The 171,880-nt window shown below is 37.7% G+C and carries 133 protein-coding genes (1 of these 133 running past the window's edge); 72 read left to right on the top strand and 61 right to left on the bottom strand.

The window, feature by feature from the left end; translation table 11 throughout:
• Positions 1-170: 170 nt before the first annotated feature.
• Both QM481_RS17845 and QM481_RS17840 read right to left on the bottom strand, forming a co-directional pair.
• Positions 171-1,505 carry a PAS domain S-box protein gene (locus tag QM481_RS17845; protein ID WP_283382717.1) on the bottom strand — a complete coding sequence of 445 codons (1,335 nt, stop codon included), beginning with the start codon at positions 1,503-1,505 and terminating at the stop codon, positions 171-173.
• Between the two features lie 202 nt (positions 1,506-1,707).
• The gene (locus QM481_RS17840) at positions 1,708-2,082 is read right to left on the bottom strand and encodes a winged helix-turn-helix transcriptional regulator (protein ID WP_283382716.1); all 375 of its coding nucleotides are present in this window, start codon (positions 2,080-2,082) and stop codon (positions 1,708-1,710) included.
• A gap of 82 nt (positions 2,083-2,164) precedes the next feature.
• Here QM481_RS17840 and QM481_RS17835 point away from each other — a divergent pair, with 82 nt between their 5' ends.
• The 3 genes from QM481_RS17835 (at position 2,165) to QM481_RS17825 (ending at position 5,216) form a co-directional block, all read left to right on the top strand.
• Entirely contained in the window at positions 2,165-3,043 is an 879-nt protein-coding gene (locus QM481_RS17835) for an NmrA family NAD(P)-binding protein (protein ID WP_283382715.1), read from the top strand.
• A 278-nt stretch (positions 3,044-3,321) separates the two neighbouring features.
• Complete coding sequence (locus QM481_RS17830; RefSeq protein WP_283382714.1) at positions 3,322-4,362, top strand: sugar phosphate isomerase/epimerase family protein; 1,041 nt, start codon at positions 3,322-3,324, stop codon at positions 4,360-4,362.
• Positions 4,363-4,652: 290 nt separating this feature from the next.
• Complete coding sequence (locus tag QM481_RS17825; RefSeq protein WP_283382713.1) at positions 4,653-5,216, top strand: HD domain-containing protein; 564 nt, start codon at positions 4,653-4,655, stop codon at positions 5,214-5,216.
• Positions 5,217-5,283: 67 nt separating this feature from the next.
• On the opposite strand, the gene QM481_RS17820 is transcribed toward QM481_RS17825, so the two are convergent.
• Positions 5,284-7,527 carry a beta-N-acetylhexosaminidase gene (locus tag QM481_RS17820; protein WP_283382712.1) on the bottom strand — a complete coding sequence of 748 codons (2,244 nt, stop codon included), beginning with the start codon at positions 7,525-7,527 and terminating at the stop codon, positions 5,284-5,286.
• Between the two features lie 400 nt (positions 7,528-7,927).
• Here QM481_RS17820 and QM481_RS17815 point away from each other — a divergent pair, with 400 nt between their 5' ends.
• From QM481_RS17815 to QM481_RS17795, 5 genes are all read left to right on the top strand, one after another.
• Positions 7,928-11,029 carry an AAA family ATPase gene (locus tag QM481_RS17815; protein ID WP_283382711.1) on the top strand — a complete coding sequence of 1,034 codons (3,102 nt, stop codon included), beginning with the start codon at positions 7,928-7,930 and terminating at the stop codon, positions 11,027-11,029.
• Positions 11,030-11,168: 139 nt separating this feature from the next.
• On the top strand, positions 11,169-11,915 hold the full coding sequence (locus QM481_RS17810; protein ID WP_283370306.1) for a glycosyltransferase family 2 protein: 747 nt from the start codon (positions 11,169-11,171) through the stop codon (positions 11,913-11,915).
• A gap of 33 nt (positions 11,916-11,948) precedes the next feature.
• The gene (locus tag QM481_RS17805; RefSeq protein WP_283382710.1) at positions 11,949-12,674 is read left to right on the top strand and encodes a glycosyltransferase family 2 protein; all 726 of its coding nucleotides are present in this window, start codon (positions 11,949-11,951) and stop codon (positions 12,672-12,674) included.
• Between the two features lie 238 nt (positions 12,675-12,912).
• Positions 12,913-13,707, top strand: coding sequence for a polysaccharide deacetylase family protein (locus tag QM481_RS17800; RefSeq protein WP_283382709.1), 795 nt, complete (start codon positions 12,913-12,915; stop codon positions 13,705-13,707).
• A gap of 515 nt (positions 13,708-14,222) precedes the next feature.
• Positions 14,223-15,383, top strand: a complete 1,161-nt coding sequence (locus tag QM481_RS17795; protein WP_283382708.1) for a glycosyltransferase family 87 protein — start codon at positions 14,223-14,225, stop codon at positions 15,381-15,383.
• Positions 15,384-15,592: 209 nt separating this feature from the next.
• Here the strand turns inward: QM481_RS17795 and QM481_RS17790 are convergent, their stop codons facing one another.
• Complete coding sequence (locus tag QM481_RS17790; RefSeq protein ID WP_166550612.1) at positions 15,593-16,402, bottom strand: FkbM family methyltransferase; 810 nt, start codon at positions 16,400-16,402, stop codon at positions 15,593-15,595.
• 108 nt (positions 16,403-16,510) lie between these two features.
• Here QM481_RS17790 and QM481_RS17785 point away from each other — a divergent pair, with 108 nt between their 5' ends.
• Positions 16,511-17,494: a glycosyltransferase gene (locus QM481_RS17785; protein ID WP_283382707.1), complete on the top strand. Its 984-nt coding sequence runs from the start codon at positions 16,511-16,513 to the stop codon at positions 17,492-17,494.
• Between the two features lie 115 nt (positions 17,495-17,609).
• On the opposite strand, the gene QM481_RS17780 is transcribed toward QM481_RS17785, so the two are convergent.
• The 6 genes from QM481_RS17780 to QM481_RS24980 form a co-directional block, all read right to left on the bottom strand.
• Positions 17,610-18,482, bottom strand: a complete 873-nt coding sequence (locus tag QM481_RS17780) for a glycosyltransferase family protein (RefSeq protein WP_283382706.1) — start codon at positions 18,480-18,482, stop codon at positions 17,610-17,612.
• A 326-nt stretch (positions 18,483-18,808) separates the two neighbouring features.
• Positions 18,809-20,644, bottom strand: coding sequence for an ABC transporter ATP-binding protein (locus tag QM481_RS17775; protein ID WP_283370300.1), 1,836 nt, complete (start codon positions 20,642-20,644; stop codon positions 18,809-18,811).
• Positions 20,645-20,763: 119 nt separating this feature from the next.
• Positions 20,764-21,252, bottom strand: a complete 489-nt coding sequence (locus QM481_RS17770) for an NADH-quinone oxidoreductase subunit C (RefSeq protein ID WP_283345326.1) — start codon at positions 21,250-21,252, stop codon at positions 20,764-20,766.
• A 28-nt stretch (positions 21,253-21,280) separates the two neighbouring features.
• A complete protein-coding gene (gene nuoB, locus QM481_RS17765; RefSeq protein ID WP_283382705.1) occupies positions 21,281-21,832 on the bottom strand; it encodes an NADH-quinone oxidoreductase subunit NuoB in 552 nt (183 codons plus the stop codon).
• A gap of 295 nt (positions 21,833-22,127) precedes the next feature.
• The gene (locus QM481_RS17760; protein WP_283382704.1) at positions 22,128-24,551 is read right to left on the bottom strand and encodes a T9SS type B sorting domain-containing protein; all 2,424 of its coding nucleotides are present in this window, start codon (positions 24,549-24,551) and stop codon (positions 22,128-22,130) included.
• 295 nt (positions 24,552-24,846) lie between these two features.
• On the bottom strand, positions 24,847-27,288 hold the full coding sequence (locus QM481_RS24980; RefSeq protein WP_283382703.1) for a T9SS type B sorting domain-containing protein: 2,442 nt from the start codon (positions 27,286-27,288) through the stop codon (positions 24,847-24,849).
• Positions 27,289-28,031: 743 nt separating this feature from the next.
• Between QM481_RS24980 and recG the strand changes: the two genes are divergently transcribed.
• The 5 genes from recG (at position 28,032) to QM481_RS17730 (ending at position 37,723) form a co-directional block, all read left to right on the top strand.
• On the top strand, positions 28,032-30,128 hold the full coding sequence (gene recG / locus QM481_RS17750; RefSeq protein ID WP_283382702.1) for an ATP-dependent DNA helicase RecG: 2,097 nt from the start codon (positions 28,032-28,034) through the stop codon (positions 30,126-30,128).
• 149 nt (positions 30,129-30,277) lie between these two features.
• A complete protein-coding gene (locus QM481_RS17745) occupies positions 30,278-31,057 on the top strand; it encodes a DUF3050 domain-containing protein (RefSeq protein WP_283382701.1) in 780 nt (259 codons plus the stop codon).
• Between the two features lie 336 nt (positions 31,058-31,393).
• Positions 31,394-31,966: an adenylate kinase gene (locus QM481_RS17740; protein ID WP_166550624.1), complete on the top strand. Its 573-nt coding sequence runs from the start codon at positions 31,394-31,396 to the stop codon at positions 31,964-31,966.
• A gap of 529 nt (positions 31,967-32,495) precedes the next feature.
• A complete protein-coding gene (obgE, locus tag QM481_RS17735; RefSeq protein ID WP_166550716.1) occupies positions 32,496-33,572 on the top strand; it encodes a GTPase ObgE in 1,077 nt (358 codons plus the stop codon).
• A 179-nt stretch (positions 33,573-33,751) separates the two neighbouring features.
• The gene (locus tag QM481_RS17730) at positions 33,752-37,723 is read left to right on the top strand and encodes a T9SS type A sorting domain-containing protein (protein WP_283382700.1); all 3,972 of its coding nucleotides are present in this window, start codon (positions 33,752-33,754) and stop codon (positions 37,721-37,723) included.
• Between the two features lie 430 nt (positions 37,724-38,153).
• Here QM481_RS17730 and QM481_RS17725 read toward each other — a convergent pair whose 3' ends face one another.
• Entirely contained in the window at positions 38,154-39,053 is a 900-nt protein-coding gene (locus tag QM481_RS17725) for an SDR family oxidoreductase (RefSeq protein ID WP_283382699.1), read from the bottom strand.
• Positions 39,054-39,451: 398 nt separating this feature from the next.
• Between QM481_RS17725 and QM481_RS17720 the strand changes: the two genes are divergently transcribed.
• From QM481_RS17720 to QM481_RS17705, 4 genes are all read left to right on the top strand, one after another.
• A complete protein-coding gene (locus tag QM481_RS17720) occupies positions 39,452-39,877 on the top strand; it encodes a heavy-metal-associated domain-containing protein (RefSeq protein ID WP_283382698.1) in 426 nt (141 codons plus the stop codon).
• 356 nt (positions 39,878-40,233) lie between these two features.
• On the top strand, positions 40,234-41,064 hold the full coding sequence (locus QM481_RS17715) for a group I truncated hemoglobin (protein WP_283382697.1): 831 nt from the start codon (positions 40,234-40,236) through the stop codon (positions 41,062-41,064).
• 422 nt (positions 41,065-41,486) lie between these two features.
• Complete coding sequence (gene hemA, locus QM481_RS17710; RefSeq protein WP_283382696.1) at positions 41,487-42,764, top strand: glutamyl-tRNA reductase; 1,278 nt, start codon at positions 41,487-41,489, stop codon at positions 42,762-42,764.
• Positions 42,765-42,910: 146 nt separating this feature from the next.
• Complete coding sequence (locus QM481_RS17705) at positions 42,911-43,513, top strand: DUF4230 domain-containing protein (protein ID WP_283382695.1); 603 nt, start codon at positions 42,911-42,913, stop codon at positions 43,511-43,513.
• A 68-nt stretch (positions 43,514-43,581) separates the two neighbouring features.
• Here QM481_RS17705 and QM481_RS17700 read toward each other — a convergent pair whose 3' ends face one another.
• From QM481_RS17700 to QM481_RS17685, 4 genes are all read right to left on the bottom strand, one after another.
• The gene (locus QM481_RS17700; RefSeq protein WP_283382694.1) at positions 43,582-44,430 is read right to left on the bottom strand and encodes a prephenate dehydrogenase; all 849 of its coding nucleotides are present in this window, start codon (positions 44,428-44,430) and stop codon (positions 43,582-43,584) included.
• A gap of 74 nt (positions 44,431-44,504) precedes the next feature.
• A complete protein-coding gene (locus QM481_RS17695; protein ID WP_310589673.1) occupies positions 44,505-45,677 on the bottom strand; it encodes a pyridoxal phosphate-dependent aminotransferase in 1,173 nt (390 codons plus the stop codon).
• A gap of 311 nt (positions 45,678-45,988) precedes the next feature.
• On the bottom strand, positions 45,989-46,441 hold the full coding sequence (locus tag QM481_RS17690) for a regulatory protein RecX (protein WP_283382693.1): 453 nt from the start codon (positions 46,439-46,441) through the stop codon (positions 45,989-45,991).
• A 213-nt stretch (positions 46,442-46,654) separates the two neighbouring features.
• A complete protein-coding gene (locus QM481_RS17685; protein WP_283382692.1) occupies positions 46,655-49,126 on the bottom strand; it encodes a ribonucleoside-diphosphate reductase subunit alpha in 2,472 nt (823 codons plus the stop codon).
• An 821-nt stretch (positions 49,127-49,947) separates the two neighbouring features.
• On the opposite strand from QM481_RS17685, the gene QM481_RS17680 reads away from it, so the two are divergent.
• The 5 genes from QM481_RS17680 (at position 49,948) to QM481_RS17660 (ending at position 54,713) form a co-directional block, all read left to right on the top strand.
• Entirely contained in the window at positions 49,948-50,193 is a 246-nt protein-coding gene (locus QM481_RS17680) for a type B 50S ribosomal protein L31 (protein ID WP_095160592.1), read from the top strand.
• Between the two features lie 344 nt (positions 50,194-50,537).
• Positions 50,538-51,716, top strand: a complete 1,179-nt coding sequence (locus tag QM481_RS17675) for a GlmU family protein (RefSeq protein WP_283382691.1) — start codon at positions 50,538-50,540, stop codon at positions 51,714-51,716.
• A 98-nt stretch (positions 51,717-51,814) separates the two neighbouring features.
• Positions 51,815-52,939 carry a DNA polymerase III subunit gene (locus QM481_RS17670; protein WP_283382690.1) on the top strand — a complete coding sequence of 375 codons (1,125 nt, stop codon included), beginning with the start codon at positions 51,815-51,817 and terminating at the stop codon, positions 52,937-52,939.
• A 60-nt stretch (positions 52,940-52,999) separates the two neighbouring features.
• On the top strand, positions 53,000-53,926 hold the full coding sequence (gene hemC / locus QM481_RS17665; protein WP_283325586.1) for a hydroxymethylbilane synthase: 927 nt from the start codon (positions 53,000-53,002) through the stop codon (positions 53,924-53,926).
• Positions 53,927-53,996: 70 nt separating this feature from the next.
• Positions 53,997-54,713, top strand: coding sequence for a peptidylprolyl isomerase (locus QM481_RS17660; protein ID WP_283382689.1), 717 nt, complete (start codon positions 53,997-53,999; stop codon positions 54,711-54,713).
• A gap of 153 nt (positions 54,714-54,866) precedes the next feature.
• Here QM481_RS17660 and QM481_RS17655 read toward each other — a convergent pair whose 3' ends face one another.
• Positions 54,867-55,532, bottom strand: a complete 666-nt coding sequence (locus QM481_RS17655) for a YggS family pyridoxal phosphate-dependent enzyme (protein ID WP_166550639.1) — start codon at positions 55,530-55,532, stop codon at positions 54,867-54,869.
• Between the two features lie 217 nt (positions 55,533-55,749).
• Between QM481_RS17655 and QM481_RS17650 the strand changes: the two genes are divergently transcribed.
• The 6 genes from QM481_RS17650 (at position 55,750) to QM481_RS17625 (ending at position 64,407) form a co-directional block, all read left to right on the top strand.
• Positions 55,750-56,718: a DUF8428 domain-containing protein gene (locus tag QM481_RS17650; RefSeq protein WP_283382688.1), complete on the top strand. Its 969-nt coding sequence runs from the start codon at positions 55,750-55,752 to the stop codon at positions 56,716-56,718.
• A 205-nt stretch (positions 56,719-56,923) separates the two neighbouring features.
• Entirely contained in the window at positions 56,924-57,286 is a 363-nt protein-coding gene (gene rpsF, locus QM481_RS17645) for a 30S ribosomal protein S6 (protein ID WP_095160617.1), read from the top strand.
• A gap of 65 nt (positions 57,287-57,351) precedes the next feature.
• Entirely contained in the window at positions 57,352-57,603 is a 252-nt protein-coding gene (rpsR, locus tag QM481_RS17640; RefSeq protein WP_095160599.1) for a 30S ribosomal protein S18, read from the top strand.
• A gap of 87 nt (positions 57,604-57,690) precedes the next feature.
• The gene (gene rplI, locus QM481_RS17635) at positions 57,691-58,134 is read left to right on the top strand and encodes a 50S ribosomal protein L9 (protein WP_283382687.1); all 444 of its coding nucleotides are present in this window, start codon (positions 57,691-57,693) and stop codon (positions 58,132-58,134) included.
• Positions 58,135-58,420: 286 nt separating this feature from the next.
• Positions 58,421-61,282 carry a T9SS type A sorting domain-containing protein gene (locus tag QM481_RS17630; protein WP_283382686.1) on the top strand — a complete coding sequence of 954 codons (2,862 nt, stop codon included), beginning with the start codon at positions 58,421-58,423 and terminating at the stop codon, positions 61,280-61,282.
• 293 nt (positions 61,283-61,575) lie between these two features.
• Positions 61,576-64,407, top strand: a complete 2,832-nt coding sequence (locus QM481_RS17625; RefSeq protein ID WP_283382685.1) for a T9SS type A sorting domain-containing protein — start codon at positions 61,576-61,578, stop codon at positions 64,405-64,407.
• Between the two features lie 176 nt (positions 64,408-64,583).
• On the opposite strand, the gene QM481_RS17620 is transcribed toward QM481_RS17625, so the two are convergent.
• The 4 genes from QM481_RS17620 to greA form a co-directional block, all read right to left on the bottom strand.
• Positions 64,584-65,177: a DUF6992 family protein gene (locus QM481_RS17620; protein ID WP_283382684.1), complete on the bottom strand. Its 594-nt coding sequence runs from the start codon at positions 65,175-65,177 to the stop codon at positions 64,584-64,586.
• A gap of 67 nt (positions 65,178-65,244) precedes the next feature.
• A complete protein-coding gene (locus QM481_RS17615; protein WP_283382683.1) occupies positions 65,245-65,715 on the bottom strand; it encodes a redoxin domain-containing protein in 471 nt (156 codons plus the stop codon).
• A 115-nt stretch (positions 65,716-65,830) separates the two neighbouring features.
• Positions 65,831-67,894, bottom strand: a complete 2,064-nt coding sequence (locus QM481_RS17610) for a BatA domain-containing protein (RefSeq protein ID WP_283382682.1) — start codon at positions 67,892-67,894, stop codon at positions 65,831-65,833.
• 235 nt (positions 67,895-68,129) lie between these two features.
• A complete protein-coding gene (greA, locus tag QM481_RS17605) occupies positions 68,130-68,603 on the bottom strand; it encodes a transcription elongation factor GreA (RefSeq protein ID WP_166550646.1) in 474 nt (157 codons plus the stop codon).
• A 427-nt stretch (positions 68,604-69,030) separates the two neighbouring features.
• On the opposite strand from greA, the gene fmt reads away from it, so the two are divergent.
• Positions 69,031-69,954: a methionyl-tRNA formyltransferase gene (fmt, locus tag QM481_RS17600; protein WP_283382681.1), complete on the top strand. Its 924-nt coding sequence runs from the start codon at positions 69,031-69,033 to the stop codon at positions 69,952-69,954.
• A gap of 215 nt (positions 69,955-70,169) precedes the next feature.
• Here fmt and QM481_RS17595 read toward each other — a convergent pair whose 3' ends face one another.
• The 4 genes from QM481_RS17595 to QM481_RS17580 all read right to left on the bottom strand — a co-directional run bounded on the left by QM481_RS17595 (position 70,170) and on the right by QM481_RS17580 (position 74,638).
• A complete protein-coding gene (locus tag QM481_RS17595; RefSeq protein WP_283382680.1) occupies positions 70,170-71,249 on the bottom strand; it encodes a M15 family metallopeptidase in 1,080 nt (359 codons plus the stop codon).
• A gap of 281 nt (positions 71,250-71,530) precedes the next feature.
• A complete protein-coding gene (locus QM481_RS17590; RefSeq protein ID WP_283382679.1) occupies positions 71,531-72,406 on the bottom strand; it encodes a DMT family transporter in 876 nt (291 codons plus the stop codon).
• Between the two features lie 50 nt (positions 72,407-72,456).
• A complete protein-coding gene (gene def, locus QM481_RS17585) occupies positions 72,457-73,032 on the bottom strand; it encodes a peptide deformylase (RefSeq protein WP_095160223.1) in 576 nt (191 codons plus the stop codon).
• Between the two features lie 127 nt (positions 73,033-73,159).
• Positions 73,160-74,638, bottom strand: coding sequence for a cryptochrome/deoxyribodipyrimidine photo-lyase family protein (locus QM481_RS17580; RefSeq protein WP_283382678.1), 1,479 nt, complete (start codon positions 74,636-74,638; stop codon positions 73,160-73,162).
• A 198-nt stretch (positions 74,639-74,836) separates the two neighbouring features.
• Here QM481_RS17580 and QM481_RS17575 point away from each other — a divergent pair, with 198 nt between their 5' ends.
• From QM481_RS17575 to QM481_RS17555, 5 genes are all read left to right on the top strand, one after another.
• On the top strand, positions 74,837-75,514 hold the full coding sequence (locus tag QM481_RS17575; RefSeq protein ID WP_166550650.1) for a TatD family hydrolase: 678 nt from the start codon (positions 74,837-74,839) through the stop codon (positions 75,512-75,514).
• A 113-nt stretch (positions 75,515-75,627) separates the two neighbouring features.
• The gene (locus tag QM481_RS17570; protein ID WP_166550651.1) at positions 75,628-76,242 is read left to right on the top strand and encodes an inorganic pyrophosphatase; all 615 of its coding nucleotides are present in this window, start codon (positions 75,628-75,630) and stop codon (positions 76,240-76,242) included.
• A 532-nt stretch (positions 76,243-76,774) separates the two neighbouring features.
• Positions 76,775-78,550, top strand: coding sequence for a signal peptide peptidase SppA (sppA, locus tag QM481_RS17565; RefSeq protein ID WP_283382677.1), 1,776 nt, complete (start codon positions 76,775-76,777; stop codon positions 78,548-78,550).
• Between the two features lie 121 nt (positions 78,551-78,671).
• Positions 78,672-79,712, top strand: coding sequence for a biotin synthase BioB (bioB, locus tag QM481_RS17560; RefSeq protein ID WP_166550653.1), 1,041 nt, complete (start codon positions 78,672-78,674; stop codon positions 79,710-79,712).
• Positions 79,713-79,970: 258 nt separating this feature from the next.
• Positions 79,971-80,936 carry a hypothetical protein gene (locus QM481_RS17555; RefSeq protein WP_283382676.1) on the top strand — a complete coding sequence of 322 codons (966 nt, stop codon included), beginning with the start codon at positions 79,971-79,973 and terminating at the stop codon, positions 80,934-80,936.
• A gap of 245 nt (positions 80,937-81,181) precedes the next feature.
• On the opposite strand, the gene QM481_RS17550 is transcribed toward QM481_RS17555, so the two are convergent.
• Both QM481_RS17550 and QM481_RS17545 read right to left on the bottom strand, forming a co-directional pair.
• Positions 81,182-82,507 (bottom strand): DEAD/DEAH box helicase, encoded by a 1,326-nt coding sequence (locus QM481_RS17550; protein ID WP_283382675.1) that lies wholly within the window; start codon positions 82,505-82,507, stop codon positions 81,182-81,184.
• A gap of 217 nt (positions 82,508-82,724) precedes the next feature.
• Positions 82,725-83,162, bottom strand: a complete 438-nt coding sequence (locus QM481_RS17545; protein WP_283382674.1) for a GNAT family N-acetyltransferase — start codon at positions 83,160-83,162, stop codon at positions 82,725-82,727.
• Between the two features lie 204 nt (positions 83,163-83,366).
• On the opposite strand from QM481_RS17545, the gene QM481_RS17540 reads away from it, so the two are divergent.
• Complete coding sequence (locus QM481_RS17540) at positions 83,367-88,928, top strand: alpha-2-macroglobulin family protein (RefSeq protein WP_283382673.1); 5,562 nt, start codon at positions 83,367-83,369, stop codon at positions 88,926-88,928.
• A 365-nt stretch (positions 88,929-89,293) separates the two neighbouring features.
• On the opposite strand, the gene QM481_RS17535 is transcribed toward QM481_RS17540, so the two are convergent.
• The 5 genes from QM481_RS17535 to QM481_RS17515 form a co-directional block, all read right to left on the bottom strand.
• Positions 89,294-90,736, bottom strand: a complete 1,443-nt coding sequence (locus QM481_RS17535; RefSeq protein WP_283382672.1) for a DNA/RNA non-specific endonuclease — start codon at positions 90,734-90,736, stop codon at positions 89,294-89,296.
• 103 nt (positions 90,737-90,839) lie between these two features.
• Complete coding sequence (gene rny, locus QM481_RS17530; protein ID WP_283382671.1) at positions 90,840-92,417, bottom strand: ribonuclease Y; 1,578 nt, start codon at positions 92,415-92,417, stop codon at positions 90,840-90,842.
• A 327-nt stretch (positions 92,418-92,744) separates the two neighbouring features.
• Complete coding sequence (locus tag QM481_RS17525; protein ID WP_166550659.1) at positions 92,745-93,035, bottom strand: cell division protein ZapA; 291 nt, start codon at positions 93,033-93,035, stop codon at positions 92,745-92,747.
• Between the two features lie 87 nt (positions 93,036-93,122).
• Entirely contained in the window at positions 93,123-93,452 is a 330-nt protein-coding gene (locus tag QM481_RS17520; protein ID WP_166550660.1) for a hypothetical protein, read from the bottom strand.
• A 202-nt stretch (positions 93,453-93,654) separates the two neighbouring features.
• A complete protein-coding gene (locus tag QM481_RS17515) occupies positions 93,655-95,169 on the bottom strand; it encodes an oligosaccharide flippase family protein (protein ID WP_283382670.1) in 1,515 nt (504 codons plus the stop codon).
• Positions 95,170-95,352: 183 nt separating this feature from the next.
• On the opposite strand from QM481_RS17515, the gene QM481_RS17510 reads away from it, so the two are divergent.
• A complete protein-coding gene (locus QM481_RS17510) occupies positions 95,353-95,814 on the top strand; it encodes a hypothetical protein (protein ID WP_166550662.1) in 462 nt (153 codons plus the stop codon).
• 60 nt (positions 95,815-95,874) lie between these two features.
• Here QM481_RS17510 and QM481_RS17505 read toward each other — a convergent pair whose 3' ends face one another.
• The 9 genes from QM481_RS17505 to QM481_RS17465 all read right to left on the bottom strand — a co-directional run bounded on the left by QM481_RS17505 (position 95,875) and on the right by QM481_RS17465 (position 107,329).
• On the bottom strand, positions 95,875-96,867 hold the full coding sequence (locus QM481_RS17505) for a sterol desaturase family protein (protein WP_283382669.1): 993 nt from the start codon (positions 96,865-96,867) through the stop codon (positions 95,875-95,877).
• 183 nt (positions 96,868-97,050) lie between these two features.
• Positions 97,051-97,875 carry a DUF4249 domain-containing protein gene (locus tag QM481_RS17500; protein WP_283382668.1) on the bottom strand — a complete coding sequence of 275 codons (825 nt, stop codon included), beginning with the start codon at positions 97,873-97,875 and terminating at the stop codon, positions 97,051-97,053.
• A gap of 22 nt (positions 97,876-97,897) precedes the next feature.
• Positions 97,898-100,627, bottom strand: coding sequence for a TonB-dependent receptor (locus QM481_RS17495; protein WP_283382667.1), 2,730 nt, complete (start codon positions 100,625-100,627; stop codon positions 97,898-97,900).
• A 448-nt stretch (positions 100,628-101,075) separates the two neighbouring features.
• Positions 101,076-102,998, bottom strand: a complete 1,923-nt coding sequence (locus tag QM481_RS17490; protein WP_283382666.1) for an STN and carboxypeptidase regulatory-like domain-containing protein — start codon at positions 102,996-102,998, stop codon at positions 101,076-101,078.
• Positions 102,999-103,046: 48 nt separating this feature from the next.
• Entirely contained in the window at positions 103,047-104,084 is a 1,038-nt protein-coding gene (locus QM481_RS17485; protein WP_283382665.1) for a FecR family protein, read from the bottom strand.
• A 48-nt stretch (positions 104,085-104,132) separates the two neighbouring features.
• The gene (locus tag QM481_RS17480) at positions 104,133-104,714 is read right to left on the bottom strand and encodes an RNA polymerase sigma-70 factor (protein ID WP_095160236.1); all 582 of its coding nucleotides are present in this window, start codon (positions 104,712-104,714) and stop codon (positions 104,133-104,135) included.
• A 361-nt stretch (positions 104,715-105,075) separates the two neighbouring features.
• Entirely contained in the window at positions 105,076-105,741 is a 666-nt protein-coding gene (locus tag QM481_RS17475) for a lysoplasmalogenase (protein ID WP_283382664.1), read from the bottom strand.
• 117 nt (positions 105,742-105,858) lie between these two features.
• The gene (locus tag QM481_RS17470; RefSeq protein WP_283382663.1) at positions 105,859-106,677 is read right to left on the bottom strand and encodes an anti-sigma factor; all 819 of its coding nucleotides are present in this window, start codon (positions 106,675-106,677) and stop codon (positions 105,859-105,861) included.
• A gap of 70 nt (positions 106,678-106,747) precedes the next feature.
• A complete protein-coding gene (locus tag QM481_RS17465) occupies positions 106,748-107,329 on the bottom strand; it encodes an RNA polymerase sigma factor (protein WP_283382662.1) in 582 nt (193 codons plus the stop codon).
• A 797-nt stretch (positions 107,330-108,126) separates the two neighbouring features.
• Here QM481_RS17465 and QM481_RS17460 point away from each other — a divergent pair.
• From QM481_RS17460 to QM481_RS17450, 3 genes are all read left to right on the top strand, one after another.
• Positions 108,127-109,239, top strand: coding sequence for a tetratricopeptide repeat protein (locus QM481_RS17460; RefSeq protein ID WP_283382661.1), 1,113 nt, complete (start codon positions 108,127-108,129; stop codon positions 109,237-109,239).
• Positions 109,240-109,518: 279 nt separating this feature from the next.
• Positions 109,519-111,354, top strand: coding sequence for a 3-keto-alpha-glucoside-1,2-lyase-like domain-containing protein (locus tag QM481_RS17455; RefSeq protein WP_283382660.1), 1,836 nt, complete (start codon positions 109,519-109,521; stop codon positions 111,352-111,354).
• A 54-nt stretch (positions 111,355-111,408) separates the two neighbouring features.
• A complete protein-coding gene (locus tag QM481_RS17450) occupies positions 111,409-113,328 on the top strand; it encodes an auracyanin family protein (protein ID WP_283382659.1) in 1,920 nt (639 codons plus the stop codon).
• 83 nt (positions 113,329-113,411) lie between these two features.
• On the opposite strand, the gene QM481_RS17445 is transcribed toward QM481_RS17450, so the two are convergent.
• From QM481_RS17445 to QM481_RS17430, 4 genes are all read right to left on the bottom strand, one after another.
• Complete coding sequence (locus QM481_RS17445) at positions 113,412-113,756, bottom strand: hypothetical protein (RefSeq protein ID WP_166550673.1); 345 nt, start codon at positions 113,754-113,756, stop codon at positions 113,412-113,414.
• A gap of 58 nt (positions 113,757-113,814) precedes the next feature.
• Positions 113,815-114,225 carry a hypothetical protein gene (locus QM481_RS17440; protein ID WP_166550674.1) on the bottom strand — a complete coding sequence of 137 codons (411 nt, stop codon included), beginning with the start codon at positions 114,223-114,225 and terminating at the stop codon, positions 113,815-113,817.
• Positions 114,226-114,764: 539 nt separating this feature from the next.
• Positions 114,765-115,271, bottom strand: coding sequence for a SixA phosphatase family protein (locus tag QM481_RS17435; RefSeq protein WP_283382658.1), 507 nt, complete (start codon positions 115,269-115,271; stop codon positions 114,765-114,767).
• A gap of 125 nt (positions 115,272-115,396) precedes the next feature.
• Positions 115,397-117,502, bottom strand: a complete 2,106-nt coding sequence (locus QM481_RS17430; protein WP_166550676.1) for a prolyl oligopeptidase family serine peptidase — start codon at positions 117,500-117,502, stop codon at positions 115,397-115,399.
• A gap of 288 nt (positions 117,503-117,790) precedes the next feature.
• On the opposite strand from QM481_RS17430, the gene QM481_RS17425 reads away from it, so the two are divergent.
• The 3 genes from QM481_RS17425 (at position 117,791) to QM481_RS17415 (ending at position 120,257) form a co-directional block, all read left to right on the top strand.
• Positions 117,791-117,976 carry an HTH domain-containing protein gene (locus tag QM481_RS17425; RefSeq protein WP_166550677.1) on the top strand — a complete coding sequence of 62 codons (186 nt, stop codon included), beginning with the start codon at positions 117,791-117,793 and terminating at the stop codon, positions 117,974-117,976.
• Between the two features lie 176 nt (positions 117,977-118,152).
• Entirely contained in the window at positions 118,153-119,193 is a 1,041-nt protein-coding gene (locus QM481_RS17420) for a sensor histidine kinase (protein ID WP_283382657.1), read from the top strand.
• A gap of 323 nt (positions 119,194-119,516) precedes the next feature.
• Positions 119,517-120,257, top strand: coding sequence for a LytR/AlgR family response regulator transcription factor (locus QM481_RS17415; protein WP_166550679.1), 741 nt, complete (start codon positions 119,517-119,519; stop codon positions 120,255-120,257).
• A gap of 322 nt (positions 120,258-120,579) precedes the next feature.
• On the opposite strand, the gene QM481_RS17410 is transcribed toward QM481_RS17415, so the two are convergent.
• Positions 120,580-121,056, bottom strand: coding sequence for a DUF1573 domain-containing protein (locus QM481_RS17410; protein ID WP_166550680.1), 477 nt, complete (start codon positions 121,054-121,056; stop codon positions 120,580-120,582).
• Between the two features lie 452 nt (positions 121,057-121,508).
• Between QM481_RS17410 and QM481_RS17405 the strand changes: the two genes are divergently transcribed.
• From QM481_RS17405 to QM481_RS17385, 5 genes are all read left to right on the top strand, one after another.
• Positions 121,509-123,923 carry an alpha-ketoacid dehydrogenase subunit alpha/beta gene (locus QM481_RS17405; protein ID WP_283382656.1) on the top strand — a complete coding sequence of 805 codons (2,415 nt, stop codon included), beginning with the start codon at positions 121,509-121,511 and terminating at the stop codon, positions 123,921-123,923.
• A 263-nt stretch (positions 123,924-124,186) separates the two neighbouring features.
• On the top strand, positions 124,187-125,695 hold the full coding sequence (locus tag QM481_RS17400; protein ID WP_283382655.1) for a 4Fe-4S binding protein: 1,509 nt from the start codon (positions 124,187-124,189) through the stop codon (positions 125,693-125,695).
• A 71-nt stretch (positions 125,696-125,766) separates the two neighbouring features.
• Entirely contained in the window at positions 125,767-126,261 is a 495-nt protein-coding gene (locus QM481_RS17395) for an NADH-quinone oxidoreductase subunit J family protein (RefSeq protein WP_283382654.1), read from the top strand.
• A 7-nt stretch (positions 126,262-126,268) separates the two neighbouring features.
• Positions 126,269-126,577 carry an NADH-quinone oxidoreductase subunit NuoK gene (gene nuoK / locus QM481_RS17390; RefSeq protein ID WP_095160186.1) on the top strand — a complete coding sequence of 103 codons (309 nt, stop codon included), beginning with the start codon at positions 126,269-126,271 and terminating at the stop codon, positions 126,575-126,577.
• Positions 126,578-126,685: 108 nt separating this feature from the next.
• The gene (locus tag QM481_RS17385) at positions 126,686-127,198 is read left to right on the top strand and encodes an acyl-CoA thioesterase (protein ID WP_095160185.1); all 513 of its coding nucleotides are present in this window, start codon (positions 126,686-126,688) and stop codon (positions 127,196-127,198) included.
• Between the two features lie 100 nt (positions 127,199-127,298).
• Here the strand turns inward: QM481_RS17385 and QM481_RS17380 are convergent, their stop codons facing one another.
• Positions 127,299-127,595 carry a putative quinol monooxygenase gene (locus tag QM481_RS17380; RefSeq protein WP_283382653.1) on the bottom strand — a complete coding sequence of 99 codons (297 nt, stop codon included), beginning with the start codon at positions 127,593-127,595 and terminating at the stop codon, positions 127,299-127,301.
• A gap of 102 nt (positions 127,596-127,697) precedes the next feature.
• On the bottom strand, positions 127,698-128,558 hold the full coding sequence (locus tag QM481_RS17375) for an SMP-30/gluconolactonase/LRE family protein (RefSeq protein ID WP_283382652.1): 861 nt from the start codon (positions 128,556-128,558) through the stop codon (positions 127,698-127,700).
• 430 nt (positions 128,559-128,988) lie between these two features.
• Between QM481_RS17375 and pyk the strand changes: the two genes are divergently transcribed.
• From pyk to gldD, 5 genes are all read left to right on the top strand, one after another.
• Positions 128,989-130,461 (top strand): pyruvate kinase, encoded by a 1,473-nt coding sequence (gene pyk / locus QM481_RS17370; RefSeq protein WP_283382651.1) that lies wholly within the window; start codon positions 128,989-128,991, stop codon positions 130,459-130,461.
• Positions 130,462-131,083: 622 nt separating this feature from the next.
• Positions 131,084-131,890: a LytR/AlgR family response regulator transcription factor gene (locus QM481_RS17365; RefSeq protein WP_229241890.1), complete on the top strand. Its 807-nt coding sequence runs from the start codon at positions 131,084-131,086 to the stop codon at positions 131,888-131,890.
• 184 nt (positions 131,891-132,074) lie between these two features.
• A complete protein-coding gene (locus QM481_RS17360) occupies positions 132,075-132,806 on the top strand; it encodes a lysophospholipid acyltransferase family protein (protein WP_283382650.1) in 732 nt (243 codons plus the stop codon).
• 175 nt (positions 132,807-132,981) lie between these two features.
• Positions 132,982-133,761: a TIGR00266 family protein gene (locus QM481_RS17355; RefSeq protein ID WP_095160179.1), complete on the top strand. Its 780-nt coding sequence runs from the start codon at positions 132,982-132,984 to the stop codon at positions 133,759-133,761.
• 413 nt (positions 133,762-134,174) lie between these two features.
• Positions 134,175-134,768, top strand: a complete 594-nt coding sequence (gldD, locus tag QM481_RS17350; protein ID WP_166550719.1) for a gliding motility lipoprotein GldD — start codon at positions 134,175-134,177, stop codon at positions 134,766-134,768.
• Positions 134,769-134,868: 100 nt separating this feature from the next.
• On the opposite strand, the gene QM481_RS17345 is transcribed toward gldD, so the two are convergent.
• A complete protein-coding gene (locus tag QM481_RS17345; RefSeq protein WP_283382649.1) occupies positions 134,869-137,265 on the bottom strand; it encodes a TonB-dependent receptor in 2,397 nt (798 codons plus the stop codon).
• 292 nt (positions 137,266-137,557) lie between these two features.
• Here QM481_RS17345 and QM481_RS17340 point away from each other — a divergent pair, with 292 nt between their 5' ends.
• The 4 genes from QM481_RS17340 to QM481_RS17325 all read left to right on the top strand — a co-directional run bounded on the left by QM481_RS17340 (position 137,558) and on the right by QM481_RS17325 (position 142,206).
• Positions 137,558-138,283 (top strand): nitroreductase family protein, encoded by a 726-nt coding sequence (locus QM481_RS17340; protein ID WP_283382648.1) that lies wholly within the window; start codon positions 137,558-137,560, stop codon positions 138,281-138,283.
• A 57-nt stretch (positions 138,284-138,340) separates the two neighbouring features.
• Positions 138,341-139,810 carry an amidohydrolase gene (locus QM481_RS17335; protein WP_283382647.1) on the top strand — a complete coding sequence of 490 codons (1,470 nt, stop codon included), beginning with the start codon at positions 138,341-138,343 and terminating at the stop codon, positions 139,808-139,810.
• A gap of 435 nt (positions 139,811-140,245) precedes the next feature.
• Positions 140,246-140,788, top strand: coding sequence for a hypothetical protein (locus QM481_RS17330; protein WP_283382646.1), 543 nt, complete (start codon positions 140,246-140,248; stop codon positions 140,786-140,788).
• Between the two features lie 149 nt (positions 140,789-140,937).
• Entirely contained in the window at positions 140,938-142,206 is a 1,269-nt protein-coding gene (locus QM481_RS17325) for an APC family permease (protein WP_283382645.1), read from the top strand.
• Between the two features lie 346 nt (positions 142,207-142,552).
• Here QM481_RS17325 and QM481_RS17320 read toward each other — a convergent pair whose 3' ends face one another.
• From QM481_RS17320 to QM481_RS17310, 3 genes are all read right to left on the bottom strand, one after another.
• Positions 142,553-143,716, bottom strand: a complete 1,164-nt coding sequence (locus tag QM481_RS17320; RefSeq protein WP_166550694.1) for a sigma-54-dependent transcriptional regulator — start codon at positions 143,714-143,716, stop codon at positions 142,553-142,555.
• Between the two features lie 366 nt (positions 143,717-144,082).
• Complete coding sequence (locus QM481_RS17315) at positions 144,083-144,892, bottom strand: ion transporter (protein ID WP_283382644.1); 810 nt, start codon at positions 144,890-144,892, stop codon at positions 144,083-144,085.
• A gap of 165 nt (positions 144,893-145,057) precedes the next feature.
• Positions 145,058-146,845, bottom strand: coding sequence for an ABC transporter ATP-binding protein (locus QM481_RS17310; RefSeq protein ID WP_166550696.1), 1,788 nt, complete (start codon positions 146,843-146,845; stop codon positions 145,058-145,060).
• 378 nt (positions 146,846-147,223) lie between these two features.
• On the opposite strand from QM481_RS17310, the gene nusB reads away from it, so the two are divergent.
• From nusB to coaE, 6 genes are all read left to right on the top strand, one after another.
• The gene (gene nusB / locus QM481_RS17305; RefSeq protein ID WP_166550697.1) at positions 147,224-148,381 is read left to right on the top strand and encodes a transcription antitermination factor NusB; all 1,158 of its coding nucleotides are present in this window, start codon (positions 147,224-147,226) and stop codon (positions 148,379-148,381) included.
• Positions 148,382-148,624: 243 nt separating this feature from the next.
• Complete coding sequence (locus tag QM481_RS17300; RefSeq protein WP_166550698.1) at positions 148,625-148,924, top strand: YtxH domain-containing protein; 300 nt, start codon at positions 148,625-148,627, stop codon at positions 148,922-148,924.
• 72 nt (positions 148,925-148,996) lie between these two features.
• A complete protein-coding gene (locus tag QM481_RS17295) occupies positions 148,997-149,437 on the top strand; it encodes a DUF1573 domain-containing protein (protein ID WP_166550699.1) in 441 nt (146 codons plus the stop codon).
• 85 nt (positions 149,438-149,522) lie between these two features.
• Positions 149,523-149,834: a preprotein translocase subunit YajC gene (gene yajC / locus QM481_RS17290; protein WP_240915583.1), complete on the top strand. Its 312-nt coding sequence runs from the start codon at positions 149,523-149,525 to the stop codon at positions 149,832-149,834.
• 82 nt (positions 149,835-149,916) lie between these two features.
• Positions 149,917-150,591 (top strand): YbbR-like domain-containing protein, encoded by a 675-nt coding sequence (locus QM481_RS17285; protein WP_166550700.1) that lies wholly within the window; start codon positions 149,917-149,919, stop codon positions 150,589-150,591.
• Positions 150,592-150,647: 56 nt separating this feature from the next.
• Positions 150,648-151,244 (top strand): dephospho-CoA kinase, encoded by a 597-nt coding sequence (coaE, locus tag QM481_RS17280; RefSeq protein ID WP_283382643.1) that lies wholly within the window; start codon positions 150,648-150,650, stop codon positions 151,242-151,244.
• Between the two features lie 77 nt (positions 151,245-151,321).
• Here coaE and QM481_RS17275 read toward each other — a convergent pair whose 3' ends face one another.
• On the bottom strand, positions 151,322-151,969 hold the full coding sequence (locus tag QM481_RS17275) for a T9SS type A sorting domain-containing protein (RefSeq protein WP_283382642.1): 648 nt from the start codon (positions 151,967-151,969) through the stop codon (positions 151,322-151,324).
• Between the two features lie 243 nt (positions 151,970-152,212).
• On the bottom strand, positions 152,213-153,922 hold the full coding sequence (locus QM481_RS17270) for an OstA-like protein (protein WP_283382641.1): 1,710 nt from the start codon (positions 153,920-153,922) through the stop codon (positions 152,213-152,215).
• 30 nt (positions 153,923-153,952) lie between these two features.
• On the opposite strand from QM481_RS17270, the gene tilS reads away from it, so the two are divergent.
• The 7 genes from tilS to QM481_RS17235 all read left to right on the top strand — a co-directional run bounded on the left by tilS (position 153,953) and on the right by QM481_RS17235 (position 160,608).
• Complete coding sequence (tilS, locus tag QM481_RS17265; protein ID WP_283382640.1) at positions 153,953-155,281, top strand: tRNA lysidine(34) synthetase TilS; 1,329 nt, start codon at positions 153,953-153,955, stop codon at positions 155,279-155,281.
• A 217-nt stretch (positions 155,282-155,498) separates the two neighbouring features.
• Positions 155,499-155,990, top strand: coding sequence for an RNA polymerase sigma factor (locus tag QM481_RS17260; RefSeq protein WP_283382639.1), 492 nt, complete (start codon positions 155,499-155,501; stop codon positions 155,988-155,990).
• 46 nt (positions 155,991-156,036) lie between these two features.
• A complete protein-coding gene (locus QM481_RS17255) occupies positions 156,037-156,618 on the top strand; it encodes a hypothetical protein (protein ID WP_283382638.1) in 582 nt (193 codons plus the stop codon).
• A 33-nt stretch (positions 156,619-156,651) separates the two neighbouring features.
• On the top strand, positions 156,652-157,077 hold the full coding sequence (locus QM481_RS17250) for a hypothetical protein (protein WP_283382637.1): 426 nt from the start codon (positions 156,652-156,654) through the stop codon (positions 157,075-157,077).
• A 58-nt stretch (positions 157,078-157,135) separates the two neighbouring features.
• Complete coding sequence (locus QM481_RS17245; RefSeq protein ID WP_283382636.1) at positions 157,136-158,014, top strand: TraB/GumN family protein; 879 nt, start codon at positions 157,136-157,138, stop codon at positions 158,012-158,014.
• A gap of 238 nt (positions 158,015-158,252) precedes the next feature.
• Entirely contained in the window at positions 158,253-159,653 is a 1,401-nt protein-coding gene (locus QM481_RS17240) for an MBL fold metallo-hydrolase RNA specificity domain-containing protein (protein WP_283382635.1), read from the top strand.
• Between the two features lie 115 nt (positions 159,654-159,768).
• On the top strand, positions 159,769-160,608 hold the full coding sequence (locus tag QM481_RS17235) for a universal stress protein (protein ID WP_166550710.1): 840 nt from the start codon (positions 159,769-159,771) through the stop codon (positions 160,606-160,608).
• A gap of 218 nt (positions 160,609-160,826) precedes the next feature.
• On the opposite strand, the gene QM481_RS17230 is transcribed toward QM481_RS17235, so the two are convergent.
• On the bottom strand, positions 160,827-163,013 hold the full coding sequence (locus QM481_RS17230) for a penicillin acylase family protein (protein ID WP_283382634.1): 2,187 nt from the start codon (positions 163,011-163,013) through the stop codon (positions 160,827-160,829).
• Positions 163,014-163,426: 413 nt separating this feature from the next.
• Here QM481_RS17230 and QM481_RS17225 point away from each other — a divergent pair, with 413 nt between their 5' ends.
• Positions 163,427-164,566 carry a DUF4249 domain-containing protein gene (locus QM481_RS17225; RefSeq protein ID WP_283382633.1) on the top strand — a complete coding sequence of 380 codons (1,140 nt, stop codon included), beginning with the start codon at positions 163,427-163,429 and terminating at the stop codon, positions 164,564-164,566.
• Positions 164,567-164,593: 27 nt separating this feature from the next.
• Positions 164,594-166,984 carry a TonB-dependent receptor gene (locus tag QM481_RS17220; RefSeq protein WP_283382632.1) on the top strand — a complete coding sequence of 797 codons (2,391 nt, stop codon included), beginning with the start codon at positions 164,594-164,596 and terminating at the stop codon, positions 166,982-166,984.
• A gap of 58 nt (positions 166,985-167,042) precedes the next feature.
• Here the strand turns inward: QM481_RS17220 and QM481_RS17215 are convergent, their stop codons facing one another.
• The 7 genes from QM481_RS17215 to QM481_RS17185 all read right to left on the bottom strand — a co-directional run.
• A complete protein-coding gene (locus QM481_RS17215) occupies positions 167,043-167,354 on the bottom strand; it encodes a response regulator (RefSeq protein ID WP_283382631.1) in 312 nt (103 codons plus the stop codon).
• Positions 167,355-167,571: 217 nt separating this feature from the next.
• Positions 167,572-168,291: a pirin family protein gene (locus QM481_RS17210; protein ID WP_445451974.1), complete on the bottom strand. Its 720-nt coding sequence runs from the start codon at positions 168,289-168,291 to the stop codon at positions 167,572-167,574.
• A 508-nt stretch (positions 168,292-168,799) separates the two neighbouring features.
• Positions 168,800-169,399 (bottom strand): Crp/Fnr family transcriptional regulator, encoded by a 600-nt coding sequence (locus QM481_RS17205; RefSeq protein WP_283382629.1) that lies wholly within the window; start codon positions 169,397-169,399, stop codon positions 168,800-168,802.
• A gap of 62 nt (positions 169,400-169,461) precedes the next feature.
• Positions 169,462-170,244 (bottom strand): hypothetical protein, encoded by a 783-nt coding sequence (locus QM481_RS17200; protein WP_283382628.1) that lies wholly within the window; start codon positions 170,242-170,244, stop codon positions 169,462-169,464.
• Positions 170,245-170,300: 56 nt separating this feature from the next.
• Complete coding sequence (locus tag QM481_RS17195) at positions 170,301-170,576, bottom strand: hypothetical protein (protein ID WP_095166977.1); 276 nt, start codon at positions 170,574-170,576, stop codon at positions 170,301-170,303.
• Positions 170,577-170,647: 71 nt separating this feature from the next.
• Entirely contained in the window at positions 170,648-171,616 is a 969-nt protein-coding gene (locus QM481_RS17190) for a YheT family hydrolase (protein WP_283382627.1), read from the bottom strand.
• A gap of 80 nt (positions 171,617-171,696) precedes the next feature.
• Positions 171,697-171,880: the final stretch of an IMPACT family protein gene (locus tag QM481_RS17185; protein ID WP_283382626.1), read on the bottom strand. It continues 431 nt past the right edge of the window; 184 of the gene's 615 nt are visible here — the last part of the coding sequence; its start codon lies off the right edge, out of view — the gene reads right to left on this strand; it ends in the stop codon at positions 171,697-171,699.

The raw sequence follows: 171,880 nt of genomic DNA, 5'->3' as shown, positions 1-171,880 counted from the left end.
TAAGAATCTTTGCAATTTCGGTCGGACTAAATTTGCTGCTTTTCATAATACTTACTTAAAGTTAAAAAATATTACACCTTTTAAACTTTTAATCCGTACTATTTTGGGGGAAGCTTACACTATTAGCCCAAGTCAAAGACTTGAGCTAACTTGTTTAATGCTTTACTGATTTAATCTTCCTGAGTCAAATACGTTTGGTCAACGATATTTTTAATAATGGTGTCTAGTTCTACAGTCGCTTCTTTTAAGTACTCCAAATACATATCCATGCTAGCAGAAGAACCCGATTCGAGTAGTAAATTGGTAATTCCCATGATATTAGCCAGTGGCTTTCGTACTTCGTGAGATTGTTGCCAAGCGATCTTTCTGAAGAGCTCCGAATGTAATTGAAGTTTTTCCTCCTGTTTGAGTAAAACACGAACGTCTCTTGCTGCTAGTACAATGGTTTTATTAGTGTTAAACCTATAGGCATTGATGGTTACGTCAACGGTAATAAGTTCGCCTGCTTTATTAATTGTAGAGATAAATCTTTCTGAGGTAAGATTCGTAAAGAAAGCATCAGAATTTTCGAAAAATGGACTACTTTCTCTGTCATCAAAGTAAGAGCAATAAATGATACTTCTGAGGTCTGTTCCTATTAATTCTTGAGAAGTATAGCCTAGCAGCTCCTCTGCTACAGAATTGAGTTGAATCACTTTGAAGTTTTTATCGAGCACAGCCAGTGCGATAGGCGTATTTTCGATGATATTTTTAAACCTGATTTCACTTTCTTGAAAAGAAAGCTCAAATTTCCTTTTTTCTGATACATCAAGCGATAAAATGGTAACCCCTATGATTTGGTTTGTTGGATTTTTGATGGGAAATACTTTAATCCTAAACCAATAAGTCTGTCCATTGGAAGCATTAACAGGTACTTCTCTATCAATTATTTCACCACGTAAAGCTAATTTGAGTAGAAACTCAGTTTGTGATTTATCGGCATCGTTGATAATATCTAAAATTTTCACCCCTTGTTGGAGTAGGTGATTATTTTCATATACGTATTGTTTAGTGAGGGCTTCGTTGTAATACAAAATCCTGAGATTCTCGTCGAGTAATAAGACACCTTCATGAGCTTCTGAAAGGATAGATTCAAAACAATGCTTAAGCGCACCGATTTCTTTATGGATAAGAGCGTTGTGAGTGAAGTTTTTGAAAGATAAAAGTACACCTTGAATCGTACCTTGGCTGCCATAAATGGGTTCGCCTTTAATACGGGAATGAATAGCATTCGATTCGTTTGGGTGGGCTAAATTGGTGTCTACTTTTTTACCAGAAATTATTTCTTCAAAGAGTTGATAGTAATTGTCTTGGGTAATAGGAAGCTGATATTCGGTGATGAGTTTTCTTTGTTTAACTGGCAAAGAGTTATACCATTGTAACATTGTTTCGAAATGAGCATTGTATGAAATAATCTCATGATTGGGGGAAACAAATAGGGATGGTTCTTCGCTAAAATTGAGCATAGTCTGGACTACGTCGACTAGATGAGAGTTAAGCATAGTAAGGGATATAAAATGATAGGTTCAATAATGATGTGTTATAGGTAATTAAATTACCATTGCAAAATTATTATAGATACCCAAATTTCCGAATGCTACTATACTTTTAAAACCACTACCGAGGTTCTAGTCCAATACTTGAACCTATTTTTTAATAGTTTTCAAACTATTTGCCTTCCATATCAATATGTTTTTCTTGATGTTCAAAAGCCCAAGTCGCCATGGCGTGTATGACAGGAAGGAGTTTTTTCCCAGATTCACTCAACTGGTAAGTCACAAAAGGAGGGACTACAGGTTTTGCTTCTCTGATTAACAACCCATCTGCTTCTAACTGCTTCAAGTGCTGAATTAATACCTTTTCTGTAATAGCTGGAATCGCCTTTTTGAGTTCACTGTATCGTTTACTTTCAGTAGATAAATGATAAATAATGATGGGCTTCCAGTATCCTCCAATCTTTTCCATAGTAAAAGTTACAGGACACAGTTCCAAGGCTGTTTTCTTATTTTGTTGTATTGTCGATGATTCTTTGATGGCTGTCATGGATACATACTTTAGGGTAAGTACTTGTAAAAAAGTAAGTACAAAAATACCTTTGTATCAACAAAAAACAAAATATAAGATCATGAAAATTACACTCATAGGTTCATTAGGAAACATAGGAAAACATTTGGTGAAAATATTGGTAGCAAATACTAACGAAGTAACCGTTATCAGTAGCAACGAAGATAGAAAGTCTGCCATCGAAGCGCTTGGTGCTCAAGCTGCTATTGGCTCGATTACAGATACTGATTTTTTGGTAAAAACTTTTACAGGTGCTGATGCAGTATTTGTAATGACTCCTCCAAACATGGGTGGTCAAAACATCATCGAAAATACTGTTAACGCAGGTAAATCGTATGCTGAAGCTATTACCAAATCAGGAGTTCAAAAAGTAGTAATGCTCAGTAGTATTGGGGCGGAATACGAAAATGGAACAGGACCAATCGCAGGACTTTATCATATCGAAAATTTGTATCGCTCTTTACTCCAAAATGTGAATGTGAGCTTTATGCGTGCGGGATATTTTTACACAAATTTCTATAACGATGTTCCATTAATCAAAGGAATGGGAATCATTGGTTCAAACTATCCAGCCGATACCAAAATTCCACTGGTGCACCCACAAAATATCGCCGAAGCAGTAGCGGAGGAATTACAAAAAAGTACTACAGGGCATCAGGTTCGTTATGTGGTAAGCGATTACGTAAATGTCGCAGAGGTAGCAAAGGCATTTGGTAATGTTTTGGGTAAACAACTTCCTTGGGTAGAGTTTACCGACGAACAATTATTACAAGGAATGCAACAAGCAGGTCTACCAGCCGAAATGGCAAATTTGTATACCGAAATGGGCACGGCAATTCGTGAAGGAAAATTACAAAAGGATTTCGAGGCAAGCGGTGCACCACAAGTTGGTTCCATCAAAATTCAGGCGTTTGCCAAAGAATTTGCAGGCGCATTTTAAAGTTAAAAAGCCCTAATTATGATTTCATCCACAGTCTAAACAACTTCTTGTTTGGGCTGTGGATTTTTATTTTATCTTTATGATAAAATAGACCTCAAATATGCCATAACTGTCTAATAGTTTAGGCATTTGGTCGATTGAGAGTCGTAATTTTTTGGCTAAAAAATACAGATTGCGTAACATTACATCAGATGTACAGAGTTGATTGAATATTTGATTTTCGCCACGCTGTACCTATTCCCTTCAATTTTTACATAAACCAATTTAACTATTTGAAAATGAACGATTACAATTCTTCTCGCCGTCAGTTTTTAGGTGCTGGCGCTGCCTTGCTTACAGGTACACTCATGGCCAATGGAAAACTCTGGGGGATGCCTGCCATTATTGACAATTTCGGAAAATCTGGCTCTTTGATTAAAGGCGTACAAATCGGTGTAATTACCTATTCGTTTCGTGAAATGCCAGACCAAAGTGCGGAGGCAACCTTACAATATGTCCGTGATTGCGGTATTAGTGCGATTGAATTGATGGGCGGTCCAGCAGAAAGCTTTGCTGGCGCACCTAAAAATCCTGTAGATTTCCGTACCGTATTTCCGTTAATGCGTAAACGCAACGAAAAGCAAACTTTGACTCCCGAGGAACAGCAACAACTAGACGAAGCTGAAACTAAAATGAAAGCTTATCGTGCAGAAATGGCACAATGGCGTGCTACAGCTCCTATTAGTAAGTTTGAAGAATTAGGCAAAACCTATAAGAAAGCAGGCGTTTCTATTTATGCTTTCAAACCTGATGCCTTTGGTATGCAAAATACCGATACTGAAATTGAATACGGTATGCGTGCTGCAAAGGCTTTGGGTGCTACGCAGGTTACTTTGGAGCATCCAAGTAATGATGCTCATACCTTGAAATTGGGTAAAATGGCTGAAAAAGTTGGTATCAAAGTCGGTTACCATGGTCACGAGCAACAAACTTATACTTTCTGGGATACAGCATTGGCGCAGTCACCTGCCAATGCTTTAAATCTTGATTTTGGACACTTTGTGGCAGCAGGAAACCCAACGCCTTTAGAGATGGTCAAAAAATATCATGAAAGAATTGTTAGTATGCACATCAAAGATCGCCAGACAAAAGCCAATGGTCGTGGCAATTTGCCATGGGGACAAGGCGATACGCCTATTGCTGATGCGCTCAAATTGATACGTGATAATAAGTACAATTTCCCTGCAACTATCGAATTAGAATATCAAATCCCGAAAGGCTCAAATTCGGTAGAAGAAGTGAAAAAATGTTTAGAGTTTTGTAAACAAGCGTTGGCATAATAGGGAACAGGCACAAAGGCACAGAGGGACAAAGTGAAGGAGGGTAAATCACGAAGTATATCTGTGCCTTTGTTGTTTCCCTGAAAATACTTATATTTTTAGTAGAGCTATAACACTAGGTAGGTAAAGAATCAAGAGTAAAGTTTAATTACTAACCCCTCCTTGCCTAAACCCTATCCCCTAATCAACACTTTGTCCCTCTGTGCCTTTGTGCCTGTTCACTTAGTAATATGAACCTACAACACCTTTTCTCAGAATTACTTCAAGGGTATACTCGCGATAATTCGAAGATGATAACATATTGGACAGAGCTTAGCGATGCCTATTCGCAGCCTAGACGACACTATCATAATTTGACTCACTTAGAAAACTTATATCATGAATTAGTATCCATAAAGACTCAAATTCAAGATTGGGAGATTCTCTTGTGGGCATTATTCTATCATGATGCAGTGTATGACACGTTAAAATCTAATAATGAAGAAAAAAGTGCAGCTTTGGCTGAAAAAAGAATGAAAAGCTTAGGAGTTTCGGAAGAAATCGTAGCCAGAGTTGTTGAGATGATTTTAGCGACAAAAACGCATGTGATCTCTGAAAATCAAGATGTTAATTATTTTACAGATGCCGACTTATCTATTTTAGGAAAAGACTGGGAGGTTTATAAACAATATGCGAAGCAGGTAAGAAATGAATATGCGATTTATCCAGATTTATTGTACAATCCTGGGCGAAAGAAGGTCTTAAAACACTTTCTAGAAATGAATCAGATTTTCAAGACCGATTACTTCACTCAAAAATATGAGGGACAAGCGATATTAAATATAAGTAGAGAATTGGAAGGGGATAGGGGTTAGGCAAAAAGGCAAGAGTAAAGTTTAATTACTAATGCCTCCTTGCCTAACCCCTATCCCCTCAAAAAAACTACTCCACTACAACCTCATCCACAAAAAGCCATGCTTTATCTCCTGCGCCAGTCATATTGGCAGGAATGGTTCCGTAGGCTTGAGCTTTGATTTTGAGAAATTTATATTGTTGATTTCCCAACGACATCGGTATAGTCAATACGCCCTCTTGTGCAGGCACACTTGGATTGACCGTTGATAAAGTAGTATAGTTTACCCCGTCATTAGATGCTAAAATACTCACCGATTTAGGCATCCAAACCCAGCTAGAAGGTTTATGGAAAAAGCGAAGCGTGATTTTTGAAAAGTCTGTTGCCTGATTCCATTTAATCACACCTTCAAAATCTTGATCATTCCATCCAAGCCATTCCTCGTCATTGAATCGACCATTACCGCCAAAAGTACCGTTGGTTATGGCGCCAATTCCCCCTCTAAAGTATCGTTTGCTAGGAAGTGTTGTCAATTCCATTTGTACTCCCGTAGCCTTGTTGATGCTGATGGTACGAGTGATTTCGTCTACCATTCTACCTTTCATTACGGTGGCAGCTTTGATATTGGTAGTTTGCGAAATCAAAATAGGACCAGTGTACAAATTTGATTGCTGTGTCGGCGTGCTACCGTCGGTTGTGTAATAGATAGGCGCTCCATTGTTATCGCATAGCAACGACAAATTAATACGTTGATTGGCATCTCTTGAAGTTTGTGTTTTGATTTCAAAAAAGTGTTTGGCATAGTTAACTGAACGATAATCCATGCGAGTCAAATAGCTCGATAATCTATCTAGAAAGTTAGCATAATTGCGATCTTCCTTTTTCGACCAACCTACTTCCGCCAAGGCTACTCCTCTTGGGAAAGTCATATATTCGGCATGACTACCAACAGGCACTTGCTCTGTCCAAAGGTTTGCTTGTGGCCCTAATACATACTTCGCTTCTTCTGCCGTTAAGTTTTCTGGAATAGGTTCAAAGCTATAAATTTTTGGAAGGTTAATAAATCCTGCAAATGCCAAAGGTTCGTTCGGGTCTTCTGATTGATAATAATCCAAATAGCAGTGCGAAGTTGGCGACATAATGGCATTATGCTTCATTTTGGCAGCTTCACCACCACTTTCTAGGCTTCTCCAAGCCATAACAGTTGCATTTGGTGCTAATCCTCCTTCTAAGATTTCGTCCCAACCAATCATCTTACGACCACGGCTATTGAGGTGTTTTTCAAGCGTTTTGATAAAATTACTCTGTAATTCATCCACATTCTTTAAACCTAAATCTTGGGTAGTTTTACGACAAACTGGACATTTATGCCAAGCTACTTTACTAGCTTCGTCACCGCCTATATGAATGTATTCACTTGGGAAAATACTAATTACTTCGTCTAAGATGTCAGCAATAAATTGTGCTGATTCGGGTTTTGGACAAAACTCTCCTTGAAACAGCAATTGTTTACCAGTACTATCTTGACAAGCATACTGTGGATAAGCAACCAAGGCTGCTTGCGAGTGTCCTGGCACATCTACTTCAGGAATAATTGTAATAAAACGGTCTTGAGCATATTTGACCAATTCGCGCATTTGTTCCTGTGTATAAAAACCTTCATTGGTTGGCCATTGTGGAGACTTGGCGGTGTGTAAAAGCGGATATTTCTTGCTTTCAAATCTAAAAGCCTGTCCGTCGGTCAAGTGCCAATGAAAACGGTTGATTTTGAGTGCTGCTAATTCATCAATATACTTTTTCAAGAAATCAACAGGCATGAAATGACGAGATACATCAAGCATAATCCCGCGATAACCAAAACGTGGTTCATCTTCAATCGTTCCGCAAGGAATCGTCCATTGTGTATCATTCGCACGGATTTTTTGTTCTATATCCGTTGGCAAGAGTTGTAATAAACTTTGTACCCCATAAAAAATCCCTGCTGGTGTTTTTGCCTTAAGTTGGATATGCTGAGGTGTGATGTTCAGTTTATATCCTTCAGCCTGAGTCACTTTAGCATCCAAAATTACCTCAATAGGCTTTTTGCCCTTCGCTTTACTCACGACAGGCAATGCCAAACCCGCTGCCAAGCGACATTTGTCTTTCAGTGGTTGAAGCGCCACCAACGTTTGTGGGTTGCGGGTTTTGTCTACAATAACTACCTGCTTGTTTAGCTCGAAACTCCCATTTTGAGGAATAATCTTTTGGGGTTGAGGAATAATTGGATAACGATTTTGCGCTAGTATTGTACCCGAACAAAGCAGACACCATAAAAGCAAAAGTTGTTTTTTCATATTGATTTTAATTGAAATTGGGTGGGTGATTATGACCTTAGTCTATCATTTCCAAAGGTATAAAATGATATTGGGGCTTTTATACTCATTTGTATAGAACGCCTTCCCAAACTTGAATTGTTGTGGTATTACCCACGAAGTACTAATTTGCATCCGATTTGTGGATTAAACTAGTGTGAAAGCGTCAATAAAGAGTTTAATCTCATAACTCAGCACTAGAATTGTACGGAGGATTTCTAACTATCGCAGATTTAGGATTTCTGATTTCGGAAATAGAGTAAAACACTTTTATTTTTTACAAAAAATAGAAGCTTGCACTTCCGAAATCCAACATCCGATATAAATGGTTTTTATAATCCTATGTACACTCCTAACTCAGCACTCAAAATTCATCACTTATATGATTCCTATTAAGTTGTCCATAAAGGGCTTGTATTCATATCGCGAAACGCAGGTAGTTGATTTTACCAAGTTGACTGAAGCGTCTATTTTCGGGATTTTTGGAAAAGTTGGCTCTGGTAAATCCTCTGTTTTAGAGGCGATTACCTTTGCTTTGTACGGCGATACCGAAAGAATGAACAAGTCGGGTGACGACCGAAACTATAATATGATGAATCTTCGCTCAGATGACCTACTCATCGATTTTGAGTGTCGTGCGGGCAAAGACAATCACTTGTATCGTTTTACGGTAAAAGGTCGTAGAAATAGCAAGAAGTTTGACGATGTAAAAACTTTTGAAAGAAAAACCTATCAATGGATGCCCGAAATTTCAGATTGGGCGCCTATTGAAGTTGAAAATGCTTCCGAAAAAATTATAGGTCTTTCTTATGAAAACTTTAAAAGGACGATTATTATTCCTCAGGGGCGTTTTCAGGAGTTTATCGAATTACCCTTGTCGAAACGTACCCAAATGATGAACGAAATATTTCAATTGGAGCGTTTTGACTTGGCATCTAAGGTAAAATTAGTCAAGGAAAATAATGAAAAACAGCTTGAGCATCTCAATGGAAAAATTGCCCAATTAGGACAAAGTACTCCCGAACAACTAGACGCTATCAAAGACCAATTACAGGCATCAGAGGCGCTATTAGTGCTAAGAAATCAGGCGCTGGCAGATAAAGTTGCCGACGAGAAAAGCCTAGATTGGGTCGCCAAACTCTTTAAGAGCTTGGAAGAAACGGCCGCACAGTTGCAAACTTTAGAGGCTCAAGCGGAGGAGTTTGAGACAAAAGAGAGTCGATTGAAGACTTATCAAAAAGTTTTGATGCAACTAAAGCCTTTGCTTACCCAACAGCAAGCTCGATTAGTAGAACAACGAAAGGATACCTTGGCTTTTTCTAGTAAAAACCAAGAGCAGGAACAGTTGGTGAAAAATATTCAGGTTGCTCAACAAAAGTTGGATGAACTCAAACCAGCTTTTGAGCAAAAAGAAAACTTGTTGAAAGAAGCAGAAGAATGGGGTTGGGCTTTGAGATGGAAACAGGCTTCGAGTGAGAGAACCAAATTGCTGGAGCGTCTAGAAAAAGGTAAAATTGCTGTTGAGCAACAACGGGTTCAAATTCAGCATGGACAAGCAGAAAGGGTTCAGATAGAGGAGGCGTTGCAAAAACTCAAAAGCCAGCAAGTCGATCTTCATCGTCTCTCGATGGTGTCTACGTGGTTTGGACAAAAGAAAACGCTTCTTTCTCAGAGAAATACCATTACTGAAGCAGGAAAGGATGCAAAACTAAAAGCGGAGGATTTTGAACAAAAAATCCAAGCGATTTGTCAAGACGAAGTTTTTCAAGAACGTATTTCTAGTCAGCTCGAATTACCAGAACGTCTTACCTTGATTGAACATCTGAAACAGGAGTTTAACCAAAAAATAGATTTTCATCAGCACCATATTTCACACTTCGAAACGCAAAAGGCATTGCAGGCCTATTCAAATGCTTTGCACGACGATGAGCCTTGTCCTTTGTGTGGTGCAATTCATCACCCCGCTAAGTTGACTTCTTCGGAGGATTTTTCTGGAAAAATACAAGCAGAAAAAACTGCCCAAAAAGCTTGGCAAAATCGCCTACAACGTATCGAACAGCTGACGGCTCAATGGGATGCGCTAGCGCAGAATATGACTATCTGGAATACAGAGCGAAACAAACAGGCGGTTTTGTACAAAGATATACAAGCCAAAATTCAGGAGCATGACCTGAGTTTTGTATGGACTGATTTTTCAAAAGATGATGAAGAGGCGGTTCAAAAAGCCTTTGCCTTGGCCGAACAACAACAAAAGGAAATAAAAGCTTTTGAAGAAAAACGAGGGGCACAAGAACAACAGCTGCAAGTTTGGCAAAAGGATTTGGAGGAAAAGTATTTGCCTACTTTACAAAAAATAGAGGTTGAAATTTCGGCTAAAATGTCGGAGATAAGCACTGCTCAATCGCAGATACAGCGTTTGGATATACAGACGCTAGAAAATGAAACCGCAGAAAGTATTGCTATTCATATCCAAAGGCTTCAGCACCAGCATCAGGAGTTGGTCAAAAACGTTGAGCAATTGCAAAAGGATATACAATTGTTACAAGACCAAAGCAATAGATTGGGAGGTGAGATTGTAGCGTTGAAACAAAATCTGACACAGCACACACAAATCATCGAGACATTGGAGGAGCAACTCAGAGCTGCGATGTCAGAGATAGGTTATGTGGACAAAGAGGAGATAGAGCAAATTTTGGCTTGGGACTTGGTAATTGATGTAGAGCAAAAAGCCATAGAAACCTTTAAAGTACAATTACAAGCTACTCAACAGCGACACAAATCTCTCTTGGAAGAGACCCAAGGTTTACGCTACGATGTTGGAATTCACCAGCAACTTTTGGCGGATATAGCAACATTACAAAATGAAATAAATACCTTGCAAGCGGAAGCTGGTGCACTCAGAGGTAGACAATTACAACTTGAAAAAGACTTGGCGACTCAGGCCGATTTGTTGAAAGAAAAGGAGGCTTTAGAAATTCGTAGAGCTGACATAGATACTTTAGCAAAACTCTTTAAAAGCCAAGGGTTTGTAGGGTTTGTGTCAGGAATGTATTTACAAAACCTTTGTAATCAGGCTAATGAGCGTTTTAGTAAAATGACCCGACAGGCTTTGCAACTCGAAATTTATGAGACACGTCCTTCAGAATTTGATTTTAGAGTGAGAGATTTACTCAATGAAGGAAGAACAAGAGCCGTAAAAACGCTTTCTGGTGGACAGAAATTCCAAGTTGCCTTATGTTTAGCCCTAGCTTTGGCAGATAATATCCATGCTCAAACTCAATCAACCAATAATTTCTTTTTCTTGGATGAAGGTTTTGGGTCGTTAGATAAAGATTCGCTAACAGAAGTTTTTGAAACCTTAAAATCTTTACGAAAAGAAAACCGCATCGTCGGCGTTATTTCCCACGTAGAAGATTTACAACAAGAAATAGAAAGCTATATCACCGTAGAAAACCACCCAGAAATGGGAAGCCAAATTAAGTGATATCGGATTTTAGATTTTTGATATCGGATTTGATTAAAGAATATAGAGGGATATTCATTGCTAAATAGTAAAACTAAATGGTGTTAAAATTTGAGAGTATTAATCCAAAATCAAAAATCCGACATCAGCAATACTCAATATGATTTCCGTAACAATACTTACCAAAAATAGTGAGGCGCGATTGGCGCAGTGTTTGGATGCCTTGAAGGGATTCGATGAAGTAATTGTGCTCGATAATGGGTCGACCGACCAGACATTGGCTATTGCACGCCAATACGCTAATGTTTGTGTGCATGAGCACCCATTTATTGGCTTTGGTAAGATGCGCAATTTGTCTGTGAGCTTCTGTAAAAATGACTGGATTTTGTGGGTTGATTCCGATGAGGTATTAGACCCGATTTTGATTCAAAATATTCAGAATCTTTCGCTCAATCCTAACCATCTATATCGTTTTTTACGAAAACAATATTACAATGGCAAATACATCAACGGAGCAGGTTGGGGAAACGACAAAGTAACACGACTTTTTCATAAAAAAAGTACACAGTTTAATGACAAAGATGTTCATGAAGGATTGAATACCAAAGGTTTGCAAGTTGTAGATATTGAGGGAGTTATTCATCATTATTCTTATGAAACGGCTGATCAGCTTTTGGCAAAAATGAACTATTACTCGACCCTTTTTGCGGTGCAGAATCAGCATAAAAAAGGGACACATCCCGTGATTGCCTATTTCAAGAAGACCTTCCATTTTTGGAATTACTATTTACTCAAAAAAGGATTTTTGTATGGCTACGAAGGCTATTTGATTTCGTATTGCAATGCACAAGGAGCATTTTTCAAATACATGAAGCTTTATGAAATGAATCAGAAAGAAAAGTCATAACTTGCACCTTTATTTTTTTGCTCTCTTTAAACAGTGAACCGAACTACTAAATTGGATGTCGTACATCCGTGCTACAATCCCCACGAAGGTTGGGAAAAGGAGCTTTTACATTATTATAAAATATTTGTTTCGCAACTCCCTTCACAAGTGGAGGTTAAATTGTATTTGGTTGATGATGGTTCTATAAGAGGCGTGACAGAAGCCCATTTACAATATCTCCGAGAAAATATCCCTGCTTTCGAGTATGTTACGTATTCCCAAAATAGGGGAAAAGGATTTGCTTTGCGTACTGCCATCGCCAAAACGCAAGGTGATTTGATTATTTATACCGATGCCGATTATCCCTATCGTATGGAAAACGCTTGGGAGATGTTTAGGTTATTGAACGACGAAAATTATGATGTGGTTTTGGGCGTTCGTGACGACCATTATTATAGTCAATTACCGTTTTTGAGAAAAATATTTTCCCTGTCTTTACGCACGATGAATCATGTTTTTTTCCCATCGATGTTCGTAAAAGACACTCAATCTGGTTTAAAAGGATTTAATCAAAAAGGGAAAGACGTATTTCTCAAAACTCATATCAACTCGTTTTTATTTGATATGGAGTTTGTGGTATTGGCGTCACGTCGTAAAGATTTACGCTTGGCCAAAATACAAGTACACGTGCGTGATGGAATTAGTTTTTCACAAATGAGCTGGAAAACGATAAAACAAGAACTACTGAGTTTTCAAAATATTTTTAGTCGAAGTAAGTAAGAGATAGAAGTGATGAATTGTGAGTTTTGAGTGATGAGTTGTCCTTTACTGCCCTTGTTGAAGTTTTCTCCAACAAGCAATTTGCGTCAGCTACTGAGCAAGTATAAGATGATTAACTCGCTGGCTTGTAGGCTTTTTGCCGCCCTGTTGAAGTTATTTCTAACAAGCTAATTAATGAAGCTTTCAGCTTAAGGCATAGAGTCTAAAGCACGGAAGTCTACTAATTTTTTTTATTATTATGCTAAAAGCAATCTTAACATTTGACGTAGAAGAGTTTGATGTGCCTTTGGAATACGGTCAACAAATCACAATGGAGGAACAGATAGAGGTTTCGACTCGTGGGACATTGCTTTTGAAGGCATTATTAGATAAACATCAAGTAAAAAGCACTATTTTTTGCACAGGACAATATGCACTTTCTCAGCCTGAGTTAATGAAAACTTTGGCCGAGAAACATGAGATTGCTTCTCATGGAATGTATCATAGTAGCTTCGATGCAAAGATTGATTTACCTGCTTCCAAGAAATTACTTTCCCAAATCACAGGACAGTCTATCGAGGGATTCAGAATGGCAAGGATGATGCCTGTCGAAAATCAGGATATTGCAGATGCTGGTTATGTGTATAATGCTTCGTTGAATCCTACTTTTTTGCCAGGACGTTACAACCATTTAGACAAACCGAAGCTCCCTTTTGTGCAGGATAGGTTATGGCAAATTCCTGCGACGGTTACCCCAAATTTGCGTTTTCCTATGTTTTGGTTGAGTTTTAAAAACTTACCATTTAGTGTTTACAAAATGTTTTCGAATAGCGCCCTCAATCGCTATGGGATTATTAATTTGTATTTCCACCCATGGGAGTTTACCGACCTTTCGGCTTATACCACCATTCCTGCGTATGTCCGTAAGCACTCAGACAGAGTACTTTTACAGCGTTTGGATGACTACATTACTTGGCTAAAAGCTAAAGGAGTAACCTTCATCACCATGAAGGAATATGTGGAGGAGCTAAAGCAGAAAAGTAATACAATATAAAATGCTGTAATAATCGGTAGTAATCCTATCCATACAGAATGGTTATAGAAACTATTTAATATTGTATAAGTAGAAAGCATTCTATCCTTCCGTAATATCTTACTTTTTTATTAGACTTACCTTTCTTACACAAGAGAAATAGTCTTTGTGGATACTACAAAAGAAGGTTATGAATTTACAAACTCACCATTACTAACACTCACTATGGGATGGTGTTACTGATAATTATTAAATCTTGATAGGACGTCAAGATTAGTGTATATTTAAATTTGGTAAGTTGTTTATAATAAGAATATTATAGTTGAGTAAGTTTCTATTTTGATGAAATCCTACTGTTTGAGCCGAAGGCGAGTTTAGGATTTCTTGACTTTCTTTTGTTACTTTTCTTGTGTCAAGACAAGAAAAGTAAGGAGTGTCTAATGAAAATTATGTTTTTTACGAAGGCTATCATAATTTTTAAATGTGACCTAATAAAATTCTCTTTCCAACCGCTAGATACATAGATAGTAATTTTTATGAAATTCGACTTTTTGCTCAATAAGCGCAACATCTTGTTGATTTGGATTGCAGTGGCAGTAGCAATGGCCATGAAGCAGTACTTTACGGGCGATAATCCTCACGCACATATCAACAACTTCATTATTTTTAAGACCAGCTTCTGGCACTTGATTCATCAAGAGCATCTATATGCCTATCATCCCGACGAATACGTAGATTTGTTTTTGTATGGACCGCCTTTTGCGGTAATGATAGCGCCTTTTGCCTTAGTTCCGACTTTACTTGGGGTAATTTTGTGGAATGTGGCCAATGCCATTGCACTACTTTTCGCGATTTATGAATTACCTTCTTTCGACGAAAAAACCAAAGCTATTATGTCATGGCTTTGCCTCAATAGCTGTATTACCAGCCTTATCAATGTGCAGTATCATGGTATCGTGACCGCTTTGATTATTTTGGCTTATACTTTTATCAAGAAAGAAAAAGACTTCTGGGCAGCTTTTTGTATTGTGTTGGGTACTATGACCAAGCTATATGGCGTAGTAGGGCTGGCATTTTTCTTTTTCTCCAAAAATAAACTCAAACTTATTGCTTCTGGCTTGTTTTGGATAGCGGTATTGTTTGTATTACCAATGGCGTTTAGTTCGCCAGCTTATATCCTTCAGACTTACCAAGAATGGCTTGAAGTATTGGTGAAAAAGAATGATATCAACGAAGTTTTGACGAATCCTTATCAAGACCTTTCGGTGATGGGTATGGTACGAAGATTGGTGCAAGATGCCAGTATTTCAAATTTATGGTATATCCTACCAGCGGTTTTGGTATTTGCGCTGTCATATATACGAATCAACTTGTTTTTCAATACCCGTTATCAATTATTGCTTTTATGTTCGACGTTGATGTTGGTCGTATTGGCAAGTACAGGCACCGAAGCTTCTACTTTATTAATTGGGTTTGTAGGCGCAGTGATTTGGTATATGCAAAGTGCTAAAACCACTACTGACAAAGCGTTGTTTATTTTTGCTTTGCTGGTGACAAGTTTTGGTCCTACTGACTTGATGCCCAAATATATTAGAAATGAATTTTTAAGAAAATATGCTCTAATGGTATTACCCATGTTACTAGTTTGGATAAAAGTACATTGGGAAATGTTGGCGAGTAAGAAAGAGGAGTTTTGAGAGGAGGCGCAAAGGAGCAAAGGCACAAAGTGATTTGAGTGATGAGTTAGGAATGTGGAGTTTTGAGTGAAGGCATAAAGGCATTTAGGCTTATCTAGTTCGCGACTTAGTCTCGGACTAGGGATGTAATAATTCCCTTTGTGCCTCTGTGCCTTTGCCACTTTGTGCCTTCACTCAAAACTCTATACTCCTCACTCAGCACTTAATACCTATTCTGCAAAAGCAATAATATCGAAGTGTTTCCAATCTAACATATTTTGTTTTTGAGGAATAGGCGTAATGGCTGCATCTTCTTCAAAATCATCCATTTTGTTGATTTTATAGCCTTTTTGACTAATATAATTAAACAAATCGTGGCGATCTTGCTCGGATAAGTCTTTGAAGCATTCAAAAATCAACGTGGGCTTGTACTGGTCAAGAAGCTTACTGATTGATTTCAAGATTTGAATATCATACCCTTCTGCATCTACTTTAATCAAGGAGATTTTACTCACTTCTGGATATTGTGTGTGAATAAAGTTTTGAAGGTTGACTCCTTTTACTTTTTCTCCTAAACCAAATTTTCCATTTTTTCCACTGATTCCACCATTGTTGAAGCTTGCCTCAGAAGAAGCATACGAATACTCGCCTTCTTCCACTGCAATAGCATAGGGTAAAGGAATGATGTTGGAAATGTGACGGTTTTGGTCAGCGTTTTTCTGTAAAATTTTAAAAACGTGAGGGTTGGGGTCAAAGGCTAGAACTGTGCCTTGTGCACCAACTGCCAAAGCCATTGGAAGAGTAGTGTCGCCAATGTGCGCGCCAATGTCAATGACAAAATCGCCAGTTTTGAGGAATTTACGATAGAAATTAACCTGACTGAGTGAGATAGTTTTCTCTTGTTCTAAAGGGTTTAACCAACAAGTGAAGTTGATATTGCCGATTCCTTGGATTGAGATGACAGAGGTCGCGTCACCATAATCACTAAATTTGCGTTTGGCCACAAACTTAGTGTACTTCTTTTTTAGGTAATTGAACATTCGTATGTGCGTTTAAGGTTGGACTATACTTGTATTAGAGGAAATATATGTTCCGCAAAAATAGCCTTAAATTTGCAGAAAATCGGTTTTATAACAAATTTTAACAATATGCACATTTTGATTTTCCACAATGCTGTCATTCCTGCATTGGAATATGGAGGAACCGAACGAGTGGTTTGGTGGTTGGGCAAAGAGTTGACCCAAATGGGGCATCGTGTTTCATTTTTGGTTGCAAAAGGTTCAGAATGTCCATTTGCCGAGGTGCTGTTTTATAATCCCGAGCTTTCATTAAGTCTACAAATTCCTGATTATATCGATGTAGTACATTTGAGCATACCACCGCCCGAAGATTTCCCGAAGCCTTATGTTTATACGGTTCACGGTAATCCAAGAGCAGATGAAGTGCTCGATCAAAATGCAGTATTTGTTTCAAAAAATCATGCAGAGCGTCATAACTCTACGGCTTATGTGTTGAATGGAATAGATTTTGAAGATTATCCCAAACCTTCTTTTTCACATCAAAGAGGGCATACTCATTTCTTGGCAAATGCCTCATGGCGTGTAAAAAATGTAAAAGGAGCGATTCATATTGCCAAAAAAGCGAACGAAAAGTTAGCAGTTATGGGTGGGCATCGACTCAATTTTAAGATGGGATTTCGTTTTACTCCCGACCGTCATGTAAGGTTTTATGGAATGGTAGGAGGAAGAGTAAAATTTGATTTATTACATCGTTCTAAAGCCTTACTATTCCCTGTGTTATGGCATGAGCCATTTGGGTTGGCTATCGTCGAAAGCCTTTATATGGGTTGTAGTATTTTGGGAACGCCCTACGGTTCGTTGCCCGAAATTGTAACTCCAGAAGTTGGATTTTTATCTATTTCGGAAAATGAATTGGCTGAGAAGCTGAAAAACATAGCACAGTTTGACCCGAAAATTTGCCATGAATATGCCAGAGATACTTTCACTTCTCGACAAATGGCATTGGGGTATTTGCAGTATTTTGAAATGGTTTTATCAGGAAAAAAAATCAACTCAGTTGCACCGAAAGCGCTGTTTGATTATCCTAAATTTTTACCTTACGAAGTAAATTAAACATGAGTAATCTCGAATTTAGCGATTTAGTGATTTAGCGAGTGAGTGATTATGTAAAAATTTGTATTCAATCAGTAGAGACGCAATGATTGAATACAAATTTTAAATTAATTGCTTATAACACTCTATAATTTTTATATTCTCCAATTCTCCAACCTGTTGTTTTTTCAATCCACATTTTCACGGAGTTTTTAAAATTGAGTTTCTTTTCTTTAATATCAAAATCAAAAAGCCAGTTCATTCGCTCTACGCGAGCCTTCATGACTAGTGGATGAGAGCCGTCGAAATGTGTTAATGAGTCGATTTCGGAATAGTCAAAATCCTCTAATTCTTGTGAAATCTTTTCCACTTTTTGTTCGCTATGCCAAAAGCGACTAGAGCTTTTAATCTTTTCTTTTTGGATTTCAGGAGGTTTTACCCAACCATAATGATAGATAAAGGCATCAATGAGTTTGACTTTGAGCTTCTGGTTATCTTTTGTTCTAAAGCCTTGCGCATCACGGTAAGACAAGACATTGCCTGTATTGCGCACTACGCGAATTTCGCGACGATACCAGCGATGTGCATCAGCTACATAATTGTAAGAGCCATAAAAGTGCAAGTATTTGAATAATAGTCCTTCTATTTCAGATTTGTGAAGGTTATCCTCCATGGCTTTTTTAATGACAGGAAGGTACTTTTCATGTACCACTTCATCGCCTTGGATATAAAAACACCAGTCAGCATCGGGCGAAATAGCTGCTAGAGCCTTATCGGTTTCGACTGCTAGCACACGTCCACCTTCACGTAAAGAATCGTCCCAAATCGTTTCAATGATTTTGATTTTGGGCGACTCTATACTTTGTATTAGTTCTATGGTACCATCTTCCGAATTTCCTACGGCAACTACCAGTTCGTCACATATTGGCAATATCGAAGTAATAGCTTCGATGATGGGATAGTCGTATTTGATAGCATTTCGGACAAAAGTAAATCCTGCAATCTTCATTTTTTTTGATAGCTTTAATATTGTGATGGGATGTGAGATAGGTAGTTTGAGATTGAGTCCAGAATATTTTAACAAAGAATATGTTAAAGGTTTGATTTGTTAAAATAGTGAAAATTACCTTCGCCACTCCTTACTTTTCTTGTCTTGACACAAGAAAAGTAACCGCAGCGGCGGCCGCAAAAGAAAGTCAAGAAATCCTAAACTCGCCTTCGGCTCAAACAGTAGGATTTCAGAAAAATAAATGTCCAAACCCTCTATTTTGAATGATTGATAAATAAACTCTTAGCTCAATATCCGAAATCAAAAATCCACAATCCGAAATCGTATCAGCTTTGTAGGCTGCTTAGTTTGGCATAATAGCCATTTGGAATTTGCACAAGTTCTTCGTGTGTTCCTTCTTCTACGATTTGTCCTTTACTAATAACGATAATTTTATCCGCATTTTGGATGGTACTCAAACGGTGAGCAATGACCAAGGTGGTACGGTTTTTCATCAAATTAGTCAATGCTTCTTGTACCAATTTTTCTGATTCCGTATCTAGTGCGGAAGTGGCTTCGTCCAAAATCAAAATTGGAGGGTTTTTCAGTACCGCTCTCGCAATACTCAAGCGTTGACGTTGTCCACCCGACAAACGACTTCCTCGGTCACCAATAACGGTTTGATAGCCTTCAGGTGACTGAGAAATAAACTGATGTGCATTTGCAATTTTGGCAGCTTCGATAATTTGCGCTTCTGTGGCGTTGGCACCAAATACGATATTGTTTTCGATTGTATCGTTAAATAAAATAGATTCTTGCGTTACAATCCCCATTTGACGATGTAGCGATTCAGCAGAAATAGCTTTCAAGTCGATACCATCCAAGAGAATTTCGCCACCTGTTGGGTCATAAAAACGAGGAACTAAATCGGCTAGGGTAGACTTTCCACCGCCAGACTCGCCAACTAGTGCCACTGTTTGACCTTTAGGAATAGTAAATGAAATATTTTTCAAAACGTCCTTTTCTCCATTATAGCTAAATGACACGTTTTTAAATTCAATTCCTTTGTCAAAACTAGGTAAATTTATAGCATTCGGCTGGTCTTGAATCGCAGACTCCGTTTCCATCAAAGCAATAATACGCTCAGCCGAAGCAACGCCTCTTTGAACACCACTAAAGGCATCAGCGATAACTTTGGCAGGTCTTTGTACTTGTGAAAACAACGCCAAATAACTGATAAATTCAGATGCCGTAAAACCACCTTCTTTGTTGATTACCAGTGAGCCACCGTATAACAAAATCCCAGCAATCACCATTACACCCAAAGTCTCAGAAGTAGGAGAGGTCATTTCTTGACGATAGACCATTCGTTGAACTGACTGTTTGTATTTAGTATTCAAAGTATCAAATTGCTTGATAATAGTACCTTCAGCATTAAAGGCTTTTACCACACGCATACCGCCCAAAACTTCATCAATCGTGCTGATAATCGTACTTAAGTTTTCCTGAACCTCTAAAGCTTTTTTACGTAAGCGACGGGTAATACCTGCGATAGCTCCACCAGAAATAGGTAATATCAGGATAGAGAAAAAGGTCAACTTAGCAGAAAGTGTAAACAAGAATACAAAATATACCACTAAGGCAAATACCTCTTTTAATGAAGCTGTAAAAGCACGAGCAATAGAGTTTTCGATTTCTTGAATATCGGTTGTCAGGTGTGACATCAAATTACCTTTGCGCTCATTATTGAAAAAGCCCAAATGCAGACTAACCGTTTTTTGAAAAACGGCATGTCTCAAACTCGCAATCGTTTCAGATTCAACAGTTTTAAGGATTCTTTGAGAAAGATAACGGAATACGTTTGAAAGAAAAACGGATACCACAATGATAGCACAGGCAAACTGGAGCGCGCCCATACGACCATATACATCCAACATATTGTATAAATAGTAGTTGAAAGTATCAGAGAAAAACTCTTTGCTCAAGCTAAAATCAGGAAGTTGCGTAACTCTTTTTTCTGCTTCTCCGCTTTCGACCTGATTAAACAAAACCTTCAATAAAGGCGAAAGTAGAGCAAAGTTGAGTACTCCAAATATGCTGGCTAATAAAGATAGTATGAAATAGGGCGCAATATACTTTTTGAGTGAAGTGGTATATTGTAAGATACTTAAATATGTTTTCAACGAATGATGATTTTGAGTTTGTTTTGAGTTATGAATAATTTGAGCAGTTAGGAGTCTCTAGTTTTAAATATTATATCAAACTTTGCCAATAGCCGAATACCAATAGCTCATACCCTAAACTAATACTTCACCTGAATACCGTGATAATATTCTTGTGCTTGATAGTCTTTGCGAAGTGGGTGTCCGTCCCAATCTTCTGGCAATAGGATTCTTCGTAAATCTGGATGTCCCTCAAAACGAATACCTACTAGATCAAACGCTTCACGCTCGTGCCAATCTGCTGTACGCCAGATATGGCTTAGTGTAGGTACGCTTGGAGCAGGTTCGTCTTTGGCATTGCGTGGGACAATCACCTTAAGCATCATTTTGTGCTCATAAGGAATAGAGTACAAATTATAAATTACTTCCATTGTCGCTTTTTCAACACCATTATCTAAGGCCGTAATGCACGACAACATATCGAAATAACAGTTTTCATTTTCGAATAAAAACTTTGCTACAACAGCAATTTTATCTGTTGTAATATGTAGACATTGATGGTCTTTTCCTAGAATGATATCTGAACCTAATTCAGAAACAATTAGGTCATTGATTTGGTCGAAAGTCATGTTTGAGGGCGCTAAGTTTGGCTATTGATTAAGCTGAAGCAAAAACAGGTTTTTGGTTACGAGCTTCTTCCTGTTCCATATCTAAAATGGCTTTAGGTGCTACGATAGTTTCTTGACGGATTTTTTCTTGCAACTTCAAAAAACCACCAATCAATGCTTCTGGACGAGGAGGACAGCCTGGCACATATACATCCACTGGAATAATGCGGTCGACACCTTTTACCACATGATAACCGTGTTCCCAGTAAGGTCCACCACAATTAGAGCAACTACCCATCGAAATCACATAGCGAGGTTCTGGCATTTGTTCGTACAAACGACGAATACGGTCAGCCATTTTGAAGGTAACAGTACCCGCTACAATCATCACATCTGATTGGCGCGGCGAAGGGCGTGGAAATACCCCAAAACGGTCGAGGTCATAGCCCGAAGCCATGGTCTGCATCATTTCGATTGCACAGCAGGCTAAGCCAAACCCCATGGGCCATAACGAACTCAAACGAGCCCAATTGAGCAAGTCTTCTACTTGACTAAGTACAATATTATTTTCTTCGAATTGCTGGTCGAGTAATCCCTTCATATCTGAAAATGTTAGATTGAGGTATGTGATTGATGTTAAGGAATACCAATTCTAAATCAACAGCACAATATCGTTTTTGATTCCCTAGCCTGCAAAGATACAAACCCCTCTGCAATTATGATGAAGGAAGGGGAAAAAAGGCGTTTTAAGGAGGCATTAGTAGTGAGGCATTAGGCATTAGTAATAGTGTAGATGCAAAATTCTGCCACTCTCTGCCTGGCTACTACTCTTTAAGGTCTCAATATTCAACTTTTCACTCTTTGCCTAACCCCTAATCCCTGCCCCCTCAAAAAAACTACTTCACCACCGTCACATATCCTGTTAGCGCAGGGAGGTTTACGTTGGGTTTGATGACGTAGTAATAGGTTCCTGTAGGAATGCGTTGACCCTCTTGGATACCGTCAAAAGGTTGATTGTAGCCTTTTGAATAAAAGATTTCATTGCCCCATCGGTTGTAAATCTTTACTTCAATATTAGGATATTCATCGATGCCATCCAATTCCCAAGTATCATTCATTCTGTCGCCATTGGGGGTGAAAGAATTAGGAATGTCGATTTTGGGATAAACAAAAACATTGATTTTATCACTTGCCTTACATCTACTAGTATTGGCAACGACTTCAAGGGTATATTCTTGATGCGAAATAGGCGCAGCTATAGGAGAAAAATCTGTTGGATTCAATAAGCCAGTTGTAGGTGACCAAGTAAAACTATATCCCGAACCTTGACTACCCACTACGGGAATTTGGACTTGTTGTCCTCTGAAAATCGTAATATCTTCTCCTAATTGAACTCTAGGAACTCTATCGACGATAGCATTGCTAGTAGCAGAATTTTTACAGCCATCAGCCGAGGTGTATTCATATACAATTGGCCACACTCCCGAACCCGCTTTGGATGGGTCAAATACCGAACCTATCATTCCTTTTCCAGTAAATACTCCTGCATTGGAGCTAACAGGTGTAACATAGATGCTCAAATCTGTTGAAAGATTCTTGGCTTCGCAAAATGAAGGAATAGGGGCAAAGGTAACGGTTGGTTTGGGGGATACCGTAATCGCAACCTCGGGAGCATTCTTTTTACAGCCCTTATCTGAGGTAGCCTGCAATTGATAATTTCCTGATTGAGTTACATTGATGGTTTGGTCAGTACTAAAATTGGCACCGTCTTTTTGCCACAGCCACGTTGTACCAGCATTCACTTCGGCTTTAAGAGTTACCAAGTCACCTTCACAGATATAAGTTTTGTTTGAAACATTTTGAGCATCAACTTGAGGAAGTGGATTTACGGCAATATTGAGTGAAGCATCAAAAGTACAGAATGGACTATTTTTCTGGGTAATCACCAATCTGTAAACTCCTGAACGGTCGTAGTCGATGGTGCTGTTGCTATTAAGAGTTAGACCATCAAGTGTCCATTCGAAGGTAAAGTTTGCTGATGTCGCTCCAGAAATATTCGGGGTAATCGTTCCTGGCGATTTGTCCTCACATATTGTTGTACCTAAAGATGGCGTTAACGACAGTCCAACACCTCCATCGCCGATAACTCTGGTTAACAGTGAGGTATCTGTAGGCTTACATGTAGCAGTAGGGTCATTGATTTCAACTCTATAATCACCAGTAACATCATCATTGATGCGAAGTTTGTTGGTAGTAGCATTAGGTAACGGGTTGCCGTTATAATACCATTGGTAAGTAGCGTTTGGGTTTGCCTGTGTTTCGAGTACTCGGTAACTTTTCTGACAAAGGGTTATCGTATTTTTATGAGCAGTACTGATACTTCCTGCTTCATATATTCTTGGCTTTTCTACTTCTTTACAGTCTTTTACCAAAACATCATATTCCACCTGAGCTTGACTAATGATATTTCCGCCCATTTTCTGGGTAGCCATAATTTTCATGGCATATAATCCCTCTTTATTAGGCTGAAACTGCACGGTTCCTGCGTTGGATAACACAATCGGAATGCTTGATGCAATCGGAGAACTAGTTGAATATCCCGACATCCAACTTACTTCTTTGGGAGACGCCAACTGTGGTAATACCAGAGGTGAACTCGGCGAGCTTAAGCCTTTATAGAGCGGCTCAAAAGAATATTCTATGCTAGTACCACCAGAGTTAATCACAGGTAGATTAACAAATTTGGCTTGGTTTAAGCAGTAAAAACTTCCTTGTGCTTCTTGAAATGCAGGAGTTTGAGTAATGGCATTGGTGAAGAAAAGATACAGTATCAAACTCGAACTGCTAGGATTAGCAATATTGATCAACTGACTACTTCGACAACAACGCTCCGCAATGACATAATACCCATCGGGGTCTGAAAGTCGGGTAAAGTCGAGTGTGATATTTTTGCCTAATACTAAATCTTTTGACTTTAAGGTACCAATATTGCAATTGTTGGGATAGGTCAAGTCGATACCCGTAGAAGACCCTCCTGAAAAATCAATAACTCCAGAAGCATCAATACTGGTGGTGACATCTACATTATCTCTTTTTCGAAAAACCTTAGCTCTTAAATCTTTAGTGAGTGCGCCAGATGCTAAGTCTGCCTGATTGATGGCGTTATGTAAAGAGATGTATAAATGAACAGTAAGTTGAAATTGATTGGTCGTTCCCGCAACTTTTGAAAGCTGCAAATACCCTCCAACAAAAGGGTCTTGAGCAAACATAGGTTGCACGGTTGTTAAACAAAGTAGGATGATTAATAAACGTAACCTCATTAGCAATTGGGTTTATTATAAGTAATAGTACGTTATTAGTTAATAGGGTATCTGTTATTGGAAAATGCTCGTAATCAAAAAAAACTTTTGTGCTACCGCTAGTTATCGAGTGATACACTCGATACGGATAGAATAAATCATGTTTGACATCTTTTGAAATACGATCTAGCTAATAAACGAAAAAAGTGTATTCAATTGGATAAAAGGTGTTTGTAAAAATACATAAAAACCTTCTATCTTATTGAATACACTTCTTTTCTTTGAAAACTATAGGGTTGTTTTCTGTTGAAAATGGTTACTTTATTACGGTCAAATATCCTGTAAGTGTAGGCCAATCTTTTCGGATTTCGATAACATAATAATAGGTTGATGATTTGACTTCTTTATCATCTATAATTCCTTTGAAAGGATTACTTGCGTAGTCATTGGTATTAAATACTTCGTTGCCCCAACGATTAAATAGCTTTACCGAAGCATTTGGAAATGAGGTTGTGATGTCTGACAAATCCCAAAAATCATTGATTCCATCCTCGTTTGGCGTAAATGTATTCACAACTTTTCCACTGACAAAAACCTTTACGATTTTTTCATCGGCACATTGGGTGGCTTTATCCGTTACTTTCAACGCATAATTGGTTGATTGGTTGGGCGTTGCTACCGTCACTGGCGTGTTTACCTCACTAAGTCCCGTCGCTGGTGACCATAGTAAAGTATAATCCGCAAGGTTGGTACTGGTTGCCAAGCTACTAGTTAAAGTTGTAGATTCTCCCGCTTGAATGACCACATCAGGACTTAGCGTAAATACTGGTGCGGCACCAATCTTGAGGTTAGCTGTAGCTTTGGATTGACAGCCCGCATTAGCGCCAAAGGTGTAAGTAATGTCATACGAACCAGCTCCGTAGGTAGTAGGATTGATGGTTGTACTGGTCAAAGTTGTTCCTCGTGAGTCCTTAAAAACTCCTCCAGAGTTATATGGATTAACAAATTTTGTTAGATCAATCGTTGCAGTAGTTGGCAAACAAATAGGGTCTAAACTAAAAGTAACTGGGGTTGAGGCTGTGCCTGTGACAGTGATGTCGCTTGTTTTGGTACAACCTGATACTGTTGAGACCTTTAATTGAAAAGTATTTGTACCTAAATCTTTTACTTTGATAGAATTACTTTTTTCGTTTGGCATAATAGCATTATTCTTACTCCAAACGTAATCGAAGTCTGAGCTATTAAGAGCACTTATTACAAAGTCATCCGAATCACAATAATCAGTCAGACCGCTACTAGTAGTTAGTGTGGCATTGGGTTGAGTAGGGTAATCAATTGTTTTTTTCAGAATATAGGTACAATTATTTGCATTAGTAGCTGCATTTCTCAATGTAACAGTATATTCAATTTTTTGAGCCTGAGTAGGGAGTGGAAATTCATCTACAGCGAAATTCGTAATATCGTATTGAATACCATTAAATGTTTTTGTTTGCTTTACACCATCTATATACCATGTATAAAGAAAATCAGTTTCTTGAAAAGTAGAACCAGGAGGGTTTTCTTTCACATTTAGGAGAAACTTGGTACAAGCATCACGATATACATGACTTAGATATAAATCCAACCCAGGTCTTTCTGTCAAGGTAACATTTGAGGAGGCTTTAGGAAGTCCGCAGCCATTTTTGGCTGATACCAAAACGGTATATGTTCCTGCACCTTCAGCCTTCACCTTGGAATCCGTTGCACCAGCGATATTTAAACCATCTTTTTGCCATTGATAAGTATAATTACTATTGGCTGGAGTCGACAAGTCGATATAACCATTTTTGCAAACGGTTCCTGTACTGATAGGACTTCCAGAAGCATCGCTAATTACAGGTGTTGCAGATACTGTTGCTGAACAATCTATCACTTTCAATACAAAATCTCTACGAGTTTTGCCAATCGTTACACCATTCCTTTTTTCTGTAACTTCCACACAAAACAAATACGTCCCCACTGTACTGGCTGTAACCGACAATATACCCGAAGCATTAATACTTAGTGCTGGACTCCCTGGGATTTGTGCGGAGGCACTGCTTCCACCTGCCCAGCTTACAGTTGCGTAACTGCCTGAACCTGTTGGGGTAGGGTTGCTATTGGTGCTTGTTGATGAGCCTTTGTAGGGTGTTACCAAGGCATAAGAGAGTTGGTCGTTGTCACGGTCGTTTGCTCCGAAGTCATAGCTAAACGCTTGCCCTTTACAGATATACGCACCTGTAATAGTATGAAATTCGGGTGAGGAGTTATAAAACTCATTGCCCGACTGCTTGAGCGCAGGAAACTCCAAATAAAATAATGCTCCTGTCGATGTTGGACTGCTAATATTGGTTACGTTGGCTCTACAGCATTTTTCTACAACAACATAGTAACCGCCCGCATCAGCGTAGTCTGCCGAGGACACCACAAAGTCACCTTCGTAGTCTACTTGCAAAATGCCAAGTTGCTGACTATTAGCACAATCTTGATTGTTGAAAGACACCTCTTTTCCTGTGAGCGAGGAAGCCTTGAGTGTAAGCGAAGCCTTGAGTGTGTTATTACTTTTCTGAAAAATACCTACCTTGAGATTATCATCACTGCTAGTTGGCGCGCCACCAGATTTGTCATAATACACATGAAGTAATAGACGAAATTTTCCATTTGTAGTGCTACTTCTGCTGATTAGTTCTAAATTACCACCCAGCACCGAAGCTGCGTGTACATAATTTGAGATAATCATACATAAACAAAAGCTTAAACACCTGAAAATGTGCTTGGTCATTTGAAATAAGGGCTTATAGTGTTGTGTTACATTAAGCGGATTCACTAAAGCTGGCGGGCCTTAAGGGATTTCTAGCAATAATTGTGCTAGAACAACTCATTCATACTCATTGACGATAGAAACTATAAAGTAATTGAGGATAAAAGGGTAGATGGGAGAACGGAGTATTTACTACAAAACTCCTACAATATGGAGCAAATTAGTAAATGAATGTTTTTGTAAATATAATCTATTCAATGACAGAAATCGACTTCAGTGGTATTGGTATTGCTCTTTTGTAAATGATTAATAATCAGATACAAAAGGGTGTTTATAACTTTTTGAGATAGTTACTTGTTAAAATCTAATAATACTAAATTTACAAAATATTTAGGAAGATAAAAAGCGCTCAATGGCTGTTTCGCATGAAAGATATGTGAGAAGAAGTTAAATTTGTAAATATTTTACATCGCATTTACCTGAGACCCAATTGACGGACATTCAAAGCGTAAAGTAAACACGTAAGCTATAATGCAAAATAAGACAGCATTAATACGCTTTAAGCAGTAAGCCGTAGGCAAAAAAGGTTTACTTATTTCATGAGAAATACTTTTCAACTTTTAGACTACTGCTTAAAGCCTAGCGCTTATAGCGGGTAAAATTAAATTAATTTTGCCCACTAACTTTTCGCTTCTGTGCCTTTGTCATTTAAAAATAACAACATGCAAAACGATTTTTTTGAAACTAGAATTGAGTTACTCCGAAACGTTGGACCACAGCGTGGACAATTACTCAATACAGAGTTGCAGATTTTTACTTTTGGGGATTTGATTCAGTATTATCCATTTCGATATGAAGATCGAACGCAGTTTCACTACATATCCGATTTGACTGAAGATATGGAATATGCCCAAATCAAAGGTCGTTTGCGCACGTTTGAGAAGGTAGGAGAGGGTTTCAAACAAAGATTGACAGGGACTTTTACCGATGGTACAGGTTCAATGGAATTGACTTGGTTTCAGGGAATTACTTGGCTCGAAAAGCACCTTCGAATGGGAGCTGAATATGTACTTTTTGGTAAACCATCCTTTTTTCAGGGACGCCCACAAATGCAACATCCCGAACTGGAGTTACTCAATGGGACAAATGAAAAAGGAGGCTATTACCAACCCGTTTATAGTGTTACCGAAAAGCTCCGCAAAAAGTACATCGAATCCAAACAGATTGCATTAATGCAAAGGGCTTTGTTGGAAAAAGCCTATCCTCTGATTCGAGAAAATTTACCTACGTTTTTGCTACAAAAATATCGTTTGGTTGCCAAGCGAGACGCCATTTATAATATTCACCTGCCACATTCTGACCAGTGGCTTCATCAGGCTCGTCGACGCTTGAAGTTTGAAGAATTATTTTATAATCAACTTCGCTTAATCAAACAAAAAGTGCTACGCCGAGTTGATTATGAAGGTCAGATATTTAAAAGTGCAGCTTTACTAAAAATTTTTTACGATGAGTATCTTCCCTTTCCGTTGACAAATGCGCAAAAGCGAGTAATTAAAGAAATCTTCGCCGATATGCGCATGGGGCGACAAATGAACCGCCTTTTGCAAGGAGATGTAGGTTCGGGGAAAACTATTGTGGCTTTTATCTGTATGTTGTTGGCAATCGACAATGGAGCACAGGCTTGTTTGATGGCGCCAACCGAAATTTTGGCCGATCAACATTATCAAGGTTTGAAGGAATTTGCCGAATTGCTAGGAATAAGAATCGAAAAACTTACTGGTTCGACTAAGAAAAAAGCTCGTGCCTTGATTCACGAAGGCTTACTAGATGGCTCTGTAAAAATCATCGTTGGAACGCACGCTTTGTTGGAGGATATAGTGCAATTCCAAAATTTAGGACTTTGTGTGATAGATGAACAACACCGTTTTGGCGTAGCACAGCGAGCTAAACTTTGGGAGAAAAACAAATATATGCACCCACATATCTTGGTCATGACGGCCACGCCTATTCCAAGAACCTTGGCAATGACGCTCTACGGTGATTTGGATGTTTCGGTGATAGATGAACTACCCAAAGGTCGTAAACCTATTAAAACTGTTCATCGCTATGATTCTCATCGTCTCAATGTTTTCGGTTTTATGCGTGATGAAATCCAGAAAGGGCGACAGGTGTATGTGGTTTATCCTTTGATAGAAGAATCCGAAAAGTTGGATTATAAAGACTTGATGGATGGCTATGAAAGTATAGTGAGAGCTTTTCCAGAATACCAAGTAAGTATTGTGCATGGAAAAATGAAGCCTGCCGATAAGGATTTTGAAATGCAAAGATTCGTAAAGGCAGAAACCCAAATTATGGTTGCAACCACAGTAATTGAAGTAGGTGTGAATGTGCCTAATGCTTCAGTCATGGTGATTGAAAGTGCCGAAAAGTTTGGTTTAGCACAGTTACATCAGCTTAGAGGAAGGGTAGGGCGTGGCGCCGAACAAAGCTTTTGTATTTTGATGACCGACTTCAAACTGTCGAAGGATAGTCGTACTCGTATCGAAACGATGGTACGCACCACCGACGGTTTCGAAATAGCCGATGTAGACTTACAGTTACGAGGTCCTGGGGATATTTCGGGTACTCAGCAAAGTGGTATTATCGATTTACAAATTGCAGATTTGGCGAAAGATGGCGAAATACTGAAAGTAGCAAGAGAGTGTGCCCAAGCCATTTTAGAGGCCGATCCCAATTTGAGTGCAGAAGAACATTCAATGATTCGTGAGCAAATAGATTCTCTTAAAACGAATCAAAGTAACTGGTCGAGAATTAGTTAAATTTATATTAAGCGCAGAAAACTATATAGGAGCTTAGGATAAATCCTTATATTTGATTAAAACAATCTAAACAAATACCTTTCTCGTAAATAATAATATAGTAAAATCTAAAATCAGCAATCCCAAATCTACAATTGCAAAAGTTTGTCATGAATAATTCAATCAATAAAATCCAAGAAGCAATAGCCCCTTTAAGAGAGGCATTGACCCATCACTCAGTATATCATCAAATCAATCAAATCGAACATTTGCAGCTTTTTATGCAAGACCATATTTTTGCAGTATGGGATTTTATGTCGATTCTCAAAGCTCTTCAGCGCAACCTTACGTGTGTCGAAGTACCTTGGGTTCCTGTTGGTAGTGCCGAAACTCGTTATTTAATTAACGAAATTGTCAATGGCGAGGAAAGTGATGTTGACGAAGAAGGCGTTCGTATGAGCCATTTTGAGTTATATCTGGATGCCATGAGACAATCAGGTGCAGACTTATCTCAAATTGAACAGTTTTTGGCGTTATTATCCCAAAAAACAAGTGTTTCAGAGGCATTGGATATTGTAGGTGTAAGTCAAAGTGTAAAGGATTTTGTCAATTTTACCTTTGAAGTAATTGCTACCAACCAGCCACATATTCAAGCCGCTGTGTTTACATTTGGTCGTGAAGATTTGATTCCAGACATGTTTATTGCCATGGTGAAAGATCTACACGCCGAAATGCCAGAACGTATTGCCAAGTTTAGATATTACCTAGAGCGCCATATCGAAGTAGATGGCGATCACCACAGTCATTTGGCGATTCAGATGGTAACAGAACTTTGCGGAACAGATGAAACAAAATGGCAAGAAGCACTAACCTATTCGGTAAAGGCTTTACAAATGCGAAAAGTACTTTGGGACGGAGTAGAAGCTAAAGTGCAAGCCGTTGAGGTATAGTAATTAAGCAAAGAATGAATAAGATTAAGGATTCTTGAAATAATATGGTGACTTTTGGGAAAACCTCCATATTAGTAGAATCCATTTTTTTAAGATAGTTAATAGATTGATAAAAAGCGGAAAACCCTGTATAACAAGGTTTTCCGCTTTTTGTTTTTGAGATATTCCCCAAAAACATCAAAAGACAGATTTCAAGATGCCTGATTCTAGGAAATGTAAAATAATTCCTTTTGCTAAATAATTAGTAGATAGGACGGTAATTCAAAGTGCTTCTTGTAAATTTGCAACTCTTATAACAAAACACAATTTTCAATTCACAAAACAACGTTTAAACCAATGTTAAATCTCGTCTTGTTTGGACCTCCGGGGGCAGGTAAAGGAACACAGTCAGCCAAATTGATTGAAAAATACAATTTAGTACACATTTCTACGGGCGATATGTTCCGTGGGCATATTGCCAACGATACTGAGCTTGGTAAGCGTGTAAAACAAATTCTTGCAGATGGACTTTTAGTTCCAGATTCGATTACCATCGAAATGTTGGAAGAAGAAGTAAAAAATAATCCACAAGCAGAAGGATTTATTTTTGACGGATTCCCAAGAACAGTTCCTCAGGCTGAAGCTTTAGATGCTTTCTTAGTGAAAAACGGACAAAGTATCAACGGAGTAGTTCAGTTGGATGTTACAGAAGACGAAATCAAAACTCGTATTGCTGAGCGCCAAAAAGTAAGTGGACGCGCAGACGACGATGCAGAGAAACTTTTGAAAAGAATTGACGAATATTTCTCAAAAACAATCCACGTATTGCCATACTACGAAGCACAAGGTAAAGTGAGTAAAGTAGACGGTATTGGAGCTATTGAAGAAATTTTTCAAAATATTTGTAGTGCAATCGATGCAGTAAAATAGTTAGCTATTTGTAACTACGCACGCATCATTTACCACTCATACAGCTAGGCTTTGGACAAATCAAATCATCGATTCCTTTGTCTAAAGCCTAGTTTATTATAACCCAGTAGACCCAAGCGTAAAATAGAAGAACTGCTTTACGAAATAACGTAATTTGCTATCCCGATTAATTAGTTATTTACTTCCTTATAGGTCAATGCCTTAGAATTGCTTATTTTTGCAAAAGGATACAATAGAAGCTGCCAATTCTTATTCAATCTCGCTGAAAATATGTCTATAGCTCGTGGCTATGGGTCTTCAGCTAGGTCAAAAACCTAACCCCAAGTTTTATAGGAGATGTTCTGTCAATAAAGTTGAAATGTTGAATAAGACTTTATCATGACAAATTCCCTTATTGAACTATCAAATAGCAGAAGGGGTTTTCTAAAAACTGACAACTCCTGACCACTCTGCTTGAAAATCTCAATAAATAGTATTTAATCATTACAATTGGCCACAATCATAGGCCCTTTATAAATCTCAATTAGTAATTATGACATCAAACTTCATTGACTACGTAAAAATCAACGTTCGCTCTGGACATGGTGGTGCAGGTTCAACTCACTTTCGTCGTGAAAAGCACGTTCCCAAAGGTGGACCAGACGGTGGCGATGGTGGTCGTGGAGGACATATTATCCTCAAAGGGAATGCCCAACACTGGACACTTCTCCACTTAAAATATCAAAAACACATTTTTGCCAAAGACGGAAACGGAGGCGAAGGTGGCCGTCGTACTGGCGCACAAGGTCAAGATATGTATATCGAAGTTCCGCTAGGAACGATTGCAAAAGACCCTGAGACAGGAGAAGTTTTGGCAGAAGTTACCAAAGATGGGCAAGAAGTAATCTTGTTGCATGGCGGTAGAGGAGGCTTGGGTAATGTGCACTTCAAAAGCTCAACCAATCAAGCACCACATCATTCTCAGCCTGGTGAAGATGGCGAAGATATGTGGGTGATTCTTGAACTAAAAGTATTGGCCGATGTAGGTCTTGTTGGTTTCCCAAATGCAGGAAAATCAACTTTATTGTCAGTGCTTTCAGCTGCAAAACCAGAAATCGCTGATTATCCCTTTACCACTTTGGTTCCAAACCTTGGTGTAGTTTCTTATCGTGATTTCAAATCATTTGTTATGGCTGATATTCCTGGTATTATAGAGGGGGCAGCAGAAGGCAAAGGATTAGGAACACGCTTTTTGCGCCATATCGAGCGTAACTCTATCTTATTGTTTTTGATTCCAGCTACGGCCGAAGACATTACAGAAGAATACAGAATTTTGCTGAATGAGCTCAAAGAATACAATCCAGCTTTGTTGGATAAAGAACGCATGATTGCCATTTCGAAGATGGACTTAGTTACAGAAGATGAAGATTTAGCAAGAATTAAAACACAGATTCCAGAAAATCTTCCTTATGTAATGATTTCATCAGTGATGCAACAAGGACTTATGGAATTGAAAGATATGATTTGGGGCTCATTACAGAAAGCTCAAGAATCATTCGTACAACCAGAAGAAGAACAAAATGAGGAAGAAATCGAAGAAGGCAACGATCACGATTTCGCTGAATAATCTAGAATATTAATAGCTCACCTAAGAAAAGATGTACTTATTCTCTTGCAAAATAAGTACATCTTGCCAACCCCATCTAATTGCTTTTTAAAGAAGAAATATAATAAAGTACTTTGACCCATATAAAGAATGCACATCTCATTTAGAAAGCATCCCAAAAGAGTAAAATATTAGCAATTATGAAACAAATTTTCAAACTCTTCTTTTTCGTATTGTTGAATTGTTTGACGATACTATACGGAATTTCACAAGTTACCATCACACCTGTATCAGGAACTTATATTTGTACTGGAAACGGCACGGTAAAGCTTAGACTACCTAAAAGTAAAGCAGCCTACGAATGGACTAATACACAAACATCGACTGTTGTTGGTTCTGATAGTACTATTATCGTGAGCCCTGGTACCTATTCGGCTAGATACAAAGAAACAGTTGGAGGAGCATGGCTTTCGGTGAGCGCTTATACGGTTGCTCAAATTGTACCTACCACTCCTGTAATTTCTGCAAATGGCTCTACTTCTGGTGTTTTTTGTGGGACTGGTAGTATAACACTTTCATCTACAACCGCTGCCAATTACTCATGGAGCAGAAATGGCACTTCAGTTGGTTCATTACAAAGCTTATCAATTGCAGGTAACTCTATTGTAACTGGGGGTAATTATTCCTTTTCAGTTAGTACTACAGATGCAACTTCTAATTGCTCTGCAACCTCTAATGTGATTACCTTATCACTATATCCTTCCGCACCAGCAAAACCTACCATTACTCCCGATGGAAGTTTGTCTTTGTGTACTGGCGGTTCGGTAGGACTTAGTTCATCATATACAGCTGGAAGCAATATCTGGTCAAGAACTGTGGGTGGTTCGACAACTACAACTGGTTCTGCCAAATTAACAGTGAGCGACGCCAACTCTGTATATGTTGTTGCAAGGGATGCCAATGGTTGTGTGTCACCTGCTTCAGATGCTGTTACAACAACAATGAGTAGTTATCCATCTGCTCCTGTTGTAACGCCAAGCGGAAGCGTAAGTATTTGTGCAGGAGATAGTATCTTACTTAGTTCAGATAATAAAGGTACAGGTACTTATACATGGAGTAACGCATCGTTGGGTCAAAGTATTTATGCAAAAACAGCAGGTACCTATTCTGTTAAGTTTAAAAATGCTAGTGGATGTGAGTCAGTTTCATCAAATGTAGTAACTGTTGTCGTAAATGCTTTACCAGCAAAACCCACGATTTCAGCGGGTGGAGTAACTACATTTTGTAACGGTGGAAACGTCACGTTAACTTCGTCTTATAGTGCTGGTAGTAACTTGTGGAGTCGTTCGATTGGTGGAGATACAACAACAACTGGTGCTAATACTATTCGAGTATCAATTTCTAATTCAGTTACAGTGCGTGCAGTAAATAGCAGTGGTTGTAAATCACCTGCATCAAACCCAATGGTAATTACTGTAAATCCCGTACCAACGGCACCAGTAATAACACCAAATGGAACTGTTAAAATTTGTGCAGGAGATAGTATTTTGCTAAGCTCTGACAATAAAGGATCGGGTTCATATTTATGGAGTAATACCAAAACTACCCAGACTATATATGTGAAAACTGCGGGAACATACAACCTTACCTTTACTAATTCGTTTGGTTGTCAGTCTCCAGTGTCTAACTCTGTAGTAGTTGTCGTTAATACACTTCCTGCTAAACCTACCATTACAGTTGATGCTCCGATTATTTTTTGTGAAGGCTTTACTGTAGGACTATCTTCATCTTATACGGCCAATAAAAATGTCTGGTATAGAAACACAGATGCAGACACAGTTACCAATACGACAACAAAGTTGATTATTAGAAAATCTTCTATCATTACCGTACGTGCCTTGGATGCAAATGGTTGCTACTCTGTTGCTTCTGATCCTGTAACGACTAAGATGAATGCTCGACCTGCTACACCAGCTTTGAGTCTTGTAACTTTTACTAATAACCCTATTCTTCAAAATGGCCTTAACTTAGGGGTTTGTACAGGCGATAGTGTTCAGCTTGGTGTTACAAATAACTATGTAAAAGGAACATTTCTATGGACAGATAGCAGAACTACAAAAAATATTGTTATAAAAAATGCAGGAAATTATTCTGTTGTTTATACAGATACATTAGGCTGTAAATCGATAGTTTCATCAGTGTATGCAGTCACAATTAATGGCAGACCTGCGCAGCCTGTGATTGGATACTCCTCAGCGTTGGAGTTTTGTGATGGTGGACAAGTAGTGCTTACGTCTTCTCAGTCAGATAACTATCTTTGGAATACAGGTGAAACAACACCATTTATCACGGTTCGTACTACAGGTAACTATAATGTCATTGCGATTAACGATAAAGGATGTCGCTCGGTCTTAGCATCAACCAATGTACCAGTAGTTGTTAACCCTCTTCCTGTTAAACCAGTGATAACTGCTAGTGGTCCATTGACATTCTGTCCTGATAAAAGTGTTACACTAACCTCATCTGTTTCTGAAACTCAATATATCTGGACGGATTCTACAAGTGCTACTCAAAGTACAAGTTTTGATAGAGCAATTACTATTAATAAAGCAGGAGTGTATAGTGTACAAACAAGATCTGCCAAAGGGTGTATTTCTCCAAATTCTGATAAATCAAGAATTGTAGTATTAGTTGCTCCGCTTGCTCCTACTATTTTTGCAGTGACTCCTACGAGTGTGTGTGAAGGCAATACAGTTACTTTAGTAGCGCTTTATGCCAACGGTAATGTAGAAAAGTTTAGTTGGAGAAATGAAGAAACTCAGCAAGAGATAGCGACAACAAGTACAGTTATTTTAAAAGCATCGGGTCAATATAGTGTGAAGGTACAGGACTCACAAACTTGTAATTCTGCATATTCAACAGCACAGGTTGTTAAAATCAATGCCCTACCGACCAAGCCTGTTATCTTAGCTGTAAATGGTAAAATTATATGTGATGGCGATAGCGCTTTGTTACGTTCTAGTTTGCCAAATACATTACCTAATAATACAGCATCTTACAAATGGACTTTTAATGGTGCTGCATTGTCAGTAGTAACAAGAGATTTGTATGCCAAAGGAGCAGGAGGGTATGCTGTACAGGTTACAGATGCTAATGGTTGTCAATCTGTTGCGTATTCTGATACTGCAAAAATTACGGTAAATCCATTGCCAACTGTTCCAATTATTACAGCAGTAGGACAAAATCCTTTCTGTGCTGATAAAAGTCTTACGCTCAATTCGTCTGCTGATGTAGGCTACAAATGGAGTAATGGTGCTAGTACCAGAAGTATTACGATTAATCAAGCAGGTTTATATACGGTTCAAACTATCAATGGTTTTAAGTGTTTGTCTAAGCCTTCTAATCCAATCGAAGCTAAGGTAAATGCGCTTCCTGCTTCAACAAATATTTTTGCAAATGGTAATACCATATTCTGTTCTGGTGATAGTGTTCAAATTAGTACTATAAGTAACTTCAAAGCTTATTGGTGGGTTGGTGCTGATTCATTAGGATATGGTGCCAATAATGTTTGGTATGCCAAACGTGGAGGTAACTATACAGTACGTGTTCAGGACTTTAACGGATGTTTTTCTCCTGCCTCTACACAGAGATTTATCGATGTTAGAGCAACTCCTGTAACACCTGTAGTTACACAAGTAGGTTCTTATACTATTGAGTCGACAGGTGATGGCGATACAAACGGATATGAGTGGCTATTGAATGGAAAAGTAATTACTGGTAATGCTAAAAATATCAAAGTAAGAATGGATGGCAATTACCAAGTTCGTTCTAGCTTTACCTATACTCCTATAGCTTTGCCTGATAATAAGCTGGTTTGTTTCTCAAAAACTTCGGTAGTGAAGGCTTTCAAAGCTGACCCTAATCTTGATGGATTAAGTATTTATCCAAACCCTTCTACTACTGGTATCTTTACGGTTGAAGTGGCTGATGATTTGGTAGGTGCTCAGGTTGCGGTATATGATTTAGTAGGTCGTTTACTCTCTTCCTACGTAGTCGAAAAGTTTGATTCACGTAAACAAATTGATTTGAGTAATATACCTTTCAATTCATTTATTGTTCGTGTAAAGCTAGATGGTTACGAAAAAACAAAACATGTATCTGTAATTAGATAGGTTTTTCAATATACCATTGAGTGATTGGAGATTGAGTGCATGAGTGATTATTTTTAATATGAATTTTACGTGTAGAGATGCAATGCTTTGCGTCTAAAGAGGTATCATTCGAAATATAGTATCAAAAAAGGCGTTCGAAATCAGTTTTTCGAACGCCTTTTTAAGTGATAGTCAAGATATTTCTAATATCTGAGCAAATTTTAGCCTTCTTTAAAATTCAATTATCTAAATGTTGAATCCAGACAAACAAAAACAGGATCTCTTTCCTAAAATACACTAAAATTAGGGATGACTCATGTTTTGATACTACTATGTAAGACGCAAAGCATTGCGTCTCTACAATTAGAATATAAATTTTAGAATAATCGCTCATTCACTCAATTGTAAATCACTAAATTAAGGATGACTCATGCTTGTATTACTGCTGAATTTATTTGAGTTGTTTGACCATCACAGAGATTCCTTCCTCAAAACTAACAGGATTATACCCCAATTGATTAATAGCTTTGTCTAAAATAAAGCCTGTTCGAGGAGGTCGCTTGGCTTCCTGTGTAAAAGTATCTGCGGTAACTTCAGTAATGAGGGTTTTGTCTAAGGCAAAATAATTGGCAGTGGCAATAGCCATATCATAAGGACTCATAAAGTCTTTTCCCGAAATATGATAAATACCTTGAGCTTGCTTTTGGGTAGCCAGCCAACAACCTATAGCTAAATCTTCAGCCAAAGTTGGTGTCCGAAGCTGGTCGCTAACCACTTTAATTGCTTGACCTTTTTCCAAAGAGTTTTTTACCCAAAGAATAATATTGCTTCGGCTCATATCAGGTACAATTCCATAGACCAAAACAGTGCGGATAATACTCCAACTCAAATCAGAGGCTTGTACGCGTAATTCGGCTTCGTATTTACTTTTGCCATAAATCGAAATAGGAGCAGGCTGGTCGTCTTCCCGATAGGGACCACTTTCTCCATCAAAAACAAAATCGGTAGATACATGGCATAAATAGATATTGTGGCGTTGGCATTGCTCAATCAAGTACTCAACCGCCGTTACATTGGCCTCCCAACAACCTTCAGGATTTTGGTGGCATATATCCACATTGGTCATAGCTGCTGTGTGGATAATACTATCAGGACGCACTTTATCGATTACCTCTTGTACCTGGACAGGATTGCTTAAGTCCATTTCTTGATAGCTAAATCCCTCCGAAATACTAAGTCTACTTTTGCCTCTCGCTGTAGCAATTAGTTCAATTGCTGGATTATTTGCCAATAATTGAACTAGTTTTTGCCCTAGTAGTCCATTGGCTCCTGTAATCAAAATTTTTTGCATTTTATCCAATATGAAATAAGTCAAATCAATCTGTTATTTGCCCAGAATGTGTCATGCCACAATGATAGAGTATTACCGTTTTATTCACAAATCAAAAAAACAGAAAAAAATAGAAAAAAATAGATTTACATAAATCCGAACTTTCAGATAAGCCGTAGATATGTTTGTAAGTCGAAAATAACTATCGGTTTACCCGCCGATGGTTGTTTGGAGCCTTTACGCAATCAGCCAAGTAGTTATAATTTATCTTTAAATCATGTTAACCCTATTTTTCTTTTAAACCTTTTACTAAGACTCGAAGAAAAATAGTAAAGCACACTATCCTTGACAAGAAGTACCATTTACCTTAAAAATATATACTGATAATCCTTACAATTGATTAATATCCTGAAATGTATATGAAAACTTTATTGAAAATTGTTAAAGCAGTTTCAGTGACTGTGGGTGTTCTCTTTTTGGCCTTTGTAGTGTATGCAAACTGGGAAGAACCTTCGTTAGCTGATAAACTAAATTTGAAACCCATCCAATTGGTGGTATTCAATCTCTCAAAGCCCCTTTCTGCGACTGATAGCACATCACTGGCATCTTCGTTAGAAAGTACCATAGGAGTGACAGCCTCAACTGTAAATCCTAAAAATCAAACAGTTAGTGTGACATATCATGCTGACGAAGTAAATGAGGAAACGCTCAAAGAAAAAGTAGAGAAGTTTCCAGTAATGGCAACAAAGCTTGAATTTAGCCAAATGGAAGGTCCTAAATGTCCAATCCCAATGGGTTACATAGACTTTGTATTAGATGCCAAGAAAGCTTTATGTTTTAGATAATTCTTAGCGACAAGATCCGCCCTTTGTTTGTCGTAAAAGATTACGTATAGTCCCTAGCTTTCTGTTTTCAGACAGAAGTTTTGTTTCTTGTTATTATTTAATTGAATAAGAAGAAAGCACATAAAACACTTATTTAGATACTTTTTGTGCTTTCTTCTTTTACTCAAATTCCTTACTCTGTATTCAATATCACTATTTTAATGATTAAATCCTGCTTTGTTTCAAGTGTTGAGTCTATCAGCACGCTGGACACTTATTGATTAAAATTAGCCCGTTTTCTCTCTATTTTAATTCGCAAAGGTTAACCATTGCGGGTGTGGACGACTTTTGTAATCACCAATCAAATTTCAAAAAATATGAAAAAATCTGCGCAATTATGGGGAGCACTCCTCATGTCTGGTATGCTCATGTTTACTTCTTGCAAGAAAAACGATGACATGCAACCTACGCAATCATTGTACCTGCGTCTTGGAGGCAATACGGCGATTTCGGCTGTTATAGACCAGTTTATTGCTAATGTGGCTAGTGATACTCGAATCAATGCCTTTTTTGCAGATGCAGCTGCTAATCCAACTCGTTTGACTAAACTTCGCAACAACCTTATTAATCAGGTGGGGATGGCAACTGGCGGTTCAGAAAAATACACTGGATTAGACATGAAAACAGCTCACAAAGGTATGGGTATTACCGATGGCGATTTTGGCGCTTTGGTAGAAGATTTAACTGCTGCTTTGGATAAATTCAAAGTAGGTACAACCGAAAAAACGGAATTATTGACAGCCTTGGCTAGTATGAAAGGTGATATCGTTGAAGGACAAGTATCATTGTATAATAGATTAGGAGCTAATGCAGGTATTTCGGCTGTGATTGATGATTTTATTGGTAAAGTAGCTGCTGATACTCGTATCAACTCGTTTTTTGCTGCTGCTGCCGCTGATCAAGCTCGTTTGATGAAGTTACGCAATAATCTTATCAACCAAGTGGGACAAGCGTCGGGTGGACCAGAAAAATACACAGGTTTAGATATGAAAACTGCTCACAAAGGAATGAAAATCACTGATGCACATTTTAATGCTTTGGTAGAAGATTTGACGGCTTCTTTGGTGAAATATAATGTTCAATCTAAAGCTAAAATCGAATTATTGACTGCACTAGGCGGTATGCGTGCCGATATTGTAGGTCAATAGTTTACCAAAATGATAGATGTCTTTTAATGACTTTGAGAATGAGCTTTTGATAAAAGTTCAGATGATTTATCAATCGCTCATTCTCAAAAGTTCATCACTACGTTTAAACTTCTTCCTCTTTTTCTATCAAAATTGAATAGCTACCTTCTTATCATTAACCTAATTTTGGAGCACTAGCAAAAATTGTCATGTCTGAATGTGACAAAAGTCATATTCGTGAGCGATAAATTTTACTAACTCGCAGTATGAAATTTAACGGAAGATTAAGCCTCAAAATAGTACATTTCCAAGTTTTAATCTTTCAAAAGAAGCGAATTATTTATACTCATTCTAAATTATGTTTAAGTATAAATAATTAGCGAAAAATGGAGTTATTAATGTCTATTCATGTTGTAATTTTGTGCTTGGAATAGTTAAGTGTTATGCAAAATCAATTCAAATCAATCAGTTTATCATATAAGTCAGCTCCCTTAGCGGTACGTGAGCAAGTGGCTTTGAATGAGGATGAAATCAAAAATTTCTCCCTCAGAATCAGAGATATGTTCGATATCCAAGAAGTTATTTTGGTGTCGACTTGCAATCGTACGGAAGTTTACTATGTGTCAGAGGAAAACCGCAATACTGACATTATTAAGCTTTTGTTGCTTGATAAAGGCATTGCTACGACTGACGAATATTTTGCATATTTCCAACAATACAATGCTCAAGCAGATGCTGTACAGCATTTGTTTGAAGTGGCCACTGGTCTACACTCACAAGTAGTAGGCGACCTTCAAATTCCGAATCAGGTAAAACAATCGTATCAAATTGCGGCTGACTTAAATATGGCTGGTCCATTTTTACACCGTTTAATGCATACGATTTTCTTTGCTAACAAACGTGTCGCGCAAGAAACTGCTTTCCGTGATGGAGCAGCTTCTACGTCGTATGCAGCCGTAGCATTGACTGAGGAGATGACTCAAAATATTGCTTTACCAAAAGTATTAATTCTAGGGCTTGGTGAAATCGGTATAGATGTTTGCAAAAATATGGCAGACAAAGAATTTGCTGAGATTACGGTTATGAACCGTACTCGTGCTAAAGCCGAAGCCATTGCCGAAGGACATAATTTCCGTATTGCTGATTTTGTGGATATGGAAGAAGAAATCAAACGTGCCGATGTGATTATCTCATCTGTCATGATTGATAAACCATTGATTATTAAAGAGATGATTCAATCAATGGAAATTCTTACTTTCAAATATTTTATTGACTTATCTGTACCTCGTAGTGTGGAGGAAAATCTGGAAGAGATTCCAGGTGTATTGGTTTACAATATCGATACGCTACGCCAAAGAGCGGATGAGGCTTTACAAACTCGTTTGGAATCTATTCCTCACGTTCAACAAATTATCTCAGAAGCTACTGCAGGTTTTGAGGATTGGTCAAAAGAAATGGTGGTATCTCCAACCATCAATAAATTGAAAAATGCCTTAGAGCAAATCCGTAAAGAAGAGCTTGCACGCCATTTGAAGAACCTTTCTCCTGAAGAATCTGAGAAACTTGATAAAATCACGATGGGTATCGTTCAAAAAATTATCAAGATGCCAGTGCTACAGCTCAAAGCAGCTTGTAAGCGTGGTGAAGCTGACCAATTGGTAGACGTTATCAATGAGATTTTTGATTTAGAAAAACAAAACGAATCATCTTATTCTCATTAATTTTTTGTGACTAAGAGATACCGTTTATTAAAGATAATATTCCTTAAGCCTACAATTATTTGTAGGCTTTTTTTGTTACCTTGATAAAAGTAAAATATCGAATACCCTATTTCCATTTACCGATACACAATTAATTTTTTAAGGCTATGTTCAAAACAATCATCCGTTTGCTATTGCTTTTCCTCCTTATTGCTGGTGGAATTTGGCTTTGGGAACAATATAAATTTTTGAAAAATGATAATGCTGAAACGCCAGAAGTAAGTCATAATATTTTGCTTCAAGAAATTACCTCAATGGGTAAAATCGAGTTGGTGAAATATAATTTTAGAGATGTGGTGGAGTCAAAAATCAAGAAGAACTTTTTGCCTGATGCTAAAGTTTTGCTAATCGTGACAGGCGAAGCCACAGGTTGTATCGATTTAACAAAAATCAAAGTTGCAGATTTACAGGAATTAAAGGATACAGTAGTTGTACATCTGCCTGAACCTGAGATTTGTAACTACAAAATAGACCATTCCAAATCGAAGGTTTATGACACACAATTTGCCTTCATGGATGAAGCAAAATTAGTAGATGAAGCTTTTCAAAAAGCCGAAGTTCAGGTGCAACAATCAGCTCAATCGATGGGTATTTTGGAACAAACTAAAGAATCCGCCGAACAGATGTTGAAACCTTTTATTGAAAAAGTTTCTGGAAAAAAAGTAGTCCTTAAATATGCAATGAAGGATACTCCGAGAAGATTGAAATAATGCTGATACATAAAGAAGGCGCAATGGGATAATCCGACTGCGCCTTCTTTATGTATCAACTTTTTCTCTTATTTGTTCAAAATACGTTTAATATCGTTAGCTTGAGTCAAATAATCTTTGAATTTGTCGTAACCATCGGCTAACATCAAACCTTTAAATTTCAATAAGGTATTGATATATTCGTCAAGTACATCGATGATGTTATCTTGATTTTGTCTGAAAATCGGAATCCAAGTATCAGGGTTCGATTTGGCCAAACGTACTGTTGACTCAAAACCTGAACTTGCCAAATTAAAGATACTTTCTTCATCTTTTTCCTTTTCCAAAACTGTAGCTGCTAAGGCAAACGAACAAATGTGTGAGATGTGCGAGATATAGGCTGTATGCACGTCATGCGCTGCTGAGTCAAGATAGGTCAAACGCATCTTTAATCCCTCTGTGTACATTTTTTCAATCACCTTCACGAGTGCTGGCTTCGAATCTTGCACATCACAAAGTACACAAGTTTTGTTATCAAACAAATTTCGAATAGCCGCTTCTGGTCCCGAAAACTCGGTACCTGCCATGGGGTGAGTAGCAATAAAATTTCCTCTGTTGGGATGGTTTCTGACAGAATCTACCGCAGGTTTTTTAGTTGAACCAACTTCTATGACTACCTGATTTTCTGAAACATGATTCAAAACTTCTGGTAAAAGCTTAACCAAAGCATCTACAGGGACAGCCAAGATAATAATGTCTGATTGCTTGATGGCATCGTTAAGCAAAGCCACACGGTCGACCAACTGGAGTTCGAGGGCTTTGATAACGTGTTCGGTTTTGTTATCTACGCCAATAACCGAATCCGCAAACCCACTTTCTTTAAGACTTAAGGCCATTGATCCACCAATAAGACCAAGTCCGACTACTGATATATTCATTTTTGTAAATGCTCAATGATGGAATTATCGTTTCCGATAAATGTTGAAATATATTTAAAACTTAGCCCGTTATCCTAAGAACAAATTCCCTTTGATTGGCGAATGCGTTGGATAGCTTGGTCAAACAGAGTGATTTCGGCACATAGCGAGATACGAATGTATCTTTCACCAGCCGTTCCGAAAATACCTCCTGGGGTAATAAATACTGCCGAGCCCAATAGAATTTCGTCAGAAAGCTCATAGCAATTGGTATATGAATCCGGAATTTTAGCCCATACAAACATTCCGATTTGTTTTGGGTCATATTTGCAATCCAACAACTCCATAATTTCAAACACCTTGGTTTGACGTTGTCTATAAATCTCGTTTAAAGAGTCATACCAAGATTGAGGATTTTGGAGTGCCTTTACTGCTGCCATTTGCAATGGTAAAAACATACCAGAGTCCATATTCGATTTGAATCTCAACACATGACTTATTAATTCGGCATTTCCAACTAAAACTCCCATACGCCAACCAGCCATATTATGTGATTTTGAAAGAGAGTTCAACTCAATGGCCACATCTTTCATTCCTTCAACCGCCAAAATACTTTGTGGAGAATCATTTAGGATAAAGCTATATGGATTGTCGTTTACAATCAGAATGTTATGAGTAATCGCAAAATCTCTGAGTTTTTCGAAAAATTCAGTATTTGCTTGTGCACCCGTCGGCATGTGTGGATAATTGACCCACATCAATTTTACTTTTGACAAATCTCTCTGTGCCAAAGCACCCAAATCAGGCAACCAGCCATTGTCTTCAGCCAAGTCATAATCTACCACAGTAGCACCTGTTAGGAGCGAAGCTGCACGGTAGGTTGGGTAGCCAGGGTTGGGTACCAATACCTCGTCGCCAGCTTCCAGATATGCCATCGCAATGTGCATAATACCTTCTTTCGAACCAATCAAAGGCAATACTTCATTAACAGGATTGAGTGTTACGCCATAGAATTTTTGATAAAACTGAGCAAAACCTTCACGCAAAGCAGGAATCCCCACATAGCTTTGATAGGCGTGGTGTTTGGGATGTGCAGCACTGTCTGTCAATGCGTCGATGGTTTCGACAGACGGTGGCAAATCTGGGCTTCCAATACCTAAATTGAGCACATCAATGCCTGATGCACGCATATCTGCTATTTGTTTTAGTTTGGTAGAGAAGTAGTACTCCTGAACCAAGTTCATGCGGGATGCTGGTTTTATGTTCATTGTTTTACTAGGACATATTATTTAGTAAAAGTTTTTCTTTACTAAATAATCAGGGCTATCGAATAATTGGTTAACAAAAAAGCCGACTCACTGAGTCGGCTTGTGTATTATTAGTTTTTTGATTTTTTCAAATTAAAGTCATAACACAACCGACTAAGCCTGCAAAGCGTAGTAATAATAAGCACGGTATGTGTTGATTGACTGGTTCATGACTTCAAAGGTAGTCTGAAAAAAATTATTTGACAAAAAAAAAGAGAATTTGTTGAAAAGAGCTAAAAATCTCAATGCCAAAGACATGGTTCTACAAGTTATTAAAGTACGATTCGACCTAGGGCATCCCAAATTAAATCCTGCTCGTATCCTTTACTCAGAGCGTAACGAAGCAATTTTTGTTTGACCACTAATGGATTGGTATCTTTAATCTCACCTCTTTTTTTGTGAAGAACGTCTTCCAAAGTTTGAATATATTCATCGGGGTCGATTTCTTTCATGCCCATCTGTAAACAATAATCGGATACGCCACGCATCTTTAGTTCTTGACGAATTTTGAGTCTACCCCATTTTTTGACTCTAAATTTAGACCCTGCGAAGATTTTGGCAAATCGCTCTTCGTTGAGATAGTTATTCTCAATAAGCCAAACTACTATTTCATCGGCTTCGTCACCCCACACGCCCCATTCGTCGAGACGTTCTTTGACTTCTCGATGGGTTCTTTCCTGATACGCACAGAATCCTGCGGCTTTTTTGAGAATTTCTTTATTCATAGAAATGTAGGTAAGTGTAAGTAGTGATTCAGGCTTTGGGCATTTATCTATCGGATCATTTAGCATAATATCCTCAATAACAGATATCCCTTTTCTTTTGTAACCTTTCAATTTTAACACAAAATCCCTCAATCCATGACAGATTGAGGGATTTTAGATTGCTTTAGCTAGTACAGCAAACTAATAGCTCGCTACAAAGCCCCAAGCCAATAATTAAGACCCGCATGCTTCACAACCGTCTGGGTCGTCAAGAGAGCATTGCATCGCAGACCAGTTTTGTTCTGTTACGTTGTTCAGTCCTGGAATGTTGAACGTGCTGGCACTAGCTTTCGCATTGGCAGCATAGGCCTCATAATTAAGGTCATGTTCGTGTACAACGTTTGCGTGCTCGATGGCTACATCGGCTTGCTTCTCAACTGTAAATTTGATAGCATCAGCTGCGGCCTTAGTACGTAGGTAATACATACCTGTTTTAAGACCTTTCTCCCATGCATAGAAGTGCATAGAAGTCAGCTTACCGAAGTTCGGGTCTTGAATGTGGATATTCAATGACTGAGACTGGCAGATATAAGCACCACGGTCAGCAGCCATTTCGATAATTGCTTTTTGTTTGATTTCCCAAACTGTTTTGTAAAGCTCTTTTAAGTCTTGTGGGATTTCTGGAATACCTTGAACCGAACCATTAGCCGAAATCAATTTATTCTTCATAGAATCACTCCACAAACCTAATTTCACTAAGTCTTTCAACAAGTGTTTGTTTACCACCGCAAATTCACCCGACAATACACGACGAGCATAGATATTTGAAGTATATGGTTCGAAACATTCGTTGTTACCCAAAATTTGAGAAGTAGAAGCTGTTGGCATTGGAGCTACCAATAAAGAGTTACGAACGCCATTTTCAACTACTTTTTTACGAAGCGATTCCCAGTCCCAACGATTTGAATCTGGTGTTACATCCCACATATCAAATTGGAAAATACCTTGAGAGATAGGTGAGCCTTCCCATGTTTCGTAAGGACCTTCTTTGATGGCAAGTTCCATCGAAGCTTCCATCGAAGCATAGTAAATCGTTTCGAAAATATCTTTATTCAATCGACGAGCTTCATCAGATTCGAATGGCATACGCAACAAGATAAAGGCATCTGCCAAACCTTGCACACCCAAACCAATCGGACGGTGACGCATATTTGAGCGACGAGCCTCTTCTACTGGATAGTAGTTGCGGTCGATGATTTTATTGAGGTTTTTAGTCGCCACTTTTGTTACTTCATACAAACGTTGGTGGTCGAATTCTAAGAACCCTCTTTCATTTTGCTTAATGAATTTTGGTAAAGCCAAAGAAGCCAAATTACATACCGCTACTTCGTCTTTTGAAGTATATTCGATAATCTCAGTACATAAGTTTGAAGACTTAATAGTACCTAAGTTCTTTTGGTTTGACTTACGGTTTGCGTGGTCTTTGAAGAGCATGAACGGAGTACCTGTCTCAGTTTGTGCTTCCAAAATTTCGAACCATAAATCTTGAGCTTTTACTACACGACGAGCCTTACCTGCTTTTTCGTAGCTAGTGTAAAGTTCTTCGAATTTTTCACCATAAGATTCATCCATGCCAGGGCATTCGTGAGGACAGAACAACGACCAAACATCATTGTCTTTCACACGCTTCATGAACAAATCTGGTACCCAAAGTGCATAGAATAAGTCACGCGCACGAACTTCTTCTTTACCGTGGTTTTTACGAAGTTGTAAGAAATCGAATACATCAGCATGCCAAGGTTCTAAATAAATAGCAAAAGAACCTTTACGTTTTCCACCTCCTTGGTCAACATAACGAGCTGTATCGTTGAATACACGAAGCATTGGGATAATACCATTTGAAGTACCGTTGGTTCCTTTGATATAAGAACCCATAGCACGGATATTATGAATGCTCAAGCCAATTCCACCCGCTGATTGTGAAATTTTAGCACATTGTTTCAATGTATCATAAATACCTTCAATAGAGTCGTCTTGCATTGTTAATAAGAAACAAGATGACATTTGAGGTTTTGGCGTACCAGCATTGAAAAGGGTAGGAGTAGCATGAGTAAACCAACGCTCAGAAAGAAGGTTGTAAGTATCAAGTACTGATTCTATATCATCGAAATGAATACCTACAGCTACACGCATCAACATGTGTTGTGGACGTTCAGCGATTTTACCGTCTAGTTTGAGCAAATATGATTTTTCTAAAGTTTTGAAACCAAAATAATCATAGCCAAAATCACGATCATAAATGATAGCAGCGTCTAGTTCACCAGCGTGTTTTTTGATGACATCATAAACTTCTTTCGATAAAAGAGCTGCATTTTCACCAGTCTTAGGATCGACATAGTTATACAACTTCTTCATCGTTGCTGAGAAGGACTTTTGGGTATTCTTGTGCAAGTTCGAAATAGCGATTCTCGCTGCCAACACCGCATAGTCAGGGTGCTTGGTAGTCATCGAAGCCGCTGTTTCGGCAGCCAAGTTATCTAATTCAGTCGTTGTCACACCGTCGTACAAGCCAGTAATTACTTTTTTGGCTACTTCCAACGGTTGCACAAAGTAAGGGTCGAGGCTGTAGCAAAGTTTTTCGATTCGAGCGGTAATCTTGTCAAACTTTACAGACTCACGTCTGCCATCTCTTTTAATAACGTACATATCAACTATTGATTTTAGGGGTTAAAGCATTAGCCACTAATTTTCTTCTAAAAGGATTTTTGGGTGATAGACACATATTAAACTTTCACTTAAAAGATTATAACATTATCTATCGAATATCTTGTAAACGATGAACATTTGAAATTTAGCGTAGCTGTCCACCTAAGCTACGAATTTATTAGCTTTTACTAATTGCAAATCTTTTTTCAATTTGCAGATTATTAATGTATTAGCAGTAAAATGGCCTAGATGCTCTACTTACCAAACTAAGGAAATTTGGAGTAGGCGTTTTTTAACGAGATTGTTCATTATTGAGCTGTACAAATCTGATGCATCAAGAAACTTGTCAGTCAAAATGATTTAATAATAAACAATAGTTAGCTCAAACTGAGCGGAGATGTTTGGTTTTCTGTGAGGCTCTCTCTTCTTCAAAGTTAGTAATTTTATCTACCCAACGCAATGAAAAAAAATAGTTCTCGCAAGGCCATCTCTAGCGATTATTTATAATGTACAACTCAAACTTTAGATAATCAGTTCACTAGACAAAGTGCAACTTGGAATATTACTACAATATTTTTTTCAAAAAAAAATCTTTAGCGAGTAAACGGCTGTCTATTAATATTTTCATGAAAAAAAGTTTTTGAAAGCACTAAAAAAAATGTAAATTTGCGTCCCGTTTCGAGACTCTTGTTTGTGAAACGTTATCGCCTTATCTTCAGATAATTGGCCTACTGATAACGCTAACCTCCCAGCCACGACTTGTCGAAACGCTTCAATTTAACCGAGACGGCAGGGAATCGTCTCAAAACTAAAAAATAGAAATGAAAAAAGACATTCACCCAAATTACAGACCAGTTGTTTTCCATGACTTGTCTGCTGACTTTAAATTTTTGACTCAGTCTTGCGTTAACACTACTGAAACAACAGAATTTGAAGGCGAAACGTACCCAGTATTCAAACTAGAGGTTTCTTCTTTATCTCACCCATTCTATACTGGTAAAAACGTATTGCTTGATACTGCTGGACGTGTTGATAAATTCTACAAACGTTTCGGTCAGAAGAAATAATTTCACAACAAAGCCTCTTTGGCTTATATGTTGTACCAAAAAGCCTCTTAGTTTCGTGCTAAGAGGCTTTTGTTTTTAAAAATCAATTCAAAGACGTTTATAACAAGTAATATATTGCGTATTTTTGAGGCAAAATCAAACACTATAAAAAAAGTACTGAATTTTTGAGAAACTTAGAAAAGTACTATGAATCAGATTGGGCTATTCTTAACACATCGTTATCGTCGATAGCTCATTAATTTAATTCGAAAATTTAGTATTCTCTCCAAGAATCTTTTAGGTTTGCTAGAACACAGCAAAAATTCGGTGCAACACACTCATTCTATTCAAATTTATATATACCGATGAATTATATCATATTTGATGACTCCTCAATTAGAGCGATTTTGCTTCCTCTTACCTTTGTGCGTCCAGTTAGCGAAATCCGTTTTGGAATAGATACCATTACTGAAAAATGGCAAGACTATCTCGACGATTCGGTTTCTTTTGCGACACAAGATTATCTGCAAGAGAAATATCCACTCCTACTTCAATCAGATAATATCTTTATCAACGGAGCTGTTTGTCCTAATGTAGCTTTATTGGAGGCTATTCGAGGGTTAAGCTCAGGACAACTTTTAAGCTTAGAGGGTGTTACTTTGGCGTACCGATCGGCATCTTTGCTTGACACGCTCGATACCATTGAGGTGATAGAGTGGGATGGTACTGCGACGATTATTCGCCAATTGACTGATATATTTCTTTTAAATGGGGAACAAATCAAAGCCGATTTTGCCCGAATAACTCATGGACGAACTTCTCAGCCAATAACTGACCGTTTTACAGCGGTATATAACGAATCGCAAATTTTTGTAGAAGAAGGAGTCAATATTAAAGCAGCTACACTCAATGCAGAGAAAGGACCTATCTACCTTGGCAAAGATGTCATTATTATGGAAGGTGCCAAAATTCAAGGACCCTTTGCTATTTTGGAAGGGTCTGTCGTAAATCTTGATGGCAAAATGCGACCTAATACTACGATAGGTCCAGGTTGTAAGGTGGGCGGAGAGGTAAGTAATGTCGTCATATTTGGGAACTCGAATAAAGGGCATGAAGGTTTTATGGGAAATTCGGTCATTGCTGAATGGTGCAATTGGGGAGCAGATACCAATAATTCAAACCTGAAGAATGACTATTCGAAAGTAGAGCTCTGGAGTTACGTTACAAATCGTTTCGAAAACTCAGGGTTGCAGTTTGCTGGATTGATTATGGGTGACCATTCTAAGTGTGGTATCAATACAATGTTTAATACAGGCACGGTGGTTGGCATAAATTGTAATATCTTTGGAGCAGATTTCCAGCCAAAGCATATACCATCCTTTGCTTGGGGTGGTAGCGCAGGGTTCAAAACCTATCATTTGCGCAAAGCCAACCAAGTGGCTCGTGCAGTGTTAGAGCGCCGAGGACGTGTTTTTGAAGGAATAGAAGAAAATATTCTCAAAGCAGTATTTGAACAAACCGAGGCGCATCGTAGCGCATTCTAAGATTCAATACTTCCTAAATATTTTCAGGAAAATAAATAGAAAGTCTAAAAGGGTAAAGCAATCTGTTTTCCCAATAGCTCAAAGCCAGTTTAAAAGTTATGTTATTTAGAGAAATACCCGGTTTATCATCCATCAAAAAGACCCTTATTCATTCGGTGCAGAGCAATCATGTTGCGCATGCGCAGTTGTTTCATGGGCCAGTGGGGTCGGGTAATTTGGCATTGGCTTGGGCGTACGCTACCTATATCAATTGTGAGGACAAACAACCCGATGATGCTTGTGGGCGTTGTGCTTCTTGTGCTAAAATGCGCAAGTTAGTTCACCCAGATTTTTACCATATTTTTCCAACAGCAACCACGAAGAAGGTGAAAGAAGCAGAATCTGATGCCTATTTGCCTCTTTGGCGTGAGTTTACAGCTGAACAACCATACGGGGCATTGCCCAATTGGCTTGAACATATAGGAGTAGAAGGTAATAAACAAGGTAATATTTCGGCAGAGGAAGCCAGAAAAATTATACAAAAATTATCCTTAAAAGCATTTGAGGCTGAATATAAAATTTTGTTGATTTGGCAACCCGAAATGCTCAACCAAAGCTCTGCGAATGCTTTGCTCAAAATCCTTGAAGAACCACCAGCCAAAACGCTTTTTTTATTGGTTTGCAATGACGCCAACAAGTTGTTGACTACTATTTTATCAAGGACTCAACGTGTGAGTATCCCACAATTTTCGGATGAGGATATTACTTTGTATTTAGCCGAGAAGGCTCAAGTGGAAAGTTCTCGTGCCAAGCAGATCGCTTATTTGTCGGAAGGTAATCTCAATAAGGCTTTGTCCTTGAGTAAAAACCAAGGACAAGGAAAACATCAATGGTTTGCCAATTGGATGCGAATGGCTTACAAGCCCGATGTGGCAGCATTGGTTAAATTGGCAGATGAGTTTGATGCTTTTTCAAAAGAAGACCAAAAAGGTATGATGGAGTATGGACTGAATATCTTTAGAGATTTGTTGATGTGGAAAAGCGGTGCAGAAAGTCTCGTGAGACTTGAAGGCGATGAGTTAACTTTTGTACAAAATTTTTCAAAAGCGGTTAATTTACGTGCCTTAGAGTTGATTAGTGGTGAGTTTTCACAAACACATTATTACCTTGAAAGAAATGCTCGTGCCAAAATCCTGCACTTGGATTTGTCTTTACAGATTGCCAAATTATTTAAACAGAAATAAAGAAATTCTGGTGGATGAGAATAGTCTCGGTCATCCACAACATACTAATTATATATCAGCATGCAAACGATTAAACTAGGAACGAGAGGGTCGAAATTAGCTTTGTGGCAGGCCTATTTTGTTAAAGAAACATTAGAGGCAGGTGGTTTACCAGTCGAAATTGTGATTATTGAAACAAAAGGCGACCAAATTTTGGATCGTTCTTTGTCAAAAATTGGCTCAAAAGGTGTTTTCACAGAAGAGTTAGAAGAAAAACTTCTTTCTGGTGAAATCCATATTGCTCAACACTCGGCGAAAGATTTGCAGTCTGATTTAGGTGAAAATTTCGAAATTATTGCGTTTTCAGAACGCGAAAAAGTCAACGATGTCTTGATTAGTTTTGACAAAAGCTTGACCTTGGAAAGCGGACAGCCTTTTGTTGTTGGAACATCATCTACTCGTCGTGTGGCAATGCTCAAGCATTTTTATCCACATATCAAAACTGTAGATATGCGCGGTAATTTACAAACTCGTATGGGCAAACTCGAAAGTGGTGTTTGTGATGCTTTATTGTTGGCATTTGCAGGTGTGCATCGCATGGGATACGAAGAACATATTGCTCAATTGATTACGACCGATACTTTTACGCCTGCTGTAGGACAAGGTTCGGTGGCGATTGAATGTGCGGTAAATTTGGATGCCGATATCAAAGGCAAGATTAGAAGTTTATTGAATCACCCACATACTGAAAAACAACTATTGGCCGAACGAGCATTTTTGAAGCGTTTGCAAGGTGGTTGTAGCATTCCAGTGTTTGGTTTGGCTCAATATGATGCCGAAACAGATACCATTTCGATGACAGGAGGTATCATTAGTTTGGACGGAAAAGAAATTATCAAAGAGGTTCTTTCAGGCTCAAATCCAGAGGAAGTTGGTTTTGCTTTGGCTGACAAAATTTTAGATTTGGGCGGAGGGCGTATTTTGCAAGAAATAAAAGCAAATTTATAGAGAATAGTCAGGCACAAGAGTATAGTTTTTGAAGTGCCTCCAATTTGCCATCAACAACCTAAAGCTATATATGAAACTAAACCGATTGTTATTATTAAGTCTATTGTGTTTTGGAATTAGTCAAGTCTCATCGGCACAGCTATTCAAAAAACGTAGAGATTACTTATTGACTATTAGTACTCCATGGGGAGATATGCACGGTATTTTGTATAACTCAACGCCTTTGCACAAGAAGAACTTTTTGAAGCTAGTCAACAAAAAGTTTTATGATGGGTTACTTTTCCACCGAGTTATCAACACATTCATGATTCAGGGTGGTGATCCACAATCAAAAGGAGCAGCACAAGGAACCATGTTAGGTGAAGGTGATGTAGGGTATAGAGTTCCTGCTGAAATTTTACCCAATATTTTTCATAAAAAAGGAGTTATAGCTGCAGCAAGAGATAACAACCCAGAGAAAGCATCATCAGGATGTCAGTTTTATGTAGTGCAAGGCAAAGTTTGGGATGATAAAACACTGGCAGAACAAATGAAAAGAAGTCCTTTGCGTACTTATACACCCGAGCAACAGCAAGTGTATAAAACGATAGGAGGGACGCCACATTTGGATGGGAATTATACAGTTTTTGGACAGGTGTTAGATAACCTTTGGGTAATTGACTCGGTGGCTACTCAAAAAAGAGATAGCAATAACCGCCCTTTGAAGGATATTGCGATGAAGATTTCTTGTAAGAAAATAAAGAAGAAAAAGATTACGGCTCAATATGGTTACACAGATTGGTTGTAATAAGAGTCATTTCGAATTTAGTGAGTGGTGATTGAGTAAATGAGTGATTATTTTTATATGAATTTTGCCTGTAAAAACGTAATACTTTGTGTCTCCACGGGTATGTAAATTAAAAATAATCACTCAGTCACTAAATCGCACAATCACTCAATTTTATCTATGTCCAAAGATAGCAGAGCCCACTCTCACAAGAGTTGACCCTTCTTCGGCGGCAATCAAAAAATCTCCTGACATTCCCATCGAAATCTCTTTCCAAGCCGTGTTAGGCAATTGATAAGTCTTTGCAATACGGTCAAAAAGCTGTTTTAAGCTTTTAAATTCTACCCTAATTTGTTCTTGATTATCAGTATTACTTGCCATTCCCATCAATCCAACTAAGCGGATATGCTGGAGTTCCTTTAATTCTGGAGATTCTAGTAGTTCAATAGCCTCTTCTTCGGAAAGTCCAAATTTGGTATCTTCTTGGGCAATATAGATTTGAAGCAAGCAATCGATAACCCGTTCATTTTTAACAGCTTGCTTGTTGATTTCTTGTAACAACTTAAAAGAATCTACCGAATGAATCAAACTAACGAACGGAGCTATATATTTTACCTTATTGGATTGCAAGTGCCCAATAAGATGCCATTGAATATCCTTGGGTAACACTTCCCATTTAGATACCATTTCTTGAACTTTATTTTCTCCAAATACCTTACAACCAGCTTGATAAGCTTGTTCTAAATCGCTTATGGGTTTGGTTTTGGTCACAGCAATCAAGTGTGCTTGGGTGCCTTGAAGTTGCGTATTAATATCAGCTATATTTTGAGCAATAGTCATCTTGAGTAGGATTGTTTTGCAATATGATACAAAGATAAAGCACAGAAAGCGTAAAATTTGACTACTTTGTCGTAATACCCTACAAGTTCTTTTAGTTTTTGCGGTAATATCTTAGCTTTGTAAAATTAAATATGCTCATATAACGTTTTTTTTATACTTTTAAGAGCTTTTGTAATTGCTCATTAAAGATTATCAAACTCATAAATATCAAATAACAATGGAGTATAATCCAAATCGACAAAGTGAACAAAAACTAAAAGTAGCCGTTGCTGTACTCGCCATGCTGACTGTTGCTTTGGGGTATTTGTATTTGCGTGAGAGGCAACACAATAAAGATATTGAAGATTTGAAACTAGAGCACGCTGAGGAGTTATTGACGGCCAACACAAAGTTAGACTCAATTGCCAATCAGCTCAATATGAAAATTGCCGAAATACAGCGTTTGGGAGGAGATGTACGAGAGTTAGAACGAGCTAAAAAACAACTAAGTGAAGACAAACTTGCACTTGAAAAGTTGGATAAAGGTTTTTCAATGAAGCAATATGAAGCAAAGATTAAAAAGTACGAAGCATTATTAGGCCAAAAAGAACATGAAATAACTCGTTTACGTAAAGAAAATGGCATTTTAGTAGCTCAAAATGATTCATTAAGCCGTGAGGCGGAGTTGTTGCGTGAAGGTATTTCGTCAGCGCAAAAAGCCTTATTTGATTCAGCTAATAACTTCACTGCTCGTCAGCGTGAAATGGAAGCAAAAAACAAAGAGTTATCTGATAAGGTTACACAAGCCGCAGCGCTTCGTGCCGAAAATATCAACGTCTATGCTATTTCTAATAAAGGCAAAGAGAGCGATGGAGGGGTGTATAAATCGAAAAAGGTAGATAAAATTAGAATAACTTTCTATTTACAAGAAAATCCGTTGACCAACAAAGAAGCAAAAGTGATTTACTTAAGAATCATCGATCCTTCGGGAAGTACTGTTGCTGATATGGCTACAGGGTCAGGTAATTTTGGGTATCGAGGTCGTGATTTGACTTACACTGCTAAACAACGTATTGTATATGATGACTCGCATCAATCAGTAGAATTTATCTACAGTCGTGGACAGGCTTATAAAGAGGGCAAACACACCATAGAGTTGTATGCAGAAGGTTTCAAAATTGGAGAGGGAATTTTTGAAGTGAAGTAGAAAAAGGGTTCATCATTCCAATATAATAAGCGGTAGAAGATAGGTTGTAGGTGCTAAATTGCCCGATACTTATTTTCTACCGCTTATTATTTTAAGGTATATTAGCTTGATTGTCAAAACTTTCGTAAGAAAATTTTGACAATTGTCTGAAAATAATTACCTTTGCAATCCTTTTAAAAAACAGTTTATAAAATATATCATTTTTATGGAATTACGTAATTATGAAACGGTGTTCATCTTAACTCCCGTTTTGTCAGAACAGCAGACAAAGGACGCCGTTGAAAAATTCAAAAAAGTTTTGACCGATAACGGTGCTGAAATCGTTAACGAAGAAGCATGGGGAATTCGTAAGCTGGCGTACCCTATTCAGAACAAAAACACTGGATTTTACCAAATTTTTGAGTTCACTGCAGCACCAACAATCGTTGCTAAATTGGAACTTGAATACAAGCGTGATGAAAAAGTAATTCGTTACTTGACAACAGTACTTGACAAACATGCGATTGAATACAACGACCGCAAGAGAAAAGGTTTAGTAGGTAAAAAACAAGAAGCGAAAGCTGAATAAGCTGTTGAATTGAAATGTTTTAGCATTTCTAAAAAACACGATTCACAACTTAAACTTAAGAAATCATGACTTTAGTAAACGAACCAGTTGACAAAAGCGTAGTACGCAAAAAATATTGCCGTTTCAAAAAATCAGGCATCAAGTATATCGACTACAAAAACCCAGACTTCTTATTGAAGTTGGTTAACGAACAAGGAAAAATTCTTCCTCGTCGTATCACAGGTACTTCTTTGAAATACCAAAGAAAAGTAGCTCAAGCTGTTAAACGTGCTCGTCACTTGGCTTTAATGCCATTCGTAGCAGACGGTTTGAAATAGTAATTGTCGCGTTGTCGATACGCAAAAAATTAGAGTTAGAAGTTTAGGATTGTCTTTGCAATCATTGACTAAAAATCTTTTACAAAAATGGAAATCATCTTAAAGACTGACATCGCAGGTCTTGGCTATAAAAACGACGTTGTTACGGTAAAGCCTGGTTATGGTCGTAACTATCTCATTCCGCAAGGTTTCGCAGTAATGGCAACGCCATCAAACAAGAAAGTACTTGCTGAGAACATTAAACAAATCGCTCACAAACTTGAGAAAATCAAGTTAGATGCTCAGACATTGTCTGACTCAATCGGAGAGTTAGCACTTGAAATCGCTGCTAAAGTTGGTGAAAGTGGTAAAATCTTTGGTCGTGTTACGACTCTTCAAATTTCTGAAGCATTGAAGGAAAAAGGTTTTGAAGTAGATCGTAAGAAAATCTCTTTGGATTCTGAAGTTAAGTTTGTAGGCGAATACGCTGCAACACTTGACCTTCACAAAGATGTGAAACATAAAGTGAAATTCACAGTAGTAGCTGACTAATCATTACGATGCCATCTACTCGAATTTTGTAGAAAAATAAGAAAAGCATCCCAATACTGGGATGCTTTTCTTATTTTTGTTGGATTATTCTAAAACACTGGTTTTTTGAATATTGTCTCTTGAATCACAAAAGAAAGATAAGTTTTATGAATTCTTAGAGCAACCAAATCGACTAAAATGCCGTCTAAGTAAAATGGATATAACAAATATCGGTTTTCTTGATGTCTTTATAGAAATTCTAATAAACGTTCGACTCAAACCCTCCATTATTTAATCTAAAGTGGATATGCTTAAAAAATTACCATTACTACTATGCTTCTGGTTTATAAGCCATGCTGTAGTAAGCCAGATTACCATCACCTCTCCTGTACAACGTCAAGTAATTCAAAGAGATTTAGCCAATAAGGCTATTGTTACTATTGTAGGAAGTTATTCACAACCCGTAGATGAACTTCAAGTAAGATTTATTCCTGTAAAAACTGGACAAGGAACAGCTCTTGATTGGACTGTTTTTAAAACAAACCCAAGAGGTGGACTTTTTAAAGGGACCGTAACTTTAACAGGAGGATGGTATTCGATGGAAGTACGAGGTTTACTTCGTGGCTCGGTAGTTGGTAATGTAAGTCGTATCGAACGAGTAGGCGTTGGAGAGGTCTTTGTAATCGCAGGTCAGTCTAATGCTGGCGGTAGTGGTCTACGATCAACAAATGAAACAGCAGCTTCTGATGATAGAGTCAATTGTGCCAATTTTATGAATGATCCAAGTTATCGGACAAGTATTTCATATCAAGCTACTTATGATCCTAATAATAAGAGTTTTATAACAACAAGTACTGATGCTTTTTCAATTGTAGAGTTTTCCCAATTGAAAAAAGACGTTACAATTGGACCTTTAGGTATAGGACCTTATTATTGGGGAAAAGTAGGAGATGCTTTAGCCGATTTATTAAATGTTCCTATCTTGTTTTTTAATACAGGTTGGGCTGGTGCATCAGTTCGTGTGTGGAGAGATAGCGCAGTATTTCCAACAATAGGCGCAGAAAGTGATTTTCAATTCTCGACCGATCCAAATAATAAAAATCGTTATATTCCAGGCTATCCTTATGCAAATTTGAAGGCTGTTTTAGGATATTACGGAATAAATTTGGGAATGCGCGCAATTTTATGGATGGAAGGTGAAACTGCTAATCTATTGAATCTTGATGCCATTGCTACAAACGCTGCATTGCCACCTAATCAAAGACTTTCTGATAGTGAGTTAGAAAAACGCTTACCAATGCGAGATAGTGTTTACTTAGCCAATCTAACTGATTTGATAAAAAAAACACGTCAAGATTTAGGAAATAATAAATTGGCTTGGGTTGTTGCCAGAACTTCATACTCAGGACAACTAAATTGTAATACTAGTTCCGTAGGCGCTAGTGCACCAAAGCCATCTCCGATGATTGTAAATGCCCAAAATTCAGCAGTTACGAGTAAAAATTTACAACCGATTTTTCCTGGACCTTTCACAGATAATATTCAAGTTGATAAAATTGGCGATAGAGGCCAGTGCGTACACTTCACTGGTTCAGGATTAGATCAAGCTGCAAAGGCATGGGTAGCAGCTTTGACTAGCCCTGTAAGTAATTCGGATCAAAGAAACTTCTTTGACCTGAACGAACCAATTATGGCAGATACGATTCCTGAAGTGAACCTTTCCTGTATTTCAAATCAAAAGCTTGGTTTGAGCTTACCTGCTGGATATTCTGCTTATCAATGGGTAAATAGTAATTATGAAATTATGGGTAATACCAAAGATGTAACAGTTGGTTCGGGTACTTATTTTGCCAAAATTACCAAGCCTAATGGTAACATTATTCAAATCCCATCATTTACAGTAAAGGCCAATACTTCTCCTGCAGCACCGACTGTTTCGGCCAATGCTGATTTGAATTATTGTGAAGGTACAACGGTTGGACTTACTTCGTCTGATGGTGCGTTATATGAATGGGTTGCAAGTAATTCTAATACTATTATTGCAAGAACTAAAACATTGAACATTGGAATCAATGGCACCTATTCTGTTCGTATTATTGATCAAAATGCTTGTTTGTCACCACTATCAAATGGTGTAACACTAGTTTCTAAACCAAGACCTGTACAACCAACGATAGCATTAAAGAGCTCAACAGAATTTTGTGATGGACAAAGTGCTAAATTGAGTTCGTCAAGTGTAGGTGCCGCAGGATACCTTTGGAGTAATGGACTAACAACACAAGATGTAGATATTAAAACAGCAGGAACATTCAGTGTGCGTACACTTGGAGCAAACGGGTGTTATTCGGCATCATCGATTGGTGTACCTACATTAGTGAATCCTTTGCCTACTAGCCCAACCATTAGGGCTACTTCAGATACTGTGTTTTGTGAAGGCTCTAAAACACGTATTACATTGACTCCTGCTAACGCCAATTATGTTGGGTTTAATTGGGAGAGAAATGCAGCTTTGAGTGGAGAGAATGCTTCATCCATTGATATATCTACAACAGCATTGGTTAAAGGATACGTAGTGGATGCGAAAGGCTGTTACTCTAAACCTTCTAATGCTATTTGGGCAGTTCGCAAAGCAAAGCCTGTGTCTCCAGTTATTTACAGAGTTGGACCATATTTATTGGCCGCACGCTCAACACAACCTGTTGATGAATACACGTGGAGTCTAAGTGGGCAAGCGCTTGCTACAAAGGATACTTTGATTCGTGCTATAACTGAAGGAGTTTATACATTACAGTCAAAAAGAAGATATCCAATCTTAGCATCAACGTCTCCATTGGTATGTTTATCCTCAGAAACATCATTGGTAACTTATTTTGATACTAAATCTAGTTCGATATTAGAGACAACTGAATTTAAGTTTCCTGATGATAAAGGGGTTTCTATTTATCCAAATCCAACAAGTGGAGTGTTTAGTGTAGATAGTAAATATAATCTAGAAGGTGTCGTTATAAAAGTATATACAATGGCTGGCATAGAAGTATATGCAACCGAAAAATTTGATTTTAATAGCCGTCGAACGTTAGATTTAAGTAACCTGCCAACTGGTAATTATTTACTAAGAGTAGATTCTCAAAATTACCGTTTAACTAAGCAGCTTATTATTACACGTTAGGAAGTGGCAAGTATTTATTTCCTATAAAGTTATCCACTATATATTACCTGTAACAAACATCATTTTATAGATGACAACCTTAAATCATCTATAAAGTGATGTTTGTTTGTAAATGTTCATTACCAGTTACTAAGTTTGATTAAGACAAGGATAGTAATATGCCGGATAAGCGATTTCTTTGTGAGATTTTTGAATTTAGAAATAATATAATTAACCGTGCATTAACTTAAAATAAACAAGTTTTGCAGAAGCCTCAGTAGATTTTATAAGGAATAAAAACTGAATATAGATTTATGCTTTTTTTGAAAAAATTATTAGGTGTCATTATTATTTTATTGGGAAGTGTTAGTGTAAGTTTAGGGCAGTTTACTGTTACTTCCCCGCTAAGCCGTGCTGTTTATCAACGTAATAATGCCGGTGTTGCCACAATTACTGTTTCGGGGACATACGAGCAGCAAGTAGACCGAATTGAAGCTAGATTAATTGCTATCAATGCAGGTCAAGGTAATCCTGGGGAATGGAGTGATTGGAAAACACTGAAGGACTTTCCAACGAATGGAGGATTTTCAAGTGCAATGACCATTAATCAAGGATGGTATAGAATGGAAATTAGAGGTGTGCTCAACAATAATGTTGTAGGAAATATTACTTCTGTCGATAGATTTGGAGTAGGTGAGGTGTTTATTATTGCAGGGCAATCCAATGCTGAAGGCCTATTTAATATGGGTCAACAAGGGGCTCAAGACGATAGAGTAAATACGTTTGGCAATGCCAATGACCAAATAAACGGAGGGCCTTCTTATGCGACATTGAGTCCATTTACGCAACTGAGTGCCGATACCTATATTGCTCCTAGAGGGAAAGGTGCCTATTGTTGGGGAAAACTTGGAGATTTGTTGGCTGCTAGGCTCAATGTTCCTATTCTTTTCCTAAATGCAGGTTTTAATGGTACTTCAATAGAATCGTGGTTTGTTACATCCATAGGTGGTAGTGCTTCTAATATATACCTTGGAGGGTATTATCCCAACAGATTACCCTATAGCGGATTAGAATCAGTATTACAGTATTTTGTTCCATTATTAGGAGCTAGATCCATATTGTGGTGCCAAGGTGAGGCGGATAATTACCCTTTTCGAACATCTCAATCCGATTATACAGCAAAACTTCAAGTTGTAATCTCAAAAACAAGGGAGCAACTTGGAAAAAATATTGCATGGGTCATTTCACAAACCTCAGCCAGTGTTGCGCCCAATAATTGTAACCCTTCCAATGCATCTGAGTCATGGGAGCCTGTATTGGCTGCACAACGCACTGTAGCGTCTAGTATGACCAATGCATTCCTAGGACCTTATACAGATAATATACAAAATCCAGGTCGTTCAGATTGCTTGCATTTCCATGGTGATGGGTTATTACAGTTAGGACAAGCTTGGAGTAACTCCCTTAATGATAGTTTTTTCCAGAATTCAGTACCACAAGCACCAACAGTACAGCCTCAATTGTCTTTTGCTTGTGGCAATAATACCTTGGATGTAACAATGCCATCTGGCTATAATCAATATCAATGGTCTCGCAGTGTGAATTTCGAAAGTGCCATTTTCTCTACTCAACAAAAAGTAACACTTTCTAATGGTACCTATTACGCACGTGCGATTGACAGCCGTGGAAATGTGATGCAGTTCTCGCCCATTTTAGTAAGAACCACTAGTCCTCAAACTGTTACTACAAACCCTTCAGGAACTGTTGGGGTATGTCAGAACGATGGGTTGACCGTATCTGCTTCAAATGGTGTTGCATTTCGTTGGAGTACTGGAGCTTCAGGACAAAGTATTTCTCTTAATAATGCAGGAAACTATACCGTTACAGCTGTCGATAATTTTGGCTGTTTGACGCAATCGGCTCCGTTAACAACTTTCATGAAAGCTTCTCCTGCTCAACCCACAGTTAGTGCGAATGGTGCCTTAGAGTTTTGCGCGGACTCACAGGTTACCTTAACATCTTCAGGACAAAATTTAGCATACCGTTGGTCTACAGGATCCACTTCTGCAGCGATTTCTGTAAATCAGTCAGGAGCATATACCGTTCAAACGGTGAACTCGGAGGGTTGCTCGTCCTTTGCTTCCAATGCTGTTGTTGTAAAAGTAAACCCTTTACCCGCTACGCCTAATATTGTCCCAAATGGTCCAACTACCTTTTGTTCGGATACTAGCGTCGATTTAATCTCTTCGAATACAGGAGCGGTAAGTTATAAATGGAATACGGGTACTACAACGAGAACTCTCAATGTTCGTCAAAGTGGAAATTATACGGTACAAACCGTAGATGCTAAAGGTTGTTTCTCTTTGAGTTCATCGCCATTAACGATTAAGGTCAATCAAATTCCTGCAACACCTATAACCTCTTGGAGTAAGGATACTGTTTTTTGTGATGGTGATAACACTGTGCTACAAATGGCTTTGGCGAATGGAAACTATCCTACTTGGGTAGCAGTGCAAGGTGGCAAAACAGCTCAATATCTCGTACAGAATCTTAATGTGACTTTATCTGGAACATTTAAAGCTTTCCAAACGGATAATAACAACTGTAATTCGGCTCTATCTACGCCGATTTATGTAGCAGTAAAACCTACTCCTGCTAAAGTTTCGGTAGATGAAATTGTGCGTTATAGTCCTTATTCTATTGGCGTGGCTAATCCTCAAACAGAACAATATATTTGGACATTGAATGGTACGCAGCTAGACGGCTCGACTAGCCAAATTAAGTTAAGTGACCCAGGCGATGTTCAAGTAACAGCCAAAAAGCTTTATTCAACTCTGAGCTACGGAACGAAATTTTGTCTTTCTCCCGTTTCCGACAGAAAAAATATACAGTTGTACGAAGATGGAGGCTTTTCAGTGTATCCAAATCCAAGTAATGGAGCTTTTACTTTAGATACTCGCTACCCTTGGGCAAATCTTAAAGTTGAAGTGTACACCAACCGTGGTTCACTTGTTTATGCATCTGATATAGCAACTTTCGAAACTAAAAAGGATATTAATTTAACACAGTTGCCCGAAGGTCCTTATCTGATACGAATCAGGAATGACAATTTTACGGCAACTAAACACGTACAAATTAATCGCTAGTTATAGTTGCGTTGAAAGAATAGCATTTTAAATATAATATCAAAAAAGGCGGTCGAAAACTAATTTCGACCGCCTTTTTTGATACTGAAATCAAGAAGATGAGTATTTAGATATATTGTGTCTCTGCAAATAGAATCTATAATAAACAATAATCGCTTATTCTCTCAATCTCAAATCTAAAACATCCATGTGATGGATATCCTCTGTCCATCAAATGCTATTTGGTTGAGGAGCTTGCTGTGCTTTACACCATGTTTATGGTGAAGTAAGTACATGGCACCATCAAATAAGAATAAGAATCCACCCTGTAAAATTAGTGATTGTCCATATCCTTTGAGCATTTCAGAGGAACTACAGCTCGCTGAGCTTTTATCCAGTAAATATGCTCCTGTACCGATATACACTAAGTCAAGCCCTGTGTTGATGAGAAAAAGCTTTTCAATTTTCTTTTGTGAAGCTCTATTTGCTTCCCAATTGTTGGGTAGATGTTGTAGTTGTTTATTTGCTTGCAGCGTACTAAGTGCCACTAGGCCTCCATTTACGATATTCCAGTAAATATTCATTTGATGGAAATACTTGACACTTCCTTGTGTTTGTCCAGTGGCTATGCCACTAGCAATCATATTCGCTGCTGCCCAACCTCCCAATACTTTCATACCGTCTTGATTGATTCGAACCTGCTCTTTATAAAACAAATTAGGGTCTGTTGTTTGTGAAAAACAACCAGACCCTAAAAGTACACCAACGAATATGGTAAGATATTTTAGCATAAGTAAAAGATATGGATGTGAATGAATGGTAGTTGTAAAAAATAAACTACCATTCATTACTCTTAAACTAAGCCAGTGATGCTAATGTTTCTTTTACATTGGCAAAATTTGGAACATCGCCAGCGCTTTCCAATACTTCAGCATATTGAATAGTACCTTCGCCATCAATAACGAATGCTGAACGTTTTGAAACACCTTTGGTACCAAAAGCAAATGTATCGTAAATACTTTCATAAGCTGTTGAAACTTCTTTATTGAAGTCTGAAAGCAAATGAAATGGAAGATTTTGCTCCTCTTTGAATTTTCCTAAAGTAAATAAAGAGTCTACTGATACCGCTAAAATTTCAGCTTTGAGGCTTGAATAAGTAAGAATATTGTCGCGCATTTCACACAATTCTGTTGTACATACGCTTGTAAATGCAAATGGGAAAAACAACAATACTACGTTTTTGCCTTGATAATCTGCCAATGAAATTTCAGCTTTCTCTGTGTTATAAAGCGTGAATGCTGGAGCTTTATCGCCTTTTTGTAATGCCATTTTGATAATTGTTTTAGATGTGAAATCAAGCAAACCTTGATTTTATAAAATAACTAAGTGATTGCAAAAATGTTTTTGGATAGCTTTTAGCACTAATAAAAGCTCTTTCTACCAATTATTTGAAAAATCTCACTAGTAAGACTTCTATTGCCAAAAAGATAAGTGCTCCAATCAAGAAATAACGCCACAAAGCTTTTCCAAAGTTTTGTTCTTTGAATATTTTGACAAAATCTGTATCGTCAATTTGGTCAAAAACCTGTACGTTTTTCTGAGTACCAAAAATAGATTTTAACTCTTCACTCGAATAAAATTCCATTTGTGATTCGCTATGGTCATGATTGAAGGCTAAAATACGATCAACTTTTCCATTATTCATCAACTCATAGTAGCCTGATTCTATTTCTTGACCCTCGTTGAGTTGGTTTGCTTTAGGAAGTTCAATCGTTAGTTGCTTGCCATTGAGTTGCTGAATTGGAATTAGCTCAAGTTTTCCTTTTTTGAGTTTAAAGCTTGTGTTAGCATTGGCATTGTCTACTTCAAGTGTAAAAGTATTGTCTTTGAATGAATACGCTGAAGGTTCTTGACGAACACTAAGCGCACCGATTTTGTACATAATAGGTACAAATAAAGCATTTCGAGCAAAATCTCCCCATTCTTTGGCGAGTGGAGATGCCACCAAATATATTTCACCTTGACCTATGCTAGTACTGCTCAAATAAGGCATACCATTGCGAAACTGTAAGAGCTTTTCGCCAGCAACTTGCCATGTCAAATTCGCCGATTGCAAAGGCATTTGTAGCATAGCACGAAGATTTGAACTATCGAAAATGTCTCCAAAGAATCCCCCAGCTTTACTTGGTTCTGCCAAAATACTTAACTCTGATGGTGTGTTCGATTTGAGCTGGATATTACGAATACCATATTTTCCCAACAACGAATTGTAATTGGCAACATCTGGAGCGGTAGGAGGGATCACCATGACCGAACCGCCAGCTTTGATAAAATCTTGTAAACTAACGCTCAAACTACCATCGATTACCTGTACTCCTTCGAGTACCACCAAATCTGCAGTTCTGATTTGACCCACATCTACATTACTAGCAGAAATACTGCGTAAGACAAACACACTATCATTTTCAAAAACGTGTTGTACAAATTTTTCTGGAGCGCTTTGTCCAAACAAATGTAATACTCGAATTTTGGGAGCAGCGTGCAATACAAAGTAATAGTCATTATCAAAGGTAACTGGCGTATCATCAAATGAAATTCTTCCTTTTTTGAAGCCTTTATCTTTTACGGTAAAATTAAAATTAGCAGTGGTAGTGCCATGAGCATCTATATTGGCTACGGCGGAGGCAATTTGTACTTCGTCGACAAATAATTTTACGGGAAGATTTTGTACTGCTCTTTCGCCAGTATTGGAGAGTTTTACCGTCAACGTATTTACTTGCATTTCTCTGATAAAAGGAGTATTCAACCAAACCGAATCTACAAAAACGTTTTGGATAGCTTTGGCCTGCACAGGAACTAAGAAAACCGTACTCGAAGTATCTACTTTTAAGCGATTGAGGGCGCCAGCAGTACTTTTTTGAAAATCAGAAAAAAGAATAAATTGATTACCACCTTGAGATTGATGCTTGGCTGCAAGACTGATTTGGCGCTTGAGTACGTTTTCGACAGTGCGAGGTGTGTGTGTATAATCAATCGTTGTAGTACGCTCTTTGATTTGTTGGGCGTTGTTCAAGCTATGTTCTTGTGCCGAAAAATCATTAGTAACCAATTGAAGTCTCGAACCCTGTGGAAATGCCGTCAACAGTTCTTCTACTTTACTGATTGCTTTATCGAGATAACTTTTCTTGTTCAATTCATTTTGCATCGATAAAGAGTTATCGATGTAAATACTCGTCAAACCAGCACTTTTAGCAATATTCCCTGATTTTGGTGTAAGAATAGGCTGTGCAAAAGCCAATACCAAGCAAATAATCGCAAGGATTCGAGCCGCCATAATGAGCAAATGCTTGAGTCTACGAAAAGATGAAGTGGTCGTATTAACGGCTTTTAAAAAAGCGACATTGGTAAAGTAAACCTTTTTGGTCCTGCGGAAATTAAACAAGTGAATAATAACAGGAATGGCTGCCGCTAGCAAAGCCCACAAAAAACTAGGATATAAAAATTGCATGTACGAAATATAGGTCTTATTTCAGGGTTTTAGTTTGACAACGATAGATGCTCAAAAAAATTTGCTAAGCAAGCACTTCGTTACATTCTTGAAGGGTAATGTTTTGAATATTATCATAAAACTACAAAAAAGCCCTCATTGATTTATCTCAATGAGGGCTTTTGCAAAATTTATTCCAAAATATTTATGGACTTTTCGCTAGATTAAAAGCTTAGAGGAAGTAAAGCAGAGAATATTAGCGAGAAATTTCCAAAATATCGAATTCTAGTTTTCCAGCAGGAGCAGTAATTTCGGCAACATCACCTACTTTTTTACCAAATAAACCTTTTCCAAATGGCGAAGAAATAGAGATTTTAAAAGCCTTTAAATCAGCTTCTTCTTCCGATACAATCGTGTAAGTTACTTCCATTCCATTACGACGATTTTTGATTTTTACCTTCGATAGAATAGAGACTTTAGAAATATCAATAGTAGATTCGTCTAAAGCACGTGCATTAGCCACGATTTCTTCCATTTTAGAAATCTTTAATTCCAATAATCCTTGTGCATCTTTGGCCGCATCATACTCCGCATTTTCACTAAGATCACCTTTGTCACGAGCTTCAGCAATTTGTTTAGCCATATCTGCACGCCCCTGAATTTTAAGGTAATGAAGTTCTGCTCTTAGCTCATCAAGTTTTTCCTGCGTATAATACTGTACCTTTGCCATACTTTTCTGCTATGTTTAAAATGTTTTAGACTGATTTGGTGGTGAATACAAAAAAAATTACTGACAATTTCTTGCCAGCAAAAAGACGGAATTCCCAATTAAAGTTTCAACTCAGACAAATAAAAAAGAACGGCTTCTGACCGTTCTACAAGATTTTAAGACCTTTGTAGAAAATCGAAGTTATATTTGTGCCGTTATTGCTTGTGTTCTTTTCATTTTGTGTGAATTGAGATTACAAAGATAGCTTATTTTTGCGCTTTTTCAAAAAAGAAATACATTTTGTGTTTTTAAAAGAATAAATATAACTACCTGTTTTTAACCCTGTTTTTCATTAACGAAACTTGATGATAAATTGTTTTATAAAATGTGAAAAGAGGCTATCAAAAAGCGTTTTAGATTTTTGAGAAAAATAGACAATCAAAAAAATATGAGAATTATATTCATGGGTACGCCCGAATTTGCGGTAGAAAGTTTAAGGATTTTGGTAGACAATCGTTGTGAGGTAGTGGCTGTGGTAACAGCTCCCGATAAGCCTATTGGTCGTGGACAAAAATTGGGTATGTCGGCTGTGAAAGAATATGTATTGAACAATGCACCAAACATTCCGATTCTACAACCTGAAAAATTGAAAGCTCCCGCATTTTTGGAAGAACTCAAAAGTTATCAGGCAGATTTACAAATTGTAGTTGCTTTTCGAATGTTACCAGAAGTGGTTTGGCAAATGCCACCTTTGGGTACATTTAACTTACATGGTTCATTGTTGCCTCAGTATCGTGGCGCTGCTCCAATCAACTGGGCCATTATTAACGGAGAAAAAGAAACGGGTGTGACTACCTTCTTTTTGAAACATGAAATAGATACAGGTTCTGTGATTTTTCAAGAAAAAGAACCTATTCATGAAGACGATAACGTTGGTACTGTCTATGAGAGATTGATGCATACAGGTGCGAAACTGGTTCTCAAAACGGTACGTGCTATCGAGTCGGGGAGTTATCCTCAAGACCCACAAAACGAAAATCAGGTATTACATCATGCACCGAAGATTTTTAAAGAAACCTGCCAGATTGATTGGGAAAAACCTGCCAAAGTAGTGTACGATTTTGTACGTGGTTTGTCGCCTTATCCTGCCGCATGGACTTTCCTAGGTGATAAGTCTTGTAAAGTTTACAAAACAAGTATTGTGGCTGATTTTGAATCCAACGAGGATATTCCAGTTGGGCAGTGGGTAAGTGATCATAAAAGCTATCTTTATTTTAAATGTGCAGAAGGTTGGCTAGCCATTGAAGAGCTTCAATTAGAAATGAAGAAGCGTATGGGTATTCAAGATTTCTTGAGAGGATATAAGTTGTAAGTGTGCTGTTATATAAATAGTTAACAAAAGTTTTATCTTAAAAAGGTTGTTTACGGTGATAAAGCGTCTTACATTTGCAAGACATAAAGTTATGCAAGCATAACTTTGAGGATTTTTCCTCTGCTTAATTCACTAATTTTAGCGATAAATACCTAATTACACTAGGCTCAACTTTGTCAAAGTGTAGTCTTTGACAAAGTTGTAAGGCCATTCCGTTATCTCCATTTTCCTAGTTCTAGAGTAATAATGCCTTTTGCCGACACAAGTGAAAGCGTTTGATGACTCAAATCTCCAATCAATATAATATCGTTTAATGCGTTGTATGGCGTTGTTTGAAGTAATACCTTGACTTTTTCTAAGGTGTTGGTATTTATTTGCTTTTTGATTTTTCCACAAGCACAAGGTTGATTTCTGCGAAGTTCATTAAGTAAGGTTAATAAATCTGCTGTATCAACTACTCGATTAATTCTTCCCGCTTTTACTGCTTTTTCTACAGTATTGAGATAAAACTCGCGATAGGGTTCAAATTCAAATCTTAATACAGGGTATTTCTGAACCAAAGTTGCTCCATTCTTAAAATATTGGATATGTCCAGGGTCCATAAAGCCTACAAAATTACCTCCCCAAGTGAGTCCATATTGAGCAGTGAGTGTATCCAAAGGTTTGTAGCTGGCAAGCGTGTTCGAGATTCGGTGACCTCTAAAAATGGCAAAATCTGCAGCTAGACCAAAGTTATGCATAGATACAGGCGAGGCGGTACGTTTGCGAGATAGATATTTGCGTTGGTTGGCAATAGAGCGTAAATCAGAAATAACCTTGATACTACTGTGCTTTTCGGCCATTATGGTTTTGATAGAATCTCGTTTGGCTAGAAAAGTTGCACGGTCATTTTCAAGAATTCTCGTCCAACGGTCGTACAAGTAATGAGGGGTGTGAATGAGTGCTCCCAAATAAGCTTGCTCAACCCAAGTAGGTGTTACTCCGATAGTTCCTGCTGGATTAGGTATCGCCGTGATTTGATTAAGCGAATCAAGCTTGTAAGCAGTCATTTCAACCTCCTGACGGACCCCCACTGTGGCTACGTAGATAGCAGTGGGTTTGATATTGAGTTGTAAAAAAGTATCTGTTTCATAAAAAGGATGTACCATGTCATAAATAGCCAAAGTGCTTACTTTTTGTGTGGTATCACAGCCTAGGTCTTGCCATGTGGCGTCTTCTACAGAATCTTTTAAAAAACTACAGGCAAGCAAAGAAAGAGATAATAAAGGCAATAATAGTTTAGGGATTCTTAACATAAATAGCGTAACGGGATTATAATGGGCTTTCGGTTTTTTATGTGTATTAGGCTGTAAGTGTTCGACAAAAAATATCTGTTTTGGGGACGACTAGATTGCGGATGAATTAACTACTTTGGGGGATTTTGGAAATGTAAGCTCCTCTATTTTGTAAAAAATTAAGGTATTTTACTTTATTTCCGAAATCAGAAATCCCCAATCTGAAATTGTTTAAAATCCTTGGTACAGCTCTAAGCCCCAATTCAACATTATTTCTTTAGCCAAATTAATTCAATTCGAGCCTAGGTTGATGATTTAGACTGAAATTTTTCTCGTTGTGCTACATAAAGACCCAAAATTACCAATGCCGTTCCTATGTAAGTATAAGTGGTAATAGGCTCGTCGAGGAGGACAGAGGCATATAAGAAACCAAAAATAGGGCACAAGAATAACCAAAGTGAAGCCTTGACTGCATCTGTTTTAAGCAAATACAACCAAAGCTGTACTGCTGCAATAGACACAGGAACAACCAACCAAAATACCGAGCTCCAGAAGCGTACTGTATAGTGATTGTTTTCCCAGTCGGTCATCAAAAACGTAACAGGTAGCAACATGACGCCTCCTATAAGCACTTGCCAACCATTGATTGTCAACAATGGTAAATCCCATTTTTGTTGCGAATAATAAATCGTACCTACTGAATAGGAAATCATACTAGTTGCCAAAATCAATAGTCCATCTACGCTTGCGTAGCTTTTTATTAATAAAGGATAAGTCGCAATAGCTACGCCTAAAATTCCTAAAATTAATCCTGTCAGTTCTCCTTTTTTGATAGCTCGTTTCATCCAAATTGCTGAAATGACACTAATAATCAAAGGATTGGTAGCCGTAGAAAGCGAACCAATACCAGCAGAGACTTTTTTCATAGCCAAGACGAAGCATCCCAAATATAAGGTCACATTCAAAAAGCCGTAAATAGCTAGCTGTTGCCATTCTTTCCCTTGTGGGAGTCTAGATTTTTGGAAAATCAAACTCGCACTCAACATGATAAACCCCGCAATAAAGAATCGACAGTTGCCTATTACGAATGGCTGGGCATCTAATAATCCAATTTTGGTCGCAGCCGATGCCGAAGCCCACAACATCGCAAAGAATAAGCCTGCAAGTATATTTTTCATGAGTAGTTACAAAAAATCCCAAATCTGTGTTATTAGATTTGGGATAGATGCTATTTGAATTTCATTTTATAGTCAACTTTTACCTTGCCTTTCGAAATGTCACTGAGCTTATTTTTAAGCATACGTTTTTTGACAGGACTAAGGTGGTCGGTAAACAAAATACCATCGATATGGTCGTATTCGTGTTGGATAATACGAGCTGCTAGACCTTCATAAACTTCTGTGTGTTCGTTCCAATCGGTATCGTAATAATGGATTTTTACAAATTCTGGTCTGTAAACATCTGCACGAATACCTGGGATAGACAAACAACCTTCTTCAAAACCCCACTCGTCGCCATCTTCTTCCAAGATTTCAGCATTGATGAATACTTTTTTGAAATCTACTACCGAAGGATCTTTATCTCTTTCGTCAAGATCTTCGCCTTCATTGAATGGGCGACCATCTACGACAAACATACGGATGCTCATACCAATTTGTGGAGCAGCCAAACCTACGCCAGAAGCCGCATACATGGTTTCGAACATATCTTCGGCTAATTGTTTAACATCAATCGAGCCTTTTTCAATATCTTCAGCTTCTTTTCTGAGAACGGGGTCGCCGTAAGGTATAATCGGATAAATCATTGTGCTAATTTGCTTTGTGTATAGGTCCTATCATGAGGACTATCTTTGTTATTTCAGAATTTGGATGCAAAGGTACAGAAAAAACCAGCTTTGCACTACACTTCTTTGCAATCTAGCTGAGCCTAAATCAAGACTTTTGTTGAAAAGGTATCGCATGTTTTGTCAAAATAGCCTTTTTGTGTTGCTTAACTTCCGATTTGGCTTTGTGTCCCCAAATCCGCTCCTTTACTTTTTGATGCTCTTTTTCTATATCCATCAAAGGAAAAGGATAGGTTTTTCCGATTTCTATTTGATATAAATGCTGCTCCATAGGGGTCAATTTCCAAGGCTCATGAATCAATGCTACAGGACAATTGGCTAGCTCTGGAACCCATTGTTTGATAAAAATCCCCTCAGGGTCATGATCTTGGGCTTGCTTGGTAGGGTTATAAATCCTGACGGTATTGATGCCTGTTACTCCAGCTTGCATTTGAATTTGTGGATAATGAATGCCAGGCTCAAAGTCTAGAAATTGTTGAGCCAAAAATAAAGCCGCTGGCTTCCAATGATAGGCAAGGTTATGGGTCAAAAATGATACAAGCATAGCGCGCATTCGAAAGTTGAGATACCCAGTACTTACCAAACAGCGCATACAAGCATCCACAAGTGGGTAGCCTGTTTGACCTTTTGTCCAAGCCTCAAAATGTTGATGATTATCAGAAAAAAATAAATCATCATATCCACGATTGAGGTTTTCAAACTCAATACGTTCTTCAGATTCAAATTTTTGGATAAAATGACAATGCCAGCGTAGTCTCGAACGGAAGTTTTCTAGTGGTTTTTTAAGAAAGGGATATTTTTTACTTTGTTGTAAACTCTCCTGATACACTTGTTTTATGGAAAGGTTTCCCCAAGCAATGTACGGTGAAAGTCTGCTACAGGATTTGCGAGCTTCGAGTGGTTTTGAAATATGTTTTGAGTAAAATCTGCACCGCTCTTTCCAAAAACTCTGCATATATTTTTGGGCATAAGATTCGCCTCCAGGCTGCATAGGCTGCGCAGGAGAGTAATTGGGGCAAATGTCTTGAAAATTTGTTATTTCAAAACCTGATAAATCTATGTCAGAGAATGTAGCCTTCGACCAGTCAGGCATAGCTTGAGCTTCGTGCATAAAAGCGTACCACGATTTCATCCAATCTTCTCGATGCATGAGCCCCCTTCTTACACCATTGCACTGATATTCGTACCAAGGAATATCTTGTGTTTTTAGGTACTTTGAAAGTTTCTTATCTCTCTCAAAAGTTGCAGCAATCCCTGTTTCTTGGTAGGAGTATAGCGAATGAATAGGATAGGAGGAAAGTCGTTCTTGGAAAAAGGGCAAAATTTCTTCTCTAACTACCCAAAGTTTGGCATTGGGATTTATATGGAAAAGTCTTTTCTGTAAATCAATGAGCGACTCCCACACAAACTGCCAATGGCGTGGATTATAATGTACATCTTGGATTAAGCTTGGTTCGAAGATATACAAAAGCAATAGTGACTTCCCCGATTCAATCGCTTTTTGCAAAGGCAGGTGATCGAGCAAACGTAAATCTCTTTTGAACCAAATAACCGAGATAGATGACATGCTAAACATTGTTTCGTTTTTCACATTAACGAGTGAGTGATAAGCCTATGGCATATCTCCCAATAATATGACTCATCTAGGATAAATCAATTTGTGGAAGAATTGTTTTAATTTCGAAGCGTAAAACCACAAGGCATTGCGTATCTAAGGATGTATTTATTGGAAAAATCACTCAATCACCAATCACTCAATAAAAATATGTATCTCAATATCCACACTCATCATATCGAAGCGGACGATGCTATTATTCAGGTAGAAAACCTGATTATAGATTCGTCTATTCCTATGGAGGTTTGGATAAAACAGATAGAAAGCTCTTTGCCAAATCAATATTTTTCGGCAGGATTACATCCTTGGTATTTAAAAGAAGGTCAACTAGAAGCGGATTTGGCTTTGTTAAAAAGGATTTTAGCTCATCCCAAAGTCTTGTTTGTTGGCGAATGTGGTTTGGACAAAATCTGTCAAACAGATTGGACTTTTCAAATAAATGTCTTTAAAACACAAATCCAAATCGCTGAAGAATTACAGAAGCCTATAGTGATTCATTGTGTACGAGCATTTTCGGAAATAATCCAAATTAAAAAATTGTTACGACCCAAGTCCCCTTGGTTGATTCATGGCTTTAACAATAATGAGCAAATTTTAAAGCAACTTGTTCAGCATCAAATGTATATATCTTTGGGCTCAGCACTTTTACAAGATAAATCTAATGCTGTCCGTTTAATCACATCTATCCCAATTAAGCAGTTATTTCTTGAGACAGACGATAAGAATTGCACAATATCAAGTATCTTTGTGGCTGCTTCTAAGCAATTAGAGGTTGAAGTTGAATATTTACAAGAAAAAATATACGCTAATTTTAAACTAATAGTCTAACATCAAGGCTATCAATCAGTAACTAGCCGAGGAATACCCTCGCCCTCTATCCTTGATGAAAGACCGTGAGTAATCTCACCAACAACCCGCAGTGGAGACTGCAATTATTACTTATGCAACGTAATTTTTATAAAGCCCATCCTTGGCATGGTATCCAAATCGGAAAGGATATGCCGAAAATTGTTAACTCATTTATCGAAATCGTATCAACTGATACAGTAAAATACGAAATCGACAAGGAAACAGGGTATTTGAAAATCGACCGTCCTCAAAAATTCTCTAACATTGTACCTGCTTTGTACGGCTTTGTGCCTCAAACTTACTGTGGAGAATTAACGGCAGATTTAGCTCGTAACGCTTCTGGTAAAGACATTGAAAAAGGTGACGGTGACCCACTTGATATCTTGGTTCTTTCTGAACGCGCTATCACGCATGGTGACATCATTTGCGAAGCTATCCCTATCGGTGGTATTCGTATGATTGACAAAGGTGAAGCTGATGACAAAATCATTGCTGTATTGAAAGACGACTCAATGTACGGTAAATGGAAAGACATCAAAGATTGTCCAAAAAGCATTATCGACCGTTTGGTTCACTATTTCTTGACTTACAAAAATATCCCAGGTGAAGAAAAAGTAGCAGTAGATATCGACGATGTTTATGGTAGCGAAGTAGCTCACCAAGTAATCTTGAAATCTCGTGAAGATTACCGTAACATGTTCGGGTGAAGCTTAGAGCTTGTAACAATTGCTGAGTTTGAAACACTCGGTTCTGCCGAAGATATTCAGTCACGCTTGTCGTTGGCAGGTATCAAAGCGGAGGTTTCGAAAGATGCTCAGTTTGAGTTACAGGTGCTTGAAAAAGACGTTAATAGCGCATCGAAATTAATTGAGTACTTTATGTCTCAAAACTAATATGTTAAAAGCCCAAGCAACCCTGTTGCTTGGGCTTTTATTTTTATGTTTTACCTACACCTTTTATCCCTGTCTTTTTCCACACAACACAAATTGCTAGAGATACCTTAGCTCTATTTTATTTTTGGGTGATTGAAACTACAAATTGTCATTTACTCAATACTTCAAACAAAATACTTGTACAATGCGTATAAAATTTAACTTTGTAGTTTGAGTAACATTAAAACTTTCAGGGATATTTCAATTGCCTTGCTCTGAAGTTGACTACTAATACACAAAACCAAAACGTAATAACACATTCTCAAAGAACTACTTGTAAGGTATTTCTTTAACATCTTTTAAAAGTATGCTAGGATTCCTCAAAAATGTATTTGCGACCATTGTTGGTCTTTTTCTCTTCTTCCTTTTTGGCTTTTTTATTTTGATAGGCATCGCAGCAGCCATTGGCGGTAGCGAGGACAAAACAGCCTTGAAAGAGAACACTGTCTTAAAATTAGATCTTAATCATCCCATTGTTGAAAATGTGGCAGAAGACGAGAATCCTTTGAAAAACCTTGGTGGTCCTTTTGCCGATAACAGCGACGAAATCGGTTTGGTACAAATTCGTGAAGCGCTCAAACGTGCGGCAGTCGATACACATATCAAAGGGATTTCTCTTCAAGCGCATTATCCTATGGCTGGATATGCTCAATTACAAGAAATTAGAGATGCCTTGTTGGCATTCAAAAAATCAGGGAAGTTTATCTATGCTTACGGAGAGTCTTTTACAGAAAAAGGCTATTACCTTACTTCGGTGGCAGACAAAATCTTTTTGAACCCAGCAGGGGGGCTAGATTTTAATGGTATTAGTGCAGAGATTTCGTTCTTTAAAGGGACGCTCGATAAACTGGATATAAAGCCAGTGGTATTTCGTGTAGGACAATTCAAATCAGCGGTTGAGCCTTTTATTCGTGAAAATATGAGCGAGGAAAACCGTGCTCAATACAACGAATTGCTAGGCTCTATCAATAACCAAATCATGTCTCAAATTGCTACTTCAAGAGGAATTAGTGCGGAGGCATTGAAAAAAGTAGCGGATGAACTAACGGCTTACGAACCTAAAGGTGCATTACAGTCTAAGCTAGTGACAAACGTTGGCTATTTGGATGAATATGAAACAGCCTTGAAAAAGAAATTGAATATCGATGCCGATGACAAATTGACTTATGTTGGTTTAGGTAAATTCATGAAAGCTGAATCTGCCATTCCTTTCAATGATTCTGACAACCGTATTGCCATAATAGTATCAGAAGGCACTATCGAAGGAGCTAAAGCAAGTTCAGGAAATATCGGTTCAGATGACTTTGTGGCTGAACTTCGCAAAGCGCGTGACGACAAAAAAGTAAAAGCGATTGTATTGCGTATCGATAGCCCAGGTGGTTCTTCATTGGCTTCGGATGTGATGTGGCATGAAGTGCAGTTAGCCAAAAAAGTAAAACCTGTAGTGGCATCTATGGGTGATTATGCTGCATCTGGTGGATATTACATGGCTATGGGAGCAGATACCATTGTAGCATTGCCAACGACTATTACGGGTTCAATTGGTATTTTTGCACAGTTCTTCAATTTTGAAAATTTCTTCAAAAATAAATTAGGTATTACTCACGACCGTGTCAATACCAATGCTCATTCAGATTTTCCAACAGTAACAAGGGAATTGACTGATTTTGAGAAAAACTGGTTCCAAGCTCGTGTAAATGCAGGTTATGAAACCTTTACTTCAAAAGCGGCTCAAGGTCGTCACATGAATATCGACAAATTGAAATCTTTGGCAGGAGGTCGTGTTTGGACAGGTGAGCAGGCTAAAGCAAATGGTTTGGTCGATGTTCTAGGAGACTTGAACAAGGCAGTTGAAATAGCTGCAAAAATGGCTAAGGTGAAAACTGATGACTATAAAGTAAGATATTATCCAACACCAAAATCATTCTTCGAAGAACTTATGGATAAGAAAGAAGATGAAATGGAAGCTAAATTCTTGAAAGCACAGTTTGGTGAAATGGCATCTTATGTAAAACAGGTTCAGAAAGTTAAGACACAAGAAGGCTATTTGGCTTTAATGCCTTTTGCGATTGAATTCAAATAGTTATTTTGCTAAATATGCTACACAAAAGGGCTTCTCGTTTGGTGGAACGGGAAGTCCTTTTTAATTTTGGTATTGTGTAACACGATTGCGATGTGTCGCAGCGTATCAATTTGCAAACAATATGGATATGATTAGAAATAACTGGACAAGAGAAGAGATTGAAGAAATCTATAACCTTCCTTTTTTAGACTTAGTATATCGTGCAGCTACTGTACACCGTCAACACCATGACCCACAAGAAGTACAAGTAAGTACATTGTTGTCAATCAAAACTGGTGGTTGTCCAGAAGATTGTTCTTACTGCTCGCAAGCGGCTCGCTACCACACGAACGTAAAAGTTCAGAAATTGATGGAAGTTGAGGAGGTTATGGCTGCTGCTGAACGTGCACAAGATGCAGGTAGCTCTCGCTTCTGTATGGGTGCGGCTTGGCGTGAGGTTCGTGACAACCGCGATTTCGACAAAGTGTTAGAAATGGTGAAAGGCGTAAATGCTTTGGGTATGGAAGTATGCTGTACCTTGGGTATGTTGTCAGAAGAGCAAGCTCAAAAGCTGAAAGATGCAGGTTTGTATGCATACAACCATAACGTAGATACTTCAGAAGAACATTATGATGATATTATTTCTACTAGAACTTACGACGATCGTTTGAATACGCTAGAAAACGTGCGTAAAGCAAATCTTTCTGTTTGCTCGGGTGGTATCATTGGCTTAGGAGAATCGTCAAAAGACCGTGTAGGTATGCTTCAGACCTTGGCTAACTTACCAAAACATCCAGATTCAGTACCTATCAACAACCTTGTACCAGTTGCTGGTACACCACTTGAAGGACAAGACCCTGCTTCGGTTTGGGATATGGTTCGTACAATCGCAACGGCTCGTATTATCATGCCAAAATCAATGGTTCGCTTGTCGGCTGGTCGTTTGGAGCTTTCTTATGAAGGTCAAGCATTTTGCTTTATGGCAGGTGCTAACTCCGTTTTCTCTGGAGACGTGTTGTTGACAACGCCAAACCCTAATGTGAATTCAGATAAAGAGTTATTCCAAATCTTGAGTATCAAGCCTCGCAAAGCATTCAAAGATGAGAGTAAAGCTCCAGTTGAATTTCAAGTAACCCCAACAGCAGGCAAAGCTTTGGGTATTGAAGAAGTTGTAATTTCTTAATATTGATAAAGGGTAAAAGAAGTTGAGAAATAGCCTTGCTCTATTGTAAAGCCCCTATTTACTCAAAATCAAGATTGAAATAAACTTAGTAATGAATAGGACTTTTTAAGGAAAGTCCTATTTTTTTTACCGTTTAATCAACTATCTATGCATTTGTTCGTGACCTAGCAGTTATATGGTTGTCTACATTGAACATTTTCCGTTTACCATACTGCTGTGATTATTCAGCAATCTCATTCAAAACACAATTCAAACATCATGAAAAAAATTGCTTTCTTAATTCTATTCTTAGCCTCTTTTGCTGTTCTTTATTCATGTAATACCATTCCTGATGTGGTGGCTCCTGGCCCAAACAATGAACTACCTGCGGCTACAGGCAAATTGGATGTAAGCTTTACCGATCCAACGCTCAATGCTAATCCAGAAGTATTGGCAGGTTCGGGCGACAACGTAACCGTAACGCTTTTAATCAAAAAATCACCAGATGGTGGCAAGCCTCGTGTGGCTCGTGTATATGTCGCAGACAAAGCAAATTATCGTGGTACTACCGACCAACCTTTGTTTGAGGTGAAATTGAAAAATGTAGACGAACAAACTCAAACGTTTGAATATACCGTTTCGGCGAGTACTGGCGTAAACTATATTCATTTTGATGTACAAGATAATAGTGGTGCAATTTCTCGTAAAACCCTTAAAATTTCTATTGGAGCAGAAGAACAAATTGCTTCTTGGAATAATATCGAGCTTGGTGCACAAAGCAATGATTTAGGCTCACGTTTTGCTTCTTCAACAGGCGTTGTGTACAAAGTGTGTGACATCGATTCAAATATCAAATTTGTGGATATCACTTATGCTTCGACTCGTACGGCTGACGAACCACAATTTTTATCAAACCCAGAAAGAGTTTTACAAGGATATTCGACAACTGTACCTGCATCAAATACTGATTGTGGAGGCTCTTCGACAGCGGGTGGCAATGCTACTTATTTCCAAGAAGCTCCAGTAGGTATCGACTTCGATGCAGCTAATAACACTACCTTACAAGCTTTAAGTATTTCTTCAACCAAACAATCAGTTTTGGTAAAAGAAGGTAAAATATATGCTTACTCAAAAGGCTCAGGAACCAAGGTGAAGAAAGGTTTGATTCGTGTAAAATCTATTACAAAAGGCACAGCGGCTTACGCTCAAGGAAAGGTAGTTTTTGATATAAAAATTCAAAAATAGAATTACCTACTTCAAACGATAGAAGTTTATTGGCTATTAATCAAACATGAGTCATCCCTAATTTAGCGATTTAGTGATTGAGCGAGTTAGTGATTATGTAAAAATATGTATTCCATCAGTAGAGACGCAATGATTGCGTCTTAAACTGAGTAAAATCTAGCATGATAGCATTTAAAAAAAGGGTTCGGAAAATATTTTCCGAACCCTTTTTGATTAAAAACTTGTAGAATAAAACGCTCTCTTTCTTACGATTTGCGAGAACGGTTTTCGTAAGACTTACCATATTTACGCTTCATTTCAGCCTTATGATCTCTTCTTACGTTTACCTTTTTATTTTTATCCGTTTTGTCATGATATGCGCTATTGTCAGAAATGTCAGGAAGCTTGGTAATAAACTTCATTTTTGCCTTCGGAATTTCCTCTTCTAGCAATTTTTCTGAAATCATTAACCCCTCTGGTGAATCTAAAATAGGCAACTCAATGTTCATGAGCGTTTCTACTTGCTTCAAATATTCAACTTCATTTTTAGTAACAAAAGAGACGGCAGTCCCTTTTTTGTCATAACGACCTGTACGTCCGATGCGGTGAATATAGTTTTCAGGCATATCTGGCATATCAAAGTTGATTACGTGCGTAACTTCATCAATATCCAAACCTCTAGCAATAATATCAGTCGCAATCAATACTTGGCAATAGCCTAACTCAAATAAGCCAACGCTATTGAAACGGTGGTTTTGATTCTTATTTGAGTGAATAACATCGACCTTATGTTGAAGTGTTTTTTGCAATTGCTCATACAAAGTATCTGCTAATTTTTTGGTCGCCACAAATACCAATACCTTCGTCATACTTTCGTCATTTTTTAACAAAAGATTCAACAAATTCACTTTTGTGTAAAAATTTTGAACAAAGTAATAAGATTGGGTAATGTTTTGGTGTGGAGTACCAACTGCCTCTGTCTCAATACGAACAGGGGAGTTAAAGAAGGTTTCGACTAAAGTTTCAACATCTTTGGTAAGCGTAGCAGAGAAAAGTAAGTTTTGACGTTTTGAAGGTAATTTATCAAAAATTACTGTCAATTGAGCGCGGAAACCCAAATTAAGCATTTCGTCGAACTCATCAATAATCAAACGTTTTACGTTTTTAGGATTAATGGTTCCATTCATCAAAAAGTCCACCAAACGTCCTGGTGTTGCTACCAAGATATCTACTCCTTGGAGTAACTCTGCCGTTTGTGGTTTGGTGTTTACCCCACCAAAAATCCCTACAGTACGCACCGTCATATAAGTGGTAAGTGCTTTTACAGACTCCATTACTTGTACAACCAACTCACGAGTAGGCACCAAAATGATAATCTGAGGGTGTTTTTCTTTGGAGAATTGATAAAGTCGTAGAGCGGGCAACAAATAAGCGTAGGTTTTTCCCGTACCAGTTTGGGCAATGCCACAAACATCTCTTCCCGACATTACTACCGAGAAAACCTGCTCTTGAATGGGAGTTGGTTCTGTGAGCCCTAGATCATTGAGGGCATTTAATAAGAACGTATTGATATTTAAATCTTCGAATGTCATGGTTGTAAAAGTCGATAGCTCGACCTTGGCCGAGCTATGAAGTACTAATTTTTACAAAGTTACGATATATCTTTGGTAAAAAGCTATTCTTTATCAAGATTATTTCTTGGAAATAGTCTAAAAATGTAATCGCTATTGTTTTGATTTTCAGTTAACTAGTTTTTAGTTTAGTTTGAAAAATTACAGAATAGATACCTCTACAGATGGATGAAAAATACTAAATATCCTTCGTCATCTTAAAATGAGGGATTTCTCCAAAAAGCAAATACGAATCTGCAATAATGGTATAACCAATGGCTTTATAGAAAGCAACGGCATTTTGACGGGCATCTAGCACAATCTGCGTCATGCCTTGTTGACGAGCTGCATCTTCGAGATAGGCCATTAAAAGCTTGCCCACACCTTTTCCTTGGGCTTCGTTGGATACCGCCACACAACGAACTTGTCCTTCGGTCGGGCTATTTTTTTGTAGACGAGCCACGCCCAAAATTTGTCCACTTTCGGTATCTACAGCCATAGCATGCGTTGCCTCGTCTTCGTCCTTGAGTACCTCACTGCCTTTGGGCTGCCCCCATGGTTCACGTAAGATTTTAAAACGTAAATCATAATATTTCTCCCACTGTTCTGCACTCTGTGGCACATTTATTTCAATCATAGTTGATGAATGTTTATTGAAAAATCTATTTCTATTTTTGATAGCATACACTTGCTAAATAACTTATATTGCTAAAATATCTTTATTTTTTGCATTCTAAAAGCAAGCCTTTAATTTCAAATAATTTATCAAAAAAAACGATTTTAAACCTATTTGTTCGTTTTCATTTTCTTTGAAAAACACATACAATATACCAAAATCTCTATGAAAAAACACCTGATGGTTCTATGTCTAATTCTATCATTTTCTCAGATTGGACTGGCTCAATTACTTCACAAGACTTCGAAGGAGAGTCATTATCGGCTGGTTTATGCCCTCAATAGCTTGCAAACCAAGAATATTGCACTCAATAGTTTGAGTATTGTAGATTCTTCATATTTCAACAATTGTGTAGATACCATTGCTCTGGATGAATCTTTTAAGAAATCAGGGAACTACCTCATTGCCTCGCTCGACCACGACCGATTGAGGTTGGAACTCCTAGAAAATCGCCCTTTTAAGCTACAATTACTCAACAATCAAACTGATTTTAATGTGGTATTGATTGGGGATAATAATCGTTTTGTTAATAACGCGCAGGTATTTTTGGAAGGTGAAAAAGTGAAATTTTCAACTGAAAAAGGGCTTTATCAGCTCTCCAAACGCCATAATAAAGGATTATTACAAATAGATTATGAAGGTGAAAGTTATTATGAAATCATAACAACAAACTATCCTTCTTATGCCAAAAAACTCAAAAACCGTATAGTCTATTCTTTTCCTCTGAAATATCTTACCGTTCCGCTTGTCAATTGGATAAAATATCATAATCCTCCCACTTTTGTTCGAAATATCCAAGCAATGTTTCGTGAGGGGTTTAGTAACTATTTTGAAGAGAAGAAAGAGCAAAAACTAGAACAAAAATACAGTGAATGGCAACAAAACTCTGTAGTGTTTTTGAACAAACCCAAATATCTACCCAAAGATACTGTTCGCTTTAAGGTAGTGTTGATGGATAAAAAAGGACGCTATCTTGAAAAGCCCTTTTTGGACGTAAAAATCGGAGGGTATTCAAAAAAGGTTATTACTAAGCTCAAACCCTATAGCAAAGGTTTGTTTGAAGGATACTTTGTATTGGCAGATAGTCTCAAACTCAAACTAGACCAAAGTCAATATTTACGATTTATGGATGATGAAGATGATTTAGTGTCAACATCCTTTAAATATGCAGATTATGCTCTTAATGCTGAGTTATTTGAGATAAAGATTGATGAAAATGCGTATTATCAAACCGATACGATTCAATTGGCTCTTTCGGCTTTTGATGAAAATGGTATCGCCATAAGTGACGCCCGCTACAGCTTAAAAGTTCAGACACAACATATCTATAAAATAGATACCCAACAGGTATTTGTCCCTACGTTGTATTGGACAAAATCGGGAAATATGCCTGCTTCGGGCAAAGAAACTATCACTTTTCCTGATTCTTTGAAGAAAAACTTTTCTGGAAGTTTTCAAATCACAGTCGATTTTACAACCACAGATAATAAAGTTTTTTCCAAAACTGCCTATTTAAACTATTATTCTCGTAAAAGAACTCCTGAAGAGCTTCTCAGTAAACAGCAAAAGCAAGCAGCAATACCTTTTAGTGTTACTGCCTCTAGAAATGTAGACTCTCTACAAGTAACTATTCAAAACCCTGAGCATACGCCATTTTGGTACGCTTTGTACTACAAAAATCGAAAGCTGGAAGAAAGCTTTGATACAACGTCTAAAAGTATTTCTTTTCATGCTAAAAGAAAAAGGGATTACTCTATTGCTTATCATTATCTCGAAGATGACAAAGTCAAAACAGTCAGTGATGTTTTCAGGTTCTCAGACAAATTACTCCAACTTGACTTAGACGCCCCCTCTGTGATTTCGCCTGGGCAGGAGGTGGATATGACTGTTTCGGTTAAAGATGCTTTTGACAAGCCACAACCTAATGTTGACCTTACCGCCTTTGCTTTTACCAATAAGTTTAAGGAGTCATCAGATACCTACTTGAAGAATTACAGTAAAATATATAAAGCTCGGAAAGTCTTTAATAATTTTTTTACCAAGGATACTCGAGATCAGTATCGTAACACTATTATCAAAAAGCCAGATTGGCTGGAGCGCTTTGCTGTGAGAGATAGCTTGTTTTACCAATTCTTATTTCCCCAAAATGGCTTGTTTACAGCTACTATTCCTGTCGAAAACCGAACGGAGTTTGCACCATATATCATAGAAAATGGGGAATACCAAGACATCAAGTATTTGGTAGTTGACCACGTTCCCGTGTATTTAGGTTTAGCTGCCCAGTCACAGAGATATAGCTTTCAGACAGACAACCAGCCTCACAACCTTTTGATTCGTACCTCAACCAAAATTGTTGAGCTAAACAATGTGGTCTTTAAACCCAATCATAAAACGATTTTAGGAATAGACCCTACTAAAGGTCATCCAAATATAGAAGTTACGCCTTTGAGTTCGATGGCCACGCCACCTGAGCTAGCTATGCTGAATGATTTGTTGATGCCAATCAGAAAAACGGTTTTATTGCCTAAAAATAGCTATGTCAAACAAAAAGAAAGAGTATTTTATATTGATAAGAGACAACCTGAGGAACAAATCATAGGTCCCGTATTTGAAACCCAAGTTGACTTTTTAGCACCTAACATTTCTTCACTAGAGTTCAAATTTGAAAAAGGATATCGCTACGAAGTATTAGCTCCTATTATCAAAATGAAACCAAATGAAAGTTATACAAGCTATAATTTTAACTCTTCTGAAAATATTAATCAAGCTCAAGACGTACCTACTCATATAGATTTTGACGAAGTGGCATGGACCGAAGAAGAAATTTTATTGAAAGACAAAATAGAGAAGGAAAAAGAGGCTAAACCTGTAGCTCAATACAAAGTTCCCTCCACAACGACTGAAAATCATACGAAGCTAAACCTCTTATACAAAGCGTTTAGAGAAAATCGATATCTCAAACATATTATTCTTTTCAAAGATAACGAACCTAATTTTATTCGTATTTATCCTGCAAGCACATCGGTGATGCATGAGCTAGAGCAGTGTGAATATACACTTTACTTACTTTGGAATAATAATGATTTTTCTGAAATACCGGTACGAAAACTGCATTTAGGAGGTCTGAACGCTATACTTATCTCAGATAACAATATTCAAAAATCTAACGAGAAATCGGAGAAAATGAATGGTCTGGTATTACAAAGTTTATACGGATTTGAAACCAATAAGCTTAACCAACTAAAACAGATATATCAATTAGAGACACCCATTAATTACAGATTTGGCATAGAAGAAAATTCAATTTTTGGAACCATAACAGATTCAGAAAACCAACCTATCCCAGGAGTTTCGATTAATATAAAAGGTACTTCAAAAGGTGTAATGACAGACCAGCATGGACAGTATCGATTGATATGTCCTCCTAACTCGGTTTTAGTGGTGACTGCCATTGGTTATAGTTCTACCGAATATATTGTCAAAAATGCTATTTTGAATAATATTACTCTTCTCGAGAGTGAAACACACTTAGATGAGGTTGTTGTAGTGGGGTATGGCGCTCAGTTAAAACAAGCACTCGTGGGTAGGGCGGCGGGAGTAGCTATCCGAGGTACTTCAAGTCTTAAATTTTTACCCCCTGAAATTAAAGCTGATGACGATACGCAAGCTTCTCCGCCTGTGTATGTACTCAACGGCAAACTCGTTAATGAATATGATGATCGAGAATATGAAGTATCAGAAGTATTAAAAGGACAAACGGCTACCGCTTTATATGGCTCACGAGCCCAAGGAGGCGTATATGTATTACAGAAAAAAGGTGCAGTAGAAGCAACACCAGCCATCCGTAAAAACTTTAAAGATGATGCCTTTTGGCAACCTAAACTAACTACTGACCAACAAGGAAAGGCTCACTTTAAAGCTAAGTTTCCTGATGACCTTACCACTTGGAATACACACATAGCTGCCACAAGTACCAATCGACAAACAGGTATGATGCAGACTGTCATTAAAAGCTTTAGGGCGGTTTCAGCCAATCTTACTGTACCTAGATTTTTGGTAGAGGGTGATTCCGTGCAGATTTATGGAAAAGTAAAAAACTACCGAACAGATTCTTTGAAGGTTAAAACGCAGTTTAAGCAAAAAGAAGTATCTCTCAAGTCGAACGAAATAAGCGTATTAGGCTCAAAAATGGACTCAGTATTTGTAAAGGCATCTACCAAAGATACCCTTGCATTATACTTTGGTATCAAAACCCAAACCAATATCCAAGATGCGGAGGAACGTAAAGTTCCCGTATATCCACAAGGAACGATTGAAACCACAGGAACTTTCAAGGTATTGGAAAAGGATTCAAGTTTGACTTATAATGCCCAACAAGCTAGCCTCAAGATTTCGGCTTTGGCAACTTCGCTGGAAGTGTATGAGCAAGAAATCAAGCATTTGCATAACTATCAATACTATTGCAATGAACAACTGGCTTCGAAGCTCAAAGCTTATTTGCTTCAACAACGCATAGATTTACAAAAAGGAAAGGCTTTTACTTATGAAAAAGATGTAAGGAAGATTGCTTCTCAGCTATTAAGCAATGTCAATACTGAACAAAAATGGGGATGGTGGGGTATTGCACCAACGTCTTCATGGATTTCTGACCACGTAGTAGAAACACTTTATCAGGCGCAAAAACAAGGCTTTGAGGTCAAATTTGACTTTAAGTTATATGCACAAAAAGAATTATATCAAGTAGATAACAAGTCTATTTCTGAAAAATTAAAGAATCTCCTTTTACTTCGAAAACTTGACACCTTGCTGAAAGTAAATGCCTTTTTACCTAAATACGACTCTGTGAAAATACTGACCGATAAAATTAACTACAAACTGTTATTACTTTCACAAGGTCAAAAAGTAGACTTGGCGGATATTTTCAAAGAAGAAAAAACGACTATTTTAGGCGGTATTTATTACGGTATGAGAGAAGTATTTGTTTACGAAAATGAATTTTTGAATACCTTAAAAGTATATCAAATACTCAAACAAGTAGGCGGATACGAAAGCAAGCTCAATAAGATTCGCCAGTATTTTTATGAGGTACGAAATAACACAGGCTACTGGCGCAATACGTATGAGAGTGCTTTGGTACTTGATGTTTTGGGGAAAGACGTAAAAGTGGATGGTACGGTTTCAAAACCAAGTTTACAAATAGAAATAGATGGAAAAACGACGGTAGAAACTACATTTCCATACCAAAAAGAGATTGTGGTGAAAGATAAAGTCAAAGTGAAGAGTTTGTCGTCAGCACCAGTATTTGTGAGTGTATTTGAGCAAAAACAAAATACTCATCCTAAAAAGGTTGAATCAGATTTTGTGGTAAATACCTATTTTGAAGGTAATAAAACTAAACTGAAAACGGCTCAAAAAACCAAGTTGATAGTGGAGGTAGAAGTAAAGAAAGATGCTGACTACGTAATGCTCGAAGTGCCTATTCCTGCAGGTTGTATGTATACCAAAGAAGTGCAAAATTATTGGTTTAACAACAGCTATTATACCGAGCAATATAAGAATAAGCAGAACTATTATTTTACCAAAATCCGTGCAGGAAAGTATCGCTATGAAATAGAACTAACTAGCACTTTTGCAGGTAAATTTAGTCTTAACCCTGCCAAAATAGAACTCATGTATTTCCCTGTGTTTTTTGGAAGAGAAGGGGAGAAGAGCGTGGTTATTGAGTAATAGAGGATAGTGAGTCAGAACTGTACGAAGGAATTCTAACTATTGCGGATTTTGGATTTCTGATTTCGGAAATAAAGAAAAATACCTTTATTTTTTACAAAATATAGAAGTTTACACTTCCGAAATCCAACATCCGATATCCGAAATAAGTGGTTTTTATAATCCTAGGTACACTCCTAATAGGGAGTAGGTGATTACCTTTAACCTATGATACATCTTAAGACGTAATCATTGCGTCTCTACTGCTAGAATACAAATTTTCACATAATTACTCATTTGCTGTAGTGTAGTATTTCTAAAATTTTCCTACTAGGGTGCGACTTTAGTCGCACCCTAGTAGGTTATACTAAAAGCCTAAAGCCATCTTAGTTATTATCCACTCTCGCTTCAATTATATTCTGAATATCTTTTGGTACGTCTGAAAGGAAATCAAAGCCTGTGAGTTTCTCCAAGGCATCTATTGATACACGATAGTCACGCCAATTGGTAGCTCCAGCTTGGTTGGTGTTTGGAATATTTACTGCAATCACACGAGTATCTGTGCCAATTCTATATAAGTCGTTCTGTCCAACAGGCAATACGACAATGATTTTCCAAACAGATTTGGGCACTACAATGGTATTTTTGTTTCCAATAGTTTGAGCTTCACCATTTGAACCAGAGCCCCCTTGTCCATAAGGACCAGCGATGACATATAATTCATAACCTTGCTCTACGAGTTTGCGTCCATATTCTTCTAAGTTTTTCCAAACACCACGATTATTATCAGGTGCTTGAGGCATCATATTGGTCATTAAAAATGTTTCCTGATTTTCTTCGACACTTCCATCTCTGTCGTCTGACGGACAAATATGTCCTCTATCAAAACCCGAATCTGTATAGTCTCTAGTATTGACTGCCGACCAACCTTGCGGAAGGGAGCTGTCGGGTCTAAAATCATTCTGTCTTTGTGCGTCACCTTTCCACGCTGCGCTCACGTGCCAACTAACCCAATTGGCGGTCGCTTTCGATTTGTTATAAGATAAGGCGTAAGCATTTTTCAACATCAAAAAATTATTCGAATAGTTAGTATTGCTAATAGCATTGCTTGGATTGCCTAGCAACAAATTGTTGTCCTTAGTCGCTACGTTATTTGGTGCTGGCTTTGGATTAGGTTTTGGACTTGGATTGGGAGTAGGTGTTGGGGTAGGAGATGGGTTGGGTGTTGGCGAAACACTCCCTGAGTAAGCCGAAATACTGACGTCGTCGATGTTCAATCGTCCGTTGGTGCCATCCACTTTTACTATTTCAAATCGGGTTGGAACAGTAGTATTTACCGTAAAAGTAAAGTCTTTTAAAAACTTATCAGTCAATGTGATCGTGTTACCGATTTTGTTCCAAGTATTCCCCCTATTGGTTGAAATACGAACTTCAAAAGCAGCAGTTTTATCTGACTGATATAGCCCTGCCTTCAATTTGATTTGGTAAATACCTGATGTCAAGTCTGTATCAAAACGAACCAAGCCATCCTCTTTGATGCGAATCGCTTTTGCTCCATTTTTGACGTCATTGTCAGTACTTCCCATCATTGCATTTTCAAAATACCAATCTCCAGAATTAGTGGTAATGGTTGCTGTTTCGTATTTGTTTTTACTTACTTGGTCAAAGTTCTCTGGAAAATTACTGACTACCTTAACTACATTAGTAGTCTTGTTGGTATTGGTATTCGTATTGTTTGGTGTGTAAACGCTCACACATGAATAGAACAACCACGAACTAGCAATGAAAATGGTTAGGTTTTTAAATAATGATTGAAAGTGTGTTTTCATAGGAAATAACAATTATATGGATTTGGGGTGAAAGAGTTTGACATAAAAAAACCTCATCAAACATATTAGTTTAATGAGGCTTTTGTGAATTTATTGTGTGAAATTATTTCGCGTAATTTACAGCACGCATTTCACGAATTACAGTTACCTTGATTTGACCAGGATACTGCATTTCTTTTTCGATTTTTTGAGAAATATCGTACGACAACATGCTTGCTTTTTCGTCAGATACATTTTCAGAATCCACTAATACACGTAGTTCACGACCAGCTTGGATAGCATAACATTTTTGAACACCATTGAAGCTTGTCGCCAATTCTTCAAGTTCTTTCAAACGACGCATATAAGATTCCATCATTTCACGACGAGCACCTGGGCGAGAACCAGAGATTGCATCACATACTTGAACGATTGGAGAAATCATAGATGTCATTTCAATTTCATCGTGGTGAGCACCAATAGCGTTACAAACTTCTACATTCTCTTTGTATTTTTCTGCTAGCTGCATACCCAAAATAGCGTGCGGTAATTCAGCTTCTTCTGGCCATACTTTACCAATATCGTGTAACAAACCTGCACGTTTAGCCAACTTCGCATTCAAGCCTAATTCTGCCGCCATAGTAGCACAAAGTTTGGCTACTTCACGAGAGTGTTGCAATAAGTTCTGACCATAAGAAGAACGGAAACGCATACGACCAACCATCTTGATTAGTTCTGGATGCAAACCGTGGATACCCAAATCGATTACAGTACGCTCACCGATTTCGATGATTTCTTCTTCAATATTTTTCTTCGTTTTAGCTACAACTTCTTCAATACGAGCTGGGTGAATACGACCATCTTGTACCAAACGGTGTAATGACAAACGAGCAATTTCACGACGAACAGGATCAAAACCTGAAATGATAATCGCCTCTGGAGTATCGTCAACGATAAATTCAACACCAGTAGCTGATTCTAATGCACGAATGTTACGACCTTCACGACCAATGATTTTACCTTTTACATCATCAGATTCGATGTTGAATACAGACACACAGTTTTCGATAGCATTTTCGGCAGCTGTACGTTGAATCGTTTCAATAACAACTTTTTTCGCTTCTTTCGTAGCTGTCAACTTCGCTTCTTCGATGGTATTTTTGATAATAGAAGATGCCTTAGTTTCAGCTTCACCACGCAATGCGTCAATTAACTGTTGACGAGCTTCATCGGCAGAAAGACCTGCAATTTTTTCTAATTGAGCTACTTGTGAAGCTAACATTTTTTCAGCTTCGTCACGTTTACGGTCTGCTTCCTCTAACTTACGTTTTAAGTTTTCATCCTTCGCGTTCAACGATTGACGTTGGCTACTCAACTCAGATTCAAGGCGCTTCGCTTGCTCCATTGATTGTTGAATGCTGCGCTCTTTCTCTTTAAGTTTTTGTTCGTTTTGGATAAGAATTTGCTTCTTTTTATTGGAGTCTTCTTCAAACTCTGCTCTCAATTTGAGGAACTTTTCTTTTGCTTCGAGGATACGGTCTTTTTTGATATTCTCAGCTTGGGACTCAGCATTTTTTACAATGTCTGAAGCTTTGGCGATAGCCTCATCTTCGATTTTTTGTGTATTTTTTGCAAAAATCACTTTGCCAAGAAATATACCTGCCACAAGAGAAACTACAGCAGCAATAATTGGAGTTAACATTTTAGAATACCGTTTTAGAATCGCTTTATTAGTGAATCAAGCTCGGTAGCGAGCATAAATCAATAGTTAAATAACGATTGTGAAAAAAAATACTAAAACAGGCAATTACCGAAGATGGGGAATATCAAAGCTGAAGATTAGTCAATACCTATAAAAATACAGATATTAAAATACAATATATCTTGAAACCCAAGCTATATAGCAAGGCATTGTATCAAAATATTCTAATTAAATAATCTATCTTGATGTTTTGGCTTAAAAATACTTTCTAAAATATTCAGTATGGAGAAGCAAAACATTTAGTGCACACGAATATACTTTAAGACTTTACTTTAAAATGGAATCAACAAGAGTATCCATTTCTGATATTTTGGTCATTACAGTTTTTTGGAGATCAGAGTGCTTGTTGTCAAACTTTAGATTGTCGATGGCGTAATCTAATGCTACAAAAGCGAGTAGTTCGTATGATTCAGAGAGACCAACTTTTTCTCTCACAAAATCCATTCTTTCATTAATCAACTTTGCTGCCTTGCGAACGTACTCTTCCTCCTCTCGTCCTACCATCAGGTTGAACTCCTTAAGACCTACATTGATATTGCAAGGGATTTTATCTGCCATTGGTTTAGGATTTTTAATGACTCATACCGTCTCGGCTTTGTCTGAGCTATAAATTTATATATGCTATATCCAGTTACCTAGAGATTTTTAAACGCTTAGTTGACTAATACACTTATCTATTTCCAAAATATATTCGTCGATTTTTTCCTTCAATTCGGCAGGGTCACCTGCGTTTTTGAGATTGTTCGCTACAATCTTAGTAAATTTATCTGACTTTTTAAAGTTTTTAGACTGTTCGTTTAATTTTTTCTGTAAATCTAAATTCTCTTTTTCAATCTCGATTATCTTCTTTTTAAGTAATTCTTTTTCCTTTTGCGACTCTTTCAACTGATCCTTCAGTTCAGTATAGGCCATGACCAATTTCCTTAGCTTTACTTCTAAGGAATCAATAATGGTTCTTATCTGAAATTCGGTCATGAGCAAAATGGATTTTGAATAAAGTAAGAATTACTGTGTTAATCGGGTTGTATGAAGAAAATAGTCTTATGTATTACAAAAAACTAAAACTAATACAAATTTCTTAATTTTCTCTTAAATAATTGAGCAATTATCAGCCTTTTTTTATTGAATGGTTTTTCTTCGGGCTTAATGCCCAAAATCTCTAGATAAAATGACCATTTTAACTCAATTTAAAGCGTTTTTGCCATTTTTGAGGTAGTACAGTTTTACGCTCTACTACAATTACTCCTATTGTGTATAGAACCAATAACAAGGCATGGTATGGAATAGAAATCCAAAGATTTGCAATTGGTATCGACAATGTAAAATAAATTAGCGCCCCTGCGCTGACAATGTAACCAACTGCCGATTTGATTCTATACGGAACAGGATAATACTTTTGTCCCCAATAATAACAAAGTACAGTCATCGTAAAACATGAAATCAGAAATGCCCAAGCACATCCCATGTATCCAAGTTTAGGAATCAGTACGATGTTTAAAATTACAGTTACTGCCAAACCTATAAAAGTAATAATCGTGCCAAAATAAGTCTTGTTATTTAACTTAAACCAAACAGAAATATTGTAATATACTCCTAAGAATAAATTTGCCAAGAGCAACAAAGGAACAACCGTAATGCCTTCTTGATAAATGGCCTTGCGTAAGAATAACTTTTTGAGCCAGTCAAGGTTAAGACATACGCCCAGCCAGATAAAAATACAAACGATGGTGAACCATTTGGTAGCTTCGGCCAAAGTCTCGGTAGAGTTTTTGTCTTTATTTTTTGATAAGAAAAAAGGCTCGGCTGCATATCTAAAGGCTTGTGTCGACAAAGCCATAAAAATAGAAAGTTTATAGGCATTGCCATAAATTCCTAAGGCTTGGCGCGAGGTACGACCTGGGTAAAAGTTTTCTGGTAAAAATTGCTCTAACAGAATTCTGTCAAAAACCTGATTGACCATCCCTGCTAAACCCATAATCATGATAGGATACGCATATACCAATAGCTCCTTGAAAAGTGGCCATTCAAACTCAAATTTGTAATCGAAGATTTCTTTTCTCAATAACCAGATATAGGACATATTGGCCAACAGGTTGGCAATAATGATATAGCCAGCTCCAATCGAAGGGACATACAACGTTTGGGCTATTGGTTGTAAAAATGTTAGATAGTCGCCCTCTGAGATTTTTTTCAGACCCAATAAGAAAAAGATATTGAGTCCAACATTGATGAGGATATTGATAATCTTTGCTGCGACAAATTTTTTAGTGGCTTTTTCTAATCGTAAGCGAGCAAAAGGAATAGCAGTAATAGAGTCTATCCAAATGAGCACAGCTAAACATATTAGGTCTAATTCACGATGTGGGTAACCTAAATTCGTGATAATTGAAGACGAAAAAAGAATCAGTACTCCTGAAAAAATGGTACTGGTAACCAATAATGCTGTTTGTATGAGATTGTAGTAACGAGTCTTATCTTCGGCAGCAAAGCGAAAGAAAGCCGTTTCCATGCCATAAGTATAAAGGATATTAGCTACAGCCACATAACTGTATAGCTTGACATTGATACCCAAATCTTCGGGCAGAAATGCTGCCGTATGAATAAATACTAATAGGAAATTGAGCGAACGCCCCAAAATGGTAGAAATTCCATAAGATGCGGTTTCGCCCGCCAATTTTTTTAAAACTGACATATCAGAGAGAGTTCAGTGTATTTTTTATCAATGAGGCAAAGTTACAGAGAGTTGATGATTTATTGTTGGTTCGCCGTAAGACTTCTTTTATCTTTGGCATAAATCAGCTCAGCTATTTCGAGCTATCATCATTGTTTGTGGACTTATAGGAATCATTTTTATTTATACTAAAAAATCAAAATTATGAGGAAAAGCCTCTTGTTTTTAGGTTTGATATTAACCTTAACTAGTACAATAAAGCTTCAGGCGCAAGCCGTTAGTTATTACCCTTGGAATAACATTCTTTCGGTATCGAGCAATGCAACCAAGAGATTGTGGGTAGACTGCCGTTTTCAATTAAATTCCTTCTCTTCATCATTGAATACTGAACCAGCTTTGATGCTGAATGTAGCAAAGGCAGGGAAAGCTAATTTTTACGTTGGGGGTGGGGTAAACTTTGGGTTTGTTGGAGCTATTGTCAATAAAGATGATTTGATCAAAGGATATTTTGGCTCGATAGGAACAAGAATTTATCCTTTAGAAAAATTACCACAATTAAGTGTTAATTACGAAATATCGCCTTACATCAATAACATTCAAGGTACAAGTGGCATTATTCGTTCTTGGTTGGGAGTAGGATACCAATTTGGAGGTCAGAAGAAATAATAAATAACATGAATAAAAATAAAGCCTCTATGTCTTCTCTATGACATGGAGGCTTTATTTTTATTCTCGATTTATTGCTTTTTGTCGCAATATGGCAGCGGTTTGTTGTTCGCCATTAGGATGCCATCCTGGAGGCATAAAGATGTATTTGATTTTATTAATACCCTTGGCATTTTTTACATCGTTCCACAATGCCACATATTCGCCGAAATAAACATCCCAAAAGTTATTGGCATCCATTGGTCTTGTAATGCCATATTTAACGGGTTCATAGGTTTTCTCTTCTTGATATGTACCAAAAAGTCTATCCCAAATGTTGATAATTGAGCAAAAATTGGTATCCATGTACAAGTCGTTGCTAGCATGGTGTACTCTATGGTGCGATGGCGTTAGGATTAATTTTTCCAGAAACCCAAGTCTTCCATTTTTGAGGGCTTTTTCACTGACATGAACGAACGCACCCCAGATACTATCCAGAATCATTACGAAAAAGAATAATGAAGGCGATAATCCCATTAGGGTGCAAAAGCTGGCCGCAAAAATATCTGTATAGATGTTTTCGAGATATGCAGTAGTTAAAGTAACTGAAGAAGTTATCTCTGTAGCAGAATGATGTACAGCATGACTACACCAAAGTAGTCTGATTTTGTGTGCTGCATAATGTCTTATAAATGAATTTAGTTCATAAATAAGATACCCCAAGGGTATAAAATACCATTTTAAACTAAGATGGAATAACGCATAATCCTTGAATAAAGCGATAAAGAAAATAGTAATAGATAACTTTAAAACCTTTTCAAGGATACGGTTAATGATAATAATAAGGAAAGGTATTTTATAAAATTTTTTGTTAAATTGATGGGTAATAATAAGAAGGAAAATCTCTGCGACAATAATAATGGGAGCTAAAGGCATCAACAATGTAAAGATACCGTCGACAGTTTTGAATGCTCGCCAGTTGCCATCATGAATGACAGCTAGAAGACCTTCTAGTCTTAAAAAAATGATAAACTCGTGAAGTAAATCTTGGAAGGAGTGAAATATACTTTGCATAGTGTGAAACCTTATAGTTGAGTTTTATGCAAAATAAATAAAAGAAAGTGTACGTTTTATCAATTATTGATTATTTCTGTTTATAAATGAATAATTTAAAAGATATTTTATCCTTTTGTATAAGAAATAAAGTCTTCTATGAAGCTATATTAAACAAAGTTGATCTTCATAGAAGACTGTATGTTATCGTTGTTTTACTTCAAACTTGAGTGTATCTGCATTTACTCCTGTAAATACCCCCAAACCATTCGTAATACTCGTAGGAGGGGTGCTAATATTTTGTGAGGTTGAGCCTGAACTACGATACAAAGCGGCGTAATCTGGGTTTACGTGCATCAATATCACGTTGTGCATACCAAAGTATTGAAATTCGTTGGGGTTTACACTGGTGGATGTTCCTTGTACGGGCTGACTTCTAAATCTACGAGTGAACATAGTAGAGTCAGCATCATCAGCCAAAATGTAAATGGGTGTTGGGTCTGTCTCGATATTGTCTACCACTACAAAATAATAATCGCTTGTGGTGTTGTCCCAAGTTACCTGAATGTTGGTTCCGCCCATGCCGCCCATAGGTCTACCTCCACTACTTAAATCAATTTGTGATAAATAAATAGAGCTTTGGTCAAGGGCGTAATTTTCGGGTTTGCTGGGAATAATCGTGGTGGCAGAAATGGTTTTTCCATTATAGACAAAACTCATGCTATAACTCACGCCAACCTTGAGTTTTATTGTAGTATCTGAACGATAGTCGCCATTCCCTAGCGATACAAGTGAATACGTGTTTCCATCTCCAGTTACTGTAATTTTGAGCCCATCTATTGGTTCTTCTGAGCTGATACTTTGGTCACTGTATGGGATTTCTTTTTTGACGTGCATGGTAATATATTGCCCAGCCACAAGATACGCTTCTATTACTGCATTGTCGGTAACTTCTACTGAGCCTTCATTACTACAGCTCGATAAGATGCCTCCCAACAAAATGGCTACTATAAAATGATATATTTTCATGATATGTAAATGCTTTTACGGATTATTTCAATTTATAAGTAAAGGTGATGTTTGGCGTAAAGCCCAAGTAATTCACATTGGTAACCGACAAATACTTTTCGTTGGTATCGCTGTCGGTAATGGTTTGAAATTTTTTGTACCAAACATTCTGGCGACCATATAAATTATAAATCGACAAGCCAATACTGCCATGTTTGAAGTTGTAGGTAGCCGCCACATCCATACGGTGTGAGTCTGGCAGACGATTGGCATTGGTCGTTGATGGGCTCGTATAATCCTTTTCGGTACCATCCAATAACTTGATGATATAGCCACCCGTAATAGAGGTATATGGCATACCAGAGGCATATATCCACGTAAGTGAAAAATCCCAGTGCCCCATTTTGTACATATTTACACTTTTGAATTCATTGCGAACATCGTAGTTAGAAGGAAATGGCGTTGCTGAAAACTGAGCAATACTTTTTTCTGACTTGGCTAAAGTGTAGCCTACCCAACCTGTGTAGTCGCCAAATTTTTTCTGAATCAAAAAGTCAATCCCTCTTACTTTTCCTGTACCCGTAAAGAAGGTTTCGCTGGCAGATAAACCTCTGCCTACCGTTGGCACAAAGCGCAGGGTATAACGGGTATCGTTGTCGATGTCCTTGTAATAGGCTTCTACGTCAAATACATAATCGTCTATTTCATAACTAGCTCCAATAATATAGTGCTTAGAAGATGTGACAGGTAAGTAGCTGTCATTGGCCAACAACCAGAAACTACGGCTACCATTGGTGATATCTTCACGCTCCACTTGTTTGGCAAACTGATAGTATTGTCCCAAAGCACCTTTTAGCATCAATTTTTTGGTTAAAGAAAAAGTCGCTGAAAGTCGAGGTTCTAAATAGTTCTTTTTGGTTACGTCGTAATAAGTGGTTCTTAAACTTGGTTTCAAAACCAATTTACTATCCCCAAATTTGATTTGGTCTTGGAGGTAGGCCGAAATCAAATTTCCTCTATCATTTTTTCCTAAAATTACAGTGGTGTCATTTTGACTGTAGGCATAATCTATTTGCAAATGACTAGCTTGCACGCCCATTTCAATTAACTGATGAGATGATAGACGATATTCAAAATCTGATTTGAAAGAAATATCCTTTAAGTCATTGTTTTCCAAAGAACCAAACTTGACATTTTGAGTTGTGCCGTCGGTACGAGTAATCGTATTTTGGTTGGTGTTATCTCTGTTGCTATAATAGTTTGAAAAACTAAAGAGGGTATTGGTATAAAAACGCTCAGTCCATTGGCGTGACCATTTCAAACTTGAACCTGTATTACCCCAGTTAGAAACGTCGGTATTAGCAAAACCACCTCCGCGACCGCCACCAAATGGAAGTGAAAGGTTTTGTGAATTATCCAAAAAGTCTTCGCCATTATAAAAACTCAATGTAATGTTATCTCGTTGGGTTGGACGATAGGTTACTTTGCCGTTGAGGTCATAAAAATAAGATGATACCGTTTGTCCAGACTGGAATCTACGAGCAAATCCGCCTGTAAAGCCAGCGTTGTTGCTACTGTTAGCAGCTTGTTGAGCTTTGAAAGTATTGAAGATTTTGTTGTAAATCGGTCCAGCCCACGAGTGGCGAGCTGCTACCACGAAGGTCATCTTTTTGGTAATAGGACCTTCTGCTAAAATATTGGCACTTAACAAGCCTACATCGGCGGTAGCGTTGAACTCCTTTTGGTTGCCATCTTTACTAGTTATATCAACCACACTGGATACACGTCCGCCATATTTTGCTTCGAAACCTCCTTTAAACAAACGCACGTCTTTGATGGCATTGGAGTTGAAAGCACTAAAAAAGCCATAAAGGTGGTCGACATAGTATACGGTAAATCCGTCATATAAGACAAGGTTTTGGTCTGGCGTACCACCACGTACATATAAGCCCGAGGACGATTGGTTGGCAGCACTAATCCCTGGCATCAACTGAAAACCTCGGAAAATATCTTTTTCTCCCACGTTGGGAAGTTTTGCAATATTTTTAGGAGTCATCATAAACATCCCAACGGTTTCGTTGACTTTCATGATTTCGGTTTTTTCTCCTGTTACTTTTACCTCATCCAATTCTTCATTGGCAGGCACTAGGTCAATACGAAGGTTACTCGTAGGCGTTTGAGGATTTAGATAATAGGTTAAAGTTCTGTAACCTATATAGCTAATCACCAAGGCACTAGTATCAGAAGGGACTTTCTGGATGGTGAAAAGTCCATCGACGTTGGTCTGAACTCCAGTTTTTCTACCTTTTACGGTAATCGTTGTAAAAGCTAGAGATTCGCCAGTGAGCGCATCTACGATTTTTCCAGAAATACTAAAGTTTGTTTTCTCTGATTTGCCTTTGTATTGTTGTTCGGTAATGGCTTTGGCAACAGTAACTTTTTGAGATTTGGGTACGATATGAAGGACACTGTTTTCGTCGACATATATCTTCAAATCTGTATTTTTTAGGGCATTAGTAAAGCCAATTTCTGCTTTGATTTTCTGAAACCAATAGCTAATACGGTATTTGCTCAGAAGGGTAGGGTCAGCATCGATTTTTACCCCTGTTTTTTTAGTTAAATCCTGACAAATTTCAGAAAGAAGAGCATTATTGTAGAATTCATCGGCAATGGTAATTCCTGTCGTATTGACCGAAATGGGTGTTTGTTGACCCCATGCTTGAAAAGACCATTGAATGCAAATCAATGCGAACAGTAATAGTATTTTTCTCATGCTTGATAGTGTAACGAATATGTTTGGTTAAGCTTTTGTGATGCAGTTTTTGCATTTTCCCAATATCAGGGACTAAAGAAGAACCGATAAACGTTGCCATTTCAATATAAGAAATCGCTCTATCGCATAGGTTTGTAGATAGAAGTGGGAATTTCAGCGATATTGTTATTGGAGGCACAAAGTGGCAGAGGGGCAAAGGCACAAAGGGTGTTTTTGGAGTGAGAAATGTTTTGGACAAAAGTAGTTATACTTGTCCAACATAGGTTGCGTTACCTTCCGCAATTTCCCAAAATGTAGAGAGAAGTCTGATTATTAAGAAAATTATATCTCCTAGTTATTAAAAAAAGAGCGCTGTAGGTGAGAAAGAATATCGGTTAGATTGAATTTTCTCTCTCCTACGGCGCTTTTTGGGGCAAATAAAAAGGACAACTCCTCACTCAGCACTACATTAGTCTCCATATCGTTGTTTGATGCGTAATCCCATTTGAAAACCATACCAAAGTGTAAATCTTTCTGTAGAACGAATCGCCTGATAAGTTGGCATATTTTTGAATGGTTTACCATTGGCATACGATGAATTGGCGGGGTCAATTACCAGCGCTTTGATAGATGGTCCAAAGGTGAGCGTTGAGTTACGTGCTAGAAATTTTTCGAAGCCTAAATCAAAGCGCCATAAAACCCCTTGGTTAACCTCTCCGTATTGATTGTACTCAACCATCAGTCCACTCGTAACGTCGGTATTCATCATCCATCTTCCTCCTAGTTTATAGGCTCGTCCGAAACCATAGCCAATATTTACCAGTTCGTAGGCACGAACAAAATTGGAGCCAAGCGTCAAGATATTATAAAATGCAGGAACACCCGTTTTAAATGTGATATTAGCGGACTGTATCTCATCTATAGCTACTTCAAATCGTTTATAGCCGTTGCCTTTGCCCACAAAACTCAAAAAGCCGATTGGTGCGGTGGCAGAGGAATCACTAAAGTTCAAAAAGCCAATTTGATGTCCTCCTTTCGAGATTTTATGTGAAAAGTTAAGAAGCCCTACTTGCCATCCTTTCGATTCTTTGAGCACAACATTCAAGATTGGCGCCATTTGAAGACCTTTCGACAGCTTGCCTGTTACGTTTAACACACCTGACAATTGCGCTCCTCTGGTTTCTTTGTGGGTAATATTAATAAGACCAGCGGCTTGTAAACCCGTCATATTTTTCCATGTATGGTTCCAGCCCAATGTCATCGCAACACCTTGGGTTTCGCCCAAAACGGTATTGAACACCCCGCCCATTTGCACACCAATTACATTTTTCCCTACAATATTTCCTACACCAGCAAACTGAAAACCGTTGACATTTCGGCGTACACCATTCAGACCACCTCCGAATTCCATTTTGCGAACTCCTGCCGAATAGCCCATCACAATATTGACCGAAACTCTATTTTCGATACTTCCAGAAAGGAGCTTATTCGTTCCTAGAAATGGTAATAATGATAGTTGAAAAGGACGAGATAGCGTATCTGTTACGTTTTTGTCGTGGATTCTTTGAGTTCGAGCAATCATCATTTTGCTAAATCTCGACTTGATTTCATCCCAAAATCGAAATAAACGACTAGAATCTTTTCGATAAATCGGGAAAATATTATCCGTGGTATCTGCTACGCTATATTCAGAAAGTAGCAAACCTGTCACAGGCACTCTGGGCACTAAGATGGGAACCTCTTTGGGGATTGCAACCGTATCGATCAAGTTGGGGAAATAAGGTGAATTATCATCAAAGGGCAATTCTGGCTGTTTGACCTTAGGTTGAAGTGCCCAATCTTTGGTTTCTGACTGTAAAAGCTTGACAACCAAAGTCTGTGATTCATATTCAGGACCTGATACTGACAATTTAAAAATAGTTTTTGTATGATTGAGCTTTATACGATAATAACCATTCTGATTGGTAACCGTAGACGCCAAACTATTGCGTTCGTAAATACTGACATTGGGAAGTTTTTTACCCGATATAGCATCGTACACCACGCCACTAATATATACTGGGTCGCGCTCGGCCTTGAGCAAAATCACATACTGACCTTGCACTTTATACCGAATCGTTCCTTTAAATAGCAAACCGATGGCTTCACGAATGGTTTTGTTGACAAGAATTAACTCAACAGATTTGTCTTCATCAATTAATGACGAATTATACGAAAACTTAAAATTTCCCTGAGCAGACAAATAGGACAGAACTTCCTCTACGGAAACATCCGAAAAACGAGCAGTGACTACCCGTTCAAGATTCGCAGATTGTGCAAGTGCATTGGAGTGTACCAACAAGCATACAGACAAAGTCCAAAACGCTATTATGCTTCGTACACTAAAAGACATAGATACAAGTTGTTTAAAGAGAGTTTATGCGGCTCCAAAATTAGGAAATTATTGGCAACCTTTTCCCTCTAAAACGAAATTTTGACCTTGCTTTTGTACATTTATGTCAAAAGTTGTAGCAATTACGGCAAGAATATTTTCTAAGGACTCTTTTTCAAAATTTACAGTCAGCTTACAATGGTTCATCGCCTCGTTGGCTAAGGTTACTTTTACCCCATAAACTTGACTTAAGGTCGTTACAACAGAAGATAAATCGGTATTTTCAAAATTAAAACTTTGAGAAAAATAAGCAGCTTGATTGGCATCTACATTGGCAGAGCGTACAACATCGTCGCCTTGGACTTCCGCTTGCTCGCCAGGAAGCAATTGCATAACTGAAGCAGATTTTTTGACTTGAACTTTACCAGTTTTTACCCAGACTTTTACCTGTTTCGAATAGGCATTTACATTAAAGGAAGTTCCTAATACTTTTATGTCTGCCCCTTGTGCATGAATAATAAAGGGGTGTTGGGCATCATGAGCGACATCAAAAAAGGCTTCCCCTTGCAGAGTAATTTCACGTGTTTGTCCTTCGAAGGTAGAAGGATACGAAATTTTCGAGCCACGATTCAAGCTCACTTTAGTGCCATCAGGCAAAGTGTAATTAAGTACTTTTTCTTGTGCAATGGATTCTTGTAGCGGTGCTGACTCAGGTGCTGGTTTCCAAAAGAGAAAAAGCATTACTCCCATCAATACAATTACACTTGCTGCGATACCTATCACTCTCTTGAAAGGAATTACTCGTTTTTCGGATAATGGACGAATAATTGTTGACGCTTCGTTGAGATGAACAATTGGTGTATGATCTTCCAATTTGGAAGGACAAGACATTTGCTTTTTGACTTTTTGCCAAGCGGCATTTATATCACAAGGTTTTTTTTGTTGAAATGCGGCGCTAGCATCCCAAATAATTTTGGAATGTTCAAAGACGGTATTTCCATCAGGAAGCTCATTCAGATGGTCTTGGATTTCGGAAAAATCCTCCTCTGGGCTTTCTTCTGCCAAATACTTTGCTAAAAGTTCGTCTATGTTTTGATGCTCTGCCATATTTATTCAACGCCAAGTGTACGCTTGGCACAAGTAAGAATCTTTTTATCAGTGGTGAAATAACAAAAGTCCAAGCCAAAGAATACTTGGCAAATACTCTGCTAACTCTTGTCTTAATATCTTGAGCGCTTTTCCGATTTGATTTTCAACCGTCTTTACCGACAGTTGAAGTTCGTTGGCAATTTCTTGGTATTTAAGTTCCTCAAAACGACTCATCCGAAAAATCAATCTACATTGTTCTGGAAGTTTTTCGATGGCCTCGGCAATACGCGCTTCTAATTCTGCTTTATATAATTCATCAGTAGCTGACACATGGTTATTTTCCATAAAATCACCCACATGCTGGCGATAAGTATCTTGGATTTTGAGGTGCTTAATACGGTTTAAACAAGTATTATGCACAGCTCGATATAAATATGATTTCAGCGAAACAGTTATTTCTAAGTCCTGACGCTGGTCCCATACTTTCAGAAACATCCCTTGTACAATCTCCTCAGCATCGTCCATATCTTTGAGAAGACCAAAGGCATAATTACACAAGGCTTGATAGTATTTTCGGAAGACTACTTCAAAAACACGTTCATTTCCTTGTCGAATTGCTTCGAGTATGTCGGTATCAGTAAGTTGCAAGGCCAAGAGCTTGTGATGGATTTAAGTTTAAAGAAAATCAATTTGATTAAAAAAAGCAATTTTAATCAAGACATCACAAAGTTACACAGCTTCACTTTTTAATCTTAAGCAATTAGTTTTAAACGGCATCTATTAGTTATAAAAGGTATAGGGTATTTTAATAAAGCTCCTGAGCTTCTAAATAACATACAAAAATAATATTTTCATTAACTCTCCTTAATTACTTCTATGACAACCATTTAGTATATATCCCCTATCTTTTTTCATTTTTTTTAAAAATACGCTATTGATTCATCCTTGTCGCACTGCAATTATTTTGGATACAACATACATCACAATTTTTTGCTACGATTTGTATCTACTATTTCGGTATTTCTCTACCTTTTACTATCAAATATTGGGCAACGATATAAGTTAACATAACACAAAAGCCACTATAGGCAAAATCTGAACCGAATTTGGTAATAGCAATTAAACTATCAGATACCATAAACAATACTGCCCCAACAGCAACTTTTAGCGCATTTGGCACCTCTCCTATGCGATTAATAGCTGCTAAAACCATAATACTTATGACGATTGAATATACTAATACTGGAATCTGCATAGCACCCAAATATGGCCAAACAGGCAACATAATCATCAGGTGATAGCCCACTAATAGTAACATAATCCACAAATGACGGAAAACAAAACCCTTTTGAGGCGTGGCACAATCTTGCCAGAAAATTCTGATATATAGTATCTGCATCATCAAAAAAGCCAATAAGCCTGGCACAAAAGCATTGGGCAACATCAGAAGCACATCGCCCAGCCACGCAAAGGCAAGGGCAATTCGGAATGTAGAGAAAAATGACTTTCTATCCTGTTGATTTTGATAATCATATAATATCAACAAGGGTAAAAGTAGAGGTTTGGTAAAATACCGAATGGGAAAGTTTTCAGATGGAAAAATTAAGAAGAACAATTCAAGAGTAGATATGATACCAAAGAGTATCAGTATCCTTTGTGCATTAAGGTTTTTCATAGTCAAATATAGGAATCAAGTATTTTGTGAAGTTGCGATTTATTCGCTATTCAAACAAAAACCTCGCAAGAATTTTCCTGCGAGGTTTTTACACTCAATTTATTTTCAACTTTAAACCTATACATTTCCAAGTACAAATATTTCGCCTTTTGGTCCTGCCTCGGTGGTACTACCACCCTTAGCTTCTAGCGAAATTGCAAATGCCTGAGCATTGCCCAACGACTTCATTTTTTCAAAAGTCTCTGGGTTATCTAACAAACCTGCATCTACAGGTTTTCCATCCACAATTGCCCAAAGCTGATATTGTTTTCCTTCAGGAGCTACAGGCAATTTTACCGAAGACAAATACACTTCTTGCGTAGCAGAGTTCCAATAAACAATCGCTTGGGCATCTGGCGCAGGTTTTTGCCCACCCAATTGCACTCGTTTCGTTTCGGGATTCAACAAGGTATTGATATTCTCTTGGTAACTAGCCTTGAGAGCACGTTCACTGCTTGCCAAAATTTGTGTTTGCGACTCCAAAGCAACAACTTTATCCTCTGACTTTTGCCAGTTGCTATACAAAAACCAGTTGGCTGCTATGCTCAATGCAAGTAGTACCCATGAGGCTGCGTACTTGAATGAGAAAGAAGCACCTTTACTTTCAGGAGTAAAGTTTACTACTTTGGTCTCTGGAGCAACTGCCTGTATATTTGCTTTTTCGGCTTCCTCCAACTCCAGTAGCGCATTCATCACTCTTGATTTCAGCTCGGGAGGAGGCGTTTTAGCAAATTTTAAGGCATATTCTTCAATACTGTCTCTGACAGCGTCTATTTCTAGCTGAATAATTGGGTAGGTCTGGGCTAAACGCTCTACCTCCGCAACTTCTTCGGCAGTGGTAGTTCCGAGCACATAGCTTTCCAAAATACCTGATGCTATATATTCTTGAATATTCATTTTTTAAATAAATTTATAGTGGAAAAGATCCAACTTTTGATCCTAACTGAAATGGCTGTTTCAATCTTCTCTAAATTAGCCATGCCAGAAGCATCAATGAAAAACTTACAAAGTAATCTCTCAAATGATTGATAGCTGACTTAACACGTGTTTTCACTGTCCCTAATGGAATTCCGTACTCTTTTGAAACCTCTTCTTGTGTGTAGCCTTTGAAATACAACAAATCAATTACTTGACGATGCTCTGGTTTTAATTTTTCGACAACTTTACCTAAGCCAATAGCATCTACATCAAACTGACTAGAGCCTTGACTGTCAATCAAATTTATGGTTGAATCTAAGTCTTGGTTTCGCTGGGAGTTCTGATACTCTTGAGAACGAATCCTATCGATGGCAGTGTTGCGTGCTACATTCAGAATCCAAGTAAATAATGTACCTTTCGACTGAGTATAACCATCGATATTTTTCCAAATTTTCACAAAGGAATCCTGCATAACATCTGCGGCTACTTCTTCGGAGTGTACAATTTTGTGTATAACTCCGTACAAAGCAGTCGAATAGTTATCATACAGAATCGAAAAACCACGCTGGTCTTTATTTCGCAATAAAGCCACCAATGAGTCTTCAGATATGACCGTTTTTCGCTTTGACATAGGGGTGTGTTTAATAGTATCTAAATTAATAATGGGAAATAAATACTTCGTGAGGCTGTCAATGATATGGTCTAATAGAGTATTCGATAGGGTCAAAACAAAGATAGAAAAATGTCTTTGAATTAACTATCTAAAAACAAAGGACTTTCAGATTTGAAAGCCCTTTGCACATTACCCATTATTAAACCACACCTATTTATTTGGTGAGATAGAATCTTACAATTTTCTCCAGTATGAATCAAACCGAGAATCATTGGATTATCCTATCTCTCCAAAGCTCACAAATATTGGTGGACGATGGCTTGCTGGCCTATTTATTATATAACTACTTAGAATCAAGGTTGTTCGAAAAATTATACTATTGCAAATGTTCAAGTTGATTGCTCGGCCACTCAGATGAGATTTCTCATTTATACGCTCATTGCAGAATCGCTACCGAATAAGTCTGTACGCCACGCTTTTTCGGGATTGGTCGCCTGCTTCGTTCTTCTGATAGCAGGGATTGCGTTCGGCCAAAAACTGCAGTATTTTGAGTCTGAGCAGAAAATACAGCATTTGTTCTTGGCAAAACCATTGGGAACATAAGCTGTTTCATAAATAATTATTATTGATTGATGTCTTTAACCAGACTTACGAGAATGGTTTAGGTTTGGATTGTTTGAAACTACTTTTTTTTACATTTATTTTACAAACAAACTTTTGAACTTTGCCCTTAAAAAACAACACCTCATTTCACATACCTTATATCCCATTTAGTATATCAATTTTTATGACCCGCTTACAAACACGATAGTCCTATGAAAAAAAATGTTTTATCCTTTCTATTAGTATGCCTTGCTCCAACCATCATCTTTGCTCAATCTCAAATTGATTCTTTAAGTTATCCTGTTCGAGTCTTTCAATTATTAACCAAATACAATTGGGAGAAAAACTATGTAGATATGCAAGATGGTAGCATTTTGCAAGACCCAGCAGCCGAACGAAAAACAGTGATGTGCTTAATATTTCGAAAAAATGGAACTGGCTCATTTGTGCAAGGTGAACAAGCTGCTTCATTTCGCTATCGTATTATCGATTCGTTGGTTACAATTAATGAAGCCATTTACAAAATCGATAAAATCAATGATTATGAAATGACATTTAGTGTTTATGCCAAAAATATGGATGAAGGCGAGAAATTTAGATTTCACTATTTGGCTACGAAGGATACGCCTGGCGACATTTACTTGCGAAAACTAATCAAACCCAATATTGTTGTAGATACTCCTAAAAAGGATACTATATTTTTATTTAACCAAGAAGTCTATCCCAAATTCAGAGGCAACTCCGAATGGCTACGTAATGTACCAGACTTTGAACAGGCATTTGACGACACCTATGGCGTTTCGTACAACTTCATCGAAGATGAGTTTGTATCACATTTACCCAAAGATATCAATACTCGTTTTGAGGTTTCATTTGATGTGACGACCAGAGGATTAGTTGAAAATATTGTCATTACCTCAAGTACAAATCCAGAATATAATCCTTATCTAATAGCAGCAATACAAAACACCAGTAGAAAATGGCTTCCCGCCAGATGGAAGGAGAAAAACTATAAGTCAAGAATCCAATATGCTTTTCAAACAGAAAAAGAAGATCCTAAGGCTATTGCCTACGATCCTGAGATTTATGACAATTTCTACAATCGTGCGATGGGTCTAATGACTCGTAAAAAATATGACAAGGCGGTGAGCTTACTTACCAAATGTATTTTGATGACTGAAGATTCTATTGATGCACTTTATAAACGTGCCGAATGCTACCAGTCAGCAGGAATCATGAAATATGCTTGTATGGATTGGAGTTTCTTGTCATCTAAGGGACTCAAGCGTGCAGAGAAATTGTATTGGCAAAATTGTAAAGAATAGAGTTATGCTGCATTGAAAGGTTAAAAACTCAATAGGTAATTCATTTTTCGATTTGTACCTCTGCCACTTTAAGTACATTTTTTCTAAAAATATTCAAATTTTAAGAAAACGTCTTTTATCTTTACCAATATAGAACAGTGTAGAACTCTATAAATTCACAGATATATTTGATTATTAGAAAATCTTAAACACAAAACCAACAATCCTCAACCGTCAAAAGGCTCATTGGAATGCGTGCTTTGTGCCTTGTACTAACTAGTAAAACTACTATTCATCCTAATGTTGAAGCGACTATTTTTTCTCCTATTTCCAGTTTCGGTGTATGCACAAACCGAAATACCGCTCAATGATTTGAGCCAATTCCAAAAACCTAGTGCCAACTGGTCTATCGAAGGGCAAATTGTAGGAACACCGCAAGGCGAAGCACTTGTAACAAGTCCAGGAAAAGGTATTTTGGTCAATACCTTAAAAGCAGCCAAATACCAACGTACCGACGATTTGGTATTTGCTTTGGAACATGGTGACATTCGTTTGTCGCTCGACTATATGATTCCCAAGGGTTCTAATTCGGGTATTTATTTACAAAGCCGTTATGAAGTTCAAATTTTAGATAGCTGGTTAAAACTTCGCCCAAGTGATGGCGATGCTGGTGCTATTTATCACCGTTGGGACGAAGCTCGTGGTGCAGGAAAAGAAGGTTATGAAGGACATCCTCCACGCCAAAATGCTATCAAAGCACCAGGGCTTTGGAATCATATCGAAATTGATTTTCAAGCACCAAGATTTGACGCTAATGGCAAAAAAATTGCCAATGCGAAATTTGTCAAAATCATGTTAAATGGCGTTTTGCTTCACGAAAACGTAGAGCTTTTGGGTGTAACTCGTGGCGCAGTTTCGACTCAAGAAACCAGCAAAGCTCCATTGATGATTCAAGGAGACCACGGTCAAGTTGCTTTCAAAAATATTCGTTATGAAGTTTTTGACAAACCACTAGTTCAAATGGGAACTGCCGATTATGCTTACTACAAAGGCAAATTGGCTGACCTCAAAGTTAAAGACCAAAAGCCTGAAGCTACTGGAACTACCGCAGAACCTTCTATGAAACTAGCTCAAGCAAAATCTGACTTTTTGCTGAGATTTGATGGAACAATTACTATTCCAGAAAAGGATACTTATACCTTCACTACCAACTGGACAGGAACAGGAGCATTATTGATTGATGGAGACACGATTACTACAGGTAGTCACTGGTACAATGAAGACGTACAAGGTAAGAGAACCTTATCAGCTGGGGCTCATAAATATACCTTATATTATGCTAAAGACTTCGGTTGGGGTCCTAGAGCTCTAGGATGTTTTGTTGAACGTGTGGGTACACATCGTCAGTCTATCACTGAGCGTACGTCACTGCCAGAACCAGAAGCTACTCCATTAGTAGAAATCACAATCGACCAAGAGCCAAAACTACAACGCTCTTTTGTTGTATATAATGACCGTAAAAAAACACATGCTATTAGTGTAGGTTTGCCAGGAGGGTTAAACTTCTCTTATGACCTTAACCAAGGAGGTTTCTTGGAATGTTGGAGAGGTAAATTTTTGGATGTGACACAAATGTGGCATGACCGTGGCGAGCCTCAAACTGCCGCACCAATGGGTGTTACGGTACAGTCAAATGGTAAATTCCCGTTGGCTTTTATTGCTAGTGCCAATGCTTCTTTTCCAGATTCTTTGAATAAAACTGAGTTGAAATACAAAGGTTACCAGCTCATTAAGCAAGAAAATGGCGTGGCATATCCTGTATTTACCTATGAATACAATGGTTTGTCTATCAAAGACCAAACGATTTCTTCTACAAAAAACGAAGGCTTGGTTCGTCGTTTACAAATCGCAGGCAATGCAATCAGTTCACAACCATTGTATGCGCTTGTGGCAGAAGGAGAAGTTATTAAGAATGTTGGTAAAAATTTGTATGCCATTAATAACCAAACGTATTATATAGAGCTATTGGGCGAGACTGCCAATCAGCAAGCTGTGGTTCGTCAGTCAAACGGCAAAACCCAATTATTGATTCCTGTGAGTGGATTAAAAGAGGTAAGTTATCAAGTGACTTTCTAAGTAATCATTGTATTCACAGATTTTTCAACATTTCTATTTAAGCATTCAAGATTTATGAAAAGATATTATCAATTACTCCTCACCCTAGGACTCTTGGGACTTGGAGCATCTTCGGGTATCGCACAAAACAAACCGAAGCCTTTAACAGAAGAAGATTTTTATGAAATAAAAACCGTTGCCATCCCTGATGGTATTCGCCTGGAGGCAGGCGGTCTTGCTCCTATGCCTGATGGTCGTTTGGGTGTCTGTACCCGTCGTGGTGAAATTTGGATTATCGAAAACCCTTACCAAACTAATGGTACAAAACCTAGTTACAAACTCTTTGCAAGCGGCTTGCACGAATCATTGGGTTTAGCGTACCGTGATGGTTCTTTTTACTGCACACAACGTGGTGAATTGACTAAATTGACAGATACCGACGGCGACGACAAAGCTGATTTATACGAAAATGTAGCCAATTGGGACTTATCTGGTAACTACCACGAGTATTCTTATGGACCAGTTTTTGATAAAAACGGCGATATGTACCTTACTTTCAACGTGGCATGGGTAGGTTATGGAGAAGGTAAATTGGCTAAATGGCGTGGATGGTTGGTAAAAGTAACCAAAGATGGCAAACTAGAGCCAGTTGCTACAGGATTGCGCTCACCAGCAGGCTTTACGGTAAACTCTAATGGTGATGTTTTATTTGGCGAAAACCAAGGAGACTGGGTTGGTTCTGGACGTGTGACACACCTTGAAAAAGGGGATTTTGCAGGAAATGCAGGTGGTTTGTATTGGACAAAAGAACCAGATTCTCCTTTAAAATTAACGAGAGAAGACCTTCCAGATACTGGCGAGCCTATGTACGAAGCTGCCAAGAAAGTAAAGGCTTTGAAATTACCAGCAGTGTGGTTCCCTCATGCTATCATGGGTATTTCGACTGCTGACATGATTGAAGATGAAACCAATGGCAAATTTGGTCCATTCCAAGGGCAATACATTGTATTTGACCAAGGACAATCAAAAGCCATGCGTATGAGTTTGGAAAAAGTCAATGGCAAATACCAAGGTGCTTGTTATCCATTCCGTGAAGGTTTTCAGTCAGGTACTGTACGTGCACGTTGGGGTAACGATGGTTCTATTTTCGTAGGGATGACTTCACGTGGTTGGGGTTCTACAGGAAAAGATTTATATGGTTTACAGCGCTTGGTTTGGAATGGTCGTTTGCCTTTCGAAATGAAAACAATTAGCGCCAAACCAGATGGTTTTGAGATTGAATTTACACAACCTGTGGATGCTAAAACTGCCGCTGATGCAGCAAATTATGAACTAAAAAGCTTCACATACAAATATCACCACAATTACGGTAGTCCGATTATTAATCAAGAAAAGACTCCATTGAAAGGGATTATTGTATCAGCAGACCGTAAGAAAGTTCGTTTGGTAATTGACAACTTGCGTAAAGGATATATCCATGAAGTTCGCCCATCGGGTATCTTAAACGAGGAAGGACAACCTCTTTTGCATGAAGTCGGGTATTATACGCTCAACAATATTCCTGATGGCGAAGCGGCACAGTTAACAGAATCTCAGAAAGTAAAAGCTAGTACTGCTCCAGCACCAAGTACAAGCACGCCAGCGAAAAAGACGACTCCTGTCAATGGCACTAAAAAGGTAGCAGATGCAGGTTTAATTGATAGCAAACAAGTAGCGGCTTTATTGAAAAAACACGCTTGTACCAGTTGTCATGCAGAGGCTACGCGTGTAGTAGGGCCTCCGTTTACAGAGGTTGCGAAACGAAATTATACAAATGAGCAAATTTTGGAATTGGTATATCACCCAAAACCAGAAAACTGGCCAGACTATGCCACAGAAATGGCATCGATGACACACGTGCCAAAGGCTGATGTACTAAAAATTGCAGCGTGGATTAATGCGCTTGGCAAGAAGAAGGCTCAAGCAGATTTGAACAAATTGGAGAATCACGACTAAATAATGTAGAATGGTGAATTACGAATTGTGAATAATTACTTTCATTCACAACTCATAATTCACCATTCTAAAATTAATCTTCACTACTCTCCCGCAACACCTTTACTAGTATCTTGAAGGGCAATTGTAGATTTTTTGACTTTCTTGGTGTATGGCATTTTGTAATTAACAGGCTCCGTTGACGACGTTCTCTCAATTACTAAGCCACTTTCTACCGTTTTACTACCTAAACTCTGCTTGTAATTCCTGTTCGAAACTACCTGCTCGGTTTGTGTAATGTACTTTGCTTTTTTGGCAGCCGCAGCCGCCTTGTTGGGGTGCTTGTAGTTGCCAGTGTTGTAACCAGGGTCACCCGCTGGGATTTCTTGGGCGAGTGCTCCAAAGCTTGCCATCAACAACAAACCCGCCCCAAAAACTGATACTTTCATGATTCAATAAATTTTAATTGTATGTGATTTGTTTCAGAAAATTCACATCAAGAAAAACTTATGCAGCCATTCCATAATCATCTACATCAAAACGTTTTTTGTACAACGCTCTGAATGTAGGAACCATACCTAACATTTCGTCTAGTTTGTACTGAGCCTTACGATAAGTATAGTTATTTTTATTAGACGCTACTAAGTTTCTGAAAAGATGAGACATCATATAGAGCTCTTGTTCGTGCATAGTAAAATCTAATATTTCATACATTAAGAAACCCTTCTGTCCATCTTCGCGTACCATAAATAGTACTAGGTAAAAATTCTCATCTTTTACGAATGAGATTACTTGATTTTGGTTGAATTCTTTTGGCATATATCCAAAATCAACTAAACAATCTAAGATCTCTACCTCGTTTATGCTTGTATATAAATTAGGAGTCAAAAACTGATTTGCTTTCATCGTCGCTTCCATATCTTTTCTTATTTTATTGTGGTTTTATTTTGTTTCGTTTGTTGTTCTAGTAAGAATTACGACCGAAAGTTTACAATAAAAAAAATCAATGTCAAGCACCTCATTTTTTGACAAAAAGTTGATTTTTAGCCCTTTTTCTAGTGATTTTAGGCTTTTTTTCGAACTGAATACTACTTTTAAAATACCCTTTATCAACAAAAATCACTTTTTATTTCAAAACCAGCATTTTTTGAAAGCCCTCTTTTCAAAAAACATAAAAACTAAATTTTTCAAATATTTTTTTGCACTTTAATTTATTGGAAGTTGATATTTAGCATGCTTATAACTGGATTTTATTTCTTTTTTCCAAAAGAAGGTATAAAAACTATTGTTATAGCAATTATTCATACAAAAATTGACAAATGTAGGTATAATTGAGAGTACTTTCTCTAAAAAAGAAATAAGCATTTTTACTTATAAATATTTCAATATTTTTTTGTACCAAACAAAAATCCCCTGCATAGTCTAGCTATACAGGGGACTTCTCATCCTATTATTCGCTAATATTTACTTGCTTCAAACTTGAGCACTTTTCCTTTCTTCCTGCTAATAATATATAGATTATCATACTCGGTATCTGGCAGAATTTTGGTTTCAAAATTTACACCAAATTTTCGAATGATATCAGGAACCGTATTACTATGACCAACAATCAAAACTGTCTTGTTTTGAGCACCTACTTTTTCCAAATTGTCTGACAAAACTACATCTTTGGCACTATACCAAAGTGTGTCTATCTGATTTTTGATACGAAGCGAATCAGCGGTCTGTTGCACACGCAAATACTCAGTCACAAAGATTTTTTGAATACCAGCTTTTGCTAAGCGATGATACAAAGCGCTAGCGCGTTGGTGTCCCTGAGTATTGAGTGGACGCATACGGTCATTTCCTTGAAAAGCCACATCCTTTTCAGCATGGCGAACCACATAAATCTTCTGGGTGGTCTGACAAGCTGTCAAACTTAGCATTACCCAAAATAGAGAAGCAAAAATGATTTTTGGTAGCATAGTTTTTTAAAAGGGAACAGGCACTGAGGGACAAAGGCACAAAGGGTAAATGATGTTCTTTTAGGTAAATACTAATCCTTAAAACTCACTTTGTGCCTCTGTACCTTTGCCCCTTTGTCACTGAATTACAATTTTTTCGGAACAAAGCCCATATTATAAAACAAAAACGCATAAATATCTGCTGTTTGCTCGATGCTTTTGGCAGTATTACTTGCCCCATGACCAGAGTTTACATCTACACGAATCAACAAAGGGTTACTAGATACAGACCCTGCTTTCGCTTGTAACTCGGCTGTGTATTTGAATGAATGCGCTGGTACAACACGGTCGTCATGGTCGGCGGTAGTTACCATAGTGGCAGGATACGCCACCGATTTGATATTGTGCAATGGAGAATATTGGTACAAATTCTTGAAATCGGTAGCATCATCTGAATTACCATATTCTGGTGACCAGTTCCAACCGATGGTAAACTTGTGATAACGCAACATATCCATTACTCCCACCTGTGGAAATGCCACTTTACATAAATCTGGTCGTTGATTAATCACCGCTCCTACCAACAAGCCTCCGTTTGAGCCTCCTCTTAGTGCCAAGTGCTGATTATCACAATATTTCTGAGCAATTAGGTATTCGCCAGCAGCAATGAAATCATCAAACACATTTTGCTTTTTGAGCTTCATTCCTGCCTCATGCCATTTTTCACCGTATTCAGCTCCCCCACGAATATTTGCCAAAGCATATACCCCACCTTGTTCCAAGAAAGGAATCAAAGTAGCGCTAAAAGCTGGCAATGAGCTTACATTGAAACCTCCATAAGCATACAATAAAGTTGGATTTTGGCTATTGAGCTGAAGTCCTTTTTTGTAAGTAATAAACATAGGAACTTTGGTTCCGTCTTTACTGGTATAAAAAATCTGTTTGGTTTCAAACGCAGATGGGTCAAAACTTAACTCAGGTTTCGTAAATACTGTACTTTTCTTGGTAGCAATATCATAGCGGTATATTGTCGGAGGAAAAGTGAACGACGTGAAAGTATAAAATACAAACTTATCGTCGGCATTACCTCCAAAGCCTGAACAAGTACCCAAGCCTGGCAATTTCACTTCGTTTTCCAATTTACCGTCCATCGCGTGTACATATACACGAGTCGTTACATCTTTGAGATAAGAAAGGAATAATTTTCCGCCCGCAGTACGAGCACCTTGGAGCGGTTCAGCTTTTTCGGGAATAACTACTTTCCAAGATTTATTGGCAGGATTAAAACGAAGAATTTTCGAGTTTTGAGCATTCTCATTGGTTTCTATCAAAAACTCATCGCCAATATTGTCGATTACCGAATAGCTAAATTTGTCAACTTCTGCCACGATAGGTTGGAAAGACTCTTGTCCTGCTTTTTTGTAAAAAAGCGCATTTCCTTCTTTGCCTTTACCACGGTCAGAGACAATCAAAATAGCAAACTTTTCGTCTTCGGTTACTTGTAAGTAATGGAAACGTTGTAAGTTTTTCAAATCTTGATAGACCAATTGATCATCAGATTGTGATGTACCTACACGGTGGAACCAAACTTGGTGATTTTCATTTTTGGCTGCCAGTGCACTTCCTTCTGGTTTGGGATAACGGCTGTAATAAAAGCCATTGCCCTGCCAAGAAATCGTAGAAACCTTAATCCATTCGATTTTTTCTGACAAATTGGTTTTCGTTGTCAAGTCCATCACATAGCCATCTTGCCAGTCTGAACCACCTTTTGAAAGGGTGTAGGCTGCATATTTGCCATCCTTAGATATCACAAAACTTTGCAAACGAGTGGTACCATCGGGCGATAATTGATTAGGGTCAAGCACCACCTCTGGCGCACCATTCAAACCTTTTTGGCGATACAACACTGATTGGTTTTGTAATCCATTGTTTTTGTAAAAATAAAACCATTCGCCTTTGCGAGAAGGAGCCGAAAGCTTTGTATAATTGAACACCTCTTCGATACGCTTTTTGAGGGCGTTACGATAGGGGATTTTTTCGAGGTAATCAAAAGTCAATGTATTTTGGGCTTTTACCCATTGTGCTGTTTCGGCAGAACGATCATCTTCGAGCCAACGATACGGGTCGGCTACTTGTGTACCATGATAATTATCAACTTGATTTACTTTTGCTGTTTCGGGGTATTTCCACTGCGCCATACTTAACATAGGAGCCAGTACCAAGGCTGATACTAGCGAAAGGGATTTGTTCATTTTCGATGAAGAATTAGGTTTGTTGAATAAGAGTTTTTTCGAAAATACGGATAAATTTTGAGTTTTAGATAGCCCTAGCGGAATTGTAAGTGATGAATTGCGGATTTGGGATGTGGGATTTCGGAAGTGTCACCAGTCTTATTAAGTGGCTTTTAGATGTAGAGACGTGGTACTATAAGAATTATCAATGAGTGCATCAGCTACGGTCTATCTACTCCCACATTTAATTATGATTTTGCGAGTGTAACCCTCGAAATCAAACAAAAAGAAATAATTGTGTCGGAGAAAATGTCGGAGAAGGTTCTTAAACTAATCAATCACAATCCTCATATTACTACAATAACCTTAGCAAAAGAATTAGACAAAAGCCAAAGAACTATTGAAAGAGCTATTAAAAGCTTGAAAACAGAAAACAAAATCGAAAGAGTTGGAGGCGACAACGGCGGATATTGGAAAGTAATAGTCTCTATTTAGCATATTCATTAGAAATCCGAATAATGTTCAACAAACAATCCAGTACTTCTTAGAATAGAATAACTAGCAGCTTCCTTGTCTCAAGAAAAAACATTTTCGTCGTTGAAATACAATACTTTACACTTCTCTTTTGGGAGGAAAGTGTAAAGTACTTATGTTTGTAGAAAAAACTGAGTGTGACTATTTCTATCAAAAATATCAACAAACAACAAGTGCTTTTCCACATTATTGGGTGGATATGCTTCTTGTCATTGCCATATTTACTAAGAGGAACAACGCCAGATCCTCCCAAAATCAATCCTAGCCTGCCTCCGCCCAACGCAAATGCAACCATGTATTTTACGTTGTTGAGTATGCTCAATATCCCTTTCTTCTATCTCAATTCGCAAGTTTTGATCCCCAAGATTTGGACAAAACGTAATAACGTGTGGTTGTATATCATTGCGCTAATTGTGGCAATGACAACACTTTTTTACTTAAATGGTTTAGGAAAGGTATTATTATTTGGACCAAATGCAACAAGGTTCCCTCGTTTGGGTACTATATTCCAAACGTTGTTTGTCTTGGCAATTAGCACCAGCTACCGCATTATGGCCGATAATATCCATAAAGAAGAAGTTCGCAAAGAACAAGAAAATGAGAGGCTCAAATCTGAGCTTTCATTTTTGCGTTCGCAGATAAGCCCACACTTCATGTTCAATGTGCTCAACAGCATTGTATCTTTATCAAGACGCAAGCCTGATATGGTTGAACCTGTGGTCATTAAGCTCTCAGAACTTATGCGCTATATGTTGTATGAGTCTGAAGGAACAAAAGTATTATTGAGCAAAGAAATTCAATATTTACAAAGCTATATCGACTTACAAATGATTCGCTTTGGAGATGATGTTGTCGTTTCTTTTCAGAAACCCCAAAAAGAATCGAATATTTTACTCGAACCCATGCTCATTATACCGTTCGTTGAAAATGCCTTCAAACATGGCATTGGAATGATTCTAAGCCCAGAGATTCATATTGCTATGGAGGTAGATGATAAAGGCTTGGTATTTTCGGTAAAAAATAAAACAAATCCTAAACCCGAAGCCAAAGACCACGCCTCTGGCATAGGTCTCAGTAACGTAAAACGTCGTTTAACCTTATTATATCCAGAACAACACCAACTCATCATCACACAGGACAGTCATTGGTATGACGTTCGTCTACACATTGAAGTTTAAGTCGGAAGATTCTTGTATTTTAGCCTAATCTAGCTGTTGTTAGGCTATAAATGTATTGTGTCTAGGTCACACAAGGTTAGTAAAATGCTGTACTTTTCATACTTTCGTGAAGCCTAAGGCAACTCTTTTCGGTAACTAATAGTCTTAATGCTATAGGCAATTAGCTGTAAGCATTAGGCAAAAAGGTTTTTATTGTTTCATTCAAAATATTATTAACCTTTTGGTCTACAGCATAACGCTTAATGCCTAATGCGGGTAATATTAATGTCATTTTGCCCATTAGCTTATTAGTTGCTTTTTGATTTTCAAATACTTCTCAAAATATGATAAAACTAAACTGTCTAGCGGTGGACGACGAGAGCCTCGCCCTAGATTTATTGGAAGATAATATCAACAAAGTTCCCTTTCTAAACTTAGTAAAACGTTGTAAAAATGCTTTTGATGCTATTGAAACACTTCAAAATGAGTCGATTGACTTAGTTTTTTTAGATATTCAAATGCCTGGAATTACAGGAGTTCAATTCTTACAAAGTGTCAAAGAACCTCCAATGGTAATTTTCATTACGGCCTATCAACAATACGCATTAGAGGGCTTTGATTTGGATGTAGTAGACTACCTACTTAAACCTGTTTCTTTTGATAGGTTCCTAAAAGCGGTAAACAAAGCTTACGATTTACATAACCTTAAATTAAAAAGTGCTCAGGTTACTGAAGTCGAGGAAAAGGAAAAAGGATTGGTGTATGAAACAGATTCTATTTTTGTCAATGCAGATTATTCTTTGGTAAAAGTCAAAATATCAGACATTACGTATATTGAGGGACTGAAGGATTATATCAAAATTCATTTGGAAGGCTCTACCAAACCTATCGTGACTCGCATGACCATGAAGGCTATTGAAGAGAAACTTCCTACGGAACATTTTTTCCGTATTCATAAATCGTATATCGTAGCAATGCCTAAAATTGAGTCTATTCGTAATCTCAAAATCAAAATAGGCAATATGCAAATTCCTGTAAGCGAGCATTATTCTGAAGAATTCTTCAAAAGAATAGGGCAAAGCTAACAAGTGCGGAGTTGTGAATTGTCCTTGCCTAAAATAGCTTACGCTTCATTGGATAAATATTCAAAACGAATTTTATACAACAAAGAAATACCTGTTTATCCAGAAGATTGAAAAGCGATAGTCAATCATTTACCTCGGCTCCGTAGGAGCGACAGTTTGGTAGAATACACATTAATGTAAATCATTTCAATGAATATACTGCTGTAATACAAAAAAGGTGTCGAAATTTCGACACCTTTTTTGTATGATTAAGAGGCTAAAAGGGATTTCTATCAAATATTTTTTAGAAAACCGATGGAGCCTCAGCTAAAGAATCTTCCGATTATTTACCAGATTTTTTCTTAGCAGGCTTTGCTGGAGCAGCAGGAGCAGCATTTTTAGTTACTGTTGGTACTGGAGCCACTGCAGGAGCTACTTCAGTTGCAGTTCCTTTTGGAGCTACCTCACCTTTGATTGTCAAAGCGATTGTTGGAGTTTCTGAGTTACTGATAACTGTAACAGTTTTGTTGAAAGCACCAGGACGACCAGTTGAGTTAAAAGAAGCAGTTACTTTCCCTGTTTTTCCTGGAAGTACTGGTTCTCTAGTCCAATCTGGAGTTGTACATCCGCAAGAAGGTTGAGCATTAGAAATTACTACAGGTGCAGTACCAGTGTTAGTAAATTCAAATGTGTAAGTAGCCTGTGTTCCTTCTTCGATTTTACCAAAATCGTGACTTTCAGTTTTGAATTTGATTACTCCTTGTGCATTTGCCAATGTCGCAGTGAACAAAAATGCGAAAAAGAAAAATAGTTTTTTCATTTGAACAGAATGTTTAGTTGTTATTAAATAGCTTTACAAGCTTTCGTAATAAATATACGAAAAAGTAAGGAATTTGTTTCCGCAAAACTTATTTAAAGGACCAAACTAATGAGCTTTAAGCGGATTTTATTCTAAAAAAAGACTGAAAAATTATATTTTTTTGAAAAAAGTATAAAATAATACAGATTCAAAATATTACTTCAGTTTTTCTTGAGTGAATTGATTTATTCCGAAACAAAAGTAAACTACATCAAAAGGTTGGCAAAATCTTTGAGAACCTTTAACAAATTATTAACAACTCTCCAAAATTTCGACTGTTTGTTATACTAATTAAATTATCTTATTTTTGATACAGCTTTAAGCCAAAGGGTAGATGTTTGATTCTAACTTATAAGTCTTAAACACACCATCAACTGTATCTTTAATTCTATTTTTATCAGCCCGAAATTGCCGTGTTGGAAAACGAACTACTGTCAGAAACAATTTTATTTAAAAAAGAGTCGGTTATCGAGGATTACCGTCTTGCACGTATTAGCCGTGAATGTTCTTTACTAGTAAGGAAAGAAGTGTTTGCTGGACGTGCCAAGTTTGGTATTTATGGTGACGGCAAAGAGCTCGCCCAAATTGCCCTAGCAAGAGCCATGAAGGCAGGTGACTTTATTTCTGGGTATTATCGTGACCAAACGATTGTGGCTGCTGTAGGTGATTTGACTTGGCAACAGTATTTCGCACAGCTGTACGGTCATCCTGATAAAGCGCATGACCCTCACACTGGCGGGCGTACTATGAACAACCACCATGCTACACAATGGCTAGATGCTAATGGGCATTGGGTTGACCAAACAAAATTATTTAATTCTGTTGCTGGTATATCTTCTACTGCTGGACAAATACCAAGAGCGATTGGTATAGCGTACGCTTCAAAGCTCTATCGTAATGTTCCAGAACTTCAGGGCGAAATAGCTGAAAAGTTTTCTAAACAAGGCAATGAAGTATGCTTTTCGACGATTGGTGATGCTTCTACCTCTGAAGGCATGTTCTTAGAATGCATTAATACCGCTGGCGTTTTACAGATACCCCTAGTAATGGCAGTTTGGGACGATGGTTATGGTATTTCGGTGCCAACTCAATATCAAACTACCAAGCATTCTATTTCAAAGGCTCTGGCTGGCTATCAACGAACAGACGATGAGGCAGGTCTTGAAATTATTTCTGTAAAAGCTTATGATTATGTAGGCTTGATGGAGGCTTTTCATAAAGCAGCTCAGCTGGCTCGTGAAAATCATATCCCTTCTTTGATTCACGTAGAAGAGGTGACTCAACAACAAGGACACTCTGCTTCTGGCTCGCACGAGCGCTATAAATCTCCCGAACGTTTACAATTTGAGATAGACTTTGACTGTAATACCCATTTCAGAAAATGGATTCTGGATAATGATTTTGCTACAGAGGAAGAACTATTAACAATTGATCAAGAAGCGGTAAAAATCGCTCGTAAATCACAGAAAGATGCTTGGCAGGCCTATATGGACTCGATTAAGCCTGAAAAAGAAGATGCACTTTCTTTGATGAATCAAGCGGCAGCAGAAAGTAAAAATGGTGCTACCATCAAGCAAATAGCAGAAGAACTTCGTAAAACCATGAATCCTATCCATCGTGATAGCGTGGTGGCCGTAAAGAAAGCGTTACGCTTGCTAAGATTCGAAAATTTTCCTGCTAAACGTGGATTAATAGAATGGCTTGAAAAGTCAAAAGAGGCTAATTTTGATCGCTTTAACTCCTTTCAATTTTCAACTTCGGACAAATCGGCTTTCAATATTTCAGCACAACCAGCTATCTACGATGAAGATGCTCCTATGGTAGACGGTCGTGAAGTTTTAAATAAAAACTTTGATCATTGGTTAGCAACAGACCCACGAGTTTTTATTATTGGTGAAGACGTAGGGAAAATCGGTGATGTTAATCAAACACTTGCAGGATTACAAGACAAGTTCGGAGAGTGGAGAATAACCGATACTGGTATCCGTGAAATGACCATAGTAGGACAAGGTATTGGAGCTGCTATGCGTGGGCTACGTCCAATTGTAGAAATTCAATATTTAGATTATATATTTTACCCATTTGCAACTCTATCAGATGATTTAGCTTGTTTGCACTATCGTACAAAAGGAGGACAGAAATCTCCGATGATTGTGCGTACTCGTGGGCACCGCTTAGAAGGTATCTGGCACTCAGGTTCGCCAATGGGCGTATTGTTGAATGGTTTGAGAGGGGTACATTTGTGTGTGCCACGCAACATGACTCAAGCGGCAGGTATGTACAATACCTTGCTTAATAGCGACGATCCTGCTGTTGTGATTGAGTGCCTAAATGGTTATCGACTCAAAGAAAAACTGCCTTCAAATTTGCACGATACTCGCGTGCCTCTGGGAGTTCCTGATATACTTCGTGAAGGTAGTGACGTTACTATTGTCACTTATGGCTCTATGTGTCGTATCGTGATGGAGGCAGCGACTCAATTGACTCAAGTAGGTATAGAGGTAGAAGTTGTAGATATTCAAACTTTATTGCCTTTTGATTTAGGACACAAAATCGTAGCGTCGATAAAGAAAACGAATCGTGTGATTTTTGCTGATGAAGATATGCCAGGTGGAGGTACAGGTTATATGATGGAAGAAGTATTAGATAAACAAAATGCGTATCGCTGGCTCGATTCAAAACCTGTTTGTATTGCTGCCCAACCGCATCGTCCTGCCTATACTTCTGATGGCGATTATTTCTCAAAACCCAACGCTGACACTGTTTTCGATGCCGTTTATGAAATGATGTCTGAAGCTCAACCAAGTCGTTTCCCTGATTTATATTAGGGATTACATTTTGGGAAAAATATCAATGATAAAAAATTCGGTAAGGTAACTCTTACCGAATTTTTTTATAAAGGATACTCATCTTACAGGTACAAATTGATACTAAAAACTATCCTCTCGGATTCATTTTCTAAAAAAAATGGTTTACTCTATAAAATCAGTATTTTATAGAGTAGTTTTGTGGTAATTGTCTGGAGAAGTAAAATTTTAAGAATAAAATTTTATCAAAAAACTCTCCAAATGATATTATTCTGTACCAAATTATGCAAAAAGGAGCTAACAATACATATTGGGGAAATATCAAAGAGGGCATCAAAACTTCTTTGAAAGGTTTGTCTTTGTCCTTCAAACACTTTAAAGATGCTCGTCAAAGTCGCAAACCGATTTTTGTAGATGACCCACAGTATTTCGATCAAAAAACAGGAATTGTCACAACTCAATATCCTTATGAGCAATTACCCGTACCAGATAATGGGCGTTATCAGTTGCATAACGAAATGGATGATTGTATTGTATGTGATAAATGTGCTAAAATCTGTCCTGTCGATTGTATAGAAATTGAACCTATCAAAGCAACTGGTGTAGTCAGTTATGCTTCAGATGGCTCGGCGATTCGCTTGTATGCTGCCAAATTTGATATTGATATGTCAAAATGTTGCTTCTGTGGCTTGTGTACGACGGTATGTCCTACCGAATGTCTTACCATGAAAAAAGAGTATGACTTTTCTGTATTTGACATTACCGAGCACAATTTTGCTTTTGGCAACCTTACAGACGAACAAGCTGACGAAAAGAAAAAATTGTATGAGCAGTATATGCTCGAGAAAGAGGCATTCAAAAAGGAAACTGCTGCTCAAAAAGCAGAACCGAAAGTTGCGCCAAAACCTGCTTTCAAACCAGCAGCTCGTCCTGTAGCTAACACTGAAACTCCAGCTGAGGCTGCAACTGAAGCTACTGCCGAAGCACCAAAGCCAGCGCCAAGACCTGCTTTTAAACCCAAAATGAAGGTTGAAAGCTCTGAGTCGAAGCCTATTACAGACGAAACTTCAACGGAAGATACGCCGAAACCAGTAGCTCGTCCAGCATTTAAGCCAAAAATGAAGGTTGCACCTTCAACCGAAACTTCTGTTGAAAATACGACAGAAGTTACCGATGAAAATGCTACAACTGCTGCCGATGAAATAAAGCCTGCTGCTCGTCCTGCCTTTAGACCAAAATTCAAGCCAGCGTCAAAGCCAGCTGAGGAGGCATCCGAGCCAGTTGTAGAGGCTAGTGCAGAGGTAGTAGCTCCAGAAGTTGAAGCACTAGCAGAAGAATCCAAACCTGCTCGTCCAGCTTTTAGACCAAAATTTAAGCCAGCGTCAAAGCCAGCCGAGGAGGCATCCGAGCCAGTTGTAGAGGCTAGTGCAGAAGTAGCTCCAGAAGTTGTAGCACCAGCAGAAGAATCCAAACCTGCTCGTCCAGCTTTTAGACCAAAATTTAAGCCAGCAACTAAGCCAGTAGATGAGGCATCTGAGCCAGTTGTAGAGGCTAGTGCAGAGGTAGCACCAGAGGTTGAAATACCAGCGGAAGAATCCAAACCTGCTCGTCCAGCTTTTAGACCTAAGTTTAAAGCTCCTGCAAAAACAGAAGAAGAAATAACTGAGCCAGTTGTTAAAGCAGAACAAGAGGAAATAAAAGCAGAAGAGACCAAACAGGAAGATACCGCTACGAATGAAGAAGCGCCTAAGCCTCGTCCTGTGTTTCGTCCAAAATTTAAAAGACCAGAATAAGGTTTTTGAAATAGATATTTGACCAACCATAAATCTCAAGAGTTTTGATACAATTTGTATTTATAGCTTTCATGGTATTGACTTTAGCTTCGGCTTTGGTCGTATTACTTACCAAAAATGTCTTGTATGCAGCCTTTAGTTTGCTTGGTACATTTTTAGGAGTATCGGCATTGTATGTATTGGCAGGGGCAGATTTTTTGGCTGTAGCCCAAATCTTAGTTTATGTCGGAGGTGTATTAGTACTCCTTATTTTTGGCGTAATGCTAACCAATCAACAAGGAAATAAAAGCCGTGGACGCAACGATATTACCACCGAAAGTTCCAACCGAGTTCTTGGGATATTTGTGATGTTGGGTTTTAGTGCCACCTTGTTATATACTTTTGGTAGAGCAAGATTTCTGACCATTCAAGATAGCCTATTTGAGGCTGTAGAACCTACTTCTACTACTCAAACGATAGGAGTAGAGCTAATGACCAACTATGTATTGCCTTTTGAAGTTTCAGGTATATTATTGATGGCAGTACTGATTGGAGCAGCGTATTTAAGTACCAAAACTAAAAATTAATCAATTCATGGATAACAGTTTTTTGCCTTACTACTTACTTACAAGTGCCTTGTTGTTTAGCATCGGACTTGCTTTGGTGGTTGTCAAACGAAACATTATTGTGGTACTGATGGGTATCGAATTAATGCTTAATGCTGTCAATGTGAATTTGGTGGCTTTTAGTAAAAATGACCCTAGTCTTCAAGGTCAAATATTTTCTTTATTCGTAATCGTTGTGGCAGCTTGTGAGGCAGTAATTGCTTTGGCTATTGTTTTGAAAGTTTATGAACATTTCAAAACTGTTAATCTCGACGAAATCAATGAGTTGAAGAAATAGATTCTCTCGATTATCCTTCTCTCTTTCGCATTCAAGCCTGTCTGCCCAGGTCTGATATATATAACTTCATCAATCTAGTAATAGGTAGAAATTACTTTTATTTAAACAATGGCAAAGAGCAAACCAGTATCAGAATCGCTTACTACCATGACCGAAATGATTTTTCCAAACGATACCAATACGCTTGGAAATTTGATGGGTGGAAACCTCATGAGAATGATGGACGTAGTAGGAGCTATTTGTGCACAAAAACACTCGAACCGAATCGTAGTAACAGCTTCTGTTGACAACGTGTCGTTCAAGGAGTCTATTCCACTTGGAAGTGTAGTAACACTACAAGCTAAAGTGACTCGTGCATTTAGTTCTTCGATGGAAGTGGTGATTGATGTGTGGGCGGAAAATATTCCTGCAAAAGAACGAGTTTCAACCAATAAAGCCTTTTTTACTTTTGTGGCAGTGGACCAATCAGGTCGCCCTATTGATGTGCCTCAGGCTGTTCCTGAAACTGAAGATGAAATTGCATTGTACGAAGGAGCATTACGTCGTCGTCAATTGCGTTTGGTATTGGCTGGTCGTATGAAAGCTCAGGATGCTGTCGAACTAAAATCGATTTTCGAATAAACGTTTCGAGTAACGATATAACATAAGTTATTCTAAATTAAGTGATTGATGATTGAGTAAATGAGTGATTATTATTTAAATATAGATAAAAATCACTCATTCACTCAATGATTTCTACTCTTTCTGACGAAAAGGCAATAGGCTTTTCTTTAAATAATGCCTTAGTTGCTGCCCAAGTTTTTTGAAAAAGCTCAGAATCACGATATTGATTCAAATAGTTTTCGCTTTCCCAATAACTATAAGTCATAAATATATTTGGTAGGTTGGCATCTTTGAGTAATTCGAGGTGATGGCAGCCTTCAAAATGCCGAATCTTATTTTTGGAGTTATTAAAAATTTCAAGAAAATCATCCACTTTATCTTCCTGAAAAGTCATTCTTACAATTCTAATAATCATCTTTTTCTTGGGTTTTGTTTTGTTATGGCTATAGCGTAGCAATCTTGCGACTATCAGGCAATATGTTTGATTTTGCCTGATAGCCATAAGACTGATACCCTGTTATTTTATCTTAAATTTTTCCATACCCTTACGATCTTGCAAAGTCACGAAAGCTTCTTTTTGGTTTGGACTAAATACGAGGTTACTAGTTTGTTTTCCTTTGGTAGTGACTTCTTTTATCAATTGTCCCGAAGGATTGAAAATAAGAATTTTACCTAATCCCCAGCGTGTAGTATATAAATTACCCGCTTTGTCACATTTCATCCCGTCTAAGCCTCCATCTTTAAAGGAGGTAAAAAGACGTTTATTGCTGATATTTCCTTGAGCATCGACATCAAATGCCCAGATATTACGCTGGATACTTTCATTGACATATAACGTCTTTTCGTCGGGGCTTAAGCAAATACCATTGGTTGTCCCCATATCCGATGTCAACAAATGCGAAGTGCCATCTGTATCGATTCGCCAGATTTGACCTGTGCTTTGTTTCCAATTGGGATCACTAGCAAAAAGGACATTTTTACGAGTAATACAAATATCATTTGGTTGATTAAAACGGTCATTATGGCTAAATACCGATACCGCTTTTGTTTGCATATCTACCTTCAGCACATTATGTCCTGAGAAATCTGCTAAGTACATAGCACCTTTATCATCAAATTGGATAGCATTGGCCGTACTTCCTTGTGGCAATGTAAGAAATAACTCACAAGAGCCATCAGGCATAACCTTGGCAATGGTACCATCTTTTTGGAAATTAACGACATAAAGTTGTCCCTTGGAGTCAAAGTTAGGACCTTCGATGTTTTGAGTAAAAAGATTTTCTTTGGTGAAATCTTGTGCTTGGAATAAAGTTTTGGGACTACAAGAAGAAAGTCCGATAGCTGCGATAGCGCAAGCGAGGTAAGTTGACTTTAACATAGTTGATTAGAAAAAATTGGATAGTAGATTCGAAGATAGGAGTAATAGCGGAAATTTAAAAGTTTTGAATTGCCACAAGATAAAGGAAGAGCGAAAAAACGCTAGTAGAGAAACACAGAAAGATATAACCAAAATATATTCTTTTTGTAAGAATACATTCGAAATCATGTTAACTAAAAAGAAATAAACTGCAAACTTTCTTCGGTTTGGTGCATATTATTCCAAATTTGCCTAATTTAGATGCAATTTATGATGCCTAAAGCTAGGGTTCGTAATAAATACTCAAAATAAGATTCTATTTTCGATTCATAAATTGTAAATTGCAACATCATTTGAATTTTTTGTCGAGTTGTCGAGAGCTCAATAGCTGTAAAAAGTAGAAGAATTCGATAACTTTCCCCAATCATATCCCTTAAACTGTAACCGAAAGATGTCTTATCAAAGAAAGACCAAGATTGTAGCTACGATTGGCCCAGCATCAGAATCACCAGAGATGTTGACCAAACTTGCCCAAGCAGGTGCAAACATATTCAGACTTAATTTCTCGCATGGTACTCATGAAGACCACCTTCAGAGAGTAAAGAACATCAGAGCTGTCTCTGAAGAATTAGGTACAAACCTAACAATTCTTCAAGATTTACAAGGTCCGAAAATTCGTACTCAACTTGTTGAAAACAATGGCGTAGAATTGATTGCTGGAAAAACGCTTACTTTCGTAATGGACGAAAACGTTGTAGGTACATCAGAAAGAGTAGGTACTACTTACACTTCAATGTACTTAGACGTAAATCCAGGAGAGCGTATCTTGATGGATGATGGTAACTTAGAAGTAAAAGTATTAGCAGTAGACAAAGAGAAAAAAGAGGTAGTTACCGAAGTAATTTATGGTGGTATCTTGAAGTCTAAAAAAGGTATTAACCTTCCAGGTACAAAAGTGTCATTACCATGTTTGACTCCAAAAGACGAAGCAGATTTGTACTTCGGTTTGGACAATGGTGTTGACTGGGTTGCGCTTTCATTCGTACGTAAAGCTGATGATATTTATGATATCAAACAAAAAATCGCTGCTTACGGAAAAGATACTAAAGTTATCGCTAAAATCGAGAAACCAGAGGCTATCGATAACCTAGACGAAATTATTGCCGCTACTGATGCTATCATGGTAGCTCGTGGTGACTTGGGTGTTGAAATGGATGGTGCTGAAGTACCTCATTTGCAACGCGTAATGGTTGAGAAGTGTACGCAAGCTGGTAAGCCAGTAATCGTTGCAACACAAATGTTGGAATCAATGATTACGAATCCAGTTCCTACACGTGCTGAAACTTCTGACGTTGCTAATGCAGTATTGCAAGGTGCTTCTGCAACGATGTTGAGTGCTGAGTCTGCTTCAGGTACTTACCCTGTGAAGTCAGTAGAAACAATGGCTCATATCCAAGAGGTGGTTGAAGAACAACAAAACAAAATCGAAATCGTAAAAGGTGACGAGGCTGCTATTTACTTCAAAAACCACTCATTGGCACACAATGATTCTAAATACGCATTGAACGACCGAATGATTGCTAGTGCATGTCGTTTGGCTCGTGATACTAAAGCAGAAGCGATTCTTTGTATCACAAACAGTGGTTACACTGCGTTCCGTTTGTCGGCTCACCGTCCAAAAGCAAACCTTTATGTATTCACATCAAACAAAGCTATCATGACTGTGATGGGATTGTTGTGGGGTGCTAAAGTGTTCTATTACGAAGCTGATGGCAAAGATGTAGAAGCTACTGTAAATGGTATGACTGACATCTTGGTGGCAAAAGGATTACTCGCAAAAGGAGATACTTATGTAACTACATTGAGCGTTCCTTCAAACAAAGATTTGAAAACTAACACTGTACAATTAGGTGTAGTTGAGTAATATTACCTTCCCATAATAAAAAAGGCGTATCCTTCGGGTACGTCTTTTTTATTATTATATTTTTTGAAATAATAAATTTGGTAGTTACCAAATGGTAATAATTGAGCAATAAACTCGAGATTTATGGAGCTTATTAGGAGATGATAAGGGAATGATTGTATTTTTATGGGAATAAACTATTAAAAATGGAGCTTTGTGAAAAATCAGTTGTAAGAGGGGAAATAAAGAGACTGTCGTTATTTCTTATTAGACGGTAGGTATAGTTGTCAAGAAAGTTGTTAATTTTATCCATAAAATACATGATAGTCGTGAGAAATGGGATTTGACACAGTTATTCCTGAAGCAACTTGGTAAAACTTCCTTAGCAATCCTCATGGTTTTTGATGTTAATTTTTAATCATTTGAAGAAAAAATTAACATTTTGAGCAAAGACGATTTTTCGAATCTATTTGACTAAAAATAGGGCTGAGTTTTTCGAAATAATCGATGAGGACACAAACAAAATGCAATAGAATTTGCTATATTAGCAATAAATCCGAGGTATTTACTAAAATATCAATCCTGATTAGTTCACAGGTGTTGAACTGTTGTTGTTAATTAATTGAAAATCAGTTACTCAGGTATGGCTAATAGACTGCCTTATTCTCCAAGAGCTGGTAACCGCCATTATCACGACTTGTTAAATTTACAACCGATGAGTAAGAAAATTAAAACTATCTTGGTAGATGACGAGAGACTCGCGCGCCAAGAGCTAAAGTACTTATTACAGGAGTTTTCAGACATTCAGATCATTGATGAAGCTGAGAACGTAGATGAGGCTTTGGAGAAAATACACCGACTTCAACCTGATTTGATTTTTCTAGATATTGAAATGCCAGAAAAAAATGGCTTCGATTTACTAGAGGAATTAGAGTTTGTTCCAAAAGTGGTGTTTGTAACGGCCTATAATCAATACGCAATCCAAGCATTTGAGTCTGAGGCAATGGACTATATTCTGAAGCCTACCAAGACAGAACGTTTGGCCAAAACGATTGAGAAAGTACGTTCAGAAATTCAGCAAGAAAGAGCTACTGCCGCTGTTTCGGAAGGTCGATTGTCACCCGACAAACGTATTTTCTTGAAAGATGGCGAAAAGTGCTATTTCGTTAGATTGTCTGAAGTATTTATGATTGAATCAGTTGGTAACTATTGCCGTTTCCATTTTGGCAATAATCGTCCGATGATTCACCGTTCATTAAATAAAATCCAAGAACGCCTCGATCCTACGATTTTCTTCAGAGCAAATCGTCAGCAAATCATTAATACTGAGTATATCCACGATATAGATTCTTACTACAAAGGTGGTATGAAAGTGGTATTGAACAATGGTATCGAACTAGAGATTTCGACCAGAAACTCAGTAGCCTTCAAAGAAATGATGGGAATCTAAATAAGTTACATATTGATAACTCATATCTATGAGTTTAGTAATATGTACAGACTAAATATGATTCTTACAATACAATATTTTAGGAGCTTGATAGCAACAGCTATCAAGCTTTTTTATTGTTTCCTCAATTCTTTCCTGACAATTATCTTCTCTCAACTGAAGACTTTTCTCTAATTTTGTCTCTATGCGTATTTTTAAAACTCTTTATAATATCTGGGCAGCGTTTTGGCTGATATTTATTTTCTTGCTGTTGTTTCCTTTCTTCTGGTTATTTCTTCAAAAAGAATCATGGAAACCTAAAGCTCATTATCTGAATCGTTTGTGGGGAAAACTATATTTTCCAATTATTGGAGTTCCTATTCGTGTTGAATACCGTTTTCAACCAGATACACAAAAAGCTTATGTTTTTTGTGCCAATCACTTTTCGTATTTGGATATTGCCGCTATGGGAGTTGTTTTGAAAAACTACTACGCATTTGTGGGTAAAAGTGCTATTAAGAAGGTGCCTCTGTTTGGATATATGTTTTCTAAACTACATATTCAGGTAGACAGAGAAGACCGTAGTAGTCGTGCCAAATCGATGACTCGTTCGGTAAGAGCTTTGCAAAATGGACGAAGTATCGTGATTTTCCCTGAAGGTGGAATCAAATCTAAAAAGCCTCCATTGATGCACAAACCTCTAAAAGATGGGGCTTTTGTAATGGCAATACAACAACAGGTGCCTATTGTGCCAGTTACGTTTGTGAATAACTACAAAATTATGTTTGATAGCAATCCTTCGTTGACTCGTATGCCTTTGCGCGTGGTTGTACATGAGCCTATTTCAACAATAGGAAAAACTCAGGAAGATGTAGAGACTTTGAAAGAAGAGGTATTTCAAGTAATTCAAAGTACGCTTTTGGAATACAACTCCTAATATTTGCTAGTTTTTGAAGTACGGATATTTGACAGAGATAAGGTCGTCAGTTTTAAACACCGATTACTCAACAAATTTGCCAATTATCCACAAATGTTATTTTTAGAACTAATTCTTTATCTTAATTTGCATCATAAGATTAACGTTTTACTGAATCTAAAAACTAAAACAAACTATGTACTCGCACGAAATTGATTACAAGATTATTGGTGAAGATATCCAAATTGTAGAAATTGAATTAGATCCTAACGAAACTGTGATAGCCGAAGCAGGCGCCATGGTTTATATGGAAGATGGTATTACTTTTGAAACTAAAATGGGCGACGGCTCAAATGCTGATAACTCTGTTTTGGGTAAAATTTTCCAAGCTGGGAGTCGTTTGTTGACAGGAGAATCGTTGTTTATGACGCACTTTACCAACCGTGGTTATGGTAAACGTAAAGTAGCTTTCGCAGCGCCACACCCAGGTACAATCGTTCCTATTAATTTGGCTACTATGCCTGGCAATACTTTAATTGCTCAAAAGGATAGTTTCTTGTGTGCAGCTTTAGGTACGAAGGTATCTATTACATTCAACCAACGTATTGGTTCTGGTTTCTTTGGTGGCGAAGGATTTATTCTTGAAAAACTACAAGGCGATGGCTTAGCGTTTGTACACGCTGGTGGTACTATTGTCGAAAAGTACTTGAATAATGAAACATTGAGAATTGACACAGGTTGTATCGTAGCCTTTGAACCAACCTTGAGTTATGACATTCAACGTGCAGGTAATTTGAAATCAATGGTATTTGGTGGAGAAGGGCTATTCTTGGCTACAATGCGCGGAACAGGACGTGTTTGGATTCAATCGATGCCTCTTTCTAAATTAATTCGTACACTTTCACCGTATGGTCAAAATACCAACAAGGAAGGTGGTTCGGTATTGGGTGGATTAGGTAATTTATTCGAAGATTAATCGTAGGCGTAAATTTTGCAATAAAGTTTACATAAGAACGTTTCCTCTTTATACATATTTGAGTTTTTTCGTTGTAAAAGGAATAAAAATTCCCTTCGCAACTCCTTACTTTTCTTGTCTTGACACAAGAAAAGTAACAAAAGAAAGTCAAGAAATCCTAAACTCGCCTTCGGCTCAAACAGTAGGATTTCATAAAAAAGATATAACAAACTATGAGGTGTTTATTTTAAGGAACTTTCAAAATTTAAACACTCTCTTAGAATTTATACTTGAATAATGTAGTTTTGCAAGTATTATCAGCCTATCCAAAGCTTCTAGCTATAGAGAATAGGACACAATCACCAATAACTACTTTTGTAATGAATCTCAAAAAAATTCATACATATACGATTCAAAGAAAACCTCATGGTCTGATGGCTGTGAGGTTTTCTGCTTTGTTAGTCATTCTTTTGATGAGCGTATCTGCTTGTCGTCAAAAAAAGGATGATGATGGTTTTACGCCCAAGCCCAAAGGCTATAATCGTATTGATTTACCCAAAGCCGAATATCAAATGCTAACTGAAAAGCACCCATATAGCTTTGAGTACTCGAAGTATGCGATTATTAAGCCTGATACTGTTCGATGGGCGGAGCCACACTGGATTTATATTTATTATCCAGAAATGAAAGCAATGATTCAATTGACTTATAAGTCATTGAATGGTGACCAACAGAAGCTGGCTAAACTTATTGACGATGCTCACCGTTTGGCAGCAAGGCATAATATTAAGGCTTATTCTATCAAAGATTTGGTTATGAAAACTAAGTCTGGCAAAACGGCTAAGTTGATAGAATTAGAAGGCGAAGTGCCAACGTATGTGCAATTCTATACGACCGACTCCACCAAGCATTATCTAAGAGGTGCTTTGTATTTCAATACAGCCACAAAAAGTGATTCTTTAGCTCCTGTAATTGACTATCTCAAAACAGACGTCATTCGCTTGATTAATACCTTGCAGTGGCATTAGAAGTATTGAGTGAATTAGTGAATTTTGAATGAGTGATTAGTTTATTTTATGATTCAATGATTTTAAAATAATCACTAAATCACTCATTCAAAATTCACAATTAATGAATCGGTACGACCAATTTTATACTGACATTTCTGCCCATATTATAAACTCCACGTCTTTGAGTCGTGGGGTTTGTGTCGAGATACTTTAGTCGGCTTTGATGGTTTTGATATGCCAAGTCAAAGAGGTTATTGACATTGATATAGAGCGACGCAATTGTTTTTTTGTCTTTGTTCCGCCAAGTCATACCTGTTCCTAGATTTACTAGGGTATAAGCTGGTGTAATCGTTTCGGTATTGTAAGCCAAAAGCACCTGATTTTGAGTTTGATGATGTTCTAATTCTGCTAAGAAATACACGTTCTCCACATATTTTCCCCAAGTTTTTTTACTCCATTTTACTTGACTAATCCATCGTGCTGGTGGCATAAATGGCAAATACTTTGACGAGTCGTTAATGGCTTGTTGATTAATACCTTTTACCATCGAATAGCTTTGATTGAAACTCAGCCATGGTACAGGAGTAAAGTTGACAGTTGCCTCCAAGCCTTGCAAAAGCGCATTGCCCTGTACATATCTGAACACAGGCACTTGATTAATTATAGAATCTTTTCCATTTGGCGCCTGAACTCTTTCAGAATAAGTATAGTGTTGAATTTGATTTCTAAACCAGCTCACATCAAGATACCATTGGCGATTTTCCCACGTAAAGCCAATATCTGTTTGTAAAGAAACTTCTGACTTTTGATTTACATGCCCAATTTCATAACGATAAGTCCCTGCATGTTCGCCATTTGATGATAATTCTGGAACAGATGGTGCACGGAAGCCTCTGGCGGTATTGGTGCGCAGACTTAGGTTTGAATTGAGTTTATAAACGACACCCAAACTTCCTGTTATATTACTGTAAGAATTACTGAGCCCACTAAAACGCTCTTCTACAGCTCCTTGAGGCGATGTCTGAAATTTGCCATTCGCATCTACATAAAGTTGAGAGATATTTAATTGGCGATAGTCATAGCGGAGTCCTCCGCTAACAATCCAATTATTCCATTTTTTTTTCGAAAAAACAAAAATGCCTTTATCTGCCAAATTGAAATTAGGATATAGCGTTTCATTACCTTTATTATTCATGTTTTGCCATAAACCATTGCTACCAATGCTGGTCTCCCATTGATTGCGTTCGGGCAAATGCAAGCGAATATCGTAGTAATAGTTTTGTAAAAAGAAATACAAATCAGGTTCAGAAGGTCTGAAAATATTTCCATATTCACGACGATGATTTTGAGTATAAGAAAAAACAAAGCTTAAAGAAGAAGCACCCAACTGAAATAGGGAGCTACTTGTCCACTTATAATTGCTCAGCGCTTGCGAATTACTGGGATTAATGGCTCGTCCCTCAAGCTCTTGAGAAGATACAGTAACTAACGTTTCTTCTCCATTTTCCAAAACAGATTTGACAAAATGCCCTTGTGAATCACGTTGTCCATCGATGATATTGATATTTTGACCAAACTTTGAAAAGTACAAACGGGAGTATCCCCATTTCTTTTGTACACCAACTATTCCTGAAAAATTAAGTTCATTGAAGTTTGAACCCCAAACTCGACCATCATATTTGTTTTGATAGTTTTGCCCATCTTTCATGCTAAATCTCGCTTGCCAAAGTAGCCCATTTTGATTGTGTACCAGAGTACCAGATACTCCATGAAACCCTTGATTACTCTGATAATTGTACAAAATGTTTCCTGCCAGAGGCGTATTTTCAGCAGGCAAAATTGAAATAACTGACATAACGCCTCCTATACCATCTGAGCCGTACATCAACGAACCTGCTCCTCGAATAATCTCATATCGATCAATTGAATATTCGTCGATATGCAATGAGTGTTCTTCGCCCCATTGATTATCTTCCTGACGAACTCCATCGTGCATGGTAATCACGCGATTAAAGCCGAGTCCACGAATAATAGGCTTTGACAATGTGGCGCCAGTGGTAATTTGCGACATGCCAGGGAGTTTACTAATTGCATCGACAAGGTTGGTACTACCTGATTGAAGCCATTGTGTTTTGGAGAGTGCGGCAATGGGAATAGGGCTTTCTTTAACAACCGTTTTGCTTGCCGAGCCAGAGACAATGACTTCTTCGAGCGAAACCGCACTTGGCGTGAGGGCGATTTGAAAAGTGCTATCTGATTTTATACTGATTTTTTGAGTGAAAGTTTTGTATCCAATATGACTTATCTGAAGCATATAACTCCCTTTTTTGACTTCCTCAAAGCTGAATTTTCCAGCGGATTGACTCAGAGTGCCACGACGAAGTTCTACCAAATACAGATTGGCTCCAATGATTTCTTCTTTTGTGTCAGAAGCAATCACATTGCCTTGGAGTCGTACTTGTGCTTGAGTACTAATAGAATACAATATGCCAAGTAATAGTAATAATTTTTTCATGAGAGTGAAACAAGGGTTTTGTTGGGCTTAGAAAGTTATAAGATGAGATATGGTTTAGCTTTGGTTTATTTAATTTTTAGATTAGTCTAAAAATTTATACAAAAATAGGCTAAAAAATATATTTGTCAATACTTATTTGTCTAAAAATCAGAAGAAAGAAAAGTTTAATCGCTATTTTTAATTGTATCAAAATGATTTTTTAATGGATATATACCTTGATTTTGCTTTGTTTTTTGCCTAAGAATTTTAACTTTGTAAGACAAGCCCAATTTAATTCATCAACATACGACACATGCAGCAAGATTTTTTTGCCAAGATTGTTGACTATCGCCGTTCGGTTCGAGTATATGATGCTCAAGCTGAAATAGACGAGCAGATTATCCAGAAAAGTTTGGAGTTGGCCACGCTTTCGCCCAATAGCAGTAATATGCAACTTTGGGAGTTTGTGTGGGTTAGTAGTCCTGACAAAAAAGAAGCTATAGCCAAGGCCTGTTTCAATCAGTCTGCCGCTCGAACAGCCCCTCATTTGATTATTTTCTTGACTCGCCAAGACCGTTGGAAAAATATGGCACAATGGAACTTGGACAATCTCAAAAAGCAATTTCAAGGAAAAGAACTTTCAGGTCGTGATAAACGAGCGATGGATTATTATGGCAAACTGATGCCATTGTTTTATCGCAATGACTGGTTTGGCTTTATGACTTTGCTTCGCAAGCTTATTGTTCTAGTCAAAGGATTTAATCGTCCCTTTCTGAGAGTCTCATCGCATGCCGACCAACGAGTGATGGTACACAAATCATGTGCATTGGCAGCCCAAACTTTTATGTTGAGTATGGCTTCGCACGAATATGATACTTGTCCGATGGAAGGTTTTGATAGTCGTTTGGTCAAAAAATTGATTGATGCTCCAGCAGGTGCAGAGGTTTGTATGATTGTAGCCTGTGGAAAAGGAACAGAAGAAGGAATTTATGCAGCCAGAACAAGAGTCTCGTCAGAGGAGGTCATTCGGAAAATTTAACATTAGTACTAAAATCCACAACATTCACTTTACTAAAACTAAAACTTACCTTTATTTATGAAAAAATGCGTTTTGCTCGTGCTTTCGATGTTATCATTCGCAAGTATGGCACAAAAAAAGAAGGCTGCTATAGCGAATCCTTTGGAAGCTGAGAAGCAAGCTATGATTGGTAATCTTGACAAACGATTCGATGAATATGCCAAGATTTCAAAACAAATTTGGGATTATGCAGAGCTTGGCTATATGGAAGAAAAGAGTTCTCTTTTATTGCAAGAGCAATTGAGAAAAGAGGGCTTTCAGGTACAAGCAGGTATTGCAGGGATACCAACGGCCTTCGTAGCAACTTATGGTGCTGGGAAACCTGTAATAGGTATTTTGGGTGAATATGATGCATTGCCAGGCTTAGCACAAGAGGCTACCCCAGAAATCAAACCAATTCCAAATCAGAAAGGAGGACATGGTTGTGGACATAATCTTTTTGGGACAGCCTCTGTAGCTGCTGCTATTGAGGTAAAAAACTGGCTTCAAAAATCTGGTAAACCTGGTACTGTCAAGATATATGGCTGTCCAGCCGAAGAGGGTGGCTCGGGTAAGGTATATATGGTTCGTGAAGGGTATTTCAACGATGTAGACGTGGTATTGCACTGGCACCCAAGTTCAGCGAATGCGGCGGATGCAAGTACGTCATTGGCGAATAAAAATGCTAAATTCCGTTTTAAAGGCATCGCATCGCACGCAGCGGCCGCACCTGAGCGTGGTCGTTCGGCACTAGATGGTGTAGAGTCGATGAACTATATGATTAATATGATGCGTGAGCATATTCCACAAGATACTCGTATCCATTATGTAATTACTAAAGGTGGTGAAGCACCAAATGTAGTGCCAGCTTATGCTGAGGTGTATTATTATGCTCGCCACAAAGACAGAGCAATTTTACAGAGTATCTGGAAACGAATTGAAAATGCCGCGCAAGGTGCTGCACTAGGTACAGGTACAAAAGTTGAATGGGAAGTATTGGGAGGAGTATATAATCTTTTACCAAACGTAACTTTAGCAACGCTTGTTCATCAAAATATGCAAAAAGTAGGTGGGGTTGTGTACAATGAGGAAGAGAAAAAATTTGCAGAGAAAATAGCTGAAACTCTTGGTGAGCAAAAGCAAGATATTAACAATGCTGCTAAGATAAAGAATTTTAATGATGCTTCAGAGAGTGCAACTTCAGGAGGTTCGACAGATGTAGGCGATGTGAGTTGGGTAGTACCAACCGTTGGTTTAGGAACTGCAACTTGGGTGCCTGGCTCGTCGGCACATAGTTGGCAATCTACCGCAGCAAGTGGTATGTCTATTGGTCAGAAAGGGATGATTGTAGCCGCAAAAACGCTAGCAATCACAGCGCTTGACTTGATGAATGACCAAGCGACTATCGATAAAGCTAAAGCTGAGTGGCTCGAAAAACGAGGAGGTGCTGATTTTAAATATGAAGCCTTGTTGGGCGATAGAAAACCAGCTTTGGATTATAGAAAGTAAATATAAGTCACCCATAATTGAGTGATTATTTTACTGGTAGAGATGCAATGCTTTGCTTCTCAAGCTGAGTTATATATAGTAGAGTTAAGAAAGCGGTTGAAAGTTATTTTCGACCGCTTTTTTTTGATATTATATTTCAGAATGATACCTGTAGAGACGCAAAGCATTGCCTCTCTACAGGTAAATTTCTTCCTTAAGAATAATCACTCATTCGCCAAAGCGCTCAATCTCTAAATTAGGGATGACTCATGTTTGCAAGAAAAAATCCATGTTAAGAATGACATTTTATGAAATCATTCGTTACTATTTAGTTGATACTGATTTTAAGCAAAACTACCTAATCTTTAGAAACAGAACGGATATTTTTCATCCAAAATCTATTACCTTTATTATAAGGCCTTATAATTTTAAATCTAATTTTACTCATTCTTACTTATGAAAATACTAGGATCTCTTTGCATTGCTTTATTACTTTTTGTGAACCTTTCTCAGGCTCAAAATACTCTTAGTCCCGAGGACCAAAGTAAAATTAAACAACTAATAGCCGACGAGACTAAAGCTTTTTACGCCAAAGATTACGAAACATGGATGACACTTTATCGTCAAACTCCACAGACGTACTTTGCCCAATACGAAAAAAGTCAATTGATTGTGAAGGATGGTTGGGATGCCTTGAGCTCTTGGGCAACCACTTGGTTTAATGAAGGTAAAAAAGGAGCAAAGCCTACTTTCGCAAGAGAAAAAACAAATTTTAGAAAGGTAAATCCTACCTATGTGTGGGTAACTTATAAACAAGTAAAAACTCTGGATGGTAAGAAAGAAACTTCTCAAGAGTTAAGAATTGTAGAGCTAATCAAAGGTGAATGGAAAATGGTAAATCATACAAGTATGCCAGCCTCAACAAGTTCTGTCAAAGAAGAAACTATGGTTTCAGAAAAAGATAAAAAGTCCTCTGTTAAGTCTGAAAAGAAACAGTAATTGCTTGCACCTCAAATGAGCATCCATTTTTGCTAGATTGAATTTTACTTTGTAAAAAGTATTTAAAAAAGGAATAAAGGCACAAAGTGTAAAAGGCTTTGTGCCTTTATATTTGAGTAAATATTTGACATTATTTAAAGAAAAGCCCTATGTCGCACAAAATAGGATGGAAGACCGCCACTATGTTAGTTATTTCCAATATGGTTGGAACGGGTGTTTTTACCAGTTTGGGATATCAATTAGTCGATGTACAAAATGTTTGGAGTATTGTATTGCTGTGGGTGTTAGGAGGTGTTTTAGCATTGATTGGCGCATTTACATTCGCCGAACTAGGAACGCACTATAATGAATCTGGTGGCGATTATATTTTTGTCAGTAAAGGTTTTCATCCTTTCTGGGGTTATCTCACCGCTTGGGCTTCTTTGATTGTAGGCTTTTCGTCTCCTGTAGCTATTGCAGCCCTTGCAATGGAAGCCTATTTGAGTCCGTTTGACATACCGAATTTGCGTTGGTATATCGTTTTGCTGATTATTTTAATCAGTTTATTGCACTCATTTTCACTCAAACATAGTAGTGTTTTTCAGAATATTACAACCGTTGTAAAGGTACTTTTCATCGGTTTTTTATTAGGAATAGGTATTTGGTATGCACCGATTCCTCAAAATGCTATTAATGTCCAAGTGCCAATTTGGAATGAAATTACCAAGACAGGTTTTGCCGTTTCACTTCTTTATGTGACCTATGCCTACACAGGCTGGAATGCGGCTGCGTACATCGTAGGAGAAATACGAAATCCTAGTAAAGACTTACCCAAGGCTTTGATTTTTGGCACCTTAGGCGTGATTATCGTATATGTTCTTTTACAGTTAGTATTTCTGAAGTTTGGTACCTATACTCAATTAAAGGGTCAAGCTGAAGTAGCGATTTTAGCAACTCAGAATATTTTAGGTCCAACGGCCAACAAATGGATTAGCGCAGGTATTGGCTTTCAATTGATTGCCACGATGAGTTCTTATATCTGGATAGGTTCTAGAATTGTACACTCCATGGCGCAGCATTATACTTTATGGAAATGGATTCGTCCAACTAATAAACACGATGTACCAATTCGAGCGATATGGTTATTATGTGCAGTGATTTTGATTTTATTGCTATCTGGAAGTTTACAACAGATATTACTCTATTCGTCTTTTGTATTGCAACTTATGGGAACAATCGCTGTAGCAAGTTTCTTGAAGATTCCCCACGAGGGTGACCGCTTCAGAAGTCCCTTGAGCCCTTATATTCAGTATTTGTATGTAGGCTTTAGTTTAATCGTTCTACTATTTATCATTTATGACAAACCGCAAGAAAGCTTTATTGGCTTAGGGATTTTGCTAATTGGAGCGATAACGTATTTATGGTCGAAGAGAATGTAAAACAAAAAAGAGCCATCTCTAATTTAGTGATTTACAATTGAGCGATTTAGTGATTATTCTAAAATTTATATTCTAGCTGTAGAGACGCAATGCTTTGCGTCTTAAGCCGAGTTGCATCAAAAAAAGCGGTCGAAATTTATTTTTCGGCCGCTTTTTTTAATGAAAAGTTATAGAATCATTCTAAGTTTCGTTAATACTATATTTCGAATGATAACTCTTTAGACGCAAAGCATTGCATCTCTACAAGCAAAATTTATATTAAAAATAATCACTAAATCGCTCAATCACTAACTCACTAAATTAGGAATGACAGAAAATCCAAATTCCAAAATCAACAATCCCCAATCTAAATGACTGGCATAGCGAAGAGTTTTACGTCATCGAGGTTGATAACATCGCCGCACATGATCACTAAGCGTTCCACAACGTTGCGAAGCTCGCGTACATTACCTGTCCATGGAAGTGCTTGAAGATACTTCATGGCATCATCAGTTACTTCTTTCGTTGGCTGACCGTACTCGTCGGCAATATCTTGTAAAAATTTATCAACCAACAAAGGGACATCTGTAGGACGCTGATTCAAGGCAGGAACGTGGATCGGAATCACGTTTAGACGATGAAATAAGTCTTCACGGAAACGTCCTTCTGCAATTTCTAACTGTAAGTTTTTGTTAGTAGCGGCAAAAACACGCACATTGATTTTGATTTCTTTATCGCCACCTACACGTGTAATTTTATTTTCCTGCAAAGCACGAAGTACTTTTGCCTGAGCCGATAGACTCATATCGCCAATTTCGTCCAAAAATAAAGTACCTCCATCCGCTTGCTCAAACTTTCCGATTCGTTGTTTGATGGCAGAGGTAAAGGCTCCTTTTTCATGGCCAAAAAGCTCTGATTCAATTAATTCGGAAGGAATCGCCGCACAGTTTACCTCGATTAAAGGCATGTGAGCACGATTACTTCTTTCGTGAAGACGTTTGGCTACCATTTCTTTTCCCGAACCATTCGGCCCTGTGATTAACACACGAGCTTCGGTAGGCCCTACACGATCAGAAGTATCAATTACTCGGCGAATAGCATCAGAATCTCCAACAATTTCATTGAGTTTATATACTCTCTTTTTGAGCACTTTGGTTTCAGTAATCATTTTACCTCTTTCCAAGGCATTGCGTACTGTCACCAATAGGCGGTTCAAATCTGGTGGCTTCGAAATAAAATCAAAGGCTCCACGTTTGGTTGCTTCTACGGCTGTTTCCACATTGCCAAAAGCCGAAATCATAATGAATTGAGTCCCTTTGCCCATTTCTGTGGCACGTAGCAACAAATCCAAACCTTCGATTTTGGGCATTCGTATGTCACAAAGAACTACATCATAGTCATGGTTTTTGACCATTTCTAGCCCTTGTTCTCCATCACTTGCTTCCTCTACGCTATATCCTTCATATTCAAGAATATCACGTAAGGCGCCACGGATGGCTTTTTCATCGTCGATTATTAATAGTTTTGCCATAGGCAGATTTAAAATTTTCTGGCGAACTGGTTCGTTTGGATTAGGGTTGGATATTCAATATTAGTAATTGTCAAAAATACACAAATTTTGAAGCTTTTAGACTAAAATGCCTCGATAATATGAAGTTTTATTAACTTTCTAACAAAAATATACCTGCACAGTCGCAATTAATTATGGTTTATCAAAGTAAAAATTATTGAATAATCTCCTGTATGAAATACCTTTTTCAATCAAAAAGTAGAGCTGGTCTAACCGTAATTAGTTTTCTTTCTTGAACTTATCAAGAATTTAAAAGCTTCAGAAAGATACATACTATACGTAGCTTTTAGTATATCATTAACTAAAATATTGACTTTTGTTAAGAGTTTATGGTAGCTCTTTGCCACAATGTGGACAAAAGCGATGTTTTTCTCTCTCTTTTTTATGAATATTGATATGCTCAGCAAATCCTGAAGCTAAAATACCCGTAGGTAATGCAATGATAGCAATTCCTGAAATTGCTATTATCCCGCCGAATACTTTTCCTAAAATCGTTACAGGGTAAATGTCTCCATAACCAATTGATGTTATGGTAGTTATGCCCCACCATAAAGTTGCAGGAATACTCGAGAAAACTCTTGGCTGTGCTGGACTTTCGAGGTAGTACATCACCGAGGAGGCTATAAGTAGCAGAAAAATTAAGAAAACTAAACTCAATACCAATTCTTCTCTTTTTTCCTTAATTACACCTTCAATGACTCTCAAGGCATGGACATATCGTGAAAATTTGAATAACCTAAATACCCTAAATAATCTCAAAATACGAATCAATCCAGTGTCAGAAGTAAAGTGAGATACGTAAAAAGGTAGAATAGCCAGTAAGTCAATGATACCACCTGTCGAAGTCATATATCGCAAACGCCCCCAAATAGGATGTTTATATTTTTCATTTTCGGTACAAACCCATAATCTTAAGCAGTATTCAACAGTGAAAAATACAGCTGAAAAATATTCAAAATCAACAAAAACTTCATCAAACTCTCGACGAATGCTTCGGACAGAATGGAGAATAATGGCTACTGTATTAAGTGCAATAATGCTCATTATTAGAATGTTGACCAGCCAGTTGACCCCATTTTTCTTCCCTCTTGCTACCTCTAAGACGTGATATACTTTGTGTTTGAATGTATGCTGCATAAGCACTTATCGTTTTCAAGAATATAATGACTGATTAGGAATCTGTTTGAGCAAATTTAGTAATACTAAAGCAAAAAACGCCCTGCCTTTACAAGCAGAGCGTTTTTTGCTGAATATCTTAAAGCTAAATCGTCACTCTAAAATTTTGTAAAGGTTAGCTCCAATTTACGAATTAGTTTCTTCTGTTTGAAGTTGTTTCTCAAAAAGTTCTTTATACGCACCTTCTTTTGCCATAAGTTCTTCATGCGTACCTTGCTCGATAACATGACCGCCATCAAGCATGATAATCTTGTCGGCCAACTTAGCGGAAGATACTCTGTGAGAAATTACGACTGATGTTCTGCCTTTCATAATTTCTTGTAAGTTGTTCAAAATCTGATGCTCTGTTTTGGTATCTACCGCTGAAAGACAGTCGTCCAAAATGAGAATTTTCGGACTTTTGGCAATGGCTCTGGCTATAGACAAACGCTGTTTTTGACCACCCGATAATGTAACACCTCTTTCGCCCAACACAGTATCAAATTGTTCGGGGAAGTCCATGATATTATTGTATAAATCTGCATCTTTGGTTGCTTGAATGACTTGCTCATCAGACATATCTAGGCTACCAAAACGTACATTGTTTTTGATAGAATCAGAAAACAAGAATACATCTTGAGGTACATAACCGATTTGACCACGGAGACTCTGTACATTCCATTCTTTTAATTCAAAACCATCTACTTTGATTTGACCTTCCGTGGTATCGTACATTCTACAAAGCAAGTTTGCAACGGTACTTTTACCCGACCCTGTAGTACCTAAAATAGCTACTGATTCTCCAGCCTTTACATGCATACTAAAATCATGTAGCGCTTCGATTCCTGAGTCTGGATATACAAATCTTACATGGTTTATGTCAATTGCTCCTTCGATGGGCTGCGAAATATCTTTTGTTGAAACAATATCAGTTTTGATATTCAAAAATTCATTGATACGTTGCTGTGAAGCTGCCGCACGTTGGATTTGAGAAGTCGTCCAACCCAAAGCAATCATCGGCCATGTGAGCATATACACATACATGATAAACTCTGTGATACTGCCGGGAGTAAGGCGACCAGCCATTACTTCTTGTCCACCAATATACACAACTAATACAGAACTCAAACCTGCCAAAATAGAAACCAATGGCGTAAATAGAGAATCAACTTTTACCAAATCCAATGATTTTTCACGATAAATATTCGATTGTTTCGTAAAGGCTACTGTAGACGGCTCTTCCTGAACAAAAGCTTTTAACACTCTAATTCCTGAAAAAGCTTCCTGAACAAAAGTAGATATTTTGGAAAGATTGGCTTGTATCTCTTCTGATTTACGAATGATAATAGTATTGACAAAATAGATACTCCCCGACAAAAATGGCACAGGTAATAGTACATACCAAGTCAGCTTGGCATTTACTGAAAGCATATATCCAACCACCAAAATAAATACCGAAATAAGGTTGAGTCCGTACATCAAACTTGGTCCTACGTACATTCTCACTTTGCCGACATCTTCCGAAATACGAGCCATTAAATCACCCGTATTGTTTTTACGATAAAAACTCAAAGGCAAAGTTTGATAATGATGATAAATTTCATTTTTGAGGTCATACTCAATATGGCGTGACATCACAATGAGGGTTTGTCTTACAAAAAATAAGAAAATCCCTTTGAGTAAAGCCATGATGAGAATCAAAGAACCATAGAGCAAAATTGAGAAAGCAAATATTTCATATACAACGGTTTGTGCGCCAAATCCATCATACAGAAAATAAAGAGAGATTGTTTCTTTTACTAAATCTAAAGCGTAGCGAACAATTTGGGCAGGCACGACTCCAAACAAATTGGAGATAAATGTAAAAAGCGTACCCAGAATCAAATACCACTTATATTGGAAGAAATACTTATTGAGATGTTTTAATGCTTTCATGTATAATTAACCAATGTCCATTCGCAATAGTTTCCAGCGATGTCGATACATTGATATGTTTTTGGGTCTATTGTACAATCTTCTACAAACATAATTAGATGATTGTGGATTTCGGATATTTGATTTTGTTTTTTTGCTTATCCCTCATAATTGAATGGGTACTCCTTGAGGTTTTGAGTTGATTTAGAAAGAATTGCGAAAAGAATGGACAATTTTGAGAGTTAATCTTCCAAATGCGAAAATCACTATTCAAAATCGAAGCTTTTTTTCTTTTTACTAATGTATGTTTCTAAAAAAAATACTAATTTTGCACACTGAATTTCAGCGCCAAGGTATGGTGCAGTTAAAAATTTACAAAAAACGTTCTTTGCATATCCAATGGTCAACCGACGCTTACTCCGTACAAAAGCATTCCAAACTATCTATGCCTTCCGCACAGTGGAACGTGCCAATTATCAATTAGCCTTCGATTATATTGCCGAGCAATTTTTACCAAATCTTGATTTAATGATTCCGAAAGAAGAACAGATGCCTAAACTTGAAGGTTTACGCAAGCTGGCTGAACTCTATTTCGAAGAATTGTTCAAGGGTGAGGTTAAAGCTGAGGATATTCCTGCTGACTCGAAAAATGCAGGAAGACAAGCATTAGCAATTTATCGCGATGCGGTAAAACGCGACCGTGTGCGTATCAAGCACGCTATGATTGAAGAAGTAGAAAAAATCTATGATAATTATTTGAAATTACTTTTGTTGTTGGTCGAATTGGCAGATGTTGCCGTTTGGGACGAACAACGTCGCCTTTTGGAAAGTGAACATAAAACTTCTCGTTTTGGCGAAAACCAAGTAATTCTTGCCCTTCGTAATCTTCCTAACTTCGAAAACGAAATTATCAGACGTGACCTTCGTTGGACAGAAGATGACCAAAACTTTATCCGTAAACTTTTCTTGGATGCTGTTTTGCCAGATACCGAATTCCAATCGTACCTTCGTACATCAAAGCATAATTTTGAAGAAGATTTAGCCATTGTTGTACATATTCTTAAGACTTTCATTTTGAAACATCACTCTGTGGTGGCGTATTTTGAAGAAAAAGACTTAAATTGGGGCGAGAATAAAGATGTTTTGAAAAGTTTAACAACGAAGACTTTCAAAATCCAAAACATCGCTGAATTGGTGTTACAGCCATTAGCCTTGAATTGGGACGACGATAAATTTTACTTTACAGACCTATTTGACCAAACGCTTAACAATGACGATGAATATGAAAAAATCATCATTGAGCAAACCAAAAACTGGGAAGCTGACCGTTTGGCAATGACCGATATGATTATCTTGAAAATGGGCTTGGCCGAAATGATTCATTTCTCAAGTATCCCAGTAAAAGTGTCTATCAACGAATACATCGAACTTGCTAAAAATTACTCGACGCCAAAATCGGGACAATTTGTGAACGGTTTGTTAGATGTACTTTCTCAAAAACTTGCTGAGGACGGTATTGTTCGTAAGTCTGGTCGTGGTTTGATTGATAATAAATAATTTTGATTGATGAGTTGTGGATGTTGATGTATATATTCGCAACTCATTGAATAATAAAAGTAGGCGATTAGTAGCCTGGTTATGGTGCGAAATGGATTGTAAATAGAAATGTTTACGATATATGTTTGAAAATTAGATGATAAAACGTGTTAGCTGACATCAAACCTATTTTGCCATAGCTTACCGCTCTACTAACGTCTTAACACTTGGTTCAGTTATAAATCTAATTAACGAAAACAACTCATGAGCAAATCATCAAAGACCTTTTGGGCATTTATGACAGGTGCTGCTGTTGGTGCGGTGTTGGGCATCTTGTATGCTCCAGATAAAGGAGAAAATACTCGTAGCAAATTGTTGTTCCAATTGCAAAAATATCGTGACCAACTACAAAACCTTATCACTGATTTGATTGATGGAAAAGAAATTCCTGAAACAATGGCAAAATCAGAAGGGAAGAAAGTAGTAAATGAAGCTCGTGAAAAAGCGGAAAGACTACTCGAAGATGTAGAGAATATGATGAATCAAATTAAAGCAAAAGCTTAATAGAACTCAAAAATACAGACGGTTGGTCAATACACACCCCAATCGTCTGTTCTTCTTTTTGCCTTTATCATCATGAAAAAAATTCTTATCGTTGCTACAGCACTTGTAGCATTGGCAGCTTGCCAAAACAAACAAAAATCACCTAGCGAAGCTTTAGCCGATTCATTGGCGGGTCTTCGCCCTACAGCCGACAGCTTCCCTGTGATGCAAATTGACACTCCATTTGTCGATCTAGGCACACTTACCGAAGGCGATTCTGTCGTTCATACCTACAAATTCAAAAATACTGGTAACATGCCGTTGGTAATTAGTAATGTTAGTACATCTTGTGGTTGTACTACACCTTCTTATTCAACACAGCCAGTAGCTCCGGGTGAACAAGGCTTTATTACGGTGAAGTTTAACAGTAAAAATAAAGAAGGTAAACAGAATAAAACCATCACGGCGTATGCCAACACGGTGCCTTCCGAAAATACATTTAGCTTTAAAGTAGAAGTGTTTAAAAGAAAATAAGAATTTCTGAACACAAAAGAATCCCAATAATTCCCATATTTGGGAATATTTTCAAATGTCAAATCTTCAAATTGGTAAAAATTTTATGTTAAATTCAATTCTTTTACAAGTAGCAGGTAGTAATATGTCATCATTGTTTTTGATTGTTGGTATGTTCGTGATCATGTATTTTTTCATGATTCGTCCTCAACAAAAGAAACAAAAAGAACAACAATCTTATGTTGATGCACTTAAAGCTGGTGACAAAGTAGTTACAATTGGTGGTGCTCACGGAACAATCGTTTCGGTTCGTGAAAAAACAGTTGTTGTTGAGGTTGATGCTAGCAAAGGTGTACGTATTGTATTTCTAAAGACAGCCATTTCTAAAGATGCTTCTTCTCAATTAACTGCTGAATAAGTAGTTGAGAGCACTTCATCTAAGGAAATAGAGTGGGTGTGAAGATTTACATTTCTCTTTTCTGACTGAAATTTAATTTTCGATGAAACCAAATACTTCTAAAACAGACTATCGTGCGTTTTTTTTAAGCATTTTGGCTGCAACAGTTTTTTGGATAATGAACGCATTGAATAAAGACGGTTATTCCCAAAAGATTTCGTTTCCACTTCGTTTTACGTACAACGATTCTCTGTATATCCCGACTCAGCCATTACCCGAAAAAATTACAGTACATGTAACAGGTAACGGATGGAGTTTGCTACGAAAAGCCTTGGCTTTGGATGTAGCACCCGTATATTACTCGATTAATAAGCCTTTAAAAACAAAGTTTTTAAATACAGGTTCGTTAGCCGACTCTCTTTCAGATTATATCAAAGATGTTCGTGTAAATTATGTTGTAACCGACCGCTTTGAATTGGAGTTTGACAAAAAAGTAAAACGCACCATTAGGTTGCGTGTTGATAGTTTGAATATTCCTTTGCAGGATCGCTACATTGTTTCTAGCGTGATTAATCTTAATCCTAGTACAATTGAAGTGGAAGGTCCAGAAAGTACCTTAAACGAACTAGGAGAGACGCTTAGTGTCAAAGTACCAGGTCGCCGAATTCAAGATAATTATGACGATGAAATAAGAATTCCACTTCCTAAAAATTCTTATCTCAAAGCCAATAAAGAACGTGTTTCGGTGAGTTTTGAAGTTGCAGAATTATTGAAGTAATTCATAAATTAGTAGCCGATAGTTGTCTATCGGCTATTTTTTTGTCTTTTTATCACATGAAAACAAAACCCGTTGTTGTAGGTATTACAGGAGGTATTGGCTCAGGAAAAAGTACTGTTGCCAAAGTATTTTCGCTATTGGGCGTACCCATCTACGAAGCCGACTCGAGAGCAAAATGGATTATTATCCAAAATCAAGAGCTCAAAAATGATATTATTGCGTTGTTGGGTACTGAGGCTTATTTGGCTGATGGAAGCTATAATCGTGCTTGGGTAGCTTCGCAAGTTTTTGGACAACCAGCATTATTACAACAGCTCAATGCCCTTGTGCACCCTGCAGTGCGCAAAGATGCGCAAGACTGGGTAATACAACATCAAGAGGCTCCTTATGTGTTGTATGAGGCAGCCCTATTAAAAGGGGCAGGCGATGGTAATCTATGTGATAAAATTATTAGTGTAATTGCTCCGATTGATTTAAGAGTACAACGTGTCAAATTGAGAGATAATCGCTCAGAAGAAGAAATAAGAGCAATTATCGAAAGACAACTTTCAGATACTGAGCGAATCAAATTTTCGGATTGGCTTATCCAAAATGACGACCAAACTCCAGTAATTCCTCAGATTTTGCAGATTCATCAAAGCTTGCTTAAATAAGAGATGTTTGCGAAAGCACAAAAAAAGAGACTACCCGAAAAGATAGCCTCTTTTAAACCTTTTAACACTACAATATTTTATTGGTGTCTCACTAACAATTTTTTGGTTACTAATGAGCGTCCATCTGCTGTCAATTGATATAAATAAATGCCATTTGGCCAGTCTTTTGTCGATATTCTAGACTTACGTTGATCTTTTTCCAAAATCTCTTCTTTTACTTCACTTCCCAAAATATTATAGAAAGTAATTTTTGCTTCACTTACTTGCGAAGAGATATTGAAATTGATATCTGCGTGGTCGTCTGCTGGATTTGGGAAAATATTAGATACCCAAAGTTTGTCATTAGAGAACAAATGTTCTTCTGCGTTCAATGCTTCCTCTGTACGAGCTGTTTCGGCTACAGCATTGTTATTCGTAACCTCATTTTTTGCTACAGTCTTAGCTGATTGTTGCGACAATAACGAGTTAGAAAAATACTGATTAATAGCAGTAGAGCGTTGTACATGAATACCACGATCAAGTGTATTCGAATAGGGTTGAAAGTAAGAAAAAGTAGATTTTCTCAAAGATGAAACCGTGGATGCTGAAGTGCTAGTTTTCTGCTTAGGCTTCATATCCAAACGGCTTTTATATTTATTTTCAGTTTGGGCGCTAGCTTCAATGCTCGACATCACTGCTGTCAGCATTAATAAACTACCCAATATGTATTTTTGTAGAAGTTTCATTTCATCTAATTGATATTAATAAATTTTAAAACAAAAAATAAGGAAGTTTGTAACGATAAATTTAATAATGCTTGGTGTTTTCCTATTTTCAAGCAATAATCATACAAACTTTATACTATAGACTGATAAATGTATGAAAAGGTTGCTCCTAAAGTAAAATTTTTTTTACGATTTACACAATAAATTCGTACAAGTACTATTACACAAAAATATAGTAAAATATTTCAATTATACTATCACTAACTATTTTTTAATATTTTTTTTAGCTAACGGCTTTGCAGGCGTTTTAACGGGGCTTTTCTTCTGTGAGACAGAATCTTTTGGTGCAGGTTTAGTCTCGACAGGTGCGATATAAGCTACTTTTTTCAAAATACTTTCTTTACTAGGCTTATCTGCAATTTTCCACCTAAAACCATCCAATTCTTTATCATCTTCTTTAATTTCTTTGGGAGGCATGAATTTGCCATCGGGTTTGGCTAAAAATGCAATTTTAGAGATTTTACTTTTTCCAAAATACATATTCATTTTACTACACTGAACACGATTCATCCCAGTAAGCTTATTTTTATCATCTATGGCAAAATAAATACTCTCTCCATTTCCATCGACGCTTACCTTTTCTACCTTCGAATCTTTGGTAAAGTTGGCTACAATTTTACGACCCTTTACTTGGTTGTAATTATTAAGGGTATCTACCGAAACTACGAAAGATTTACCTTTCATATTCATGACATGCACTTTGTTATTTTTCAACAAAATGTTGATAGAATCAGCTTCTGATTGGTTTTTATTATTCCAAAGAATGGGTTTCTGATAAAAATAAATCGTTGAATCAGATACGTTATAACTTAGCGAGTCACATTTGGCCGAAAGGTCAGACTTATACACCTGTACCTTTTTGTACGCATAAAGCTTACGAGTTTTGGTTTCCTTATTGTCCAATGAGACCAAGGTATCGGCTGTCAGAAAAAGGGTATCATTTTCAAATACATTTTTCAGTAAAGCTCTCCCAAAAACTCTGGTAACTCCTATTTTCTTGGCGTATCGCCCATGCTCTCCTGTAAGAATTGCTTTATCTTTTTTCGAAACAAAAACGATATTTCCATTGGCAATCCCAATCTCGGTAGGAGGGTCATAAATCATCGTATCGGCAGTCATGACATAGTCATCCGTCTTGACCGTAGAACGTCCTTTCAGATTGGCAATTTTTGTAATGGTATTATACTGACTCCCTGGATTGGCATAAGTGGTATCTTTTTTATTCACAATTGTCGTGGGTGCAATAAAAAATGCTTCCTTCGATAGTGTGCTATATCGTAACGAATCGGCAGTAAGTGAACCGTCTTTGTCTACCACTTTAACATTATGCTTGAAATCAAAAAGTTTGGTAACTGTATTGTAATAACCTTCACGACTGGTCAGAGTACTTTTTTTATCCACAATTTTCCCGTTGGTATTGTAGTATGCCACGTGCGAATTGAGGTTGTAATCCATCTGTTTGGTTGTCAGAATTATAGTGCCATCATCGAGTTTGACACGTCCGTTCATTTTTGCCAATCGGTCGTTACCAAAGTAGTAGGCTGTATCGCCTGTGATTGTTACCGTATCAGCTTGAATGATTTTTACTTTTCCGTAAGCTTCTAAAACATTGGTTGTTTCATTTAAAATAGCTTGTGTACAGTACACCAAAGTGGTACCTTGACGTAGGGCTACATTGCCCAAAAGCTTACGAATTTGCATGAAAGGGGTATTTTGTCCCACCAAGCTATCTGCCTTGATAATTTCTACCTGACTTTGTCCAAAAGAAGTTGATTGAAAGCCCAAAAGACTGAAAATCATGAACAAAAGGATATACGGTTTTGAGGCAAAAAAAGATTTCTTTGTCTCAAAAGAAGGAATCGAGCCGATAAATGTCCCGATTTGCTGTATTTTAGAGTAACTTTGTCGCATCATATTAGAGCTACAAAATTAGCCAATAAAACCATGCTTGACGAGTTTTTAACGTTTATTAACAACAAAAATCTGATTAATTCTTCCGATAAAGTCCTCTTGGCTGTAAGTGGTGGAATGGACTCAGTAGTAATGTGTGATTTATTTAGCAAAGCCAAAATAGACTTTGCCATTGCACACTGTAATTTCGGACTTCGTGGAGAAGAATCAAACGAAGATGAGACTTTTGTAAAAAAGCTTTCTATAAAATACAAAGTTCCGTTCTTTGTAACTACTTTTCAAACAGCAGAATTTGCTGAAAATGAGAAGGTTTCAATCCAAATGGCTGCAAGAATTTTGAGATACCAGTGGTTTGAAAAATTACGTGTGCAGCATCAGTTTGACTATATCGCAACGGCGCATCATCAGAATGACGTGCTAGAGACGGTACTTTTGAATCTAACAAAAGGGACAGGTATTGCAGGAATGCACGGTATCCAAATCAAAAATGGCGTAATCATTCGTCCAATTTGGTTTGCCGAAAAGGAACAGATATTTGACTATGTAGTTGAAAATCAAATTATTTGGCGTGAAGACTCTTCAAATGAGTCTAATAAGTACCAACGTAATTTGATTCGTAATGAAGTAGTGCCTTTATTGAAGCAAATCAATCCAAATTTGGAGCAGACTATTCAACAGACGGTAGAGCGTATTGCGGCAGTGGAGGAGATTTTCTATCAAGAAATCGAAATGCTTCGTAAGCAAATTGTTTGGAGTGATGGCAAGGTGTTTTTTGTGAATTATAAAGCGATTCAGACGCTTTCGCAACCGATAGTGAAACTGACGGAGTTGCTAAAGCCTTTCAACTTTACTTATCAGCAGTGTCAAGAGATTTTTGCTAGTTTTGACAAAGAACCTGGTCGCACTTTCTTATCGCCTACGCATGAGTTGGTGAAGGATAGAACCGAATTGGTTATTACGCTCAAAAACTTGACTAGCTTCGAAAGTCGTGTCATTGAAGCAAATGATACTAAGGTTAGAACAGATAGTTTCCAATTAGATTTTGAGATTTTTGATCGCCCAGAAGATTATAAAGTACCTACTGCGAAAAAGTACGCATGCTTGGATGCTGACAAAGTACGTTTCCCGCTACAACTTCGTAAATACAAAGAAGGAGATTGGTTCTGTCCACTGGGAATGAATAAGAAAAAATTGATAAGTGATTTCTTGACAGACCAAAAAGTGCCTTTGAATCTGAAAAAAGAAACCTATTTGCTTACCTCCAATGGCTCAACCATGTGGGTGGTCAACCAGCGTGTAGATGACCGTTTTAAGGTAACGGATAAAACTACTCGTATTTTGTTGATTGAGTGTTTTAGTTAGTAATTAAGATAAGTAGAGAATGTACCCTCGAAGGAATTTGTGTCTTTCGGGGGTATTTTTTTTATATTTTTTACAAAAAAATAGACCATTCCTGTAATTCTTCCATAGTTATGACGACAAATGTCATAAATTCCTTAAAATGAGTTTAAGGGCAACCTATTTTAGGCAAGGACAAAGGACAACTCATCACTCAAAACTCAAAACTCAGCACTCATACGTGTCCATTGAAAAACAATTTGTTACGGCATTACAGGCTCATCAAGCAATCATCCACAAAATTTGTGGGATGTATTGCCGTGACCTTGATGATCGAAAAGACCTTTTTCAAGAAATTGTGATACAGTTATGGAAGGCATTTCCAAAGTTTAGACATGAATCCAAAGTTTCTACTTGGGTATATCAGATAGCACTCAATGTGGCGATTTCAGACTTACGAAAAATTAAACGAAAACCTGTTTCTCAATCACTTGACGAACTTCATCATGATATTCCTGATTGGATACCTGATTCAGCACAAGAGGAAAAATTACAACTATTATACAAAGCAATGGAACACCTTTCTTCAGTAGAAAAAGCCTTGTTGATGTTATATTTTGAAGAAAAAGAAAATGAAGAAATTGCTGATATTATGGGGATAACTGCCAATAATGTTAGAGTAAAAATGACTCGGATCAGAGAGAAATTGAGAACTGAAATAGGTCGAAAATAGTAATTTATTCCGTTAAATCACTCCATTTTAAATTACAATATCCAACATGGAACTAGATGATTTAAAACATATTTGGCAAAATGTAGGTGAAGAATCTCAGCCTTCAATGGATGCTGAGGCTTTATTGCGGCTAACCAAGCAAAGCTCTCAAAATATCATTGAACGTTTAGTTCGAAATATCTGGTATGAACTGGTGGTTTCTATTTTCGTGGTAATCGCATGGTTTTATTATACATTGTTTTATGCTGAAGAACATTGGAGAATAGGAGGGTTGACGATGGGTATTTTTATGATAGCAAGTTTAGGATTTTACCTGTGGGGTTTGTTTCGCTTAAAGTCTATTTCAATGGCTGATATTTCGTTAAAAGAATCTTTGACACAACTGATTAAACAGTTTAAGCTTTATATCAAAGCCTATACATGGCTGAATATTTTGTTGATACCATTTGCCAATTTTTTAGGAGCATATCTCATTTTTAGTCCTTTGGAAGCTGGTCTAAAAACTTCTGCGATGATAGCTGTTGGCATGGCTCCCTTAATGTGGTGGTTGATGCGTTGGTATATCAATCGTCTTTATGGTCAGCACCTCACACGATTAGAAAGCATTTTGCAAGAATTGAATGAATAGTTTTAGTTTTGTGGTTTAAATAGAACATGAATTATGCAAACAGATATTCTCAAAAATTTATTAGCACAAAAAGTAGAAGCCTTTTCGACTGAGCAGAAAAAAAAATATAAGGTGATAGAACTCTACAAAGTTATCAATAAACTTAATAAGTCTTTGAAAAACAGTGCTCAGCAACAAACTGCTTTGAGACTTTTGAAAAAAACAATTGATGCTATTTCAACCAAAAATCCAGAACCTTCAGAGGAGTTTTTGAGTAATTACCAAGAATTACGTCAGCATCTCTTTATGGAGTTCAAATACGACCCAGAAGCAAAGGCCACGGTTTATTTATTGGTGGGTTTACTTTTTGGAATCGTATTAGGATGGATTATTAAAAGTTTTTGGCTTGGATTACCAATTGGTTTTTTTGTTGCCTTTTTCTTCTACTATACTTCTCTGAATAATGTGAAGAAAAACTAAGGTAATGATAAAAGAAAGTAGAATCTCAAAACTCTTCACTCAAAATTCATAACTCAACATGACTTATTTAGCTAAATGTTTTCTCATCGTTTTATGTTTTAGTGCATTGTTGCTTCCACGTTTGTACGCACAAGAAAAACAGCATTCTTTGTTATGGGAAATTTCTGGAAATGGACTTTCTAAGCCTTCCTATCTTTTTGGAACGATACACGCTATTTGCCCAAAGGATTTTGTCATGAATCAGAGTATTGAACAAAGTGTAACAAAAGCATCACAAGTGTATTTGGAGTTGGATATGGACGAGCCTTCGATGATGATGGATATGCAAAAAATGATGTTTATGCCTGAAGGGACAACGCTCAAATCGCTGATGAAGGAGGGAGATTACCAGTTGGTATCACAGTTTTTTAAAGATTCTATTGGGATAAATGTCGATAAGGTACAAAAGTTAAAACCTTTTGCGTTGAGTTCAATGACGGTGATGAAAATGCTTAACTGTCCTATCAAAAGCTACGAAATGACTTTTGTAGAAATGGCGAAAGCTCAAAAGAAAGAGGTGTTGGGGTTAGAGACGGTCGAGGAGCAAATGTCTGCCATCGATAAAATGGGGTACGAGCAACAAGCAGATATGATGTTGGTTAAAATGGTAAAAAATTGGAATGCCGATAAAAATACCTTTAGCCAAATGATTAAGGATTATAAATCTCAAAATCTAGAGGGTTTACTCAAAGATATGACCGCCTCTTCAACGATGGATGAGGAGTTTGAAAAGAACTTATTGAATGACCGAAATAAAAATTGGGTACCAAGAATCAAAAAAGTTATTCATGAAAAATCTACTTTTTTTGCGGTAGGAGCAGGGCACTTGCCTGGCGAAAATGGAGTGATTAATTTATTGAGAAAAGAAGGATATACGGTGAAAGCTGTTGTGAAATAAATTTTATTTACATTATAGAACCAAGGCGTTTTAGGTACGACAAAACCAAATTATATTGGATTCTGTCATACTTAAAACGCTTTTATTTTTGGCTTTACCACCCAAATTACACCCCAAAGCCTACTCCCCACTTGATTTATATCATCTTTTTTATTGACGGTGCTAAGAATAATGTGTGATGTTTCGTTCTACCTTTAGCATATAGAGTTTTCATCCAAAAACAAACTTATCTAAAGCTATGAAACTATCATTTCACGGTGCTGCTCAGACTGTTACAGGTAGCAAGCATTTAATTACGCTGAAAAACGGCAAAAAACTTTTATTGGATTGTGGGATGTTTCAAGGGAGAGGTAACGAAACCGATTCGCTTAATAGAGAATTTGGATTTGACCCTGCCGAAATTGACTATATGGTGCTTTCGCATGCTCATATCGACCACTCAGGTCTGATTCCTAAGCTGGTTAATGAAGGCTATAAAGGGAAAGTCTACTGCACCTATCCCACCAAAGATTTAGCTCAAATTCTCTTGTTAGATTCAGCACATATTCAAGAAACAGATGCTAAGTTTATCAACAAAAAACGTCGAGACGCTAACAAATCAGCTTTAAAACCATTGTATGAAACGCAGGATGTCATGCGTTGTTTGATACGATTTGTGCCCAAAGAACTAGACGAATGGCATCAAATCGATGAGGATATTCAGCTCAAATTTACCGAAGCAGGACATATCCTTGGGGCAGCGGTGGTAAATCTCAAAATTAAAGAAGATGAGGAAATTAAGCATTTGACATTTACAGGCGATGTAGGTCGGTACAACGATTCTATTTTGAAATCACCAGCTCCTTTTCCACAAGCAGATATTATTATTTGTGAATCTACGTATGGAGATTCCTTGCATGATGATGCACAAGTTTCGGAAGAAGAATTTATCAAAGTTATTCTGAGAACTTGTTTTGAGCGAGAAGGTAAATTGATTATTCCTGCCTTTAGTGTTGGGCGTACCCAAGAGCTAGTGTATATCTTAAATCGTTTGATAGAAAGTGGTAATATTCCTTCATTGAATGTATATGTTGATAGTCCATTATCTACTGAGGCGACGCGAATCACTTACAATCATCCAGAGTGTTTTAACAAAAAACTGTTGAAATATATGGAGCATGATGAAAATCCATTTGACTTTTCGACCTTAAGATATATAACCGATAAAGAATCTTCACAAGATTTAAACCAGAAAAAAGAGCCTTGTATTATCATTTCGGCATCAGGAATGGCAGAGGCAGGGCGAGTAAAACACCATATTGCAAATTCTATTCAAAATTCTAGAAATACCATTTTATTAGCAGGCTATTGTGAGCCTAATTCCTTAGGTGGACGCCTCAAATTACGTCCCTCGAATGTCATTATTTTTGGAGAAGAATACCAAGTAAAAGCTGAAATTGCCGAAATAAAAAGCCTTTCGGCGCATGCTGATTATGAAGATTTATCGCAGTTTTTAGCTTGTCAGGATCCACAGTTGGTCAAACAATTTTTTGTCGTACATGGCGAGCCCGAAGTGCAAGAACATTTTAAAAGAAGACTTATCAAAAAAGGATTTGTGGAGGTATATATACCCGCCCCGCACCAATCTTTTCATGTCTGATTTTTCTCAGAAATGCGACTAATTTCTATCTCATAATGAAGTGATTAGCGTCATTTAGTAATAAAACAATGCTTTGTAGTTTTGACATAGAAATTCAACCTAAACAGCATTGGTCATGAAAAAAGTTATCGTAGCGTTTGATGGTCTTCATTTCTCTAAAGGAGCAGTAAATTATGCCATTCAGTTGGCCAAAGATAGTGGCTCGGTTATTACGGGCGTTTTTCTACACGATTTGTACTATCGCTACGGTGCTTCGGCTACCGTGTTGGAAGGTCAACCCTATTTTGATGCAAGTCCCTTGTTGAAATTGGCAGAGGAAGAAGAAGTAGAACTCAACAAAAATATTCAGCAGTTTGAGTGGTATTGCAAGGAGTTTTACCCACATTATGAGGTTGTAAAAGACATGGGTATTCCTGATTATGATTTGGTACGTGAAAGTCGTTTTGCGGATGTGATTATTGTAGGGGGAGAGGTTTCGTTTACCGAAGAAAAGCAAAAAGCCAATAATCAGTTTGTAAAAGAGCTTTTGAAAGATGCCGAATGCCCTGTTATCGTAGTACCAGAAGACCCAGACCCGATTCATCATATTACCTTGACGTATGATGGCTCAGCGTCATCGGTTTTTGCGATAAAACAATTTTTATACTTGTTTCCTGCCAAGCGCTATAAAGAATTTACAGTAGTATCTGTGGCAGAAAAAGAAGGTTCCATGACAATTCCTCGTGAGGAGGCGTTTATGAATTTTCTGAAAAAACAAGTAAGTACCGTCCATTTTGAAGTATTACCACACGGTAATCCTGGCGAAATGCTGGCAAATTATATCAATACACACCGTACATCAATCGTAGTGATGGGGTCGTATGGTAGAAATGTATTGTCAAGAATTTTACATAAAAGTACTTCAGAAGAGCTTTTACAAAATCTGAAAGTACCTGTATTTATTACACATATTTAAGAAAGTGGATAGAAGTGTAAAACCTTACTATTCAATTCTAGTTTCATAGAGAGAGATAAGTATTAGGGATTTCAAAAAGCATCGACAAATTTTGTTGATGCTTTTTTATTGAGTGATTGAGTGGTTGGCAATTGAGTGATTATAAAATTATCGTTATAGCCTTACTTAGCAAGGGATTATCACTCACTAAATCACTCAATCACCAATCACTCAATTCCTTATTTTCCTGGATTATAGATTCTTTCTGCAAACTTCATGACGTCTTCTTTGTAGTAAAGAACGTCTTTGAATTGACCGTTGGTATACATTTCGGCTTGGTCGAAGAAGTGAATGGAGCTAGGGTTACCACTTTGACCGCCTGCCAATAAAGATTTAGCTTTTACTTTTTCTCCAAATTCTACGGCACAGATAAAGCTATTGCCATTGACACCATATCGTTTTTTTGTGCCATAATATCGTCCTGTGTATGAAGGAAGCATCCCCCAAGCCGAAGAGGCAAATGGTACAGGAATACTCGCTTTGCTATCGTCATACTTTTGCTCAATATCGTTCGAAATACGTTGGAAGCGGTTGATTTCGCCCCATGCAACTTGCCAAGTTCCAAAACGATTACGAAGGTCTTGGATGGTTTCTAGCATTGGGTCTAGGAGTTCTTTGGTAGATGCTGTGGCTACATATTGTTCTGTACGACCTACTTGATCGGCTTTTAGCTCATCTTTGACTTGTACTCGGGCTATAGCAGACTGTAGTCTTGTGGCCCATTCGATTGCCAATGCCGTCGGAATGGAACTTTTGCTAGTACGAAAATCCCAAAGCTTTAATTGTTCAATAGGTTCGGCTAGAGACGAATAGCGGGTATTTTGACTTTCATTTTCGTATGCTTTTATCAAGGCAGGTACAACTACTTCAAATGCCGCCAAGTAGGTATCATAACCCGCTTCAATGACTTTGTCTAAATTGTACTTTGGAATGCTACTCAAAACTCTTACTGCATTTATTCCTCTGAAATTTTCACCATCGGGTGCCATGTATTTCGGATAATCGGCACGTTTGGGACTATTACTTCCTGCTACGGTATAAGGTGTTGCATTGCAGTTTTGAAGCCAGCCATTAGTTGGATTGTAAACATGTAGCGACTCTTTTACTGGGTGTAATCCTTTCCATTCGGTAGCTGCAATAGAGCCATCCACTGGTTTTGACCAGTCGTATTTGTTGTCACGAATTGGCAAATAGTTGCCATGCCAATAAGCAATATTTCCCTCGGCATCGGCATAAACGGTGTTGTTTGACGTATTAGCCAACAAATCCATCGTTTTTTTATACTCAGCAAAACTATTGGCTTTGGTACGTTGCCAACTTTGAATCAAGCCTGTCATCGAGCGGTTATTGGCTTTCACACTAATCCATTGTCCATTGCGCTTTGCCATTACAGGACCGTGATGTGTGTACATGACATCAAAGTTTTTATCTTCAATTTTGCCATTTTTCAGTACGCCAATTTTTACTTTTTTGATTTTAATAGGTCGCTCTTTTCCTTCATATAGATATACCCAGGTGTTACCCTTCTTTTGGATTTTTTCAATATAAGTATCTGCAATATCAGTATAACTAGAAGTGTGCATCCAGCCACATTTTTCATTAAAACCTTGATAGACAAATAGCTGTCCCCACGTAACTGCCCCGTAGGCATTGAGTCCTTGCTCGCTAATTACGTGCACTTCGGGTCTGAAATAAAAAGTTACGTGAGGATTGATATACAATATAGCCTTACCTGATTCGGTGATTTTGGGTGAAAAGGCAAAGCCATTCGAGCCTGTCAGGATTTCTTCTTCTGCGGGTTTTTGATAAAAATAGCCTAAAGCGTCTTTTCCTTCGTACAAACTTTTGAGATCGTTAGTCGTAACATCGGCGGTATTAATAGCCCCAATACTGCCATCAGTCCATAGCAACGAATACCAAGGTTGAAAGCGAGTCAGCAAGGCAGGTTTTACTTCTGGGTGTTTGTAAAGATAATAATTGATGGCATCGGCGTGCGCATTGAGTAGGGTTTTAAGCCAAAGAGGTGCCTTTTGATAATCAGCTACTGCTTCCGAAGAGTCAATAACCATACGGATAAGTAAATCTTCATAAAGCTGGCTTTCTCCTTTTATTTCAGAAAGGCGTCCTAGCTTTTCGATATAATTCATTTCAACTCGCTTGAAATCGTCCTCGCATTGCGCATAAAGCAAACCAAAAACCGCATCAGCATCAGTTTTGCCATAAATATGCGGAATACCCCAATTGTCGCGAATGATTTGAACTTGTTGAGCTTGCTTTTCCCATCGAGCAATCTCGATTTTATTAAATTTTTGGGCAAACAGGGCAAATGGTAAAAGGTAAAAAAGTAGTAATGAGATTTTTTTCATAGGATTGTTGATGAGTGCTGTTGATAATTGAGTGAATGATTTTAGCAAAAGTAAAATTGTTTCTGCTTGTAGATACGCAATGCTTTGCGTCTTGCGTGTCAGGCTGTCTTAAATATCGAAAGACCAATAACACTTAATTTTTTTCTGAGTAAAAATAGAAATTATTTAAGACTCACAAATGAGGCTTTGTCGAAAAACTTGGTCGATAACTCGTTGAAAAACGATTTTTGTGATTTTTTAATAAAAAATAAAAATAAAATAAGCCTTTCGGGTACATTTGTATCTAACTATCCAATTGATTGCACTTTAGTGCAAAATGAAATATATCGGTGTAACGGGCTCGTTGAGAGATAGATCAATACTATTTTTCGGTATGCCCAAGCCAATTTAATACCTTCAGAAACTATTATTCTATGAAAAAAAACTACTTACGACTATACTTTTGGGTCGTCCTTATCGCCGTGGGGCTATGTTCCTGCGTAGACCCTTACGAATATGATTTTGAAAAAGATGGAAAACATTTGGTTGTAGAAGGCTTTTTGAGTGACAGTCAGAGTGCACCTGATACCATTCAGGTTTATTTTTCCAATTATTCAAATAATTATTCACAAATCTTGGATGCAGATATAACCAAAGCATCTATTCTGATAGAGGATACTCAACAAGAAATTCCCCTTCTGATTCCACAAGCAGGAAGACTGATTCCTCCTAAGAATTTCGTATTTAATCCCAACTACGCATATCGTTTGAAGTTTGAGCTTTCGACAGGTGATAAATACCAGTCAACAGCTGAAAAAATAACACCAACACCTCCTATTTTGAAGGTAAAAAAACAGTTTAATTTACAAAGCAAGTTGTCTACAGATGGAAAAAGTTATCTGTCTGCTAGTGAGTTGTTTGTGGATTTTCAGGATGATCCACAAGTGACTAATTTCTACTTGTGGAGATATACTCATTACGAAAAACTAGCCTTTTGTAAAACTTGTAACAACTCTGTTTTAGATTATGGTTCTCAACAATGTGGTCCAGCTCCGAGAGCTCTACAAAACAGAATGTATTTCGACTATCCTTGTGAGTCGTCCTGTTTTGCAATCTTGCATAGCCCAATTGTGATGGTTCAAGATGATAGAGCTTCGCAGGGTAAACTGATTCAAGATAAGTTGGTAGCTCAAATCCCATATTATAACGACTATGGTTGTTTGGTTGACATTGAACAAATAAGTGTGTCGTTGGAAGTTTATAAGTTTAATCAACTAGTTCGACAACTCTCGCAAGGAACAGGAGGATTAGCTGATACGCCTCCATCGGCTATTATCGGAAATATCCAAAACCTTACTAACCCAGACGAAAAAGTAGTGGGATATTTTGGCGTTGCCAATATCCAGAAGCGGAGTTATTGGCTTGATAGAACAGATGCCACAGGGCCGATGGCTTTGATATTGGGGCATACCATTAGTGAAGAACCGTCAAATCCTCCCACACGTCCACCTTCGGCAAAGTGTGTTCCGAGTGCTACACGGACCCCCTTTCAACCCAAAGGATGGCAATTATAATTTTCGGGGATTTCAAACGGATTTACAATGAAATATATACTTCTATTTATACTGTTGTCATTTGGAGCTTGGGCACAAAATGGTGACAAAAAACAGTACACCACCTTTAAAGGGATTGTGATTGATTCTCTTGATCGAAAACCTATAGAAAGTGCTGCCGTCAAAATTGATAACCAAGGCGTATATACCCAAGCAGATGGGAGCTATTCTTCTTTGGTGCCTTATGGCGAATACACGGTAACCATTAGTATGGTAGGATATAGAACTTTTCGAAGAAGGATAACTTTTAAAAAAGCTGAATTGAAACTAGACATTAGTCTGTTAAATATTGCTAAAGAACTTGATGAAGTAGTTGTATCGACACAAGGTGCTACCAAAAACGTAGATAGAACACTTTTGGGGGTAACGCCCATGAGTATGAAAACCATTAAAAAAATCCCTGCAATTATGGGAGAGGTGGACGTACTCAGAGGAATTCAAATGTTGCCAGGCGTGACATCGGTTGGGGAGGCCGCCAATGGAGTAAATATCCGAGGAGGTACTACAGACCAAACTTTGATTTTGTTAGACGATACACCCATTTTTAACCCTACCCACCTGTTTGGACTATTCTCCGTTTTTACACCCGATGCCGTTAGCGGTGTAGAGTTGTACAAAGGCGGTATTCCTGCCAGATTTGGCGGTAGAACAGCGTCGGTATTGGATGTGACACTACAAAACCCTAGTCTTACACAGACAAAGCTAAGCGGAGGTATAAGTTTGGTTTCTAATCGTTTGAGTATCGAAACTCCTTTGATTAAAAACAAACTGAGTATGTTGGTATCCACCAGAGGTTCATTCAATGACTTTTTATTTCAGTTGGGTTCTGAGCGTCTTAAAAATATTCGAGCAAACTTTTATGATATTGCCACGAAGTTTTTCTTTCAACCTAACCAGAAAAATACTTTTACCTTTTCAGGATATTTTAGTAAAGATTTTTTCCAGACAGATTTATTAGGTACTGTCAATAATATCAGTGCTACATCGACGCAGTATGATTACAAATCTTTGAATGCTTCGTTGAAATGGTTTCATTTGTTTAGTAGTCAACTCGATTGGCAGACGTCGGCTATTTATACAAATTATCAGCCTAAGACAATGTTGCCGCAGTTAAATTCTAGTAACACCGTGGATATTACATCGGCAATTTTGTACCGACAACTCAAGTCAGAATTGCATTATAATCCCAATGAAAAGCATAAGTTGACTGGAGGAATTTCGTCTATTTGGTACAAAATCAGTCCAGGGAATTTAGTGCCAAATGCGTCCACAAGTGTTAACCCTATTACCATTCCAGATGAAAATAGTATAGAGGCAGGTATTTATGGAGAAGATGAAATGACTGTAAATGCTAAGTTGAGTGTTTCTGTGGGCTTAAGATATGCTCAATATTGGGCAATGGGAGCAGGTACTGTAAGACGTTACCAAAGTGGTGTTCCACTTTCAGATTTTACTGTAATCGATTCTACAAAATATGGGTCTGGACAAGTGATAGCTTCTTATGGCGGGCTTGAACCACGTATTTCGGCAAAATATTCCTTAACTAATTCATCTTCATTGAAGTTTGGCTACAACTTTATTCGCCAGTATTTACAGGTGGTTTCAAATACGACAACGCCTCTGCCAACATCTCGTTGGGCTACCAGCAACGACTATATTCGTCCGCAAAGTAGTCATTTGTTTTCTTTGGGTTACTTTAAAAATTTTAAGGATAATATCTATGAATTTTCGATGGAAGGATATTATCGTCGCAACGAAAATGTGCTTGATTACAAACCTGGGGCAGATTTTGTCTTAAAACCAAATCTCGAAACACAGGTATTACAAGGTAAAGGTATGGCTTATGGTTTGGAGGTAATGTTAAGTAAAAAGAAAGGTGATTTGACGGGTTGGCTAGGATATACTTATTCAAGAAGTTTGAATCAAATCAAGCAAAGTGACCGATATGAAGAGCAGGTAAATGGTGGAAAATGGTATCCAAATAATTTTGACCGACCGCATAGCTTCAACGCCAGCTTGATTATTGGGCAAGGAGCGCATCATGAATTTGGCTTTACGATGGTGTATAATACTGGTCGACCGTTTACTGTTCCTACAGGAATTGTGGTTTTTGATGGAGTAACTTATCCTTTTTATCAAGACCGCAATAATGCTCGTATTAGTGATTATCATCGTTTGGATTTTTCATGGACAATCCGAAATCCAAGTATGCGTAAGCGCCGATGGGAGGGAAGTTGGACTTTTACCGTGTATAATTTATATGGTCGCAAAAATGCCTATTCAGTGTATTTACGCACCGAAGCTGGGATAAAAGCGTATCAATTAACGATTTTTGGTTCGCCGATACCATCTTTAACTTACAATTTTCATTTTATGTAAAAATCAGTAAAATAAACTATTCTAAGAGATAAATTTTAAATTTCATTCTTAGAATAGTTTATCCAATTACGACTTGATGTTCAAGTGCTTGGCGAATTTCGCAAACTAATAAACCACTTCCTCCTCCATAGTGTTGGATGATCAAAACTGCGGGATTGATAGCCAATAATTCAGCTCTTAATTTTTCCTCCTCTTCTGGCAAAATGCCATTTCCTAAAAGCACTAAGGCTATATTTTCTTTCTGAAAAATTTGTAGAGCGTCTTGATCAACACATGTTCCGATGGCATTCCAATCGGGCTGTTGATTAATCAAGCGCACCACTACACCCAAGATTTCGGGATGACGACTGATGACTAGGATATTCTCCATATTTATTGAGTGATTTGGTGAGTTGTGAATGAGTGATTTTTCTCAATAAAGCAGAGGCAGAAAAACAAAAAAATATAGCTAATTTATTGGTAGTTAGATTGTTGTAAAATAACTTTGCCTCTTTGCCTCTTTGCCTCTTTGCCTCTTTGCCTCTTTGCCTCTTTGCCTCTTTGCCTCTTTGCCTCTTTGCCTCTTTGCCTCTTTGCCTCTTTGCCTCTTACAATGTCATTGGTACATCCATCAATAGGATTTCGGCATCTTGTGTTAGGGCTTTCAAAGCGATAGATTTTGTATTCCAGATACCCAAGCCATCACGTTGATTAACGGTTTGTCCATCGATTTCAAAATCACCTTTTAGAATGAAAGCATATACACCATTTCCTTGACGTTTTATATCGTAGTTGGCAGTTGTACCAGCATCGAATGTACCAATATTAAACCATGCATCCTGATGAATCCAAACGCCTGCATCTTCTGGATTAGGAGATAGAATTTGTTGTAAACGGTTGCGACGGTCAGCAATATCTAACGTCATTTGGTCGTAGCGAGGCGTAACGTTTTTCTTGTTAGGGAATACCCAAATCTGTAAAAATTTCGTTTCTTTATCGCTGTTGCGGTTGTATTCGCTGTGATACACACCTGTACCAGCACTCATAACCTGAATATCGCCCTTTTTGATAACAGCCACGTTATTCATGCTGTCTTTGTGCTCAAGGTCACCTTCTAATGGAATTGAGATAATTTCCATATTGTCGTGCGGGTGAGTTCCAAAGCCACGACCTGCTGCTACTTGGTCGTCGTTAAGTACACGCAAAACACCAAAGTGGACTCTTTCTGGATTGTAATAATTAGCGAAACTAAAAGTATGATGACTTTTTAGCCATCCATGATTGGCATAGCCGCGAGTATCGGCTTTATGCAATATTGTATTTGTCATGATTTTTGTCTGAGGATTGGGTAAATGATTCAAACCGATTACTTCCAATGGTTGCAATTCATCATTTTGATGATTGTTAAGTTCTTTTCCTAGAACTTTAGAACTCACATACATTCCAGTTCCCAATATGCCTTTCTTAAGAAATTCCTTGCGCTCCATCGTTGTAAATCGTTTTGTTTAATGAACAATACAAAGATGCACGAAGCACAAGCCTCAAAACATTGAACTAGGACAAGAATTTAGGAATAATTTGAAGATTTGGAAATTTGAAGATTTGAAAATGAAGTTGTTTGAATTTTTCGGTCAGGGGGTGAATAGATTCACCAGCTATTTGGAATCGTTGGTCAAGAACTGGTTATATATTAAAAGAGCCTGATTGTTGGATAAGTTATTAATTCAGTTTTAAAAACTGTTTAAAAAAGTAAGTCCAAGACTAAGTCTTGAACTAAAAATTGATTTGAAGATTTGAAAAGGATCTCTATTATTTCGTTTATCGCCTACAGCAATCCTACTGTTTTGCCAATTTGGCACGAACTTTACTCAAAAATTCGGCAGAAATACCTAAATACGAAGCAATATAATGCTGAGGAACTCTTTGAGGAATACTTGGATATCTTTTCAGAAAATCAAGATACTTTTCCATCGCAGGTTTGGCAATGGTATTAATTAATCTGTTTTGGGTAACAGACAAATTCCGTTGTACTAGCAAACGGAAAAATCTTTCGAACCGTGGAGCTTTTTCGAGAAGTGTTTCTTTGGTGTTATGGTCAAGGTATAAAATTTCACAAGCCTCAAGCGTTTCGATAAAAATGTTACTTGGAACTTGTTCATGAAAACTTGCAATATCACTAATCCACCAGCCTTCCACGGCAAATTGTAGAATAACTTCCGCACCTTTATCATCCAAATAATAAGTACGAGCACAACCTTTCACGATAAATGCTTCAATATCACAAACGTCTCCAGCTTTTAGTAAAAAGGTTTTCTTCGGGACTTTTTTATAAGTCAATAGGTCATTAAAAATGCTTAATTCTTCTGCTGTAAACGAAACATATTTGCCGATGGCTTGATTAATAATATTGTTGTATTGACTTGAGTAAGGTTGCATAGGATACTGAAATAATGGGGTGTCAGCGTTTCACAAAGATAGAATTATTTCTGATAGGAGATTTAAAATCCTTCAATCCTCCAAATACCAGCGGCATGAGTTTTATTTTTCTCACCAGCTGGAGTAATAGCAAGACAGGTAGTTTTTATCGTTAGGCTTTCTGTAAATTGAAAAGTATTGGCAACTCCTTCTCTTATTAAATAACTCTTTTGAAAGCTGTTTAAGCTCCAATCATCTTGTATGGCGAATTGCTTAATTTTAGACTCTTCAACGCCGAAACTAAACAAGTCTTTATATAGCCCTGCTTCTTCCCATTTGTCAGTTTGAGGATACATGTCAGTATTCGCCGCAGCATATCGTGGTGGTATTAAGAATTTCGATTGATAGGAAATAACATTATTAGATTGCCCGACGAAGTAGGTTTTAAACTCATCGTATTTTCCACAAATTAAAAAATAGGTATTTTTCCCCGTCCAAAGATTATAGTAGGCAAGTCTTATTATATCATCAAATAGTCTCTGAGGTTCTTCTGTGTTAATGTTAGAGGTATCTTTCTTGGCAAGTTTAAATTCGAACACTTCTTCGATGTCGGACAAACCAGCATCTATTTCATGCAAGTCTTTTTCATAAATAACTAAATCTATTTTCCTGCTTTTGAATAAAGGATGAAGTTTTTCTAGTGCCACACGTTCGATGTGAGTACCAAAGGCAGTAATGGTGTCAGCAATAGGATAACGGAGACTTGCTTCGTGGATTAACTGTTCTCTACCAATTCGGAGTTGGTAGCCCATCCATAGACATATTGCATCCACGATGGCATTTTCGCGAGTGTTATTGATGATCATAATAGGGTAGAAATGAAGATTTCAAATAGAGTATTTGATTCACATTGAAAAGCTTCTTAGGCTTCTAGTTTATGTTTAGTAATATCAAAATCTTCCTGACTCAGCTCATTGAGATGGTCACTGATAATAACACGCATCCATGGATTGTCCAGATGAGCGTCTATAAGTTCATAATAAGGTTTTGTTCCAACATATTGTTGAACAGCGAAGTCCAGTATCTTGGAAGGCTCTCCCGAACCTGTGTATAATAAGACAGCTATTTTACCAATCTTTCCGTTGGGTGACTTAAAATCAGTTTCATTGATTTTTAAGCCAGGAATATTATTATTCATAAGTAGATGTATTTTTCTTGTAAAAGTAAAGATATGTTTTGTATAATGCTAAACTATTTGTAGTCAAATGATTATCTACTATGGTTGCCCTTCACAAACTCCCAAGTTCGATAATCTCCCCAATAAATGCCATTTTGATTAGGAGCGTAAAAACCACAATGTCCGCCGTGAGCGGGATATTCACTGAAAAGGTAATTCGACTGTTTAGCTTTATCCAAAATCGCACAACTTTCTGATAATACAGGGTCGTTAGCGGCATTTAAGATTAATGAAGGAATCCTAATTTGGTCTACTACATGAATTGCACTACATGAATCATAATAGTCTGCGGCATTTTTGAGACCGTGCAAAGGCGCAATGTATTCTCCTGTAAACTCATCTAAGGTTTTGTATTTTTCAAATAATGAAAACCATTTCGGGTCAATCAACTCAGTTCTTTTTTGTAAAAAACGATGAAGTTTACTTTTAAAGCGATTCGCATAAAAGCCTTCAGCACCCATCGCATCCACGCTTCCTTGAATATCGGTAGGAACAGAGATCGCTACAACTGATTTAATTTCTTGGGCTATGTTTACACCTTGCTCTCCAGCATATTTGAGCGATATATTTCCACCTTTGCTATATCCCACCAACGTAATTTGCGTGTAGTGTTTCATCGCCAAGCAATGATTGATTACATACGCCAAATCTTGAGAATCACCATGCGTTGTTAGTCGCTCCAAACGATTATTTTCACCGCTAAGTCCTCTGTGATTCCAGCAGACCGCGTCCCAATGGTTTTGATTAAACAATTTTACCGCTCCCCAAATATAGGGCCTTGTAGAGTTTCCCAGAAATCCATGTGTAAAAATGACAAGCGATTTGCTAGGAACAGAACTTTTACTCCAATCCAAATCTAGAAAATCCCCATCAGGCAATTCTATGCGCTCACGTGTATAGTGCACTCCCTCAACCTTACGAAGCGTAGAAGGGTATATAGTCGAGAAATGTGGGTTTCTCCAGATATGTTTTGCTTTGTAAGATGACTCAATTAAAGGCATATTTTGGAAGTGATGAGTTTTGAGTGCGGAGTGTTGAATTTAGTAATTGCTTTTGATTGCTAATGGCTGAAAGCTCTTCGTCAGACTGTTGCGATATGTTCAATCTCAATTGGTTCGATTTTTTCGAGTTTCCCAATGATTTGATTAGTCATATTTCTACGAAATTCAAGTTGTAAAGTACATTGATTGTCAAAAAGCTGATTCTTGACTTTCAGCCCAAACTCTTTTACTACTTTCATCACATCATTCATTTGAACAAATTCA

This window comes from Flectobacillus rivi (assembly GCF_030056655.1).
Lineage (GTDB): Bacteria > Bacteroidota > Bacteroidia > Cytophagales > Spirosomataceae > Flectobacillus > Flectobacillus rivi.
This window is presented reverse-complemented; position numbering and strand designations above follow the sequence as displayed.

Coding starts and splice junctions, on each gene's coding strand:
- QM481_RS17845 (WP_283382717.1), bottom strand. CDS start 1,505: ATGCTCAATTTTAGCGAAGAACCATCCCTATTTGTTTCCCCCAATCAT.
- QM481_RS17840 (WP_283382716.1), bottom strand. CDS start 2,082: ATGACAGCCATCAAAGAATCATCGACAATACAACAAAATAAGAAAACA.
- QM481_RS17835 (WP_283382715.1), top strand. CDS start 2,165: ATGAAAATTACACTCATAGGTTCATTAGGAAACATAGGAAAACATTTG.
- QM481_RS17830 (WP_283382714.1), top strand. CDS start 3,322: ATGAACGATTACAATTCTTCTCGCCGTCAGTTTTTAGGTGCTGGCGCT.
- QM481_RS17825 (WP_283382713.1), top strand. CDS start 4,653: ATGATAACATATTGGACAGAGCTTAGCGATGCCTATTCGCAGCCTAGA.
- QM481_RS17820 (WP_283382712.1), bottom strand. CDS start 7,527: ATGAAAAAACAACTTTTGCTTTTATGGTGTCTGCTTTGTTCGGGTACA.
- QM481_RS17815 (WP_283382711.1), top strand. CDS start 7,928: ATGATTCCTATTAAGTTGTCCATAAAGGGCTTGTATTCATATCGCGAA.
- QM481_RS17810 (WP_283370306.1), top strand. CDS start 11,169: ATGATTTCCGTAACAATACTTACCAAAAATAGTGAGGCGCGATTGGCG.
- QM481_RS17800 (WP_283382709.1), top strand. CDS start 12,913: ATGCTAAAAGCAATCTTAACATTTGACGTAGAAGAGTTTGATGTGCCT.
- QM481_RS17795 (WP_283382708.1), top strand. CDS start 14,223: ATGAAATTCGACTTTTTGCTCAATAAGCGCAACATCTTGTTGATTTGG.
- QM481_RS17790 (WP_166550612.1), bottom strand. CDS start 16,402: ATGTTCAATTACCTAAAAAAGAAGTACACTAAGTTTGTGGCCAAACGC.
- QM481_RS17785 (WP_283382707.1), top strand. CDS start 16,511: ATGCACATTTTGATTTTCCACAATGCTGTCATTCCTGCATTGGAATAT.
- QM481_RS17780 (WP_283382706.1), bottom strand. CDS start 18,482: ATGAAGATTGCAGGATTTACTTTTGTCCGAAATGCTATCAAATACGAC.
- QM481_RS17770 (WP_283345326.1), bottom strand. CDS start 21,252: ATGACTTTCGACCAAATCAATGACCTAATTGTTTCTGAATTAGGTTCA.
- nuoB (WP_283382705.1), bottom strand. CDS start 21,832: ATGAAGGGATTACTCGACCAGCAATTCGAAGAAAATAATATTGTACTT.
- QM481_RS17760 (WP_283382704.1), bottom strand. CDS start 24,551: ATGAGGTTACGTTTATTAATCATCCTACTTTGTTTAACAACCGTGCAA.
- QM481_RS24980 (WP_283382703.1), bottom strand. CDS start 27,288: ATGATTATCTCAAATTATGTACACGCAGCTTCGGTGCTGGGTGGTAAT.
- recG (WP_283382702.1), top strand. CDS start 28,032: ATGCAAAACGATTTTTTTGAAACTAGAATTGAGTTACTCCGAAACGTT.
- QM481_RS17745 (WP_283382701.1), top strand. CDS start 30,278: ATGAATAATTCAATCAATAAAATCCAAGAAGCAATAGCCCCTTTAAGA.
- QM481_RS17740 (WP_166550624.1), top strand. CDS start 31,394: ATGTTAAATCTCGTCTTGTTTGGACCTCCGGGGGCAGGTAAAGGAACA.
- QM481_RS17730 (WP_283382700.1), top strand. CDS start 33,752: ATGAAACAAATTTTCAAACTCTTCTTTTTCGTATTGTTGAATTGTTTG.
- QM481_RS17725 (WP_283382699.1), bottom strand. CDS start 39,053: ATGCAAAAAATTTTGATTACAGGAGCCAATGGACTACTAGGGCAAAAA.
- QM481_RS17720 (WP_283382698.1), top strand. CDS start 39,452: ATGAAAACTTTATTGAAAATTGTTAAAGCAGTTTCAGTGACTGTGGGT.
- QM481_RS17715 (WP_283382697.1), top strand. CDS start 40,234: ATGAAAAAATCTGCGCAATTATGGGGAGCACTCCTCATGTCTGGTATG.
- hemA (WP_283382696.1), top strand. CDS start 41,487: ATGCAAAATCAATTCAAATCAATCAGTTTATCATATAAGTCAGCTCCC.
- QM481_RS17705 (WP_283382695.1), top strand. CDS start 42,911: ATGTTCAAAACAATCATCCGTTTGCTATTGCTTTTCCTCCTTATTGCT.
- QM481_RS17700 (WP_283382694.1), bottom strand. CDS start 44,430: ATGAATATATCAGTAGTCGGACTTGGTCTTATTGGTGGATCAATGGCC.
- QM481_RS17695 (WP_310589673.1), bottom strand. CDS start 45,677: ATGAACATAAAACCAGCATCCCGCATGAACTTGGTTCAGGAGTACTAC.
- QM481_RS17690 (WP_283382693.1), bottom strand. CDS start 46,441: ATGAATAAAGAAATTCTCAAAAAAGCCGCAGGATTCTGTGCGTATCAG.
- QM481_RS17685 (WP_283382692.1), bottom strand. CDS start 49,126: ATGTACGTTATTAAAAGAGATGGCAGACGTGAGTCTGTAAAGTTTGAC.
- QM481_RS17680 (WP_095160592.1), top strand. CDS start 49,948: ATGAAAAAAGACATTCACCCAAATTACAGACCAGTTGTTTTCCATGAC.
- QM481_RS17675 (WP_283382691.1), top strand. CDS start 50,538: ATGAATTATATCATATTTGATGACTCCTCAATTAGAGCGATTTTGCTT.
- QM481_RS17670 (WP_283382690.1), top strand. CDS start 51,815: ATGTTATTTAGAGAAATACCCGGTTTATCATCCATCAAAAAGACCCTT.
- hemC (WP_283325586.1), top strand. CDS start 53,000: ATGCAAACGATTAAACTAGGAACGAGAGGGTCGAAATTAGCTTTGTGG.
- QM481_RS17660 (WP_283382689.1), top strand. CDS start 53,997: ATGAAACTAAACCGATTGTTATTATTAAGTCTATTGTGTTTTGGAATT.
- QM481_RS17655 (WP_166550639.1), bottom strand. CDS start 55,532: ATGACTATTGCTCAAAATATAGCTGATATTAATACGCAACTTCAAGGC.
- QM481_RS17650 (WP_283382688.1), top strand. CDS start 55,750: ATGGAGTATAATCCAAATCGACAAAGTGAACAAAAACTAAAAGTAGCC.
- rpsF (WP_095160617.1), top strand. CDS start 56,924: ATGGAATTACGTAATTATGAAACGGTGTTCATCTTAACTCCCGTTTTG.
- rpsR (WP_095160599.1), top strand. CDS start 57,352: ATGACTTTAGTAAACGAACCAGTTGACAAAAGCGTAGTACGCAAAAAA.
- rplI (WP_283382687.1), top strand. CDS start 57,691: ATGGAAATCATCTTAAAGACTGACATCGCAGGTCTTGGCTATAAAAAC.
- QM481_RS17630 (WP_283382686.1), top strand. CDS start 58,421: ATGCTTAAAAAATTACCATTACTACTATGCTTCTGGTTTATAAGCCAT.
- QM481_RS17625 (WP_283382685.1), top strand. CDS start 61,576: ATGCTTTTTTTGAAAAAATTATTAGGTGTCATTATTATTTTATTGGGA.
- QM481_RS17620 (WP_283382684.1), bottom strand. CDS start 65,177: ATGCTAAAATATCTTACCATATTCGTTGGTGTACTTTTAGGGTCTGGT.
- QM481_RS17615 (WP_283382683.1), bottom strand. CDS start 65,715: ATGGCATTACAAAAAGGCGATAAAGCTCCAGCATTCACGCTTTATAAC.
- QM481_RS17610 (WP_283382682.1), bottom strand. CDS start 67,894: ATGCAATTTTTATATCCTAGTTTTTTGTGGGCTTTGCTAGCGGCAGCC.
- greA (WP_166550646.1), bottom strand. CDS start 68,603: ATGGCAAAGGTACAGTATTATACGCAGGAAAAACTTGATGAGCTAAGA.
- fmt (WP_283382681.1), top strand. CDS start 69,031: ATGAGAATTATATTCATGGGTACGCCCGAATTTGCGGTAGAAAGTTTA.
- QM481_RS17595 (WP_283382680.1), bottom strand. CDS start 71,249: ATGTTAAGAATCCCTAAACTATTATTGCCTTTATTATCTCTTTCTTTG.
- QM481_RS17590 (WP_283382679.1), bottom strand. CDS start 72,406: ATGAAAAATATACTTGCAGGCTTATTCTTTGCGATGTTGTGGGCTTCG.
- def (WP_095160223.1), bottom strand. CDS start 73,032: ATGATTTATCCGATTATACCTTACGGCGACCCCGTTCTCAGAAAAGAA.
- QM481_RS17580 (WP_283382678.1), bottom strand. CDS start 74,638: ATGTCATCTATCTCGGTTATTTGGTTCAAAAGAGATTTACGTTTGCTC.
- QM481_RS17575 (WP_166550650.1), top strand. CDS start 74,837: ATGTATCTCAATATCCACACTCATCATATCGAAGCGGACGATGCTATT.
- QM481_RS17570 (WP_166550651.1), top strand. CDS start 75,628: ATGCAACGTAATTTTTATAAAGCCCATCCTTGGCATGGTATCCAAATC.
- sppA (WP_283382677.1), top strand. CDS start 76,775: ATGCTAGGATTCCTCAAAAATGTATTTGCGACCATTGTTGGTCTTTTT.
- bioB (WP_166550653.1), top strand. CDS start 78,672: ATGGATATGATTAGAAATAACTGGACAAGAGAAGAGATTGAAGAAATC.
- QM481_RS17555 (WP_283382676.1), top strand. CDS start 79,971: ATGAAAAAAATTGCTTTCTTAATTCTATTCTTAGCCTCTTTTGCTGTT.
- QM481_RS17550 (WP_283382675.1), bottom strand. CDS start 82,507: ATGACATTCGAAGATTTAAATATCAATACGTTCTTATTAAATGCCCTC.
- QM481_RS17545 (WP_283382674.1), bottom strand. CDS start 83,162: ATGATTGAAATAAATGTGCCACAGAGTGCAGAACAGTGGGAGAAATAT.
- QM481_RS17540 (WP_283382673.1), top strand. CDS start 83,367: ATGAAAAAACACCTGATGGTTCTATGTCTAATTCTATCATTTTCTCAG.
- QM481_RS17535 (WP_283382672.1), bottom strand. CDS start 90,736: ATGAAAACACACTTTCAATCATTATTTAAAAACCTAACCATTTTCATT.
- rny (WP_283382671.1), bottom strand. CDS start 92,417: ATGTTAACTCCAATTATTGCTGCTGTAGTTTCTCTTGTGGCAGGTATA.
- QM481_RS17525 (WP_166550659.1), bottom strand. CDS start 93,035: ATGGCAGATAAAATCCCTTGCAATATCAATGTAGGTCTTAAGGAGTTC.
- QM481_RS17520 (WP_166550660.1), bottom strand. CDS start 93,452: ATGACCGAATTTCAGATAAGAACCATTATTGATTCCTTAGAAGTAAAG.
- QM481_RS17515 (WP_283382670.1), bottom strand. CDS start 95,169: ATGTCAGTTTTAAAAAAATTGGCGGGCGAAACCGCATCTTATGGAATT.
- QM481_RS17510 (WP_166550662.1), top strand. CDS start 95,353: ATGAGGAAAAGCCTCTTGTTTTTAGGTTTGATATTAACCTTAACTAGT.
- QM481_RS17505 (WP_283382669.1), bottom strand. CDS start 96,867: ATGCAAAGTATATTTCACTCCTTCCAAGATTTACTTCACGAGTTTATC.
- QM481_RS17500 (WP_283382668.1), bottom strand. CDS start 97,875: ATGAAAATATATCATTTTATAGTAGCCATTTTGTTGGGAGGCATCTTA.
- QM481_RS17495 (WP_283382667.1), bottom strand. CDS start 100,627: ATGAGAAAAATACTATTACTGTTCGCATTGATTTGCATTCAATGGTCT.
- QM481_RS17490 (WP_283382666.1), bottom strand. CDS start 102,998: ATGTCTTTTAGTGTACGAAGCATAATAGCGTTTTGGACTTTGTCTGTA.
- QM481_RS17485 (WP_283382665.1), bottom strand. CDS start 104,084: ATGGCAGAGCATCAAAACATAGACGAACTTTTAGCAAAGTATTTGGCA.
- QM481_RS17475 (WP_283382664.1), bottom strand. CDS start 105,741: ATGAAAAACCTTAATGCACAAAGGATACTGATACTCTTTGGTATCATA.
- QM481_RS17470 (WP_283382663.1), bottom strand. CDS start 106,677: ATGAATATTCAAGAATATATAGCATCAGGTATTTTGGAAAGCTATGTG.
- QM481_RS17465 (WP_283382662.1), bottom strand. CDS start 107,329: ATGTCAAAGCGAAAAACGGTCATATCTGAAGACTCATTGGTGGCTTTA.
- QM481_RS17460 (WP_283382661.1), top strand. CDS start 108,127: ATGAAAAAAAATGTTTTATCCTTTCTATTAGTATGCCTTGCTCCAACC.
- QM481_RS17455 (WP_283382660.1), top strand. CDS start 109,519: ATGTTGAAGCGACTATTTTTTCTCCTATTTCCAGTTTCGGTGTATGCA.
- QM481_RS17450 (WP_283382659.1), top strand. CDS start 111,409: ATGAAAAGATATTATCAATTACTCCTCACCCTAGGACTCTTGGGACTT.
- QM481_RS17445 (WP_166550673.1), bottom strand. CDS start 113,756: ATGAAAGTATCAGTTTTTGGGGCGGGTTTGTTGTTGATGGCAAGCTTT.
- QM481_RS17440 (WP_166550674.1), bottom strand. CDS start 114,225: ATGGAAGCGACGATGAAAGCAAATCAGTTTTTGACTCCTAATTTATAT.
- QM481_RS17435 (WP_283382658.1), bottom strand. CDS start 115,271: ATGCTACCAAAAATCATTTTTGCTTCTCTATTTTGGGTAATGCTAAGT.
- QM481_RS17430 (WP_166550676.1), bottom strand. CDS start 117,502: ATGAACAAATCCCTTTCGCTAGTATCAGCCTTGGTACTGGCTCCTATG.
- QM481_RS17425 (WP_166550677.1), top strand. CDS start 117,791: ATGTCGGAGAAGGTTCTTAAACTAATCAATCACAATCCTCATATTACT.
- QM481_RS17415 (WP_166550679.1), top strand. CDS start 119,517: ATGATAAAACTAAACTGTCTAGCGGTGGACGACGAGAGCCTCGCCCTA.
- QM481_RS17410 (WP_166550680.1), bottom strand. CDS start 121,056: ATGAAAAAACTATTTTTCTTTTTCGCATTTTTGTTCACTGCGACATTG.
- QM481_RS17400 (WP_283382655.1), top strand. CDS start 124,187: ATGCAAAAAGGAGCTAACAATACATATTGGGGAAATATCAAAGAGGGC.
- QM481_RS17395 (WP_283382654.1), top strand. CDS start 125,767: ATGGTATTGACTTTAGCTTCGGCTTTGGTCGTATTACTTACCAAAAAT.
- nuoK (WP_095160186.1), top strand. CDS start 126,269: ATGGATAACAGTTTTTTGCCTTACTACTTACTTACAAGTGCCTTGTTG.
- QM481_RS17385 (WP_095160185.1), top strand. CDS start 126,686: ATGGCAAAGAGCAAACCAGTATCAGAATCGCTTACTACCATGACCGAA.
- QM481_RS17380 (WP_283382653.1), bottom strand. CDS start 127,595: ATGATTATTAGAATTGTAAGAATGACTTTTCAGGAAGATAAAGTGGAT.
- QM481_RS17375 (WP_283382652.1), bottom strand. CDS start 128,558: ATGTTAAAGTCAACTTACCTCGCTTGCGCTATCGCAGCTATCGGACTT.
- pyk (WP_283382651.1), top strand. CDS start 128,989: ATGTCTTATCAAAGAAAGACCAAGATTGTAGCTACGATTGGCCCAGCA.
- QM481_RS17365 (WP_229241890.1), top strand. CDS start 131,084: ATGGCTAATAGACTGCCTTATTCTCCAAGAGCTGGTAACCGCCATTAT.
- QM481_RS17360 (WP_283382650.1), top strand. CDS start 132,075: ATGCGTATTTTTAAAACTCTTTATAATATCTGGGCAGCGTTTTGGCTG.
- QM481_RS17355 (WP_095160179.1), top strand. CDS start 132,982: ATGTACTCGCACGAAATTGATTACAAGATTATTGGTGAAGATATCCAA.
- gldD (WP_166550719.1), top strand. CDS start 134,175: ATGGCTGTGAGGTTTTCTGCTTTGTTAGTCATTCTTTTGATGAGCGTA.
- QM481_RS17345 (WP_283382649.1), bottom strand. CDS start 137,265: ATGAAAAAATTATTACTATTACTTGGCATATTGTATTCTATTAGTACT.
- QM481_RS17340 (WP_283382648.1), top strand. CDS start 137,558: ATGCAGCAAGATTTTTTTGCCAAGATTGTTGACTATCGCCGTTCGGTT.
- QM481_RS17335 (WP_283382647.1), top strand. CDS start 138,341: ATGAAAAAATGCGTTTTGCTCGTGCTTTCGATGTTATCATTCGCAAGT.
- QM481_RS17330 (WP_283382646.1), top strand. CDS start 140,246: ATGAAAATACTAGGATCTCTTTGCATTGCTTTATTACTTTTTGTGAAC.
- QM481_RS17325 (WP_283382645.1), top strand. CDS start 140,938: ATGTCGCACAAAATAGGATGGAAGACCGCCACTATGTTAGTTATTTCC.
- QM481_RS17320 (WP_166550694.1), bottom strand. CDS start 143,716: ATGGCAAAACTATTAATAATCGACGATGAAAAAGCCATCCGTGGCGCC.
- QM481_RS17315 (WP_283382644.1), bottom strand. CDS start 144,892: ATGCAGCATACATTCAAACACAAAGTATATCACGTCTTAGAGGTAGCA.
- QM481_RS17310 (WP_166550696.1), bottom strand. CDS start 146,845: ATGAAAGCATTAAAACATCTCAATAAGTATTTCTTCCAATATAAGTGG.
- nusB (WP_166550697.1), top strand. CDS start 147,224: ATGGTCAACCGACGCTTACTCCGTACAAAAGCATTCCAAACTATCTAT.
- QM481_RS17300 (WP_166550698.1), top strand. CDS start 148,625: ATGAGCAAATCATCAAAGACCTTTTGGGCATTTATGACAGGTGCTGCT.
- QM481_RS17295 (WP_166550699.1), top strand. CDS start 148,997: ATGAAAAAAATTCTTATCGTTGCTACAGCACTTGTAGCATTGGCAGCT.
- yajC (WP_240915583.1), top strand. CDS start 149,523: ATGTTAAATTCAATTCTTTTACAAGTAGCAGGTAGTAATATGTCATCA.
- QM481_RS17285 (WP_166550700.1), top strand. CDS start 149,917: ATGAAACCAAATACTTCTAAAACAGACTATCGTGCGTTTTTTTTAAGC.
- coaE (WP_283382643.1), top strand. CDS start 150,648: ATGAAAACAAAACCCGTTGTTGTAGGTATTACAGGAGGTATTGGCTCA.
- QM481_RS17275 (WP_283382642.1), bottom strand. CDS start 151,969: ATGAAACTTCTACAAAAATACATATTGGGTAGTTTATTAATGCTGACA.
- QM481_RS17270 (WP_283382641.1), bottom strand. CDS start 153,922: ATGATGCGACAAAGTTACTCTAAAATACAGCAAATCGGGACATTTATC.
- tilS (WP_283382640.1), top strand. CDS start 153,953: ATGCTTGACGAGTTTTTAACGTTTATTAACAACAAAAATCTGATTAAT.
- QM481_RS17255 (WP_283382638.1), top strand. CDS start 156,037: ATGGAACTAGATGATTTAAAACATATTTGGCAAAATGTAGGTGAAGAA.
- QM481_RS17250 (WP_283382637.1), top strand. CDS start 156,652: ATGCAAACAGATATTCTCAAAAATTTATTAGCACAAAAAGTAGAAGCC.
- QM481_RS17245 (WP_283382636.1), top strand. CDS start 157,136: ATGACTTATTTAGCTAAATGTTTTCTCATCGTTTTATGTTTTAGTGCA.
- QM481_RS17240 (WP_283382635.1), top strand. CDS start 158,253: ATGAAACTATCATTTCACGGTGCTGCTCAGACTGTTACAGGTAGCAAG.
- QM481_RS17235 (WP_166550710.1), top strand. CDS start 159,769: ATGAAAAAAGTTATCGTAGCGTTTGATGGTCTTCATTTCTCTAAAGGA.
- QM481_RS17230 (WP_283382634.1), bottom strand. CDS start 163,013: ATGAAAAAAATCTCATTACTACTTTTTTACCTTTTACCATTTGCCCTG.
- QM481_RS17225 (WP_283382633.1), top strand. CDS start 163,427: ATGAAAAAAAACTACTTACGACTATACTTTTGGGTCGTCCTTATCGCC.
- QM481_RS17220 (WP_283382632.1), top strand. CDS start 164,594: ATGAAATATATACTTCTATTTATACTGTTGTCATTTGGAGCTTGGGCA.
- QM481_RS17215 (WP_283382631.1), bottom strand. CDS start 167,354: ATGGAGAATATCCTAGTCATCAGTCGTCATCCCGAAATCTTGGGTGTA.
- QM481_RS17210 (WP_445451974.1), bottom strand. CDS start 168,291: ATGACAAATACAATATTGCATAAAGCCGATACTCGCGGCTATGCCAAT.
- QM481_RS17205 (WP_283382629.1), bottom strand. CDS start 169,399: ATGCAACCTTACTCAAGTCAATACAACAATATTATTAATCAAGCCATC.
- QM481_RS17200 (WP_283382628.1), bottom strand. CDS start 170,244: ATGATCATCAATAACACTCGCGAAAATGCCATCGTGGATGCAATATGT.
- QM481_RS17195 (WP_095166977.1), bottom strand. CDS start 170,576: ATGAATAATAATATTCCTGGCTTAAAAATCAATGAAACTGATTTTAAG.
- QM481_RS17190 (WP_283382627.1), bottom strand. CDS start 171,616: ATGCCTTTAATTGAGTCATCTTACAAAGCAAAACATATCTGGAGAAAC.